The following is a 225817-nucleotide window of genomic DNA, read 5'->3' as shown; positions in this document are numbered from 1 at the left end:
GGGAGTGGGCGCCGAGCCGAGGGCTCCGTCGGTCGTCGCGGGCGCCACGGGGGCGAACGTGTCGGATCCGGGCACGACAGGCGTGGAGCCGACGGACCCGGATGCGGCAGGCGCGGAAGCCGCAGGCGCCGACGGGGGTGCCGCGTCCTGCGGGCGGACCGCCGGGGCGGACTGGCCGCGCTGGCCGAGCGCGCCTCCGATGCCCTTCAGCGCCTCGGTGAGCTCGCTCGGGATGACCCAGAGCTTGTTCGCGCTGCCCTCGGCGATCTTGGGGAGTGTCTGGAGGTACTGGTAGGCGAGGAGCTCGCTGTCGGGGCGGCCCTCGTGGATGGCGTGGAAGACGGTGGTGATCGCCTTGGCCTCACCCTCGGCCCGCAGGACCGCCGCCTTCGCCTGGCCCTCCGCAGCGAGGATCGCGGCCTGGCGCTGACCCTCGGCGTTCAGGATCTGGGACTGCTTGGTGCCCTCGGCGGTGAGGATCACGGCTCGACGGTCGCGCTCGGCGCGCATCTGCTTCTCCATGGAGTCCTGGATGGAGAGGGGCGGGTCGATGGCCTTGAGCTCCACGCGTCCGACGCGGATGCCCCACTTGCCGGTGGCCTCGTCGAGGACGATGCGCAGCTGCCCGTTGATGTTGTCGCGGGAGGTCAGCGCCTCCTCGAGGTTCAGGCCGCCGACGACGTTGCGGAGCGTGGTGGTGGTCAGCTGCTCGACCGCGCCGAGGTAGTTGGCGATCTCGTAGGTCGCCGCGCGGGCGTCCGTCACCTGGAAGTAGACGACCGTGTCGATGGAGACGACGAGGTTGTCCTCCGTGATCACGGGCTGGGGCGGGAACGAGACGACCTGCTCGCGCAGGTCGATCAGCGGGCGGACCCGGTCGATGAACGGCACGACGAGATTGAGGCCCGGCAGCAGGGTCTTGTGGTACTTGCCGAGGCGCTCCACGACCCCGGCGGTGGCCTGGGGGATGATGCGGACCGCTCGGAAGAGGACGACCAGGGCGAAGAGGACGACGGCGGCGACGACGACGATCGTCACGACGGAGGACGGTGTCACGGTGTGCTCCTTTCGGCGGGGACGACGACCGCGGTCGCGCCCTCGATGGCGGTGACGACGACTCTCTCGCCGACTCCGAGTGTGCGGTCCTCGACGAGCGGGGACAGGCGGACGGTCCAGGTCTCGCCGTTGGCGAGCTTGACCTGGCCGGCTCCGGGGCCGGCGAGGACGACGCTGCCGGAGAGCCCGAGGAGAGCGTCCGCTCCGCTGGGGGTGGGATCGCCGCCCCGCTTCAGCAGCCGCAGCAGCGGCGGACGGACGGTGAACAGCAGGAGGGCGGCGAGGACGGCCGCGACGGGGACCTGGACCCAGAAGGGAGCCCCGACCAGCCCGGTCAGCAGTCCGCCGATGCTGCCGACGGCGAGCATCAGGAACGTGAACTCGAGAGTGATCATCTCGACGATCACGAAGATGAGGATCAGCCCGAGCCACAACATCCACGCGTACTGGGTGACAGCGTCCATGCTGTGTGCTCCTTCCCCTCGACGAGCATTCCCAGGCTATCAACGCCCCCCGGACGAGGGCTGGGAGAGGGGGTGCGCCGACGGTCTCGAGGCCCTTGGTAGACTCCTCCGTCGGGCCGTGGCCCGTCATCGTGCCCGATCCGGTCTCCGAGCCGGCGTTCTGGAGGAATACCCGTGTCCAATCCCCTCGCCCCCGGCTCCTTCGACGGCAAGCGCGCTCTCGTCACCGGGTCGTCCCGCGGCATCGGCGCCGACACGGTCCGCTACCTGGCCGAGGCCGGAGCCCGCGTCGTCGTCAACTACCGCTCGAAGGCGCCGCGCGCCGACAAGCTCGTCGCGCAGATCGTCGAGGCCGGCGGCACCGCCATCGCCGTCGGCGCCGATCTCACCGACGCCGACTCGCGCGCCGAGCTCTTCTCCCGCATCGAGAAGGAGTACGGAGGACTGGACGTGCTCGTCCTGAACGCCTCCGGCGGCATGGAGAGCAACATGGGGGAGGACTACGCGATGGTCCTCAACCGCGACTCGCAGGTCGCCGTGCTCGACGCGGCGCTGCCGCTGCTCTCCGAGGGCTCCCGTGTCGTGTTCGTCACGAGCCACCAGGCGCACTTCATCCGGACCACGACCACGATGCCCGAGTACGAGCCCGTCGCGCTCTCCAAGCGCGCCGGCGAGGACGCCCTGCGCGAGCGGATCGGTGAGCTCGCCGAGCGCGGGATCGAGTTCGTCGTCATCTCGGGCGACATGATCGAGGGCACCATCACCGCGACCCTGCTGGAGCGCGCGAACCCGGGCGCGATCAGCTCGCGTCGCGAGTCGGCCGGCAAGCTCTACAACGTGCAGGAGTTCGCGGCCGAGGTCGCTCTGGCGGCCGTCGAGCCGATCCCCGCGGACAACACCCGCCTCGTCGGCGACATCTCCGACTTCGCCTGATCCTCACCAGGGGCTGACGCCGGCGCACGGTTCTGCGAGCCTCGACGGATGACTCCCATGGACGGCAGCGGACCGGCATCGGGGGAGTCCGGCGCCGTCGTGGGCGCAGTCCGTCCGCAGGCGGACGCCGGGCGGCGTGAGCATCCTTCTCGATGCCGTCGCGGTGATGGTGAACCGGCGGGAGCGCTCGCAGGAACACCGACGCGCGTTGCGGCGGGCGCCCGGGAGGATCGAGGCGACGGCCGCGTCCGCGGCACGATGACCGTCGATCCGCGGCTACGGCTGGTCACGCACTTCGACACTCCGACCGAGACGTGCGGGTACGAGGACGTCGAGCCGTGGGTGGAGCATTCGCCTATCCGCTGATGACGTGCCGGACCGTCGGGCGGCCTCGGTCCCGGTCCATCCAGCCCTTCCGCCGTTATCCGATAATGCACATTATGTCAGTTCGACCGAAGTCCCGTTCTGCAGGGATGGCGATCGGCTCCCCTCAACGCTCCTGCGACAGGACGTCATCGATCGCCGCCGCGCTCCGATGGCAGACCGGGCGCTTCGACGGTGAGGCCTCGGATCACCGCGGCGACGACCATGCGCTGCGTGAGTTCGGCGCTGGTGTCCACGGGCCACTGGCTCACCGACCCGACGTGCGCCGCGACGACCGCCTTCGCCAGGACGGCGGACTCGACGGCGGGGACGCGGCCGTGCACGGCGGCGAGGGCGGCGAAGCGCTCGCCCAGCTCGCGCGAGACGCGGTCGTCGTCGATCATCATCCGCTCGGCGAACTCCGGGTCCGCGGCAGCGCGTGCCAGGAGCACCGACCGCAGGGAGAACCACTCGCGGCTGGACGGGAGCGCGTCGAGGAGGGAGCGGACGGCGCCGTCGAGGGTCGCCTCGCGGTGCTCCTCCTGCAGCTGGACGTCGAGGGCCTCCTGCAGGCTCCCCCACACTCTCGCGGCCTGCTCCTCGTGGAGTGCGAGGAAGAGCTGGTCGACGCCGGCGAAGTTCGAGTAGAACGCGCCGCGGGTGAAGCCCGCCTGCGCGCAGATGTCCTCGACGCGCTGGCCGATGGTGCCCGTGCTCTCGAAGAGCTCGGCGGCCGCGGCGAGGAGACGTCGTCGCGTCTCGCTCCTCCGCCGGACCGGAGCCTGCTCGCCTGTGACCACGCCCCCAGCCTATTCGGACCCTTGCGCTGAATGGGCCTTTTCAGTACGTTTCGTTCCCAATGCATACCGTATCGAGAACTGGAACGCCCGAACCTCGACGGCGACGGTCCCGGTGGCTGCCGACCGCGACCGTCGTGCTCATCGGGGCGGTCCTCGCCTGGCTGAACCGGGTGGAGTGGTGGGGATGGCTCGTCGTCGCGGCGGCCGCGGTCCTGATCGTGGCCGTCTCGAGGAGATGGCGGCACCGGCACTGGATGCTGCGCACGGCGGCCTGGATCGCGTCCGCAGGGCTCGTCGGAGCCGTCGCCCTCGCCGCGGGTCCTCTCCCGGCGACGCGGACGCTCGCCGGTCCACACACCGCCCCGGTCACGACCCGGCAGGGCGACGTCGTCGGTGTGCACGACGCCGCGGCCGGGGTCGACGCCTTCGCGGGGATCCCTTACGCCGCTCCCCCGGTCGGCCCGCTGCGCTGGGAGGCGCCCCGCCCGGCCCCGCAGCGGTCGGCGACCCTCGTGGCCGACGACTTCGGCCCCTCCGCCGTTCAGCCGGAGCCGACGTTCCTCTCCCGAGCGGCGACCCGCGTGCTCGACCTGCCGCTGGAGGAGACGCTCCTCGGCGGGTACGCGACGGACGAGGACAGCCTCCGCCTGAACATCTGGACGCCGGCCGGCGGGGCGGGCGACTCCAGCCCGGTCCTCGTCTACCTCCACGGCGGCGCGTTCGTCTCGGGGTCCGGCGCCCTCCCCGCCTACGACGGCGCGGCGCTCGCCTCCCGGGGCGCGGTGGTCGTCACCGTCGCCTACCGTCTGGGCGTCCTCGGTTTCCTCGCCGGTGATGTGCTCGGCGGCGGCACCCCGGGGAATCAGGGACTGCTCGACCAGGTCGCCGCTCTGCAGTGGGTGCAGGACAACATCGCCGCTTTCGGCGGGGACCCAGGGCGGGTGACGGTCGCCGGCCAGTCCGCCGGCTCCGGCAGCGCCTGCATCCTCGGGGCCTCGCCGCTCGCCGCCGGCCTCCTCCACGGGATCATCGGGGAGAGCGGAGGATGCCTGGGGTCGGCGGGAGACCGCGAGGACGGCGACCTCTACGACGACGCCGCCACCGCTCGGGAGGTGGCTGCGCGCCTGAGCGAGGCCCTCGGCGGGGCGAGCCTCGCCGAGATGAGATCCCTGCCGGCCGAGCGCATCGTCGCGGCCGCCGCGGGCCTCTCGCAGCACTGGTGGCCCTCGATCGACGGCGTCGTCCTCCCCGACACGCCGCTCGCCGTCTACGAGGCCGGTCGGCAGAACGACGTCCCCCTCCTGCTCGGCAGCAACTCCGACGAGACCTCGCTCGATCTGCTGGGAGGCGCCGACCCGGATCCGGACGCCTACGAGCAGGAGGTGCGCCGGGAGCACGGAGACGACGCGGACCGATTCCTCGCGCTGTACCCGGGTGCCGTCGAGGACCAGGTCGTCGACTCCCGGCTGCGCGCCGGCAGCGACCGGACGATGACCGCCCCGATGCGGCTCTGGGCGCTGACGGCCGCCCGGACCGGGCGGGCGGGCGTCCACGCCTACATCTTCACGCGCACTCCCCCGGAGAGCGGACTCGAGCGGTTCGGCGCGTACCACGGCGCCGAGGTGATGTACGCGTACGGGAACCTCGGGGCGGACGGCGACGCCGACTACACGGACGTCGACCGCCGGCTCGAGCAGGAGATGACCGCGCGCTGGCTCGCGTTCGTCTCCCACGGCGATCCGGACGCCGCCGGCCGCGAGCGGTGGCCGGCCGTCCAGGAGGATCCGGACAGCGTGCTCGAGTTCGGCGACGTCGTCCGGGTCGCCGGGCGCCCGTCCCCCGACGCGGTCGACTTCTGGCTCACGGGGACGGGCTGACGCGGGGGCGCTCCTCGCGGCGGAACCCTCCGGTCAGCGGGGAGCCTCCGCTCAGAGCTGCCCGACGAGGTGCGCCTGCCGGCCGTCGCGCGCGAAGACCGGGATGACGGCCAGCGGCGCGTCGGCGACGATCCACTGCCCGCCCTCGTGCTCGGCGCCCGTCGAGAGCTCCGTCCAGCGCGCCCCGGCGGGCAGGTAGACCCTTCGGGAGACGGCTCCGGCGTGCGTGACCGGAGCCACCAGCAGGTCCGAGCCGAAGAGGTACTGGTCGGCCAGATCCCAGGCCTCCGGGTCCCCCGGGAACTCGTGGAACACCGCGCGCAGCACCGGCTGGCCCAGCTCGTGCGCCTCCCGCATCGCCTCGCGCGTGTACGGGCGCAGGGTCTCGCGCAGATGCAGCAGGCGGGTGAGGATCGGCGTGGCATCCTCGCCGAAGCTCCACACCTCGTTCGCGGCTCCGGTCTCGGCGCGGCGGCTCCCGTCGGCGGCCGTGACCGGGGCCGACGGCGCGCGGTCGCCGTGCAAGCGCATCACGGGGCTGAACGCGCCGAACTGGAACCAGCGCACGAGGAGCTCACGGAACTCCGGATCCGACGGGTCTCCCCCGGCGAATCCTCCGATGTCGGTCGTGAACCACGGGATCCCCGCGACGCCCATGTGGATGCCGGCCGTGATCTGGTGGCGCAGGTCCGCGAAGGTCGAGTGGATGTCGCCCGACCACACGAGCGCGCCGTAGCGCTGGCTGCCCGCCCACGCGGTGCGGACGAGGTTGACGATCGCGGTCTCCCCGCCCTCGCTCTGCCCCTCGAAGAATCCGCGGGAGAACGCCTGCGGGTAGAGGTTGCCGACCTGGACGGCGGGGCCGGCGGCGTAGCGGTAGTTGTCGAAGTCGTAGACGCCGTACTCGGGCTCGGCCTCGTCGAGCCAGAAGAGCCGGATCCCGTGCTCGCCGTAGTTGCGCCGGCACGCCTCCCAGACGAACCTCCGGGCGGCGGGGCTCGTCGCGTCGTAGAACGCGCTCGGACCCTCGAACTGCATGTGCAGGTCCAGGCCCCGCTCGGCCTTGACGAGGAGGTTCCCCTTCTTCATCGCGATGTAGTTCTCGGACTCGACCGACACCTGCGGCCAGACCGAGACCATCAGCTCGATCCCGAGCTCGCGCAGCTCGGCGACCATGGCGGACGGATCCGGCCAGAACTCCTCCTCGAAGCGGAAGTCGCCCATGTGCGGCCAGTGGAAGAAGTCGGCCACGATCACGTCCATCGGCAGGCCGCGGCGCCGGTGCTCGCGGGCGACCTCGAGCAGCTGCTCCTGGTTCCAGTAGCGCAGCTTGCACTGCCAGAAGCCGAGGCCGTGCTCGGGCATCATCGGGACGTGCCCGGTCGCGTCGGCGTAGGCCCGGGTGATGTCGGCCGGGGTCTCCCCCGCGGTCACCCAGTAGTCGAGCTGCTGGGAGGACTCGGCGGACCACTCCGTGCGGTTGGCCGCGAAAGTCGCGCGGCCGATCGCGGGGTTGTGCCAGAGGAACCCGTAGCCGCGGCTCGACAGCACGAACGGGACGCTCGACTGAGAGTTGCGGTGCGCGAGCTCGAGCGTGCAGCCCTTCAGGTCGAGGATGTCCTGCTGATACTGCCCCATCCCGTACAGCTTCTCGTCGGGGGACGTCTCGAACAGCGCGGTCAGCCGGAAGTCGCCGCCCAGGTGCGGACGCTGCTCGCGGGCGCGCAGCTTGAGCGCTCCCCCGCTCCCGAGCTCCCGGAAGAGCAGCTCCCCTCGACGGTCGTAGAAGGAGAGGGAGCAGGAGAGCTCGTGGTAGCCGGTCTGGTACCCGTAGCCCTCCTGCTGCTCGAGGACGACGGTGATGCCGCCGGCGCGCAGCGTCGCCCGCGGTCCCTCGATCGAGACCTCCGGCGCGTGGCGCTCGGCGGCGATCAGCGCCCAGTCGGTGTCGAGGACCTCCCCGGACCGGCGGGCGCGGACCCGGACGCTGTCCCTCCCCCACGGCTCGACGACGACGGTCTCGCCGTCGCCGCGCCAGACGAGGCGGTCCCCCTCGAGCGCGAACGCGTCGGTGTCCATGTGCAACTGCTTCCTCGAGTCGGGCACGGCGCTCAGTCCTTGACCGCGCCGGCGGTGACCCCGGCGGCGACGTAGCGCTGGGCCACGATCAGCAGCACGGCGGCCGGGATGGAGGCGATCACGGCGGTCGCCATGATCCCGTTCCAGTTGGTGGTGGTCGATCCGATGTAGCGGTAGAGGCCGAGGGTGAACGGCACGATGCTGTTGCCCGAGGTGAGCGAGTTCGCGTTGAGGAAGTCGGCCCAGGCGAACAGGAACGAGAACAGGCCCGCGGTCACGATCGAGTTCCGGCTCAGCGGGATGACGATCGAGACGAAGGAGCGCCAGTTGCTCGCACCGTCGATCCGCGCGGCCTCGATCAGCTCGTCGGGGATGCCGAGCATGAAGGCCCGGAGGATGATCACCGCGAACGGCACGGAGGCGGTCGCGTCGGCGAGGATCAGGCCCGGATAGGTGTTGAGCAGCCCCAGCGCGTTGTAGATCGCGAACAGCGCGGTGACCAGGACGATTCCGGGGATCATCTGGGCGAGGAGGAACACGAACATCACGACGCCGGTCCCCCGCACCCGGAACTTCGCCATCGCGAAAGCGGCGGGCAGAGCGATCGCCAGGGTCAGGATCACGCAGCCGATCGAGATCACGAGACTCGTGATGAGGTTCGGCAGCTGCGTCGAGAACGCCTGCACGTACCCGTCGAGGGTCGGGTCGCCGGGGAACAGGCTCGGCGGGGTCTGGATCAGGTTCTGCGGCTTGGTCAGCGAGACGTTGACCATCCAGTAGAGCGGGAAGAGGAGGAAGCCGCAGAGCACGATCGCGATGACCACGTCGATCCCGCGGCGCAGCCCTGTGGTGTGCCGGTTCATCCGAGGTCCTCCTTGCGCTGGGCGCGGATGTAGATCACGCCGAAGACGAGGGCGACGATCACGAGGATCTGGCCGGCCGCCGCACCGACTCCGAACTGCAGGTCGGTGAAGGACTGCTCGTAGGCCCACGTCGCGAGGGTGTGCGAGCTGTTGGCCGGGCCCCCCTTGGTGAGGATCCAGATGACGTCGAACACCTTGATCGTGTAGACGAGGCCGAGGAGGAGCGTGACGGAGGTCACCGGTCGCAGCAGCGGCCAGGTGATGCTCCAGAAGGACCGCCAGCGCGAGGCGCCGTCCAGTGCCGCGGCCTCGTAGAGGCTCTCGGGGATGCCCTGCAGGCCTCCGTGCAGCAGCACCATGTTGAACGGGATGCCCAGCCAGATGTTGGCGATGATGACCGCCCACAGCGAGACGGACGGATCGGTCAGCCAGCCGACCGGCGTGCCGATCGCGGCGTTCAGGATGCCGAACTGCTGGTCGAAGATCCAGCGCCAGGCCGTCGCCGAGACGATCAGCGGCAGGAGCCACGGCAGCAGGATGAGGGAGCGGAACGTCGCCGAGAGCGGGAACCGGCGGCTGAAGAACAGCGCCAGGGCCATGCCGATCGTGAACTGGCCCACCAGCGAGACCACGGTGAAGACCACGGTGTGCCAGGCGATGCTCGCGAAGATCGGATCGGTGACGACCGTGACGTAGTTGTCGAAGCCGACGAAGGGGGCGATCCCGGTCACGAAGGACGACGGTCCGAAGTCCTGGAGGCTGAGGACGACGCCGCGGATGATCGGGTAAACGAAGAAGACGGCGAGGAAGATCACCACGGGCGCCATGAAGGCGGCGGCGGCGAGGCGGAGGTGGGAGCGGGGTCGGCGGCGGGCGGGCGGCCTGGTGGCCGCCCCGCCCGCGACCGGCGCCGTGAGCACGGCGGGGTCGGTCATGCGGCCGCTACTTCAGGCTCGCCGCGGCGTCGTCGAGGGCCGCCTGCGGCGTCTTCGAGCCGGTCAGCGACTCCTGGATCGCGGTCCAGAGCGCCTTCGAGGTGTCGGGGTAGGCGACGCCGAGGTCGCTGGTGCGTCCCTGCGCGACCGAGATGGCCTCCACCCACGGCTGGAGCGCGGGGTCCTCGGTCGCCTGCTCGGCGGCCGCGTCGGCGTACGGCATGATGTACGACTGGCCGGCCGCCCAGGCCTTCAGGCTGTCGGGCTGGATGACGCACTGCGCGAACTCCGTGGCGAGCGTCTGCTTCGCGGCGTCGGAGGCGACCACCTCGACGAACTCGCCGCCGAGCGGGCTCGGTGCCGCTCCCCCGTCCTTCGCCGGGATCGGCACGACGCCGTAGTCGATGCCCGCCTCGTCGAGGGCGGAGAGCTGCCAGGTGCCGTTGACCATCATCCCGAGCTTGCCCGCGAGGAACTGGTCGCGGACGTCCTGCTGGTTGGCGTTGACGTTCGCCTGCGAGGCCGAGCCGCTCTTCACCAGGTCGGTCCAGAGTGCGAGCGCCGAGACGGCGTCGTCGGAGGAGATGTCCTCGAGGGTCGCACCGGAGCCCCAGAAGAAGGGCAGGAACTGGAAGGTGCCCTCCTCGGTGCCGACCGCGGAGAAGCCGAGCCCGGTGACGTCGCCCGCGGTGAGGGCCTTCGCGGCGGTGGTCAGCTCGTCCCAGGTCGTCGGCGGAGTGACGCCGGCGGCCTCGAAGAGCGCCTTGTTGTAGAAGAGCGCGAGGGTGTTCGAGCCGATCGACGAGCCGTAGGTCTTCCCGTCCAGCTGGCCGGCGGCGAGCACGTTCGGGAGGACGTCGCTGGTGTCGAGCCCGGAGGCGGCGTTGTCGACGAGCAGGCCGGTGTCGGCGAACTTCGCGACGTTGGGGTTGTCGAGGACGACCAGGTTCGGCGTGGTCTTCGACGCGGCCGACTGCAGGAGCTTGGTGGTGAGGTCGGGGTCGGAGGTGCGCTCGAGGGTGATCCCGGTCGAGGCCTCGCAGCCGGCCAGGAGCTGGCCGTAGGGGGAGGACGCGTCGTACTGGGTGAAGCTGTCCCAGAGGGTGAGCGACTTCGACGAGTCGTCGCCCGCTCCCTGTGCGCTGCACGCGCTGAGGGCGACTCCGGCGATGAGGACGAGGGAGGCGGCGCCTGCGGCTCGTCGGATGCTGTTCTTCACGGTATTCCTCTCTGAATACGGTCGGAACGAGCGGAGCGCTCGCGCCGGGAAGACCCTCCGGGGGCGCCCGCTGGGGCGGTCCGTCCGGAAGTCGTGGCGAGCCTAACCGAGTCGGAGAACCGGTTCAATAGATTTCGGAGAACCGGTTCACCGATCGCCCGGGGAACGCTCCGGACGACCCGGCGACGTCAGCCGCGCGCCCGCCGCCACGAGGGGACGACGCCCCGGCTGGTGCCAGGCGAGAAGGGCGCGGTGGTGCCGAGGTCCACGACCACCGCGGGCAGCAGCTCCGTCACTCCCGGAGTCGCGGTGCCGGCGAGCTCGTCGAGCACCAGGTCGACCGCCCGCGAGACCATCTCGTCGCCGGGCAGGTCCACCACGGTGACCGGCTGGTCGGCGTGCCGCATCACCGCCTCCGGGGCGATGGTCATGATCGAGCAGTCCTCCGGGACGCGCAGGCCCAGGCCGCTGAGGCGCTGCAGGAACGGCTCGAGCACGCCCGGCCCGTGCGTGACCACGGCGCTCAGGCCGGGGAGCTGCTCCTGCGCCTGCTCGAACCAGTCGTCGACGTCGTCGGTGCTGGGGATGACGGCGCCCCGCACGCCGCGCAGGCGGCACTGGTCGAGGAAGCCCTCGCGGAACCGCAGGGCGAAGGCGTAGCCGCTCTCGTAGGCGTCGGGGCCCATCCCGAGGACCGCGATCTCGACGTGCCCGAGGTCGGCGAGGTGGTCGACGGCGACCCGCGCCGCGCCGTCGAAGTCGAGGTCGATCGCGCTGAACGGGCTGCCCTCGCCCGGGTAGCCGACCAGCGCGGTCGGCAGGCCGATGCTCGCGAGGACCGGCAGCCGGGGGTCGTCCCGGCGGATGTCCATCACGACGAGCGCATCGGCGAGGACGTCGCGCGCGAGCTCCCCCTCGCCCGTGCCCATCATCAGCAGGTCGAAGCCGCGGGCGCGGGCCGCGTACATCGCCGCCCGCACGAAGCGCATGAAGACGTCGACATCGGTCTGCCGCGACTCCGGATCGACGGAGGCGAAGAAGCCGAGGATGTTCGTGCGCCGCAGCGCCAGGGCCCGCGCCATCGGGTCGGGCCGGTAGCCGAGCCGCTCCACGCTCGCGAGCACGCGCAGGCGGGTCGCCTCCGGGAGCTTCTTGTTGCCGGAGAGCACGTAGGACACCGTGCTGCGGGCCACCCCCGCATCGGCCGCGACGTCGCGAATGGTCACCATGGGCTCAGCGTAGTGAGGGCCCGGCGACGGGAGGGCCCGCCGGCGACCCCCTCGACCGGTGGGCAGCAGCGTGCATACCCGGGCGGTCCGGCCGTCCCGCCGTGGGTGGAGAGCCGTCCGCCGCGAGCCGCGCGACGGCGCCGACGGACGCAGGCCGCGGACGAGCAGTCGGTCACGGTTGCGCGTGTATCGACGGGCACGTACGGTCGTCGGGTACCTCGTCGCGAGCCGCGACGTCGGTGCGGCCGCCACACCGGCCGATCCAGCGGCTCGCGGTCACGGGGGCCCACCGCACGGAAGACGGACTCTTGCGCCCCAGCACCGGTACTGCGTCCACGACGCAGCAGCTGCTCTCGCACTGACGTCCCCCGTGCCCGCCCCTCAGGGGCGAGCCGCTGCTCCCTCGGAGCCCGGTGGTCGTCGTGCGCCGACACCGACCACTGGAGCACCGTGCCCTCCACTTCCCGCACCACCCCGCCCGCCGTCGTCCTCCACGACTGCACGTTCGCCTGGCCCGACGGCTCCGTCGTCCTCGACCGCGTCACCGCTGCGTTCGGACGCGGGCGCACCGGTCTCGTCGGCGCGAACGGCGCCGGCAAGTCGACCCTCGTCCGCCTCGTCACCGGCGGCCTCTCCCCCACCGCCGGGAGCGTCTCGACGACGGGACCCGTCGACCTGCTGCCCCAGCGCCTCCGGCGAGGGCCCGACGACACCGTCGCCGATCTCCTCGGGATCCGGCATCGCCTGGACGCTCTGCACGCGATCCTCCGCGGCGACGCGGATCCGCGGCACTTCGAGGTGCTCGCGGACGACTGGGACCTCGAGGCCCGAGCGCTCGCCGCACTCGGCGACGCCGGTCTCGACCTGGAGGAGGCGGACCTGCTGCGGCCGGTCGCGACCCTCTCCGGAGGGCAGGCCGTCCTCACGGCCGTGACCGGCGTCCGGCTGCGCGGTCGGCCGATCGCCGTGCTCGACGAGCCGACGAACGACCTCGACCGGCGCTCCCGAGGGCTTCTGCTCGACCTGGTCGACCGGTGGCGCGGGACGCTCGTGCTCGTCAGCCACGACCGGGAGCTGCTCGAGCACGTCGACGAGATCGCGGAGCTGCGCGACGGGGCGGTCCGCACCTCCGGCGGGACGTTCTCGGCGTTCGAGGAGCGGCTCGCCCTCGAGCAGGCGGCCGCGGAGCGCGATCTGCGCGATGCCGACCGGCTTCTCCGCGCCGAGCGGCGGCAGCGCATCGAGGCCGACACGACCATCGCCCGCCGCGCGCGGGCGGGGGCGCGATCGGCGGAGTCGATGCCCGCGATCCTCGCGAACGCGCGGAGAGGACGAGCCGAGGCGACCGCGGGACGGCTGCGCTCCGGGCACGGGGCCGCGGAGGCGCGGGCGCGCGAGCAGGTCGACGCAGCGTCGCGAGCAGTCCGGGACGACGACCGGGTCCGCCTCGACCTGCCGGACCCCGGGGTCGCGGCCGGGCGCCGGCTGGCAGAGGTGACGGTGCGCGGCCGGACGACGGTGCTCCAGGGGCCGGAGCGGATCGCCGTGGTCGGCGCGAACGGGACGGGGAAGACGACCCTGCTCGAGCACCTCGTCGGGGCGCCGGGTGCGCGGGAGCATCCGCTCGCCGGCACCACGGCCCGAGCGCTGACGGAGCGGGTCGGCTGGCTCCCCCAGCGCCGCGAGGGACTCCTCGACGAGGAGGCCACCGTGCGGGAGCACGTCTCCCGGGCCGCGCCGGATCGTCCTGCGGTCGAGCTGCGGAACGCCCTCGCGCGGCTCCTGGTGCGCGGCGACGTGGTCGATCGGAGGATCGCGTCGCTCTCGGGCGGCGAGCGGTTCCGCGTCGCGCTCGCCGGGCTCGTGCTGGCGCAGCCGGCTCCGCAGCTGCTCGTGCTCGACGAGCCGACGAACGACCTCGATCTCGCCACGACCGACCACCTCGTCGACGTTCTCGCCGCCTGGCGGGGCGGCCTGGTCGTCGTCAGCCACGACGAGGCGTTCCTCGACCGGCTCGGACTCCACTCCCGAGTGGTGCTCGACGCGGAGTGACGGCTGGTCCCCCGGCCCCCGGCGGTTCTGGCCTCGACCGGGCCCCTGCCGCCGGGGAGACTGTCCGGGCCCCTCCCGCCCTCAGCGAACGGACCGACGTGCTCACCGGACTCAGCGCCTTCCCCCTCACACCGCTCCGCGACGACAGCATCGACGAGCGGTCGTTCGCCGCTCTCGTCGAGCGGCTCGCGCGGGCGGGAGTCGACTCGATCGGCGCACTGGGCTCGACCGGCTCGGCTCCGTACCTGGACCGCGGCGAGCGCCGGCGCGCCGCCGAGATCGCCGTCCGCAGCGCCGGCCCGGTGCCGGTCGTGGTCGGGATCGGGGCGCTGCGCACCTCGCAGGTGCTGGCGCTCGCCGAGGACGCGCAGAGCGCCGGGGCGAGCGCGGTGCTCCTGGCGCCGCTCGGCTACCAGCCGCTGACGGACGAGGACGTGCTCGGGCTCTACGAGGACGTGACGGCTCAGCTCTCGGTGCCGCTCGTCGTGTACGACAACCCCGGGACGACGCGCTTCTCCTTCTCCGACGACCTCTACGGGGCCGTCGCCCGGCTGCCGCAGGTCGCCTCCCTCAAGATCCCCGGCGTGCCGGAGGGACCGGGCGCCGCGGCTGCGCGCGTCCGCGAGATCCGGGCGCGGGTGCCGGAGGGGGTCACTGTCGGGGTCTCGGGGGACGCCGCGGGTGCGCGCGGGCTGCTCGGCGGCTGCGACGCCTGGTACTCGGTGATCGGCGGCCTCTTCCCGCGGACGGCGCTGTCGATCGCCCGGGCGGCGCAGTCGGGCGACGAGGCGGCGGCGATCGCGGGATCGGCGCGCCTGCAGCCCGTCTGGGACCTCTTCGCGGAGCACGGCGGCAGCTACCGCGTGGTCGCGGCGATGGCGGAGCAGCTCGGTCTCGCCGAGGCGCGCTGCCTCCCGCGTCCGGTCCGCGGGCTGGATGCACGGGCGCGGGCCCGGGTCGCGGAGGTCCTGGCGGAGCTGGGGCCTGTGCTGGAGTGATCCGCGGGCGGGTCGGCGGGAGGACGGCTCGGACGGCGTGGTCGTTCCGGACAGCCGGAGGGGCGGGCCGGGGATGTCCCCGACCCGCCCCTCCGGCGGAGCACGCGACCTCAGCAGGCCTTGGACGCGCGGTAGGTGTTGCGTCCCGCCGCCACGAACAGCGCGTCGAGGACTCGGGCCTTGCCCGGCGCCACGGAGTAGCAGCTGCCGTCGAAGTCGGCGATGATGTCGGCCTTGCGCTCGACCGTGCTCGACCCGCAGTTGCGGAAGACGAGAGCGCGCTGGCGCAGGACGCCCTCGGGTCCGAGGGTGGCGCCGGTGGCCACCTCCTGGGCTCCGCACGCGTAGTTCCCGGCGTTCACGTACTGTCCGTTCGCGACCTCGGCCGCGGAGGCGGGCGTCGCGACAGCGACGACGCCGACGGAGGCGATGGCGCCCGTGAGGGCGAGGGTGGCAAGAGTTCGTCGAAGAGTCATGGTCGTTTCTCCTTCTGCTTCTCGGTCCCTTCACGCTGGCACCGGTCCGCCGACGAGCGCGAGGAACCTGGGAGCCTTCACACCGGGGGGCCAGACCGGTGCGGGGAAGTGCTCCCGAACGGGGCGAAAGGGTCGGAACCGGCGGGGCGGACGATCAGGAACGGGCCTCTCCTTCGCCTCCTGAGCGCCTCGATCCGCCGCCGATGCGGTCGATGAGCCGCCGACCGTTCCGTCCGTGCGGCGTCGTCCCTCCGCCGTCCCGCGACTGGCGCGCATCGACGGGTCGTCCGGCCGGTCCTCCGGCTAGCGTTGCAGGCACACCCCCCGCCGACCCGGACCGCTCCGCCGACCTCGTCGGTTCGCGGTCCCTGCACGAGGAGCCCCCGTGTCCCCCGACGATTCCGCAGGACCCCCCTCTCGAGCTCCCGGCCTCCGGCGGCGCACCGTCGTCGGCGGCGCCCTCACGGGTGCTCTCGCTCTGGGCGCGGCGACGCTCCCGGCCGCCTCCGCCGCCGCCTCCCCCGTGCCGGGCCTGCCCGGGGAGAGGACCCGCACGATCAACGTCCGGACGAAGAACCGCGGCGTGCTCTACGACGTCCTCACGGTCTCGATCGCGGGCGACCTCGCGCGGATCTTCGTGCCGCAGACGGTGAAGCCGCGGCAGGCCGCGGCGGTACCGGTGATCTGGTTCATCCACTCCGCGCAGGCCGACCACACCTCGCTGTCCAGCGTCTTCGCGTACCCGGCCGAGCTCGCCGTCGAGCGGGGCGCCATCGCGATCTGCCAGACGCTCGGCGGCACGATCTGGACCAACGACACTGCGCAGAAGCACCAGCGGAACGGCTACGCCTACCTCTCCGGCCAGTTCCCGATCGCCGCCAGCTACCTCTGGGCGATGTCGGCCGGCGGCGCGCTCGCCTGCGAAAACTACGGCGCACGGGTCTTCCCCGGCATCAACGGCGTCTACCTGGTCAACGGCGTCTACGACCTCCGCGACACCCACGACCGCACGACGCGGGGCCGCTTCTCGATCGGCGGTGCCTTCGGCGGCAGCACCGCTCAGATCGACTCCCACAACCCGAAGCGGCTGCCCGCCTCCGCCTTGCCGGCGCGAACATCCGCGCGGTGGTGTCCGACACGGCCCACCCGGACCCGAGCGTGCCGCCGGCACTGCACGGGCTCGCCCTCGTGAAGAAGGCGACGGCCACGGCCAGGGAGGCGACCGTCCGGACGCACGCGCTCGGCCACAACGCACCGTCGTGGGTGAACCAGGACGGCATCGACGCGATCTTCCGCTGGCACGCCGGGCTGGCCGCCGCGCCGGCGCCGTCGGCGACGCCGACCCCGACGAAGACCCCCGTCGTCCGCCCGTCCACCGCGGGCCGCTGGGACTTCGACCAGGCGGACGCCCCGTACGCGGGAGAGCCGGGGTCCCCGTTCCGACCCCGCTGAGCGGTCCGGACGCGACGGCGTCCCTCGGGATGCGCTGACCGTCACGGGCCCGCGGCGGGAGCGCTCGGCCGCAGTGAGACCGGGCCTACGTCCCCTCCCGGAGCTCCGCGGCGCCCTCTTCCGGACAGGGCCGCTAGAGGACATTGCCAGCGGCGGGACGGCCGTGCCACGGTTCGAGGACGGCCGATGAGGGCCGTCCCGATCGAAGGCAGCACATGCGCTCCAGCACCGTCCCTCGTCCGCCCGCCGTCCAGGACGGCACGTCGCAGCCGCGGGATCCAGGAGCGGCGCGGCGGCTCCGGCGGGGTCTGCTCGGGTTGACCGCGGCCGTCGCGCTCCTCGTCGGCACCGCCGTTCCTCTCGCGGCGGTCGCCGCTCCGTCCGCCCCTGTCCTCGGGGTGGCGGCCTGGGGAAGCGGCACCGACGGGAAGACCACGGTCCCGGCCGGGGTCGAGGGCGTCCTCTCCCTCGCCGCGGGCCGGACCCACAGCCTCGCCGCGAAAGGCGACGGCGGGGTCGTCGCCTGGGGCCGCGGGTCGTACGGGCAGACCAGCGTCCCCGACGGTCTCACGGGGGTCGTCGCGGTCTCCGCCGGCGACTACAGCAGCCATGCGCTGAAGAGCGACGGGACCGTCGTCTCCTGGGGCTACGACGGCGACGGGCAGGTGTCGAGGAGTGCCGCGCTGACCGGGATCGTCGCGATCTCGTCCTCCCGCGACAACAGCCTCGCGCTCGGCAACGACGGCACCGTCACGTCGTGGGGCAGCAACGGGCTGGGCGAGGGCCTGGTCCCGGCCGGCCTCGGAGGCGTCACGGCCATCGCCGCGGGCCGGCGCCACAGCCTCGCCGCGTCCGGCGGGAGGGTGGTCGCCTGGGGCTGGGACCTCTACGGGCAGACCGACGTCCCCGCGGGGCTCGAGGGCGTGGTGGCCGTCGCGGCGGGAGAGACCCACAGCCTCGCGCTGAAGGAGGACGGCACCGTCGTCGCCTGGGGCGCGAGCTCCGACTCGGTCGTCGTCGACTACGGCCAGACCACGGTGCCGGAAGGCCTGTCCGGGGTCGTGGCGATCGCCGCCGCGTCCGACTACAGCCTCGCGCTGAAGGGCGACGGCACGATCGTCGGCTGGGGCCGGAGCTCGGCCGGGCAGCTGCAGTCACCCGCCGGCCTCGCCGGCACGACGACTCTCGCCGCCGGACCCGATCACGTGCTCGCCCGGGGCCCGCGTCCCGTCCTGACGGCGGACGCTCCTCCCGCGTCCGGGTCGCTCGGAGCGGCGGCCTCGTACACCTTCGCGGCCGACCGCCCCGCCTCGTTCACGATCGCCTCCGGCTCACTCCCCGACGGCCTGACCCTCAGCGCGTCCGGGCTCCTCTCCGGCACGCCGACGACCGCGGGCACGTCCACCTTCGCCGTCTCCGCGCGGAACCCCTTCGGCGCCACCGTCGGGGCCCCGCACACGTTCGCCGTGACGGAGACGACGGTCGCGCCGACCCTGGCCGGCGACCCGCCCGCCGCGACGGTGGGCACCCCGTACGACTTCGACTACAGCGTGACGGGCACACCGGCGCCGACGGTCTCGCTCGTCTCCGGAACGCTCCCCGCCGGCCTGAGCCTCGATGATCGTGGCGGCCTGACCGGGACGCCGACCGCCGACGGACGCTCCACCTTCACCCTGCGGGCCTCGAACGCTGCGGGGAGCGCGGAGACCACCAGCACCGTCGTCGTCTCCCCCGCCGCCGCTGCACCGGCGATCTCCGGCACCCCCGGGCCGGGCGTCGTCGGCACCCCCTACGACTTCGGCTACACCGTCTCGGGCTTCCCCGCGCCGTCGGTGGCAGTCTCCTCCGGTGCGCTCCCGTCCGGCCTCACCCTGACTCCGGCCGGGCGCCTGACCGGGACTCCGTCCGCGCCGGGCACCTTCACGTTCACGCTGGCGGCCCGCGCCGGCACCGCCTCCGCGGAGACCACCAGCACCGTCACCGTCTCGTCGCCGACGGTCGCGCCGACCCTCTCCGGGACGGTCGCGGCCGGCGTCGTCGGCTCGGCCTACGACTTCCGCTACGCGGTGAGCGGCACGCCCGCTCCGTCGGTCTCCCTGGTCTCCGGCGCACTGCCCGCCGGACTCACCCTCGACGCGACCGGGCGCCTCTCCGGGACGCCGACCACGGCCGGGACCACCACCTTCAGCATCCAGGCCGCGAACTCGGCGGGCACGGCTCGGGCGACGAGCACGCTGACGGTCTCGCCGAAGCAGGTCGCGACGAAGGCCGATCTGCGGGTCGACCTCTCCGGGCCGGCCTCGGCGGTGAAGGGGAGGACGCTCACCTACACCCTCATCACGACGAACGCCGGTCCGGCTGCGTCGGCGTCGGTCGTCTCGCAGGTCGTCCTGCCCGCGGGTGTGCAGTTCGTCTCGGCGACAGGCTCGTACACCAGGGTCGGGAACGTCGTGGTGTTCCAGCGGGCCGGCCTGGCGGACGGGCGGACCGTGTCGGAGAAGATCACGGTGAGGGCGGCCGTCTCGGGCACGGCGACCGCGCTGGCGGCGGCGTTCTCGACGAAGACGCCCGACCCGTCCATCCGCAGCAACGCGGACACGGCGAGCACGACGATCCGCTGACCGCGGGAGCGTGACGGCGGGCGGTCCCTCGCGGGCCGCCCGCCGTTCTCGATGCGGGAGCGTCGAGGTCCGCCGCGCCCGCGCCTCGTCTTCGACCGCTAGCCGGCCCGAGGGCGGTAGAAGCGCACGACCGGGAGGGCACCCGTCGGAGCCTCGCGCACGACGATCTCGAGGCGCTGGATCAGGGCCGGGACGGTCGGCGTGGTCTCGAGCCGGCACTCGAGCTCTCCGTCGCGGCCCGGCAGGAGGAAGGCCGCCTGCGCCGCGGAGGCGCTCCAGAGCAGCCGCTCCACCAGCGGCCTCGCGGTCGGGTCCTCGGCGAGCCCGCCGATCTCCGCGATCGCAGTGGCGAGGCGGCCGGCGCGCACGTCGGCCGGCACATCGCTCAGCAGGTTGGGGCTGAACAGGGCGCCGCTGCCCGGCTCCCCCGCCCGGGTGAGGTCTCCCGCGACGATCGCGGCCTCGACGGCGGCGGCCGCGGCGAGCGTCGACGGGAGGAGGGTGATGATCCGCGCCGGAGGAGCGGTGTCCTCGAGGGCGGCGCGGAGCAGTCCCGTCGCGGCGGCGGCGAGCTTCGCCCCGTTCGCGGTCGCGAAGACCACGGCCCCCAGGCCCGACTCCAGATGCCACCGCATGTTCGACGACCAGCCCGGCAGGCCGCCGGAGTGGTGGGCGATCCCGCCGAAGCGGACGTCGTGCTCGACGACGAGGCCGAACCCGTACGCGGAGCCGTCGAGCGTGCTCTCGACGGCGCGAGGGCTCAGCGCGGGGACCGGCGTCCAGCCGCGCTGCATCTCGCGGCGGGAGGCACGGCTCAGCACCGGGTCGTCGTCCGCGCCGTCCTCGCCCTCGAACGCGGAGGAGAGCCAGCCGCTCCAGCGGGCGATGTCGCCGACCGTGCTGAGCATGCTCGCGGCGCAGGCGCCCGCTCCGGTGCCGGTGACGGGGCGGGGCACCCAGGTCGCTCCGTCGTCGAAGGTGCTGAAGCCGGCCGCGAGGTCGGTGCCGTCGGGGTAGTCGCCGCTGTCGTAGCGGGTGTCGTGGAGGCCGAGCGGCTCGAGGATCGTCCGCGTCGCGAAGGACGGGAAGTCCTCCCCGGTCACGTTCTCGACGAGCACGCCGAGCAGCCAGAAGCCGATGTTGGAGTACTGGTAGACCTCACCCGGCCGCTCCGTGAAGGTCAGCCCGCGGCGGACGACCTCGAGGAACTCCTCCCGCGTCAGAGCCATGACGTCGTCGGCCCAGCCGTTGTCCTCCGGGAGACCCGAGCAGTTGCTGAGGAGCATCCTGACCGTCACGGGCAGCGGCCGGCCCGCGGAGTCGAGCGGGTCGGTGAACTCCGGCACGTGGTCGGCGACGCGGTCGTCGAGGCGGAGCAGCCCGCGGTCGCGCAGGATCAGCACCGCCGCCGCCTCGAAGCTCTTCGACATGGAGGCGATGCGGTGCACGGTCCCGGGCCCGGGAGCGGCCCCGTCGAGGCGGTGCTCGCCGCGGCCGTGCTGGACGAGGAGCCCGCTGCGGTCGAACAGGGCCCAGCTCACCGAGGGGGCCGGCGGCGCCTCCTCGTCGAACCACCGGGCCAGCCGGTCCTGGAGCGGCGGGGAGAGGAGCGTCGGCGGAGGGAGCGTCATGCCCTCATCCTCCCGCACGCGGCACAGGCCGCCGCGGTCCCGCGGGTCACCGCGGGAGGACGCCGTCGGGGCTCAGCCAGTCCGGGCGGCTCCCCTCGACCGCGTCCAGGACGTCCTCCTGCGTGCGGTCGCCGATCTCCGCGGCGACGATGATCCGGTCGTCGACGGGAGCGGAAGGGCCCGCCGTGCATCCGGCGAGCATCCCGATCAGCAGCACTCCCCCGGCGATGCGCCCCCTCGAACCCGTCCGCCCACCGTCGAGCGTCGCGGCGACGGCCGCTCCCGCGGGCGGACGGGTCCCGTCGAGAGCCCGGAGCGACCGCCGGCACCTGCGAGCCGGACGAGGAACTTCTCAGGTCCTCTTGCGTGTCGCAGGCGCGGAACCTAGTTTTGTCGAACCGGTTCGAAGCACTGTTGCTCCGTCCCCGGACCGACGCCCGCCGTCGTCCGGCCGGCTGTCCCCACAGAAAGTGACCAGCGTGACAACGATGTCCTCCCCGAGGCGCGGCACCCGCTCCCTCGCCCTCGCGCTGAGTGCCGCGACACTCGCCGCCCTCGCCGTCGCTCTCCCGAGCGCCGAGTCCGCCTCCGCGGCCGACACCTCCGTCCCCGCCGACGCGCTCATCCTCCAGTACGACTTCGAGCAGGGGCAGGTGTCCGGATCCACGGTCGCCGACCTCTCGTCCAAGAAGCTCGACGGCACCGTCGTCAACAGCGCGAGAGCGACGTACGTCGCGGGTCGGAAGGCCGGTACGACCGCGATCGACCTTCCCGGGGGCGCGGCGGACTCGACCTCCGCGCCGTACCTGACCGTGCCGAACGGGCTCTTCCAGGGCGTGACGCAGACCACCGTCTCCGCCTGGACGAAGTGGTCCGGCACCGGAGGCTTCCAGTGGCTGTGGTGCCTGGGCATCAGCCCCGACGCCGCGTCGGCCTTCGCTCCGTCGTTCGACGGCGGCAGCGCCCGCGCGATCATCAAGCAGCTGAAGGACGGCGGCGAGACCGGAGTCTCCAGCTCCTCGCCGCTGCAGAAGGACCAGTGGGTCAACGTCACCGCGACGATGGACGGCACGACCGTGACCCTGTACCTCAACGGTCTGCAGGTCGCGACGGCTCCCGCCTCCGTCGACCTCGCGAAGCAGCTCTACTCCGCCTCCGCCTCCAAGAGCGGCAACATCGGCCGAGCGCTCTGGAACGTGCACCCCTACTTCGACGGAGCGATCGACGACTTCCGCGTCTACAACCGGGCTCTGACCGCCGCTCAGGTCCGGGGTCTGGCGGGCGACGCCGCGCCGGCCGTCACCGGCGTTCTCTCGACGAGCGTCGCGGTCACCACCGGCATCGGCGTCGCGCCGGCCCTGCCGGGGGTCCCCGCCACCTACTCCGACGGCGTGAACCGCGACGCCCCGGTCACCTGGGAGAGCGTCCCCGCCTCCGCGTACTCGAAGCGCGGCACCTTCACCGTGAAGGGCACCGTCACCGGCCTCGGCACCGCGGTCACGGCGACCGTCACGGTGCGCGCACTCGACGAGATGACCATCGACCTCGGCGCGAGCACCGGGGAGTTCATGGGCGGCGCGTCCGGCACCCTCTACGGGGTCTACGGCGAGGGCCTCCCCTCCGACAACCTCCTCGAGGGGATCGACCTGCGCACGGTCTCGACCAAGGCGCAGGACGGGCCGCAGCATCCGGGCGCGGACGCGCTGAGCGTCGCTAAGGCCGTCGCCGACACCTCGGACGGCGACACCTACATCTACATGACGGACATCTACCGCGGCTTCCCCTACGAGTGGCCGGGCAGCACTCCCCAGGAGAAGCTGGCCGACTACCAGGCGAAGATCGCCACGCAGGTCGACCAGGTGCTCGCGCTCCCCGAGGAGTACCAGGACAACATCGTGTTCGTGCCGTTCAACGAGCCCGAGGGCAACATGTTCGGCAACGGGAAGTGGAGCTACGACGGGAAGAGCTGGCTGGAGGACCCGACCGCGTTCTTCGCGGCCTGGGACAGCACCTACGCGCTGATCCGCGACAGGATGCCCGACGCCCGCATCGCCGGACCGAACACCAGCGTCCTCTACGACCAGGTCCGCGGGTTCATGACCCACACGCTCGAGCAGGACACCGTCCCCGACGTGATGACCTGGCACGAGCTGAGCGCCCCGGGTGAGATCCGCACCAACGTCGACCGCTTCCGGGCCTGGGAGGACGAGCTGTACGCGGGCACGTCCTACGCCGGGAAGCACCTGCCGGTGAACCTCAACGAGTACGCCTTCAACTACCACACCTCCGTGCCCGGCCAGATGGTCCAGTGGATCAGCGCGCTCGAGGACAAGAAGGTCGACGGCGACATCGCCTACTGGAACATCGACGGCAACCTCTCCGACTCCGCGGTGCAGGCCAACCGCGCCAACGGCCAGTGGTGGCTCCTCAACGCCTACGCCTCGATGACCGGCGACACCGTCGCGGTCACGCCGCCCAAGCCCGGCCAGAGCTACACCCTCCAGGGCGTCGCGACCCTCGACACCGCGGCCAAGCAGGCGAGAGCCCTCTTCGGAGGCGTCGGCGGCTCGCAGAAGGTCGCGTTCGAGCGCATCCCTGCCGCCACCTTCGGCTCGAAGGTCCACGTGGAGGTCAGCGAGATCCGCTGGACCGGCCAGGTCGGCGACTCGGGAGCCCCGCAGACGGTGAAGGAGTTCGACGCGTCCGTCGTGGACGGCGCCCTCTCGCTCGACTTCGGCGGATCCCTCCCCGCGCTCGACGTCGACTCCGCCTACGAGGTCGTCCTGACCCCGGGCGCCAACGCGTCGTCGCCGTCCGCCTCGCCCGTCGACTTCCGCCAGAAGTACGAGGCCGAGGACGCCCGCTACACCGGATCGCGGAACCTCAACGGACCCGAGGGCTCGCCGACCAACGTCGGCGGCTTCTACACCTCGGGCGGACGCAACGTCGGCGGGATCCGCACCGGCGGCGACCTGAAGCTCGACTTCGCGGTCACCGTTCCGAAGGACGGCGAGTACGACCTCAGCGTCTTCGCCAACTCCCTCAACACCTACGCCGCCAACGCCCAGCAGGGTCCGATCAACGCGTTCCTGAGCGTCGACGGCGCTGCGGAGCAGGAGATCCTCCTTCCGCTGGCCTACAAGTTCGTGGTCTGGGACCACGCGGACACGAAGGTGAAGCTGACCGCCGGCACCCACACGATCTCGCTCGCCGCGAAGAACCTCGCCGGCACGAAGTCGACCGTGGGCGACGCGATCGTCGACAAGATCGAGCTCTCCCTCCCCAGCGCGGCCGCCGCGACCTCGATCCACGAGGCCGAGACCGGCACGCTGGAGAACGGCGCGACGGCCAACTACTCCCGCGCCGGGGTCTCCGGATCGGGCACGGCGACGCTCACCAGCGGCGCCTCCACCACCGTCTGGGGCTACTCCGCGAAGGACGCGCCGTCCTCCGTGACGGTGGACACCCTGGGCGGCGGCACCGGCGACCTCTACGTCAACGATGTGAAGGTCGGGCCGGTGGGCGCGAGCTCGACCCGTCAGGTCTTCCTCTCGGGCGGCGTGAACAAGATCGAGGTCGTCGGCACGAGCGGCACGCTCCTCGTCGATCGGATCGTCATCGGAGCGAGCGCGAACCCGCCCGCGACGACGAGCTATGAGGCGGAGGCGGCCACGATCACCGGCCCCGCCGCGGTCCGCGACCTGTCCTTCGCGTCGGGCGGCAAGGCCGTCGGGAACATCGGGGGCGGACGCGACGGCGACTCGACCCTGACCTTCGGCGACGTGAAGGCCGAGCAGGACGGGACGTACGCGCTCACGCTGCGCTACTCCAACGAGGAGCAGTCCCCCGCGACGCACTACAACCCCGACCCGCTCGCCCGCCACGCGGACATCACGGTCAACGGAGTGACGCAGCGCGTGCTCTTCCCGCACACGTTCCACCAGAACCAGCTGTGGGACCTGAGCGTGCCGGTCGCGCTCAGGAAGGGCTCGAACACCATCGCGATCACCTCGAAGGAGCTCCCGGGCTTCGACGGGACGACCTACCTCTCCGACACCTTCCCCGGCGTCCTGCTCACCTCGCAGTACGCGCCCAACATCGACAGGATCTCGGTCACGCCCTTCGTCGGGCGGACCACGGGCCTGACGGTGAGCGGCACGGCGGCCTCGCGCTGCACCGCGGGGAAGGTCACGATCACGGGGACGGCGACCAACACCAGCGCGGTCGCCGCTGACGTCACGATCGGCTCGGCCTTGGGCACGAAGACCTTCACCGGGGTCGCTCCCGGCAAGACGGTCTCAGCCGCCTTCAGCACCCGCGCTGCGAGCGTCGGAGCCGGCGCTCTCGACGTGCGGATCGCGGGGACGGTCGACGGCGCTGCGGCGAGCGGATCCACGGCACCGGCCTACGGTGCGGCGCGCTGCGGCTGATCCGTCCAGAACGCCCTGACGCGGCCGGGCACCTCGTGCGCCCGGCCGCGTCGGCGTGTCGTCGGGACCGGACGTTCCCCGACGGGGACGAGCGCGCCGTGGACGAGCAGAGCGCCGGAGCCGCAGCGTCCGGTCCTCGCTCCGGGGACGCGGCGCCCGAGTTGCGTGCGCCGCGCCGCACTGCCACTCTCGACACGGTTCGAGCGGGGGTGGAGATGGCCACGATCGGAGACGTCGCGAAAGCGGCAGGGGTCTCGCGCAGCACGGTGTCGTACGTCCTCTCCGGCAAGCGCAGCATCTCCCCCGAGACGCGCAAGCGCATCGAGGACGCGATCGCCGAGCTCGACTTCACGGTCAACGCCGGAGCACGGGCGCTCGCGACGCGCCGCACCATGGCGCTCGGCCTGCTCGTCCACTTCGACCCGGACGAGTTCGCGCCCGCGATGGTCGAGTACGTGCTCCCCATCACGGCCCGCGCCCGCGAGCTCGGCTACGACGTGCTGCTGGCCACCGAGGCCGACGGGGCGGCTGCCGTCCGCCGGCTCACGCGCTCCGGCCAGGTCGACGGACTGATCCTCCTGAGCGTCGCGGACGACGACGACCGGCTGCCCGTCCTGCGCGCCTCGCGGCGGCCCGGTGCCGCCCTCGGCGTGCCCGCGGACGCCTCCGGGGTGGACGTCTTCGACCTCGACTTCGGCGACGCGGCCCGCCTGCTGATCGAGCACCTGGGCACCCTCGGGCATCGGAGCATCGGTCTCGTCACCCCTCCTGAGCGCGTCTTCGACCGCGGAGGGACCTACGGGCTCCGGTTCCGCGAGTCGGCTCTCGAGACCGCCGGTCGGCTCGGGATCGAGCTGGTGCTGCGCCCGGCCGCCACCGCCGCCGACGCCGTCGAGCCGATGGTCACGGCGTTCCTCGACGACAACCCCGGTCTCACGGCGCTGGTCGTCCACAGCGACCGGACCATCGCGATGCTTCCCGCGATCCTGGGCCGACGCGCTGTCGCCGTGCCCGGGCAGCTGTCCGTCGTGAGCCTGTACTCGGCCGAGTTCGCCCGCGACTTCTCGCTCCCCTACAGCTACGTCGAGACAGGAGCCGCCGAGCTCGGTGCGCACCTGGTCGACACGCTCGTCGAGCGGATCGAGCAGCCGTCCCGCGGCGAGGAGCCGTCGATCCGCCTCCTGCCCGCGCGTCTCGTCGACCGCGGGAGCGCCCGCGCGGTCTGAGGGCCGCTCCAGAGCCCCCGAGGCCCGGTCAGAAGCGCGAGGCGACCTCGTAGAGGACCTCGTCGTCGCCCGCGTAGACGCCGTCGCGCCGCGGCCAGTGCGCGATCATGTCCGTGAAGCCGAGCTCCTCCGCCCGGCCGGCCATGTCCTCGAACCGGGCGACGCTCTCGAGGGAGTAGTCGCTCCCGGAGTCGAGCGAGAGGTGGCGCTCGACGGTGCGCGGATCGCGCCCGGCCGCCTCGAGCGCCGCGTCGAGCCGCCGGGAGAGGGACGCGACCGCCCGCCACCACTCCTGGCTCGACACTCCCTCCGGGCCGGTGGTGACCCAGCCCTGCCCGCACTCGGCGACGAGCGCGAGGCCCTTCGGCCCGTTCGCAGCGAGGACGAACGGGACGCGGGGGCTCTGCACGGGCTCGCCCACCATGCGCGCCGAGCGGGCGGTGAACCACTCCCCCTCGAGGTCCACTCCGCCCGAGCCGGGCTCCTCGAAGCGCAGCAGCGCGTCGAGGGCCGTGACGAACTCGGTGAAGCGCTCGTGCCGCTGCCGGGGCGAGTAGTCGGGCTGCCCGAGCACGCGCGCGTCGAAGCCCGTGCCGCCCGAGCCGACCCCGAGGATGGTCCGACCGCCCGAGATCTCGTCCAGCGTCGCGATCTCCTTCGCGAACGGCACCGGGTGGCGGAAGTTCGGGGAGGCCACGAACGTGCCCAGGCGGAGCGTCTCGGTCACCATCGCGGCAGCGGTGAGGGTGGGGACGGTCGCGTGCCACGGCTGGTCGGCGAGGGAGCGCCAGGAGAGGTGGTCGTAGGTCCACGCGTGGTCGAAGCCCAGGCCCTCGGCCGACTGCCACTTCCGGCGGGCCTCGGCCCACGGGTCCTGCGGGAGGATGACGATGCCGTGTCGCATCGTCCGAGTGTACGAGCGCCGTCGGGTCAGAGCGCGGCGGGCGGCACCGGGGGCGGATCGGGCACCTCGTCCACGACCGAGCGCGGGACCATCAGGGTCGGCATCCGCACGCGCAGGCGCAGCGGTTCCCGCTCCGACGCGCCGAGCAGCTCGCGGGCGGCGCTCCGCACCTGCCGCGCCAGCGCCGGGTGCACGGCCCCCGGATCCTCGAACGCGGCGACCAGCTCGCGCAGCACCCGGGTGGTGCTCCGCGGGTCGCCGTCCCGCCTGGGCATCGGATCGGCCCCTCACTCTCGGCACGGCCGTCAGGGTCCCGGCGGTGCAGCGGATGTCTCGCGCCGACGGTAGGGCCGGGGACGGCGCCGTGGCACTGAGGTTGACAACGGGAGGACCCGGCGGATCGCGGTGCGCGGAGTGCGATCCGGGCGAGGGCGGTCCTGCTGGGGATCGACGGCCACCGCCGGGAGAACCCGCTTCCCACGATCGCGCCCGTCCGGTCGCGGCTGCTCTCGGGGCGTGATCACGACGACGGAGCGGGTGGACGACTGGATCGAGGGCTGGTGCCGTGCACGCGGCGTGCAGCGCGTCCGCGAGGACGGGGCATGGCTGGTCGATGTCGGAGCGGAGTCGCGCACGCGGGAGCGGATCCTGGTCGATCCGTCGCCCTCCGCGCTGCAGGCGGGCGCCGAGCAGACGGCCGGGCCCCGGGAGTGGATGACGGTCATCGGCCTGGGCGACGACGCCCGCCTCGCGCCCGCCGCCGGGCTGGAGCTCGTGTCGGGCGACGAGAGCCTGATGGCGGCGTCCCTCGGCCCGATCCGCACCTCCGAGGGAGCCCTGCTCGCGGGAGCCGTGCTCGAGGCCGCCGACGGAGTGGCGAGCGTCCGGCTGCTGGTCGACGGAGTCGTCGCCGCTCAGGGCACCGCCGCCGTGCACGGGACGGTCGCGGTCCTGGACCGGATCGAGACCGATGCGCGGTTCCGCCGACGCGGGCTGGGACGGCGGGTCGTCGACGCCCTCACCGCCTGGGCCCGGTCCGAGGGTGCACGGAGCGGTCTCCTCGTCGCCAGCACGGACGGCCGCGCCCTCTACCTCACCCTCGGCTGGGAGGTGGTCGCGCCGGTGCGCATCTGGCGCGGGGCCGCACTCCGAGATCCGGGACAGGGCTGCGCGGCCGCCGGGCGATGATCCCCCGCCGTACGGCCCTCCGGGAGCGCACGTCCGCCTGAGTACGGAATCCCGCGCAGCGGATACAGGCGGCGGAGAACGACGGAGCAGCCGTGAAGCGGCCGCCCGCCGATCTGTATTCAGCCGATAACACCACCCTCGAAAGAGGGACGCCCGCTATCGCTCACACGGCCTTGTCCGAGAAGCGGATCATCCGCTTCTCGGACTCGTGTCACCGCCCTCGGGTCGTCAGCCGAGTGCGCCCTTCTCGGCCGAGTAGAGCTGCTTCACCTGCTCCGCGGTCAGCGCCCGGTCCCACACCCGCAGTCGGGCGAGGGAGCCGGCGAAGCGGTTGATCATCGTGCCGTCCCGGCCGACCGCTCCGACCACGAAGTCGCCCGGAGCCGCGTTGAGGCCGTCGGGGTAGACGTAGGGGTTCTTGGCGTAGGTCGCGCCGAGCTTGTCGGTGTACACCGGGTACGCGGTGGCGGCGCCGTCGAGGTACGAGACCGCGACTGCGCCGTCATACGTCCCGACGTGCAGCTGCCACACGCCGCGCGTGATCCGGCGGGGCTCCACCGAGTAGTCGCGCGAGTACGGGTAGCCGGGCGTCGGCCCGCCGAGCTTCGAGACGTGCATGCACACGCGCTCCCAGCCGCCGTACTCGGGGAGGTTGTTGAACAGCGCATAGGAGCGCAGCGGCCCGACCGTCGACTCCTCCCAGACGCCCGCGATGCAGGCGCCGTCCGCGTCGGAGTTGAGCACCCACACCGCGATCGTCACCTGGCCGGTCGAGGCGCCCAGGTTGAGCGGGCCGACCTCGTCCTTGGGGACGACCAGGTGGTCCGTCGTCCCGTTGAGGGCGACTCCGGTGCCGAACGGCGTGGCGACGGCGCGGGCGGAGGAGCCCGCGCCCTGCCGGAGCGCCGGAGCGCCCGCGACGGCCGAGGCGAAGGGGGCGGCGCTCTCGGCGAAGGACCACTCCGCGATCGGCGTGGGCACGGTGACCGTGGGGACCGGAGCGGCGTCGCCGACCACGAACGCGTCGAGGATCAGGTTGGTGCCGCTCGAGGCCGGGTTGCGGCCGCTCCCGCGGCGGATGGTCACCGTGTGCGGCCCGGGCGCGAGCTGTCCGCTGCTCCAGACCGTCTGCTTCGACCGCGTCGCGGCGCTGTAGCGGTCGACGGACGCGACCGTGACTCCGTCGAGCTCGACCTCGTTGATGCCGGACGAGCCGGTGAGGCGGCTGATCCAGCTCACGCTGGTACCCGTGAAGGCGAGGGTGGCGGAGGCGCCCGCGGTGGTCGAGTAGGCGATGCTGCCGCCGCTGTCCGTGCTCGCCTTCAGCGTCGACCAGGTGCCGGTCGTGACGATCGGGGCGGCGCCGTTCTCGTAGGTGCCCGCTCCGGGCAGCGTCGTCGCCGGCGGAGGCGTCGCGTCGCCGACCACGAAGGAGTCGAGCAGCAGGTTGGTCCCGGTCGAGGCCGGATTGCGGCCGCTCCCCCGGCGGATCGTCAGCGTGTGCGGCCCGGCGGCGAGCTGTCCGCTGCTCCACACCGTCTGCTTCGAGCGGGTGGACGCGCTGTAGCGGTCGACGGAGGCGACCTTCACACCGTCGAGCTCGACGTCGTTGATCCCGGAGGACGACGTGAGTCGGCTGATCCAGGCGATGCTCGTGCCGGTGAAGGCGAGCGTCGCGGAGGCGCCGGAGCTGGTCGAGTAGGCGATGCTCCCGCCGCTGTCCGCGGTGGCCTTCAGCGTCGTCCAGGTGCCGGTGGTGACGATCTGCGCGGCGCCGTTCTCGTAGGTGCCCGCGCCGGGCAGCGTGGACACGAGCGGCGTCTCGGGCTCGGGCTCCGTCTGCGGCACGGGGCCCTCGGCGATCCAGCGCTGGAAGGTGTCGATCATCTCCTTGTTCGTGAAGCTCGGGACCTTGTGGCCGTCGGTGCCCTCCCCCGGGTGGGTGCGCAGCGTCGCCTCCTTCGCCAGGGGCAGAGCCGCGGCGTGCAGGGCGGCGCCGTGCAGGGCGAACGGCACGACCTTGTCGTCGGGCGATCCGGTGATCCTCAGCCGCGCACCGCGCCACACCGACGCGGGCAGCCGCGCCGGGTTGGTGGCGGCGATGGCCGCGGCGTCGGCGTACTCGGGGCCGATCCGGTCCGGTTCGCTCGCCGCCCGCTCCTCCATGTCGTAGGAGCTGTTGCAGAGGTACGCGCCCCGGATGTTCGGCACCATCCGCTTCCCGTAGGCCCAGGTCAGAAGCGGCCCGCCCCCGGAGTCGGAGCGCAGGAGGCTCGCGTCGATCCGCCACACCGACGAGGCCCAGGCGACGACAGCGGCCTGGATCTCGATCGCCCGCGGGCTCGACCAGATGCTGCCGCCGTAGGTCGGGCAGATGCTGACGATGCCGCGGTCCACGGCGAGGTCGGCCGAGTACGCGAAGGCGCTCGAGAGCGCCGTGTGGGTGCCGTTGCGGGCGTGGTAGTACCAGAGCATTGATGCGCCCCTGGTCTGCGACGGAGGCGTCGCGTGCGGCACGAACAGGCGCGCCCGGTCCCCCGCGACGACGACGTCGATGATCTCGTAGCGCTTCCCGCCCGTCTTCGACGTGGCGGTGGACAGGCGCGAGACCTCGCCGGGCAGTCGGGGCACCGCGGTGAGGTCGCCGGCCGCGAGGGCCGGCGTCGCGAAGGCGATCGCGCCCGCGCCGGCGACGGATCCGGCGAGGATCGTGCGGCGGGAGAGAGCGGAGAGGGCCTTGACGCCCGATCGGGAGCCGGTGCGGGAGGAGTCGGCGGAGTCGCCGACGGCAGTGTCCTGAGGAGTCACGGAAGAGAGAGCCTTTCCGATCGTCACCGTTCCGGGTACACCGATCGAAAGAGGAGGAGAAGGCGTTCAGTGAACGAGCGGCAGCGCTCGCGTTACTGATGCGGATCACCTTCTCCTCGAGAAGGAAAGGGAAGCCGGATCAGGCTAACAGAGGGGATGAGAAGGGGTTCAGTATTTCTACCCACCGTTTTATCAACCGGAGGAGAATGGGCGAGGAATCGCTTATCCGGCCGCTTATCGTCCCTTTTCCGGTGACACGACGCGTGCTGGACACCGCCGTCTGGCAGGATGCCCCCGTGTCGGAGACGGGTCGGCTGCAGCGGGGCGGCGCCCTCCCCGTGCTCCTCGTGTTCCTCCGCCTCGGGCTGACCTCGTTCGGCGGGCCGATCGCGCACCTCGGCTACTTCCGCGAGGAGTTCGTGGTGCGCCGCGGCTGGCTGACCGATCGCGCGTACGCCGACCTCGTCGCGCTGTGCCAGTTCCTCCCCGGACCCGCGTCCAGCCAGGTCGGGATGGCGGTCGGCCTGCAGCGCGCGGGGCTCGCCGGACTGGTCGCCGCGTGGTGCGGATTCACGCTCCCCTCGGCGATCGCCCTGGTCCTCGTCGCCGGGCTCGTCGCCGGTGCGGGCGACGTCGCCTCCGCCGGCTGGCTCCTGGGCCTCCAGGCGGCGGCGGCCGCGGTCGTCGCGCAGGCCGTGCTCGGGATGGCGCGCTCGCTCGCACCGGACCGCCGCCGCGCGACGATCGCCGGCGCAGCGGCTGTCGCCGTCCTCCTCGCCCCGGAGCCCGCGCTGCAAGTGGCGGTGATCGCGGCGGCGGGCCTGGCCGGCGTCCTGTGGCTCCGCCGTGAGGAGGCGGCTCCGGACGACGGCCCGGGCTTCGCGGTCCGGATCCCGACGGCGCTCGCGGTCTCGGCCCTCGCCCTCTGGGGGCTCCTCCTGGTCGGCCTCCCCCTGCTCGCCGCGCTCACCGGCGAGGGAGCGGCGGGTCTCGCCTCCGTCTTCTACCGGTCGGGCGCTCTGGTGTTCGGGGGCGGCCACGTCGTGCTGCCTCTGCTGGAGGCGCAGACGGTCGGCGCCGGCACGGTCGGGCAGAGCGAGTTCCTGGCCGGATACGGGGCGGCGCAGGCGGTGCCCGGCCCGCTCTTCACCTTCTCCGCGTTCCTCGGCGCGGTGGGCGCGGGGACGCCGGACGGTGTCGCGGGGGCGGCGATCGCGCTGGTCGCGATCTTCCTGCCGGGCGCTCTGCTCGTGGTCGGCGTGCTCCCGTTCTGGCAGCGGCTGCGGCACCTGCCGGTCGCGCAGAAGGCGCTGGCCGGCGTGAACGCCGGCGTGGTGGGACTGCTCGGCGGCGCCCTCTACGACCCGGTGCTGACCGAGGGCATCGGCTCGACCGGCGCTCTGGCGCTCGCGATCGGCGCCTTCGTGGCGCTGACGCGCTGGACCGTGCCCCCGTGGATCGTCGTCCTCGCCGCCGCGGGCCTCGGCGCCCTGCTCCTCTGACTCCCTCCGGGGACGACGATCCGGACCAGCCCTGGCAGTCTGGACGCATGAGGGCTCGGGGGACGACAGCGGCAGTGGCGACGACGGCAGCGGCGGGGCTCCTGCTGCTGGGCGGGTGCACCGCCGGCGGCGGGGCCGAGGCGGGCGCCACGGCGTCCGCGCCCGCCTCGCGGACGCCGAGACCCCCCATCACCGACCTGATCACTCCGAGCCCGACCCCCTCCGCTCCGGCGACCGCCGAGCCGGTCGGAACCGTCGTCGACGCCGGGCCGGTCGGCGAGGGAGTCCCCGCCACCGTCTCGGGCACCGGCCCGGCCGACGTGTCGTTCCAGCGGCAGGGCGAGTTCGCGGTCGTCCTGAGCCTGGACTGCTCGGCCTGCACGGGCACGGCGATCGTCACCGCCGCGGGCCGGATGACGCCCTTCGGCGAGGCCGCCGCCCCGATGACGGGGTCGTTCCTGACCGGGATCTTCCGCGACGACCCCGTCGAGCAGCAGGTGATCGTCCGAGCCGACGGGCCGTGGACGCTCGGCCTGCAGAGCTGGAACGACCTCGCAACGGTGAGCGGTGCGCAGTCCGGCACCGGCCCGGCCGTCCTGTTCTTCTCCGACGACGTCCCGCGCGTGACGGTCGACTACACGCCCGCGGGTCCGGACGACTCGTTCTCCGGCCGCGTGTTCACGACCTCCGATCAGCCGCAGCTGTTCGGCGACTCCGTCGCCTTCTCCGAGGTGTTCGAGGCCGACCTGCCCGGCGTCATGGCCGTCCAGACCGAGGGGACCTGGACCGTGACGCCGACGCCCTGACCCGGGGTCGCGACGCGCCGTCCGCGGAGTCGGGGAACGGGCGCCCCTCGGCCCAGACCCGCTGCACGCGGAGCGATGCGTCGAGCAGGACGACGTCGGCGCGGTACCCGGGGGCCAGCAGGCCGAGGTCGCCACGGCCGAGCACGCGGGCGGGAACGGCGGTGAGGGCGGCGACGGACGCCTGCAGCCCGAGCCGGCCGGGCCCGACGGCCCGCCGCAGGGCCTCCTCCTGCGTGAGCGTGGATCCGGCGAGCACAGCGGTGCCCGCGAGCCGGGCGACTCCGCCGAGCACCTCGACGTCGAGCGGGCCGAGGCGGTGCGCTCCGTCGCCCGCCCCGGCCGCCGCCATCGCGTCGGTGACGAGCGCGATCCGCCCGGGAGCCGCCGCGAACGCGAGCCGCACCACCTCGACGTCCACGTGCCGGCCGTCGAGGATCAGCTCGAGCGCGACCCGCTCGTCCCCCAGGGCCACCGGGATCGGGCCCGGGGAGCGGTGGCCGATCCCGGGCATGGCGTTGAACGCGTGCGTGACCAGCCGGGCTCCGCGGTCGAACGCTGCCCGCGCCTGGTCGGCGTCCGCCTCGGTGTGGCCCACCGCGACCACCGTGCCGGCGCCGGCGAGCCGCTCCACCGCGGCGAGGGCTCCCGGCAGCTCGGGCGCGAGCGTGATCTGCGCGAGGCGTCCGCGGGCGGCGTCCAGCAGCCGGCCGACCGCGCCGGAGGAGGGGTGCACGAGAGCCGCGGGGTCGTGCGCTCCCCTGCGCGAGGGCGCGAGGAACGGGCCCTCGAGGTGCGCGCCGAGCACGAGCGGGTCGGTGACCGCGAGGGCCGAGACCGCGTCCAGAGAGGACTCCAGCTGCTCCAGCGGCGCCGAGACCAGGCTGACCAGCGAGCGCGTGGTGCCGCGGGAGCGGTGCAGCGCGAGGCCCGCGCGGATCGCCTCCGCTCCTCCGTCGAAGCCGTGACCGCCCCCTCCGTGCACATGGAGGTCGAGGAAGCCCGGGACAGCGGTGAGGCCCCGCGCGTCGTGCAGCTGCGCCCCCTCCGCCTGCGCCTGCCAGCCGGTGCCGGTGCCGGTCGCCGTGATCGCGCCGTCCCGCGCGAGGAGCCAGTGGTCCTCCACCGTCCCGGCCGCGTCGACCTTCCGTGCGCTGTGGATGATCAGCGCGGCGTGCGCCATGCGGTCGTCTCCTGGGTGTCGGTTCCGGATCGGCGGGGACTCCGCCCCCTCCCGACGATGGCACAGCCCTCGCCGGTCGCGCCGGTCCGACACCGATCACTGCGCCACCCCGAACGCATTCCGCGCCTCCGCGTCACGAACAAGGACCTCACGCGTCTCCTGTGCATGCCCGCCCTGCTGCTGCGGCTGCGGTTCCGCCGCTGCTACGGGCTCGGCCTCGACGAGCACCTCGCCCTCCGCCGACTCGAGCTGGCCGCCGTCCTGATGGCGAGCACCCCCGTCGCTCTCGGCGGCCTCGACCGCATCGCCCGGGGCTCCGGCTACCGGGGCACCGCCGAGCTGGACCGCGACCACCGGAGGCACCGCCGGTCCTCCGCGCTGGCCGCCTGGTTCCGGGCCGCCCCGCGTCCCGAGCGCGAGCATCGGCCCGGCACCCGGCCCGAGGAGGAGCTGCTCGCCGCAGCGCCGGGCGCTGCGACTCCGGCCCGCCCCAGCAGCATCCGCTCGGCACCGGTCACCCCGCTGAGGCGCCGCGCCTGAGCCCGGCCGCGGAGCGGTACAGTGCCACGATGCGCACCTCCGGAACCCGCCGATGACGGCCGTCCGCTACGTCGCGATCGGCGATTCCTTCACCGAGGGCGTCGGCGACGAGCGGCCGGACGGCACCCCGCGCGGCTGGGCCGATCTGGCGGCCGCGGGATGGGCGGCGGCCACGGGTGAGCGGATCGAGTACGCGAACCTCGCGATCCGGGGCCGGCTCATCGCGCCGATCCTCGCCGAGCAGCTCGAGCCCGCGCTCGCCCTGGGTCCGACCCACCTCTCCTTCAACGGCGGCGGCAACGACATGCTGCGCCCGCGGGCCGACATCGAGCGGATCGCCGACGCCTACCTCCGCGTCCTCGAGCGCTGCGACGAGCAGGGCGTCGTGCTGATCGCCCTGGCCGGCGCCGATCCGTCGCCGCGGCTCCCGCTCGGCTCGCTCATCCGTCGCCGCGGGGACGCGCTGACCGACGCCGTCCTGCGCCGGACGAGCCACCGGACCGACGTGGTCGTCGCCGACAACTGGCACGACCCCGCTTTCGCCGATCCGGCGCTGTGGTCGGAGGACCGCCTGCACCTCGGCCCGCGGGGACACCGGCGGGTGGCCGACCGGGTCCTGCGGGCGCTCGGGCTCACGCCGCCCGCCGCGCTGCCCGACGCTCCCGAGGCCGCACTCCGGCGCGGCGGAACCGTGCACTACTACCGGCAGCACGTCGCGCCGTGGGTGCAGCGCAGGCTCACCGGCACGTCCTCCGGGGACGGCCGCGCCGCGAAGTACGCGGGCTTCGTGCCGATCGACCCGGTCTGACGCCTCCTCCGAGGAGCACGGCCCTCGTTCGACGGGCAGGGATCTCCCGTGAGGCGGTCAGCGGCGACCACTCGTGGCCGCTCGACGGCGTCGAGCGCTCAGTGCCAGCCGTACCGCGCCGAGAGCACCCGGGCGACGGCGTCGTACCGAGCGCGCTCCAGAGCTGCTCCTTCGCGGCGCATCCCGGCGGGGTGCACGCGGAACACGCGCTCCGGGTCGACCCAGCTGGGGCGCCCGTCCGGGTCCCAGCCGCCGGTGCCGACGGCCAGGTAGTCGGAGTGCTCCTTCGAGCTCAGCCGCACGGCGAGAACCGTCCCCGACTTCTCGACCGCGAGCACGAGCACCGGGCGGTCCTTGCCGCGGCCGTCGTCCTCCTCGTAGGGGACCCAGGTCCAGACGACCTCGCCCGGGTCCGGGTCGCCGTCGGGCGTGGGCGCGTAGCCCAGGCGGACCCCGCGGAGCCGCGACGGGTCGACCTCGACGGTGCGGCCCACTCCGCTCGCGCCCGGCGTCGGCGCCGTCGTGCTCAGGTACGGGCGCTGCGGGCGGGGCCCGGCGTCCGGCCGCGGGGCGACCGCGCGGCCGAGGAGTCGGAGGAGCAGGGACACGACCGAGCGCGAGGAGGGCACCCCGGAACCCTAGCCCGGATCCGCGGCCGCCCGCCCGCGGGGGCGCGCCCGGCGGTCGCCCGGCCCGGACGCGCCGACGGGGTGCCGGCTCCGGAGAGCCGGCACCCCGTCGGGTGCTGCGGAGGAGGGGGTCAGTCCGCCAGGACGTAGCCCGCCTCGCCGTGGATGGCCGTGTCGATGCCGGCGATCTCGTCCTCGTTCTTCACGCGGAAGCCCATCGTCTTCTGGATGATCCAGCCGATGAGGAGCGTCATGACGAAGGAGTAGGCGAGGACGGTGAAGGCCGCGAGGGCCTGCTTGCCGAGCTGGCTCGCGTCGCCGGTGAGGAACAGGCCCACGCCGGTGCCGAAGAAGCCGATGTAGAGCGTTCCGATGAGGCCGCCGACCAGGTGCACGCCGACCACGTCGAGCGAGTCGTCGTAGCCGAGGCGGTACTTGAGGTCGATCGCCAGGGCGCAGACGGCTCCGGTGATGACGCCCAGGACGATCGCCCAGAACGGCGACAGGCTGGCGCACGCCGGGGTGATCGCGACGAGGCCCGCGACCGCGCCCGAGGCGGCGCCGATCGAGGTGGGCTTGCCGTCCTTGATCTTCTCGACGACGAGCCAGCCGAGGATCGCGGCGGCCGGAGCGGCGATGGTGTTGAGGAAGGCGACGGCCGCGATGCCGTCGGCGGCGAGCTCGGAGCCGGCGTTGAAGCCGAACCAGCCGAACCACAGCAGTCCGGCGCCCAGGAGCACGAACGGCGGGTTGTGCGGCTGGTGCGCGCCCTTGGTGAAGTTGACGCGCTTGCCGAGCACCAGGGCGAGGGCGAGGGCCGCCGCTCCGGCGTTGATGTGGACGGCGGTGCCGCCCGCGAAGTCGATCGCGCCGACGCCGTAGGCGATCCAGCCGCCGTCGACGACGGTGGCGTCGTCGCCGAGGGTGAAGTTGAAGACCCACGAGGCGACCGGGAAGTAGACGACGGTGGCCCAGACGCCGGCGAAGACCATCCAGGCCCCGAACTTCGCGCGGTCCGCGATGGCGCCGGAGATGAGCGCGACGGTGATGATCGCGAACGTCGCCTGGAACGCGGCGAAGGCCAGCGTCGGGTAGGCCGACGTCTGCTCGCCGAGTGCGTCGTTGTAGATGCCCTGCAGGCCGATCTGGGCGGTGTCGATGCCGAGGACGCCGTCGATGCCGACGAAGGTGTCGGTCCCCGCGGGGCCGGACGGGCCGTTGCCGAACGCGATCGCGTAGCCGTACAGGACCCAGAGGACCCCGATGAGGCCCATGGCTCCGAAGCTGAGCATCATCATGCTGATGACGCTCTTCGCACGCACCAGGCCGCCGTAGAAGAAGGCGAGCCCGGGGGTCATGAGCAGGACCAGCGCGGCTGCGATGAGCAGGAACGCGGTATTGCCTTGATCCATTGTTGAACCTCTCGTGAGTGTGCAGAGAAAAGCCCGGAGCGAGGACGCTGCGTCGGAGCACGGCCTGGAGACACGCGGGTGTCGGGTCACCTCGGGTAGCCGACAGTCTGGTGGCGCGAGGTTTCGTCCCGTGAGGCACCGCGTTTCGCGGAGGTTACGGCCGAGGCCCCTGTGTAAAAAGCGCGTTACGGCGCGCTGGCGGACGGCACGACGACGACCCCGGGAACGCCGGGAGGAGAGCGGATCCGCCCCTAGGAGCGGGGCGCCATCGAGGTGAGCGCGATGAGCCGCGACATCGAGCGCAGGTACTTCTTGCGGTAGCCGCCGCTCAGCATGTCGCCGCCGAAGACCTCGTCGAGGGGCGTCCCGGAGGCGAGGACCGGGATCTGCGCGTCGTAGACCCGGTCGATGAAGGCCACGAGGCGCAGGGCGTCGGTCTGGTCGGTCAGAGCGGTGACGCCCCGGAGCACGATGGTGTCGACGCCGTCGATCACCTTGATGTAGCGGGAGGGGTGCACGGTGCCCAGGTGGTGCACGGCGTCCGCGAACGGGTCGTCGGTGACGACGGAGCCGGCGGGGGCGGCCGCGACGAGAGCGTCGATCTCCTCGTCGGTGCGCACCACGGCGTGGCCCTCGATGTCGCGGCGCCGGTAGTCGGTGCCGTCGATCCGCATCGTCTCGAAGTGGGCGGCCATCGACTGGATCTCGCGGAGGAAGTCCGCTGCGGCGAAGCGCCCCTCGCCCAGCGCGTTGGGCGGGGTGTTCGAGGTCGCGGCGATGCGGGTCCCGGAGGCGACCAGCTCGCCGAGGAGCCGCGTCATCAGCATCGTGTCGCCCGGGTCGTCCAGCTCGAACTCGTCGATGCACAGCAGCGCCGAGCCCTTGAGGAGCGAGACGGTCGCCGCGTAGCCGAGCGCGCCGACGAGCGCGGTGTACTCGATGAACGTCCCGAAGTAGGTGCGGCCCGGCACCGCGTGCCAGATCGCCGCGAGCAGGTGGGTCTTGCCGACGCCGAAGCCGCCGTCGAGGTACACGCCCGGCTTGACCGTGGGGGCCTTCTTCCGGCCGAAGCCCAGGAAGCCGCCTCCGCCTCCCTTGGATCCGCCGCCGGCGGCGAACGCGCGGAGAGCCTCCACCGCGTCGGCCTGCGAGGGGTACTCCGGGTCGGGACGGTAGCTCTCGAAGGTGGCGCCCTCGAACTGGCGCGGGGGCACCAGCGTCGACGCGATCTCGTGCCCGCTGATCTGGGGCGAGCGGGCGGTCAGGCTGCTCGTCGATCGGATGTCGTCGGGGCTCACTCGCGTCTCGCATCCTGCGCACGGCGGGGGTCCGTGCGCTCAGTGGCGGCGGCCGCACCGGGCACGGAGCCGCCGCGGTTCTGTGTCGAACTCTTACGGCGCCCTCCGTGCGGCGTCGTCCGCGGACGCGTACTGTCGCTGAAGGGCGGGCTCCAGCGTAGCCCGCCGTGGAATCACGCCCGCGCTCCGCGCACCATCCTGGAGGTCCTCCTTGTCCGTCGAAACCGATCCGTCGCCGAAGTTCGCCTCCTACGCGCACCCCGAACGGCTCGTCAGCGCCGACTGGCTCGAGCAGCGCCTCGGCACTCCCGGTCTCGTCGTCGTCGAGTCCGACGAGGACGTCCTGCTCTACGAGACCGGCCACATCCCCGGCTCCGTCAAGATCGACTGGCACACCGACCTCAACGACCCGGTGCAGCGCGACTACATCGACGGCGCCGCGTTCGCCGCGCTGGTCGGCGGCAAGGGCATCGCCCGCGACACCACCGTCGTCGTCTACGGCGACAAGAACAACTGGTGGGCCGCCTACGCGCTCTGGGTCTTCACCCTCTTCGGTCACGAGGACGTCCGTCTGCTCGACGGCGGCCGCGACAAGTGGCTCGCGGAGGGCCGCCCGACGACCACCGACGCCTCCTCCCCGGAGCCCGCCGAGTACCCCGTCGTCGAGCGCAGCGACGCCGAGATCCGCGCCTTCAAGGACGACGTCCTCGCGCACTTCGGCAACCCGCTGATCGACGTCCGCTCCCCGGAGGAGTTCACCGGGCAGCGCACCACGGCGCCGGCCTACCCGGAGGAGGGCGCCCTGCGCGCCGGTCACATCCCCAGCGCGCAGAACGTGCCCTGGGGCAGGGCCGCCGCCGAGGACGGCACCTTCCGCCCCCTCGACGAGCTGAACGGCATCTACCGCGAGGGCGCGGGGCTGAAGGACGGCGACTCCGTCATCGCCTACTGCCGGATCGGCGAGCGCTCCGCCCACACCTGGTTCGTGCTGACCCACCTCCTCGGCTTCGAGGGCGTCCGCAACTACGACGGCTCCTGGACCGAGTGGGGCAGCGCCGTCCGCGTCCCGATCGTGCAGGGCGCCGAGCCCGGCGAGGCCCCCGCGGCCCGCTGACGCGTCACGACGGAGGCCGGGAGCGCCGATCCGCCCGTCGACGGGCCGGATCCGGGCTCCCGGCCTCCGCTGCGACCGCCCGCCGCCCCTCCCCCGATGAGACACTGGACCGGATGACCGACACCACGCTCCCCGACGCTCTGCGCGACATCCGCGAGGAGTTCCTCGCCCTCGAGAAGCCGGAGCGCCTGCAGCTCCTACTCGAGTTCTCGAACGAGCTCCCCGACCTGCCCGAGCGCTACCGCGACCACCCGGACCTCTTCGAGCGCGTGGAGGAGTGCCAGGCGCCCGTCTTCATCGTCGTCGACGTCGAGGGCGGGATCGTGCACCTGCACGCCACGGCTCCCCGCGAGGCGCCCACGACGCGCGGCTTCGCGTCGATCCTGGCGCAGGGCCTGGCCGGGCTCACCCCCGAGCAGGTGCTCGCCGTTCCCGACGACTTCCCGCAGACCATCGGCCTCTCGGAGGCGGTTTCGCCGCTGCGCCTGCGCGGCATGACCGCGCTGCTCGGCCGCACCAAGCGGCAGGTCCGCGCGCACCTGGCCGCATGATCCTCCGGCCGCTCGTCCCAGCCGGTCCGCCGATCGTGATCGGCGAGGAGGGCGCGCGAGCGGCGGTCGCGGACGCCTGGCGTCCCGACGAGGCGGTGCGCGTGCGCCTTAACATGATCGCGAGCGTCACCGGCTCCAGCACCGGCTCCGACGGCACGAGCGAGACGCTCACCAACCGCGTCGACCGCACGATCCTCGGAGTCGTCCGCGAGCAGGCCGACGTCGTCCTCGTCGGAGCCGCGAGCGTCCGCGCCGAGGGCTACCGCGTTCCCCGGCGGGTCCCGCTCGCCGTCGTCTCCGCCTCGGGCGATCTCGCCGGGCACCGCCTGGAGCTGCAGGAGGGCTCCCGGGTCCTGCTGCTGGTGCCGGAGTCGCGCGGCGCGGTGGAGGGGCTCCCCGCCGGCGTCGAGGTGGTCCGGGTCCCGTCCTCCTCGGAGCGGATCGGCGTCGACGAGCTCCTGGAGGCTCTCGCCGGGCTCGGCCTGCACCGCGTCGTCTGCGAGGGCGGCGCCTCGCTCTCGGGCCAGTTCCTCGCCTCGGGCCGGGTCGACGAGCTGTGCCTCACCACCTCGCCGCGCGTCGTCCTGCCGGGCCTCCCGGTCGCGACGGGCACGGCCGTCGTCGACGACGCCTACGCCCTGACGCTCCTGGCCGCGGACGATTCCGGGGCCGTCTACGCCCGCTGGAGCCGCACGCGCTGAGAGCCGCCCACCCGGCGTGCCTCCGCGTCCCGGGCGCGTCGGAACCCTAGTCTGCGACCGTGCCCGAATTCCCAGCGTCGTCCCAGCTCCCCGAGGAGTTCCGGGTCGCGACGGAGTCGATCCGCGCCGCTGCCAGGCGCGCCGAGCTCACCGTGTCCGAGATCGCCTCGCCGTCGGGTCTCGCGCCCTGGGCCCTCGCCCTGTCGGGCGACGTCGCGCCGCACGCGCACGGACGCGACTCCGAGCTGGGCACGGGGCGCTTCATCCTGCTCTACGACCCCGAGGAGCCCGAGCAGTGGGGCGGCCCCTTCCGTGTCGTCTGCTTCGCCCAGGCCCCGCTCGAGGTCGAGATCGGCACCGATCCGTTCCTCGCCGAGGTCGCCTGGTCCTGGCTCATCGACGCCCTCGGGGCGCGGGGCGCCTCCTATTCCGCCGCGTCCGGCACGGCCACCAAGGTGCTCTCCACCGGCTTCGGCGAGCTGGCCGCTCAGGGCGACGGTGCGCAGATCGAGATCCGCGCCTCCTGGAGCCCGGATGATGCGCAGCTCGCCGCTCACGTGGAAGGGTGGGGGGAGCTGTTGTGCATGCTCGCGGGTCTCCCGCCCGTATCGAGCGACGGTGTGACCCCGCTCGCCTTCCGACGGAACAACCGTGACTGATTACCGTGTCCTCTCCACGCCCGACGAGTTCCTCGCCGCGGTCGACGCCCTCGCCGCCGGCGAGGGCCCCGTCGCCGTCGACGCCGAGCGCGCCTCCGGCTTCACCTACTCGCAGCGCGCGTACCTGATCCAGGTCTACCGGCGCGGTGCCGGCGCGTTCCTCTTCGATCCCCCCGCCATCGGCCGGATGGACGCCCTGCAGGCGGTCATCGGCCAGGAGGAGTGGGTCCTCCACGCCGCCAGCCAGGATCTCGCCTGCCTGCGCGAGGTGGGCCTGGACCCGGTGCGGATCTTCGACACCGAGCTCGCCGCCCGGCTCCTCGGACTGCCCAAGGTGGGCCTCGGCGCCGTCGTCGAGGACCTCCTCGGCATCCACCTGGCCAAGGAGCACTCGGCCGCCGACTGGTCGACCCGCCCCCTCCCCCAGAGCTGGCTCGTCTACGCCGCGAAGGACGTGGAGCTCCTCGTGGACCTCCGCGACCGCATGGAGGAGATGCTCATCGCCGCGCGGAAGACGCGCATCGCCCGCGAGGAGTTCGAGGCGACGCTCGCGCGCGCCCCGAAGGCGGTCCCGCCGGATCCGTGGCGCCGCCTCTCCGGCATGCACTCGCTCCGCGGCCCGCGCCCCCTCGCCGTGGCGCGCGAGCTCTGGCTGGCCCGGGACGCGTTCGCCCGCGAGCGCGACATCGCTCCCGGCCGCCTGATCCCCGACTCCTCGATCATCGCGGTCGCCCGCAACATCCCGACCAGCATCGGCCAGCTCTCGGGCCGCCGCGACTTCACCGGCCGCGCCAGCCGCGGCGAGGTCGAGCGCTGGTGGGCCGCGATCGAGCGCGGGACGACGACCGAGGACCTGCCGAGCCCGACCCGCCCGGCCGCCGACACGCTCCCCCCTCCCCGCGCGTGGGGCGATCGCAACCCGGCCGCCGACGCGCGCCTGAAGGCGGGACGCGCCGTGGTCACCGAGATCGCCGAGCTGCTCTCGCTCCCGGTCGAGAACCTGCTCACGCCGGAGCTGCTGCGCCGGGTGGCCTGGAACCCGCCCGAGCCGCTGACCGCGGAGTCGGTCGCCGCGGAGCTCACCCGCGCCGGCGCCCGCGCCTGGCAGGTCGAGGCCACGTCGGGCTCGATCGCCACCGCGTTTGTCGAAGCGGCCCAAGCGCCGGCCGAGGGCACCGAAACCCCTTCGTAGGAAGCGGCAAAGGATTCCGGCTGCGCGGTGCCGGTTCCTACGATCGACGGCGACCGTGAGTTCCTGGGAGGCATTGTGGCCGAGAGATCCGAAGTCGTGTTCGTCGACGGAGTCCGTACTCCGTTCGGGCGTGCCGGCGAGAAGGGCATGTACTGGCAGACCCGAGCCGACGACCTCGTCGTCAAGGCGATGATCGGTCTGCTGGAGCGCAACGGCGCGCTGCCGAAGGAGCGGGTGGACGAGGTGGCGATCGCCGCCACCACCCAGCAGGGCGACCAGGGCCTGACCCTCGGCCGCACGGCGGCGCTGCTCGCAGGGCTGCCGAAGTCGGTGCCCGGCTTCGCCATCGACCGCATGTGCGCCGGAGCGATGACCTCGGTCACCGCGACCGCGGGCGGCATCGCGTTCGGCGCCTACGACGTGGTCCTCGCCGGCGGCGTGGAGCACATGGGCCGGCACCCGATGGGCTTCGGCGCCGACCCCAACCCGCGCTTCCTCTCCGAGCGCCTCGTCGGCGAGGACGCGCTCAACATGGGCCGCACGGCGGAGCGGATCCACGACCGCTTCCCGCACCTGACGAAGGAGCGCGCCGACCACTACGCCCTGCGGAGCCAGCAGAAGCTCGCCGCCGCGTACGCCGCCGGCAGCATCCAGCCGGACCTCGTCCCCGTCGCCACGCGCAGCGCCGCGGGCTGGGGCCTCGCGACCGCCGATGAGGCACCGCGCCCCGAGACGACCCTCGAGGGCCTCGCGGGCCTGCGGACCCCGTTCCGCCCCCACGGCCGGGTGACCGCGGGCAACTCCTCCGGGCTCAACGACGGAGCGACGGTGTCGCTCCTGGCCAGCGCCGAGGCCGCACAGGAGCTGGGCCTGTCCGCGAAGATGCGGATGGTGAGCTTCGCGTACGCCGGCGTCGAGCCCGAGATCATGGGCATCGGCCCGGTCCCCTCGACCGAGAAGGCGCTCCGCAAGGCGGGCCTGGGCATCGAGGACATCGGGCTCTTCGAGCTCAACGAGGCGTTCGCCGTGCAGGTGCTCTCCTTCCTCGACCATTTCGGCCTCGACGACGACGACCCGCGCGTCAACGAGTACGGCGGAGCGATCGCGATCGGCCACCCGCTCGCCTCCTCCGGGGTCCGGCTGATGATCCAGCTGGCCCGGCAGTTCGAGTCGCACCCCGAGGTCCGCTACGGCGTGACGGCCCTCTGCGTCGGCCTCGGCCAGGGCGGCACGGTGATCTGGGAGAACCCGCACTACGACGGCAAGCGCGGACGACGGAAGGGACGCTGACCCATGCTCGACGGATTCGAGAACCTCGTGGACCTCGCCGAGGGCGAGGTCGTCACCCACTCCTACGTCCGCGACGTTCCGCTGCCCAGCGGCCGCACGCTCGCCCTGATCACGCTCGACAACGACCGCGACCACACCCGCCCCAACACCTTCGGGCCGGCGTCGCTCTTCGAGCTGGCGGACGTCCTCCTGGCGCAGAAGGAGCGCGCCTCGCGCGGCGAGATCCAGGCGGTCGGCATCACCGGCAAGCCGTTCATCCTCGCCGCGGGAGCCGACCTCAGCAAGGTCGGGGCCATCCCGAGCCGTGAGCTCGGCCGCCAGCTGGCGCGCCTGGGCCACCGCACGCTGGGGATGCTGGCCGAGCTGGGCGTGCCGTCCTTCGCCTTCATCAACGGCCTCGCCCTGGGCGGCGGCACCGAGATCGGCCTGAACGCCGACTACCGCACCGTCGACTCCTCCATCCCCGCGCTCGGGCTCCCCGAGGTCTTCCTCGGCATCATCCCCGGCTGGGGCGGCGCGTGGCTCCTGCCGAACCTGATCGGCATCGAGAACGCCCTCAAGGTCGTCGTCGAGAACCCGCTGAAGAACAACCGCACGCTCAAGGGCCAGGAGGTGTTCGACCTCGGCATCGCCGACGCGATCTTCCCGCCCGCCGCCTTCCTCGAGGACTCGCTCCGCTGGGCCGACGGCGTGATCGGCGGCTCTGTGAAGGTGGAGCGGCCGAACGCGCCCGGCAAGCTGGAGCGGCTGGTCAAGTGGGACGTCGCGATCTCGATCGCGCGCAAGCAGCTGGAGTCGCGGATCGGCACGGTCGCTGCGTCTCCGTACCGCGCGCTGGAGCTGCTCAAGGCCGCGAAGAACACCACGCGCGAGGAGGGCTTCGCCGCCGAGGACGAGGCGCTGGCCGACCTGATCTCGGGCGACCAGTTCCGCGCGAGCATCTACGCGTTCGATCTGGTGCAGAAGCGCGCCAAGCGTCCTGCGGGAGCGCCCGACAGGGCGCTGGCCAAGCCCGTCACCAAGGTCGGGGTGGTCGGCGCGGGCCTCATGGCCTCGCAGTTCGCGCTGCTCTTCGTCCGCCGCCTCCAGGTGCCGGTGGTCATCACCGACCTCGACCAGGAGCGGGTCGACAAGGGCGTCGCGGGCATCCGCGCCGAGATAGACGCGCTGCTGGCGAAGGGACGCGTCTCCCCCGACGACGCGAACCGCCTCCGCGCGCTGATCACCGGCACGACCGACCGCTCCGACTTCGCCGACGCCGACTGGGTGATCGAGGCGGTCTTCGAGGAGCTGTCGGTGAAGCAGGACGTGTTCGCCGACATCGAGCGCTACGTCTCGCCCACGGCGGTGCTCGCGACCAACACCTCGTCCCTCTCCGTCGAGCGCATCGGCGAGCGGCTGGAGCACCCCGAGCGCCTCGTCGGCTTCCACTTCTTCAACCCGGTCGCGGTCATGCCGCTGATCGAGGTGGTCCGGACGCCGCACACCGACGACGAGACCCTCTCGACGGCGATGGTCACCGCCGCGAAGCTCAAGAAGAACGCCGTCATCACGCGCGACACCCCGGGCTTCGTGGTGAACCGCGTGCTGGCGAAGGTCCTGGGCGAGGCGATGCACGCGGTCGACACGGGCACTCCCTTCGAGGTCGTCGAGCAGTCGCTGGCTCCGTTCGGCCTGCCGATGACCCCGTTCGAGCTGCTCGAGCTGGTGGGCCTCAAGGTCGGCGCGCACGTGCTCGACACCCATCACGCCGCGTTCCCCGACCGCTTCTTCGACAGCTCCAACCTGCACCGCCTCGCCGAGCTCGGCCACGTCTTCGAGCGCGACGCGAAGGGGCGTGTGAAGGGCGTCGACAAGCGCGCTGTCGCGATCGTCGCCGGCGGCACGGAGCCGATGACGGCCGAGCAGCTGCGGCTGCGCGTCGAGACGGGTCTCGCGGACGAGGTCAAGCGGATGCTGGACGACGACGTCGTGCACGCCGCCGAGGACATCGACCTCTGCCTGATCCTCGGCGCGGGCTACCCGTTCCAGATGGGCGGGCTCACGCCCTACCTCGACCGGGTCGGCGCGAGCGAGCGGGCGTTCGGGGACACGTTCCACCACCCCGCGATCCGCGGCGTCGACTGACGCGGAGTGCAGTGACGCGGAAGGGGCGCCGGATCGGATCCGGCGCCCCTTCCGCGCGTCGCCTGCGGGACGGGTCCCGACGGACGATCAGTCGCTGCGGGCGTCGTCCCGGGCCTCGACCTCGTCCGGGAGCGGACGGGCGACCGGGATCTTGCTGCCCAGCACCTGCGCGACGACGTCGCGGGCGATGTGCTGGGGAGTGAGCCCGACGTCCTCGAGGATCTCCTCGCGCTTCGCGTGGTCGAGGAACTGGTCGGGCAGCCCGAGCTCGGTCACCGCGGTGTCCACGCCGGCCTCGCGCAGGTCCTGGCGGATGCGCGTGCCGATCCCACCGACGCGCACCCCGTCCTCGATCGAGACGACGATGCGGTGCTCGCGGGCGAGCTCGATGATGCTGGTGGGCACGGGCACGACCCAGCGGGGGTCGACGACGGTGGCTCCGATGCCCTGGGCCGCGAGCCGCTGAGCGACCTCGAGACCCATCGCGGCCATCGGCCCGACCGTGACCAGCAGCACGTCCTTGCGCTCGGCGCGGGCGAGCACGTCGACCCCGTCGCCGAGACGCTCGACGGCGTCGATCTCGTCGCCGACGCTCCCCTTCGAGAAGCGCACCACGGTCGGCGCGTCGGTGACGCCGACGGCCTCGCGCAGCTCCTCGCGCAGGCGCACGGAGTCGCGCGGAGCGGCGAGGCGGATGTTCGGGACGACCTGCAGGATCGCCAGATCCCACATGCCGTGGTGGCTCGGACCGTCGGGTCCGGTGACTCCGGCGCGGTCCAGCACGAAGGTGACGCCCGCGCGGTGCAGTGCGACGTCCATCAGCACCTGGTCGAAGGCGCGGTTCACGAAGGTGGCGTACAGCGCGACGACCGGATGCAGCCCCCCGAAGGCGAGACCGGCGGCCGAGGTCACGGCGTGCTGCTCCGCGATGCCGACGTCGAAGACGCGCTCCGGGTACTTCTCCGCGAGGCGGTCGAGACCGACGGGCCGGAGCATGGCGGCCGTGATGCCGACGATCGTCGGGTCCTCGTCGGCCAGGGTGACGATCTCCTCGGCGAACACCGAGGTCCACGAGCGGGCGCCGGCCGCGCTCAGCGGCTCGCCCGTCTCGGGGTCGATCTGCCCGACGGCGTGGAACTGGTCGGCGAGGTCGTGCACGGCCGGACCGAAGCCCTTGCCCTTCTGGGTGATCGCGTGGACGATGACCGGCTGGCCGTAGTCCTTCGCCTGCTGGAGGGCCTCCTCCATCGCCGTCAGGTCGTGTCCGTCGATCGGCCCCAGGTACTTGATGTCGAGGTTGGAGTAGAGCGCCTCGTTGTTGATGAAGCGGCTGAGGAAGCCGTGGAGCCCGCCGCGCACGCCGCGGTAGACGGCGGCGGCGGGGCCGCCCAGCCGCTCCGAGACGGCCCGGGAGCCGCGGTGCATCGTGCGGTAGGTCGGCCGCGTGCGGACGCCGTTGAGGAAGCGGGCCATGCCGCCGATGGTCGGGGCGTAGGAGCGCCCGTTGTCGTTGACCACGATGACCAGCCCGCGGGAGTTGTCGTCGCTGATGTTGTTCAGCGCCTCCCAGGTCATGCCGCCGGTGAGGGCGCCGTCGCCCACGACCGCGACGACGTGGCGGTCGGTCTGGCCGGTCATCGTGAAGGCGCGGGAGATGCCGTCCGCCCAGGACAGCGAGCTGGAGGCGTGCGAGCTCTCGACGATGTCGTGCGGCGACTCCCTCCGCTGCGGGTAGCCGGCGAGGCCGCCGCGCTGCCGGAGCTTCGAGAAGTCCTGGCGTCCGGTGAGCAGCTTGTGGACGTAGGACTGGTGACCGGTGTCGAACACGATCGCGTCGTGCGGCGAGTCGAAGACCCGGTGGATCGCGATGGTCGTCTCGACGACGCCGAGGTTCGGCCCCAGGTGGCCGCCGGTCTTCGAGACCTCGCGCACGAGGAAGTCGCGGATCTCCTGCGCCAGCGTCTCGAGCTCGGCCGCGGTCAGGCGATCGAGATCGCGAGGACCGCCGATGGTCTCGAGAACAGCCATGCGCGCCGCCTTCCGGGGTCGTGAGCGAGGTGGGGACGTCTCCCGAGTCTACGCACGGGGCCCCCGGGAACGCGTGTGCGCCTCCCCCGCAGGGAAGGCGCACACGCTCTGCGGCTGATCTAGACGAGCGAGCGCAGCACGTACTGCAGGATGCCGCCGTTGCGGTAGTAGTCCGCCTCACCGGGGGTGTCGATGCGGACGACCGCGTCGAACTCGACGGTCCGCTTGCCCTCGGCCGAGTGCTCGGTCGGCTCGGCGACGACGTGGACCGTCTTGGGGGTGACGCCCTCGTTCAGCTCCTCGATGCCCGAGATGCTGATCGACTCGGTGCCGTCCAGGCCCAGCGACTCCCAGCTCTCGCCCGCGGGGAACTGCAGCGGGACGACGCCCATGCCGATGAGGTTCGAGCGGTGGATCCGCTCGAAGCTCTCGACGATGACCGCCTTGACGCCCAGCAGGCTCGTGCCCTTGGCCGCCCAGTCGCGCGACGAGCCGGAGCCGTACTCCTTGCCGCCCAGGATGACGAGCGGGGTTCCCTCGGCCTGGTAGTTCTGCGACGCGTCGTAGATGAACGACTGCGGGGCGTCCGGCTGAGTGAAGTCGCGGGTGTAGCCGCCCTCCACGCCGTCGAGCAGCTGGTTGCGCAGGCGGATGTTCGCGAACGTGCCGCGGATCATCACCTCGTGGTTGCCGCGGCGCGAGCCGTAGGAGTTGTAGTCCTTGCGGTCGATGCCGTGCTCGTCGAGGTAGCGGCCGGCGGGGCTGTCGGCCTTGATCGAGCCGGCGGGGCTGATGTGGTCGGTCGTGACGGAGTCGCCGAGCTTGGCGAGCACGCGGGCACCGGCGATGTCGGTGACCGGGGTCGTCTCCATCGTCATGCCGTCGAAGTACGGGGGCTTCCGCACGTAGGTCGACGACTCGTCCCACTCGAAGATCGAGCCCTCGGGGGTCTGCAGCGCGCGCCAGCGCTCGTCGCCGTCGAACACGCCCGCGTACTGCGTGTCGAACATCGACTTGTCGATCGACGAGTCGATCGTCGCCTGCACCTCGGCCGCGTCGGGCCAGATGTCCTTGAGGAACACGTCGTTGCCGTCGGAGTCGGTGCCGAGCGCGTCGACCTCGAAGTCGAAGTTCATCGAGCCGGCGAGCGCGTAGGCGATGACGAGCGGGGGGCTCGCCAGGTAGTTCATCTTCACGTCCGGGTTGATGCGGCCCTCGAAGTTGCGGTTGCCCGAGAGCACGGCGGTCACGGCGAGGTCGTTGTCCTGCACCGCGGCCGAGATCTCCTCGAGCAGCGGGCCGGAGTTGCCGATGCAGGTCGTGCAGCCGTAGCCGACCGTGTAGAAGCCGAGCGCTTCGAGCGACTCGGTCAGGCCGGCCTTCTCGTAGTAGTCGGTGACGACCTTCGATCCGGGCGCCAGCGTGGTCTTGACCCACGGCTTGGCCTTCAGGCCCTTCTGCGCCGCGTTGCGGGCCAGCAGGCCGGCCGCGAGCATGACGGACGGGTTCGACGTGTTGGTGCACGAGGTGATCGCCGCGATCGCGACGGCGCCGTGATCGATCGTGAAGGTCCCGCCCTCGCCGAGCTCGACCGTGGTCGGCTTGGAGGCGGTCGACGGCGCGTGCGAGCGGTGGGTGTGCTCGTGGCTGCTGTGCTCGTCCTGCGGCTGCAGCTCTCCGGGGTCGGAGGCGGGGAACGACTCCGCGATGGTCAGGTCGACGATGTCGTGCGAGACGTCCGCGTAGTTGGTGAGATCCGACTCGAACTGCGTCTTGGCGGACGAGAGCTCGATCCGGTCCTGCGGGCGCTTCGGGCCGGCGATCGAGGGGACGACGGTGCCGAGGTCGAGCTCGAGGTACTCGCTGAAGACCGGCTCGACCGCGGGGTCGTGCCAGAGCTTCTGCAGCTTGGAGTACTGCTCGACGAGGGCGATCTGCTCGTCGCTGCGGCCGGTGAGGCGCAGATAGTCGAGGGTCACGTCGTCGATGGGGAACATCGCGGCGGTGGAGCCGAACTCGGGGCTCATGTTGCCGATGGTGGCGCGGTTCGCGAGCGGCACCGCGGCGACGCCTGCCCCGTAGAACTCGACGAACTTGCCGACCACGCCGTGCTTGCGCAGCATCTGCGTGATGGTGAGCACGACGTCCGTCGCGGTCACGCCGGTCGGGATCGAGCCGGTGAGCTTGAAGCCGACGACCTTCGGGATGAGCATCGAGACGGGCTGGCCGAGCATCGCGGCCTCGGCCTCGATGCCGCCGACGCCCCAGCCGAGCACGCCGAGGCCGTTGACCATCGTCGTGTGCGAGTCGGTGCCGACGCAGGTGTCGGGGTAGGCGCGCAGCGCGCCGCCCACCTCGCGGGTCATGGTGACGCGGGCGAGGTACTCGATGTTGACCTGGTGCACGATGCCGGTTCCGGGCGGGACGACCTTGAAGTCGTCGAAGGCGGTCTGGCCCCAGCGGAGGAACTGGTACCGCTCGCCGTTGCGCTCGTACTCGAGCTCGACGTTGCGCTCGAGCGCGTCCTCGGTGCCGAAGAGGTCGGCGATGACGGAGTGGTCGATGACCATCTCGGCGGGCGCGAGCGGGTTGATCCGGTTCGCGTCGCCGCCCAGGGCAGCGACGGCCTCGCGCATGGTGGCGAGGTCGACGATGCAGGGCACGCCGGTGAAGTCCTGCATGACCACGCGGGCCGGCGTGAACTGGATCTCGGTGTCGGGCTCCGACTCCGGGACCCACTCGCCGAGGGCGCGGATGTGGTCGGCGGTGATGTTCGCGCCGTCCTCCGTGCGGAGGAGGTTCTCGAGCAGCACCTTGAGGCTGAACGGGAGCTTCTCGTGACCGGGGACCCGGTCGATGCGGAACACCTCGTAGTCGGTCGAGCCGACCTTCAGGGTGTCTTTCGATCCAAAGCTGTCTACCGCGGACACGTCGCCCTCTCCTTCGCTGACTGCAGCGTCCGCCGACGGGCGGCGCCGCTCTCCGTCCTCATCTTGACGACCGCGCACAGCGGCCTGCCACCAAGGAGGACCTAACTCCTCGACGCCGAGGCGCCCGGTCGACCTCGCCGCGACGGTGCGGGGAGGCGAGCGCTATTTATCTCGACGTCGAGACAATTCTATGCACGATCCGGAGCATCGCCCGCATCGGCGCGCTCGCCGGCTCCGCGGTACTCGGCCCGGACGGCGAGCACGGTGAGCACCAGCAGCGGCGCGTACAGGGGCAGGCCCAGCGCCAGCTTCCAGATGCCCAGCGCCGTGGTGTCCTCGGCGAGGAACAGCGGGTACTGCCCGGCCAGGCGCAGGAGGAAGAGCCCCGCCCACGCGAGGGTCAGGGCGCCGAAGAGGCGGCGCTTGCGCCGATCGGATCGCCAGGCGGTGCCGTCCCCCATCAGGAAGCCGGCGGCGACGCCGATCAGGGGCCAGCGCACGAGGACGGAGAGGAGGAAGACGAGCCCGTAGACGAGGTTGGTGAGCAGCCCCAGGGCGAAGTTGTCGACGCCCCGCCCGGTGAACAGCGCCAGTGCGGCCGAGACCACCACGGCGAGCAGTCCGCCGACGGCCTGGATCACCGGCGTCCGGCCGAGCACCCGCGCCACCGTGAACGCCACGGCGAGCCCGACGGATGCGACCAGCGAGAGCACGAGCTCCGAGGTGACCGTGTAGAGCAGGACGAAGGCTATGCCGGGCACGACGGCCTCGAGGATCCCCCGGACGCCGCCCATGGTGCGCAGCAGCGCCTTCCCGTCGAACGGCTCGCCGTCGGCGACCGCGCCGAGTCCCGAGCGGCGGGCGGCCTGCGCGATCGCGTCGCCCACCTCGGGCCGGACCGGCTCCTCCGATCGGGCCGGGTCCTCGGGCCGCACCGGCTCCATGCCGGTCAGCTCGCGCTCTGCTGGGTCTGGCTGCCGGTCGGCACCTTCAGCGGGATCAGGTCGCGCGGAGGCATCGGGCCGCTGCCGCGGACCACGACGATGCTGCGGAAGAGCTCCTCGACCGAGGCGGCCGCCTGCTCGTCGACGGCTCCGGCTCCGGCGATCACGCCGCGGAGGAACCAGCGCGGACCGTCGACGCCGATGAACCGGGCGACGCGGGTCTGGCCGCCGGCGATCGGGAGCTCGGCGACGAGCTCCGGACCGAAGACGCCGTCGCGCTCCGTCGTCGATCCGCCCTGACGGCCGATCTGCTCGGCGATCTGGCCGCGGATCTCGTGCCAGAGGCCCGAGGAGCGCGGCGCGGAGAAGGGCTGCACCTGCAGCGTCGACCCTGCGTAGTCGAGGCCGACGGCGATGACGCGCTTGGTCCCCTCCTCGACCTCGAGGCGGATGTGCATGCCCTCGCGGGGAAGCACCTTCACCCCGCCGAGGTCGATGTAGGGGCGGACCGGGTTGGCCTCGCGCTCGTCCAGGGGCCCGGCCTCCGCGCGGTCCTCCGGCGCCGACTTCTCGAAGTCCTGCTGGACGGGCTCGGCGGCCTCGCCGGTCGTGGACTGGATGTCGCTCATGCGCTCTCCTCGTGGATTCTGGTCTCCTGGGCGCCGGCGGCGTACCCGGTGGATCCGAAGCCGCCCGTGCCGCGGACCGACTCGGGAAGCTCGTCGACGGCCGTGAACCTCGCCTGGACGACGGGGACGATCACGAGCTGCGCGATCCGGTCCCCCGCCGAGACGCGGTACGTCTCGCGGCTGTCGGTGTTCAGCAGCGCCACCCGGATCTCGCCGCGGTAGCCCGCGTCGATCGTTCCGGGGGCGTTGACGACGGTGATGCCGTGCCTGAAGGCCAGCCCGCTGCGGGGGACGACGAAGCCGGCGTGGCCCTCCGGGAGGGCGACGGCCACCCCGGTGCCGACGGAGGCGCGCTCACCGGGGGCGAGCACCACGTCCTCCGTCGAGTGGAGATCGGCTCCCGCGTCGCCCGGACGGGCGTAGGAGGGGAGCCGGTCCGCGGTGATCGGGACGTCGACGGTTGCAGGCACGTGACGAGGGTAGACCAAACGTCTGATCCAATAGGGTCATGCCGTCCTACCGAGAGAGGCTGTGGCCAGCGCCCTGGCTCTTCGTCGCCACCGCCCTCGTGATCCCCGCCAGCATCCTGGTGTTCGCGCCTATCGACCTCGCGGTGGGGGTGATCGTCGCGGTCGTTCTGTACGCGGGCTGCGTGCTGTCGCTGCTGGCGCTCTCCCCCGTGATCGAGGTGGCGGAGGGGGAGCTGCGCGCCGGCCGCGCGCACATCCCGCTGGACCTCGTGGGCGAGCCGTCCTCCTACTCGGGGGACCAGGCGTTCGCCGAGCGCGGGACGCGCCTGGACGCGCGGGCGTACCTGGTCATCCGCGGCTGGGTGAAGGAGGTGGTGCGGGTCCCGATCGAGGATCCGGCCGACCCGACGCCGTACTGGCTGGTCTCCACTCGCCGCCCGGACGACATCGTCGCCGCGATCCGGGGATCACGGCGACGGAGCGGTCGTCCTTCGGAGCCGGGAGGCGCTTAAGCGGCGCACTCCAGGCAGATCGGTCCGAGCTTCTCCTCGTGGTCGATCTGCGAGCGGTGCTTCACGAGGAAGCAGCTCACGCACGTGAACTCGTCCGCCTGGGGCGGAAGGACCACGACGTCCAGATCGAGGTCGGACAGATCGGCACCGGGCAGTTCGAATCCGCCCGGGTTGTCGGCGTCATCGACGTCGACGACTCCGGACATCTTGTCGGGGACTCGCTCCTTCAGGGCCTCGATCGACTCGGAGTCGTCATCGGTCTTGCGGGGGGCGTCGTAGTCCGTAGCCATTCCCATCCACTTCTTATTTCTGCTGTTCAACAAATCGGCGGGGTCAGTGTGCATCACGACGCATCGATTCGCAAACCACCTCGAACGGCTCTTGACACCCGCTCGCCCCGCCTCCTTCCGCACCAACTTTCGACCCGCCCGGGGTATTCCCGGCCGATCGCCCGGGCGCGTGGCATCCTTGCCCGGTCCGCGTCCAGAAGGAGGGTCCCCACGATGATGGAACTGAAGGTGATCGGCGTCGAGGGCGGATCGCTCGTCCTCGTGTCCGAGGGCGGCGAGCGCTTCTCGGTCCGCATCGACGAGACGCTGCAGAGCCAGCTGCGGCCGCGGGTCCACACCCTCCCGCCGCGCGAGAAGCGCGTCTCCCCCCGCGAGATCCAGGCCCACATCCGCTCCGGGCTCTCCGCCGAGGAGGTCGCCGAGCTCACGGGCGCCGACCTGGGCTACGTCCAGCGCTTCGAGGGACCCGTCACGGCCGAGCGCGAGCACATCGTCGCGTCCGCTCTCGCCGTGCGCGTCTACACGACCACCGACCCCGATCCCCTCGAGGAGGGCACGCCCTTCGGCGATGTCATCCGCGACCGCCTCGCGTCGCTCGGCGCCGAGGGCGAGCAGTGGTCGAGCTGGAAGGAGGAGGAGGGCTGGGTCGTCAAGCTCCTCTTCCGCTCGGACGAGATCGACCACGACGCCCGCTGGCGCTTCGACCCGCGGAAGGCGCTGCTGTCGCCGCTGACCTCCGAGGCGATCACGCTCTCGCAGCAGGGTGAGATCCGGCCGACCCTCATCCCGCGCCTGCGCGCCGTCATCCCCGCCGCCGTCGACGAGCTCGCCACGCGCTTCGACACGGAGTCCGCGGAGGCGCCGAGCCGCTCCGCCCGGGCCGACCACCCCACCGCCGGCCGCCCCGCCGCGATGCCGCACGCCCGGCCGGCCGCCGTCCGCCCCTCCGACACGGAGCCGCAGCCGGCCCTCTCCGAGACCCCGCGCCCGATCTCGACGCTCCCCCGCCCCGTCACCAGCACGACGGAGCAGCGCGAGCGCAACCTCAACGACACCGCCGACCTGCTCGACGCCCTGCGGCGCCGCCGGGGCGAGCGCGATCACGCCTCGAGCCTCCGCGTCCGCGAGGAGCCGGAGCCCGAGGCCGAGGCCGCTCCTCCCGTCGAGAAGGCACCGGAGCCGCCGCGCACCGCTCCCCCGGTCCCCGAGCAGCCGTCGGGCGTGCGCGGGAGCCTCCGCAGGGGACGGGCGTCCATGCCGAGCTGGGACGAGATCGTCTTCGGAGCGCGCAGCGACGACTGACCCTCCGCCGGCGCGGCTCCGCCGGGGTGGACGGTGCCCCCGTCCCCTCGGCCCGGCTCAGGCCAGCGCGCCGAAGCGGAGGAGCGGCACCTGCGTCTCCTCCGGCGTGAGCGACCCGTGCTGCCCGATCATGGAGCGGCCGGAGGAGTAGTCCGCCGCGTAGTAGGCGATGGTCCTCCGCGCCGCGACGAACACGTCGCCCATCCGCTCGGCCGCCGCCGGAGAGACCTCGCCGAACCAGCCGCTCGCAGCGACCTCGTCGCGTGTCGCGATCCAGGCGCGCGCGCCCTCCGCCTCGATCCAGTGCCGCGCCACCTCCTCGGGGTCCACACCCGGCTCGAGGTGCAGCTGCAGGCAGCGGGGCTCTCCGCCGAGGTGCCGGACGCCCTCGAGCAGCGGTCCCCGCTCGACGAGCACGTGCGAGGACGCCGGGACGTCCACGATGCCGTGGTCGGCGGTGACCAGCACGCTCTCGCGGGTGGAGAGCCCGCGGACCGCTACGCCGACCTCGCCGTCGAGGAGCTCGAGCGCTGCCGTCCACTCCGGCGACTCCCAGCCGCGCGCGTGCGCCGCCTGGTCGAGCTCGGGGACGTAGAGGTACACGAGCTGCCGGCCGCCCTCGTCGAGCAGGGCGCGCGCCGCCGTGAAGCGCTCGGCGACGCCGCCGGCGGAGTGGTACTCGGCGCCGCGCAGGATCGCCCGCGTGAGACCGGAGCGGGCGTACCGCGCGGGGCCGATCACTCCGGCCCGGACACCGGCGGCCGAGGCCTGCTCGAAGACCGTGGGGTGGGGCTGCCACGTCTCGGGCACCATGCCCTCGTCCCAGCCGGAGAGCTGGTTGACCAGGCGGTCGGAGGCGCGGTCGAGCACGCGGTAGCCGACCATCCCGTGCCCGCCCGGGCGCAGGCCCGTCGTCAGGCTCGCCAGGGCCGCCGCGGTGGTCGTCGGGAAGCCCGAGACGAGCGTGGTGCCGCGGTTGAGGGCCGGAGCGAGCGTGCGCGAGTGGCCCCCGCGCTGGCGGAGGTTCGCGGCACCCAGGCCGTCGACGAGGACGACCACGATCCGCTCGACGCGGGGCGAGCCGAAGAGGCCGGGGCGGCCCAGGAGCGCGTCGAGGGCGCCCGGCAGGACGTCGGCGAGGCTCCGCCGCCCGTCGGGGGCTGGCGGTAGCATGTGGGTCATCGCGCCCAGTTTCGCACAGCGCCGCCGTCCCCGCCGGGCCGGTGCGGCGGAGCGTCCGCGTGAACGGGAGGGCCGGTCCCGTCCGCGAGGCGCCGTCTCCGCTCCGCCCGTCCCGTCGAGCGCCGCAGGGCGGTGCAGTCCCCCGCCGCCGCCCCGCGCCCGCCATCGAATCGAGTCATGAACGCTGCAGCCCCCTCCTCCGGATCCTCGCTCACCGAGCGCATCGAGGACGTCGACGTCTCGGCCGAGATGGAGGGGTCCTTCCTCGAGTACGCGTACTCGGTCATCTACTCGCGGGCCCTGCCCGACGCCCGCGACGGCCTCAAGCCGGTGCAGCGCCGGATCCTCTACATGATGAGCGAGATGGGGCTGCGGCCCGATCACGGCCACGTGAAGTCGGCCCGCGTGGTCGGCGAGGTGATGGGCAAGCTGCACCCGCACGGCGACGCCTCGATCTACGACTCGCTCGTCCGCCTCGCCCAGCCGTTCACGATGAGGGTCGCCCTCGTCGACGGGCACGGCAACTTCGGCTCCCTCGACGACGGCCCGGCCGCGGCCCGCTACACCGAGGCCCGCCTCGCCCCGGCCGCCACGGCCATGACCGAGCACCTCGGCGAGGACGTCGTCGACTTCGTCCCGAACTACGACAACTCGCACGACCAGCCCGAGGTCCTCCCCTCCGCGTTCCCGAACCTGCTGGTCAACGGGGCCAGCGGCATCGCCGTCGGCATGGCGACGAACATGGCGCCCCACAACCTCGTGGAGGTGATCGGGGCGGCCCGGCACCTGATCGCCCATCCCAACGCGTCCCTGGACGACCTGATGTCGTTCGTCCCGGGACCGGACTTCCCGAGCGGTGGCACGATCGTCGGCCTCGCCGGCGTGCGCGACGCCTACGCGACCGGCCGGGGCGGCTTCAAGACCCGCGCGCGCGTCTCGGTCGAGAGCATCACCGCGCGCAAGTCCGGCCTGGTCGTCACCGAGCTGCCCTACCTCGTCGGCGCCGAGAAGGTCATCGACAAGATCAAGGACGGCGTCCAGAACAAGAAGCTCAGCGGCATCTCGGACGTCACCGACCTGACGGACCGGGACAACGGCCTCCGGCTCGTCATCGGGATCAAGACCGGCTTCAGCCCGGAGGCCGTCCTCGAGCAGCTCTACCGCTACACGCCCCTCGAGGACGCGTTCTCCATCAACAACGTCGCGCTGGTCGACGGCGGCCCGCGCACCCTCGGCCTGAAGGAGCTGCTGCAGGTCTACATCGGCCACCGGGTGCAGGTCGTCACCCGGCGGACCCGCTACCGACTGCGCAAGCGCCAGGAGCGGCTGCACCTGGTCGAGGGCCTGCTCATCGCGATCCTCGACATCGACGAGGTCATCCAGCTGATCCGCGGGAGCGACGACACCGCGGCGGCGCGGGCCCGGCTGATCGAGGTCTTCGACCTCAGCACCCTGCAGGCCGACTACATCCTCGAGCTCCAGCTCCGCCGCCTCACGAAGTTCTCGCGCATCGAGCTCGAGACCGAGCGCGACACCCTCCTCGCCGAGATCGCCGCGCTCGAGGCCCTCCTCGCCAGCCGATCACGGATCGACGAGCTGGTCTCGGACGAGCTCGACGAGGTCGCCCAGCGCCTCGGGACCCCGCGGCGCACCCTGCTCACCGAGGCGCGCCCCTCCGTCGCCACCACCGGGCGGAAGGCCGCCGCGGTGCTCGAGATCGCGGACGTGCCCTGCCGGGTGCTGCTGAGCACCACCGGCCGCATGGTGCGGGTCGACCGCGACCCCGAGGCCGCTCCCCACCCCGAGCGCGCCACGCGCCGCTCGAAGCACGACGCCGTCCTCAGCGTGCTCGACACGACCAGCCGGACGGAGATCGGCGCGGTCACCAGCGCCGGTCGGCTCCTCCGCTTCTCGCCGGTCGACGTGCCCGCCGTCCCCTCCTCCTCGGTGCAGCTGGGCGCGGGCGTGCGCATGAGCGACTACCTCCCGCACCTGGCGAAGGACGAGCGGGTGCTCGCGCTCGTCGCCCTCGACGACGAGCGGCCGATCGCGCTCGGCACCCAGCAGGGCGTCGTCAAGCGCGTCGCGCCGGGCGAGCTGCCCAACCGCCCGGACATCGAGCTCATCGCCCTGAAGCCGAAGGACGCCGTCGTGGGCGCGGCCGCGTCGGGTGAGGAGGACGAGCTGGTCTTCGTCACAGGCGAGGCCCAGCTGCTGCGCTTCCCCGCGTCCGCCGTCCGCCCTCAGGGCCGGACCGCCGCGGGGATGGCCGGGGTCAAGCTGGCCGAGACCGACGACGTCGTGCACTTCGCCGTCGTCGCCGCCGAGGACCGGGACGAGGCCGTCGTCGCGACGGTCGCCGTCGACAGCTGGGCCCTCTCGGGGACCGACACCGGTAGTGCGAAGGTCTCGCCGTTCTCGGAGTTCCCCGCCAAGGGCAGGGCCACCGGCGGAGTCCGTGCGCAGCGCTTCCTCAAGGGTGAGACCGCCCTCGGAGTGGCGTGGGTCGGCCCCGGTCCCGCGCACGCGCTCGAGGCCGACGGCTCGGTCGCCGCGCTGCCCGACTCCGGGATGAAGCGCGACGGCTCCGGCGTGGCGCTCGCGGCGCCGATCGCGACGATCGGAGCGGCGCCCGAGGTGTTCTGAGCCCCGCGGCTCAGACGTCGATGCGGTCCCGCGACAGCGACTCGGACCCGCGGACGATGAACTCCTTGCGGGGTGCCACGTCGTTGCCCATCAGCAGCTCGAACACCCGGCCGGCGTTCTCCGCGTCGGCGACCCGCACCCGGCGGAGGGTGCGGCGGGAGCGGTCCATGGTCGTCGTGGCCAGCTGGTCCGCGTCCATCTCGCCGAGCCCCTTGTAGCGCTGGATCGGGTCCTGGTAACGGCGGCCCGCCTTGCCGAGGGCCGCGAGCACGCTCTGCAGCTCCTTCTCGGAGTAGGTGTAGATCGTCTCGTTCGGCTTCTTCCCCGCGTTCATCACCACGAGCCGATGCAGCGGAGGCACGGCGGCGAAGACGCGCCCCGCCTCGACGAGCGGCCGCATGTAGCGGAAGAAGAGCGTGAGCAGCAGGGTGCGGATGTGGGCGCCGTCGACGTCGGCGTCGCTCATCAGGATGATCTTCCCGTAGCGGGCGGCCGAGAGGTCGAAGGAGCGGCCGGAGCCGGCTCCGATCACCTGGATCATCGAGGCGCACTCGGCGTTCGAGAGCATGTCGGCGATGCTCGCCTTCTGCGTGTTGAGGATCTTCCCCCGGATCGGCAGCAGGGCCTGGTACTCGCTGTTGCGGGCGAGCTTGGCGGTGCCGAGGGCGGAGTCGCCCTCGACGATGAAGAGCTCGCTGTTCTCGACGTCGCTGCTGCGGCAGTCGACCAGCTTCGCCGGAAGGGAGGAGGACTCCAGCGCGTTCTTGCGGCGCTGCGTCTCCTTGTGCGCGCGGGCCGAGATCCGCGACTTCATCTCGGCGACGACCTTCTCGAGGAGCTGGGAGGTCTGCGCCTTGTCCTCGCGGCGCGTCGAGGAGAACACCGCGCCCAGCGTCGAGGCGATGGTGGAGGCGACGATCGCGCGAACCGCGGGCGTGCCCAGCACCTCCTTCGTCTGGCCTTCGAACTGCGGCTCAGGGAGCCGCACGGTCAGCACGGCGCTGAGCCCGGCGAGGACGTCGTCCTTCTCGAGCTTGTCCGAGCCGACCTTGAGGCGGCGGGCGTTCGCCTCCACCTGGGAGCGGAGCAGCTTCAGCAGGCCCTGCTCGAAGCCGGTCTGGTGCGTCCCGCCCTTGGGCGTCGAGATGATGTTCACGAAGCTGCGCATCACCGTCTCGTAGCCGGTGCCCCAGCGCAGGGCGATGTCGACCTCGCAGGTGCGCTCCACCTCGGTGGGCACCATGGCGCCGCCGGGGGTCAGCACTGGCACGGTCTCGGTGAAGGTGCCGGAGCCGGTGAGGCGCAGCACCTCGGTCACGGGGGCGTCGGGGGCGAGGAACTCGACGAACTCCGAGATGCCGCCGTCGTAGCGGAACATCTCGGCGCGGCGCTCGTCCGCTCGGTCGTCGACGATGTCGATCGTCAGGCCGGGGACGAGGAACGCGGTCTGCCGGGCGCGCGTCACCAGGTCGTCCGTCTGGAACGAGGCGCCCTTCGTGAAGATCTGGCGGTCGGCCCAGTAGCGCACGCGCGTACCGGTGACGCCCTTGGCGACCTTCCCGACGACCGTCAGCTCCGACCCGTTCTCGAACGGCGTGAACGGAGCGTCGGGGGTGGGCTCGCCCCCGTCGGCGAAGCGCCCGGGCTCCCCCCGGTGGAACGACATCCGGTAGGTGCGGCCGTTGCGGTCGACCTCGACGTCCAGGCGCTCCGAGAGCGCGTTGACCACGGAGGCGCCGACGCCGTGCAGACCGCCGGACGCCGCGTAGGACCCCGAGCCGAACTTGCCGCCCGCGTGCAGCTTCGTGAACACGACCTCGACTCCGGAGAGCCCCGTCTTCGGCTCGATGTCGACCGGGATCCCGCGCGCGCGGTCGCGCACCTCGACGCTGCCGTCGGCGTGCAGGAGCACGCTGATCTCGGTCCCGTGCCCGGCCAGCGCCTCGTCGACGGAGTTGTCGATGACCTCCCAGAGGCAGTGCATGAGGCCGCGCGAGTCGGTCGATCCGATGTACATGCCGGGCCGCTTCCGGACCGCCTCGAGACCCTCGAGGACGGAGAGGTGACGGGCGTTGTAGTCGGTGGAGGCCATCCGCCCAGTCTACTTTCGGGAACCGCTCCGGCCGCGGTGGCGCGGCACCCGGCGGCAGCACGATGGCCGCTCGGCGCGGGGTCCCTACGCGCAGAGCGAAATGCCGACCGATCGACTCCGTGCGGAAACAATCGCGTGCTTGGATGGGTTCCACTAAGCAGAGATCGAAGACCGAGTGCAGGAGGCCAAGTCATGTCGACCACAGCAACCCAGAACGGCGTGGACGAGCTCGCCGGTGCCCACCAGCTCTCCGCCGCCGACCGCTGCGACAGCTGCGGTGCGCAGGCGTACATCCGAGTGGTCGTGAACAACGGAGAACTGCTGTTCTGCGCGCACCACGGGAAGAAGTACCAGGAGAAGCTCTCCAGCATCGCCCAGAGCTGGCACGACGAGTCCGCCCGACTCTTCGAGGAGCAGCGCCCCTAGCGCGTCCCCGATCAGCCCGGACGGCGCGTCAGCGCCCTACAGACCGACACCGAGCCGCTTCGCGATCACTTCGCGAGCGGCTCGTGCCGTTTCATCGACCAGGCGGAGACGCTCGTCCGACGGGGAGTAGGCGTCGCCGAGGGCGCGCCGCAGGATCGCGTCCGCGAGCGACGGGTTCTTCGCGAGGACGGGGCCGTGCAGGTGCGTTCCCAGAAGGCCTCCCACCGCGTAGCCCTCGTGGCCGGCGCCGTCGCCGGTGCCGTGCAGCACTCGGCCGAGCGCGTGCTCGGGCGCGATCCCGGTCATCCGGCGCTCGTGGTTCTCGAAGCCGACGAGGACGCCGCCCGGCGTCTCGACGAGGAGGTCGTCGGTCGCCCGCTCGCCCGTGACCGAGTCTCCGGGGAACAGCCCGATCCCCCGGGCGCCGCCCGCGGCCGTGCTGATCGAACCGGCCAGCATCTCCCAGCCGGCTCCGACCGCGACCACCTGGGTGCCCTGGTCGACCCAGGCCCGCAGCGTCGGCGCGATCTCGTGGAGGAGTGCCAGGACGCCCGGGAGGTCCTCGTCCGCTCCCGTCCCGGCGACCAGGACGTCCGGACGGACCTCGGCGTCGGAGGCGGTCACCAGCGGCACCACCTCCGCCTCGACGCCCGACCAGCGCGCCCGAGCCGCGAGGACCCGGGCGTTCGCCGCGTCGCCGTTGCTGTCCAGGACGTCGGGAGCGAGCACGGCGATGCGGAGGGTGGTCACGCGGTCTCCTCGCGGTTGGTGACGAGCTGCAGGTGCGCACGGGTGCGGCGCATCGAATCCGCCGAGAAGACGATGGTCTTCCGGCCGGAGGCGGGGGTCGGCAGAGCGAGGAACGCGTCGAGCGCGCGACCCAGGTCCTCGTCGACGGAATCGACGCGCACGCCGTCGTAGCGCAGGTGCAGCGCCGCCTCGTGCGCCTTCGACCCCGAGACGACCCGGACGTGCCCGAGCACGGAGGTGTCCACGGGCCAGAAGTAGGAGGGGTCTCGGACGTCGGAGCCGATCGCGAGCATGATCTGCTCGGTCCCCCCGGGGATCTCTGCGATGTTCAGGCGGTAGCTCGCCGGGTTCTGGACCAGGACGAACTCGACCTCGTGGCCGCGCACGGTGACGATCTCGCCCCGCCCGAAGACGGGGTCGATGCTCGAGAGCGCGGAGGCGGCGAGGGCCGGGTCGAAGCGCTCAGCGAGCACGGCGCGGGCCGTGGAGACGGCCGCCGCGGCGTCCACCGCGTAGTGGACGCCCCGCGCGGGGAGCCGGACCTCGAGCGCGTCGCCGTCGCTGATGATGCGCGCGGCCGCTCCCGTCGTGCTCTCGACGACGGTGGTCGCACGGTCGGTCCCGGCCTCCGCCTCTGCGGCGTAGCCGAGACCGCCGGACGCGGAGTCGCGGACGGAGGAGGAGACGCCGTACCAGCGGATCCGCTCGTCGGGGAGTGAGGTCGCGACATCGGCGACGTGGCGGTCGTCGGCGTTCAGCACGACGGGACCGGTCGCGCGGGAGGCGATGGTGCCGAGCATCCGGGCGACCATGGCCGGATCGAAGAAGCGGTCGATCTGGTCGACCACCACGTTCGTCAGCAGGACGACGCGGGGGCGCATCCGGGGCGCGAGGCGCGCGCCGTGACCCTCGTCCATCTCGAGGACGGCGATGTCGGCGTCGATCCGTCCGCGCAGGTCCGCCCGCTCCAGGAGCGCGGAGGTCAGTCCCTGGGCGATGTTGGCCGTCGAGGGGTTCGTGAAGACCCGGAGCCCGTGCGCGCGGAGCACCGCGACCAGCATCTTGGTCGTTGTCGACTTGCCCGCCGATCCCGTGACGACCACGAGGCCGTCCCGGAACCCGTCGAGCACCGCGGGCAGGAATCCGGGCGCGACGCGGTTCACCACGAGTCCGGGCACGGCGGATCCCCCGCCGGGCTTCCGGACCCGCGCGGCGAACCGGGCGGCCCTCCCGAGGAGGACCGCCGGCGCGTAGCGGATCACCGGCCTACTCGAGGTAGTCGCGGAGCGACTGCGAGCGGGACGGGTGGCGGAGCTTGGCCATCGTCTTGGACTCGATCTGACGGATGCGCTCGCGCGTCACGCCGAAGGTGTCGCCGATCTGGTCGAGCGTCTTCGGCATGCCGTCGCCGAGGCCGAAGCGCATGCGGATCACGCCGGCCTCGCGCTCCGAGAGCGAGTCGAGCAGCGACTCCAGCTGCTTCTGCAGCATGGTGAAGCCCACGGCGTCGGCCGGGACGACCGCCTCGGTGTCCTCGATGAGGTCGCCGAACTCGCTGTCGCCGTCCTCGCCCAGGGGCGTGTGCAGCGAGATCGGCTCGCGCCCGTACTTCTGCACCTCGATGACCTTCTCGGGGGTCATGTCGAGCTCGCGCGAGAGCTCCTCGGGCGTGGGCTCGCGGCCCAGGTCCTGGAGCATCTGGCGCTGCACGCGGGCCAGCTTGTTGATGACCTCGACCATGTGCACCGGGATGCGGATGGTGCGCGCCTGGTCGGCCATCGCGCGGGTGATCGCCTGGCGGATCCACCACGTGGCGTAGGTCGAGAACTTGAAGCCCTTGGTGTAGTCGAACTTCTCGACCGCGCGGATGAGGCCCAGGTTGCCCTCCTGGATGAGGTCGAGGAACTGCATCCCGCGACCGGTGTAGCGCTTCGCGAGGCTGACGACGAGCCGGAGGTTCGCTCCGAGCAGGTGGCTCTTCGCGCGCTGGCCGTCCTTCGCGACCCAGCGCAGCTCGCGGACGAGCTCCGGGCTGAGGTCGGTCGAGTTGGCGAGCTTGTCCTCGGCGAACAGGCCGGCCTCGATGCGCATCGCGAGCTCGACCTCCTCGGCCGCGTTCAGGAGCGCGACCTTGCCGATCTGCTTCAGGTAGTCCTTGACCGGGTCGGCGGTGGCACCGGTGATCGCGGTCGAGTAGACCGGGACCTCGTCGTCCTCTCCGCCGAAGGACAGGACGAGCGCACCACTAGGGAGCGGCTCGGCCGGAGCGGCGACGGCAGCGGCGGCCGGGGCCTCCGGCGTCTCCGCGTCGTCCTTGGCGTCGGTCTCGGTGTCCTCGGCGACGACCTCGGTCTCCTCCTCCTCCGCTGCCTCGTCGGGCTCGACGGCGTCGGTCGGCTCCTCCTCGGTGTCGGCGGGAGCGGCGGCCTTGGTCGTGGCGCGTGAGCGGGTCGTCTTGGCCGCGGTGGTCTTGGCCGCCGTGGTCTTCGCCGCGGGCTTGCGCGTCGCGGGCTTCTTGGTGGTCGTCGTCACGTCGTCGTCGACGGCGTCGAGCGTTGCGGTCTTGGTAGCTCTGGTGGCCATGGCGGCACCTCTCCATCCGTTGCGTCCCGGGGGCGGGCGGCGCGGGAGGGCGTCGTCCGTCGGTGGGCATTACGAGGACCCATGTCAAGTCGAGGACGTCGCACGCCCGACGTGGGCCTGGTGCTCCTCGACCCGAACGGGTCCTATTGACAATTATTGCACGTCTGAGTAGTGCAGCCGTGCGGTGCGGTGCGAGTGGGGCTCGATCGGGCGGGATCCGGGCCGTTCCGCTGGGACATCGCGTCTGCAGAAGGGCGGATCGACGGGGACGACCGTCAGCACCCCGCGCGGCCGCGGCGCATCCGGTCACTCAGTGCAACCCAGAGAGGGGCCACGGTTATTCCCTCGTCCTCGGCCAGGCGGCGGCGGGTCCGGCGGCGCGCGACGACGAGTCCGACGACTCCGGCGCCGACCACCACGTACTGCACGCACCACGCCAGGCGGAAGTGCTCGAGCGAGTAGGTCTGCTCCGAGGAGGCGCCGGGACCGGCCAGTGCGTCGAGGATCAGGCCGATCGCGAACATCATCGTGAAGCTGGCCAGGAACCCGCCCACGTTCACGACTCCGTTGGCCGCGCCGAGGCTCCGCGAGGGGTTGAACGTGCGGGCGAAGTCGAACCCGATCATGGAGCCGGGGCCGCCCGCTCCGACGACGATCAGGAGCAGCACCACGAGCCAGTACGGCGGGACGCCGGGCCAGAGCAGCACGACGGTCCAGGCGACCGCCATCGCCGAGACGATCCCGAGCACGAGGTTGCTGCGGCGCATGGGGTGGCGAGCGGTCAGGACGCCGAGCACCGGCCCGACGACGATCCCCGCGATCACGACGATCGTGAGGGTCGGCGCGGCGACGGTGGGCGGCAGGCCGATCGCGTAGACGAGGAAGGGGTAGCCCCAGAGCAGCGTGAACACCGTGCCGGAGGACTGCGTGACGAAGTGCGACCAGAAGCCGAGCTGCGTCCCCGGCCGGCGCAGGCTCACTCCGAGCTGCGCGATCGTCGCCCGGAGCGTCGGCGGCACCAGGGTGATCGGCTCGGTGCGCGGCGGGACGTCGGCGACCAGGAGGAGCACGCCGAGGAATGACACGGCCCCGAGGCCGGCGGCGCTGAGGAACGCGGGCTCCCAGCCGAACGTGTGGAGGATCGCCGCGAACGGGAGTGCGGAGAGGATCTGGCCCACCTGGCCGATGTTGCCGATCCACTGCGAGAGCTGCGGCACGATCGGTCCGCTGAACCAGGTCACCGTGAGGCGGATCACGGAGGTGAAGATCGCGGCGTCCCCGGCTCCCAGCAGGATCCGCCCGACGATCGCGACGCCGATGCTCGGCGCGATCGCGACCACGACCTGGCCCGCCATCATCAGGGCCGTGCCCGAGAGGATCAGGGTCCGCGGGCCGAACCGGTCGATGAGGATCCCGACCGGGATCTGCATCCCGGCGTAGACGATCAGCTGGACGACGGCGAGCGACGAGAGGACGGCGGCCGCCACCCCGAACCGCTCCGCGGCGTCCACTCCTGCGACGCCCAGCGTCGTGCGGTCCAGGACCGCCACGAGGTAGGCGAACGCTCCGGCACCGAAGACGAACCAGGCTCGACGATCACGCACTCGTCCGATCCTACGGCCGCTCAGGAGGCGGTGGGCTCCTCGCCCGGGCGGCGGATCGCGAGGAACTTCTCGAGCTCGGCGGCGATCGCGTCGGCGCTTGGCACGAAGCCGTCCTCGTCGGTGAGCGGCGAGCGGAGGCTCGTCCCCTCCATGTAGGTGTCGTGCCGCGCCTCGAGGGCCGAGACCAGCTTCTGCAGCTCGTCGTTGCCGCCGACCTGCTCGTCGACCTTGCCGAGGAACTCCCGCCCGCTCTCGCGCAGGCGGTCCGTCGGGAAGATGAGGCCGGTCGACGCCGAGATGCTCTCGAGCGCCGCGACCGCCGCCTGCGGGTACTCGGTGTCCGACAGGTAGTGCGGGATGAGCAGCGCGAAGCCGACCACGGTCAGACCGCGCTCGTAGAGGCGCAGCTCGAGCAGGTGGAGGACGTTCGAGGGCACCTGCGTGTGCGGCTTCCAGACCGACATCGCCTCGATCAGGTCCTCGCGGTTGCCGCTCACGGTGACGCCGACGGGCCGGGTGTGCGGCACGGGCATCGGGATCGCCTGGACCCACGTGGTCGAGGCGACGTCGAGCCGCTCGAGGAGGGAGACCACCGCGCGGGTGAACCGCTCCCACTGGAAGTCGGGCTCGAAGCCGGTGAGCAGGAGGAACGGCTGGTGCAGCTCGTCGTGCGCGAGCGAGAGCCGGAGCATCGCAGGACGGTAGTCCGTCAGGTGGTCCTGGTCGAACGTGATGATGGGGCGGCGGGCCCGGTAGTCGAGCAGCTGATCCTCGTCGAAGACCGCGACCCCGCGGTGCTCGAGGGTCTCGAAGAGGTACTCCCCCAGCTGCCCCACCGCTCCCCCGGCGTCGGCCGAGCCGGTCAGGCCCGCGACGAGGTGCAGCCCGCGCGGGATCTCGGAGAGGTCGCCCTCGATCTCGAACAGGTCTTCCGGATCCAGCATGCGTCCAGTCTAAACGGGGGTCCCGGCGCCCCGGCCGGGTCCGCTGAGCCCTCAGCGAACAGCGCTTAGCATTGCCGCCATGCCCCTCTCCTCTCTCGAGTACTCGACCGTTCCCGCCTCCGACATCGACACCGACGCCCTCGTCCTCGGCGTCGCCCCGGGACCCGACGGTCCCCGGCTCGTCGGTGCGGAGGGCTTCGAGGAGCTGGCCCCCGCGCTGAGCGCGCTCGGCGCGACCGGCGCGGCCGAGACGCTCGTGCGCGTGCCGTCCTCGGTCCGTGCCGGAGTGATCGTGCTCGTCGGACTCGGCTCGGCGGAGCCCGACGACACCGCGCTGCGGAACGCCGCGGGCGCCGCCGTCCGCCTGCTCGCGGGGTCCGCCTCCGTGGCCCTCTCCCTCCCCGCCGGCTCCGACGGCACGCTCGCCGCGGTCGCCGAGGGCGCCGCGCTCGGCTCCTACTCCTTCACCGCCTTCCGCGGCAGCACCGCCGCCGCGTCTAAGGCGCCCGTCGAGCACGTCGTCCTGCTGGGCGGCGAGTCGGCCGACCCCGCCGTCCTGGACCGGGCGCTCGTGCTCGGCCGCGCGGTCGGCACGGTGAAGGACCTCGTCAACACTCCCCCGTCGCACCTCTACCCGCAGACGCTGGCCGAGGCCGTGCAGACCGGCGCAGAGGGACTGCCCCTCGAGGTCACCGTCTGGGACGAGGAGGCCCTCGCGGAGGACGGGTTCGGCGGCATCCTCGGAGTCGGCAGCGGCTCCTCCCGCCCGCCCCGCCTCGTGAAGGTCGCCTACGCGCCCGAGGGCGCGAGCACCCACCTCGCCCTGGTCGGCAAGGGCATCACCTTCGACAGCGGCGGACTCTCGCTCAAGCCGCCGGCCGCGATGATCGGGATGAAGACCGACATGGCGGGCGCGGCGACCGTGTACGCCGTCGTGCGCGCCATCGCGGAGCTCGGCCTCCCGCTCCGCGCGACCGCCTGGCTCTGCATCGCCGAGAACCTCCCCTCCGGGACCGCGATCCGCCCGGACGACGTGCTCACCGTGCGCGGCGGGACCACGGTGGAGGTGCTGAACACCGACGCCGAGGGCCGACTGGTGCTCGCCGACGGCCTCGTCGCCGCCAGCGAGGAGCAGCCCGATGCGATCATCGACGTCGCGACGCTGACCGGCGCCTCCGTGGTCGCCCTCGGCAACCGGACCGTCGGCGCTCTGGGCGACGACGAGCTGGTCTCCCGCGTCCTCGACGCCGCCCGCGCGGCGGGAGAGCCCTTCTGGCAGATGCCCCTCCCCGCGGAGCTGCGACCGCTGCTCAACTCCGACATCGCCGACATCGCGAACGTCAAGCCGGGCAACACCGCCGGCGGCATGCTCCTCGCCGGCCACTTCCTCCGCGAGTTCGTCGGGAAGCGCGGCGAGGGCGAGGACGCAACCACGATCCCGTGGGCGCACCTCGACATCGCCGGCCCCTCGAGCAACGGAGGCGGCGGCTACGGCTTCACCGGAGCCGGCGCCACGGGGGTCTCGGTGCGCGCGCTGATCGCCCTGGCTGAGCGCTTCGCGAGCGCGTAGTAGGGTCGACGGGGCGGGAGATCCCGCCTCGTCCCCCCTCCCGATCCGCTCGGCGCTCAGCGCCGGAGCCGGTCGGCCGGGAAGCGGGACCGCACGTCGCGAGGGAGTCACTGGGTGTCGGAAGAGCGCTACGACCTGGTCGTGCTCGGAGGTGGCAGCGGCGGGTACGCGGCGGCCCTCCGGGCGACGCAGCTCGGGATGAGCGTCGCGCTCGTGGAGCGCGACAAGCTCGGCGGCACCTGCCTGCACCGCGGGTGCGTGCCCACCAAGGCCCTGCTGCACGCCGCCGAGCTGGCGGACGGCGCCCGCGAGGGAGAGAAGTACGGCGTGCTCTCGAGCTTCACCGGGATCGACATGGCGGGCGTCACGCGCTACCGCGAGGGCGTCGTCGCCGGCAAGTACAAGGGGCTCCAGAGCCTCGTGTCCTCGCGCGGCATCACGGTCGTCACGGGCGAGGGCCGCCTCACCGCGCCGGGCACCGTGACGGTCGGTGAGCACGTGCTCCACGGCGCGTCGGTCGTCGTCGCCACCGGGTCCGCCTCCCGCACCCTCCCCGGGATCGAGATCGGTGGCCGCATCCTGACGAGCGACCAGGCTCTCGAGCTCGACCACGTTCCCGCGAGCGTCGTCGTCCTGGGCGGCGGAGTGATCGGCGTCGAGTTCGCGAGCGTCTGGCGCTCGTTCGGCGCCGAGGTCACGATCGTCGAGGCCCTCCCCCACCTCGTCCCCAACGAGGACGAGAGCGTCAGCAAGCAGCTGGAGCGCGCCTTCCGCAAGCGGGGCATCGCCTTCCAGCTGGGATCCCGCGTCGCGTCGGTCTCGCAGAGCGAGGGCGGCGTCTCCGTGTCGCTCGAGAGCGGCGCCACGGTGGAGGGCGAGATCCTGCTGGTCGCCGTCGGCCGCGGCCCGGTGACCGCGGGCATCGGCCTCGAGGAGGCCGGGGTCCGCCTCGACCGCGGCTACGTGCTGACCGACGAGCGCCTGCAGACCTCCGTCCCCGGCGTGTACGCCGTGGGCGACATCGTGCCGGGGCTCCAGCTCGCGCACCGGAGCTTCCAGCAGGGGATCTTCGTCGCGGAGGAGATCGCCGGTCTGGGCCCGCAGGTCGTCTCGGACGTCAACGTCCCGAAGGTGACCTACAGCGACCCCGAAGTGGCCTCCGTCGGCCTCGGCGAGGCCCGCGCGATCGCCGAGTACGGCGCCGAGCGCGTCGCCGTGTACGACTACGGCCTCGGCGGCAACGCCCGGAGCACGATCATCGGGACCACCGGCTCCGTGAAGGTCGTGCGCCTGGTCGACGGCCCGGTCGTCGGCGTGCACATGGTCGGAGCCCGCGTCGGCGAGCTGATCGGCGAGGCTCAGCTCATCGTGAACTGGGAGGCGCACCCCGAGGATGTCGCACCCCTCGTGCACGCGCACCCCACTCAGAACGAGGCGCTCGGCGAGGCGCACCTCGCTCTGGCCGGGAAGCCGCTGCACGCCCTGTAGAACCACTGCGGTGCGGCGACCCGCCGCTTCCGCATTAGTAAGCTGGACATCGAAACACAAGCGTCTTAAGGAGACAGGCTCATGAGCGAATCCGTCAGCCTCCCGGCACTCGGAGAGAGTGTCACGGAAGGAACGGTCACCCGCTGGCTGAAGAACGTCGGGGACCGCGTCGAGGTGGACGAGCCCCTGCTCGAGGTCTCGACCGACAAGGTCGACACCGAGATCCCGTCGCCCGTCGCGGGAGTGATCGAGGAGATCCTCGTCCAGGAGGACGAGACCGTCGAGGTCGGCGCCGAGCTGGTGCGCATCGGAGACGGCTCCGGAGCCGCGTCGGCGTCCGAGCCCGAGGCTCCCGCCGAGGAGGCCCCCGAGGTCCAGGCCGCCGAGACCGAGGCCACTGACGAGGCGACCCCGTCGGTGGACGCCGAGAGCGACGCCGAGGCTCCCGCCCCGGCCGAGCCCGAGCCCGCCCCGGCCGCCGCCGCGTCGGCCCCCGCTGCCGCCGCGCCCGCCGCCTCCCCGGAGCCCACCGACTCCAACCCCGGCTACGTCACCCCGCTCGTGCGCAAGCTCGCCGGCGAGAACGGCATCGACCTCTCCACCCTCACGGGAACCGGAGTCGGCGGCCGCATCCGCAAGCAGGACGTCCTCGACGCTGTCGAGGCCGCCAAGTCGGCTCCGGCCGCCCCGGTCTCGGCGCCCTCCGCCGCAGCCGCCAAGGCCGCGCGCACCCCGCTCGAGACCTCGCCCCTCCGTGGCACCACGCAGCCGATGTCGCGCCTGCGCAAGGTCCTCGCGCAGCGCGCCGTCGAGTCGATGCAGACGAGCGCCCAGCTCACCTCGGTCATCGAGGTCGACGTCACGGCGGTCGCTCGCTTCCGCGACTCGGTCAAGAAGAGCTTCCAGGAGAAGACCGGCGCCAAGCTGTCCTTCCTCCCGTTCTTCGCCCTCGCGGCGGCCGAGGCGCTCAAGGCCTACCCGGTGATCAACTCGACCCTCGACGGCGAGTCGATCGTCTACCCGGACCACGAGAACATCAGCATCGCCGTCGACACCGAGCGCGGCCTGCTGACCCCTGTCCTCAAGAACGCGTCCGAGCTGAACCTCGCGCAGATCGCCTCCACCATCGGAGACCTGGCCGAGCGCACCCGCAACAACAAGCTGAAGCCCGACGAGCTCGCCGGCGGCACCTTCACGCTGACCAACACCGGTTCGCGCGGGGCCCTGTTCGACACTCCCGTCGTGTTCCTGCCGCAGACCGCGATCCTCGGCACCGGCATCGTCACCAAGAAGCCGGCCGTCGTGCAGGTGGACGGTGCTGACGCCATCGCGATCCGCTCGACCGTCTTCCTCGCGCTCTCGTACGACCACCGCACGGTCGACGGAGCCGACGCGGCGCGCTTCCTGGTCGCGATCAAGGAGCGCCTCGAGGAGGGCTCGTTCGAGAACGACCTCGGCATCTGACACGCTCCCCCTGAGCGCGCCTCTCACGAGGCCGCTCCGGTGTAGACGTCGCGGATGAGCCAGCCGGCCTCCGTCCTGATGATCAGGACGGAGGCCGCTGTCGTCCCCGGGGCCGTCCGGAGGTGCACGACCGCCGATGCCCCGTTCACGTCGACGAGGACGGCCGACGCCTCCCCCGTCTCCGGGACAGCGGAGGCGGGGCCGTCCGCTGCGTCGCCGAGCGGCGAGTCCGCCGTGACCAGCCCGCGGGCGCACTCCCGGTCCCCGCACGCGCGCACCGCGTCGATCAGCACCTCCGCCGCCTGCTCGGCGTCGAGCGAGGCCGCCGCGACCGGAGCCGGCGGCGCCGCGGTCGCCACAGCAGGCGGAGCCGACCGAGCCGGAACGGGCGCGGCTGCGGTCGACGCCTCCGCATCCTGCACCTGCCGACCGGGCCCGCCCGCGAGCGAACCGGCGAGCACCGCTCCCAGCACGATCGCCGTCCCGACGGAGAGCGGTCCCCGACGCCGGACGACGAACGCCCGGAGGCGGTCCTGCCAGCCGTCGAGCGGATGGACCCGCCGGTGCCGGGCAGCCGGAGCAGGCACCGCCTCCCGACCCCGTGCATCCGCGCCGGACGTCGGCAGCGCCCGCACCGCCTCGCCTATCCCCTGCGGATCAGCGAGTCCGTAGAGGTTGCCCTCCAGCGCCAGCAGGTCGCGGTGCCGCGCGAGGGCGGCGACCGGCAGCTCCGGGCAGAGCATCCCGAGGCGCTCCAGGACCCGCTGCAGCGCGTCGCGCGCCGCACGCGGGGTGTCGACGGCGGGCGTCGTCAGCAGCAGCAGCGGCCGACCCTCCTCCGTCAGGCCGATGTCGTCCGTCGTCGGAGCCAGCCATGCTCCCTCGAGCGAGGCCGACCGGACCGCGCCTACCACGGGGGCGAGGAGGGTGACCGCGGCGCCGAGTCCGATCCCCCGCTCGACCCGCAGGAACCTCTCGAGCGTGGCGACGACGGGAGGGGCGGTCGAGACGATGCACCTCCTCGGAGAGGACTCCACCCGGACGATGCGCTCGCGGTGGCGGTGCTCGGCGAGCCGAGCCACCGGCGACGCCCGCAGCGACTCGGCCTCCCGCGGCCGCATCGTCCGCTCGGCCGGCGGTGCGGCGTCCGGCGCAGGCGTCCGCCGCCTCCCCGTCCGCGCTCCGCCGATCCTCCGGCCCTGGACCGTCCCGCTGCTCGTCATGAGGCGAGCCTGACCGCAGGCCGAGGCGGAGGACGCCCGCCGATCCCGATCGGTGGAGGGATCGGCGCACGTGCCCTCTGTGGAGGAGTCGGATCCGCGTCCGGGGTCCGCCGCCGCGCTCCCGCTCGGTATCCTTGACGTCATGGCACGCAGCACGGAACCGTCGACGAAGGCGGTCAAGGAACCCGGACGTCTCAAGCAGATGTGGCAGGTGTTCCAGATGACCCGCCGCTACGACAGCAGCGCCGTCTGGATCATCCTCCTCGCGCTCCTGCTCCCGATCCTGCTCGGCGTGCTCCTCGGCATCCTGCTCGGCAACGGCAACGGCTTCGTGATCGCGCTGTGGATCATCGTGGGCGTGATGGCCGGCCTGGTCGCCGGACTCGCCGTGCTCTCGCGCCGCGCCGAGCGCGCCGCCTACGGGCAGATCGCCGGGCAGCCCGGCGCGGTCGGCGCCGTCCTGCGCAGCGGACTGCGCGGCACCTGGACCGGCGGCGAGATGCCCGTCGCCGTCAATGGCAAGACCCAGGACGCCGTCTACCGCGCCGTCGGCCGCGGAGGCGTCGTGCTGATCGCGGAGGGCCCCGCCTCCCGGACCAAGCGCATGCTCGAGGACGAGCGGCGCAAGGTGTCGCGGATCCTGCCGAACGTCCCCGTCACCTTCGTGCACGTCGGCTCCGACGCCGATGCGACTCCGCTGCACAAGGTGCCGAGCCGCCTCTCGAAGACGAAGAAGGTCCTCACCAAGGCCGAAGTCCTCGCGGTGAAGAACCGGCTCTCCTCGCTCAACACGTCGCTGCCCATCCCGAAGGGCGTCGACCCCTTCAAGGTGCGCCCTCAGCGATCGCGCTGACGCACGACGCGACAGGCCGGTCGGGATCTCTCCCGGCCGGCCTGCTTCGTCTGCTGCGCGAGTCAGTAGCGGACGAGAACCGTCCCGGCCACCTTGTCGTGGAAGCCGCGCTGGTCCGAGTCCCAGACGAGCGCCGGCACCAGCACGGCCAGCAGCACAGAGCGCACGATCGGGCGCCACACGCCGACCCAGCCCCCGCCGAGACGGATGACGCGCATCCCGAGCAGGCGGTGCCCGATGCTGCCGCCGATGGTGGGGATGAAGACGACCTGCAGCAGGACGAACAGCAGCAGGCTCGCCCAGCGGTCGTAGTCGAAGAACGCGAGCGACAGCAGAGCGGCGACGGCGAAGTCGACGGCCAGGGCGGCGATGCGGCGACCGGACCGTCCGACCGAGAGGCGGCCCTCTCGTGGGAGGCCGAGACGCTCCCCCGGGTACGAGCTCGGGGCGGCGTCGGCGAAGGTCCTGCGGTCGGCGGCTGGCATCCTCCGATCCTATCCGCGGCGTCTCGGAGCGGACCGAGGAGCGAGTGGTCCGGCAGACGACGTGGAGCCCGACCCCGGACGGGCCCCGTAACATGTCGGAAACAACAGGGACACGGTGGGGAAACCCCCCGTCACTACCCTGGAACGGCTGCGCTCTGCAGCTCCCCGTTACGCCATTGGAGACCTTTGCATGTTTAAAGATTCTTCCGAGGTGCTCTCGTTCATCAAGGACACGGACGTCAAGTTCCTCGACATCCGGTTCACCGATCTCCCCGGTGTCCAGCAGCACTTCAACATCCCCGCCTCGACTGTCGATGAGGAGTTCTTCTCCGTCGGTCAGCTCTTCGACGGGTCCTCGATCCGCGGATTCGCGAACATCCACGAATCGGACATGCAGCTGATCCCTGACGTGACCACCGCCTACGTGGACCCGTTCCGCGTCGAGCGCACGCTGATTCTCGTCTTCGACATCTACAACCCGCGCAACGGCGAGATCTACTCCAAGGACCCGCGCCAGGTCGCGAAGAAGGCCGAGAAGTACCTCGCGTCGACCGGCATCGCCGACACCGCGTTCTTCGCCCCCGAGGCGGAGTTCTACATCTTCGACGACGTCCGCTACGAGATCACGCAGAACTCCGCGTTCCACTCCGTCGACTCGGTCGAGGGCGCCTGGAACTCGGGACGCGTCGAGGAGGGCGGCAACCTCGGCAACAAGACGCCCTACAAGGGCGGCTACTTCCCGGTGAGCCCCGTCGACAAGCAGGCCGACCTCCGCGACGACATCTGCCTCAAGCTGATCGACGCCGGCCTCATCCTCGAGCGCTCGCACCACGAGGTGGGCACCGGCGGCCAGGCCGAGATCAACTACCGCTTCGACACGATGGTCCACGCGGCGGACGACATCCTGAAGTTCAAGTACATCGTCAAGAACACGGCCGAGCAGTGGGGCAAGACCGCCACGTTCATGCCGAAGCCGCTCTTCGGCGACAACGGCTCGGGCATGCACACCCACCAGTCGCTGTGGAACGACGGCACGCCGCTCTTCTACGACGAGAACGGCTACGGCGGTCTCTCGGACCTCGCGCGCTGGTACATCGGCGGCCTGCTCAAGCACGCTCCCGCCGTCCTCGCGTTCACGAACCCGACGGTCAACTCGTACCACCGCCTGATCCCGGGCTTCGAGGCGCCGGTCAACCTGGTCTACTCGGCCGGCAACCGCTCCGCGTCCATCCGCATCCCGATCACCGGCACGAACCCGAAGGCCAAGCGCATCGAGTTCCGTGCGCCCGACGCCTCCGGCAACCCGTACCTCGCGTTCGCCGCCCAGCTGATGGCGGGCCTCGACGGCATCAAGAACCGCATCGAGCCGCACGAGCCGGTCGACAAGGACCTCTACGAGCTGCCCCCCGAGGAGGCGAAGCTCATCCCGCAGGTCCCCGCGACCCTGGGCGAGGCGCTCGACGCCCTCGAGGCCGACCACGACTTCCTCCTCCAGGGCGGCGTGTTCACTCAGGAGCTCATCGACACCTGGATCGAGTACAAGCGCGAGAAGGAGATCAAGCCCCTCGCGCAGCGTCCTCACCCGTTCGAGTTCGAGCTGTACTACGGGGTCTGATCCCGCAGCACTGCCGAAGGGCCGTTCCTCCTCGGAGGGGCGGCCCTTCGCCGTCCCCGGCGCGCGGGTGTCAGCGGTAGGAGGGAGCGTCTCCCGCGGCCGGCCCGTAGAACAGGCGCTCGAAGACCGCGCGTGAGCGGCGGGTCACGCCGAGGTAGTCGTCCTCGAGCGCCGTCGCGGACCCGGCCGGGTACTCCAGCAGGCGCGCGACGCCCTCGAGCTGCCGGCGGTCGGTCGGGAGGACGTCGCTGGTGCGGTTGCCCCAGAGCGTGGTGCCCGAGCGGACACGGGACGCGAGGATCCACGCGGCACGCAGCCGCTCCGCGTCCTGCGGGCCGACCATGCCCTCCTCCTCCGCGACCGCGAGGGCGGTGAGGGTCGAGGTGGTCCGCAGCGCCGGGGTCCGCCGCGCGTGCTGCAGCTGGAGGAGCTGCACCAGCCACTCGACGTCGCTCAGCGATCCACGGCCGAGCTTGAGGTGACGGCGGGGGTCGGCGCCCTGCGGCAGACGCTCGCTCTCGACCCGTGCCTTGATCCGCTTCACCTCGCGGATGTCGCGGTCGGAGACCGCTCCCGGGTAGCGGACCCCGTCAGCCAGCTCCTCGAAGTCCTCGATGAGCGCCTGGTCCCCCGCCACTCCCCGCGCCCGGAGCAGCGCCTGCGCCTCCCAGGTCAGCGACCAGCGGGCGTAGTAGGCGCGGTAGGAGTCGAGGGAGCGCACGAGGGGCCCGTTCTTGCCCTCGGGCCGCAGGTCGGCGTCGAGGTCGAGCGGCAGGCGGGAGTCCTCCGTGAGCCGGACCAGCTCGGCGACGACGAACTGCGAGTAGAGCTGGGCCTGGTGCGGCTCGGCGGTGCCGGGTCGCTGGACGTACATCACGTCGGCGTCGGAGCCGAAGCCCAGCTCCGCTCCCCCGTACCGGCCCATGCCGATGATCGCGAACTCCGCGTCGGCGCCGGGCCGGGTCGCACTGCCGCGCCGGATGGCGGCGAGCACGCCGCCCAGCAGTGCGCTGATGATGTCGGTGAGGCTGGTCGCGATCTCCTCGATCGAGCTGAGACCGAGCACGCCCCCCATGGCGGTCCGCAGCACCTCGCGCCGGCGCATCGAGCGGAGGACTGAGGCGACCGCGTCGGGCGTCTCGTGCCGGGCGAGCACGGCGCGCACCTCCTCGGCGAGCTGGGCGGCGCTACGGGGGCGGAGGGCGTCGTCGTCCTCGAGCCAGGCCGCCGACTCCGGGATGCGGTCGAGCAGCTCGCCGACGAAGCGCGATCCGGAGAGCACCGTGGTGAGCCGCTTGGCGGCTCCGGACGAGTCGCGCAGCATCCGGAGGAACCAGGGCGTCCCGCCCAGTGCGTCGCTGAGGCGCCGGAACGCGAGCAGGCCGTAGTCGGGGTCCGGTCCGTCGGCGAACCACTGCAGCATCACCGGCACGAGGTGGCGCTGGATGCTCGCGCGACGCGAGACGCCCGAGGTCATCGCGGCGATGTGGCCGAGCGCCCCGCGGGCATCCGCGAAGCCGATGGCGGCGAGGCGCGCCTCCGCCTGGCCGGTGGACAGCTCGGCGCCGCCGTCGGAGAGCGCGGCGACCGCGGAGAGCAGCGGACGGTAGAACAGGCGCTCGTGCAGGCCCCGGACGCGGTGCTTGATCCCGTTCCAGACGCTCAGCAGCTCCTCCGCCGTGCGGGCGAGCCCGCTGGAGCGGGCGAGGGTCCGCAGCTCGTGCTCGTCCCGCGGCATCAGGTGCGTGCGTCGCAGGCGCCGCAGCTGGAGGCGGTGCTCGAGCAGCCGGAGTGCTCGGTAGTCCTGCGCGAACTCCTCCGCGGCGGAGCGGCCGATGTACCCGCGGTCGGCGAGGGCGCCCAGGGCGAGGAGGGTCCCGGGCATGCGGATCTCGTCGTCGGTCTGCCCGTGGACGAGCTGGAGCAGCTGCACCGTGAACTCGATGTCGCGCAGGCCGCCGGGCCCGAGCTTGATCTGGTAGTGGACGTCGTTCTGCGGGATGTTCTCGGTGACCCGCTCCCGCATCCGCTGCACCGACTCGACGAAGTTCTTGCGGGAGGCGCTCGACCAGACCTTGGGCGCGACCGCGTCGACGTACGCCCGCCCCAGCTCCTGGTCGCCGGCGAGCGGGCGCGCCTTGAGCAGCGCCTGGAACTCCCAGCTCTTCGCCCACCGGTCGTAGTAGGTGATGTGCGACTCGAGGGTGCGCACGAGCGCGCCCTGCTTGCCCTCCGGGCGCAGGTTCGGGTCGACCTCCCAGAGCTCCGGCTCCATCGCCAGCGCAGAGGTCCCGCGCATGAGGAGCACGGCGAGCCGGGTGGCGACGTCGATCGCACGGGCGTTCGTCAGCTCCTTCTCCGGGTCGCCCTCGGCGACGAAGATCACGTCGACGTCGCTGACGTAGTTGAGCTCGGACGCTCCCGCCTTGCCCATGCCGATGACGGCGAAGCGGGTGGCGGCGACCTCGTCGCGGCCGAAGCGACCCGGGCCCGCGCCCTCGACCAGCTCGGTCCGCGCCACGGCGAGGGACGCCTCCAGCGCGGCTCCGGCGAGGTCGGCCAGCGCCCTCGTCACCCGGTCGATCGCCGCGACGGGGTCGGCCTGGCTCAGGTCGTGGACGACGATCCTGGTGAGGAGGCGGCGGTACCGCACGCGCAACGCCGTCCAGCCCGCCTCCTCCCGGAGCGACGAGAAGCCGTCGACGGCGCCGACCGACTCGAGCAACTCGGCCTTCATCTCGGCGCGCCCGGGGAGCGTGCGCACCGGCTCGAGCACGCTGGCCAGCTCGTCGGGCCGGCGCTGGAGGAAGTCGGCGAGGCCGGAGGAGGCCCCCACCACCAGAAGCAGCCGGGTCAGGGCCTCGTCGTCGGCGAGGACCGCGTCCATGCTGTCGCGGTGCCGTCGCAGCAGGTCGATCAGAGCGAGCAGCGCCTCGTCCGGGTCCGCCACCCGGGCGAAGGAGGGCAGCACCGACTCGAGCTGCCGCCCGGCCAGCTCCTCCGCCTCGGCCAGCCGTGCCCCGGTCTCGCCGAGCGCGGCGAAGCCGAGGCGTGCGACATCGCGGAGGGAGCGTTCGCGGGGCATGGCCGAGGCGTCAGAGCATCTCGAGATTGCTGCGCAGCTCGTACGGCGTGACCTGGGCGCGGTACTCGGCCCAGTCCTTCCGCTTGTTGAGCAGCACGAAGTTGAACACCTGCTCGCCCAGCGTCTCGGCCACGAGCTCGGACTCCTCCATCAGCGAGATGGCGCGGTCGAGGCTGGCGGGCAGAGCGCCGTAGCCGAGCGCCCGGCGCTCCGCGTCCGAGAGGGCCCACACGTTGTCCTCGGCCTCGGCCGGGAGCTCGTAGCCCTCCTCGATGCCCTTGAGCCCGGCCGCTAGGAGCAGCGAGTACGCCAGGTAGGGGTTCGCCGCGGAGTCCAGCGCCCGGTACTCGATGCGCGACGACTGCCCCTTGTTGGGCTTGTAGAGCGGAACGCGCACGAGGGCGGACCGGTTGTTGTGGCCCCACGAGACGTAGCTGGGCGCCTCGTCGCCACCCCAGAGCCGCTTGTAGGAGTTGACGAACTGGTTCGTCACGGCGGTGATCTCGGGGGCGTGCTTCAGCAGCCCGGCGATGAACTGGCGGCCGAGCTTCGAGAGCTGGTACTGGGCGCCCTGCTCGTAGAACACGTTCACGTCGCCCTCGAAGAGCGAGAGGTGCGTGTGCATGCCCGAGCCGGGGTGCCCGGAGAGCGGCTTCGGCATGAACGTCGCGTAGACGCCCTGCTCGATCGCCACCTCCTTGATCACGGTGCGGAAGGTCATGATGTTGTCGGCCGTGGTGAGCGCGTCCGCGTAGCGGAGGTCGATCTCGTTCTGGCCGGGGCCCGCCTCGTGGTGGCTGAACTCGACCGAGATGCCCAGATCCTCCAGCATGCGCACGGAGCGGCGGCGGAAGTCGTGCGCCGTGCCTCCGGGGACGTTGTCGAAGTACCCGGCGGAGTCGACCGGCTCCGGACCCTCGGCGCCGAAGGACGACGACTTGAGGAGGTAGAACTCGATCTCGGGGTGCGTGTAGAAGGTGAACCCGCGCTCGGCCGCCTTCGCCAGCGTGCGCTTGAGCACGTTGCGCGGGTCGGCGACGGCGGGCTGGCCGTCCGGCGTGGTGATGTCGCAGAACATTCGCGCCGTCGGGTCGATCTCTCCGCGCCACGGGAGGATCTGGAAGGTCGACGGATCCGGATGCGCGAGGACGTCGGCCTCGAAGGAGCGGGTGAGGCCCTCGATGGCGGAGCCGTCGAAGCCGAGCCCCTCCGCGAACGCGCCCTCCACCTCGGCCGGCGCGATCGCGACCGACTTCAGCGTGCCGACGACGTCGGTGAACCAGAGGCGAACGAATTTGATCCCTCGCTCTTCAATGGTGCGAAGAACGAAGTCCCGTTGCTTGTCCATCCAGACCCCTCCTGTTTCGACCCTCAGGCTACTGCCTCCGACCGGGGCCCGCGGGGCGCCCGAGGCGCGCCGTAGACTGGCGCCCATGTCAGCGCAGCCCGTGAAACGCGTTCGAACCCGCCACTTCCAGAACGCGAAGGACTCCGGTGTCCGCATCACCGGGCTGACCAGCTACGACCAGCTGACGGCGAAGATCTTCGACGACGCCGGGATCGACTTCCTCCTCGTGGGCGACTCCGCCGGCAACACGGTGCTCGGCTACGACACCACTCTGCCCGTCACCGTCGACGAGCTCATCCCGCTGGCGCGTGCCGTCGCCGGAGCCGTCGAGCGCGCCTTCGTCGTCGCCGACATGCCCTTCGGCTCCTACGAGTCGGGTGCCGACGACGCGCTGCACACGGCGTTCCGCTTCATGAAGGAGACGCACGCGCACGCGGTGAAGCTCGAGGGCGGGGTCCGCTCCGCTGAGCAGATCCGGCGCATCGTCGAGGCGGGCATCCCCGTGATGGCGCACATCGGCTTCACGCCGCAGAGCGAGCACGGGCTCGGCGGCCACATGGTCCAGGGGCGCGGCGAGGGCATCGAGCAGCTGCTCGCCGACGCGCGAGCCGTCCAGGAGGCCGGGGCGTTCGCCGTCGTCCTCGAGATGGTGCCCGCGGACGCGGCACGTCAGGTGACGGAGGAGCTGCGCATCCCGACGATCGGAGTCGGAGCGGGACCGCACGTCGACGGACAGCTGCTCGTGTGGACGGACTTCGCCGGATTCACCACCGGCCGCATCCCCCGCTTCGTGAAGCAGTACGCGGATCTGCGCGGCGTGCTCACCGGAGCGGTCACCGCGTACCGGGACGACGTGGAGTCCGGCGCCTACCCCGGCGCCGAGCACAGCTACGAGTAGCCGCGGTCAGCGGTCCTCTGCGGCGTCCTCCTCGGCCCATTTGCGGCTGTTCTCGTGCAGCCGCTCGAGGGCGTGCTCCGCCTCCTCGCGAGAGGAGAAGGGCCCCACCCGGTCGACGGAGGGGGACACGAATCCCTGCTCCACCGTGCCGGCCTTGAGGTTGTACCACCAGGAGTTCGCGTCGCCGTCAGCCATGCCGCGATCCTACGCCGCAGCCCGCGTCGGTCCGCACCCCCGCCCTTCGCTAGCATGGCCGCTATGACTGCTGCGGCGACCGCCATCGGGATCGACATCGGGGGAACGGGCATCAAGGGGGCCTCGGTGGACCTGGCCGCGGGCACCCTGCTCAGCGACCGGATGAAGCTCGCCACTCCCCCGGGCGGCACGCCGAAGGACATCGTCGCCACCGTCCAGCAGATCCTCGAGAAGATCCCGGACCTGCCCTCGGACACCCCGGTCGGCATCTGCTTCCCCGCCGTCGTCGTCCACGGACGGACGATGTCGGCGGCGAACGTGTCGGACGAGTGGATCGGCCTCGAGGCCGAGAAGCTCTTCGAGGACGCGGTCGGCCGGAACATCTTCTTCGTCAACGACGCCGACGCGGCGGGCTACGCCGAGTCGCGCTTCGGAGCGGCGAAGGACAAGGAGGGCCTGGTCATCATGACCACCCTCGGCACCGGCATCGGGACGGCGCAGATCCACGACGGGATCCTCATCCCCAACGCCGAGCTCGGCCACCTCGAGATCCACGGCGGCGACTACGAGAAGAAGGCCTCGTTCGCCGCCAAGGAGCGCGACGACCTCGACTACAAGCACTGGGCGAAGCGCCTGCAGCGCTACTACTCCCACCTCGAGGCGCTGCTCTGGCCCGATCTCTTCATCGTCGGCGGCGGCATCTCCAAGCACCACGACGAGTTCCTCCCGCTGCTCGACCTGCGCACCCCGATCATCCCGGCGGCGCTCCGCAACAACGCCGGCATCCTCGGCGCGGCCGCGCTCGCAGGGCGGGGCTGAGTCTTTTTCCTCGGCGGTCCCCGCCCGCCGAGGCGCGGTCGGCCTCGGGAGGTGACGCGTTCCGGGGAGCGGGGTGCGGACGGCTACGGCGAAACGCCGGCACGCGCTTCGCCGGTTCGCCTGGTGCGTGGCGCCATGGCGGACGGACGCGATCAGACTTTCAGGGTTCAGCGGTCGCGGTGAGCCAGGACGGGGGCGGGGGCACCTGGTCCTCGGCGGTCGATCCGCAGCGGCGCCTCAGGACCGTCCTCCGGGATCGGCGCCTGCCGGACGTCGTGCTGCACCGCTTCGTCCGCAGGAGGCAGCGCGAGAGATGAACCGCGCCAGTCCTGTCGAGTGGCGGCGCAAGGATGTATCGAGACCCCGGAACCGCCACGGCAGGCCGTCGCGCTGCCTGCGGGCGGGAGCGCGAGCTCGGCGACCGGCGGAGACGCGAGATGCCCCGCCGGGGCGGGGCATCTCGTGGCGAAGGGGTCGGCTGATACGCCGGGTTCTGTTCACGCCGCGCCTCTCGGCGGGCGCTGGACGGCCATCTCTCTCGGAGCCACGTCGCCGTGACCCTCCAGCGGTCTACCCGAGGACCCGACGAGCAGCCGCATCGTCCTCTGTCTGACCTTGCTCCGGGCGAGGTTTACCGAGCGGACCGGATCACTCCGGCCCCTGGTGGTCTCTTACACCACCGTTTCACCCTTACCGCCGGCCGGAGCCGACGGCGGTCTGTTCTCTGTGGCACTGTCTCGCGGGTCGCCCCGGGTGGGTGTTGCCCACCGCCCTGCTCTGCGGAGCCCGGACGTTCCTCGGCACCACGGCTCTCGCCGCGGTGACGCGACCGTCTTGCCGGCCCGTTCGCCCGTCCAGTGTACGGCTCAGGCGAGGGTGGACTCCTCGCCGCGCACCAGGATGCAGCCGCTGTCGGGGCAGAGGACGACCTCGTCGGGAGCGGAGGCGCGGATCCAGGAGAGGTCCGACTCGGTGAGGGCCACGCCGCTCCCCTCCGACACCTTCCCACGGAGGAGGGCCGCGCCGACCCCGTAGCGGGCGCGCTGCTTCTCGTACAGCTCGACCAGGTCCTCCGGAAGCGTCGTCACCAGGTCGGCGCGGTCCCGGGCGAGCGCCTCCTGCTTGTCGCGGAGCTTCTCGGCCTGCGCGTCGCGCTCCTCGGCGAGGGTCCCGAGCGAGGCGACGACCTCGTCGCGCTCGGCCTGAGCCGCGGCGACCTCGGACTCGATGCCCTCGATCCGCTCCATCAGGGTCAGCTCGATGTCCTCGAGGTCTCCCCGTCGCTTCACGAGGGAGGTGATCTCGCTCTCGAGCGCGGCGATGTCCTTGGCCGCGGATGCGGTCTGCAGGCGGTCGCGATCGCGGGTGAGCCGCTTCTCGACCACGCTGACGTCGGACTCGATGCGCCCGAGCTCGGTGCGCACGTCCTCGAGGCGCCCTGTGCGCTCGGCGAGGGAGCGGCGGGTCTCGTTGTCGCGGGCCTGCATCGCCTGGATCCGCGCGATCTGCGGGAGCGTCGCGAGGGCGTGGCGCAGCTGCGCGCCCCTCGTGTCCAGACTCGCCAGAGTCAGGAGTTCGCGCTGGTGTGCGGGGCTGGCTTTCACGTGGCGGTCCTCGTTCCCGGCGCGCAGTACGGGCGCGCCGCGTCCATTCTCCCGTGCCCGCGGCGGGTCAGTGCACGATCGCGAAATCCCACGGGTCGGTGCGGGTCTCGCTCACCTCGACGGTGACCGTGGGCAGGGCCTCCCGCAGCGCGGTCGCGGCGACGTCGAGCCACAGCCACTCGCTCGCCCAGTGCGAGACGTCGATGAGGGCGGGCCCGGTGCCGTGCAGGGCCTTCTCGCGCGCCTCGGAGGCCGGGTGGTGCCGGAGGTCGGCGGTGATGAAGACGTCGCTCGTGCGGACGGCGGGGGCGTCCAGGAGGGAGTCCCCCGCTCCCCCGCAGAGCGACACGCGGCGCACGGGTGTCTTGTAGGCGCCCGCGGCCCGCACTCCCCCTGCGGTGGCCGGCAGGAGCTCGGCCACGGCTCCGGCCAGGCGTCCGAGCGTCACCTCCTCGGGCAGGTCGCCCACTCGGCCGAGCCCGACCGACGGGTCGGCGCCCGGGACGAGCGGAGTCGCGCCGGTCAGGCCGAGGCGGGTGGCGATCACGTCCGAGACCCCGTCCGCGACGATGTCGGCGTTCGTGTGGGCCGAGATCAGTGCGCAGCCGCCCCGGATGAGGTCCGCGAGCAGGCGGCCCTTGTAGCCGTCCTCGGCGATCGAGGTGACGCCGCGCAGCAGCAGCGGGTGGTGCGCGACCAGGAGCTGGTATCCGCCGTCGACGGCCTCCGCGACGGTGTCGGAGACCACGTCGACCGTGAGCAGGATCCGCTCGACCGCAGCGTCGGGGTCGCCGGTGACCAGGCCGGGCGCGTCCCAGCTCTCGGCGGCCGCCTCGGGCCAGAGACGGTCGATGACGGCGTGGACGTCGCGCAGTGAGGGCATGCGTCCAGGGTAGGGCCGCTCAGGGCGGGTGGTCGGTGTCCACGGCGCGGATCCCGGCGTCGGCCGCCGCGTCCAGGTCGGCTCGCAGGTGGTCGTCCGACTCCGGCACGCGGACGGTGATGCCGCCGTACTGCTCGATCTCGAGCAGGCCCGCGACTCCGGAGGCGGCGAGCACGTGGCCGCCGATCCCGCCGGTGGTGTCGACGACGTGCGTGCGCAGGCCGGCGACGCTGATCCCCTGGAACGGCTGCGGGCCGACGAAGCCCAGCAGCGTACCCTCGACGCCGGTCAGCCGGACCTCGTGCTGGTCGCGCATCGCGTCCGCCAGGCGGCGGTAGGGCTCCGCCTGCGCGATCGGCCGGCGCAGGGTCGGCGTCTCCACCGCGCGCGCAGGCGGACGCCGACGAAGACGTCCGGACAGGGCACGAGCGAGCGCACCGCGGCCGGTCCGCCGAACGGCGCGATCAGGAGCCGTGGCGGCGCACGGTCGGTGGTCCGTGCTTGCCTGGGGACCATGAACGAGTACCTGCCCTGGGCCGTCGCGGCCGCCCTGCTCCTGGCCCTCCTCATCACGGTCGTCACCGGCCGCCGACGGCGCACTGCGGCGAGAGCGGCGGCGGAGCAGGCCGCGGAGGAGGCCGCGGAGGAGCACCAGCGCACGATCGCCGAGCGCGACCGGAGCCACGAGGCGGCGCTCAAGGCACTGACGCGCGCGCGCGACGCCGAGCGCGACCTCAGTCGGACCGAGCTCGAGACGGCGCAGGAGGAGGTCGAGCAGACCCGTGACGCGCTCGCCAGGACCTGGAGCAGCGAGGCCGTCTCGCACACCCTGATCCGGGAGGCGTGCGCCTCGGCGGGGCTGTCCGGCGTCCTCGCCACGAACGTCGTCTTCGTACCGGTCGACGCGCGCACGACGCGCCGCTTCCTCGCGCAGATCGACCATCTGCTGCTCACCCGGCACGGCGCGCTCATCATCGAGGCCAAGTACTGGCAGGGGGTCGTCTTCGACGGCGTGCGACCCGGTACTGTCCACCCCTCCTACGGCGTCCTCCTCGACGAGGACGCCCTGCCCGAGGCCTTCGCGGTTCAGATCGCACCGGGGACGGTGTCGCGGTGGACGGTGCGCACGCATGTCGAGCAGCACGTCCCCGCCCGGCAGGTCCGGATCCAGGCCGCGAGGCTCAAGGAGCACCTGGCCCTGAACGGTCTGCCCACGCCGTGGTTCGAGACGGCCGTGCTCTACAGCCACCCCGACGTCAGGACGTACGCGCCCGGATGGCAGGGCACGGGAGCGGCACGGACGAGGATCGTGACGGGAGTCGACGAGCTGACGGACGCTCTGGCCGATCTCGCACGGCGCCCGAACACCACGATCGGGGAGGACGCCTGGGGCGAGCTCTCCGGATTCCTCGCCGGATGCGGCGGCCATGTGGAGCCGGTCGGGCCGACGCGTGCGTGACCAGCAGGGGGACCCGGCGGCCGGGCGGGTACGGTCATGACCGGCCTGAGCCGGACAGGACGGCGCCAGACCCTGTAGCGCCGTGAACGACGAAGGTCCGCACTCCCGGAGAAGTGCGGACCTGTTCGGTGGATCCGAGGGGATTCGAACCCCTGACCCCCTGCATGCCATGCAGGTGCGCTACCAGCTGCGCCACGGACCCGTGTTTTGTTCTCTCTTGCTTCGTACTGTCTTTCGCTGTCTCCGCCCGGCGGAAGCAACTCGAATAAACTACAACACGATTCGCGTGAAGTGAAATCGAGCGCTGTCGCCGGGCGTGTTCGTCAGTTCGAGGACGTCGACGAGTCGACGGCGACGGGCTGCTCGAGGGTGAACGGCACCGTCGGGCAGTCCTTCCAGAGGCGCTCGAGCGAGTAGTACATGCGGTCCTCCTCGTGGAAGACGTGCACGACGAGGTCGCCGAAGTCGAGGAGGATCCAGCGGCCCTCCGCACGGCCCTCGCGGCGCAGCAGCTTGGCGCCGGAGTCGTTCAGGCGGTCCTCCACCTCGTTCGCGATCGCGACCACGTTGCGCTCGGAGCGGCCGGTGGCGAGGAGGAAGATGTCGACCAGCGGCAGCGGCCCCGAGACGTCGAGGGCGACGAGGTCCTCACCGCCCTTGGAGTCGGCGGCGGTGGCCGCGAGCTGGAGCAGGGCGCGGGCGGAATCGGTCGCAGTCATGAAGCCTTCAGTGTCGGTGGTGGAGATCAGAAGATGTTGAGCACGAAGCCGCCGATGAACAGCGCGATCGCGCCGACCAGCAGGACGGCCGCGGTGATCGCGAGGACCACCGGGACGCTCACGCCGGCGCGCTTCTGCGGCGCGATCATCGAGGTGCCGGCGGCGTGGGTGGAGACGGCGCTGGACGCCCGGACCGGCTCGGACTCGCCGACGGGCTGCTCGCGGTCGATGCGGTCGACGTAGCGGTCCACATCGGGCGAGTCGTAGAGGTTCGGGTGCTGGCCCGTGGAGCCGAGGCTGCGCGGGAGGTCGAACGAGCCGGTGACGAGGATCTCCCCCGTGTCCGTGCCGACTGTCGCGCCGGGGCCCGTGGTCGGCAGGATCAGCGCGTTGGTGGTGGTGACGGCACCGGTGGCGGCGACTCCGCTCGCGATGAGGGAGTCGAACGAGGCGTCCACCTCCTCCTTCGACTTGCTGTCGAGCTCCTCGGTGATGGCGAGGTGCTCGATCGGCGGCTCGAAGCTCCCGGTGATCTCGGTGGCCTTCTCGTCGGCGATGTCGAGGGATCCGCCCACCGACGCGAAGAGCGCGGTGTTCAGGTGCGGCTGCTCGGGCTGCTCGCCGGCCGTCGGCTGCTCGTCGTCCGCGTCCCGCTCGTCGGAGGCGTCCGCGGACGGCGTCTCGTCGGCGGAGGAGGAGCTCTCGATCTCGGCCTCGTGCACCTCGGCCGCGTCGGCCTCGTCGGCGTCCGCGGTCGCATCGGAGGCGGACTCGTCCGCCTCCTCCTCGGACGCCTCGGGGGCGTCCTCGGTGACGACGTCCTCGTCGCCCTCCGGCTCCTGCTCCGCTGCACCCTCGGGCACCGGCTCCGCATCACGGGACTCGTCGGCCGCCTCGATCACGGGGACCGCCCCGGTCGGCGGGAGCGCCGAGGCGCGGTCGAGGGCGCCCTCGACGTCGTCGGAGCGCTCGTCGTCGGACCGCTCCTCCTCGGCGGGCGGCTCCGCCTCCGGTGCGGCGGCGACCTTCTCCGCCTGCTGCTGCGCCAGCAGTGCGCGCAGCTCCCGACGGGTCAGCTGGCGGCCCGTGGCGTTCTCGGTGGCGACGATCTCCATCGAGGAGGTGCGCAGGTCGGGCTCGCTCGCGGGGCTCGGCTCGACGGGGGTGATCCGCAGGGCCTGGGTGGGGGTCAGCACCGGCATGTCGCCGGCGGTGGTGGCGGTCGCGGTGGCAGCTCGGCGGGACGTCGTCGGAACGGCGGCGGTCGTGGCCGCACCGGCCTCGCGCCTCTCGCGCTCGCGGATCTCGCGCCGGGTGAGCGGCTTCTCCTCGGGCTGAACTGTCATGACGTGCTCCGATACAGGTGGTGCTTCGAGATGTACTGGACGACACCGTCGGGAACCAGGTACCAGACCGGATGACCCCGGTTGACGCGGCTCCGACAGTCGGTCGAGGAGATCGCCAGTGCCGGAATCTCCAACAAGGATACGTCCTGGGCCGGCAATCCCGAAACGTTGAGGACGTGCCCCGGCCGGCTGACGGCGACGAAGTGGGCCAGCTCCCACAGCTCGTCGTAGTCCTTCCAGCTCAGGATCTGAGCGACCGCGTCCGCGCCGGTGATGAAGAACAGCTCGGCGTCGGGGTGCGCGGCGTGGATGTCGCGCAGGGTGTCGATCGTGTAGGTCGTGCCGATCCGGTCCACGTCGACGCGGCTGACGGTGAAGCGCGGGTTCGACGCCGTCGCGATCACCGTCATCAGGTACCGGTGCTCGGCGGAGGTCACCGTCTTCTTGTGCCACGGCTGGCCGGTGGGCACGAAGACGACCTCGTCCAGGTCGAACGACTGGGCCACCTCGGAGGCGGCGACCAGGTGACCGTGGTGGATCGGGTCGAAGGTGCCGCCCATCACGCCGATGCGCGGACGCCGCGGGCCTCCGCTCGCGGCGGACGTCACGATCGCTGGGCTCCCCGCCTAGTGTCCGTGACCGTGCTGGTCGTGGGAGCCGGCGCCGGTCTTGTGCGAGTGGCGGTTCGCCACGTCCCGGTAGCTCCAGGTGACGAAGCCGAGGGCCGTGAAGGCGACGGCGGCGATCAGGCCGAAGACGATCGGGGGGAACGGCAGCTCCGTGTGGGCCGCTGCTTCGGCGAGGACGGTCGTCGCGAGGGACATGCAGTGCTCCTTGGAGGTCGTGGTCGCCCCGGCGGGGCTCCGACGAGTCTACCCGGACGCCGCTCGACGGCGGATCGCCGGTCCGTGCGCTAGGCGCGGACCTGTCCCGCGCCGCGCAGCAGCCACTTCGTGCTGGTCAGCTCGGGAAGGCCCATGGGGCCCCGAGCGTGCAGCTTCTGCGTCGAGATGCCGACCTCGGCGCCGAACCCGAACTCCCCGCCGTCGGTGAAGCGGGTGGAGGCGTTGACCATCACGACCGCGGAGTCGACCTCGGCGAGGAAGCGCTCGGCGCTTCGGAGGTCGTTCGTCACGATCGACTCGGTGTGGTGGGTGGAGTACCGGTCGATGTGGGCCATCGCGGCGTCGAGGTCGTCGACGATCGCGACGGCGACGTCGAGCGAGTAGTACTCCGCGGACCAGTCCTCATCGGTGGCGGGCACCGCGTCGGGCCAGAGCGCCGCGACGCGCTCGTCGCCGTGCACGGTCACTCCCGCTTCCGCGAGCCGGCCGAGGACGGGCGGGAGGAGGCGCTCGGCGGCGTCGCGGTGGACGAGGAGGGTCTCGAGGGCGTTGCAGGTGCTCGGACGCTGCACCTTGGCGTTGTGGACGATGTCCACGGCCCACCGCTCGTCGGCACTGGCGTCGAGGAAGACGTGGACGACTCCGGCGCCCGTCTCGATCACGGGGACCGTCGACTCCGTCACGACCGACTCGATGAGGCCCGCGCTCCCCCGCGGCACCAGGACGTCGACGTAGCCGCGCGCTCGCATGAGGGCCTTCGCGCCCTCGCGGCCGTGGTCGTCGACCGTCTGCACCAGCTCGGCGGGCAGGCCCACGGAGGCGACGGCCTCCTGCAGCAGCTCCACCAGGACGCGGTTCGTGTTCTCCGCGGCCGTGCCTCCGCGCAGGATCACGGCGTTCCCGCTCTTGAGGGCGAGCGCCGCGATGTCGATGGTGACGTTCGGGCGCGCCTCGTAGATCGCTCCGACCACGCCGAACGGGACCCGCACCTGGGTGAGGGAGGCGCCGTTGGGCAGGTTCGATCCCCGCACCGTCTGCCCGACCGGATCGGTGAGCCCGACGACCGCGACGACGGCGTCGGCGAGGGACCCCAGGCGCGCCGCATCGAGGCGGAGGCGGTCCTGCAGGCCCGCGCTCATGCCGCTCTCGCGACCCCGCTGGAGGTCGAGCTCGTTCGCCGGGACGACGCGCTCGGCGCTCGAGCGCACCGCGTCGGCGATGGCGAGCAGAGCCCGGTTCTTGAGGTCGGTGGTCGCACTGCGGAGGGAGCGCGACGCGACGCGGGAAGCGGCGAACCGCTCGGTCAGCGCACTGCTGTCGGGGGTCGTCTGCGGCATCCGGCCAGTGTAGAGGCAGACGACCCCGGCGGCGGGAGTCAGCTCTCCTCGCCGGCCTCCGTGCCGTCGCCCTCGTCGGCGACGCGCCAGACGCCGCCCTGGCGCTCGCGCTCGAGCTCCGCGCGGGCCTCGGCCTTGGCGTCCATCCGCTCGAAGTAGTCCTCGCGACGCTCGTTGCGCGTCTTGCGCCGGTTGTCCTCGAGGCGGAGGTCCGTTCCGCGGGGCGCGGTGATGAGCTCGGCCGTCGAGGTGAGGGTCGGCTCCCAATCGAAGACGACGCCGTCGCCGGGGCCGATGACGACGGTGGAGCCGGCGACCGCTCCGGCCGAGAAGAGGCCGTTCTCGACTCCGAGCTTGGCCAGGCGGTCGGCGAGGAAGCCGACGGCCTCGTCGTTCGTGAAGTCGGTCTGCGCCACCCAGCGCACGGGCTTGGTGCCCAGGACCCGGTAGACGTTGCCGTACGAGCCGCCCTCGACGCGGATCTCGAAGTCCTTCTCGTCCACGGCGCGGGGGCGGATGGTGATGCGCTCCACCCGCGGCACAGCGGCGAGCTCGAGGCGGTGCTTCTCGACGATCTCGGCGAGGGCGAACGTCAGCTGGCGGAGTCCCGAGTGGCTGACCGTCGAGATCTCGAAGACGCGGTAGCCGCGGCCCTCGAGGTCGGCCCGGACGAAGTCGGCCAGTTCCTGGGCCTCGGGCACGTCGACCTTGTTGAGCGCGATCAGCTGCGGGCGCTCGATCAGCGGCACCTGTCCGTCGCCGACGGGGTACGCCGCCAGCTCGCCGAGGATGATGTCGAGGTCGGTCAGCGGGTCGCGGCCGGGCTCGAGCGTGGCGCAGTCGAGCACGTGGACGAGCGCGGTGCAGCGCTCGACATGGCGGAGGAACTCCAGGCCCAGGCCCTTGCCCTCGCTCGCGCCCTCGATGAGACCGGGCACGTCGGCGACGGTGAACCGCGACTCCCCCGCCTGCACGACGCCGAGGTTGGGCGCGAGGGTCGTGAACGGGTAGTCCGCGATCTTCGGCTTGGCCGCCGAGATCGCCGCGACGAGGCTCGACTTGCCCGCCGAGGGGAATCCGACGAGCGCGACGTCCGCGACGGTCTTCAGCTCGAGGACGACGTCGCCCTCCCAGCCCGGCGTGCCGAGCAGCGCGAAGCCGGGCGCCTTGCGCTTCGTGGTGGCGAGAGAGGCGTTGCCGAGCCCGCCCTGCCCGCCCGGAGCGATGACGAACCGGAGGCCGGGCTCGTCCATGTCGATCAGCTGGTCGCCGTCCGGCGACTTGACGACCGTGCCGACCGGGACGGGGAGCTCCATGAGCTCGCCGTTCCCGCCCGCGCGGTGGTCGCCCATGCCGGGACCGCCGTTCTCGGAGCTGCGGTGCGGGTGGCGGTGGTAGGCGAGCAGCGTCGTCGTCTGCGGGTCGGCGACGAGGACGATGTCGCCCCCGTGCCCGCCGTTGCCGCCGTCGGGGCCGGCGAGCGGCTTGAACTTCTCGCGACGGACGGAGACGCAGCCGTTGCCGCCGTGGCCGGCACGCAGATGCAGCGTGACGTTGTCGACGAAGGTGACCATGGTGTGAATCCGTCCGTGAGTGCGTGCGGCGCCGGGATGCCGGCGCCGGGGGGCTGTGCCCCGGTAAACGCGCAAGGGGCGAGCCGAAGCCCGCCCCTTGCGTCCTGTGCCTGTGCGGCCGAGGAGGTCGACCCTACTGGGCGGCCGCCACGATGTTGACGACCTTGCGGCCGCCCTTGCTGCCGAACTCGACAGCGCCCGCCGAGAGGGCGAACAGGGTGTCGTCGCCACCGCGTCCGACGTTCGCGCCGGGGTGGAAGTGCGTGCCGCGCTGGCGGACGATGATCTCGCCCGCGTTCACGACCTGGCCGCCGAAGCGCTTGACGCCGAGACGCTGCGCGTTCGAGTCGCGACCGTTGCGAGTGGAGCTCGCGCCCTTCTTGTGTGCCATTTCTCATCTCCTCGAGACCGGGGGGCCGCAGCCCCGTGCTGTTGCCCTGCAGGGCGATGGCTCGCTCCGCAGGTCAGCTCAATTCCTTTGCAGGACTACTTGATGCCAGTGACCTTGACGCGCGTGAGGTCCTGACGGTGCCCCTGGCGCTTCTTGTAACCGGTCTTGTTCTTGAACTTCTGGATGATGATCTTCGGACCACGGAGGTCCTCGAGCACCTCGGCGGTGACCGTGACGCCCGCGAGGGTCGCCGCGTCCGAGGTGATCGACTCACCGTCGACGAGCAGCACGGCAGGAAGCTGCACGGTGCCGTTCTCGTCGGCCTTGACGCGGTCCATCGTCACGATGGTGCCGACCTCGACCTTCTCCTGCCGACCGCCGGCGCGCACAACTGCGTAAACCACTTCTCGTACCTGTTTCTCGTCTGGACGGAGCGGAGGCCTCGTCCGGGGCTTGTAGGGACGGGGCTGAGCCCCGGTCTTCCGGTTCGTACCCGTCTCCTCACGACACGAGGGAACCGGCACCGCGGCCCGCGCCCCGTGAGGGGCGGAGCGACAACGGAAATCTGCGTGAGCACATGGATCGCGCCACACCAACGGTCAAGAGTACGGGATCCGCGCTCCACGGTCAAACGCACACGACTGCGAAGCCGTGTCCACCCGACCGGCGACCCCGTCACGATAGTCGAGGAGGAGGCGCGTGGACGGACGGCGCGCCGCCTACGATCGGGGAATGGCCATCCTCGTCGACGCCGCGCGCTGGCCGGCGCACGGCCGGCTGTGGGCGCACCTCGTGAGCGACGTCTCGCTCGAGGAGCTCCACGACTTCGCGCGCCGTCTCGGCGTGCCCGAGCGCGGCTTCGACCTGGACCACTACGACGTGCCCGAGGAGCGGATCGACGAGCTCGTCGCCGCGGGCGCGGTCCCCGTCGGCGCGCGGGAGCTGGTCGAGCGGCTGAGGCGGAGCGGGCTCCGCGTCCGCGGGCGCGACCGGGACGCCGAGAGGGCCCGGCGCCGGCTCTCGCCGGGCACCGGGCCCTCCTGACACCGGGTCGCGCTACTGGTCGGCGCGGCGCGGGGTCTGCTCGGGGATGACCGCGACTCCGGTGAGCGCGGCCGTCGTGACGCGCCGGCTCTTCGCACGGCCCTGGCCGGGCTGCTTCGGGGCCGGCAGAGCGTCGAGCACGGAGTCGAGCAGGTGCTCGGCGACCTCGCTGCGGACGCGGCGCGGAGGCGTGACCGGCGCGATCGGGATGTCGAGGATCGGCGCGGCAGCGGCCGGCTCGATCTCCTTCTCGACCGGGGTCTCGACGGGAGCCGACTCGACGGCCGCCGTCTCGGCGGCCTCCTGGCGCGGCTCGCGGTCGCGGCTGCGACGACGGCGCTCGCCCCGGGCGGGACGCTCGCCGCGACGACTCGGCTCGGACGGCTGCTCCTCGGGTGCCGTGGCGGACTCCTCCGGCGCCATGGCCTCGACGGTCTCGGCGGCGTCCTCGACCAGCGCGGCCGCCTCCTCCGCTGCCTGGCGCACGGCCTGGGGGTGGATGGTGCTGGCGGCGATCTGCGCGAGCGCGTTCTTCGCGTCGTCCGTGATGGCGTGGGTGCTGATCGGCTTGGTCGCCGGCGCGCCCTGCCCGTTCTGCCCGCCGTTCGAGCGCCCGGAGGCGGCGGGCTGCTGCTCGCCGCCCTTGCCCCGGCGGCGCTGCTCCTGCTGCGGAGCGGCGGTCGACCGGTGCTTGAGCACGGGGTCGTGGTGGACGATGACGCCGCGTCCGGCGCAGATCTCGCAGTTCTCGCTGAAGGTCTCGAGCAGGCCCAGGCCCAGCTTCTTGCGGGTCATCTGCACGAGGCCGAGCGAGGTGACCTCGGCGACCTGGTGCTTCGTCCGGTCGCGGCTCAGGCACTCGACCAGGCGGCGGAGCACGAGGTCGCGGTTGGACTCGAGCACCATGTCGATGAAGTCGACGACGATGATGCCGCCGATGTCGCGCAGGCGCAGCTGGCGGACGATCTCCTCGGCCGCCTCCAGGTTGTTCTTCGTGACCGTCTCCTCGAGGTTCCCGCCCGAGCCGACGAACTTGCCGGTGTTGACGTCGACCACCGTCATCGCCTCGGTGCGGTCGATCACGAGCGAGCCGCCGCTGGGCAGCCACACCTTGCGCTCCAGCGCCTTCTCGATCTGCTCCGTGATGCGGAACTCGTCGAACGCGTCCTTCTCACCCGTGTAGACCTCGACGCGCTCGAGCAGATCGGGTGCGACCTGGCTGAGGTAGAGCTCGATGGTCTCGCGGGCGTCGTCGCCGGCGATGACCATCTTCTCGAAGTCCTCGTTGAAGACGTCGCGGACGATCTTGATCAGCAGGTCCGGCTCGCTGTGCAGGAGAGCGGGAGCCTGCCCGGTCGCGGCCTTCGCGCTGAGAGCCGTCCACTGCGCGGTCAGGCGCTCGACGTCGACGGTCAGCTGCTCCTCCGTGGCGCCCTCGGCCGCGGTCCGGACGATGACGCCCACGTTCTCGGGCAGCACCTCCTTGAGGATCTTCTTCAGGCGGGCGCGCTCGGTGTCCGGGAGCTTCCGCGAGATGCCGTTCATCGAGCCGTTGGGCACGTAGACGAGGTAGCGGCCGGGGAGCGAGATCTGGCTCGTGAGACGGGCGCCCTTGTGGCCGACGGGGTCCTTCGTGACCTGGACGAGGACCCGGTCGCCGGGCTTGAGCGCGAGCTCGATCCGGCGGGGGCCGCCGGCGTTGTTCGCGGCGTCCCAGTCGACCTCGCCGGAGTAGAGCACGGCGTTGCGCCCGCGTCCGATGTCGACGAAGGCGGCCTCCATGCTCGGGAGGACGTTCTGCACGCGGCCGAGGTAGACGTTGCCGATGAGCGACGCCTCCTGCGAGCGGGCGACGTAGTGCTCGGCGAGGACGCCGTCCTCGAGCACGCCGATGCGGATGCTGTCCTCCTTCGAGCGGACGACCATGACGCGGTCGACGGCCTCCCGGCGGGCGAGGAACTCGGACTCGGTGACGACCGTGCGGCGCCGGCCGGCGTCGCGGCCGTCGCGGCGGCGCTGCTTCTTGGCCTCGAGGCGGGTCGAGCCCTTGATGCGCTGCGGCTCGGTGATGAGCTCGGGCTCGCGGGCCTCGCGCTGCTCGCGCGGCTGGCGGACCCGGACGACGGTGTTCTCGGGGTCGTCGGAGCCGGACCTCTCGCTCTCGCCGCTGCGGCGGCGCGAGCGGCGGCGGACGGAGCCCTGCTCCTCGGCCGGGCTCTCGCGCTCCTCCTGGACGCCCAGCGGCGCACCGCGGGGAGGCAGCGGAGCCAGCTCGACGTAGTCAGGCAGGACCGGCGCCTGGAACAGCAGCGACGGGCTCGGCAGTGCGGGCCGTCGCGGCTCCTCCTGCTCGGCGCCCGGAGTCTGCGGGAGGGCGTTGAAGAACACCGCGCCCGTCGACGTCGACGGCTCGGCCGCCTCCGCGGCGCTCCCGGTCTCGGGCAGCTCGGTGCCCTCGGCTCCGGTCTGGTCGGTCTCGTTGCTGTCGATGATCGTCTCCCCTGTCGCTGGCGCGCTCGACTCGGTCCGCCGGGTAGCCCGGAGGCCACCGAAGAGGCGGCTGATCTTCCTGGCCCCGTTGCGGGGCTCGTCGCGGTCCCGATCGGATCCGCTCGTACTGTTGTCTTCCACCATTCCTGGTGCACTCCTCGGCCGGGTCGTCCGCCGCGTCGTCTTCCCGGATGCTTCTCTCGTGCGAGGGGCCTCGGCCCGCCGCGAATCCTTCCGCTCCCCCGGTCCCGTCGCGCTCGTGGCGCGGGACTCCGGTTGCAGCTGCACTCTCGGAACTGACTATCCGACACTCGCTCCTCCGCGGTGCGACCTGCGGTCGACTCCCGGCGGAGCGGAGATCCGGCGCGTCCATTCGCGGAACGCTGTCGATCTCCTGTGGCCCGGTACTCGCCCGGTAAACCTTCTTCGCGTCGATGCGGGGTCCCCCGGACCGACGGCTCCGATTATCGCACGCATTCCCAGAGGCGCCGATCCGGCGCGTGCCATAATCCCCCGGTGTCCAGCGATCCCGGGGTGCGCGACGCCCCCACCCAGCAGCGCCCCGTCGTCTTCGCCGTCCTGCTGATCGTCCTCGGCGTGATCGGCTGGACCGCCGCCTTCGCCCTCACGAACGACAAGTTCGCCGCTCTCGAGAACCCGGATGCGGGCCTCGGCTGCGACTTCAGCCTGCTCGTGCAGTGCAGTGCGAACCTGAACTCGGTGCAGGGCGCGGTCTTCGGCTTCCCGAACCCTCTCATCGGCCTGGCGGCCTGGATCGCGCCGATCGTGGTGGGGCTGGGCCTGCTCGCGGGCGCCCGGTTCGACCGGTGGTTCTGGGCGGCCTTCAACGTCGGCTTCCTGCTGGCCCTGGTGTTCGTGGGCTGGCTCATCGCGACGAGCGTCTTCGCGCTCGGAACGCTCTGCCCCTGGTGCATGCTCACCTGGGCCGTCGTCATCCCGGGATTCTGGCTGGTGACGCTCCGCAACCTCCGTGAGGGCGTGCTCCCCGTCCCCGCCGGGGTGCGCCGCTTCGCCGGTGCCGCCTACGGCTGGGTCCCGTTCATCACGCTGCTCTGCTACCTGCTGATCGCGGTGATCGCGCAGGTGAGGCTGAACGTGCTCGCCTACCTCTGACGGACGTCGTCAGAGGCAGGCGGCCGAGCGGCTCAGGCGAACCAGAGGCCGAGCTCGCGCGCGGCCGACTCCTCGGAGTCGGACCCGTGCACGAGGTTCTGCTGGACCTTGAGGCCCCAGTCGCGGCCGAGGTCGCCGCGGATGGTGCCGGGAGCGGCCGTGGTCGGGTCGGTGGTGCCGGCGAGGGCGCGGAAGCCCTCGATCACACGGTCGCCCGCGATGCGCAGGGCGACGATCGGGCCGCTCTCCATGAACTCGACGAGCGGCTCGTAGAAGGGCTTTCCCTCGTGCTCGGCGTAGTGGGCGGCGAGCAGCTCGCGGTCGGCCTCGACGAGCTTCACGTCGACGAGGGAGTAGCCCTTCGCCTCGATGCGGCGGAGGATCTCGCCGGTGAGGTTGCGGGCGACGCCGTCGGGCTTGACGAGGACGAGGGTCTCCTGAGTGGCCATGGTTCAGCGGTCTCCTTCGGTGGGGTCGGTGGGCTCCGCCGCCCGGCGCGTCTGAGCGTCGAGGCGGGTGCCGGTCACCATGCAGTACGTCCACAGCGCCACGAAGGCGGCGCCGATCACGTACATGATCGGGACCAGCAGGCCCGAGGCCACGATAACGAACTGCAGCACCCAGCCGATGCGGAAGCCGACCGGCCGGTTCAGCAGGCCCAGAGTGGCGACGAGCGCGAGGCAGACCACCGCTCCCCCGACCAGCACGATCACGGGGTCGGCCGCCTTCAGCCCGAAGGCCACCAGGGTGGCGAGGAAGACGATGACCGCCTCGAAGCCGAGCACGATCGAGCCGAGGCTCTCCCGGACGGTCCGCGAGCGCCGCGGGCGTCCGGCCCTCACGCGCCCATCCAGTTCTCGTCGCGAGCCGCTTTGATCGTGCGGCCTACGAGGGTGATCGAGCCCGTGACCAGCAGAGCGCCCTTATCGGTGCGCGCCGCGAGGACGCGGCCGGCCGTCAGAGCACCCAGCGGGTCATCGGCGACGCGGACCGCCCCCTCCGGGAACACGGTGCGGGCGAGCGCGGCGAGCTCCTCGGCGGGCATCGCCCGATCGCTCGGCGCCGTGGTCACGATCAGCTCGTCCACCACGGGGCGGAGCTCCCGGAGGATCCCGTCGGCGTCCTTCTCGGCCAGCACGCCGAGGACGGCCGTCACGCGGTCGAAGTCGAAGTAGCGCCCGAGAGCGGCGGCGAGGGACGCGGCCCCGTGCGGGTTGTGCGCCGCGTCGACGACGGTGCGCGGAGCCAGTCCGACGAGCTGCAGGCGGCCCGGGGAGGTCGCGGCGGCGAAGCCCTCGTCGAGGACGTCGCCGGTGAGCTCCTGCGTCCCGCCTCCCAAGAAGGTCTCGACCGCGGCGACGGCCACGGCGGCGTTCTCGGCCTGGTGGTCGCCGAAGAACGGCAGCAGCAGCTGCTCGTACGTGGTGACGAGTCCCCGGACGGTGACGACCTGGCCGCCGACGGCGACGGTCGTCGATTCGACGTCGAACTCCGCCCCCTCGACGACGATCGTCGACTCGGTGGCCTCGGCCGCGTGCCGCAGCACCGCCTCCGCCTCCGGGACCTGCCTCGCGGAGACCACCGAGGCGAGCGGCTTGACGATGCCCGACTTGGTGCGCGCGATCTCCTCGATCGTCGAGCCGAGGCGGTCGGTGTGGTCGAGGGCGATCGGCGTGAAGACGGCGACCTGCGCGTCGGCGACGTTCGTCGAGTCCCACTCGCCGCCCATCCCCACCTCGACGACGGCCACATCGACCGGCGCGTCGGCGAAGGTCGCGTAGGCCAGGACGGTGATCGCCTCGAAGAAGGACAGCGGCGCCTCGCCCTGCTCGGCCAGCTCGGCGTCGGTCATCCGCAGGTACGGCTCGACGTCCTGCCAGTTGTCGGCGAGGCTCCGGTCCGAGATCGGCTCTCCGTCGATGACGATGCGCTCGTTGAAGCGCTCGAGGTGCGGACTGGTGAACAGGCCCACCCGCAGCCCGTGGGCGCGCAGCAGGCTCTCGATCATCCGGCTGGTCGAGGTCTTGCCGTTGGTTCCGGCGATCTGGATCACCGGGTAGGCGCGCTGCGGGTCGCCGAGGATCTCGACGGCGCGCCGGGTCGGAGCGAGGCGCGGGCGGACGCTCGCCTCGCCCAGGCGCTCCAGCAGCGCGGCGTAGACGGCGTCGGCGGCCGCGCGGTCGGCGTCGTCCGGCTCGAACGGATCAGACATCGGCGGCCTCGACCTTCTCGACGCGGATGATGGCGGTGCCCGCGGGGCCGAAGGCGATCGCGCCCTCGCCGCCCTCGAGAGCCGTGGTGAGCGGAGTGAACGCGCATCCGGTCGCGAGGGTCTCCTCCGCGATCCAGAGCGCGTGCGGCTCGAGCGCCTGCAGGCTCGGCTCGTCGAGCACGACCTCCAGGACGATCCGGTCGCTGACCTCGAACCCGGCCGCCTTGCGGGCGTCCTGCACCGCGCGGATGAGGTCGCGGGCGAGCCCCTCCGCTTCGAGCTCGGGGGTGGTCGCCGTGTCGAGGAGCACGAAGCCCCCGCGCGGGAGCAGGGCGATGGCGCGGTCGTCGCCGGCCGAGCCGCCGACCTCGAGCGTGAGCTCGTACTCGCCCTCGACCAGCTCGACGCCGCCGGCGGTGACGACACCGTCCGTCTCGCTCCAGTCGCCGGCCTTGGCGGCCCTGATCACGGTCTGCACGCCCTTGCCGAGTCGGGGCCCGGCGGCGCGCGCGTTGACCGCGAGACGGGAGGTGACGCCGTAGTCGGCGGCGCTGGAGTCGACCAGCGGCACCAGCGACACCTCCTTCACGTTCAGCTCGTCGCGGAGGATCGCCTCGAACGGCGCGAGCTCGGCGGCGTCGGCGACCACCACGGTCAGGCGCGCGAGCGGCAGGCGGACGCGGAGCCCGGCCTGCTTGCGGAGGGAGAGCGCGGTGGACGAGATGCCGCGGACCGCGTCCATCGCGTGCACGAGCGCCGGGTCGGCGGGGAACTCGTCCGCCTCCGGCCAGTCGGTGAGGTGGACGCTGCGGCTGCCGGTCAGGCCCTGCCAGATCTGCTCCGTGACCAGAGGCAGGAGCGGGGCGGCGACGCGGCACACGGTCTCGAGGACCGTGTAGAGCGTGTCGAACGCCTCCGATCCGCGGCCGTCCTCGTCGACGCCCTGCCAGAAGCGGTCGCGGGAGCGGCGCACGTACCAGTTCGTGAGCACGTCGCTGAAGTCGCGGAGCGCGGCGGCCGCGAGCGTGGAGTCCAGCGCCTCGAGCCGGCCGGTCACCGTCTCGACCAGATCGCGGGTCTTGGCCAGCAGGTAGCGGTCGAGGACGTCCTCGGAGCCGGTGCGCCTGGTCGCCTCGTAGCCGCCGCCCGCCGAGGCGTTGGCGTAGAGGGAGAAGAAGTACCAGGTGCTCCACAGCGGCAGCAGCACCTGGCGGACGCCCTCGCGGATGCCCTCCTCCGTCACGACGAGGTTGCCGCCCCGGAGGACCGGGCTCGACATCAGGAACCAGCGCATGGCGTCGGATCCGTCGCGGTCGAAGACCTCGGCCACGTCCGGGTAGTTGCGCAGCGACTTGGACATCTTCTGCCCGTCGTTGCCCAGCACGATGCCGTGGCTGACCACGTTGCGGAACGCCGGGCGGTCGAAGAGCGCGGTGGAGAGCACGTGCAGCGTGTAGAACCAGCCGCGTGTCTGCCCGATGTACTCGACGATGAAGTCCGCCGGGTTGTGGGTGTCGAACCAGTCCGCGTTCTCGAACGGGTAGTGCACCTGGGCGAAGGGCATCGATCCGGAGTCGAACCAGACGTCGAGGACGTCGCTGATCCGGCGCATCGTCGAGCGCCCGGTCGGGTCGTCGGGGTTCGGGCGGGTCAGCTCGTCGATGAACGGCCGGTGCAGGTCGTCCGGGCGCACGCCGAAGTCGCACTCCAGCTCGTCCAGCGAGCCGTAGACGTCGATCCGCGGGTACTCCGGGTCGTCGCTCTTCCACACCGGGATCGGCGAGCCGAAGTAGCGGTTGCGGCTGATGGACCAGTCGCGCGCGCCCGAGAGCCACTTGCCGAATTGGCCGTCCTTGACGTTCTCGGGGACCCAGGTGATCTCCTGGTTGAGCTCCTCCATGCGGTCGCGGATCGCGGTGACGCGGACGAACCAGCTCGAGACCGCCTTGTAGATCAGCGGGTTGCGGCAGCGCCAGCAGTGCGGGTACGAGTGCTCGTAGCTCGCCTGGCGGAGCAGCCGGTGGCCCGCGCGCAGGAGCTGCGTGAGGGGCTTGTTCGCGTCGAAGACCTGGAGGCCGGCGACCTCGCTGATCTGCGGCAGGAAGCGGCCGCCGTCGTCGACCGAGATGATGACGGGGATGCCCGCCGCCTCGCAGACCTTCTGGTCGTCCTCGCCGTAGGCGGGCGCCTGGTGCACGATGCCGGTGCCCTCGCTGGTGGTCACGTAGTCGGCGACGAGGATGCGCCACGCGTTCTGCGTGCCCCAGGCCTCGGTGTCCGCGTAGTGGTCCCAGAGGCGGTCGTAGCTGATCCCCTCGAGCTCGGAGCCGCGGTGGGTGCGCGAGACGGCGGCCAGGGCCGACTCCGCGTCCGGATAGCCGAGGTCCTTCGCGTAGGCGCCGACCTGGTCGATGGCGAGCAGGTACTCGGCCGAGAGCTCGCGCTCCTCGGGCTCGCCCCTGCCGTCGGCCGCGCCGTTCGGGCCGGCTGGGACGACCGCGTACTCGATGTCGGGCCCGACGGCGAGCGCGAGGTTCGTCGGCAGCGTCCACGGCGTCGTCGTCCACGCGAGAGCGCGGACCGCCGTCAGCTGGAGCGCCTCCGCCGTCTCGCCGACCAGCGGGAAGGTGACGGTGACCGTCTGGTCCTGGCGCATCTTGTAGACGTCGTCGTCCATCCGCAGCTCGTGGTTCGAGAGCGGCGTCTGGTCGCGCCAGCAGTACGGCAGCACGCGGTGGCCCTCGTAGGCGAGGCCCTTGTCGTAGAGCTGCTTGAACGCCCAGATCACCGACTCCATGAAGGTGGGGTCGAGCGTCTTGTAGTCGTCGTCGAAGTCGACCCAGCGCGCCTGGCGGGTGACGTAGTCCTGCCACTCCCCGGTGTAGCGCAGCACCGACTCCTTCGCGGCGGCGTTGAAGGCCGCGACGCCCATCTCCTCGATCTGGGACTTGTCGGTGATGCCGAGCTGCCGCTCCGCCTCGAGCTCGGCGGGCAGGCCGTGGGTGTCCCAGCCGAAGCGGCGGTGCACCTGGCGTCCGCGCATCGTCTCGAAGCGGGGGAAGACGTCCTTGGCGTAGCCGGTGAGGAGGTGCCCGTAGTGCGGCAGGCCGTTGGCGAAGGGCGGGCCGTCGTAGAAGACCCACTCCGGCGCTCCCTCGCGCTGCCGGATCGACTCCTGGAAGGTGTCGTCCGCCTTCCAGTACGCGAGCACGCGCTCCTCGATCTCGGGGAAGCGCGGCGACGGGGACACGCCCCGGCCGAACGCGGAGCCCTCGGTTGGCTCGGCTCCGTGCGGGGTGGGCGGGGTCAGGGGGTAGGTCACGTGCGGTCTCCTGGCAGTGCTGCTGGTCTGCACGAGGACGGCCCGCCCGGATCTCAGACCCCGGGCCGGGTCGCGGTACCACCTCGCTTGGACCGGTCGGCCGGTCGCTCCCGGAGGAGTGCCCGCTGACGCGTTCCCACTCGATCGGCTGTCACGGGCCGCACCCGTCCGGGTCTACTGGGCGCAGGCCGGAGCCGGCGCCGTTCTTCCGGAGACTCACCGGTGATGGCCGGGTCGAAGTCGTCCGGCGCTATCCTAGCGCGTCGGGGGAAGCGGAGCAGGAGCGGGTCATGGTGCGAGGAGTGCAGCGCGGACGGCCCCGCGCGTCGTCGCGCTCCATGCTGGAGGACGCCGCTCTGGACCTCTTCGTCGAGCAGAGCTACGCGGGCACGACGATCGAGCAGATCGCCCAGCGCGCGGGCGTCTCGCGCAACACCTTCTTCAACTACTTCGAGTCCAAGAGCGACGTCTTCTGGGTGCTGGTCGACGATCGGCTGGCCGAGCTCCCGGAGGCGCTGGCCGAGACGGCGGCCGGGGCGCCGGTGATGGACGCGCTCGGCGACGCGCTGCTCGCGATCGGCTCCGGCTTCGGACCCGCGACGGTGCCGTGGGTGCTCACCCAGTCCGAGATGATCGGCAGCGTCCACGAGCTGCAGGCGTCGGCCCTCGGCCGCCTCGCCCGGCAGGCGGCCGTCATCGCCCGCTTCGTGGAGGAGCGGAGCGCGCGCCCGCTGCCCTCGCACCTCTCGCGTGCCATCGCCTACGCGAGCGTCGGAGCCGCGGTGGCGGCCGTGCAGGCGTGGGCCGCGGGGGGCCCCACCCGCGGCGAGCTCGTGCCCTATCTCGACGAGGCGCTCGCGCCCGTCCGCGCCGGCTTCGCCCCCGTCGTCGACTGACCCGGCTCCCGCCGCTCCGGTAGAATCGTCGCGGCCGGCGGGCGACTCGCCCGGGAGCCCCCATCCAGGCACCATCACCACCGACACGGTGCCGCCCATAGCGAACCGGAGCATCATGACCCTCGCCGACCGCCTCCCCGCGAAGCCCGCCCTCGAGGGCCTGGAGGGCACGTGGGGCCTCCGCTGGCAGACCGACGGGACCTACCGGTTCGACCGCACCGGCCTCACCCGGGCCGACGTCTACTCGATCGACACCCCGCCGCCCACCGCGTCCGGGTCGCTGCACATCGGGCACGTCTTCTCCTACACGCACACCGACGTCGTCGCGCGGTTCCAGCGGATGCGCGGCAAGAGCGTCTTCTATCCGATGGGCTGGGACGACAACGGCCTGCCCACCGAGCGCCGCGTGCAGAACTACTACGGTGTGCGCTGCGACCCGACGCTCCCCTACGAGCCCGGCTTCACGCCTCCGTTCGAGGGCGGCGACAACAAGAGCAGCAAGGCCGCCGACCAGAAGCCGATCTCGCGCCGCAACTTCGTCGAGCTGTGCGAGCGCCTCACCGTCGAGGACGAGAAGCAGTTCGAGGACGTCTGGCGGGCCCTCGGCCTGTCCGTCGACTGGTCGCAGAGCTACCGGACCATCGGCGACGAGTCGCAGGCCGCCTCGCAGCGCGCCTTCCTCCGCAACCTCGCCCGAGGCGAGGCCTACCAGGCGCAGGCCCCGACGCTCTGGGACATCACCTTCCGGACCGCCGTCGCCCAGGCGGAGCTCGAGGACAAGGACCAGCCCGGCGCCTACCACCGCCTCGGCTTCCACCGCGAGGGCGGCGAGGACGTCTTCATCGAGACGACCCGTCCCGAGCTGCTGCCGGCCTGCGTCGCCCTCGTCGCGCACCCCGACGACGAGCGCTACCAGGCGCTGTTCGGCACCACCGTCCGCACGCCGCTCTTCGACGTCGAGGTCCCGGTGCTCGCGCACCACCTCGCGCAGAAGGACAAGGGCTCGGGCATCGCGATGATCTGCACCTTCGGCGACATCACGGACGTGGTCTGGTGGCGCGAGCTCGACCTGCCCAACCGCGCGATCATCGGCTTCGACGGCCGCCTGATCTCGGAGGCGCCCGCCGCGATCACGAGCGACGGGGGCCGCGCCGCGTACGAGCAGCTCGCCGGCAAGACCGTCTTCTCCGCGAAGCAGGCCGTCGTGGCACTGCTGAAGGAGTCCGGCGAGATGGTCGGCGACCCGCGCCCCATCACCCACCAGGTCAAGTTCTTCGAGAAGGGCGACAAGCCGCTCGAGATCGTGTCGACCCGCCAGTGGTACATCGGCAACGGCGCTCGCGACGCGGTGCTCAAGGAGCGCCTGCTGGAGCTCGGCCGCGACGTGCGCTTCGTGCCGGAGTTCATGCGCGTCCGCTACGAGAACTGGGTGAACGGCCTCTCCGGCGACTGGCTGATCTCGCGCCAGCGCTTCTTCGGCGTGCCGATCCCGGTGTGGTACCCGCTCGACGGCGACGGCAACCCCGTCTTCGACTCCCCGATCGTGCCGGACGAGGCGGCGCTGCCGGTGGATCCCTCCAGCGACCCGGCCCCCGGCTACTCGGAGGACCAGCGCGGAGCGGCGGGCGGCTTCCAGGGCGAGCTCGACGTGATGGACACCTGGGCGACCTCCTCGCTGACCCCGCAGCTCGCGGGCGGCTGGGAGCGCGACGACGAGCTCTGGCAGCTGGTCGCTCCCTACGACCTGCGCCCGCAGGGCCAGGACATCATCCGCACCTGGCTCTTCTCGACCCTCCTGCGCTCGCAGCTCGAGGACGGCCGCGCCCCGTGGAGCACGGCGACCGTGTCCGGCTTCATCGTCGACCCCGACCGCAAGAAGATGTCGAAGTCGAAGGGCAACGTGGTCACTCCCGCCGCGATGCTCGAGCAGCACGGCTCGGACGCGGTCCGCTACTGGGCCGCCTCCTCGCGCCTGGGCACCGACGCGGCCTTCGACCCGCAGAACCCGACGCAGATCAAGATCGGCCGCCGACTGGCGATCAAGATCCTCAACGCGGCGAAGTTCATCCACGGCTTCCCTCTCGCCGAGGGCGCCGAGGTCACCGACTCGCTCGACCTCAGCATGCTGGCCACCCTCGACACCGTGGTCGCCGACGCGACGACGGCGCTCGAGAACTACGACCACGCCCGCGCCCTCGAGACGACGGAGGCGTTCTTCTGGACGTTCTGCGACGACTACCTGGAGCTGGTGAAGGAGCGCGCGTACAGCGAGGACGGCGCGTCCGCCGCGGCCGCCCTGCACCGGGCGCTCGACGTCCTCCAGCGCCTGTTCGCGCCGTTCCTGCCGTTCGCGACGGAGGAGACCTGGTCGTGGTCGCACGACGACTCGGTGCACCTGCGCCCCTGGCCGGCCGTCGAGGGACTGGGCGGCGACCCCGCCGTCCTGGCCGCGGCGAGCTCGGTCCTCACGGCCATCCGGCGCGCGAAGACCGATGCGAAGGCCTCGCAGAAGACGCCGGCCCGCTCCGCCCTGGTGACGGCGCCCGCCGAGCTCGTCGCGTCTCTCCGACTCGCCGCGGGAGACCTCGCGGCCGTCGGCAGGATCGCGACGCTCGACTTCGCCGAGGGCGACGCCCTCGCGGTCGGCATCGAGCTCGAGACCGAGGCGTAGCGCCGCTCCCGGGAGGCGGGAACCGTCCCGCCTCCCTCCCCACCGTCGAGAGGACCCCTCCCATGCAGCTCGGAACCCGCTGGTCGGTCGGCCAGGTGCCGCCGCAGACCCTCCCCGAGATCGTCGTCACCGCCATCGGCGACGTCGAGGGCGAGCTCACCGCGGCCGGCACGGCGACCGCCGACTGGCGCTGGACGCTCACCTGGCTCGAGGGCAGGCCCGTCCTCGAACTCGACGACGGCACGACGATCACCTACCGTCCCGAGGAGGACGCGGCCTACATCACGCAGCCGCAGGGCCGCGTGGAGGGCGAGGACGACGACGACTGGGGCTGACGCCCCTTCGCGGCGCGGTCGCCGAGCCCGGTGAGCGCGCGTCCTGCGATCCTGAGCCGGAGCCCTCTCCCCCGCTCGAGCTCTAGGCTCGCAGGATGAGCGCTCCCGATCCCGTCGCCGTCCTGCTCGAGCCGAGCGGACTCCCCCACGGGCTCCCCGACTTCGCCGCCGTCGACCCCGAGGCCTACCGCCCGGCGTTCCTCGAGGCCCTCCGCCGGCACCGCGCCGAGATCGACGCGATCGCCGGCGCCTCCGAGCCGCCGACCGTCGAGAACACCCTCGTCGCCCTCGAGCGGGCGGGGCGCGAGCTGCGCCGGGTGAGCGCCGTCTTCTTCACCGTCGCCGCCTCCGACCGCACTCCGCTCACCGACGCTCTGGAGGCCGAGCTCGCTCCGCTGCTCTCGGCCCACAGCGATGCGATCAGCCTCGACCCGCGCCTGTTCGCCCGGCTCCGCACCCTCGCCGAGCAGTCGTCGGAGCTCGACCTCGACGCGGAGACGGCCTACCTCCTCGAGCGGAGGATCACCGGGTTCGAGCGCTCCGGTGCGCTCCTCGACGACGTGGGGAAGGCACGGCTCGGCGAGCTGAACGAGCAGCTCTCGACCCTGACCACGCGCTTCGAGAAGGACCTGCTCGCCGAGTCGAACGACCGGGCTGTCCTTCTCGAGGACGTCGCCGGCCTCGACGGGCTCGACGAGTCCGACGTCTCGGCCGCCGCGCGCGCCGCCGCCGACCGCGGTGTCGACGGCTGGCTGATCACCCTGCCCCTCTACTCCGGCCACCCCTGGCTCGCGCGTCTGCGCGACCGCGGCGTCCGCGAGCGCGTCCTGCGCGCCTCTGTCGGCCGCGGTGCGGAAGGCGGGCCGCACGACACCACCGCGACCCTGCAGCGCATCGTCGCGCTGCGGGCCGAGCGCGCAGCTCTGCTGGGCGCGGCCTCGCACGCCGAGTTCGTGATCTCGGGCCAGACCGCGGGCTCGCCGGAGCGCGTCCTGTCGCTGCTGCGCGAGCTCGCCGCTCCCGCCGCCCGGAACGCGAGGATCGAGCTCGAGCGGATGCAGGCCTCCGCCGACGCCGAGCACGACGCCGCCGGAGCGCCGCGCTTCACGATCGAGGCGTGGGACCGCGCCTACTACGAGGAGCGCGTGCGGTCGGAGAGCTACTCCGTCGACTCCAGCGCACTGCGTCCCTTCTTCGAGCTGGAGCGGGTGCTCCGGCACGGCGTGTTCGCCGCCGCCACCGGTCTCTACGGCGTCCGCTTCTCGGAGCGGAGCGACCTGGCCGGCTACAGCGAGCACGTCCGCGTGTTCGAGGTGCACGAGGAGGACGGGACGCCGCTGGGCCTGTTCCTGCTCGATCCCTTCACCCGCGACTCGAAGCGCGGCGGGGCGTGGATGAACTCCCTGTCCAGCCGCACCTCGCTGCTCGGCGACTCCGCCGTCGTCGTGAACAACCTGAACCTGTCGGCTCCGGGCCCGGGTGAGCCCGCCCTTCTCAGCCTCGACGAGGTGGAGACGCTCTTCCACGAGTTCGGGCACGCCCTGCACGGCCTGTTCGCGAGCACGCGGTACCCGCGCTTCGCCGGTACCGCGGTGTTCCGGGACTTCGTCGAGTTCCCGAGCCAGGTGAACGAGACGTGGGTGCGCCGCCCCGGGCTCCTCGCCGAGTACGCCCGCCACGTCGAGACCGGCGAGGCCCTGCCCGCGGGGACCGTCGAGCGCCTCGAGGCGTCCGCGCTGTGGGGCGAGGGCTTCGCGACGAGCGAGTACCTGGCGTCCGCCCTGCTCGACCTCGCCTGGCACTCCCTGCCGGCCCCGGTCGAGCCGCGCGACGCGGCCGCCTTCGAGCGCGAGGTGCTCGACGGCGCGGGCCTCCTCCTCCCCGCCGTGCCGCCCCGCTACCGCAGCACGTACTTCGCGCACGTCTTCTCCGGCGGCTACTCCGCGGGCTACTACTCCTACGTCTGGAGCGAGATCCTCGACGCGGACACGGTCGAGTGGTTCGAGGAGAACGGCGGCCTCGACCGCTCGGCGGGCGAGCGCTTCCGCCGCGGGGTGCTCGAGCTCGGCGGCTCCCGCGATCCGCTCGACGCGTACCGCGCGTTCCGCGGGCGGGATGCGCGGACCGAGCCGCTGCTCGCGCGCCGCGGCCTCCTCTAGCGGCGCCGGGGGACGAGCCAGGCGAGGAGGACGAGTCCCACGACCAGGCCCCAGAACGCCGATCCGATCCCCGCGATGGTCGTGCCGGAGGCGGTGACCAGGAGCGTCGCCGCCGCCGGCAGCCGCAGCCGCGCGTCCTCCACAGCGGCCTGCACCGCCGACACGAACACCCCCAGCAGCGCCAGACCGGCGACCGCCTCGATCAGCAGCGGGCTCGCGGAGGACACCAGCGCGGCGGCCGCTCCGGCGAACACGCCCAGCACGAGGTAGGAGGCGCCCGCCGAGACCGAGGCGACCCAGCGCTGCTCCGGCCGCGGCGAGGCCTCGGGACCCGCGGTCAGCGCGGCGCTGAGCGCGGCGTAGTTGATCGGCACTCCGCCGAAGACCGCCGAGACCCCGGAGAGAGCACCGGTCGAGACGATTCCGGGACGCGAGTGGGCCGCGAAGCCGAAGCTCGTCAGCACCGCGATGCCCGGGATGTTCTGCCCCGCCATGGTGACCACGTAGAGCGGCAGGCCGATCCCGACCATCGCTCCGATCTCGAACACCGGCGCGACGAACTGCGGCACGGGGAGCAGCGGTGCACCGGCGAGTGCCGCGCCGTCCGTCACGACCAGCAGCACGATCGCCAGGGCGATGGCGGCCGGCACCGCCCAGCGGGGCAGGAGCCGCAGGAGCAGCAGCCAGAGCAGGATCACCGGCAGCGCGAGTAAGGGGATCTCGACCGCCGCGCGCACCGGCGCCAGGACGAGCGGGAACAGGATGCCCGCGAGCATGGCGTTCGCGAGCGGCCGCGGGATGCGCGCGACGAGCCTCCCGAGCACCGGCCACAGCCCGGTGACCACCAGCAGAGCGGAGGCGACCAGGAACGCTCCGACCGCGCGGTCGAAGCCGCCGGGGAGCGTCGCGGTCGCGGCCAGCAGGGCGGCGCCCGGCGTGCTCCAGGCGAAGGTCATCGGCACGCGGTAGCGGATGCTCAGCGCGATGCACAGGACTCCCTGCAGCACGCAGACGGCGAGGAGGCCCGAGGCCGCCTGTTCGTCCGTCGCGCCCACCGCGACCACCCCGGCGAGCACGATCGCGAACGAGCTCGAGAAGCCGGTCAGGGCGGCGACGATCCCGGCGAGCAGCGGCTGGACGATGGCGGAGCCTCCCGGAGGATCGACCGGCACCGAGGCGACCGGACGCGCCGTCGGCGCGCTCCGCCAGGTTAGGGAAGCGGGAGCGCCTCGCCCGACGATCCGCCGGGCCAATCGCGGTGAACTGGCAGAGCGGGGCGGGGAGCGACTAGGCGCTCTTCTCCTGGCGACGGGGAGCGTGGGGCACGATCGTCGGGGCCGCGTTGTCGAGCACCGCGGCGCGGGTGACGACGACGCGCGCCACCTCGTCCGAGGAGGGCACCTCGAACATGATCGGGCCGAGCACCTCCTCGAGGATCGCGCGCAGTCCGCGGGCGCCGGTCTGACGGAGCACCGCCAGGTCCGCGATGGCCTCGAGAGCGCCCCGGTCGAACTCGAGCTCGACGCCGTCGATCTCGAACATCCGCTGGTACTGCTTCACGAGCGCGTTGCGCGGCTCGGTGAGGATCTGCATGAGCGCGACCTGGTCCAGCTGCGTGACCGTCGTGACGACGGGGAGGCGCCCGATGAACTCGGGGATCAGCCCGAACTTGTGCAGGTCCTCCGGGAGGACCTCGCTGAAGATGTTGATCTCGTCTTCCTTGTTGTGCAGCGGGGCGCCGAAGCCGATGCCGCGCTTGCCTGCCCGCGACGAGATGATGTCCTCCAGCCCGGCGAAGGCGCCGGCGACGATGAAGAGGACGTTCGTCGTGTCGATCTGGATGAACTCCTGGTGCGGGTGCTTCCGCCCGCCCTGCGGGGGCACGGAGGCGACGGTGCCCTCGAGGATCTTGAGCAGCGCCTGCTGCACTCCCTCGCCCGAGACGTCGCGCGTGATCGAGGGGTTCTCGGCCTTCCGCGCGATCTTGTCGACCTCGTCGATGTAGATGATGCCGGTCTCGGCACGCTTGACGTCGTAGTCGGCGGCCTGGATGAGCTTGAGGAGGATGTTCTCGACGTCCTCGCCGACGTAGCCCGCCTCGGTGAGGGCCGTGGCGTCCGCGACGGCGAAGGGCACGTTGAGGCGCTTCGCGAGGGTCTGGGCGAGGTAGGTCTTCCCGCAGCCCGTGGGGCCGATGAGCAGGATGTTGCTCTTGGCGATCTCGACCTCGTCGTGGATCGCGTCGGCGGCGGTGATGGTGTTGCGGGCGCGTACGCGCTTGTAGTGGTTGTACACGGCGACGGCGAGGGCCTTCTTGGCCTGCTCCTGCCCGATCACGTACTCCTCGAGGAAGCCGAAGATCTCCTTCGGCTTCGGGAGGTCGAACTCGTGGCTCGTCTCCTCGCTCGACTCGGAGAGGCGCTCCTCGATGATCTCGTTGCAGAGCTCGACGCACTCGTCGCAGATGTAGACGCCCGGTCCCGCGATGAGCTGCTGGACCTGCTTCTGGCTCTTGCCGCAGAAGGAGCACTTCAGCAGGTCGGCGCTTTCGCCAATACGTGCCACGGGGATGCCCCACTTCCTTGTCGTGCGTCTGTCGTGCGTCGGTCGGTCGTGCAACGGAGCCCGGAGCTCCGGCCGGTGCGAGCGGGACGAGCCCCCTGACACTGCTCCGAGCCTAGCCGCTGAGCCGCGAGGGCTCGGCAGGCGGGCCGGATTCGCCGTGCCTTGCGCCTCGTGTGGCGCTTTGCTACGGCCACGGAGGACGCAGAGAGGGGCCGGGCGGCGGATCGCTCCGCCACCCGGCCCCTCCTGGACGCCCTACGCCGTGAGAGCCGGGAGGCTCTTGCGGCTGGTGAGCACCTGGTCGATCAGCCCGTACTCGAGCGCGTCGCTCGCGCCGAGGATCTTGTCGCGGTCGATGTCCTTCTTGACCTGCTCGATCGAGCGGTTCGAGTGGTGCGACAGCGTCTCCTCGAGCCACTCGCGCATGCGCATGATCTCGGCGGCCTGGATCTCGATGTCCGAGGCCTGGCCCCCGCCCTGCTGCACGGCGGGCTGGTGGATGAGGATGCGCGCGTTCGGCAGCGCGAGGCGCTTGCCGGGCGTTCCCGCGGCGGTGAGCACGGCGGCGGCCGAGGCGGCCTGGCCGAGCACGACCGTCTGGATGTGCGGGCGGATGTACTGCATCGTGTCGTAGATCGCCGTCATCGCGGTGAAGGATCCACCGGGCGAGTTGATGTACATGACGATGTCGCGATCCGGGTCCTGGCTCTCGAGCACGAGGAGCTGGGCCATGATGTCGTCCGCGGAGGCGTCGTCGACCTGGACTCCGAGGAAGATGATGCGGTCCTCGAAGAGCTTGGCGTACGGGTCCTGGCGCTTGTAGCCGTAGGCCGTGCGCTCCTCGAACGTGGGGAGGATGTAGCGCGAGGACGGTGCGGCTCCGGAGCCGAACGCCGTTCCGCCGAAGGTGGGTGTGGTCATTGTCTGTTCCTGATCTCTCGGCGCGTTCGCTGGACTACTCGTCGATGGCGGTTCCGCCACCGCCGGCCACGTCGGTCGCCGACGAGCGGATGTGGTCGACGAAGCCGTAGGCGAGGGCCTCCTCGGCGCTGAACCAGCGGTCGCGGTCGCCGTCCTCGTTGACCTGCTCGACGGTCTTGCCGGTCGCCTTGGCGGTGATCTCGGCGAGGCGCTTCTTCATGTCGAGGATGAGCTGCGCCTGGGTCTGGATGTCGGAGGCCGTGCCGCCGAAGCCGCCGTGCGGCTGGTGGAGGAGCACCCGCGCGTTCGGGGTGATGTAGCGCTTGCCCTGGGTTCCGGCGGTGAGGAGCAGCTGGCCCATGGAGGCCGCCATCCCGATGCCCACGGTCACGATGTCGTTCGGGACGAACTGCATCGTGTCGTAGATCGCCATGCCCGCGGTGATGGAGCCGCCGGGCGAGTTGATGTAGAGGTAGATGTCCCGCTCGGAGTCCTCGGCTGCCAGGAGCAGGAGCTTCGCGGCGATCTCGTTCGCGTTCTCGTCGCGCACCTCGGAACCGAGCCAGATGATCCGGTCCTTGAGCAGGCGGTCGAAAACACTGTTGGGCATAACCATGTCGGCCATGTATTGCTCCGTTTCAGTTGTCGCTTCGGAGGCGAATCTATCGGACGCCGCCAGGCCGATCCGGCCGTGTTCGCCCGGGGCGGAGCGGGAGTCGCCCGTGTTCGCCCGGGGCGGACCGGAGCCCCGCAACGAGAGGAGCCGCCCTCCGACGGATCGGGGGGCGGCTCCTGACGTGCTCGCGGCGACTACTCCGCGGCCGGGGTCTCCTCGGCGGGAGCGGCGGCCTTCTTCTTGGCCGGCGCGCGCTTCTTCTTGGGGGCCGGGGCGGGCTCCTCCTCGGCAGCGGGCTCCTCGGCGACGGGCTCCGCGGGGACCTCGGCGTCGGCGGCGGCCTGAGCCTCCTCCACGACCTCGGTCTCGTCCGAGGCGACGGCCTCGTCGGAGGCCTCGACGGCCTCGTCGTCACCGGGGACCGCGGTGAACGCGGTCAGGTCGACGGCGTTGCCCTCGGTGTCGGTGACCTTCGCCTTGCCGAGGACGATCGCGAGCGCCTTGTTGCGGGCGACCTCGCCGACCATCTGGCCGATCTGGTTGTTCTCGGACAGGATCTTGATGAACTCGTTCGGCTCCATGCCGTACTGCGCCGCACCCTGGATGAGGTACTGCGTGAGCTCGTCCTGGCTGACCTGGACCTTCTCCTGCTCGACGACGTGGTCGAGGAGGATCTGCGTCTTGAAGGTCTTCTCGCTGGCCTCCTTGACCTCGGCGCGGTGCTCGTCGTCCTCGAGGCGGTTCTCGCCCTCGAGGTGGCGGTGCACCTCGTCCTCGACGAGACCGGCGGGCACGGGGACCTCGACGAGGGCGAGCAGCGCCTCGACGAGCTTCTCGCGGGCCTCGCCGCCCTGGCCGAAGGTCTTCTGCTGAGCGGCCTGCTCCTTGAGCGACTCGCGCAGCTCGGCGATCGTGTCGAACTCGCTGGCGATCTGCGCGAAGTCGTCGTCGGCCTCGGGGAGCTCGCGCTCCTTGACGGCGGTGAGCGCGACGGCGATCTCGGCCTGCTCGCCGGCGTGGTCGCCGCCGAGCAGCGGAGCGGTGAACGTGGTGCTCTCGCCCGCGGTGAGCGAGTCGAGCGCCTCGTCGATGCCCTCGATCAGCTCGCCCGAGCCGAGCTCGTACGAGATGGCGTTGGCGGTGTCGACCTCGACGCCGTCGATGGAGGCGACCAGGTCGATCTGCGCGAAGTCTCCGGTCTTCGCCGGGCGGTCCACGGTGACCAGGGTGCCGAAGCGGCTGCGGAGCTTGTCCAGCTCGGCGTCGACGTCGGCGTCGGTGACCTCGGCCGCCTCGACGGTGAGCTCGATGCCGTCGTAGTCCGGGACGGTGATCTCGGGGCGCACGTCGACCTCGATGGCGAGCTCGAGGTCGCCGGTGAAGTCCTTGTCGCTCGGCCAGGCGACGATGTCGGCCTGGGGGCGGCCCAGGGGGCGGACCTCGGTCTCGCGGACGGCCTCGCGGTAGAAGCCGTCGAGGCCCTCGTTGACCGCGTGCTCGAGCACCGCGGCCTTGCCGACGCGCTGGTCGACGATGGCGGGCGGGACCTTGCCCTTGCGGAAGCCGGGGACGTTGATCTGCTCGGCGATGTGGCCGTAGGCGTGCGTGATGCTGGGGCCGAGCTCGTCCGGGGTGACCGAAATCGCGAGCTTCACGCGGGTCGGGCTCAGCTGTTCTACCGTGGTCTTCACGTGAGTGGATCTCCTGTGCTGGTTGGTGTCGGCGCCGGATGACGGTCGTCACGGGTCGATGTCGTCACGATGAGTACTCGTGGTCGGGGCGACAGGATTCGAACCTGCGACCTCCCGCTCCCAAAGCGGGCGCTCTAGCCAAGCTGAGCTACGCCCCGGATGCGCGGGCCTGGGCACCGTGCGTGAGACTCTCGTCGAGCCGTCCCCGCACGTGCGCTTGCGCGACACGCCGAAATGGCCTTCGCAAGTGTACTGCACCGCGGCAGCGGCGACCGGAACCGCGCGGCGGAGGACGACCGGGGTGTCCACGGTGCTCGCGCGATGTACTACGCTGTCCTGGTGCCCGGTCGAGAGACCCGGTCGCACCGGTTCGCGGTCGTCAGACCAGCGATTCGGGGCTGTAGCTTAGTGGTAAAGCCTCTGTCTTCCAAACAGATGATGCGAGTTCGATTCTCGTCAGCCCCTCTCCTCTCGAAGAGCCCCGGATGTCCGGGGCTCTTCGTCGTTCCGAGGCGTTCTGGGCGTGCTCAGCCGACCGCGCCGCGATGCTCCTCCGTCAGGGCGAGGTACGAGGCGGCGTTCCGGCGGATGCCCTCGCGCTCCTCCTCCGTCAGCTCCCGCCGGACCCTCCCGGGGACGCCCGCCACCAGCGAGCCCGGCGGGACGACCGTCCCCTCGAGGACGACGGCGCCCGCGGCGATCAGCGAGCCGGTGCCGACGACGGCCCCGTTCAGGACGGTCGCGCTCATGCCGACCAGCACGTCGTCCTCGAGGGTGCAGCCGTGCAGCACGGCGTTGTGCCCGACCGAGACTCCGGCGCCGATGACCGCGTCGTAGTCGGCGTCGACGTGGACGACGACGCCGTCCTGGAGGTTGCTGCCGGCGCCGAGCTCGATCCGCGCGTGCTCGGCGCGCAGGACGGCGCCGTACCAGACGCTCGCCCGCTCCCCCAGGCGCACGGAGCCGATCACGGTGGCGCCCGGAGCGACCCACGCGGTGTCGGCGATCTCCGGGGCGCGTCCCCCGGTCAGGGCGAGGACGCGGGCGCCCTCCGCAGGACTCGACGGCATCGGGTTCTCCTCTTCTCCGGTGGTCAGCGCCCGGCGTGCAGGAAGGCGAGGACCGCCAGCACCCGCCGGTGGTCGGAGCCCGAGTCCTCGAGCCCGAGCTTCTGGAAGATCGCGGTCACGTTCTTCTCCACGGCGCCCACGCCGACGAAGAGAGCGGAGGCGATGCCCGCGTTCGTGCGCCCCTGGGCCATCTGCTCCAGCACCTCCCGCTCCCGCGGGGTCAGCGAGGCGAGCGGGTCGCGGTTGCGCTGCAGGAGCGAGGCGACGACCTGCGGGTCGAGGACGGTTCCGCCCGCCGCGACGCGCTCGACGGCGTCGCGCAGCTCCTCCACGGAGGCGACCCGGTCCTTCAGGAGGTAGCCGAGTCCGCCGTCGCCGGAGCCGAGCAGCTCCTGCGCGTAGGTGACCTCGACGTACTGGCTGAGCAGCAGGACCGACACCTGCGGGTAGCGCCGGCGGATCTCCAGCGCCCCGCGGACGCCCTCGTCGCGGAAGGTCGGCGGCATCCGGACGTCGAGCACGGCGACGTCGACGCCGGCCGGGTCCCGCGCCAGATCGGCGAGCAGGGCGTCCGCGTCCCCGAAGGCGCCGACGGAGGCGAACCCCGCGTCCTCGAAGAGGCGGACCAGGCCCTCGCGCAGGAGGACCGAGTCCTCGGCGATGGCGACGCGGATCACGGGCACGCCCTCAGGATAGGACGGCCGGGCGGTAGGGGACGTGCACCCCGACCGTGGTCGGCCCGCCGACCGGCGACTCCACGCTCAGGATCCCGCGCAGGCCCCGGACGCGCCCGCCGACCCCCTCGAGACCGTGACCGGCGACCGGTGACGCCCCGCCGACTCCGTCGTCGACCACCCAGGCGTCGAGCCAGCGCTCCCCCGGAGTGCCGGAGTCGCGGGTGTCGAGATGCACCCGCACCGATCGGGCACCGGAGTGCTTGGAGACGTTGGCGAGCAGCTCGGCGACGACGAAGTAGACGCTGCGCTCGACCTCGGGCGGCACGTCCGCCACGGGGTGCTCGGTGAGGACCTCGACCGGCACCGGGCTGAGCTCGGCGAGCGAGTGCACCGCCGCCTCGAAGCCCCGGTCCTGCAGGATCGGCGGCGCCACGCCGCGGGAGAGGGCGCGCAGCTCGTCGAGCGCGGCGCGCACGTGCTCGCGAGCCTCGTCGACCAGGCGGGCGGCGGACTCCGGGTCGGCGGCGAGTCGATTGCGTGCCGAGGCCAGGTCCATCTGGACCCGGATCAGGCGCTGCTGCGGGCCGTCGTGGATGTCGCGCTCGAGCCGGCGCAGCGCGCGGTCCTCGGCGGCGACGGCTGCGCCGCGGGAGGCGCTCAGCTCGGCGACCTCGCGCTGGAGCGCCTCCGACTCCCACGGGCCGAGCAGGAGACGGTCGACCAGCCAGTGCAGGAGGGAGAGGCCGCGGGTGGCGAACGGCAGGGTCGAGACGAAGAGGACGGTCGTGGCGACCGTCGCCGCGGCGACCAGTCCCGCCGGAGGCTGCGGGGCGCCCAGCAGAGCTGCTCCGCTCTCGGCCAGCAGGCGGGCCGGACCGGGGGCCCCCGTGAGCGCGGCGGCCACCGTGCCCGGGCCCGCCCAGGTCCACAGCGCGAGGAGCAGTCCGGACAGCAGCGCGAGCACCGGAGCCACGACGAGCGTGTGCAGGAGAGCGAGCCAGTAGTGCCCGTCGATCACCGGACCGTAGAGGGCGAAGGTCGAGGGAGTGACGGCGGAGGGCGGTCGCCGCCACTGCGGCCGGGGGACGGCGGGCCGTCCGGCCAGCACGTCGAGGCCGACGGCGGCCCGCGAGAAGAAGCGCGCCGTGTAGAGGGCGGCGGGCAGGAACACCAGGCCGATCAGGACTCCGACGAGCCCGAGCGCGACGGCCAGCGCGACGCCGGCGCAGAAGGCGCCGAGGAGCGCGACCGGGATCGCGGCCACCAGCGCGAGCACCTCCCGGGGCAGTCCGCGCCAGAGCCGGAGGTAGGCGCGCGAGGCCTCGCCGAGGGCCGTCGATGCTCCGCTCATCCGCGCCTCCTGTCCGCTCCCGCCGCCGCCGCGACCCGGTCGAGCGTACCGGCGGCACGGCTCCGGGCACCCGGGGGGAAGCCCCCGTGACGCCCCTCCGCGACAGAGGTGAGCCTGTCCTTCACCGGACTGAGCCGAGCCTGCGCTTCCTTGCGGCGCCGGGGGATCTGCGTACTGTTGACGATCAGTCACCCCCTCTCGAAAGGACCAGACGATGTCCACCACGTCCGTCACGTCGCTCACCTCGTCGAACCCGGATGTCGCATCCGGAGTCGCCCAGTTCCTCAGCCCCGTCGTCGTCGAGATGACCGCGCTCGCCGTCAACGGCAAGCAGGCGCACTGGCACGTCCGCGGCGCCAACTTCATCGGCGTCCACGAGCTGCTCGACGCGATCGTCGGCCGCGCCATCGAGTGGGCCGACCTCGCCGCGGAGCGCGTCGTCGCCCTCGGCCTCCCGGTCGACGCCCGCATCCAGACCGTCGCCTCGGCGACGCGGTCCGAACCCCTCACCCCCGGCTTCCAGCGCTCCGAGAACGCGATCGTCGAGATCATCCGCCAGATGGACGTCGCCATCGCGACCGTCAACACGGCGATCGCCGAGCTCGCCGAGATCGACGCGAGCAGCCAGGACGTCGCGATCGAGATCGGCCGCGGCCTCGAGAAGGACCGCTGGTTCCTCTTCGCCCACGTCAGCGAGAGCTGAGCACCACGCCTCGACCGGCCCGCGGATCCTCGGATCCCGCGGGCCGTCGTCGTTCCCGGCCCGTCCGCGCGATCCGGAGCAGCCGGAGTCGCGTCGGGCGCGGGTCAGCCGCCGTGCGTGAAGCGGCCCGCCAGGAGGGTCGCGGCGACCGGCATGGATCGGAGGGCTCCCGCGTCGGCGGCGAGCGGATCGCGGTCGACCACCACGAGATCGGCGGGATCGCCGGCCGCGGGCGTGAGCCGGCGCACCCGGGTCGAGGCGACGATCGCCTCCTCGACGCTCACCCGCTGCTCCGGATGCCAGGGCTCGTCGCCGGGCAGCGCCCGCGCGACCGCGGCCGAGATCGCGACCCACGGGTCGAGCGGAGCGACCGGAGCGTCCGAGCCGAGCACCACGCGGGCCCCGGAGTCGAGCAGCGAGCGCAGCGGGAACGCCCGGCCGGTCCGTCCCGGCCAGTACCGCTCCGCCACCTCGCGGTCGTCGAGCGCGTGCGCGGGCTGCACCCCGGCCTCCACGCCGAACGCGGCGAACCGCGGAAGGTCGGTCTCCGCGAGCAGCTGAGCGTGCTCGATCCGGCCCCCGCCGACCCGGCCGAGTGCGTCCAGAGCCAGCGTCGCCGCGGCGTCTCCGATCGCGTGCACGGTGGAGCGGATGCCCCCGGCGGCCGCGCGGGCGAGCAGCTCGTCCAGCTCAGCGGGCTCCACGGTGAGGACGCCGTAGCCGTCGTGGTCGGCGTACGGGTGGGCGCAGTAGGCGGTCCTCGTGTTGAGGGAGCCGTCGATCAGGACCTTGAGCGGGCCCATCCGCAGCAGGCCGTCACCGCCGTCGAGCTCGTCGCCCGTGCGCAGTCCCTCCGCGAGGGCGCGGTTGAGGTGGTCGCGGTAGACGCCGGTGTCGACGCGGAGGGAGCGTGCTCCGCCAGCGACGCGACGGGGCCAGTCCCCCACATTCCAGCGCATCTCGAGGTCGACGACGCCGACCACCCCGCGAGCCGCAGCCCGCCGCGCCGCCGCGTCGGCGAGTGCGTCGAGCTCGTCGTCGCCGAGGGCGCCGAGTGCGGTGACGAGCTCGAAGCAGGCGTCCTCGCGCAGCAGCTCGGGCTCGGGAGCGACGGCGTAGCGCCGGTACGCGGCGGAGTTCAGCCAGGCGCAGTGCAGGTCGCCGCTGATCAGCACGACGGGCCGTTCCGGAGAGACCTCGTCCAGGAGCGCGGTCGTGGGCGGCTCCGGCCAGAGGCCGTCGCGGAAGCCGAAGCCGATCAGCGTGCCGGTACCGGGCTCCTCCGCCAGGCGACGTCGGACCGCGTCCGCCGTTCCGCGGGCCGAGTCGGCTGACGAGACGTCCAGGCGCGGTGCCGTCATCGCCCACTGGGAGAAGTGGACGTGCTCGTCCCAGAGGCCGGGGAGCACCCAGCGCCCGTCGAGGTCGCGCACCTCGTCGCCCGGGGCGGCGGCGGCGTCCGGTCCGACCGCTTCCACGCGGCCGTCGCGCAGGAGCACGGCACCGGGTCGGGACGAGCCGAGGAGGCGGGCGCCCCTGAGGAGGAGACCGCCGGTCATCTGGCGGCCTCGCGGAGCGCGGGGCGGACGGCGCGGGACCGGGCCGGCGTCTCTCCACCGGCGCTCACGACTGGCACACCGGGCACCAGTAGAGCTTGCGCGCGCCGATCTCCTCGAGTAGCACGTTCGTGCCGCAGACGCGGCAGGGCAGGCCCTCCCGCTTGTAGACGTAGTTGCGCTCGGCGCGGCTGCGGACGGCTTTCGAGCGCTCGGTCTTCGTGAGGCCGCGGCGCGTGATCATCATCCCGGTCCGGATGCCGTCCTCGAGCAGGTCCGCCCAGTCCCGCCACAGCTCCTGAGCGAGCTCCAGCGGCACCTGCTTGCCGGGAGTGTGCGGGTCGAGGCCGGCGCGGTAGAGCAGCTCCGCCCGGTAGATGTTGCCGATGCCGCTGACAACGGACTGGTCCATCAGCACCAGCCCGACCGGCGTCGCCGTCCTGCGGAGCCGGTTCACGAAGCGGTCGCGAGCCTCGTCGGAGTCGTCGTCGGCCGGATCCGGACCGAGGCGGGCGAGGAGGGCCTCCACCTGGGCGGGGTCCATCACCTCGCAGGCGGTGGGGCCGCGCAGGTCGGCGACGGTCTCCTCCGTCATGATGCGCACGCGCACCGCGCCCACGGGCGGCGGCGGGAACTCGTCGAGATCGGAGTCGGTCTCGTGCTCCGTCTCGGAGAGGCGCACGGCGCGGCGGCGCCGGGGAGCGCCGATGCTGCTGCCGGCCTTCCCGTCCGGGAACAGCGGCGAGACGTGCCCGAGGAAGTCCCACGCGCCGTAGAGGCCGAGGTGGACGTGCAGCGTCAGGTCGTCCTCGAAGCGCAGCAGCAGGTGCTTGCCGACGGCCGTGGACTCGAGGACCTCGCGCCCGTCGAGGAGCGCGGCTCCCTCGGTGAAGCGGCCCTGGGGGCTGCTGGTCGCGACGCGGTGCCCGACGACGTCGCGCTCGAACTGCAGGGCGATCCGGTGGACGGAGTGCCCCTCGGGCACTCAGCGCTCCTTCGCGGCGGAGTCGACGACCCGGCCGGCGATGTCGCCGGTGGCCTCGTACTCGGCGAGCTGCGCGATGCGGCGCACGTGCCGCTCCTCGAAGGTGAAGGGCTCGGCGACGAACGCGTCGATGAAGCCGGTGGCCTCCTCGACGGAGTGCTGGCGGGCCCCGATCGAGATGACGTTCGCGTCGTTGTGCTGGCGGGCCAGCACGGCGGTGCTCAGGTTCCACACGAGTGCCGCGCGCACGCCCGCGACCTTGTTCGCCGCGATCTGCTCGCCGTTGCCCGAGCCGCCGAAGACGACGCCGAGGGCCTCGACCCCCGCCTCCTGATCGCGGACGACCGCGGCGGCGGCGTTGATGCAGAAGGACGGGTAGTCGTCCAGCGGGTCGTAGGACGTGGGGCCGTGGTCGATCACGTCGTGACCGGCGGCGCCGAGGTGCTCGATCAGGTGACGGCTGAAGTCCAGCCCTGCGTGGTCCGTGGCGATGTGGATGCGCACGAGAGAACTCCTCCGGAAGAGCCGTCTGGGACCCGCGGTGCCCGGGCCGGGAGCCAGAGTACCGCGGGTCGGCTCAGTCGAACTGCGGGTCGCGGGTCCGCGAGCGCTTGAGCTCGAAGAAGCCGTCGAAGGAGGCGGCGGCGACGATGCCGTCCCAGAGGGTCAGCGCCTGCTCGCCCCTCGGGATCGGAGAGATGACGGGGCCGAAGAAGGCGACGTCCCCGATCGCGATGACCGGGGTGCCGACGTCCTGGCCGACCCGCTCGATCCCGTCGAAGTGGGAGGCGCGCATCGGCTCGTCGTGCTCGTCCGAGTCGGCGTGGGCGGCGAGCTCCGCAGGCAGGCCGAGCTCGGCGAGCGACTCGGCGATCACCGCGTCGACGTCGGTGCGCCCCCCCGGGTGGATCCGGGTGCCGAGCGCGTCGTAGAGCGGCTTGACGTGCTCGCGGCCCTCGCGCTCGGCGACGGCGGCGACCAGGCGGGTGTATCGCAGCGCGCGCGGGAGGAAGGCGCGGTACGAGTCGTCCACGTCCTTGTCCTCGTTGAGGACGGCGAGGCTCATGATGTGCCACTGCACGTCGAGGTCGCGCGCGGGGGTCACCTCGTCCACGAATCGCGAGGTCATCCAGGCCCACGGGCAGGAGGGGTCGAACCAGAAGTCCACAGAGGTCATGGGGACACGCTACGCCGCTCGCCGGGGCCGCGTCCGCGCTCCCCGGCGGCTCCGCAGGATCGGCGCCACGGGGCTCCACGGCGGGTCCCGGCAGCTCTAGGGTGGATCGGCGGCGCCCGCACCCCGGCGCCCGCGGCAGCGCCCGAGACGAACGGATGGAGCACCCCCGTGCCAGGAGACAACCTCACCCGGAGCGAGGCGCAGGAGCGCGCCTCGCTGATCCAGGTCCACGACTACGACATCGCCCTCGACCTGACCCGGGGAGCCGAGACCTTCCTCAGCACGACCACGGTGCGCTTCTCCGCCACCGAGGGCGCCTCGAGCTTCATCGACGCCGTCACGGGCACGGTCCACTCCGTCACCCTCAACGGCGCGGAGCTCGACCCCGCCGACGTCGCCGACGGCGTCCGCATCCGCCTCGACGCCCTGGCCGCGGACAACGAGCTCACCGTCGTCGCCGACATGCTCTACACCAACACGGGCGAAGGCCTGCACCGCTTCGTGGACCCCGTCGACGGCGAGGTGTACCTGTACTCGCAGTTCGAGGTGCCCGACTCCCGCCGCGTCTTCGCGGTGTTCGAGCAGCCGGACCTCAAGGCCGAGTTCCGCTTCACCGTCACCGCGCCCGCGCAGTGGCAGGTCGTGTCGAACCAGCCCACTCCCGAGCCGGTCCCGGCGGGCGAGGGGATCGCGACGTGGAGCTTCGAGCCCACCCCGCGCATCTCCTCCTACATCACGGCCCTCGTCGCCGGACCCTACGTGGTCGAGACCGACTCGCTCGTCTCCTCCGACGGCCGCACCATCCCGCTGGGGGTCTTCGCCCGGGCCTCGCTCGCGCCCTTCCTCGACGCCGACTACGTGTTCGAGAAGACGAAGCAGGGCTTCGCCTTCTACGAGGAGAAGTTCGGCGTCCCGTACCCGTTCGCGAAGTACGACCAGCTGTTCGTCCCCGAGTTCAACGCCGGCGCGATGGAGAACGCGGGAGCGGTGACCTTCACCGAGACCTACGTGTTCCGCTCCAAGGTGACGGACGCGATCAAGGAGCGCCGGGTCGTCACGATCCTCCACGAGCTCGCCCACATGTGGTTCGGCGACCTGGTCACGATGAAGTGGTGGAACGACCTCTGGCTCAACGAGTCGTTCGCCGAGTACGCCTCCACCCTCGCCACCGCGGAGGCGACGGAGTGGACCGAGGCGTGGACCACCTTCGCCGCGATGGAGAAGAGCTGGGCCTACCGCCAGGACCAGCTGCCCTCGACCCACCCGATCGTCGCGACCATCAACGACCTCGAGGACGTCCAGGTCAACTTCGACGGCATCACCTACGCCAAGGGCGCCTCGGTGCTCAAGCAGCTCGTCGCGTGGGTCGGCGAGAAGGAGTTCCTCGCCGGCGTCCACGAGTACTTCGTCAAGCACGCCTTCTCGAACACGGAGCTGCGCGACCTGCTGGTCGAGCTGGAGGCCACCAGCGGGCGCGACCTCACCGAGTGGTCGGCGCAGTGGCTCGAGACGGCCGGCGTGAACACGCTCCGCCCCGAGATCGCGGTCGACGAGAGCGGAGCGATCGCGTCCTTCGCGATCCTGCAGACCGCGGTCGAGGAGTACCCGACGGTCCGCCCGCACCGCCTGGCGATCGGCCTGTACGACTTCGAGGGCGAGCGCCTCGTCCGCGTCGACCGCCTCGAGCTGGACGTCGACGGGGAGCGCACCGAGGTGCCCGAGCTGATCGGCCGCACCCGTCCGGCGCTCGTGCTGCTCAACGACGACGACCTCGCCTACGCGAAGGTCCGCCTCGACGACGCCTCGCTCGCCGTGGCCGTCGAGCACCTCGCGAGCATCGAGAGCCCCCTGGCCCGCTCGCTGGTCTGGGGCTCGGTCTGGGACTCGACCCGCGACGCCGAGTCGGCGCCGCGCGACTTCGTCCGCCTCGTCCTGGGCAACGTCGCGACCGAGACCGAGTCCACGACCCTGCGGACGGTGCTCAACCAGCTCGTCGCCACCGCCACCCAGTACGTCGCTCCGGAGTACCGGGCCGAGGTCGTCGAGGAGGCGGGCGATCAGCTGTGGACGCTCGCGCAGGGCGCCGAGCCGGGCAGCGACGCGCAGTTCCAGTTCGTGAAGTTCTTCGCCGCGATCGCGTCCACCCCGGCGCACCTCGAGGCCGTGCAGGCGCTGCTCGACGGCTCCACCGCTCTCGACGGCCTCGACATCGACACCGACCTCGGCTGGGAGCTGCTGATCGCTCTCGTCGCCGGCGGGCGTGCGGGCGCTGACGACATCGACGCGGCGCTCGCCTCGGACAACACGGCGACCGGCCAGCAGTCGGCCGCGCACGCCCGTGCCGCACTGCCGACCGCGGAGGCGAAGCGCGCGGCCTGGGACTCCGTCACGGCCGACGACTCGGCCCCGAACACGATCGTCCGCTCGACGGGCCTGGGCTTCCAGCGCGCCGCCGACCCGCGCCTGCTCGACGCGATGGTCCCGGTCTACTTCGACGCCCTCCGCTCCCTCTGGGAGTCGAAGAGCTACAAGATCGCCGAGTACCTGGTCGTCGGCTTCTACCCGGCCGCCGCGCCCTCGCAGGAGATCGTCGACGCCACCCGCGCCTGGCTCGACGCGAACCCGGAGGTCCCGGCGCTGCGCCGACTCGTGATCGAGAACCTGGCCGGCGTGGAGCGTGCGCTCCGCGCCCAGGAGCGCGACACCCGGGGCTGACAGTGAGCCGCCCGGTCCCCGGCGCTCGGCGCTGCCGGACCGGGCGGCTCTCCCCGCTCCCGGCGCCTAGCGCTGCGGGACCGAGCGGCGCTCCGGCCCGTCATAGGCGGACAGCGGCCGGATGAGCGCGTTCGAGCCCCGCTGCTCGATCACGTGGGCCGTCCAGCCCACCACCCGCGCGGCGACGAACAGCGGAGTGAAGATCCCGGTGTCGAAGCCCATCAGCCGGTAGGCGGGGCCGGACGGGTAGTCGAGGTTCGGCAGGATGCCCGTCCGCTCGGCCATCGCCGCGGCCAGGGCGTCGTACAGCTCCATCATCTCGCCGGCCCCCTCGTGCTCGGCGAGCCGCCGGAGAGCGGCGTCCATGGTCGGCACCCGCGAGTCGCCCGACTTGTAGACCCGGTGGCCGAACCCCATGACCTTCCGGCGCTGTCCGAGAGCCTCGGCGAGCCACTCGCGGGACCGCCGGTCCGCCTCCGGTCCGGTGCCGACCTCGTCGAGCACGTGCAGCACGGCCTCGTTCGCCCCGCCGTGGAGCGGTCCCTTGAGCGCTCCCACGGCGGCGGTCACGGCGGAGTGGACGTCCGACAGCGTCGACGTCACGACGCGGGCCGTGAAGGTCGAGGCGTTGAAGGAGTGCTCGGCGTAGAGCACCAGCGAGACGCGGAACGCGTCGACGACGACCGGCTCCGGCACCTCGCCGAAGGTCGTCCAGAGGAAGTTCTCGGAGTAGTCGAGGTCGTCGCGCGGATCGATCGGCTCGAGGCCGCGCAGGCGGCGCTGAGCGTAGGCGACGATCGCCGGCAGTGCCGCCCAGAGCCGCACGGAGCGCTCCAGCACGGCCTCGGGAGCGTCGGCGTCCGGATCCTCCTCGAGCGCGCCCAGGACGCTCACCGCCGTCCGCACCACGTCCATCGGGTGCGCCGACAGCGGCAGCAGGTCGATCACGGTGCGCACCTCGGGGGCCAGGGCGCGGTGGGCCCGCTCCACGGCGGCCAGCCCGGCCGCCTCCTCCGCAGTGGGGAGCTCGCCGTGCCAGAGCAGCCAGGCCACGTCCTCGAACGAGGTCCCCGCCGCGAGCTCCTGCACGGGGTAGCCGCGGTAGAGCAGCGAGTTCGACGCCGGGTCGACCTTCGAGACGGCCGTCGTGTCGACGACGACCCCCACGAGTCCCTTGCGGATGTCCTGATCGGTCGTGCTCATCCTTCGCTCCTTCGCGAGAGGCGGGCGGCGGCACCGGGGAGCGCCGCCGGTTCGTGCGGGTCGGCGCGCTCAGGCGCCGTAGTGGTCGGCGAGCGAGAAGTCGAAGACGCCCTCGTCGAAGCGGCTGTACGAGGCGTAGTCGAGGAGCTCGTAGAGCTCGGCGCGCGTCTGCATGCCCGCGACCTCCGAGCGGAGCGAGCCCTCCGCCTTGAGGGCGTCGAGTGCCCGCATCGCGGCGCCCATCGCGATCCGGAGCAGCGAGACCGGGTGGATCACGACGTTCACGCCGACGTCGGCGAGCTGCTGCGCGGTGAACAGCTCGCTCTTGCCGAACTCGGTCATGTTGGCGAGGATCGGCACGTCGATCGCGGCGCGCACGGCCTCGAACTCGGACAGGTCGCGCATCGCCTCGGGGAACACCGCGTCGGCTCCGGCGTCGACGAGGCGCTTGGCGCGGTCGATCGCGGCCGGAAGGCCGTCGAGGGCGCGGATGTCGGTGCGGGCCATGATCACCAGGTCGGAGTCGCGGCGCGCGTCGACGGCCGCCGCGATCCTCCGCACCGAGGTCGCCTCGTCGACGACCGCCTTGCCGTCGAGGTGCCCGCAGCGCTTGGGGTTCACCTGGTCCTCGATGTGCAGCCCCGCGACTCCGGCGTCCTCGAGCATCTGCACCGTGCGAGCGACGTTCAGCGGCTCGCCGAAGCCGGTGTCCGCGTCGACGAGGACGGGCAGGTCGGTCAGGCGCGCGATCTGCTGCGAGCGGCCGGCCACCTCGCTGAGCGTGGTGAGCCCGATGTCCGGCAGCCCCAGCTCGGCCGAGAGCACGGCGCCCGAGACGTAGATCCCGTCGAAGCCCTTCGCCTCGATGAGGCGCGCGGAGAGCGGGGTGAACGCGCCGGGCAGCTGCAGCAGCTCGCCCGAGGCGAGGCGCTCGCGGAAGAGGCGGCGCTTCTCGGCGGGAGTCCGGGTGGAGTGGAGCATCGGGCGTCCTTCCCAGGGCGGTGTCCGGGCCCGAGCGGACCCGACTCGAATCTATACGCGCGCGGAGCTCGTGCACCCGTCTCGGAGGGAGGCGTCCCGTAGCCTGGAGCGGTCATGCTGCTTCTTCAGACCTCCACCCCGGACCCTGTCGCCGCCACCGTCTCCTTCTTCGAGTCCGAGCCCTTCTGGAAGGTGGTCGCGATCCTCGGGATCGTGCTGGGCGCGCTGCTGGTGCGCGTCATCGCCCACTTCGTGATCGGCCGCGTCGTCGACCAGATCGTGTCGGGAGTGAAGCGCCGCCAGCGCGTCGAGGACACCCAGTCGATCGCCGCGTCGCCGCTCGCGGCCGTGCGGGTGGTGCAGCGCACGCGCACGCTCGGGTCGATCCTCAACAACCTGAGCTCGATCCTGATCGTCGTCATCGCCCTGGTCATGATCGTGACGACGATCGACAAGGACCTCATCGGCTCCTTCGCCCTGCTGACGGCCGCCCTCGGCGCGGGCCTCGGCTTCGGCGCGCAGAACATCGTCAAGGACGTCCTCAACGGGCTGTTCATGGTCGCGGAGGACCAGCTCGGGGTCGGCGACGTCGTCGACACCGGGCAGGCGACGGGCGTGGTCGAGTCGGTCGGCGTCCGGGTGACGCAGATCCGCGACGTCAACGGCACCCTCTGGTTCGTCCGCAACGGCGAGATCGTCCGGGTCGGGAACATGTCGCAGGGCTGGTCGCGCGTCATCGTCGACCTGGCCGTGCCCTACGAGACGGACCTCGAGCAGGTGCAGTCCACGGTCCTCGCGACCGCGAACGAACTGGCGGCGAGCAGTCGCTGGCGGGCCCGGATCATCGACAAGCCCGAGCTCTGGGGCCTGGAGTCCATCGCCGACGACGCCCTGGTCATCCGGGTCGTGGTCAAGACCCGCACCACCGCCAAGGACGACGTCGCCCGCGAGCTGCGCCTGCGCCTGAAGAAGTCGCTCGACGCGCTCGACGTGAAGCTCCCCTCGCTGACCACCGTCGTCCTCGAGGGCTTCGAGGGGGCGACGAGCGTCGGAGGCGCCAAACCGCCGCGGACCACGCCCTCCCCCACGATCAGCACCGAGCACGGCAAGCCCGTGCGACTCCCCCGCGCGCTGCGGCGCGGGAGCGGGACGCCGCCCCAGGACGGCGGCGGCACCTCCGGCCCGACGGGAGCGCGCTCGTGAGCGGCCTGCAGATCGGCGGCACGCCTCCGCTGCGCAGCTTCTGGGAGCACATCGGCGGCCGGCCGACGTTCGAGCGCCTGGTCCGCCGCTTCTACGAGGGCGTCCGCGAGGACGAGGTCCTCTGGCCGATGTACCCCGAGCACGACCTCGAGGGCGCGATCCAGCGGCTGACCGGCTTCCTCGAGCAGTACTGGGGCGGCCCGGGCACCTACAGCGAGGAGCGCGGCCACCCGCGCCTGCGGATGCGGCACCAGCCGTTCCGGATCAACCCCGAGGCCCGCGACCACTGGCTCCAGCACATGCGGACGGCCGTCGACGATCTCGAGCTCGCTCCGGCCGACGACGCCCTGCTCTGGGACTACCTGGAGCGCGCCGCCCACGCGATGGTGAACACCTTCGAGGAGTAGCCGCTCAGCCCGGGGTGCGGACCAGCACGTGTCCGCGCCGTGAGGTGAGGCGGCGCCAGGCGCCGCTCTCGAGCAGGGCGACCGGGTCGTCGGCGCCGAGGAACCCGAGCGCGAAGAGGGCGAACGCCGCTCCCGCCGGGACGTCCTCGAGGCCGTCGAGCGGGCGGCCCCAGACGCTCGACCGCACGCGGCCGACGATCTGCTCGCCCGTCTCGGAGCCGACGGCCGCCGCGATCTCGTCGATCCCCTCGCGCGCGACGCGCTCCAGGAAGCCCGGGTCCACGGGCTCGCGCCGGGTCCAGCCGCCGCGGGGCGGGGAGACGCCCGCCCAGGGTCCCGCCGTCGCGTCGTCGCCGTCGGGCAGCATGACCGGCTTGCCGTCCGCTCCGCCCGGCTCCCACTGCAGGCGGGCGAGGCGGTCCGACAGCGCACGGATCGGCACGACCCGGTCGAAACCGGCGGGCTCGTCGAGCGCGAAGACGCGCAGGCCCAGCACGGTCGCGGAGCGGTCGAGCAGACCGCGGGGCTGGAGGATCGCGGTGTAGGCGGCCAGCACGTGGTCGTCGGCGAGGAGCCGGACCGCACCGTCCTCGACCCGGGCCGAACGGCCGAGGAAGACGCGCAGATCCGACAGGCTGGGCGGATCCGCCAGGGAGAAGGACGAACTCATCGCGTCGATAAACTTACCCGAGGCCGCTCGCCCCACCGCCCGACACCCCGGAGGTACCGTGCCCGATCCCCTGTCCTCGTTCCTCACCGCGCTCGACCTGACGGACACCGGCGCCCGCACCAGCGAGGACATCTCGACGGGTCCCTCGCAGTGGATGCCCGAGGGGCGGGTCTTCGGCGGCCAGGTCCTCGCGCAGTCGCTCATCGCGGCCGGTCGCACCGTCGAGGGGCGCTCCGTGCACTCGATGCACGGGTACTTCCTCCGCCCCGGGGACGTCTCCCTGCCGATCACGTTCTCGGTCGACCGGATCCACGACGGCCGCTCCTTCTGCACCCGTCGGACGCAGGCCTACCAGAACGGACGCCCCATCCTCTCGATGATCGCCTCGTTCCAGACCGAGGACGAGGGCCTCGACCACCAGGCGCCGATGCCGGAGGGGATCCCCGACCCGGAGTCGCTGCCGAGCACCGCTGAGATCCTCGCGGGGGTCGACCACCCGGTCGGCAGCTTCTGGGCCACGCAGCGCCCCTTCGACGTGCGGCACGTCGAGCAGCCGGTGTACCTCCGGGCCGACCCCGAGCGGGTCGCGCACCAGAGCGTGTGGATGCGCTCGCTCGGACCGCTGCCGGACGATCCGATGCTGCACCGCGCCGCCCTCGCCTACGCGAGCGACTACACGATCCTCGAATCCACGCTCCGCCGGCACGGTGCGGCCTGGACGACGCCCGGCCTGCGGATCGCGAGCCTCGACCACGCGATGTGGTGGCACCGCCCCGCGCGCGTGGACCAGTGGCTCCTCTACGTGCAGGAGGCGCCGAGCGCGTCCGGCGGACGCGGCCTCTCGCTCGGGCGCATCTACACGCAGGAGGGCGCGCTCGTGGCGAGCGTCGCCCAGGAGGGCATGGTCCGCGTCCCCCTGGGCTGAGCTCAGCCCCGCTTCGAGAAGGTGATGGGCTCCTCGACGTAGGGGCCCCACGCCTCGCGGAGCTCCTCCGGGATGCGCTGGGGCCTGCCCGTCGCGGCCGTGACCAGCACCAGAGTGGTGGCCGCCTTCGTGAAGAGCACCCGCGGGACGACGCCGGCGGGCGAGTAGAGCTCGTAGCAGACCTCGAGGCTCGCCCCGCCGATCCGCCCGATCCACAGCTCCACGTCGATCGGCGCGCGCATGTACGGGATCGGCGCGAGGTACTCGATCTCCTGCCGGGCGATGAGGCTGATCGACTCGGCGCCCGGCCGTGCGTCGAGCACCGCCGTCGCCATCCCGCCGGGCTGCGGCGAGTCCGGCTTCCAGAACGCCTGGATGCGCGCCTCCTCGAGCAGGCGCAGCATCTCGGCGTTGTTCACGTGCGCGTAGGCGTCGAAGTCCGACCAGCGCAGCGGGATGGCGACGTGCAGGCGCATCAGTCGCGGGTGAGCTTGCGGTACGCGGAGCGGTGCGGCTTCGCCGCGTCCGGGCCGAGGCGCTCGATCTTGTTCTCCTCGTACGCCTCGAAGTTGCCCTCGAACCAGTACCAGTTGGCCGGATCCTCCTCGGTGCCCTCGTAGGCGAGGATGTGGGTCGCGATCCGGTCGAGGAACCACCGGTCGTGCGTGATCACCACGGCGCAGCCCGGGAACTCGAGGAGCGCGTTCTCGAGGCTGCCCAGGGTCTCGACGTCCAGGTCGTTGGTGGGCTCGTCGAGCAGGAGCAGGTTGCCGCCCTGCTTGAGCGTCAGCGCGAGATTGAGGCGGTTCCGCTCGCCACCGGAGAGGACGCCGGCCTTCTTCTGCTGGTCCGGGCCCTTGAAGCCGAACTGCGAGACGTAGGCGCGGGAGGGGATCTCGGTCTTCCCGACGGTGATGTAGTCGTGCCCGTCGGAGACGACCTCCCACAGGTTCTTCTGCGGGTCGATGCCGCCGCGGCTCTGGTCGACGTAGGAGATGTCGACCGTCTCGCCGATCTTCAGGTCGCCCGAGTCGAGCGGCTCGAAGCCCACGATCGTCTTGAAGAGCGTTGTCTTGCCGACGCCGTTCGGGCCGATGACGCCGACGATGCCGTTGCGGGGCAGCGTGAAGCTGAGGTCGTCGATGAGGACGCGCTCGCCGAACTGCTTGTGCAGCTTCTTCGCGTCGATGACCTGGGAGCCCAGACGGGGGCCCACCGGGATGACGATCTCCTCGAAGTCGAGCACGCGCGTCTTCTCGGCCTCGGCCGCCATCTCCTCGTAGCGCGCCAGGCGCGCCTTCGACTTGGCCTGACGGCCCTTGGCGTTGCTGCGCACCCAGTCGAGCTCGGTGGTGAGCCGCTTGGCGAGCTTGGCGTCCTTCTTGCCCTGGACCTCCAGGCGGGCGCTCTTCTTCTCGAGGTACGTCGAGTAGTTGCCCTCGTAGGGGTAGAGGTGGCCGCGGTCGACCTCGGCGATCCACTCCGCGACGTTGTCGAGGAAGTACCGGTCGTGGGTGACGGCGAGCACGGCGCCGGGGTACTTCGAGAGGAACTGCTCGAGCCAGAGCACGCTCTCGGCGTCGAGGTGGTTGGTGGGCTCGTCGAGCAGCAGCAGGTCGGGCTTCTGCAGGAGGAGCTTGGTGAGCGCCACGCGGCGCTTCTCGCCACCCGAGAGGTTGGTGACGAGGGAGTCCCCCGGCGGGGTGCGCAGCGCGTCCATCGCCTGCTCCAGCTGCGAGTCCAGGTCCCAGGCGTCGGCGGCGTCGATCGCCTCCTGCAGGGTCCCCATCTCGGCGAGGAGACTGTCGAAGTCGGCGTCCGGGTCGGCCATCGCGAGGGAGATCTCGTTGAAGCGGTCGATCTTGCCCTTGATCTCGCCCACGCCCTCCTGGACGTTCTCGAGTACCGTCTTGGTCTCGTCGAGCTCGGGCTCCTGCATCAGGATGCCGACGGTGTAGCCCGGGCTGAGCCGCGCCTCGCCGTTGCTCGGCGTGTCCAGCCCCGCCATGATCTTCAGGATCGTCGACTTGCCGGCGCCGTTGGGCCCGACCACGCCGATCTTCGCTCCCGGCAGGAACGACATGGTGACGTCGTCCAGGATCAGCTTGTCGCCGACCGCCTTCCGCGCGCGCACCATCGAGTAGATGTATTCAGCCATGCCCAGTCCTCAAGTCCGTCGGTCTGCGCGGAGTCGGGTCGCCCGCCGGTCCCCTGCTCCGCGCGGAGGCGCTGACGGAGGCTCGGACCGGGGCGGGACGCCGGGCCCCGGCCGACGCGGAGCGCAGGCCGCGGGACCGTCCGCACCAGTCGAGGATAACGGGAACTCGCCGGTCCGCGTCGGAGGGAGCGCCTGAACGCGGACCGCCCTCCGCTCCGGCCGGGCCGGTGGGGAGGGCGGATCGCGTCAGCGGACGACGGTGCGGATCAGCTGCAGGGCGTCAGGCGCTCCACCGCCTCGGACAGCGTGTCCGTGCTGCCGAGCAGGATCACCTGCGTCGCCTTGGACGCGGTGATGTCGGCGAGGACCGCCCGGGGCACGCAGGTGGGCTGGACCGCGAAGAGCGGGCTCCCGGTGTAGCCCGCCGCCGTGGCTCCGGCCAGGGCGTCGGGGAACTTCTCACCGGTCGCGAGGTAGACGGTCTTCGCCGAGGTGAAGGCCGCCTTGTTCAGCTTCTCCGAGGTGTCGTACCGGTCGGTCCCGCCGATGCGGGTGATCATCGGGCCCGTGATCGAGCGCTCGATGCCGGCGCTGACCGAGAGCGAGGAGCCCGCGATCGTCAAGCTACTGACCTTGAGGCCGCTGATGATCTGCTGGGTGAGGGGGTCCACCGTGGAGCCGGTTCCGTTGGTCAGCACCACCGGAGCGCGATTCGCGCCGGCTGCGGCGCTGGCGCTCAGGGCGTCGGGGAACTTCTCGCCCGTGGCCAGCCAGGCCATCGAGGAGTCGCCCCTGAAGGCGTCCTGGAGGATCAGCTTCGAGGTGTCGTAGCGGTCGACTCCGCCGATGCGTGTGGTCTTCCCCTTCGGCGCATACGCGGCCAGGTCGCTGTAGACCTGGCTGCCGACGCTGAGCTCGGAGCCCACGACGACGATCTTCGCGGGCTTGAGACGCGTCAGCTCGGTGCGGACGACCTGGCTCATCGAGTCGCGGTCGACCAGGAGCAGCGGCCCGCCCGCCTTGGCCGCGGCGGGTCCGGCGCTGAGCGCGTCCGGGAAGTTCTGCCCGGTGGCGACGTAGACGACGGGGACGTTCGCCGGGAAGGTGCGCTTGGACACCTCGACCGCGGTGCCCTGACGGTCGGTGCCCGAGATGCGCGAGACGACCGGCGAGCCGGCGGGCGGGGCCGTCGGAGTGGTGGTCGGCGCGGGCGTGACCGGCGGGGTGGTCGCGGTGGCCGTCGGGATCGGCGTGACCGGCGGGGTGGTGGCTCCGCTTCCTGTCACGCGGACCGCGGCGTCCGACGTGATGGTCGCTCCGCGGGGCTGCTCCACCCTGCCGTTGCTGATGCCGGTGACCTGGAGCAGGCTGCTCACGCGGTCCTTGTAGGCGTCGTAGGCGCTGGACGGGATCGTCACGGTGACCTTGGACTGATCGTTGTCCGCGACCACCTGGGCGGGGATCCGCTCGGTCCTGCTGGGACCGACGTAGGCGGCGAGCCCCTGGAGGTCGTAGAAGCCGTCCCGGTTGGACTCGAGGACGACGGTGTCGCCGCCCTTGACCTCCACGACGTCGACGTCCTTCTTGTACGCGAAGTACGCGGCGCTCCGCTGCAGCGTCTGCGCGGTCCCGCTGAGGTCGACCCCGCCGACGCCGCCGCTGCCGGAGGCTTCGGCGACGGAGAGGGTGGCCGACGTGGTCAGCTCGTAGCCGCTGTCGACCGGCTGGCCGATCGGCTCCTCGGGGTTCTTGATCGGCTGCTTCTGCGCAGTGATCTGCAGAGCGACGGTTCCACTGCCGAACGAGGCGAGGGGCTGCTTCAGGTCGATGCGGAAGCTGCGACTCCCGGACGCGAGGGTCGCCGACCCGGCGAGGTCGTAGTCACCGATGGCCCAGTTGTAGGTCGTGAACGCCGGGTACGGTCCCGTCGGCCGAGCGGAGTCGGAGAGCGTGACGTCGAGCCCGGTGACGTCGCCCGCGACGGCAGCGGTCTGGGCGGCCGAGAAGGTCTCCGTCGTCGACCAGTTATAGGGACTGACCTGCGCGGACAGACGCTCCTGCTCGGCGGCAGCCGCTCCGGCTCCTGTCGTCACTCCGAGAACGACGGCTGCCGTGCTCGCGACCGCGATGGCGGCGCGCCTCCACCTCGCTCGCGTCGTCGTCTGCGGTCGGGATGTGGTCATGGCGAGTTCCCCCTCGTCGTGGTCCTCGTGCCGAGCACTCCTGTCGGCACGTCCGTCGCGGTGCCCGCGCTGGGGCACACGTGTCGGTCTGGGCAGCCTAACCGTGCTGAGCGGCGTCCCGGGGAGGGGAGGGCGCCGCCGACCACCGGGATCTTCGACCGGTCCGCCCGCACGAGGCTGTGCTCACGCTCGGATCCGCACCGGTCGGAGTGGTCCTGCAGGAGCGACGAGCGAACACCGGGCTCTCTCGGACTCGACGGGCGAGGGGCCTTGTCGAGGATCCTTTCGTCCTTTACGACCTCGACCGGGGCGCATGGCGGAGCGGTTCCCGGTCGAGGCCGGCGCGTCAGCCCTGGATCGGGACGGTTCGGCCGACCAGGCAGGCGCCGGTCGCGATCGGTGCCGCGATCACCGCCCGCACCCCGCCGCTCTTCGGGCCGTACTGGCCGATGAGGCACGACTCCCCGAGCTTGACGGAGACCTGCACCGAGTCCGCGTCGAGTCCGACCGAGGTCTCGTCCGCTGTCAGCTGCATCGACTCGCGGGAGAACCCCGCCGCGACGAGCGCGTCGACCACACTGGAGCCGCTCACGTCCGGATCGGGCTCGGCCGCCGCGCGAAGGGTCTGCTCGAACACGGGGAGGTTCTGCTCCGTCGTCCCGCCCGGCACGAAGGCGACGGGTGCGGTGGACTCCGCCGGTGCCGGCGCCTCGGCCGCGGAGGAGGACACCACGGGGTCCGGCGCCGACGGCGACGTGCAGCCGGAGAGGCAGACGGCGAGACCGCCGAGCACGAGCGCGATGCGGGCCGCTCGGTTCCGTGTCACGCCCGACTCCTCCCGACCGGGACGGCTCTCGCTCCGGTCCCCCGGATCAGAACGGGGTCTCCCCGGATCCTACCGAGAGACCGGGAGCGCCTCCGCCGACGCCCGCCGCCACCGGCGGCTCGGGCGCGGCATCACCGCGGTCATGGCCCGACGCGCCCCAGTCCCCCGCCGCGGCGCCCTCGCGCGGCGCCTCCTCGCTCCACGCGGGCTCGGCGGCAGGGGCGGGAGCAGAGGCGCGCCCGACGGTCTTCGTGAAGCTGCTGGTCCCCCAGGCGAGGTCGTGCCCGATGCCCTCGGCCGTGAGGACCACATCGGTACCGGCCTTGCCTCCCGCCTCCCAGGCCCTCACCCCGAGCCGCCCGGTGACGAGGATCCGGTCGCCGCGCGACAGGGAGGACAGCGCGTTGCCGGCCAGGCCGTTGAACGCGGTGACGGTGTACCAGTTGGTCGAGACGTCGACCCAGCGCTGCTCCGAGCGGTCGTAGCGCCGCTGCGTCGAGGCGAGCCGGAAGCTGGTCATCGCGGTGCCGCTGGAGGTGTCGATGCTCCGGGGCTCGGTGCCGATGGTCCCGATGACGGTCAGCGTGTCGGTCATGGTCGTGTCCTCTCTACTCCTGTCCCGCCGCGGCTGCGACGGGCACGGCGCCCGGGCGGAGGGGGCTGGTACCGCTCGGGCGCCGCAGGGCCAGTGTCGCGACGAAGGGCCCGCCTCCGAGGTGGAAGCGGGCCCTTCTGGGGAGAGGACGAGCGGATCGTCCCCTGTGGAGGAGCGTCACGACGCGGTGATGTACCTCGAGTAGGACTTGCGGATCTTGTTCACCTTGGGCAGTGCGACGGCCATGCAGTAGCCCTGGCCCGGGTTCTTCGCGAAGAAGTCCTGGTGGTAGTCCTCGGCGGGGTAGTAGACGCCCAGCGGCGAGATCTCGGTGACGATCGGGCCGTCCCACCACTCGGACGCACGGTCGCGCGCGGTCTCGAACAGCTCCTTCTCCTCGTCGGAGGAGTAGAACATCGCCGAGCGGTACTGCGTGCCGACGTCGTTGCCCTGGCGGTTCAGCTGTCGCGGGTCGTGCAGGGTGAAGAAGACGTCGAGGACGACCTGCTCGGGGATGACCTCGGGGTCGAAGGTGACGGCGACGGCCTCGGCGTGGCCGGTGCGCCCGGAGCAGACGTCCTCGTAGTCGGGCTCGGTCGTGCGGCCGCCGGTGTAGCCGGAGACGACGTCGGTCACGCCGTCGAGGACGCGGTAGACGGCGTCCAGACACCAGAAGCATCCTCCGGCGAGTACGAATGTGCGCATTGCGTGTGACTCACTTCCTGTCGCGTCGACGCGTCCGGGGTGCCGGCGGCGTCGGTCGGTCCAACACGCTCACCGCCCCCTGCATTCCGCGGATCCGCCCCCTGCAATAGAGTCGCGGCGTGAGCTACGACGCCGCCCCCGCCCGCTACGACCGCATGGACTACCGACGCACCGGACGGAGCGGCCTGCTGCTGCCCGCCCTGTCGCTGGGCCTCTGGCACAACTTCGGATCCGACCGCTCCCTCGACACGCAGCGCGCGATCCTCCGCCGCGCGTTCGACCTGGGCGTCACCCACTTCGACCTCGCGAACAACTACGGACCGCCCTACGGCGCCGCCGAGACGGCCTTCGGCCGCATCCTCGCGGAGGACCTCCGCCCGTACCGCGACGAGATCGTCATCTCGTCCAAGGCCGGATACGACATGTGGCCCGGCCCGTACGGAGACGGCGGCTCGCGCAAGTACCTGCTCTCCTCGCTCGACCAGAGCCTGCAGCGGATCGGCGTCGACTACGTGGACGTCTTCTACTCGCACCGGCCGGACCCGGAGACTCCGATCGAGGAGACCATGGGCGCTCTCGTCTCGGCGGTGGAGTCGGGCAAGGCGCTCTACGCCGGCATCTCGAACTACTCGCCCGAGCAGACCTGGGCCGCGCAGGCGGCACTGGCGGGCAGCGGAGTGCCGCTCCTCCTGCACCAGCCCCGCTACTCGCTCTTCGACCGCGGACCCGAGGACGGCCTCTTCCCCGTGCTCGACGAGCTCGGCACCGGCTGCATCGTCTTCTCGCCGCTGGCGCAGGGGCTCCTGACGGACCGCTACCTCGACGGCACCGTGCCGGAGGGGTCCCGTGCGGCGACGTCGCGCTTCCTCTCCTCCGACCGGATCGACGAGGCGTACCTGACGCGCGCCCGCGGCCTGAACGCGATCGCGCAGCAGCGCGGCCAGTCGCTGGCCCAGCTCGCCCTGAGCTGGGTGCTCCGGGTGCCCACCGTCACGAGCGCCATCATCGGCGCGTCGAGCGTCGCGCAGCTCGAGCAGAACGTCGCCGCGCTGGACGCCGGCCCCCTCTCGCAGGAGGAGATCGACGCGATCGAGGAGTTCGCGGTGCACGGCACGACCCTGCGCTGACGCCCCGGCGGGGATGTCGGTGGTCGGCCGTAGTCTGCGACAGCACTCGGCCGGTGGGTGCTCCGAGACTCGAGCAGGAGGAACCGATGTCCCTGTCCACGCTGCACGCCACCCGCACCCCGCCGACGCTCACCCGGGTCAACGCCCGGCTGTGGCGCGTGAGCACCGGCTCGGGCGCCGTGGTCGGTCACATCGAGCTGGTCGAGGATCCGCTCGGCGAGCGGTACCGCGCCCGGCTGCTGCGGGCGGGCATGCCCGCCGGCGCCGAGCTCGGCGAGTTCTGGAGCGTCGACGACGCGATCGAGGTCTTCCGCGTCGCCTGACGCGCCGATCCGCCCGGTCGGCGGCGTGCCGACCGGGCCGCGGCGACCGCCCCGGATAGCGTTCGCCCCATGCAGTGGTGGAACGAGTTCATGTCCTGGATCCGCACGAGCGACGGACACCAGGCGGTCTTCACGGCCGGTGTGGTCCTGCTGGCCGTGGTGGTCGGAGCGATCGTGATCGCCTCCGTCTTCCGAGCGTCCATCGCGCGCCTCATCCGTCAGCAGGATCACGAGCGGAAGAACGCGGTCATCGCGACGCTCGTCGACGCCGCGGTCGACGCCTCGGCCTGGAACGTCCTCAGCAGCCCGGAGCGCGTCCTCAGCGACCGCGCTTCCGCGCAGGCCGAGACGCACCTGCGCCTCCTGCCCGTCAAGGGCTCCGGAGTCGCGGCCAACTGGGCCGCTCACGAGCTCGCCGAGCTGAAGCACACGTCGAGCACCGGCGGCTACCAGACGCAGGCGAGCGTGGGCGAGTTCCGCGACCGCCTCGTGCAGTGGCGGGACAAGCCCGGGCGCGCCCGGAAGGCCTTCCTCGCCGACCTCGAGCGCTGGCGCTTCTCGGAGACGGGTCGAGACCGCTCCGCCGAGTCCGCTCCGTCGTCCGATCGGGCCGCGAGCACCGCCGAGGCCGCTCCCCAGCGCACCGCTCCCCCGGCCGCCGCACCGACCGCCGTCGCACCGGTCGTCGTCGGCGCGGGCTCCGCCTTCGGCTCTGCAGCCCCGCAGACGCCCACGATCGTCCTCCCCGCGTCGGCCGGTGACGCCTCGCAGGAGGAGACCCGCCGCCTGCTCGCCGACGTCGACCGCCTGGAGGTGCCGTCGCGCGAGCGTCCCGTGGAGGAGCTGCCGCCCGTCGACCCGCAGCGCTCGGCTCCTGCCGCCGAGCCGCAGCCGGACGCGGAGCACGACGCGACGCCGTCGGCTCCGGCCGACGGAGACCGCGACGGCGTGCCGGCCGACGACGAGGCGGTCGTCCGGGCGGACGAGGCCCGGTTCGAGCGGTCCGCCTCGGACGACGACCGAGGCCAGGAGCGCAGCTCGGTCTGAGTGCTCCCGACCACGAGAAGAAGGCCCCGATCGCGAGTGCGATCGGGGCCTTCTCCGTGGTGCGGGCGGTGCGTGTACTGACTAGCTGTGTGCATCACGTGCACGCGCGACTCGGCCGACCAGTACGGCGAGGGGCGCCGCGACGATCGTCCACGCGACGGCGATTCCACCGAGGATGGCGAGGAGCAGCATGGTCGTACCTCCGTTCGTTACGTCGTTGTAATTCCGGACACCCCAAGACTAGGTGCCTGAATGACACTCAAACGACTTCGGGTGGGAAACACGCCGGTGTTGCCTCCGATTTGCCGGTGTGTTACTGGTGGAGCGACCGCGAGTCCTCGTCCGAGGGTCACCGGAGCGGAGGAAAACCCCGTGGGTGCCGGGCGTCACTCCTCGGAGGAGCGCAGCGCCGCCCGAAGAGAGGCCGCGACGCGGTCGAAGGACGGGCGCGAGGCGTCGACGCTGATCCGCACGCCACCGGGACAAGACTAGGGACGGCGACCGGCGCGCTCCCGATCCGATGGTGCCCCCGGCAGGAATCGAACCTGCGACCAAGAGATTAGAAGGCTCCTGCTCTATCCGCTGAGCTACGGGGGCGGACTGCGACCACGATACCGAAGCGCAGAGGCCGCGCCCGCCGGGGCCTAGGCGCCCCGGACGAGTCCCAGCACTCCCACGACCAGGGAGACCACGGCGAGGGCGAGCGACACGCCGATGAGCACCGTGTGCACGCGGAGGAAGGTCGTCGCGCGGCCGTCCGCGTCGCGCGCCCGCGGGTCCTTGCGGACGCGACGGAGGAAGGGCGGCCAGACGATCGCGTTCCACACGGCGTTGACGATCAGGAGGCAGCAGGCGAGCGTGATCACGAGGGTCCAGTGTAGGAGGAGCGGGACGGCCGGACCGGGTGTCGGCGGCCGCCGATAGACTGCCCCGCATGAGTAGCGCCCCCGACCGTCTTGTCTGGATCGACTGCGAGATGACGGGGCTCGACCTCTCCGTCGACGAGCTCGTCGAGATCGCCGTCGTCGTCACCGACTTCGAGCTGAACCCGCTCGACGAGGGGCTCTCCCTCGTCATCCGGCCCGACGCGGCCGCGCTCGAGAACATGGGCGACTTCGTCCGGTCGATGCACGAGACCTCCGGGCTGCTGGTCGAGATCCCCTCCGGCGTCAGCGTCGCGGAGGCCGAGTACGAGGTGCTGGAGTACGTGCTGAAGCACGTCCCGGCGGAGCAGCAGGCCCCCCTCGCCGGCAACTCGATCGGCACCGACCGCGCCTTCCTCGCGAAGTTCATGCCGCGTCTCGACGGCCACCTGCACTACCGCAACGTCGACGTCAGCACGATCAAGGAGCTGGCACGGCGCTGGTTCCCGCGCATCTACTTCAACGCGCCCAAGAAGCACGGCGGACACCGCGCCCTCGCCGACATCCTCGAGAGCATCCGCGAGCTGCAGTACTACCGCCGTGCCGTGTTCGTGGAGCAGCCGGGGCCGAGCACCGCCGAGGTGCAGGCCGTGTCGGCCGCCGTCGTGGACGAGTTCGCCTCGCGGATGTAGTACTCTCGTACAGTTGCTTCGGCGGGTCACCCCGCCGGAACACGCTCCTGGTGGGTATAGCTCAGTTGGCAGAGCGCCTGGTTGTGGTCTAGGAGGTCGCGGGTTCGAGCCCCGTTACTCACCCCAGTGGCTGTGCATGCAGCGGAAGAGGCCCGGAGTTCCGACTCCGGGCCTCTTCGCACATCCGGCGACCGGCAGCGATCGCCGACGCAGAGAGGTCCCGGATGCTCGAGCTGGACGAGGACGCCTTCGAAGCCCTGGTGATCTCCGAGCTCGACGCGCTCCCGGACGACATGGTCGACGGGCTCGACAACGTCGTGTTCGTCGTGGAGGACCGGCCCGAGGACGGGACCCTGGATCTGCTCGGCTACTACGACGGCGTCGCCCTCACCGAGCGTGAGCGCTACGGCTTCGGCGAGATGCCCGACCGCATCGTGCTGTTCCGCGAGCCGCACCTCGCCGCGTGCGACGATCTGGACGCGCTGCGCGACGAGATCCACGTCACGCTCGTCCACGAGATCGCGCACTTCCACGGCATCGACGACGACCGGCTGCACGAGCTCGGCTGGGCCTGACCGCCGCCGAGGGAGAGCCTCCCACCGGCATCCGCTCGTCGCCGCGCTCGGGGGGGACCCCTCAGCCGCGCACCGCTCCCCCGCCGCCCGTGTCCAGCACGAGGTCGGCGTTCTCCCGGGGCCGCTCCCGAGCGCGGTAGGAGCGGAAGTCGCGGTCCCAGGCGTCCCAGTGCGGAGCGAAGAGCTCGCCGTCGCGCTCGAGCGCACGCACGCGCCGCACCTCGTCGTCGGCCTCCAGCCAGACCACCAGATCGGCGTAGCGACGCGCGGCGGCGCCGGCCGACCCGCAGCCCTCCAGCACCAGAAGCGTCTCGCGGACGACGCGGCGCCCGGCCGTCGTCCCCGCGGCCCAGTTCCAGGGCCGCCAGTGCGCCGCGAGGCCGAGGCCGTGGGGGCGGACGAGAGTCCCGGCCGTCTCCCGTGACGCCCGGTCCAGGCCCGTCCAGCCGGGGTAGAGGTCGTCCATCCGCACGAGCGCGACCGACGATGCCGCCGGCGCGAGACGGAGCTGCTCGACCAGCGCGCGCGCGAACGTCGACTTGCCGGAGCCGCTCGGTCCGTCCAGCAGCACCGTCCGACGACGCCGCGCGATCACGGAGCGGGCGAGGTCGCCCGCCGTCCGATCCGTCAGCGGCAGGATCCGCTCAGCCATGCAGGACGAAGCTCCAGGAGCCGGTGACGACGGCGGCGGTCACGGCGACGGCAGCGATCAGCACTCCGCCCGCGAGCAGCAGGAGGTCGCCGGCTCCGAGGCGCGACTGCCGCGCCCAGGTGCGCGGGACGCCGGAGCCGAAGCCCTTCGCCTCCATCGCCGTCGCGAGCCTGCTCCCCCGCCGGATGGCCAGCACGAGCAGCGAGAACGTGCGGGCCGCGAGGCTGCGGAGCGCCTCGACGGGCCCGCGGCCGTCGGCGACCCCACGGGCCCGGCGGGCCATCGACAGGGTGCGCCAGTCGTCGACGAGCAGACCGACGAGCCGCATGCCGGCGAGAGCGCCGAGCACGAAGCGCGAGGGCAGGCGCAGGATCTGCGCGAGGCCGTCCGCCAGGTCCGTCGGGTCGGTGGTGGCGATGAGGACCACGCTCGGCAGTCCGATCGCCAGGACGCGCAGCGCGATGGCCAGCCCGAGGGCGACGGATCCCTCCGTGACCGAGACGATGAGGAACTCCGCGAAGACGGCGCCGCTGTCGCGACCGTAGAGAACAGTCGAGAGGCCGGCGAGCGGAGCCGCGATCCAGACGGGAGCCGTCCGCCGCACGAGCTCGCCCGCCCGGAGCCCCGCGAAGGGCAGAACCAGCAGCTCGAGCGCCAGCGCCGTCGCCGCGGAGACCGCATCGACCGTGAGGAGGAGCGCGAACGCGATGACCAGGCTGGCGAGGAGCTTGGCCACCGGGTTGGCCCGGGCGATCCGGCTGCGCGCGGGAACGGAGTCGAGGAGCGTCATCCCGACACCACCTCGCGGGCGCCGAGGGTGACGACCGAGTCGGCGAGGGCGGCGACCAGCGCCTCGTCGTGGGTGACGGCGAGCACCGCCGTGCCCGCGTCGCGCTGCTCGGCGAGGAGGTCGACGAGCACCTCCCAGGTCAGGCGGTCCTGCCCGAACGTCGGCTCGTCGAGGACGAGCACGGACGGCGACCGGGTGAGGGCGGACGCGACGGCCAGGCGCCGCTTCTCGCCTCCGGAGAGGGTGAACGGATTGGCATCGGCGAGGTGCGCGAGGCCGAGGCGCTCCAGGAGCTCCTCCGCCCGATGCCGCTCCGTCTCGTCGCGGGCGCCCAGCGCGAGCTCGGCGCGCACGCGAGCGGTGAGGAACTGGTGCTCCGGCTCCTGGAACACCATCGCGATCCGTCCGGCGAGCTGAGCCGAGGTCCAGCGGATCGGCTCCGGGCCCGCACCGGCGCGGAGCGACTCGGAGGCGGTCACCCGCCCCGCGACCGGCGGCAGGAGACCGGCCAGCGTGAGCGCGAGGGTCGACTTCCCCGCGCCGTTGGGTCCCAGCACGGCCGTGGCCCGCGCGGAGTCGACGGCGAGCTCGAGCCCCGAGGCCACGATGGTCGAGCGGCGGCGCCCGAGGACGGGCCGGCCGATGGCGAGGTCGTGCGCGCTCAGGGCGGCGGGCGAGGGCAGCACGCTCGCCCCGCGCCGGGCGGGGGTGTCACCGGGCAGCCAGACGCCGGAGGCGCGGAGCACGTCGTGCGTTCGATCGAGGACCTCGACTGGAGCGCCGTCGGCGACGACCGCGCCGTCCCGCCCGAGCACCACGACCCGGTCGACGAGGCCGACCCACACGTCGACCCGGTGCTCGACGACGATCAGCGTCGCCCCCGTGCGGGCGGCCGTGCGCTCCACCGCCGCCCGCACCTCGCGTACACCGTCCGGATCGAGGTTGGCGGTGGGCTCGTCGAGGAGCAGGAGCCGCGGACGCATGGCGAGCACACCCGCCAGGGCGAGCCTCTGCTTCTGCCCGCCCGAGAGCGCCGAGGTGGAGTGGTCCAACGGCACGTCGAGCCCGACGTCGCCGAGTGCCTCCCGCACCCGCGCGGGGATCTCCTCGCGCGGCACGCCGAGGTTCTCGCAGGCGAACGCGACGTCGTCGCCGACCCGCGCCAGGACCGCCTGAGTGTCCGGATCCTGCAGCACGAGCCCAGCGACACCGCGCCGGGTGAGCGGCGCGGCTCCGTCGATCTCGAGCTCGCCCGCCGCGGAGCCGTCCTCCTCCCCGCCGAGGACGCCGGCCAGGGCGTGCAGCAGCGTGCTCTTTCCCGCGCCGGAGGGGCCGAGGAGCAGCACGCGCTCCCCCGGCTCCAGCGCGAGATCGAGGCCGGAGAGGGCGTCGCGGGAGCGTCCCGCGTGCCGCCAGCTCCAGCCCCGCGCCCGGACGTAAGCGCCGCTCATCGAGCGCCCGCGCCGGCTCCCTCGACCGTCCGGCCCTCGCGCCCGGAGGCGAAGCGGTCCAGCGCTCCCGAGGCCGCGAGCCCCCGCACCGCGAACCAGGACAGCAGCCCGGCCAGGAGCGCGCCCGAGACGATCGAGGAGGCGAAGTAGACGGTCTTGAAGAGCGCATCGTTGACGGCGTAGTACGACAGCAGGTCGTTGATCGCGAGGGCGAGCCCCGCACCGGCACCGGCCAGCATCGCGACGAGCGGACGGCCGCTGCGGTAGAGGAAGAGCGCCAGGACGATCTCCGCGCCGAGTCCCTGCACGAGTCCGGAGATCAGCACGGTGAAGCCCCACTGGGTGCCGATCAGAGCCGACACGGCCGCGGCGACCAGCTCGGTGTAGAGCGCGGCTCCGGGCTTGCGGATGATCAGGCCGCCGAGGACGCCGGCGAAGAGCCAGCCGCCGCCGAGGAGCCCGCCGAGCCCGGGCAGGAACTCGAAGGCGAGGCCGAGGACGTTCGTCGCCAGGCCCCAGGCCCAGAAGACGATCCCGCTCGCGACGGCGACGACGCTCGCCACCACGATGTCGACGACCCGCCAGCGCAGATCGCGCCGGGCCGGGGCGGAGGAGGTGAGGTTCTGCGCGTTCGTGTTCTGCGCGTTCGTGTTCTGCGCGTTCGTGTTCTGCACTGACGTGCCCTTTCGTGGAAGCGAATGGAGGGCACGGGTTGGTAAGAGGAGATCGAAACGTTCCTTCGCTGGCATGACCCAGATCAGGTTCGACGGTCGAAGGCTGCTGCCTTCCTCTCAGCCCGGTGCACCGGACTCCCGTGTTCGTCGGCAATCATAGACGTCATGTCGTGGTCGGTGGTCGTCGTCCTGGCCGTGCTGCTGATCGTCCTGCTGCAGGCCCTGCTCTGGCAGCGCCGTGCGCGGATCCGCCGCGAGCTGCTCAGCTACGGCACGCGGGTGCCGGCGCGCGTCGTCGGGCCGGATCCGGCACGCGGCGATCGCGATTCGGCACGGGATCTGGGCAGGCTCCTGGTCGTCTACCGGACCGCCGAGGGTGTGGAGAAGCGCGCGCAGAAGTACCCGCTGAAGCGGGGGGACGCGTGGATGGCCGGTGAGCCCGCCGCGGTGATCTACGACCCCCGCCGGCCGGACGACGCCGAGCGTCTGATCGTCGGCTTCGGCCGGACGAAGAAGAAGTGGTACCCCGCGCGCCAGCAGCGCGCCAGCTGACGCGGGGCCGTTCCGGCTACTTCTTGAGGGCGCGGATGATGCGCGCGAGGGCCTTGCCGGTCACCCACACGAAGGGGATGCCGACGGCGAGGACCGAGATAACGTTCGGCTGGAACCGCAGGCCGAGGTCGTCCTTGATGTACGCGCCGATCGGGATGACCGTGGCGCCGCCGCCTCCGCCGCCGCCCTCCTGGCCGTCCTCGGAGCCGCTTCCTCCGCCGAAGCCGAACCAGCGGAGGGCGACGGGGACGAGCGAGACGCCGTCGACGGTGACGGGCTCGCCGTAGATCGTCGCGGTACCCGCGGTGGTGACGGTGTCGGCCAGGGAGACTGCGATGTTGGGCATGGTGCGACGGTACTCCGCGGCTCTCCGCGGCGACAAGCGGCCCGCCGGGGCGCACAGGACTCGTCCATGGACCTCCGGGCACCTGCTGTCATGATCGACGGATGTCCGCCCGCACCCGCCGCCGCCCCGTGCGCTCGGCCGCGGTGGCGGTCGCGAGCCTCGTGCTCGCCGCCTTCCTCGCCTTCCACCGCGCACTGCCCGATCCGATCGGCTGGCTGTCGGTCCTCGAGGTCGGGATCCCCTGGACGGGGCTGCTCGTGCTGCTCCTCATCGCGGCCGCGGCGGCCCTCCGGTCGCGCCGGACGGCGGCCGCGGTCACCGTGCTGGCGATGGTCTACGGCGTGCTGGTGCTGCCGGTCGCGCTTCCGGCGCCGGCCGTGCGCTCCGGCTCGTTCACCGTCGTCAGCCAGAACATCGAGACGAGCGGCGACGCCGGTGGGCTCGCCGCCTCGCTCGCCGCCCGCGGCCCCGACGTGATCGCGCTGCAGGAGCTCGACGGAGACGCCGTGGACGCGGTCGACGCCGAGCTGGCCGACGAGTACCCGTACTCGTCCGTCTCGAGCACCGTCGGCGTCTGGAGCCGGACCGAGCTGACCGACGAGCAGCCGCTCGACCTCGGTCTCGGCTGGGAGCGCGCGCTCGCCGTCGACGTCGACACACCGGTCGGCAGCGCTCGCCTGTTCGTGGTGCACCTGGCCTCGTTCCGGCCGGGCGACCACGATGAGCGGGACACCATGCTCTCGAACCTCGCCACCGCTCTTCGAGACGACGCGTCGGAGCGGACACTGGTCATCGGCGATTTCAACACGCCGACGGACGACCACCTGCTCGCTCCCGTGCTGGCGGAGGCGGGCCTCGTCCGCACGGGCGGAGTCGGCTTCCCGGCGACCTGGCCGTCCCTGCTGCCGCTCGTCTCGCTCGACCACGCGCTCGCCGACGGCGTCACCGCCGCGACCGTCGCGGTCCTGCCGCCGAACGGCTCCGACCACCGCCCGATCAGTCTGACGATCGGTTCCGCGTAGCGAGCGTGTCGCTGAGGTCGATCCCCTTGGCCGACTCGGGAGCCGACCGGGACAGGAGCGAGGCGGGACGCACGGCCCCGGAGCCGAAGCGGGCGGCCACGCCGTCGACCGCGAGCTCCGCGTCGCGCCAGTCGTCGGAGTCGCTCCACAGGGAGAACGCGACGTCGTCGCCCTCGACCAGCTGCTCGCCGCGCACGCCGATCAGCCGCACGGGCCGCCGCATCGGGTTGGCCGCCTCGAGGAGCGCGGAGGAGGCCTCGTAGAGGACCCGGGCCACGTCCGTCGCCTCGACGAGCGTGCGGGAGCGGGTGAGGGTGCTGAAGTCGCCGAAGCGCACCTTCACCGCGACGGTGCGGCAGCGCACTCCCGAGCGGCGCATCCGCACGGCGACCTTGTCGCAGAGCCGCAGCAGCTCACGACGGACGAGCTCGGGGTCGGCCACGTCGTCGGCGAACGTGATCTCGTGTCCGGCGCTCTTCTCGATCTGGCGGGTGTCGACCGGCCGCGGATCCACCCCGTTCGCCAGGGCGTGCAGGCGCCTCCCGGTCGCCTCGCCGAGGGCGGACACCAGCGACGGCAGCGGGGTGGTCGCGACGTCGGCGACGGTGCGCAGACCGCGGCGGACGAGCGCCTCCTCCGTGCTCGCGCCGACTCCCCACAGCGCGCTCACGGGCAGCGGATCGAGGAACTCGCGGACGCCGTCGGCGGGGACGACCAGCAGACCGTCGGGCTTGGAGCGGCCGGAGGCGAGCTTGGCGACGAACTTGGTGCTGGCGATCCCGACCGAGCAGGTCAGCCCGAGCTCGGCGTGCACCCGGCGGCGGATCTCGGTGCCGATCGCGAACGGCGAGCCCGAGATGCGGCGGGCACCCGCGACGTCGAGGAACGCCTCGTCGATGCTCAGGCGCTCGACCAGCGGCGTGAAGGAGTCGAAGATCGCCATGACGCGGCGAGAGGCCTCGCGGTAGCGCTCCATGTGCGGCTCGAGGACCACGGCCTGCGGGCAGCGGCGGAGGGCGACCGCCATGGGCATCGCCGAGTTGACGCCGTAGCGGCGCGCCTCGTACGTCGCCGCTGTGACGACGGAGCGCGCTCCGTGGTGGCCCACGATGACCGGCCTCCCGCGCAGATCCGGCCGGTCGAGCAGCTCGACGGAGGCGAAGAACGCGTCCATGTCGATGTGCATGATGCTCGCGCGCGGGTCGTCGAAGGGCTCGGTCGTGACCTGCCGCCCCGTGCCGTCCTGCTTGCTCATGCGGTGCCGTCCTGCTCGCTCACGCCGCGCCGTCCTGCCTGCTCACGCCGCTCCGTCCTGCTCGCCCACGCCTCGGGACATGCTCGCACGCACCACCGACATCGGCCGCTCGACCGCTGCGCGCGGGCCGGCCGGGAATGAGCGCCGACCACTCGCGGTTGACCCGAGCACCACGACGCTCCGGAGAGACCATGACGCACGAGCAGCCCGACTCCCCCACCGCCACCGAGACCGGCCCCGGCGCCGAGATGAGCCGCTGGCTCGATCTGCAGGACCGCGCCCACCGCGCCTTCGAGCTCCGGCTGAGCGCCGTCGAGGACTGGTCGGCCCCCACGCCCGACACCGAGTGGGACACGCGCGCGCTCGTGCTGCACGTCGTCCGCGAGCAGCAGCGCGCGCACACGCTCCTCTCGGGCGGCGACGAGTCGGCGCTGCGACTCGAGTCCGTCGCCACCGATCTGAGGAGCGAGTGGCGCCGCGTGACCGACCGCCTGCGCGTCGCTGTCCGCACCGTCGACCCGGCGGCGACCGTGCAGCTGGGGCGCGACACCGTCAGCGCCGTCGAGCTGCTGCAGGAGCAGACGGCCGATGTGACCGTCCACGCGTGGGACCTCGCCCGCGCGACCGGCAGCGACGAGCGGCTGGACGAGGAGCTCGTCGCAGCGGTCTGGGAGCTCTTCGCACCCCAGGAGGAGACCCTGCGCGCGAGCGGCCTCTACGCCGCGCCCGTGCCGGTCGACGACGCCGCCTCCCTCCAGAGCCGCCTGCTCGCCATCACCGGACGCGACGACAGCCTCGCCGCCTGACGGCCCGGCGCCCGGACGCCGTCAAGGCCTGGGGGCGTCCAGGGACGCCGCGGCAGGATGGAGGGGACCACGAACACGGGGCGACCCGCCCCGACGAGGAAAGGAACGTCCATGACACGCATCGCCGTCATCGGAGCCCACGGCAAGGTGGGGCAGCAGATCCTGCACCTGCTCTACGACGCCGGCCACGAGTCGGTCGGAGTGATCCGCAACCCCGATCACGCCGAGGACATCGTCCGGCTGGGCGGCGAGCCGCTCGTGCACGACCTCGAGGACACGACGCCCGAGGCCTTCGCCGAGGCGCTGGGCCACGTCGACGGCATGGTCTTCACCGCCGGAGCCGGACCCGACTCGGGCCCGGAGCGCAAGCGCACCGTCGACCTGGGGGCGTCCGTCCTCAGCCAGAAGGCCGCCGCGATCGTCGGGGTCCAGCACTTCGTGCAGGTCAGCGCGATCGGTGTGGACGAGCCGCTCCCCGAGGACACGGAGGAGGGCTGGAAGGCCTACGTCGAGGCCAAGCGCGACGCCGACGCGGCACTGCGCGACTCCGGCCTCGACTACACGATCCTCCGTCCGGGCGGGCTGACGGACGACGAGGGCACCGGCACGATCACGCTCGGCACCTCCGTCGAGAAGGGGAGCATCCCCCGAGCGGACGTCGCCGCCACGGTGATCGCCGCCCTGGCGCAGCCGACCTCCATCGCGAAGACGTGGGAGATCGTCTCCGGTCCCACCCCGATCGAGGACGCGGTGGCTCAGGGAGCCTGAGCCCCGGCACCTCCTCCTAGAGTGGGGCGGGTGAGCACCCACCCGCCCCGCCCCTGGATCCGCAGCTACGCGCCCGGCGTGCCGACGGAGCTCGAGCTCCCGACCGGCTCGCTCGTCGACATCGTCACCGAGTCGGCCGAGCGCTATCCCCACCAGGTCGCGCTCGAGTTCTTCGGCCGTTCGACCAGCTACTCCCAGCTCGCCGACGAGGTGGAGCGGGCCGCCGAGGGCCTCCGCCGCCTGGGCGTCCGCGCGGGCGATCCTGTCGCCCTCGTCCTCCCGAACTGCCCGCAGCACGTCGTCGCCTTCTACGCCGTCCTCCGGCTCGGCGCCGTGGTGGTCGAGCACAACCCGCTCTACACCCCGCGCGAGCTGCGCCACCAGTTCGAGGACCACGGTGCTCGTGTCGCGATCGCCTGGAACCGCGTCGTGCCGACGGTGCAGGACCTCCCGGCCGACCTCGGCGTCGAGACAGTCGTCGCCGTCGACCTCACCCGCGCGATGCCCGCCTCGATGCGCGCAGCCCTCCGCCTGCCGCTGAAGAAGGCCCGGGAGTCGCGCGCCGCGCTGACCGGGCCGGTCCGCGGCGCGATCGAGTGGGAGACGCTGCTGCGCCGGCGGATCGACCCGGCGCACCCGCGCCCGGTCGCGGAGGACCTCGCGGTCATCCAGTACACGAGCGGCACGACCGGCACGCCCAAGGGCGCCGAGCTGACCCACGCGAACCTGACGGCGAACGCCGCCCAGTCGCGCGCCTGGGTGCCGACGATCCGCCGCGGCGACTGCGTGGTCTACGCGGTGCTCCCCATGTTCCACGCCTACGGGCTGACGCTCTGCCTCACCTTCGCGATGAGCATGGGCGCGCGCCTGGTGCTGTTCCCGAAGTTCGACCCGGAGCTGGTGCTGAAGGTCGTCAAGAAGCACCCCGCCACCTTCCTCCCGGCCGTTCCGCCGATCGCGGAGCGCCTGGCGCGCAGCGCGCAGCAGCGGGGCGTCTCCCTCCGCGGCATCGAGATCGCCATCTCGGGTGCGATGCCGCTCGACCCGGCGCTGGTCGAGTCGTTCGAGGCGCTGACCGGAGGCACGCTCGTCGAGGGCTACGGCCTCTCGGAGACCTCTCCGGTCCTGATGGCCAATCCGGTCGGTCCGACGCGACGCGCCGGGACGGTCGGGCTCCCGCTGCCCGGCACGGACGTGCGGATCGTCGACCCCGAGGATCCCGACACGGAGGTGGCGACCGGCGAGCAGGGCGAGCTGGTCGTGCGAGGTCCGCAGGTGTTCCGGGGCTACCACCGCAAGCCCGACGAGACGGCGGCGACCTTCACCGGCGACGGCTGGTTCCGCACCGGCGACATCGCGACGATCGACGAGGACGGCTTCGTGCGCATCGTCGACCGGATCAAGGAGCTCGTGATCACGGGCGGCTTCAACGTCTCGCCGTCCGAGGTGGAGGAGGTGCTGCTCCGCCTGCCCGAGATCAAGGAGGTGGCGGTGGTCGGCCTGCCCGATCCGCGCAGCGGCGAGTCCGTGGCGGCGGCGGTCGTCCTGGAGCCGGGCGCGCAGCTCGACGTCGCAGCCGCCCGCAAGGCCGTCCGGGAGGCGCTGACGCCCTACAAGGTGCCCAAGCGGATCACCGTCGTCGACGAGCTGCCGCGGAGCATGATCGGCAAGGTCCTCCGCCGCCAGGTGAAGGCGATGCTGATCGACGAGGACTAGCCCGGAACGAGCGAGGGCCCCCGACCACTGTCCGTGATCGGGGGCCCTCTGCAACGAGGCTAGAAGCCGAAGTCGCCGCCTCCGAAGTCGCCGCCCCCGCCGAAGTCGCCTCCGCCACCGAAGTCGCCGCCGCCGGAGTCGCCCCAGCCGCCGCCGTCTCCGGCGTCCGCACCGGAGGCGTCCGCACCTCCCGCATCCGCTCCGCCGTCGGCCGAGGCGTCTCCCCCGCCGTCACCGCCGGCGTAGTCGCCTCCCGCATCGGGGAGGAACGCGCCCGCGATGGCCGAGCCGATCGCGAACCCGGCGATCGTGCCGAGCATCGAGGAGGCGAGGACGCCGCCGAAGCCCATGCCTCCGCCGCCGGAGAAGCGCCGCTCCATGAATCCGGGCTGGCGCAGCTCGCTCCGCGTGGCGGACTGGGCGAGCGTGCGGGGGTCGTCGTCCTTCGGCGCGTCGCCGACGGGGGCCCCCTCGCTGAGCTCTCGGAAGACCTGCTGGCGCTGCTCCGGGGTCAGCTGCTCGAAGGCCTCGCGGTGCACCTGCTCGATCGCCTCGGGCGGCGCGGTGCGGAGGAGGTAGCGGTAGCGCTCGATGGCACGCTCATCGTCGGTGCGCGGAGACGTCGCCGGAGGGGAGCCGTACTCGGGCCTGCGGTCCGCGGCCTGCGGCGGCGCGTACGTCGAGCGGCGTGCGCTCTCGGGCTGCTCGTCGCGGCCCAGCAGTCGGTCCAGGAATCCCATGATCTCCTCCTCGGCGCCCGACGGACGCACACCGCCACCGTAGGCCTCCCACCGCTCCGGGTGCTGAGCGTTCTCTCAGAGGCTGCTCGGAGCGGGGGCCTCGGTCACTTCTGCTTCGGGATGACCACCCACATCACGAGGTAGGCGATGATCTGCGGCCCCGGGAGGAGGCACGAGAGCACGAACAGGAGACGCACCACGAAGGGGCTCCAGCCGAATCGGCGGGCGAGACCGGCACAGACGCCGGCGATGATCCTGCCCCGACGGGGGCGCACGAGAGTAGCCATGACTCCACTCTGGCGCAGGGCGCCTGAGCGGGGCATCCGGGAAACCCCCTAGGTCTGCGCGGGAGTCCCGTCGAGCTCCTCGGGCCGGAACGCTCCGACCGAGCGGGCGAAGGCGGCGGCGCGCTCGGCGTCGGCCTCCGGCCAGACCACGTGGAAGCGCTCGAAGACCACGTCGCCGGGTCCGCCCGGTGAGACGCGGGCGAAGTAGCGCCGGTGGCCGTCGAGCCAGGAGGCGCGCGTGCGGTCCCCCTCGCCCTCGGCCCAGGCGAACGCGTCGTCGACGGAGTCGAGCGGACCGGTCCGAACCTCGTCCGTCACGAGGACGACACGCGCCGCTCCCGCGCCGTCGCAGACGATCCAGTGGTCGCCCGCGACGGGTGCCCCCTCCTCGGCGAGGGACGCCGTGGCCGTCTTCACTCCGCGCCGCACGAGGCCCAGCAGCTCGTCCGCCATCGCCGTGCTGTCGCCGAACGCCTCGACCGGCGGGAGCGCCTCGTCGACTCCCGGATGTGCGGAGCGGTACTCCGCCCAGAGGAGCGCCGCCGAGGCGGCGTCGGTGTCGGGGAGGGCGGTGCGCTCCGGCGCGGCGGGCACGAGCGCCACGATGTTCGCCCCGGCCAGGGAGGCGGGATCGTCGGGGTGGTTGTCGGGCGTGGTGACCGTGGCGAAGGGCCAGTGCTGCTGGAGCCAGCGGCGCGCGTAGGCGTCGAGCTCCTCCTCGAGCCGCGAGCCCCGGACGGCGGGGACGACCCACCAGGAGGCCTCGGCGGAGTCGCCGCCGCCGGGCCGGACGCTCAGAGCGCCCAGCGCCTCGGTGCGGTCCGGGCCGACGAGCAGGAACGCGTGCGCTCTGCCCGCACGCGACTCCTCCTCGAGGCGCAGGAGACCGCGTACGTCGTCGCCGAGGGACGCCGACGGCAGGGCGGCCGGATCGTCCCCGCGGAGGAGAGCCGCGAGCCACGGTCGCTGCTCGCCGATCACCGCGTGCAGGAGGTCCGCGTCGCTCGAGACGAGAGGACGCAGGAGGGCGCCCGCCGGCAGCTCGAGCCGCGCGGGAAGGGGCGTGTCGCCGGTTCCACCGCTCATGACCGCACCTCCCCGCGCAGCGGCTCAGCCGGCCGCGCGCTCCAGGACGAGCTCGCGGACGCGGGCGGCGTCGGCCTGCCCCTTCATGGCCTTCATCACGGCACCGATCACGGCACCGGCGGCCTGCACCTTGCCGTCGCGGATCTTCGCGAGCACGTCGGGCTGCGAGGCCAGTGCCGCGTCGATCGCCTCGATGAGCGCTCCGTCGTCCGAGACGACCGCGAGTCCACGGGCGTCGACGACCTCCTGCGGGGTGCCCTCCCCGGCGATGACGCCCTGGAGGACCTCGCGGGCGAGGCGGTCGGTCAGCGTGCCGCTCTCGATCAGACCGGCGAGCTCGGCGACCTGGGCCGGGGTGACCAGGGACGCCGGGTCCTCGCCCGCCGCGTTCGCGACGCGCGCGATCTCCCCGGTCCACCACTTGCGGGCCGCCTGCGGAGCGGCTCCCGCGGAGACGGTCTCGGTGATCTCGACCAGCAGGCCGCTGTTGGCGACGTCCTGGAACTCGAGGTCGGTGAAGCCCCACTCCTGCTTGAGGCGGCGACGGCGGTCGGCGGGCTTCTCGGGGAGCGCGGCGCGCAGCTCCTCGATCAGCTCGGGGCTCGGCACGACCGGGAGCAGGTCGGGCTCCGGGAAGTAGCGGTAGTCGTCGGCGTCGCTCTTGGGCCGGCCCGCGGAGGTGCGGCCGGTGTCCTCGTGCCAGTGGCGCGTCTCCTGCGTGATCGTGCCGCCCGCGGCGAGGATCGCCGCCTGGCGCTGGATCTCGTAGCGGACGGCGCGCTCGACCGAGCGGAGCGAGTTGACGTTCTTGGTCTCGGTGCGGGTGCCGAGCTTCTCCTGGCCGATCGGGCGGAGCGAGACGTTCGCGTCGCAGCGCAGGTTGCCGCGCTCCATCTTGGCGTCCGAGATGCCGAGCGCCAGCACGATGTCGCGGATCGTCGCGACGTAGGCCTTCGCGTACTCGGGCGCGCTCTTCCCCGCGCCGTAGATCGGCTTCGTGACGATCTCGACGAGCGGGACCCCCGCGCGGTTGTAGTCCACGAGCGAGTACTCGGCGCCCTGGATGCGGCCGGTGGCGCCACCGACGTGCGTGAGCTTGCCGGCGTCCTCCTCCATGTGCGCGCGCTCGATCGGGATCTGCACGAGCGAGCCGTCGGCCAGCTCGATCTCGACCGAGCCCTCGAAGGCGATCGGCTCGTCGAACTGCGAGATCTGGTAGTTCTTCGCCAGGTCCGGGTAGAAGTAGTTCTTGCGCGCGAAGCGGCTGGACGGGGCGATCGAGCAGCCCAGGGCGAGGCCGAGGCTGATCGAGTAGCGGACGGCCTGCTCGTTCACGACCGGCAGCGAGCCCGGGAGGCCGAGGTCGACCGGGGTCACGTTCGTGTTGGGCTCGGACCCGAACTCGTTCGGCGCGTCCGAGAACATCTTGGTCTTCGTGTTGAGCTCGACGTGCACCTCGAAGCCGAGCACCGGCTCGAAGGTCTCGAAGACCTCGTCGTAGTCCATCAGCTCGGGAGCGGACGTGTGCGCGGAGGCCATCAGACGGCACCTTCCTCGGTCGCGGAGAGCACGGAGTGGGTCAGATCGGGGGCCTGCGCGAGGAGCGGGCGGCCCCACTTCTCCTCGAGCAGCGCCTCGAGCGCGGCGCCCACGGTGTAGAGGCGCACGTCCTCCCGGGCGGGAGCGAGGAACTGGATGCCGACGGGCAGCCCGTCCTCGTCGGCGAGGCCGGCGGGGACGGAGATGCCGGGGATGCCGGCCAGGTTCGCCGGGATGGTCGCGACGTCGCCGCGGTACATCGCCAGCGGGTCGTCGAGCTTCTCGCCGAGGCGGTAGGCGGTCGTCGGTGCCGTCGGCGAGGCGATCACGTCGACGTCCGCGAAGGCCGCGTCGAAGTCCCGCTGCACCAGGGTCCGGACCTTCTGCGCGCTGCCGTAGTAGGCGTCGTAGTAGCCGGCCGAGAGGGCGTAGGTGCCGAGGATGATCCGGCGCTTGACCTCGGGGCCGAAGCCCTGCTCGCGGGTCGCGGACATGACCTGCTCGACCGTGCCGCCGCCCTCCGGCGTGACCCGGAGGCCGAACCGGACCGAGTCGAACTTGGCGAGGTTGCTGGAGGCCTCCGCGGGGAGGATCAGGTAGTAGGCGGCGACCGCGTGCTCGACGCTCGGGAGGCTCACCTCGACGACCTCGGCTCCGGCGCCCTGAAGGATCTCGAGCGCCTCGTGGAAGCGCGCCAGCACGCCGGACTGGAAGCCCTCGCCGCCGTCGAGCTCCTTGACCACGCCGATCCGGAGGCCCGTCACGTCGGCGCGGCGCACCGCGTCGGCGAAGGAGGGCCAGGAGTCGCGCAGCGACGTCGAGTCGCGCGGGTCGTGGCCCGCGATGACGTCGTGCAGCAGCGCGGAGTCGAGGACCGTCCGGGAGACGGGCCCGATCTGGTCGAGGCTCGAGGCGAGCGCGATCGCTCCGTAGCGGGACACGCCGCCGTAGGTCGGCTTCACGCCGACGGTGCCGGTCACGTGCGCGGGCTGACGGATCGATCCCCCGGTGTCGGAGCCGAGGGCCAGGGGCGCCTCGTAGCTCGCGACGGCCGCGGCGGACCCGCCGCCGGAGCCGCCGGGGATGCGGTCGAGGTCCCACGGGTTGTGGGTGGGGCCGTAGGCGCTGCGCTCGGTGGTCGAGCCCATCGCGAACTCGTCCATGTTGGTCTTGCCGATCGGGACCAGCCCGGCCTCGCGCACCTTGCGCATGACGGTCGCGTCGTAGGGCGGGCGCCAGCCCTCGAGGATGCGGGAGCCGCTCGTGGTCGGCATGTCGTTCGTGACGATGACGTCCTTGACCGCGAGAGGCACCCCGGCGAGGGGGTGCAGCGACTCGCCGTCAGCCCGCCGGCGGTCGATCGCCTCGGCGGACGCGACCGCGCCCTCGCGCGCGACGTGGAGGAAGGCGTGGACCGCTCCGTCGACCGCGTCGATGCGCTCGAGGTGGGCGCGGGTGGCCTCGACCGAGGAGACCGAGCCGTCGGCCAGCTTCTCGGAGAGGGCGGACGCGCTGAGGCGGACGAGCTCGTCGCCGTGCGCGCTCACTGCTCCTCCCCCAGGATCGCGGAGACCTGGAAGCGGCTGCCGTCGTGCTCGGGCGCGCCGGAGAGCGCCTGCTCGAGCGTGAGGGTCTCGCCGACCACGTCGGGCCGGAAGACGTTCTCGAGCGGGATCGGGTGGCTGGTCGCCGGCACGTCGGGCGTGGCGACGGCCTGGACCGCGCGCACGGAGTCGACGATCTGGCCGAGCTCCCTGGTGAGGCTCCCGATCTCGTCGGAAGTGAGGTCGATCCTGGCCAGCTGGGCCAGATGGGCGACCGTGTCGGCCGTGATCTCGGACATGCGTCTCCGTCTGGTGGTTCGGGGGGATTTCCGGCCGCCAGTCTACTCGGCGCGCCCGCACCGCCTCCGCCCGTGCCGCCCGCCCGTCAGGAGCCGCCGAAGAGGCTGGCGCCGTGCTTCAGGAGTGCGTTGTACGCCCCCTCGTAGGTGGTCGGCAGGTCCTCGCCGGGCTCGCCGTACCGGGCCAGCAGCAGGCCCATCAGGCCGACGGCGGGCGGGCTCAGCGGCTTGTCGCGGTTCACGTGCGCCGGATGCGCGGGCGCCGCCTCGGGGTTCGGGGGCAGGTACTGCGGCACCGTGGTCGGCCAGTCGCCGATCTGCCGCGGCTCGTCGAGGGTCAGCACCCCGAAGAGGTCGGGGGCGGAGGCGTCGCGAGCGGTCAGCGGCTCGAGGCCGTGCAGGGCGCTGAGGGTCCGGATCACGGCGCCGTGGTGCAGCTCGTCGTGCACGATCGTGCCGGCCCTCGTGTACGCCGAGACGGCGATCGTCGGCACGCGGCAGCCGAGCCGGTCGAAGGCGAAGCCCATCTCGCCCTCGCGGCCGTCGCCCGGCGGAGTCGCCGACGGCGGGGGGACGTGGTCGTAGAGGCCGCCGTGCTCGTCGAAGGTCGCCAGCAGGAGCGTGTTCACCGCGTTCGAGCCGGTCGTGCTCGCGCTCTCCCGGATCGCCGAGTACACCTGGTGCAGCAGCAGCTCGCCGGCGCGGACGTCGGACAGCGCGCTGTCGTAGACGGGCGTGCCGTCGACCTCGTCCTCGTGCAGGACGCCGGTCGGCGGGTGCATGTCGTTGTGGTCGAAGACGAGCCGCGGCTCGAGGAAGGCGTAGTCGGGCAGCTCGCCGTTCTCCACGTCGGCGTAGAAGCGGTCCATCGTCGAGAAGTGGGTCTTCCAGTACTTCTCGAGCACCGGCGCGTGCAGGAACCCGGTGTAGGAGACCACCTGCAGCGCGTCGAAGTAGACGCGCCAGGTCCTCCCCGCCTCCTCGAGGCGGTTGAACACCGTCGGCGCGTCGGCCAGGTCGTCCGCGAGCCACTTCTCGTAGCCGCCGCCCTGCTTGTTGGTGACGAAGCCGTGCGAGGTCGACGCGTGCAGGAAGGACCGGTTGCAGAAGGTCTGGGAGGGGACGGCGCAGAACCACTGGTCGAAGACGGCGAACTCGCGGGCGAGGGTGGAGAAGACGGGCAGCATCTCCGGTGAGAAGCCGCCCATGATCGTCCGCGCCTCCTCCGCAGTGGGCTCCTGCCCCTTCTTCATCACCCTCAGGTGCTGGACGTAGTCCTCGAGGAAGCCGCTCATCGTCGGGGCGGAGGCGTCGGCAGGCGCGTTGAAGGGCGCGGTCATGGCGCCGACGGTGCGGCCGGCGTTCTCGGGCGGATCCACCGTGCCGAAGAGCTGGGTGTTGACGTGCGGGTACTCCTCGCCCGGGTCCGGGTCGGGCTGGCGCATCACGGAGTCGGTGGCGCCCTCGTAGACGTGCGTGCCGACGGTCAGTCCCCCGGCGCTGGTGTTCGTCCGCTCGTCGGGGAGGAGGCCCTCGAAGCTCTCGCCCGCGGGCAGATCGTCCGGTCCGTAGAGGCGGCCGAGGACGTTGTCGAAGGAGCGGTTCTCGAACATGATCACGACGACGTGGTCGAATCCCGGCTCCGTGCGGGCGGGCAGTCGCGGCTCCTCCTCGCGGCGGGGGCCGGAGGCGACGGCCGCGCCGATCGCGCCGCCGGCGAGGGCTCCGGCTCCGACTCCGGCGGCGGCGGTGCCGGCCAGGAAGCGGCGGCGCGAGCGGGAGCGGGGAGCTCCGTCGTCGTGCTCCGAGGCAGTCCGCTCGCTGATCATCTCCGCCGCCTCTCCTGCGCCGCCTGCGCCTGCTCGGAGTGTAGCGACGCGCCCGGGACGGCGGCTCGAACGCGGGCGAGCAGTCCGGCCTCCGGCTCGGGGTCGACGTGCGCGCGGCGGGCCGCGTCGCGGAGGCGCCGCCCGACCGGCGCGGGCGGCGCGAAAGCCGGCGCCGTGCGGGGCCAGCGCGCGAGGGGGCGGTCGGGACCGCTGAGGAGTGCGGCCAGCTCTCGGACCTGCGGATCGACGAGCGCTCGGCGCACGCCCGCCCGGGCGCGGACGAGCTGCGCGGGAGTCTCCGGACCGAGCGGCACGCCGATCCGTGCACCCGAGGGGACGGCCGAGGCGAGCACGAGCGCCGGCACCGTGCCGGGCCGCCCTGCGCTCCCCCGCGCGGTGGCGAGGAGCAGCATCCGCCGCCCCGCCCGCTCCCCGTCGCGGACGGCGTCGAACACGACGTGCAGCAGCTGCTCCGCGAGGCGCGCATCAGCGGATCGATCGGTGCCGGCGGCTGCGGCGTCGGCGAAGTCGGCCGGATCGACGAGGGACCGCGGCTCGACCAGGACGAGCGGAGGCAGGGTGCCGGCTGCGGCCTCGGCGGCCAGCGCGTCGATGGGAAGGAGGCGCCCGCCGCGGGAGCCGGCGGCGCCCGGGTCGCGGTGGGGCCACTCCGGATCGGCGAGGAGCGTGGTCGAGACGCCCTGCCGCTCGTCGACCGCGAGAGCCCAGCCGGTGCCGGTCTCCCGGGCCGCGCGCAGGGCCGCCGGCAGCGGATCGCGGCCGTCGGCGCGCCAGTGGTCGGCCCGGGCGAAGGCCGTGGCGAGGAGCGCGTGCACCGGCAGCATCTCGGGGGCGAAGCGCGCGCCCGGAGGATCGTCCGGGCCGGGCGCGGTCATCACGGCGTCCGTGCCGCCGGTGAACACCGGGCCGTCCGTGTCGTCGAGCGCGCCGAGGACCTGGTCGCGGCTGCGGCCGGCGAAGGAGAGCACGACCACGTGGTCGATCCGCCCGAGCACCTCGGCGGTCCGACGCTCGGCGGTGGTGGGCCGAGCCGCGGCGTCGAGCGCGAGCGACGCTGCGTCGGCGAGGGAGCGGCGCAGGAACGCACGCCGCTCCCCGCCGCCCGCGTCAGGCATCGGGCCCGGTCGGCTCCTCCGTGCTCGGGGCGGCCGCGTCCGGGACGGCGTCGGTCTCCGGCACGGCGTCGTCCTCCGGCGAGGCGTCGGAGCGCGATGCGCCGGCGACGTCCCCGTCCGGGCCGGCGGCGGCCTCCTCCGGAGCGTCGGCGGACGCCTCCTCCGGCAGCGCGATCGCGTCCGGTCCCTCCGTCACCAGGAGGTGGAACTCGGCCGCGGTGATGATCCGGAGCCCCAGGGCCTCGGCCTTGCCGAGCTTGCTGCCGGCGCCGGGACCGGCGGCGACGTAGTCGGTCTTCTTGGAGACGCTCGAGCCGGCCTTGCCGCCGGCCGCGAGGATGGCCTCCTGCGCCCCCTCGCGGGAGTACCCCTCCAGGCTGCCGGTCGCCACGACCGTGAGACCCGCGAGCACCCCGCCGGCGGCGTCCGCGGCACCGGGACCGGGGTGGCCGGGCGTGGCGAAGCGCACTCCGGCCGCGGCCCAGCGGTCGACGATCTCGACGTGCCAGTCGACCTCGAACCAGGCGATCAGGGCGTCGGCGATGATCCCGCCCACCCCGTCGACCGCGGCGAGCTCGTCGCGGCTCGCCCCGCGGATCGCGTCGAGCGAGCCGAAGTAGCCCGCCAGCGCGCGCGCGGCGACCGGGCCGACGTGCCGGATGCTGAGCGAGACCAGCAGGCGCCACAGCTCCTTGGTCTTCGCCCGCTCGATGTTCTCGATCAGCCGGAGGGCGTTGGTGGAGGGCACGGAGGCGGCGTCCCCCGCGAAGGCTCCCGCCTCCGGGTCGAAGGCGCCGTCCTTGGCGAGCTGCCGCTTGCGCTTGAAGGGCGTGACGACCTTCGGATCGCCCTTCGCGTCGAGCTTCTGCAGACCCGTCTCGGAGTCGCGGACGACGACCTCGATCGGGAAGAGATCGGCCACCGTGAGCTCGAACAGGCCGGCCTCGGTCCGCAGCGGCGGCTCGGCGGGCACCAGGGGCTGGGTCAGGGCGGCGGCGCTGACCTCGCCGAGCGCCTCGATGTCGAGCGCGCCGCGGCTGCCGATGTGCTCGACGCGCCCGCGGACCTGCGCGGGGCAGGACTCCGCGTTGGGGCAGCGCAGGTCGACGTCGCCCTCCTTGGCCGGAGCGAGCGTGGTGCCGCACTCGGGGCACTGCGTCGGCATCACGAACTCGCGCTCGGAGCCGTCGCGGAGCTCCACCACCGGGCCGAGCACCTCGGGGATGACGTCCCCGGCCTTCCGCAGCACGACCGTGTCGCCGATGAGCACGCCCTTGGCCTTGACCACGTCGGCATTGTGCAGCGTGGCCTGGCGCACCTCGGACCCCGCGACCTTCACCTTGGTCATCTGGGCGAACGGCGTCGCGCGGCCGGTCCGCCCGACGCTCACCACGATGTCGAGGAGCTTCGTGTGCACCTCCTCGGGCGGGTACTTGTAGGCGATCGCCCAGCGCGGCGCCCGGCTGGTGGCGCCGAGCTCGTCGTGCAGCTCGAGCTCGTCCACCTTGACGACCACGCCGTCGATCTCGTGCTCGACCGAGTGCCGCTCGCGGCCGTAGCGCTCGACGAAGGCGAGCACCTCCTCCACCGAGGCCGAGACGCGGTTGTGGCCGCTCACCGGCAGTCCCCAGGAGGAGAGGAGCCCGTAGACCTCGGACTGGGTCGCGACCGGCGGGTCCGGCCAGGCGCCGATGCCGTGCACGTAGAGCGCGAGGGAGCCGACGCGCGCCTCGCCGGCGCGCAGGTCGAGACCCGACTTCTTGTCGAGCTGCTGGCGGAGGCCGCCGCTCGCCGCGTTCCGCGGGTTGGCGAAGGTCGGGAAGCGCCGCAACGCGCTCGTGCGCGCCTTCTCCTCCTCGAAGACGCCGCGGGTGGCGGCCGGGCGGGTCGACCAGCGGGTCCGCGCCTCCTCGACCGCCTCGTCGCGCAGCGTCTCCTGGAGGGCGTTCAGCTCGGCGAAGGCGGCCACGGGGATGAAGACCTCGCCGCGGACCTCGACGAGTGCCGGGTGGCCCTCACCGGAGAGGTGCTCGGGGATGCCCGCGACGCGGAGGGCGTTGACGGTGACGTCCTCGCCGGTGCGGCCGTCGCCGCGGGTCGCCGCCGTGACGAGGAGGCCGTTCTCGTAGTGGAGGGAGATCGCGAGCCCGTCGATCTTGAGCTCCGTGAGCCAGGCGACGGGGCGGTCGGCCGAGGCCACCGTCTTCTCGCACCACTCGCGCAGCTCCTCGGCCGAGAACACGTTGTCGAGGGAGAGCATCCGCTCGGCGTGGTCGATCGGGGCGAGGCCCGCTCCGACGACCCCGCCGACGGTCCGCGTCGGCGAGTCCTCGGCGGCGAGCTCGGGGTGCTCGGCCTCGAGCGCGGCGAGCTCGCGCACCAGGGCGTCGTACTCGGCGTCGGACAGCGGCGAGGAGTCGGCCGCGTAGTAGTCGTCGCTCGCCGACCGGATCCGCGCCCGCAGCTCCTCGACGCGGGCGGCGGGCTCGACGGCGCTCATCGGAGCACCGCGGCGTCGGCCGCGACCGTGCGGTCGATCGTGCACTGGCCCAGCACGCGGGTGCCGAGGTAGACGACGGCCGTCTGGCCGGGGGCGACGCCGTCGAGCGGCGAGTCCGGAGTGATCACGAGCTCCACCCTGCCATCGACGTGCGACACCATCGCGGAGGCGGGGACCGGGTCGGCGTGCGCGCGGATCTGGACGTCGCAGCGGAAGGGCGCGTCCGCGTCCTCGGGAGCGGCGCCCGCCCAGGTGAACCGCTCGCCGGCGATCTCGCCGATGCGCAGCGCTTCGCGCGGACCGACGACGACCTCGTTGCTCACCGGCCGCACCTCCAGGACGAAGCGGGGCCGTCCGTCGGGCGCGGGGACACCGAGGTGCAGGCCCCGGCGCTGGCCCACCGTGTACCCGTGAGCGCCCTCGTGGGAGCCGACCACCGCGCCGTCACGATCGACGACCGCTCCGGTCTCGGGGGCGACGCGCTCGGCGAGCCAGCCGCGGGTGTCGCCGTCGGGGATGAAGCAGATGTCGTAGCTGTCGGGCTTGCTCGCGACGCTGAGTCCCCGCTCGGCCGCCTCCGCGCGCACGATCGCCTTGGACGGCGTGGAGCCGAGCGGGAACATCGAGTGCCGCAGCTGCTGCTCAGTCAGCACGCCGAGGACGTAGGACTGGTCCTTCGCCTCGTCGCTCGCGCGGTGGAGCTCCGGGGAGCCGTCGGCGGCGGTGCGGAGGGAGGCGTAGTGGCCGGTGCAGACGGCGTCGAAGCCGAGGTCGAGAGCCTTCTCGAGCAGGGCGGCGAACTTGATCCGCTCGTTGCAGCGCATGCAGGGGTTCGGGGTGCGGCCCGCCGAGTACTCGGCGACGAAGTCGTCGACGACGTCCAGCTTGAACCGCTCGGAGAAGTCCCACACGTAGTACGGGATGCCGAGGACGTTCGCGGCGCGCTGCGCGTCCATCGAGTCCTCGATCGTGCAGCACCCCCGGCTGCCGGTGCGCAGCGTGCCGGGCATCCTGCTCAGGGCGAGGTGCACGCCCACCACGTCGTGCCCCGCCTCCACCGCGCGGGCCGCGGCCACCGCCGAGTCCACTCCACCGCTCATCGCCGCCAGAACCTTCACCGTGCGAGTCTACGTTTCCCGCGGGCGCGTCCGGCAGGGGTTCAGGCGGGCAGCACCGCGCGGTTCGAGAGTCCGGCTCGGGCGGCGCGGGCGTAGGCGCCGGGCAGCGCGGCCAGGAGGGCGTCGACGTCCGCGTCGGTCGAGGTGTGGCCGAGCGTCATCCGGAGCACCCCGCGGGCCTCGTCCTCGCTCCGGCCGAGCGCGAGGACCACGTGCGAGGGCTCCGGGATCCCCGCCGTGCAGGCGGACCCGGTCGAGACGGAGACGCCCGCGGTGTCGAGGAGGAAGAGGAGGGAGTCGCCCTGCGCACCGGGGAAGGCGAGGTGCGCGTTGTTGGCGACCCGGCGTCCGGAGTCGAGGGCGGGCCCGGTCAGGGTCGCCCCCGGCACGGCGGCGAGGACGCCCGCGACGAGCCGGTCCCGCAGGGCTGTCAGGCGCCGCGCCTCCGCCGACAACTCGGCGTCCGCCTCGACCGCGGCGGCGGCGAAGGCCGCGGCGCCCGGCACGTCCTGAGTGCCGGAGCGGACGCCCCGCTGCTGTCCGCCTCCGTGGAGCACCGGGACCACGCGGGCGTCGCGGGCTAGCACGAGCGCACCGGTCGCGATCGGCCCGCCGACCTTGTGACCCGAGACGCTGACGGCGGCCAGTCCCGCGCCGCGCCCGGAGCCGGAGGCGCGGCGGATCTCGGCGATCCGCAGCGGCACGTGCCCGAGGGCGGCGACCGCGTCGACGTGGAGGGGGACGCCGGCGCGGGCGCACACCGCCGCCAGCTCGGCGATCGGGTTGATCGTCCCGATCTCGTTGTTGACCCAGAGCACCGTGACCAGGGCGACCGAGCCGGGGTCCTCCTCCAGCGCCGCGGCGAGCGCCTCCGGCCGCAGGGTGCCCTCGTCGTCGAGAGGCAGCCACTCGAGGACGGCGCCCTCGTGCTCGGCGAGCCAGGCGGCCGAGTCGAGCGTCGCGTGGTGCTCCCCCTCGGCGACCAGGACCCGGACGCGAGCCGGGTCCTCGCTCCGGCGCTGCCAGTAGAGGCCCTTGATCCCGAGGTTGACCGCCTCGGTGCCGCCGGCGGTGAGGATCACCTCGATCGGCTCGCAGCCGAGCACCCCGGCGAGCGCCGACCGGGCGTCCTCCAGCCGGCGGCGCGCCTCCTGGCCGGAGCCGTGGACGGAGGAGGGATTGCCGGCGTGGGCGGACGCCTCCGCGAACGCGGCGAGCGCCGAGGCGCGCAGCGGGGTGGTCGCAGCGTGGTCGAGGTAGATCACAGCAGCCCTTCGTCCCGCGTCGGGGGCACGGAGGGAGCCGGTGCCCGTCACTACTGTAAGTCGCATGACCTCTCACGATCCCCTGGCCCGGCTCGGCGTGACCGTGGACGATCAGGGCGGTGAGCTGCGGGTCTGGTCCCAGAGCGCGAGCGCCGTCGATCTGCTGCTGTACGACGAGAAGGATCCGACCTGGGTGACCCGCACGGTCCCGCTGGCGCGCGACGACGCCGCGGTCTGGTCCGCGCGCTCCGATCTGCTGGCCCCCGGCCGCCGCTACGCCCTGCGCGTCGACGGGCCGACGGGCCCCCGGCACCGCTTCGACCCCCGCCGGGCCCTGCTGGAGCCGTACTCCCGGGGCCTGCACCGGGTGGCGGAGAACGAGTGGCGCTCGGTCGTCGTGGACGACGCGTTCGACTGGAGCTCCTCCTCCCGGCCCGGCACCCCGATGGACCGCACCGTGATCTACGAGGCGCATGTGAAGGGGCTGACCCGGCTGAACCCGGCGCTGCCCGTGGAGCTGCGCGGCACCTACGCCGGCCTGGCGCACGAGTCGACGGTCTCGGCGCTGCTCGATCTGGGCGTGACGGCGGTCGAGCTGCTGCCCGTGCACGCGTTCGTGTCGGAGCAGCGCCTGCTGCGGCAGGGGCTGACCAACTACTGGGGCTACAACACGCTGAACTTCTTCGCCCCGCACGCCGCGTACGCCTCCTCCACCGCGCAGCGCGGCGGACCGACCGCGGTGCTCCGCGAGTTCAAGGGGATGGTGAAGCTCCTGCACGAGGCCGGCCTCGAGGTGATCCTGGACGTGGTCTACAACCACACCGCCGAGGAGGGGCCGGGCGGGCCGATGTCGAGCCTGCGCGGGATCGACGACGCCGGCTGGTACCGCCAGACGCCCGAGGGCCACTACGTGGACGTCACCGGCTGCGGGAACACGATCGACTTCGGCCGGCCCGCGGCGCAGCGCCTCGCGCTGGACTCGATGCGCTACTGGTCGGGCGAGGTCGGGATCGACGGCTTCCGGCTCGACCTGGCCGCGACCCTCGGCCGGGACGAGATCGCGCACTTCCGGAGCGACCACCCGCTGCTGCGGGCCGCGGTCGAGGATCCGGCGCTGGCCGGCGTGAAGATGATCGCCGAGCCCTGGGACGTGGGAATGGGCGGCTGGCAGACGGGAAACTTCCCGGCCGGGTGGTCGGAGTGGAACGACCGCTACCGCGACCGCGCCCGCAACTTCTGGCTCTCGGACATCGACTACGCCCGCCGCGCAGGCACGGCCCCCGTCGGCATCGGCGGCTTCGCAACCCGGCTCTCGGGCTCCTCCAACACCTTCTCGGCGGAGCGGGGCCCCCTCGCGTCGGTCAACTTCGTCACCGCGCACGACGGCTTCACGCTGGCGGACCTCGTCTCGTACAACGTCAAGCACAACATCGGCAACGGCGAGTCGAACCGCGACGGAGCCGACACCAACCGCTCCTTCAACCACGGCTTCGAGGGCCCCACCACCGACGAGCGGATCACGCTGGCGCGGCGCAAGGCGATGCGGAACCTCCTCGGCACCCTGCTGCTGTCGGCCGGCGTGCCGATGATCACGGCGGGCGACGAGACCGGGCGCAGCCAGCGCGGCAACAACAACGCCTACTGCCAGGACTCGGACCTGACCTGGGTGCGCTGGGAGGGCCTGGCCGACTGGCAGCTCGCGCTCCGCGCGCACACGCGCACCCTGCTGCGCCTGCGGCGCGAGCACCCGGCGCTGCGTCCCTCCCGCTACGGCAGCGGCGACGCGAGCGAGCCGGGCGCCACGACCATGACGTGGTTCGACGCCCACGGGCGCGGGATGAGCGAGCACGACTGGACCTCCGCCGCCAACCGGACGCTGCAGTACCTCGCGGCCTCGACGTCGGTCGAGGGCGAGCCGGACCGTGTCCTGCTGGTGGTGCACGGCGTCGAGCAGGACACCACGGTCGTGCTCGCCGACGGCGAGGGGGTCACCGGCTACACGCGCCTGTGGAACAGCGAGGAGCCGGAGCCGCTGGAGCACGGCGAGTCGTTCGAGCCGGGGCAGGTCATCCGCGTGGCCGGCACCTCGATGCAGCTCTTCGCCGCGCACGGGCCGGCGGCCGAGCAGGACGCCTGATGGCGCGGAGCGGGCCGGGGACCCCGGCGACCGTCGCGCTGACGGCGGCGGGTGTCCCCTTCACTCCCCGCCAGTACCGGCACGACCCGGCCACGACGCGCTACGGGCTCGAGGCGGCCGAGGCGCTCGGCGTCGAGCCGGAGCGCATGTTCAAGACCCTGATGGTCGATGTGGACGGCGAGCTCGTGGTGGGCGTCGTGCCCGTCACCGGCTCGCTCGGGCTGAAGGAGCTCGCGGCCGCGGTCGGAGGCAGGCGGGCGGCGATGGCCGACCCCGTGCTGGCCCAGCGCCGGACCGGCTACGTGCTCGGCGGCATCTCGCCGCTCGGGCAGAGGACGCGGCACCGCACCGTGATCGACGAGACCGTCGAGCTCCACGACACGGTGCTCGTGTCGGGCGGGCGCCGGGGCTTCGACATCGAGCTCGCCCCCGCCGACCTCGTCGCCGCGACGGCCGCCCTCCTCGCCGACATCGCGCGCTGACCCCTGCTCCCCCGCCGTCCTCCTCCGGGCGCCGTTTCGCTCGATGCGCCGTCCTCCTCCCGCGAGATCCCACTCCGGTCCGCGAGACGCCGAGGAAGGCGCACCGGAGCGGCATCTCGCGGAGAGGGACCGGGCGGGGTCAGCCGGCGGCGGCGGCCAGTCCCAGCTCGGCGGAGCGGGCCAGGAGGGGATGCCGCGGCACGACGCGGACGGTGTAGCCGAAGGAGCCGCTGCGGTCGAGCGTGACCACTCCGGCGTAGGGCACGCGCCCGACCGCGTCGGCCGGCACTACGGCACCCGACTCCTCGACCACCTCGAGCTCGTGGTGGCGGACCTCGGTGAGCGAGCCGTCAGCGGCCGTCGTCCCGTACACGACCTCGACCGAGACGTCCGCCGGCGAGAGCTCGCCCAGGCGCACGCCCGCCCGCACGGCGAGCCGGTCCCCGCGCTGGGGCACCGCGTCGATCCCGCCGGACTCGACGGACGCGACCGCGACCCCGGGCCAGCCGGCGCGGACCCGCCGCTTCCAGGTCGCCAGCTCCTTGGCCGGCTCGAAGTGGTCGGCGGCGACGGCGCGCCCGGCCTCGGCGGCCGGCGAGTAGAGCGCCTCGACGTACTGGCGCACCATCCGCTCGGCGGAGAGCTCGGGCGAGAGGGTCGCGAGGGTGTGCCGGATCGAGCGCACCCACCGCCGGGGTACGCCGTCGTGATCGCGCTCGTAGTAGCGCGGCACGACCTCGGTCTCGAGCAGCTCGTAGAGCGCCTCGGCCTCGAGCGTGTCGCGGGCCTCCGGGTCGAGCGCGCGGTCGGAGGAGGGGATCGCCCAGCCGTTCTCGCCGTCGAAGTACTCGTTCCACCAGCCGTCGAGGATCGAGAGGTTGAGCGAGCCGTTGAGCGCCGCCTTCATCCCGGAGGTGCCGCACGCCTCGAGCGGGCGCAGCGGGTTGTTGAGCCAGACGTCGGTGCCCGGGTAGAGCAGCTGCGCCATCGCGATGTCGTAGTCCGGCAGGAAGACGATCCTGCGGCGCACGTCCGGCTCCTGCGCGAAGCGGACGAGCCGCTGGATCAGGCGCTTCCCCTCCTCGTCGGCCGGGTGCGACTTGCCCGCGATGACGATCTGGATCGGGTGCTGCGGGTGGGTGAGCAGCGCCCGCAGACGCTCGGGGTCGTGGAGCATCAGGGTCAGCCGCTTGTAGGTCGGCACCCGCCGTGCGAAGCCGATGGTGAGCACGTCCCGGTCCAGCAGCTCGTCGAGCCAGGCCGGCGGGAGGCCGCCCGGGTTCTGCTCGCGCCAGGAGCGGGCGGCCCGGCGGCGGGCATCCCGCACCAGCTGCTCCCGCATCGCGCGGCGCGCGGCCCACAGCTCGGTGTCGCCGAGCGCACCCGAGGCCCAGTCGGCCCGCGTCGTGTCGTCGGTGCCGAGCCGCTCCTCCGCGAGCCGCCGGAGGATCGGATCGGTCCAGGTGGCCGCGTGGACGCCGTTCGTCACCGAGCCGATCGGCACCTCCGCCGTCTCGAAGCCGGGCCAGAGGCTCGAGAACATCGAGCGGCTGACCTCGCCGTGCAGCGTCGAGACGCCGTTGGAGCGCTGCGCGAGCCTCAGGCCCATGTACGCCATGTTGAACGCCGTCCCGGAGTCCCCCGGCTCGGCGCCCAGCGCGAGCACGTCCTCGACCTGCACGCCCGGGAGCAGCTCCGTGGAGAAGTACTCCTCGATCATCCCGCGGTCGAAGCGGTCGATGCCCGCCGGCACCGGAGTGTGCGTCGTGAAGACCGTGCTCGCCCGCACCACCTGGAGAGCCTGGTCGAAGTCCAGGCCCGCGCCGATCAGGCCGGAGATGCGCTCGAGCCCCTGGAAGCCGGCGTGCCCCTCGTTGGTGTGGAACACCTCCGGGAGGACGCCGCCCGAGACCTCGGCCCAGAGCTCGAGCGCGCGGACCCCGCCGATGCCCAGCAGCAGCTCCTGCAGCAGGCGGTGCTCGCCCCCGCCGCCGTAGAGGCGGTCGGTGACGGAACGGAGCGAGTCCTCGTTCTCGGGGATGTCGGTGTCGAGCAGGAGGAGGGTCACCCGGCCGACCTCCGCGCGCCAGACCCGGGCGTAGAGCGCGCGTCCCTCGGGGAGCGCCAGCACGATGCGGGCGGGCGAGCCGTCGGCGAGACGGACGACGCGCAGCGGCAGCCCGTCGGGATCGAGCGAGGGGTAGGACTCGAGCTGCCAGCCGTCGGCGGAGAGCTTCTGCGAGAAGTAGCCCGACCGGTAGAAGAGGCCCACGCCGGTGAGCGGCACGCCCAGGTCCGAGGAGGCCTTCAGGTGGTCGCCGGCGAGGATGCCGAGTCCGCCGGAGTACTGGGGCAGCGCCGCCGCGATCCCGAACTCCGGCGAGAAGTAGGCGATCGAGCGCGGGGCGGACTCCGGCAGCGACTGGTACCACCGCGGCTCGGTGCGGTAGCGCTCCAGCTCGTCGCGGAGGCGCCACGCCTCGTCGACGAAGCCCTGGTCCCCCGCCAGCTCGGCGAGGCGCTCGGGGCTCACCGCTCCGAGCAGAGCGGTGGGGTCCGCTCCCCCGCTCCGCCACAGCTCCGGATCGACCCGCTCGAACAAGCGCCGGGCGGGCTCGTGCCAGGCCCAGCGGAGATTGCCCGCCAGATCGCCCAGAGCCGAGAGCTCGGGCGGGAGGACGGAGCGGACGATGAAGCGGCGGATCGCCTTCACGGCACCCCTCGACTCTCTGCGGACCCCGGAGCGCCCGGTCGCGGAGCACCGGGGCGGTCGCGCTCGGTCACCCTAGCGGACCCCTCGGCCGCCGCGGATCGGCCGGACGCGGACCCGCCCCGACGCTCCGGCACGCGCTCCCCGGATCCGTTTGCACAGGCCCGAGCGCGGGCGCAACCGTCGTGTGCGAGCCGCCGCCGGTCGCTACTGTCGTGACGTGGCTCAGATACCTTTCGGCAAGGCTCAGAACGGCAAGGACGCACGGCGAGCGGGTCGCGGACGCGCACCCCAGGAGGCGTCGGCGCCTCCCGAGACGGCCGCTCCGGCGCCCGCCGCCGCCCCCGAGGCGACTCCTGCTCCCCCCGCGGCCGACAGTGCTCCGGCCGCCCCGGTGACTGCGGACGCACCCGATGCGTCGCCGGCGCCCGCGACGACCGGGAGCGGCTACCGCGTCCGCGCCGAGCGCCTGCCGATCGTCGACCCGCAGCCCCGGCTCGAGGACGACCGCTGGCCCGCGAAGGCGTTCGTCGGCGAGGTCGTCCCCTTCGCCGCCACGGCCTTCCGCGAGGGGCACGACCTCATCGGCGTCGACCTCCTGCTGAGCTCGCCGTCCGGGGCCGAGTCGGAGCACCGCATGTCGCTCCTCGCGACCGGCACCGACCGCTACGGCCGTCTCGTGGCCCTCGACGAGGAGGGCGACTGGAGCTACCGCATCCGCGCCTACGCCGACGACTGGGCGACCTGGCTCCACACGGCCGAGGTCAAGATCCCGGCCGGCCTGGACATCGACGTCACCTTCGCCATCGGCGAGGGCCTGCTGCGCCGCGGCGCCGACGACTCCTCGCGGCCCGAGGGCGAGCGCAGCCTGCTCTTCGACACCGCCGCCCGAGTCGGCGACACCACGCTGAGCGCCGAGGAGCGCCTCGCCGCGGCGACCGATCCCGCCGTCCACGGCGCGCTCGACGCCCGCCCGGTGATGAGCCTCACCAGCGTCTCGGAGCCGCGCACCGTCCACGTCGAGCGCACCCGCGCCGGCGTCGGCGCCTGGTACGAGTTCTTCCCCCGCTCCGAGGGCGCCGTGCGCCACGAGGACGGGACCGTGACCAGCGGATCCTTCCGCACCGCGATCGACCGCCTTCCCGCGGTGGCCGCGATGGGCTTCGACGTGCTCTACCTGCCGCCGATCCACCCCATCGGCCGCTCCTTCCGCAAGGGCCCGAACAACACGCTCGACGCCGGCGAGAACGACCCCGGCTCGCCGTGGGCGATCGGCTCGGCCGAGGGCGGCCACGACGCGATCCACCCGGACCTCGGCACCGAGGACGACTTCCGCGCCTTCCACGCCGCGGTCGAGGCCGCGGGCCTCGAGCTCGCCCTCGACTTCGCCCTGCAGGCCTCGCCCGATCATCCCTGGGTCACCAGCCACCCCGAGTGGTTCACGACGCTCCCCGACGGCTCGATCGCCTACGCCGAGAACCCGCCGAAGAAGTACCAGGACATCTACCCGATCAACTTCGACAACGACCCCGAGGGCATCCGTCAGGAGTCGCTGCGGGTCCTGCGGCACTGGATCGATCTGGGCGTACGGATCTTCCGCGTCGACAACCCCCACACGAAGCCGCTCGACTTCTGGGAGTGGATCATCCACGAGGTCAACGCCGAGCACCCCGAGGTCGTCTTCCTCGCGGAGGCGTTCACCCGTCCCGCGATCATGCGCGCACTCGGCAAGGTCGGCTTCCAGCAGTCGTACTCGTACTTCACCTGGCGCAACACCAAGGAGGAGCTCGGCGAGTTCTTCACGAGCATCTCCCACGAGACGGCCGACTACATGCGGCCGAACCTCTTCGTGAACACTCCGGACATCCTCACCGAGTACCTCCAGTACGGCGGCCGCTCGGCGTACAAGGTGCGGGCGGCCCTGGCCGCGACCGCGTCGCCGCTGTGGGGGGTCTACGCCGGCTACGAACTGGTCGAGAACGTCGCTCGCCCGGGCGCCGAGGAGAACATCGACAACGAGAAGTACGAGTACAAGACGCGCGACTGGGCCGGCGCCGAGGAGTCGGGCCGCTCGCTGGCGCCGTACATCACGCGCCTCAACGAGATCCGGCGCTCGCACCCCGCGCTCGGGCAGCTGCGGAACCTGCACGTGCACGGCAGCGACGACGACGCGATCCTCGTCTACTCCAAGCACCTGCAGGCCGCGTTCACGGGCACCGGGACCGACGACACGATCATCGTCGTCGTCAACACCGACCCGCACTCGGCCCGCGAGACCACGGTCCACCTCGACCTGCCCGCGATCGGGCTCGACTGGAGCGCGACCTTCGAGGTCGAGGACCTGATCACCGGCGCCGTCTGGACCTGGGGCAGCGACGACTACGTGCGGCTCGACTCGTTCGTCGAGCCCGTGCACATCCTGAGCGTGAAGGCGGACGAGCGATGAGCGGAACCACCCCCGAGGGCACGAGCCCGGCCGAGGAGGCGGGCTTCGGCGCGCACGCCGAGACGGTCCCCACGACGGGCACCAGCTCGGCGACCACCTCCGGCCACGGCGCGCACGTCGCCGACGCGGCACCCGACGCACGACAGCACCCCGGAGCGGAGGGCGAGAACGCGCGCAGCTACGCCGTCGAGACGGTCCCGGAGGCGCCTCAGCCGGTCGCGGCCGACGACGCCGTGACCGTCGAGCCCGACGCCGACGACGCGGAGTCCGCTCCGGTCGGCAGCGGGGCCGAGGGCGACCTGCCCGACGACACGGACGCCGCCGATTCGGTCGCAGCCGACAGCGCCGCGCCCTTCGAGACGACCGCCGGCCCCGCCGAGACGACCGCGGACCCCGCATCCGCTTCGGGCCCCGTCGACGGCACCGCTGCGATCGCGCTGCCCGACATCCCGGAGTGGGTGCTGCAGCAGCTCGCCACCGGCAGCAACGCGCTCCCCCACGACGTCCTGGGCCAGCACCTCGTCGCGGCCCCCGGCGTCTCCGACCCGGTGACGGTCGTCCGCGTGCGCCGCCCGCTCGCCGAGAAGGTCGCCGTGGTGCTCGCCACCGGCGCCCGCGTCGAGCTCAGCCACCTCAGCGACGGGATCTGGCAGGGCTTCCACGTCCTCGGTCCGCAGGCGTACACCGTCGAGGCCCGCTACGGCGGCGGTGGCGAATGGACCGCGGAGGACCCCTACCGCTTCTCGAAGACGGTCGGCGACTTCGACCTCTACCTCATCGGCGAGGGCCGCCACGAGCGCCTCTGGGAGGCGCTCGGTGCCCGCCACCGCGAGCACGAGGGGGTCTGGGGCACGAGCTTCGCCGTCTGGGCCCCGCACGCCCAGGCCGCTCGGGTCGTCGGCGACTTCAACGACTGGAACGGCGAGGGCCACTCCCTCCGCAACCTCGGGACGACCGGGGTCTGGGAGATCTTCGTCCCGGGCGTCGAGCCCGGAGCCTCCTACAAGTTCGACCTGCTCTCGCGCGACGGCCACTGGGTCCGCAAGGCCGACCCGATGGCCCGCGCCACGGAGGTGCCGCCTGCGACCGCCTCGAAGGTCCCCGTCTCGCACCACCAGTGGGGCGACTCCGGCTGGATGGAGAAGCGAGCCTCGGTCGATCCGCACACGCAGCCGCTCAGCGTCTACGAGATGCACCTCGGCTCCTGGCGTCCGGGACTGGGCTACCGCGACCTCGCGGACCCGCTGATCGAGTACGTCACCGAGCTCGGCTTCACGCACGTGGAGTTCATGCCGCTCGCCGAGCACCCGTTCGGCGGCTCCTGGGGCTACCAGGTCACCGGCTACTACGCCGCCTCGAGCCGCTTCGGCACGGCCGACGACCTCAAGTACCTGATCGACCGTCTGCACCAGGCCGGCATCGGCGTCATCGTCGACTGGGTGCCCGGGCACTTCCCCAAGGACGACTTCGCCCTCGCCCGCTTCGACGGCGAGCCGCTCTACGAGCACCCGGACTGGCGCCGCGGCGAGCAGATGGACTGGGGCACCTACGTCTTCGACTTCGGGCACACCCAGGTGCGCAACTTCCTCGTCGCGAACGCCCTGTTCTGGCTCGAGGAGTTCCACGTCGACGCCCTGCGGGTGGACGCCGTCGCCTCGATGCTCTACCTCGACTACTCCCGCAAGGAGGGCGAGTGGCTGCCGAACCAGTACGGCGGACGCGAGCACCTCGAGGCGATCAGCTTCCTCCAGGAGGTCAACGCCACGGCCTACAAGCTGCACCCCGGCATCATGATGATCGCCGAGGAGTCGACGAGCTGGCCCGGCGTCACCCAGCCCACCAGCTCCGGCGGCCTCGGCTTCGGGCTCAAGTGGAACATGGGCTGGATGCACGACTCGCTCGACTACATGGCGAACGACCCGCTCTGGCGCCAGTACCACCTGGGCGAGATCACCTTCTCGTTCGTCTACGCCTTCAGCGAGAAGTTCGTCCTGCCGATCAGCCACGACGAGGTCGTGCACGGCAAGGGCTCGCTGATCCAGAAGATGCCGGGCGACCACTGGCAGCAGCTCGCGAACGTGCGCGCCTACCTCGCCTTCATGTGGGCCCACCCCGGCAAGCAGCTGCTCTTCATGGGCCAGGAGTTCGGCCAGTACTCCGAGTGGAGCGAGGAGCGGGGTCTGGACTGGTGGATCCTCGATCAGCCGAGCCACCGCGGTCTCTGGAGCCTCGTCGGTCAGCTGAACCGCGTGTACCGCGACTCGCCGTCGCTCTGGGAGCTCGACCACGAGCAGTCGGGCTTCGAGTGGATCGACGGCGGCGCGGCGGCGGCCAACGTCGTCTCGTTCCTGCGCAAGGACAGCGAGGGTCGCCCGATCGCCGTCATCGCCAACTTCTCGGGCTCGCCCGTGCACGGCTACCGCGTGAGCCTGCCCACGGCCGGCCGCTGGGAGGAGCTCGTCAACACGGACGCCGAGATCTACGGCGGCAGCGGAGTCGGGAACTTCGGAGCGGTCGAGGCTCGCGAGGAGCCGTGGGCCGGCCGCCCGGCTTCCGCCGAGCTGGTCCTGCCCCCGCTGGCCGTGCTCTACCTGCGACCCGCCGACTGATCGGTCCCCGCACGGAAGAGGCCGCCCGCCGCGACGATCGTCGCGAGCGGGCGGCCTCTCGGCGTTCCGGCCGGCGTCAGTAGAGCAGGCCGGTGAGCCGGGCCCGAGCCTTGTTGACGCGCGGGTCGGTCTGACCGACGATCTCGAAGAGCTCCAGGAGACGAGCCCGGACGGCGGCCTTCCCCTCGGCGTCGAGGCGCGGGAACATCGAGAGCAGCCGGTCGAAGGCGTCCTCGACGTGGCCGCCCGAGACGTCCAGGTCGGCGACGGCGAGCTGCGCGTCGAGGTTCGACGGCTCGGCTGCGGCGGTCGAGCGGATGTCGTCGAGCGTGCGGCCCTGGAGGCGGGCCAGCAGCCGCACCTGCGCGAGACCGGCGACCGCGAGGTCGTCGCGCGGGTTCTGCGCGATGGCGGTCTCGTACTCGGTGATCGCCGCGGCGTAGTCGCCCCGGTCGATCGCGTCGTAGGCCTCCTGGTGGTGCGGCGGCAGCGGCTCCGGCTCGGGCTCCGCGCCCTCGGCGGGAGCGGCTCCCTCCACCGGCACCGTGCCCGTCACACCGTTCTGAGCGGCGAGCTGGAGGACCTGCTCGAGCAGGTCGCGCAGCTGCTCCTCGGCGACGAGGCCGCTGAACAGGGGCACCGGGCGGCCGCCGATGATCGCGGCGACCGTCGGCACGGACTGCACCTGGAACGCCTGCGCCAGCTGCGGGCTCGACTCCACGTCGACCCCGACGAGCACGAACGCGCCGGCGTACGAGACGACGACCTTCTCGAGCAGCGCGGTCATGCTCTGGCTCTGGTCCGACCAGGAGCCGCGCAGGTCGACGATCACCGGCACGCGCGACGAGAGCTGGACCACCTGGTCGAACTCGGCGTCGCCGGCGGTCAGCAGCAGAGGATTCGCGCCGGGCGCGCCTCCGGGAGCGGCGGGCGCGGCCGGGGCGCCGGCGGAGGCGGCGGGCGGGGTGCGGCGGTTCACCAGCGACGAGAGGTCGACGGCGCCGCGGAGGTTTCCAGGCAGGGGCGGGACGGTGCTCACGGCAGCTGCACCACCGAGACGAGTCCCTGGCTCCATCCGAGCATCACGATCTTCTCCTCCGATCCGACGGGCGGTACGTAGAACAGCAGTTGGTATCCGTAGGTGGTCTCGATGCCGGTCGTCGACTTGTCCGTGCCCAGCAGGGTCTGCGAGGCGCCGGAGGTCGAGACGGTCGAGCCCTCGGCAGTGGGGCGGACGGTCGACGTCTCGGCGATGCTCGCCGCGACGAGGGCCCCCGAGTCGTTCGTCGCGAGCGCGATCGTCGGCGACGTGCCGGCGGCGTTCGAGAACTCGATCGAGGCGGTGTCCGGCAGCGCCTCGCGGTCGGCGTTCTTCTTGTCGACGCCGACCTGCCCCCGGAGGGTGTCGCCGTCGGCCGCGAAGAGCTCGGCGTACTGGCTCGAGTCGCCGTTGGCGAGCACGTCCGCGTACGCGGAGCCGACCGACTGCGGGGCGAGCTTCATCAGGCGCGAGTCGGGCGCCACGATCGACGTGCCGACGGTGACGGGCGCGACGTCGGGGATGCGCGCGTTGGCCTCGAGCGAGATGGCGTAGTCGACCTTGTAGTCGACGCGCGGGCTCGCCTGGCTCATCATCAGCGCGATCGGGGCCTGGGTGGTGTCCGTCGAGTTCTGCACGACGGCGGTGACCAGGCGCGGCCACGACTCCGTGTCCTGCGGGAGCACCAGGCTCACCGGGGAGGCCGGGATCGTCTGCGGCGGGTCGATCGTCCCGCCCTTGGCGACGACGTCGTAGTTGGTGGTGCGCTCGGTGAGCGCCTCGCCCTGGAAGCGCTCGGCCAGGATCCCGGCGTCCCGGGCGGCGTCGGCGCGCGACGCGACGTCGGCGACCTCGGCGACGACGGCCTCCGCCTGCTGCGTGGTGACCACGGGCGTCGGCTCGTCCGAGACCGGCTCTGCCCCCGCGGTCTCCGTGGCGGACGCGGTCGGCGCCTCGCTCGCGCCCGCGGCGAGATCAGGCCAGTAGTCGGAGCTGCAGCCGGAGAGGAGGACGGTCGTCCCGAGGACGACGGGCAGCACCAGGGCGGCCCGGCGGCGCGAGGGCGCCGGCGACGCCGTGGAGGCCTGGATCCCGGCACGCGGCCGGGGACGGCGGGCACCGCGGGGGATCCGGCCCTGCGGTCCCTTCCGGCGCGGGCCGTGCTGGCGGCGCAGGTGGACGAAGGCCCAGATGTAGAGGACGAGGCCGAGGAGGAGGAACACGGCTCCTCCGAGCAGCAGCGGGCCGGCGAGGGGCGTCGCGGTGTCCACGGGCCAGCTGACGCGCACGGAGTCGGCTGCCGGCGCGGTGCCGTCGCTCGCGATGAGGATGGAGACGTCCTCCGGCACGTCGAGCGCCAGGGTCACGCTGCCGCTCCCCTCGAACTCCTCGAGCCAGAGGTCGGAGCCGCGCGGATCGACGACCGCCGCGTCGGCGGTCTCGACGTCGGAGGAGAGCTGGACGCGCTCGCCCGTCTCCTCCGCGGAGGTGAGGGTGTCGTCGGCGCGCTCGTAGCCGATGGCGTCGTAGCTCGAGCCGCCCACCCAGCCCAGCACGTCGGTGGTCGGTGCGTAGGCGACGACGAGGTCGCCGCTGCCCTCGACCGTGATCGTCTGGCGTCCCGGGTTGGCGCCCAGGGTGCTGCCGTCGATCACCGCGTAGGGAGCGGAGGAGTCGAGCGCGGTCTCGGCGGTGAGGGACTCCGGAGGAGCCCAGACCGTCCGCTGACCGATGCCGAGCACGATCATCGCGGCAGCGATGACGGTGGCGATGATGGCGAAGACGAACCGCACGAAAGTACTCCTCCTGCGTTGCCGGATCGGGGTGACGGCCGGGGCCGGCTCGGGGTACGCAGCCGGACCGGGGCGCGACGGCAACAGACAAAGACAGTCCACGATAGCCGATGCCCTCGCTCCGATGCCCGGGAGAAGCCGAGAGTGCGGCCCGGGCGGCGCGCGGTGCGGGTGTCGCCCCGGCCGCGGCCTCCGCGCTGAATACACTTTCCGAGTGCCGCGAGCCCCACCGCGGTCCTGCTCTGAAGGAGACGACGTGGCGAACGACGAGGCCGAATTCACCCAGGTGTTCCGTGGCTACGACCGGGACGAGGTCGACAAGGCCGTCCAGGGCCTGCGCCGCGAGCTCATCCACTCGAACACCCAGGCGGCCGAGAGCGGCCGCGAGGTGAAGCGCCTGTCCTCCCGGATCGAGGGCCTCGAGAAGGAGCTGCAGCAGGTCGGCACTCCCACCTACGCCGGCCTGGGCGCCAAGCTCGAGCACACCCTGCGCGTGGCCGAGGAGCAGTCCGAGCGGATCATCGCCCAGGCCGAGAACGACGCCTCCGCCCTCCGCCGCTCCACCCGCGACGACGGCGACCGCATCCTCCAGGAAGCGCGCGACGAGGCCGAGCGCCTGGTGACCGAGGCGCGCCGCCGTGCGGACCGGACCCGCGACGAGTCCGAGGCGCAGGCCGCGGCGACGCTCGGCAAGGCCGCCGACGACCGCGACGTGATGACCCAGGATGCCGTCCGCGAGGCCGCCGCGATCCGCGGCACCGTGGCGACCGAGGCCGCCGAGACCCGCGCCACCGCGAAGCGCGAGGCCGCCGCGATCCGCTCCGAGGCCGAGCGCGAGGCCGCGGAGATGCGCGCCGTCGCCGCCCGCGAAATCGAGGTCGCCCGCGCCGAGGCCGCCCGCCTCGCCCAGGCCAACGAGCTCCTGCGGGCCGAGGTCGCCTCCGAGGTGGACCGGCTCCGGGCGGCCGTCGAGGCCGAGGTCGCCCAGGCGCGCGCGGCGGTCGAGGCCGAGGTGCTCTCGACCCGCGCCGCGCTCGACGCCGAGGTCGCCGCAGTCCGCGCCGAGGGCGCGCGCGAGATCGCCGACCAGCGCACCCGGCTCACCCAGGAGCGCGCCGAGGCCGTCGCCGTGCTCGACGCCGAGCTGGCGGGCCTGCGCGCCGCGTCCGCCGACGAGGCCGCTGCGCTCTCGCGCGAGGTCGAGCAGGCCCGGATCGACCTGGTGGTCGAGCTCGCCGCGCGCCGCGAGGAGGCCGACCGCGACGACCTGCTCCGCCACCAGGAGGCCGTCGCGCAGACCCAGCGCTACCTCGACGAGTCGAACCTGCAGCTCGCCGACGCCATCCGACGCGCGAACGACAAGCGCCTCGAGGCGGACGCCCTCCGCAGCGACGCCCTCGACGACACGACGCGACTGCGCCGGAAGGCCCAGGACGACTCCGACGCCCTCCTCGACGACGCGCGCGACCAGGCGCAGAAGCTCGTCGCGGACGCGGAGCGCCGCAGCCGCGAGCTGATGGACACCGCCGAGCGGCGCCTCGACGAGATCCGCACCGAGCGCGACGCGATCGCCGGCTACGTGTCGGGACTGCGCGGGCTCATCGGCCACATCGACGGACTCGCGGACGACAGCGACGGCGACGGCTCCGACGGCAGCGGCCCCGACGGCGGCTCGTCCGGCCGCTAGGCGGCCGCCGCGCGGGCGGGCTCAGCCGAGCTCGCCCGCCCACTCCGTCGGCAGCGGGGACGAGGCGGGCGCGACCACCCGCACGATCTCGTCGAGGACGCGCCGGGTCTGCGCCTCGCCGACCCAGAGGTGCTTCCCGCCCTCCACAGCGACGAGGTCCAGCTGCGGCACGCTCGCGAAGCGCTCGGCGGCCGCCTCCGGCCGCAGGTAGTCGTCGAACTCCGGGACGAGCGCCACGAGCGGGCGGCCGTCCTCGCCCCAGGCGGCGACCTCCTCCGCGCTCGTGCGGTGCAGCGGCGGCGAGAGCAGGATCGCTCCCTCGACGGGGTGCTCCCTCCCCCACTTCAGCGCGAGCTCGGTGCCGAAGGACCAGCCGACCAGCCAGGGGTGCGGCAGTCCGCGCTCCGCGACGAGCGCCAGGGCTGCGGCGACGTCGGCGCGCTCCTCGGTGCCGTGTCCGAACGCGCCCTCGCTCGTGCCGCGCGGCGACGCGGTGCCGCGGGTGTTGAAGCGGAGGACCGCCAGGTCGGCGAGCGCGGGCAGGCGGGCGGCGGCCTTCCGCAGGATGTGCGAATCCATGAAGCCGCCGTGGGTGGGCAGCGGATGCAGGGTGACCAGGGTCGCGACCGGCTCGCGCTCCAGGGGCAGCGCGAGCTCCCCGACAAGGGTCAGCCCGTCGGCCGTGTGCAGCTCGATGTCCTCGCGACGGGCGGGGAGGACGACGCCTCCGCGGATCTCGTGTGTCATCGTGCTCCTCGGATTCTCCAGCAGTGCGTGTGCCAGTGGCGGCGGCCGGCCAGATCGGCCACGTCGCCGAGCGCGCCGTCGGCCCGCCAGGTGACCAGGTGCGGCTGGCCGATGTCGATGGTGAGCCCGCAGCCCGGGCAGAGGTAGTTCTTCACGGCCCGCGCTGCGGAGACGGGCTGGACGTTCCACTCCCGACCGGCGTGGGACTCGGTGCGCCGGAAGCCGGCGAGCATCTGCGAGAGGTCGCGCTGCTCGTCGTCGTCGTCACGGCGGCTGCCCCGGGGTCTGTTGCTGCGCGGCATCCCCCCAGTCTAGGAGGCCGCCGCTGGGCCCCTCCCGTCAGTGGGAGCTGTCGTCCATCTCGAGCCGGGTCTCCTCGGCGTCGAGCATCAGCTGCGCCCGCCGCAGCGTCCGCGAGGAGTAGACCCCGCGCCCCCGGGCGTCCAGCAGTGCCTCCCGCTCGGCGAGCAGGACCGCTCGGCGCAGCCGCAGGTACTGCGCGTGCGGGCCGAGCGGCGCGTCCTCCGCGCGGCCGACACGTTCCCACGCCACCTGCGAGCGGGTCAGAGTGTCGCGGCGCACGCGCTCGAGGACGCGCTCGCCCGCCTCGCCGTCGGGCAGCTCCGCCACCGCCTCGGGGAGGGCCTGGATGCCCGTGGCCGCGACCTCGTCGAGCAGCGTCGCGAGCTCGCGGCGGTCGGCCTCTCCGTCGGTGCCCTGGATGCCGGTGAGCCGGATCAGCGCGGGGAGCGTCGCACCCTGCAGGAGCAGCGTCACGACGGCGACGGTGAAGGCGATCAGGATCAGCTGGGAGCGGTAGGGAGTCTCGTCCGGCAGCGACTGGGCCGCGGCGAGCGTGACCACGCCGCGCATCCCGGACCAGGACAGGACGACTCCTCCGCGCCAGCCGAACGCCTCGCTCGTGGTCGCGGCCAGATCGGTCTCGCGCCGGAGGTAGAGCCGCTCCGCTCTCACCTGCCGCCGCCGGAAGCGCTCGTCGCTGGTGGCGCTGTTGCGCAGTCGCATGAGGCCCACCGCCAGCCGCCGGTTGATCCGCTCCGCCCGCCGACCGGAGCTGCGCAGCCACAGGAGCAGCGGCCACACGAAGAGGGCCCGCAGCACGATCAGGATGACCACGGTGGCCAGACCCAGCAGCACCGCGGTGCCCACTCCGAACTCGCCCGGGTCCACGACCCCGGAGACGATCGCCTTGATCTCGGCGCCCATGAGCAGGAAGACGCCGTTCTCGAGCAGGAACTGCGCCGTCCGCCAGTTCACCCGCTCGCTGATCCGCGACTGCGGCGAGAGGAAGCGCGCGCTGTTGTGCCCCGTGTAGATCCCGGTGACCACGACGGCGAGCACCCCGGACGCGCCCAGCTCCTCGGCCGGGATGTAGGCCAGGAACGGCACGGCGAAGGACACGGCGGTGTCGAGCACCGGGTCCCGCAGCTTCGAGCGCACGAAGACGGTGAGCACGCCCATCACCAGTCCGAGGACGATCGCCATCAGGACGGAGTAGACGAAGAGGACCCCCACCTCGCCCACGTCGATCGCGTCGGTCGTGACGGAGGCGCCGACCACGGCCGCCGCAGCCGTCGCGGCGCGCAGCAGCACCAGCGCCGACGCGTCGTTCACGAGGCTCTCGCCCTCGAGCACCGTCACCAGGCGGGGCGGGAGTCCGAGCTTCTTGCCGATCGAGGTCGCTGCCACCGCGTCGGTGGGGCTCACGACGGCGCCCAGAGCGATCGCCGCGGGCAGGCTCAGATCGGGGAACACGAGGTAGAGGAAGCCGCCGACCACGAGGGCGGTCACGACGACCAGGAGGACCGAGAGCCCGAAGATCGAGTGCAGGTTCCGCCGGAAGTCGGTGAGGGGCACCTGGATCGCGGCCGAGTACAGCAGCGGCGGCAGCACGCCCGCGAGGATCAGCTCAGGCTCTACCTCGATGTCCGGGACCCCGGGGAGGTAGGACGCGCCGATCCCGATGACGACCAGGAGCAGCGGTGCGGCGATCCCGAGGCGGCTCGAGAACCGCGCGACGGTGACGACCGTGATGATCCCGACGACCCCGAGCAGCGCGTAATCCACGGCACCAGGGTAGCGAGAGCCTCAGCCCGCCGGACGCGGTGCCGAGCGGAGGGGAACGATCAGTACCAGCCGACCGATTCGGAGTGGGCCCAGGCACCGCAGGGCGAGCCGTAGCGGCCGGAGATGTAGCCGAGGCCCCAGGTGATCTGGGTGCTCGCGTTGGTCGCCCAGTCGGAGCCGGCCGTCGCCATCTTGCTGCCGGGGAGTGCCTGCGGGATGCCGTAGGCACCGCTGGACTTGTTCTCGGCGTAGACGTTCCAGCCGGACTCGCGGTTCCAGAGGAGGACGAGGCAGTCGTACTCGCTGTCGGCCCAGCCGCGCTGCACGATCATGTCGTAGGCGATCGCCTTCGCGGATCCGGGATCCGGAGCGGCGGCGCGCTGGACGGGAGCGGCGGTCTCCGCCTCGGCGGAGCCCGACTCCTCCTCGTCGGCGGTCGCGGAAGCGGTCTGAGTCTCGGTCGGAGTGGGCGTCGGGGTCGGAGTGGGCGTCGGCTTCGCCTCGGCGCCGAACGAGTCGCGCTGGACGGTCCGCTCGACGGCGTCCGCGACGACGAGCCGCTGCGCGGAGTCGCCGTTGAAGCGCGCCGGGGCCTGGTAGTAGGGGGAGGCGACCGCGCCGCTGGACGGATCGACGACGTTCACCATGGCGAACGCGATCGACGCCGTGAAGGCCAGCACCGTCACCGGGATCCGAGCCCAGGAGCGCCGCACCGGGGTCTGGTGCGGGATCGCCGGGCGACCGCTGGTGCGGTTCGCGGGCGTGTGGGCGACGGAGGTCTGAGGATGCTGAGCCACGATTACGAAAGCATAACGGACGATGACCTGATCGGCCAGCAGATCCGGCTCCGGTCAGCGGACCGCCAGCATCACGTCGACGACCGTGTCGAGCAGCAGGTCGACCTGCGCCTCGGCGTACCCGCCGCGCTGCGGGGCGAAGGAGACGGTCCGCACGTCGTCCACGGTCAGCACCGATCCGTCGCGGAAGTACCCGGAGATCCGGTCGGCGAAGGCGTCGACCTGGCGGATATTGTAGCCCGTCGTGAGAGCGCCGGCCCGGGTGAACCGCTCGCGGGGAGCGCGGGCCAGCCGGTTCACGATCTCCTGGGCCGTCGACCGCGCGTCCGCGAGCCACGCCTCCTCGCCCCGGGCCGCGATCGCGTACTGGCGCTCCCGCAGGGCGAAGGCGTCCTCGAGGCGCTCGAGCGCCGCATCGACGTGGGGCGCGGAGTAGCCGCCCTTGCGCAGGGTGAACGCGGTGTGGCGCAGGTCGGCGGCGCGGAGGTCCGCCGGTCCCCCGGAGAGCTGCGAGTAGGCCTCGCGCGCCGACGCGAGGAAGGAGTCGACCTCGGCCGTGTCGTAGCCGGGACGGGACTCGCGGGCTCGGGGGAAGGGAGCGGTCATCCCGACATCATGCCAAGCCGCGCGCCGGGAGCGGAATCGGCACGCCCCGGCGAGGCGTGCGCTCAGTGGGCGAAGAGGAAGTACAGCACGTAGGCCGCTGCGGCCGACGGCAGGATCGAGTCCAGCCGGTCGAGGACTCCCCCGTGGCCGGGCAGCCAGGAGCTCATGTCCTTGATGCCGATGTCGCGCTTGATCAGCGACTCGGCGAGGTCGCCGAGCGTCGCGGTGAGCAGCACCACGGCCCCGAACACCGCACCGACCCACCAGGGCTGGCCGAGCATCAGCAGGGCGAGCAGGACGCCGACGACGATCCCCGCTACGGCCGCACCGGCGAACCCCTCCCAGGTCTTCTTCGGGCTGATACGCGGTGCCATCGGGTGCTTGCCCCAGGTGAGTCCGCTCACGTAGGCGCCGGTGTCGACGACGATCACGAGCACCAGGAACGCGAACGCCCAGAGCTGGCCGCCGGGCTCGGCGACGAGACGGATCGCGAAGGCGCCGAGGAAGGTCGTGTAGCCCTGGACGAACGCGCCGAGGCCGATGTCGAGGGCGAGGTCCCTCCGGCTGGAGGCGGTGCGCCGGAAGAGCTGCTCCCCCAGCCGCCAGAGGCCGACGAGGACGGATCCGCCGAGGACCGTGGCCCACGCGGCGCCGAGGCCGCCGTAGTAGGCGGCCGGCACGGCGACGACCGCCACGATCCCGGTCGGGATGCGCGGGATGTCGCGCCCGGCGTGGCGCAGGGCGTTCGAGAGCTCCAGCGCCGCGAGCAGCACCACCACCCCCGCGAGCACCATGAAGAGCTCCTTGACCAGGAGGAGGCTGACGACCATCGCACCGCCGCCGAGGAGTCCGATCGCGGTCGCCGACACGAGGTTCCGGCCCGAGCGCGCGGTCAGGCGGTCGTTCGTCGCCTCGAGCTGGGCGCGGGTCGCCTCGAGCTGGCGCTCGACGTCGGCCCGGCCCTGCTGGGCGCGCGCACGCAGCGCGTCGCGGGTGACCATCCGGGATCCCCGGGCACCCGGGACGTGCGGAGACGGTCTCTTCTCGCCGCCCTCGGGTCCTTCGGGGATCTCGGGCACCGCTACACCTCGAGCAGTTCGGATTCCTTGCGCTTGAGCGCCTCGTCGATCGCGTCGACGTGCTGCTTCGTGAGCGCCTCGAGCTCCTTCTCGCCGCGGGCGAGCTCGTCGTCGCCGATGTCGCCCTTCAGCGCGTCGAGGTCGTCCTTGCCCTTGCGGCGGATGTTGCGCACCGCGATCTTGGCGTCCTCGGCCTTGGTGCGGACGATCTTGACGAACTCCTTGCGGCGCTCGGCGGTGAGCTCCGGCAGGGTCACCCGGATGATCGTGCCGTCGTTGGTCGGGTTCGCGCCGAGGTTCGGCATGTCCCGGATGGCCTGCTCGATGTCGCGGAGCGAGCCCTTGTCGTAGGGCGTCAGGACGAGCGTGCGGGCCTCCTGGTTCTGCATCGAGGCGAGCTGCGACAGCGGCGTCGGGGTGCCGTAGTAGCTCACCAGCACCTTCTGGAACATGCCGGGGTTCGCGCGTCCGGTGCGGACCGTGGAGAAGTCCTCCTTGGCGACCTCGACGGCCTTGCCCATCTTGGTCTTCGCGTCGGCCAGTACATCCGAGATCACAGGGAGCTCCTTAAGAGAGGGAAGTGGTCAGTCTAGTTCGAGACGAGCGTGCCGAGCTCGGCGCCGCGGATGGCCTTCGCGACGTTGCCCGAGGGCTCCATGCCGAAGACCTGCATCGGCATGCCGTTGTCCATGCAGAGGCTGAACGCGGTGGAGTCGACCACCTTGAGGCCCCGCTGGAGCGCCTCCTGGTAGGTCAGCGCGTCGAGCTTCTTCGCGTCGGGGTTCGTCCGCGGGTCGGCGTCGTACACGCCGTCCACGCCGTTCTTGGCGACGAGGACCACGTCGGCGTGCGTCTCGAGCGCGCGTTGCGCGGCGACCGTGTCGGTCGAGAAGTACGGGAGTCCGGCGCCGGCGCCGAAGATGACGACGCGGCCCTTCTCCATGTGCCGGATCGCCCGGCGGGGGATGTAGGGCTCCGCGACCTGCGTCATCGCGATCGCTGACTGCACGCGCGTCTCGGCGCCCGCCTGCTCGAGGAAGTCCTGGAGGGCGAGGGCGTTCATCACCGTGCCCAGCATGCCCATGTAGTCGGCCCGGCCGCGGTCCATGCCGCGCTGCGAGAGCTCGGCTCCGCGGAAGAAGTTGCCGCCGCCGACGACCACCGAGATCTCCACCTCGGTCGCGGCATCGGCGATCTCGCGCGCCAGGGCGCTGATCACGTCCGGGTTCACGCCGAGCGTGCCGGCTCCGAACGCCTCCCCCGACAGCTTCAGAAGCACCCTGCGGCGCTTGCCCGTCGTCATCGCATCCGTCTCCGTCATGGACGTTTCCTCCCGTAGACCCGTACAAACCTATCCCGCGCGGAGCGGGCCCCGCGACCACGCCCGGGACCGCCCCGGGCAGAGCGAAGGGAGCCCGGGTCGACTGAACGACCCGGACTCCCTCCTGCAGTGCTGTTAGGCGCCGACCTTGAAGCGGGCGAAGCCCGACACGGTCAGGCCCGCGTCGCTCAGGACCTTGCTGACGGACAGCTTGTTGTCCTTCGCGTAGTCCTGGTCGAGCAGGGCGACCTGCTTGAAGTACGCGTTCACGCGTCCCTCGATGATCTTCGGCAGGGCGGCCTCGGGCTTGCCCTCGCCGCGCGAGATCTCCTCGACGATGCGGCGCTCGTTGTCGACCTCGGACTGCGGCACGTCCTCGCGCGAGAGGTAGGACGGGTTCGCGAACGAGATGTGCTGGGCGACGGAGCGCGCGGTCTCGGCGTCCTCGCCCGCGTAGCCGACGACCACGCCGACCTGCGGGGGCAGGTCCTTGTTCGTCTTGTGGAGGTAGATCGCGAAGTGCTCGCCCGAGACGGAGGCCACGCGGCGCAGCTCCACCTTCTCGCCGAGGATCGCGGCCTCGTCGTTGATGAGGTCGGCGACGGTCTTGCCGTCGGCGGGGGCCGCGAGGGCCTCCTCGACCGTGGTGGAGCCGGCGGCGACGACCGCGGCGAGCACGGCGTCGGCGAGGGCGATGAACTTCGTGCCCTTGGCGACGAAGTCGGTCTCGCACGCGAGCTCGATCATCGTGGCGACGCCGTCCTTCTCGGCGGCGGCGACGAGGCCCTCGCTCGTGGAGCGGTCGGCGCGCTTCGCGTTGCCCTTGGCGCCCTTGAGGCGGAGGATCTCGACCGCCTTGTCCAGGTCGCCGTCGGCCTCGACGAGCGCGTTCTTCGTGTCGACCATGCCGGTACCGAGCTGCTCGCGCAGCGTCTTGACGTCAGCGAGGCTGAAATTTGCCATGTTCTCGGAACTCCTCTTGGTTCGGAAACCCTGTGGCGCCGTCACTCGCGGCGGCGGGCTCACGGGAGGAGCCCAGCACGCCGAGGTGACGGCGGTTCTTACTCGTGGTGAACGTGCACCGACCGAGCGGGGGCCGGACGACCGCGGGTGCGGCGTCCGACCCCCGTCACGGAACGGGGTGTCAGGCGGTGGCGGTCTCGTCGGTCGAGGTCTCGTCGGTCGAGGTCGCGGCGGCGTCGGCCTCGGGGGCCTCCTCCGCGGCGGGGGTCTCGGCCTCGACGACGGCCTCGTCGGCGGTCTCGGCCTCGGCGTCGGCGACCTTCTCGGTCTCCGCGCCGGCCTGCTCGTTCGGCTCCTGCACGTCGGCGGCCGGCGCGCCGGTGGAGAGCAGCTCCTGCTCCCACTCGGCCAGCGGCTCGACGGCGGAGACGTTGCCCTCGGCCTCGGGCTTCTGGTGGCGCTGGATGAGGCCCTCGGCCGCGGCGTCGGCGACGATGCGGGTGAGCAGGCTCACCGAGCGGATCGCGTCGTCGTTGCCCGGGATCGGGTACTGGACCTCGTCCGGGTCGCAGTTCGTGTCGAGGATGCCGATGACCGGGATGCCCAGCTTCTTGGCCTCGTCGATCGCGAGGTGCTCCTTCTTGGTGTCGACGACCCAGAGGGCCGACGGCGTCTTCGAGAGGTTGCGGATGCCGCCGAGCGACTTGTGCAGCTTGTCGAGCTCGCGCTTCTTGATGAGGAGCTCCTTCTTGGTGAAGCCGCTCTTCGACGTGTCGTCGAAGTCGAGCTCCTCCAGCTCCTTCATGCGGGCGAGGCGCTTCGAGACCGTCTGGAAGTTGGTCAGGAGGCCGCCGAGCCAGCGCTGGTTCACGTAGGGCTGGCCGACGCGGGTCGCCTGCTCCGAGATCGCGTTCTGCGCCTGCTTCTTGGTGCCGACGAAGAGGATGGTGCCGCCGTGGGCGACCGTCTCCTTGACGAAGTCGTAGGTCTTGTCGATGTAGGCCAGCGACTGCTGGAGGTCGATGATGTAGCTGCCCGAGCGCTCGGTCAGGATGAAGCGCTTCATCTTCGGGTTCCAGCGACGGGTCTGGTGCCCGAAGTGGACGCCGCTGTCGAGCAGCTGGCGCATGGTGACGACTGCCATGAGTCGTTCTCCTTGTCTCGGGGCCCGGGCGCACGACGGCGCCGAACTCCCGTTCGGTTGTCTGCGACGGCCGGTCGGCACGTCGCCCTGGCGCCCGGCGCACTCCCGCCCCGGCCGCGTGAGCGGAGAGGGACCGTGGGGAGCGGAGGCCGAATGGGCGCGCGTAGTCACCCCGACGAGCGAGGTGCTCCGTGGAGTCTAGCACCAGGACGGCCGCCTCCCCCGCTGCTGCGGGAGGGCGGCCGTCGGGGCGCGGGAGGCCGGTGCTACTTGCGCGCCGACTTCATCACGGTGCGGATGTGCAGGGTGTCCATCTCCTCCAGCGAGCGGCCCTTTGTCTCGGGCACGAACATGAAGACGAACACGAACGAGATCGCCGCGAAGGCGGCGTAGAGGCCGTAGGCCAGGGTGAGCGACACGTCCTGCGAGAGGATCGGGAAGGTCACCGTGATGGCGAAGTTCGCGATCCACTGGGCCGAGGCCGCCAGGCCGAGCGCGGCCGCCCGGATCCGGTTCGGGAAGATCTCGCCGAGGAGGACCCACACCAGCGGGCCCCAGGTCGCGCCGAAGAAGACGACGAACGCGTTCGCCGAGACGAGGGCGATCGGTCCCCACGCGCCGGGCAGCGAGACGTCCTCTCCGCTGATCGTCGACTGGCTGAAGGCGATGGCCATCAGCGCGAGCGAGACAGCCATGCCGGCCGAGCCGACCAGCAGCAGCGGCTTCCGGCCGACCTTGTCGACCAGGAAGATCGCCACGAAGGTGACGACGACGTTCACGACCGAGGTGAAGACCGAGATCGCGAAGGAGTTGGACTCGTCGAATCCGACCGCGCTCCAGAGCGAGGTGGAGTAGTAGAAGATCACGTTGATGCCCACGAACTGCTGGAAGACCGACAGCAGGATGCCCACCCAGACCACGGGGAGCAGGCCGAGCGCGGGTCCGCGGAGGCTGGAGCGCTTCGCGTTCTCGGAGTCCTCGTCGATCTTCTTCTGGATGTCCGCGAGCGCCTCGTCGACCTCGTCGCGCGGCGTGACCGTCGCGAGCACCGCGCGGGCGTCCTCGGAGCGGCCGCGGGTCGCGAGGTAGCGGGGCGACTCCGGCAGGGTCAGGGCCAGGAGGCCGTAGATCACGGCAGGCACGGCACAGGCGATGAACATCCAGCGCCACGCGGCGACGCCGAACCAGAAGGGCTCGGAGGCGCCGTCCGCGCCGTTCGCGATGAGGGTGTCCGAGAGCAGGGCGGCGAAGATGCCGAGCGTGATCGCCAGCTGCTGCAGCGACGCGAGGGCTCCGCGGATGGCCTTGGGCGCGATCTCCGAGATGTAGGTCGGAGCGATCACGGAGGCGATGCCGATGCCGAGGCCGCCGACCACGCGCCAGAGCACGAGGTCCCAGACCGCGAACGCTGCGCCGGCGCCGATGGAGGAGATGAAGAAGAGCCCGGCGCCGAGCAGCATGACCTTGATGCGGCCCCAGCGGTCGGCGAGGCGGCCCGCGAGGTACGCGCCGAGTGCGCAGCCGAGCAGCGCGGAGGCGACGGCGAAGCCGATCAGCGCGGCCGAGAGCTGGAACTCGCCCTGCACCGCCTCCACGGCACCGTTCACCACCGACGAGTCGAAGCCGAAGAGGAAGCCGCCGACCGCCGCCGCGATCGCGAGGCCGATCACCTTCCTCTTCAGCTTCGCCGCCGAGGGGTTCGGGATGTCCGCTCTCCCGCTGGTCGTGTCAGATCGTCCGCTGGTCATGGTCGTCTCCGATTCTCGCCGCCGGTGGGGGCGGGGTGCCGCTCCCGAGCCGGATCACCGGCACGTTACTCCTCGCCGCGGCACCGCCGGGACGGGTTGCGCTCTCCCCCGGCCGATGTCCTCCCTCCACAGCCGGGCCCGTCGCGCTCTCCTCCCCTGATCCGCTCGGCCTACCACCGGTCCCGGACCGGCTCCAGGAGGGTGGCCGCATGCTCCGATCCCGACTCCTGCGCCCGGGCGTGTTCGCCCTCGCCGCTCTGCTCGTCGGGGCGCCTCTCGGCGCCTCGCCCGCCGGCACCTCGTCCCCCGGCCGGTCCGACCCGCGGTGGATCTCCCCCGTCGCGGGCTTCTCCGTCGTGGAGCCGTGGGGCGCGCCGGCCCACCGCTACGCCCCCGGGCACCGCGGGATCGACCTCGCGGCAGCGGCCGGGCAGCCCGTGGTCGCCGTCGCGGCGGGCACCGTGTCGTTCTCGGGCAGGGTGGTCGACCGGTCCGTGGTGAGCATCGTGCACGCGGACGGTCTGGTCTCGACGGTCGAGCCGGTCGACGGATCGGTGACGGCCGGGCAGGTCCTCACCGCGGGCCAGCCCGTCGGAGCAGTGGGTGCGGGCGGCCACTGCGACGGGAGGTGCGTGCACCTCGGCGTCCGCGAGGGTGGCGACTACGTCTCGCCGATGCGGTTCTTCGGCGGGATCCCCCGGGCGGTGCTCCTGCCGATGGACGACGTGGCGCAGGGTGGTGAGCGAGTGGCGCGGAAGGGTGCGTCCAGCGACTCGCGCGTCCGGTCAGGCGCGGGGGTGGGCGAGGCGGTAGGCGTCGCGGATCCGCTCGGTCGAGACGTGGGTGTAGATCTGCGTGGTGCCCAGGCTCGCGTGGCCGAGCAGCTCCTGAACGGCGCGGAGGTCGGCTCCGCCGTCGAGCAGATGGGTCGCCGCGGTGTGGCGGAGCGTGTGCGGACCGGACGGTCCGGAGCCCTGCCCGCCGTCGAGGAGCCTCGCCACGACGCCGTAGACCGTGCGCGGGGTGAGCCGCGCGCCCCGCCGTCCCAGCAACAGGGCCCCGCTCCCGTCGCCGGTGGCGAGAGAGGGTCGGGCGCGCTCCAGGTAGTCGACGAGCGCCTCCTTCGCGGGGACGCCGAACGGGACGACCCGCTGCTTGGCGCCCTTGCCGGTGACGAGCACGGTGAGCCTGCCGAGATCGACGTCGCCCAGGTCGACGGCGACCAGCTCGGAGACGCGGATGCCGGAGGCGTAGAGCAGCTCGACGATCGCGAGGTCCCGCAGCGCCACCGGGTCCTCGGTCGCGCCTCGCGCCGCGACCGTGTCGAGCACCTGTTCCGCCTGCGGGAGCGTGAGGACCCGCGGCAGTGTCCGTCCCGACTTGGGCGTCTTGAGGCGTGCGGCGACGTCGACGGGGAGCCGCTCGGTCCGATGCGCCCAGGAGGAGAAGGAGCGGACGGCCGCGGTGCGCCGGGCGAGGGTCGCGCGGGCGATCCCCGACTCCGACTCTCGCCAGAGCCAGTCGCGCAGCAGCTCGAGGTCGAGCTCGGCGGTGAGGAGCCGCCCCTTCTCCTCCGTGTGGGCGATCAGGCGCGCCAGGTCGGAGCGGTAGCCCTTCGCGGTGGCGGGCGAGAGGGACCGCTCATCGAGGACGTACCGGAGGAAGTGCTCGACCGAGTCGGCGAGCGTCTCGCCGGTCATGATCCGTCCGGCATCCGCGACCAGTGGTCGATGCGCCCCTGCTCGTCGAGCCCCTCGAGCCGTTCGATCAGGTCGGTGCCGAACCGCGTCGCGATCGGGGCCGGTGCCGTCGGCACGAACGAGGCGGTCACCGTCTCCGGGTGGACGTGGACGAGCGAGAGGCTCTGCGCTCCGTCGACGCCGGCGAGCTCCCGCTCGGGCGCTCCGAGGTCCATCGTGTAGCTGGTGGCGCCGGCGACGAGCACGGGCACGCCCGCGAAGGTCGCAGCCGTGGGGTAGTGCAGGTGGCCGCCGAGGATCGCGCGGACGTCGGTTCCGCGCACCACCTCCTCGAGGCGGTCGATCCCCCGCAGCTCGAGCACGGTCATCGCGCCGAGCGGCGTGGGCAGCGGAGGGTGGTGCAGGGCGAGGATCGTCCCCAGCGGGGCCGGTGCGGCGAGCTCGTCCTTCAGCCAGGCCAGCTGGGCGTCGGTGAGGTCGCCGTGGTGGAAGCCGGGCACCGCGCTGTCGAGCGCGATGAGCCGGAGCCCGCCGAGGTCGACGACCTGGTCCACGGGTCCCGCGCCCGCCGGGTCCTGCTCGAGGAGCACCCGCCGGAACGCTCCGCGCTCGTCGTGGTTGCCCATCACCCAGACGATCGGGCAGCCGAACCGCTCGCCCACGGGGTCGAGCTGCTCGCGCACGCGCCGGTAGGCGTCCTCCTCGCCGCGGTCCGCGACGTCCCCGGTCACCACGATCGCGTCCAGGCGTCCGCCGCGCTCGGCCAGCCGGCCGACCGCCTGCGCGAGGCGGGCGACCGTGTCGACCTTCCCGTAGAGCGGAGCGCCGTCGGCCAGCAGGTGCGTGTCGCTCAGATGCGCGATGACCCTGTCGGCGGCGCGGAAGTGCCCGAGCTGCGGGCGCTCTCCGCCGTGTCCTGCTGCCGTGGCGTCCATGCCGCTCCCCTCGCCGATGCCCCTTCAGCGTAGGGCGGACCGCCGACAGCGCCGCGGCGGCGGGGCCGCTCACCCGGGTGCCCGCTCCCAGTCCCCGTCCTCGGAACGGTGGACGCGTCCGTCTGCGAGGAGCGCACCCAGCGCCGACAGTGCCGAATCGAGCGATTCCCCGGAGAGACGGGCGACGGTTGCGGCGTCACAGCATCCTTCGGATTCGACGACGGCCAGGACTCGCGCCTCAGTCGCGGTCAGCGCTCGGCACGATCCGTCGGCGTCGCCGACGGCGAGCAGTTCGAGCACGTCCGCCGGCGAGGTGACGCAGGTCGCCGCGTACTCGCGGAGGAGCCGGTGGCAGCCGGCGGAGGAGGCACTGGTGACCGGGCCCGGGACCGCGCCGAGGGGGCGGCCCAGGGCAGCCGCGTGGCCGGCGGTGTTGAGGGAGCCGGAGCGGGCGCCGGCCTCGACGACGACGGTGCCCGCGGTGGAGGCGGCGATGAGGCGGTTGCGCTGCAGGAATCGCCAGCGGGTGGGCGTGGTGCCCGGCGGGACCTCCGTCGCGACGGCGCAGCCGGGGGTGGCGATGATGCGGTGGAGGAGTTCGGTGTGAGCCGTCGGATAGAGGCGGTCCGCTCCCCCGGCGAGGAAGGCGACCGTCCGACCTCCGGAGCCGAGGGCGGCACGGTGGGCGACCGCGTCGATCCCGAAGGCACCGCCCGAGACGACGGAGACGCCTCGCGCCGCGACGCCCGCGGCGAGCTCGCCGGCGACGTGCTCGCCGTAGCCGGTGGCAGCGCGGGCGCCGACGAGGGCGAGGCGGTGCGTCGGATCGAAGGCGGCGGGATCACCGCGCAGCCAGAGCAGGAGTGGCGCGTGCGGTCCGAGGTCGTCGAGCGATTCGGGCCACACGGGAGCCCCGGGCAGGAGCAGCCGGGCGCCGAGTCGCTCGGCGATCTCGAGCCGGCGGAACAGCAGCCTGCGGTCCAGGCGCGGTCGCCAGCGCGCCAGCCCCGACTGCAGGGCGGCGACCTCGGAGTCGAGGGGCGCGGGTGCCGCGCCTCCTTCGTCGGAGGGAGCGCGATGCGGGGGCGCGAGGATCTCCTCCGCGGACGACGAGGACACGACGTGGGCGAAGGCCTCGGCCGCGCCGACCCTCTCGATGAGGAGGGCGGCGACGGAGTCGCCGGGCTCGGTCAGCGAATTCCAGCCGCATCGGGCTGCAGCGTCGACGAGCGCGCTCCGAGCACAGCCGGACTCGCCCGAAGGCTCGCCGTCGGCAGCCGAGTCCTGATCGGCTGAACCGCTCGGCAGCAGTCGACGAACGGCGTCGAGCTCCGCGGCGTCGAAGAGCGCGTCGGGCCGGATCACGCGGCACCCCCGCGGAGGACGAGCGCGCGCGCGAGGTGGGCGGCACTCGGCCGGTCGGCCGCGTCGAGGTCCGCGAGCGTCCAGGCCAGGCGCAGGACCCGGTCGTAGCCGCGCATGGTCACCAGACCTCGCTCCAGAGCCCGGTCGAGCGTGCGGGACTCGGCACTGGTCGGGCGCACCGCGTCCGAGCGCAGCCAGGCGCCGGAGACCTCCGAGTTGAGCGTCCACGGAGTGGAGGCGAGGCGAGCCGCTGCGAGGGACCGCGCCGCGGCGACACGGGCGCGGGCCTCAGCCGTCGACATTCCGGACGTGTCTCGACGTGCGGCCAGCTGAGCCGCGCTGATCCGGCGGACCGTCAGGCGGATGTCGACGCGGTCGAGCAGCGGTCCGCTGAGCCGCGCGAGGTAGCGGCGGCGGACCGAGGGAGCACAGGTGCAGGTCTCTCCGGGGATGCCGAAGCGGCCGCACGGGCACGGGTTCGCCGCGAGGACGAGCTGCACCCGCGCGGGGAACTCGGCGACGGCGTTCGCGCGGTGGATGCGGATCACGCCGGATTCGAGCGGCTGGCGCAACGCATCGAGGGCGACGGACGAGAACTCGGGGGCCTCGTCGAGGAACAGCACTCCCCGGGTGGCGCGGGCGACCGCGCCGGGCCGGATGCGGCCGCTGCCCCCGCCGACGATCGCTGCGGACGAGGCGGAGTGGTGCGGACTCTCGAACGGCGGTCTGCGCACCAGCGCGCCACCGGTCGGCGCTCCGACGAGCGAGCGCATGCAGGTGGCCTCCAGCGCTGCATCGTCGTCGAGGTCGGGGAGGATGCCCGGCAAGCGCGAGGCGAGCATCGTCTTCCCGGCGCCGGGAGGCCCGAGCAGGAACACGTGGTGCCCGCCCGCCGCCGCGACGACCATCGCCTCGGCCGCCTCCTCGTTCCCCACCACGTCGGAGAGGTCGAGGCGGGCCTCCGGCTCGGACACCGTCGCAGACGGCGGCGCGGCCTCGGGGAGCACCGGCACTTCCCACTCGGCTCCGTGCCAGACGGCGGCCGCCGCCAGCGAGGAGACCGCGATCACCTCGACGCCGTCGACCAGCTCCGCCTCGAGGCGGTCCTCGACGGGGACCATCACGCGGCGCCTGCCCTCGCGGGCGGCCGCGAGCACCGCGGGCAGCACGCCTGGGACGGAGCGCAGCCGGCCGTCCAGCCCGAGCTCCCCGATGTGGACGACCGCGGCGACCGACTCCGCATCGACCTCGCGGAGCGACGCGAGCGCGGCCAGCCCGATGGCGAGATCGAAGGCGGAGCCGTGCTTGGGCATCGCGGCCGGCGAGAGGTTCACGGTGATCTTGTACTCGGCGAGGGTGCTGCCGGAGTTGATCGCCGCTGAGCGCACCCGCTCCTTCGCCTGCGCGAGCGCGGCGTCGGGCAGGCCGATGATCACCATGCCCGGGGTGCCGTCGGCCGAGTGGGCCTCCACCCCGACCACGGCTCCCGCGAAGCCGACGAGACCGACCGCGGAGGTCCTCCCCAGGCCCATCAGGCCACCGCCCGCAGGTGCCGGATCTGCGACGGGACTCCCCCGGGAGCGACGATGCCGACCGCGTCGATCCGCAGATGCCGGGAGCGCTCGTGGTGCTCGTCGGCCCAGGCGTAGGCGAGTCGGCGCAGGCGCTGCGCCTTGGCCCGCGTGATGGCCTCGACCGGCAGTCCGAAGCGCGTCGACGAGCGCGTCTTCACCTCCACCACAACCAGCGCCGACCCGTCGCGGGCCACGATGTCGAGCTCGCCCTCGCGGACCCGCCAGTTGCGGTCGAGGATCTCGAATCCGTTGTCTCTCAGGTGCGCCGCCGCGATCTCCTCGCCGCGCCGCCCCAGTTCGTCCTTGTCCATGCGTCCTCCTGCCGGAAGCGTGCCGGAGCAGGGAGGAGCGTCGGACGGCCGGGAGGGGATCCGGGGAGAAGAGGGCCGAGGAGGCGGGTGGGGAGGGACGTCGGGCCGGGGTCTTCGGACGCCGCCGGGGGCGGCTATGCGACCAGCAGGAGGAACCCGCGTTGCCTGAAGACGAGACCCGCGGAGCCGCGGATCCGAGAGAGCTCCGGAGCGGGGTGGGGCTCCTGGCACCGGGTCTCGATGCGCCGTCGGAGGCGGCTACGCGACCAGCAAGGGGTCCGGAGCCTGCCGCGACAGCGTCCTACTCGTCGAGCGCGAGCTCCTTGGGGAGCTCGAACTCCTTGCGGGAGAGCTCCTCAACGTTGACGTCCTTGAAGGTCAGCACGCGCACCGACTTCACGAAGCGGTCGGAGCGGTAGACGTCCCAGACCCACACGTCGCGCATGGTCAGCTCGAAGTAGAAGTCGTGCTCAGTGTCGCGGCGGACCAGGTCGACCTCGTTCGCCAGGTAGAACCGGCGCTCGGTCTCGACGACGTACGAGAACTGCGAGACGACGTCGCGGTACTCCCGGTACAGTGCCAGCTCGACCTCGCGGTCGTAGTCCTCGAATTCGTCCTCATCCATCGTTGGACAATCCTACGCCGAGCCGACGGGCCCGAGCGCCGGGAGCGGCTCCTCGACGCTCTCCCGCGACTTCGACAGCCAGGTCACCCGGTGCAGCGGGGACGGGCCGACCCGCTCGATGCCCGCCCAGTGCGCGGCGCTGCCGTAGCCCTTGTTGCTGTCCCAGGCGTAGTCGGCGAAGTCGTCGTGGTGGCGCACCATCTGACCGTCCCGGCCCACCTTCGCGAGCACGGAGGCGGCGGAGACGGCGGCGCAGTCGCGGTCGGCCTTCACGCGGGTGACGATCGTCAACTCGGCCGCCCACTCGCCCAGCGCGGGCGTCAGCCAGTCGTGGGCGCCGTCGAGGAGGACGACGGCGGTGGCGAGGTCGACACCCTGGTCGGCGAGGCGCTCGATGCCCCTCGACGCAGCGCGGCCGAGGCCCGCGATGATCCCGGTCTCGTCGATCTCGTCCGCCGAGGACTCGCCGATCGCCCAGGCCGAGACCCACTTCGCGACTCCCGGCAGGAGCGCCTCGCGGCGGGCGGGAGCGAGCATCTTGGAGTCGCGGAGCCCCTCGGGGAAGCGCCCGCAACGGCTGCCGATCGACACGACGCCGACCGACACCGGGCCGGCGATCGCGCCGCGGCCGACCTCGTCGCAGCCGATGACCGTCTCGTAGCCCTGCCGGAAGAGGCGCCGCTCCTGCGTCAGCGTCGGCTCGGCGACGACCACCTAGCCCTGCCCGCTCTGCGCGTCGTCCGAGCCCTCCTCGGAGGCCTCGGTGTCGACTCCGCGGAACACCGACGGGTAGTCGTCGAGCCACGCCCACTGCTGCACGGGCCAGGTCACGAGGATCGCGCGGCCCACGACGTTGTCGATCGGCACGAAGCCGCCGCCCGGCTTGTCGGTGTTGTAGCGGGAGTCGGCGGAGTTGTAGCGGTTGTCGCCCATCACCCAGAGCGAGCCCTCGGGCACGACGACGTCGAAGGGGGTGGCCGAGACGGCCTGCACCCCGTCGGGCAGCTTCACGTAGGGCTCGTCGATCGGGTTGCCGTTGATCTCGACCTGGCCGAGCGGCGTGCAGCAGGTCACGTGATCGCCGGGCAGGCCGATGACGCGCTTGATGAGGTGGTCGTTGCTGTCGGGAGCGGTCAGGCCGACGAGCGCGAGGGCGGAGTCGACCGCGGCCTGGAACGGCGGCACGTTGGGCTCGGAGCTCGGCGAGAGCCATCCGCCGGGATCGCGGAAGACGACGACGTCGCCGCGCGAGATCTTCACCACTCCGGGTACGAGCTCGTTCACGAGGATCCGGTCGTTCTCGACGAGCGTCTGCTCCATGGAGGAGGAGGGGATGTAGAACGAGCGGATCAGGAAGGTCTTCACGAGGAAGGAGACGAGCACCGCGACCACGAAGATGATCAGCACGTCGCGGAGGAAGAGCAGGACACCCCGGCGCTTTCGCGGGCGCTTCTCGGACGGATCCGCCGAGTGGCGGGCGTGGTCCTCGCCTCCGGGGAGGCGGACCGGGGCCGTGCTGTCTGTCATCGCTCGCCGTCGCCCCTACTGTGCATCACCGGGTGGACTCCCCGGACGGATCGCCCCCGAGAAAGGGAGGAACCCCGGTCCATCATAGGTGGACCGGGGTTCCCGAGAAGTCGTGCGGAAGCCGCTCAGGCGTCGCGCTTCTCCTTGATCTTGGCCTTCTTGCCGCGGAGGTTGCGCAGGTAGTAGAGCTTCGCGCGACGGACGTCACCGCGGGTGACGACCTCGATGTGGTCGATGACCGGCGAGTGCACGGGGAACGTGCGCTCGACGCCGACCTGGAAGCTCACCTTGCGGACGGTGAAGGTCTCGCGGACGCCCTCGTTGGAGCGGCCGATGACGACGCCCTGGAAGACCTGGATGCGCGAGCGGGAGCCCTCGACGATGTTGACGTGGACCTTGACGGTGTCGCCGGCGCGGAAATCCGGGACATCGCTGCGGAGGGACGCCGCATCGACGGAATCGAGGATGTGCATGCTGTATCGCTCTCCGTGCCCGCCACAGGTCGAACACCGTTTCGTTGATGGAAGTCGGTCGTGCCCACGTCGTCGCGGCTCCCCTGTGGCAGAGCCTGCGCGAGGCACAAGCGCTCATTCTGCCATGCCGCGTCGATCCGAGTCAAAGCAGGCTCGTCTGGAGGGCAGGGTCACCCGGAGGGCAGAGCCGCGCAGAGGGCGGGTCCGTCGAGAGGGCCGAGCTGTGGAGCAGGGCGGGGCCTCGCAGGAGACAGCGCCTCTCGGGACGCCCGACCCCTCAGAGGACGATGGTCTGCCCGTCCTGCGGGCGCTCCGGGTCTAAGCCCTCTCCGGAGACGGGGCGGTGAGCGCCCTCGGCCTGCACGGACGCCGCCTCCGAGAAGGCGAGGAGAGTGGCCCTCGCGTCGGCGAGGAACCGCCACCCCGAGTGCCAGAAGGCCGCCACTCCGAGGACCACCGAGAGCAGGCCCAGCGCCCAGGCGCCGGGCGGGAAGAAGCCGAAGGCGATCAGGGAGAGGTGCCAGGCGCCGACCACGGCCACGTCGCCCCACCCGGGAGTGCGCGTGTGCCGGACGGTCACCCGGAATGCGACGATCGCGGCCACAGCCGCCAGCGCGACCGCCAGAATGGGGAGGGCGATCACCAGGCCGAGCACGGTCCAGCCGCTCGATCCTCCGAAGACCCCGTAGCCGAGGAGGATCCACAAGGGCAGCACGATCGCCGCCGGGAACTGCCAGGAACCGAATGCCCGTCGCGTGCGCATGCACCGACCGTACCCACCACCGCTGAGCGACGGCTCAGCGGACCCCGAGAGGATCAGGATGATCGAGCTACGCACCCCCGCCGAGATCGAGGAGATGCGTCCCGCCGGCCGCTTCGTCGGCGAGGTACTGAAGGCCACCTCCGCCGCCGCCGCGGTCGGCGTGAACCTGCTGGAGCTCGACCGGCTCGCCCACGACATGATCCGCACGGCCGGCGCCGAGTCCTGCTACATCGACTACCACCCCTCCTTCGGCGCCAGCCCCTTCGGCAAGGTCATCTGCACCTCCGTCAACGACGCGGTGCTGCACGGCCTGCCCTTCGACTACCGGCTGAAGGACGGCGACCTGCTCACCCTCGACTTCGCCGCCTCCGTGAACGGCTGGGTCGCCGACTCGGCCATCAGCGTCGTGGTCGGGACGCCGCGCGAGGAGGACCTCGCCCTCATCGACACCACCACCCGCGCGCTCGAGGCCGGCATCGCCGCCGCGCAGCCCGGGAAGAAGATCGGCGACATCTCCGCGGCCATCGCGGCCGTCGCACACGCCGAGGGCCTGTCCATCAACACCGACTTCGGCGGCCACGGCGTCGGCCGCACGATGCACGGCGATCCGCACATCCCCAACGACGGACGCGCCGGCCGCGGCTACCCGCTCCGCCCGGGCCTCGTCGTCGCGATCGAGCCGTGGTTCCTGCAGACGACCGACGAGATCTACACGGACAAGGACGGCTGGACCCTCCGCAGCCGCGACGGCTCTCGCGGCGCCCACATGGAGCATACGATCGCCATCACCGAGACGGGGAACATCGTCCTGTCCGCACGGGACTGACCAAGCGGTGGACAGTACTGTTATCCGATAGCGATACTGTCCACGTGCGAATCTCGGAGCTCAGCCGCAGCAGCGGCGTCAGCCTGCCCACGATCAAGTACTACATCCGGGAGGGGCTGCTGCCGCCGGGCGACGCCGCCGGCCCCCAGCGGGCGGAGTACGGGGACGCCCATGTCGCCCGCCTGACGCTGCTCCGGGCGCTCATCGAGAGCGGCGGCGTCGGCATCGCCGGCGCGAAGCGGATCACGGCCGCGCTCGACGCGGGCGTCGGTCCGACAGCAGCGTTCGAGGTGGCGCAGGACGTGGTCTCCGTGAGCGCCGACTCGACCGCGTCCGCCACGGAGGCGTCGACGCGGCGGATCGCCGAGGCCGCGGGCTCCGACCACTGCGGCCACCCTGCCGTCGCGACGGCGGCACGGGCGCTCGACGCGCTCGAGCTCTCCACCGGACCGATGAGCGCCGGCTGGCTCGAGACCTACGCCCGCGCCGCCGCCCTCGTCGCCTCCGCCGACCTCGACGAGCTGCAGGCCCGCGAGAGCGTGAGCGAGCAGGCTGCCGTCGCCGCCGTCGGCACCGCGCTCGGAGACGTGGTGCTGCAGTCGCTCCGGCGCGTCGCCCAGGCGCGCGAGACGCAGAGCCGCTTCGGCTCGACGGAGGTGCCCCGATGAGCGCCGCGACCGAGACGCCCGCGCGCACGGCCTCCGCTGCTCCGCACCGGCCGCTCCTGGTGCTCGCTGCCGCGATGGCGGTCGGTGCCCTCCTCTGCGCGATCGCGCTGGTCGTCGATCCCCGCGAGCTCGGCGGGCAGCCGCTCTGGGGCAAGCCGCTGAAGTTCTGCCTCTCGATCGCGCTGTACGCCGTGACGCTCGCCTGGCTGATCGGGCTCGTGCCCCGCCGGCGCCGCCTAGCCCGAGCGCTGGGCACGGTCGCGGCGGTCGGTCTGGCGGTCGAGATGGTCGTGATCGGAGGCGCCGCCCTGGTCGGCGAGCGCAGCCACTTCGACGTCTCCACTCCCCTGCACGCCGCGCTCTGGGCCTCGATGGCCGTCTCGATCGTGGTGGTCTGGCTGGCGACTCTGGTCCTCGCCGCCCTCCTGGCGCGGGTGCCGCTCGGCGACCCGGCGCTGACGCTCGCCGTGCGCGCCGGACTCGTGATCGGGCTCGTCGGGATGGCCCTCGCGTTCCTGATGACGGGGCCCTCGCCCGGCCAGATCAGCGACTACCAGGGCGTCGTCGGTGCGCACGCCGTCGGAGTCGCGGACGGCGGACCCGGCCTCCCCCTCCTGGGCTGGAGCACCACGGGGGGCGATCTGCGCATCCCGCACTTCGTCGGGATGCACGCTCTGCAGGGGCTCCCGCTGCTCGCGCTGCTGCTCGGACGGCTGGCACCCCGGATCCCCGTGCTGCGCCCCGGATGCACCCGGCTGCGGCTCGTCGCACTGGCCTCGGCGGGCTGGGCGGCCGCGGTCGCCCTCACCTGCTGGCAGGCGCTGTGCGGACAGGCGCTGACCGCACCGGACGCGCTGACCCTCGCCGTCGCTACTGTGGCCGTGGTCGCCCTCGCCGGAGGGACGATCCTCACCCTCGCACGAACGGAGGCCCGCGCATGAGCCGGCTGCGCCGCGGCTGGACGCCGCTCGGGATCGTCTACCTCGTCCTCGCCCTCGCCGGGCTGATCGGGACCTGGACCTGGAACGTGAGGGCGATGCAGGAGGGCGCGGACCTGCTCGCCGGCCTCGCCGCAGGCGGGCCGTGGGTGTCGTCGTTCTCGACCGACCTGCTGGTCGTCGCGATCGCAGCCGTCGCCTTCATGGTGGTGGAGGGCCGCCGGATCGGGATGCGCCGCGTGTGGATCCTGGTGCTGCTCGCGCCGCTGGTCGCCCTCGCGTTCGCGTTCCCCCTCTTCCTCGCCCTCCGCGACCGGCACCTGGCCCTCGCGGCCCGGTGACCTGCGGCTCGGGGCTAGGGAAGCAGTTCGGGGCGGACGCGGCGGGTGCGCTCGACGCTCTGCTCGTGGCGCCAGGCGGCGATCGCCCCGTGGTTGCCGCTGAGGAGCACCGGAGGGACGTCGAGGCCCCGCCAGGAGGCCGGCTTGGTGTAGCTCGGGTACTCGAGCAGCCCGTCGGAGTGGCTCTCCTCGACCAGGCTCGCCGGGTTGCCGACGACGCCCGGGACCAGGCGTCCGACGGCCTCGATCATCGCCATCACGGCGACCTCTCCTCCGTTGAGGACGTAGTCGCCGAGGCTGATCAGCCGGACCCGCGCGCGCTCGGCGGTGTGGTCCACGACGCGCTGGTCGATGCCCTCGTAGCGGCCGCAGCCGAAGACGAGGGTGGACTCCTCCGCGAGCTCGCGGGCGGTCGCCTGGCTGAACAGCTCGCCCGCGGGCGATGGGAAGATCACGACGGGGTCGTCCGAACCGTCGAGGATCGTGTCGAGCGCCTCGCCCCACGGCTCCGGTCGCATCACCATGCCCGCGCCGCCGCCGTAGGGCGTGTCGTCGACCGTGCGGTGGCGGTCGTGGGTGAAGTCGCGCAGGTCGTGCACGCCGAGCTCGATCAGCCCGCTCTGCCGCGCACGGCCGAGCAGGCTGATGTCGAGCACGCCGAAGAACTCCGGGAAGATCGTGACGATGTCGATCCTCACGACCGGGGCTCCTCCTCGGAGGCGGCGTCGGAGGCGGCCGAGGTCTCGTCGTCGGCGGGCTCCTCGAGAGCGGCGTCCGCGTCAGCGGACGCGTCCGGCTCGTCGGCGTCCGCAGGCGCGCTCAGCGCCGGGTCCGCCAGGTCGACGCCGCTGAGGTCGACCGCGGCGGGCTCCTCCTCGGGAGCCTCCTCGAACAGGCCGATCGGAGGCGTGACCGTGACGATCCCGGCCGCGGCGTCGACGGAGGGGACGATCGCGTTCACGAACGGCACCATCACCTCGCCGGAGGGGGTACCGACGATGAGCAGGTCCTGCGCGGGGAAGTGGTCGACGCGGCGGACGGTGCCGACCTCGACGCCGTCGCGGACGACCTTCATGCCGACCAGCTGGTAGTCGTACCAGGAGTCGTCCTCGCCCGGCTGGGTCTGCACCTCCTCGTCGATCCAGAGGATCGCCTTCAGGAGGGTCTCAGCGGCGTTGCGGTCGTCGACGCCTCGGAAGAACGCGACGGGGTGGCTGTTGTACCAGCGCAGCTCGACGAGCTCGAGCTTCTTGCCGTGCCACTCGGAGGTGCGCGGCACCTGCAGCGTGAACGTGGATCCGGGGGTGAAGCGCTTGTCGGGCTCGTCCGTGTAGAGCTCGAGCTTGATGGCGCCCTTGAGCCCGTGGGCCTTGGTGAGTCGGGCGACGCGGAGCTGCGTCGTGCCCGGTCCGGTGACCGACACCTCTACTTGTCGGTGTCGACGACGTCGACGCGCACGCGGCGCCCGTCGGCGAGCGCGGCGACGAGAGTGCGGACGGCCTTGGCGGTGCGACCGGAGCGTCCGATCACGCGGCCGAGGTCCTCGGGGTGCACGCGCACCTCGAGGACCTCTCCGCGCGGGGAGCTCGTGGCCACGACACTGACCTCATCGGGGTTCTCGACGATCCCCTTGACGAGGTGTTCGACGGCGGGAGCGAGCACTGACTACGCCTCGGTGGAGGTCTCGTCGGCGGTGTCCTCGACCGGGGCGGCCTTGGCCGGAGCCTCGGACTTCGGCTTGAGGACGGGCTTCTTCTTCGCGTCGACGACGAACGGAGCCTTGGGCTCCTTCACCTGGACGGTGCTGACGGCGTCGGCGTCGCCCTTGAAGCGGCCCCAGTCGCCGGTCAGCTTGAGGATCGCGGCGACCTGCTCGGTCGGCTGCGCGCCGACTCCGAGCCAGTACTGCGCGCGCTCCGAGTCGACCTGGATGAACGAGGGCTGCTCGGTCGGGTGGTACTTGCCGATCTCCTCGATCACGCGGCCGTCGCGCTTGGTGCGCGAGTCGGCGACGACGATGCGGTAGTAGGGCGCCCGGATCTTGCCGAGGCGCTTCAGACGAATCTTGACAGCCACAATTCTCCTGTGTGGTCGTTGACCGGTGTCCGGTCGATGATGGATGAACTGAGCCGTGAGCGTGGGGGCACACCCGGCGGAAGCTCGAGGGGGTTTCGTCGGCGGTGAGTAGAGGGTCGACCGCCTCGGACCCGACGGATCATTCTGCCAGAAAAACCGCCCCGGTGCGGGCCCGGCACGCCGCCGCCCAGCGGCACCCTCGCGGGAGCGGGCCGCGCGGGACCGGGAAGGCCTCCGCCGGGGCTCGGCGTCCGCCCCGGCCGCAGGTGGCAGGATGGCGAGGCGCGTCCCGATCGGCGGACGCCCGGATCCGATGAGGACCACGCCATGGAGATCAGCTTCGCCGCATCAGACCGCTCCACGCTCGGGATCGAGTGGGAGGTCGCGATCGTCGACCGGCAGACGGGCGATCTCGCCAACGTCGCCGATGTGGTGCTGGAGGCGCTCCGCAGCGACGACGGCGCCCCGCACCCGCACATCACCGGCGAGCTCCTGCGCAACACGGTCGAGCTGGTCTCCGGCGTGCACACCTCCGTCCGCGACGCGGTCGCCGACCTGCAGGATCAGCTGCGGCAGGTGCGCGAGATCACCGACCCCATGGGACTCGACCTCGTGTGCTCGGGCACGCACCCGTTCGCGCAGTGGTTCGACCAGGCCATCACGGACAAGGAGCGGTACCACCGCCTCATCGACCGGACCCAGTGGTGGGGCCGGAACATGATGATCTGGGGCATTCACGTGCACGTCGGCATCGAGCACCGCGACAAGGTGCTGCCGATCCTCAACTCCCTGCTCGACTACTACCCGCACCTGCAGGCGCTCTCGGCGTCGAGCCCGTTCTGGGGCGGGGTCGACACGGGCTACGCCTCGAACCGCGCGCTGATGTTCCAGCAGCTGCCGACGGCGGGCCTGCCTCCGCAGTTCGGTGCCTGGGCGAACTACGAGGAGTACGTCGACGACATGATGCGCACCGGCGTCATCGACGACCACACGGAGGTCCGCTGGGACATCCGCCCCTCGCCGCAGTGGGGCACTCTCGAGATGCGCGCGTGCGACGGCCTCTCCTCCGCGGAGGAGATCGGAGCAGTCGCCGCGCTGATCCAGTGCCTCGTCGAGCACCTCTCGTCGCGGCTGGACGCGGGCGAGGACCTTCCGACGATGCAGCCCTGGTACGTGCGCGAGAACAAGTGGCGCGCGGCCCGCTACGGACTCGACGCCGAGATCATCCTCGACGCCGCTGGAGCGGAGCGGCTGGTCACCGACGACATCCGCGACCTGCTCGTCACCCTCGCACCGGTCGCCGAGCGTCTCGACTGCGTGAAGGAGCTCGGCGACGTCGAGCTGATCCTGGTCGCGGGAGCGAGCTACCAGCGCCAGCTGCGGACGGCGGCGGCGAACGACGGCGACCTCAAGGCGGTGGTCCGGGCGCTCGCGGGCGAGTTGCGCGACGGGCTCCAGGATCCCCGCTCATGACGCGTCCCGTCCTCCTCGCCGCAGCCGCGATCGGCGCGCTGGCCCTCGGCCTCGCCGGCTGCTCGTCCTCGACGACGACCGGCCCGGCGACCGCGTCCCCCGCCGGCACCGCCACTTCCTTCCCGACCGTCACCGCCGATCCGCTGCCGCTCTCGATCGGCGGCTCTCTTCCCGCCGGCTCCCGGGTGACGATCGTCGGCGACAGCATCGTGCGCGGTCTGACGGTCGACCCGGAGCAGGCCTGGCCCGCTCTCGTCGGCGACGACCTCGGCTGGGAGGTCACGAACCTGGGCTGCGACGGCGGCGGCTTCATCGAGCCGGGCGACTGCGGCGTCGCGATCGGCGACCGCGCGCAGGAGATCGCCGACACCCGGCCCGATGCGATCGTGCTGATCGCCAGCAGCAACGACCTGGGCTGGGATCCGGAGGACGTGGACGCCGCGATCGGGCCGGCGGTGGACGCGATCGTGTCCGCCTCGCCCTCGGCCCGGCTCATCGCGCTCGACTCGGTGTGGGGCCCCGACCCGCGCCCCTCCGATCTCGACGAGTACGACGCGGCGCTGGTCGAGGCCGTGACGGCCGCCGGCGGCGGTGCGCTCGAGTACCCGGACCCCCTCCGCGAGGACGGGCTGCTCGGCGAGGACGGCGTGCATCCCACCGTCGAGGGCCAGCGCGCCCTGGCCGACGCGTTCGAGGTGGCGGCCGAGAAGTCCGGCCTCGCCCGGGCGGTGCCGACCGGCCAGAAGGCGACGGACGCGCCGCCGGCCTGACTCCGACGCGGGGCGCCGCCCTGACGGCGCCCCGCCGGGTCAGCGCGCGGTGCTGTTCCGGCCGTCGCGCCAGCCGAGCAGGTCGCGCACGGGAGCGAGGTCGATGTCCGGACCGGTGATGCCGAGCGTGAACAGGCGGGCGCCCAGGTCGTACTGCTGGTCGAGCACGTCGAAGGAGGCGTCGCCGACACCGCCGCGCACGCTCGCGCCGGTCGAGATCTCGATCGCCGCCGGGTCGCGGTCGACGCGGCTGCACCACTCCGAGAGCACGCCGAGCTTGCGCTCGAGCGTCGGGACGTCCGAGAAGCTGTGCCAGATGTCGGCGTGCTCGGCGACGATCCGCAGCGTCTTCTTCTCGCCGCCGCCGCCGATCATCACCGGGATGTCGCGGGTGGGCGCCGGGTTGAGCATCGACCACCGGCTGCGGATGCGCGGCATCGCCTCGGAGAGCTCGTCGAGGCGGGAGCCGGGAGTGCCGAACTCGTAGCCGTACTCCTCGTAGTCGCGCTCGAACCAGCCCGAGCCGATGCCGAAGATCAGACGGCCCTCGGCGCCCTTGGCGCTGATGTGGTCGACCGTGCGCGCCATGTCGGCGAGGAGGTCGGGGTTCCGGTAGCTGTTGCAGGTGACCAGCGGGCCGAACTCGATGCGGCTGGTCTGCTCGGCCCAGGCCGCGAGCATGCTCCAGCCCTCGAAGTGCAGGCCGTTCGGCTCTCCCGAGAGCGGGAAGAAGTGGTCCCAGTTGAAGGCGATGTCGACGCCGAGGTCCTCGAGCTCGGCGAGCGTGTCGCGGATGACCTCGTAGGGGACGTGCTGCGGTGCGATCTGGACGCCGATGCGGACGGGGCGCGCGTGTGCGGTTGTCATGCCCTCACGCTAGCGAGCGGTGCGCCTCACGGGGATCCCCGCTGCGGCCCCCGGAGGGACGGCGCGCTACTCCCCCGCCGGGTCCGGCGACGCCGAGGGCGCCTCGTCGCTCGTGGAGCGGGCGAGCTTGACGACGGTGGCCCCCTCGTCGTCGAACAGGCGGAGCCGTCCGCCGTCGATCGAGGCCATCGCCGCCTCCGAGAAGATCATCGGCAGTGCGACGCCGTCGCAGGCGATCAGCGTGCTCGGCCCGGCCGAGACAGTGAGGGCGCCCTCCTGGTCGATCGACCACTCGCCCTGCGCGCCGTTGCAGCCGTCGGAGCCCGTCCAGGTCCCGTCCTCCGCGATCAGGAGGAACGGCACGTCGGGCGCGTCGTAGGAGACGCCCGTCACCCAGCGGCCGACCAGGTCCTCCGGGGAGGGCGCCGTCATCACGTCGACCCCGGAGCCCTCGGCGCAGCCGGTGAGCCCGAGCACGGCCGCGAGGACGAGGATCCCGCCCGCGCGTCCGGCCGCGACCCGCCTCATCGCCCGAGGAGCTTCTGCAGCTGCTCGAGCTCCTCCGGCGTGGGCTGGGCGCCCTTGCCGGCGCCGCCGCCCAGGCCGAAGCCGGAGCCGCCCGCGTCGCCCGGGCGGGGCCCGGAGGTGATCGCCGCGTTCTCGGCCGCGCGCTTGGCGGGGTTGCCGGACTTGCTGCTCTTCTTCTTCTGCGGCTTCGGGCGGCCCTGGTAGCCGGCGCCGGGCACGGGGCCCATCCCGGGGACCGAGGGCATGCCGCCCTTGGCGACCGTCTTCATCATCTTGGCGGCCTGCTCGAAGCGCTGGACGAGCTGGTTGACGTCCGTGACCGTCATGCCGGAGCCGCGGGCGATGCGCAGGCGCCGTGAGCCGTTGAGCAGCTTCGGGTTGACCCGCTCCGCCTTCGTCATCGACTGGATGATCGCCTCGGTGCGCACGATCTCGCGCTCGTCGAACTGGTCGAGCTGCTCGCGCATGCCCTTCGCGCCGGGCAGCATGCCGATCATCTTCTTGATCGAGCCCATGTTGCGCAGCTGCTGCATCTGGCCGAGGAAGTCGTCGAGGGTGAACGTGTCCCCCATGATCTTCTCGGCGATCTTGCGCGCCTCGTCCTCGTCGAACGCGGACTGGGCCTGCTCGATGAGGGTCAGCACGTCGCCGAGGTCGAGGATGCGGCTCGCCATGCGGTCGGGGTGGAACTGCTCGAAGTCGTCGAGCGACTCGCCCGTGGAGGCGAAGAGGATCGGGCGGCCGGTGAGCGAGGCGACCGAGAGCGCCGCGCCTCCGCGGGCGTCGCCGTCGAGCTTGGAGAGGACGACGCCGGTGAAGTCGACGCCCTCCTGGAAGGCCTTGGCGGTCGCGACCGCGTCCTGGCCGATCATCGCGTCGATGACGAACAGGACCTCGTCGGGGTTCGTGACGCGGCGGATGTCCGCGGCCTGCTTCATCATGTCGGCGTCGACGCCGAGGCGTCCGGCCGTGTCGATGATGACCGTGTCGTACTGCTTGTCGGTCGCGAAGCGGATCGCGTTCTGGGCGACCTTGACCGGGTTGCCGACGCCGTTGCCCGGCTCCGGCGCGTAGACCGCTACTCCGGCCTGCTCGCCGACGACCTGCAGCTGCTGCACGGCGTTGGGGCGCTGGAGGTCGGCCGCGACGAGCAGCGGGGTGTGGCCGTCCTTGCCGAGGTACTTGCCGAGCTTGCCCGCGAGGGTCGTCTTACCCGCGCCCTGGAGGCCGGCGAGCATGATGACGGTCGGCGGGCGCTTGGCGAACTCGAGCCGGCGCGACTGTCCGCCGAGGATCGCGACGAGCTCCTCGTTGACGATCTGGACGACCTGCTGGGCTGGGTTGAGCGCCTTGTTGACCTCGTCGCCGAGGGCGCGCTCGCGCACCTTGCCGGTGAACTCCTTCACGACCTCCAGCGCCACGTCGGCGTCGAGGAGGGCCCGCCGGATCTCGCGGACGGTGCCGTCGACGTCCGACGCGGAGAGCTTGCCCTTCGTGCGGAGGTTCTTGAAGGTCTCGACGAGTCGATCGGAGAGGGTGCCGAAAGTAGCCATGATGCCCGGAATTCTACCGGAGGCCCGGAGGGTCGGCGGGCGGGGCCGCCGATCGGCTCGCGATCGGCGCGATCACCGCGGAGCGGATTAACTGGTCCGGGTCCAAGAACAGGGCTAGGGTGGCCCGGTGATCGAGACACTGGTGGCGGGCGACTCCGCGGAACCCCTGGACTACGCCGACGGCTGGGAGCTGCAGCGCCGCCTGCACGCCGAGGTGGTGGCGGGCTCGAGGCCGGACACCCTCGTGCTCTGCGAGCACTCCTCCGTCTACACCGCAGGCAAGCGCACCGAGGCGCACGAGCGCCCGGTCGACGGCTCGCCCGTGGTCGACGTCGACCGCGGAGGGCGGATCACCTGGCACGGCCCGGGGCAGCTCGTCGGCTACCCGATCGTGCGGCTCGGCGAGCCCGTCGACGTGGTCGCCTACGTCCGCTCGCTGGAGGGCGCGCTGATCGCCGCTCTCGACGACCTGGGCGTGCAGGGGCGGCGCGTCGACGGGCGCTCGGGAGTGTGGATCCCGAGGGACGGCGGCGCCGACAAGATCGCCGCGATCGGCATCCGCGTCGCCTCGGGCGTGACGATGCACGGATTCGCCCTCAACGTCTCGAACAGCCTCGAGCCCTACGCCCGCATCGTCGCCTGCGGCATCGCCGACGCCGGAGTGACCACGCTCGAGCGCGAGCGCGGCGAAGCTCCGCCCATGGAGGCGGTGCGGGCGCGGGTGGCGGCGCGCTTCTCGGAGGCGGCCCCCGCCTTCTCCGCCCGCATCGAGGAGGTCGCCGCGTGAGCGCCGAGGCCGGCGGCCGCAAGCTGCTGCGGCTGGAGATCCGCAACGCCGAGACGCCGATCGAGCGCAAGCCCGAGTGGATCCGAACGAAGGCCTCGATGGGCCCGGAGTACCGGCAGCTGCAGTCGCTGGTGAAGAGCGAGGAGCTGCACACCGTCTGCCAGGAGGCGGGCTGCCCCAACATCTTCGAGTGCTGGGAGGACCGAGAGGCGACCTTCCTCATCGGGGGCGCCCAGTGCACCCGCCGCTGCGACTTCTGCCAGATCGACACCGGGAAGCCCGCGGACTACGACGCGGACGAGCCCCGGCGCGTCGGCGAGTCCGTGGCGCGGATGAACCTCCGCTACGCGACCGTCACCGGAGTCGCCCGCGACGACCTGCCCGACGAGGGCTCCTGGCTCTACGCCGAGACCATCCGCCAGATCCACGCCCAGGCTCCGGGCACGGGGGTCGAGATCCTGGTCCCGGACTTCACCGGCCGCGCCGAGCACCTGCAGCGGGTGTTCGACGCGGAGCCGGAGGTGTTCGCCCACAACGTCGAGACGGTGCCGCGGATCTTCAAGCGCATCCGGCCGGCCTTCCGCTACGAGCGCTCGCTCGACGTGCTCACCCAGGGCCGGGAGGCGGGGCTGATCACGAAGTCGAACCTCATTCTCGGCATGGGCGAGGAGCGGGAGGAGATCTCGCAGGCGCTGCAGGACCTCTACGACGCCGGCACCGACATCGTGACCATCACGCAGTACCTCCGCCCGACGCCGCGGCATCTGCCGGTGGACCGCTGGGTGCACCCGGAGGAGTTCGTGGCGATCAAGGAGGAGGCCGAGGACATCGGCTTCCTCGGCGTCCTCGCCGGGCCCCTGGTCCGCTCCTCCTACCGGGCCGGCCGGCTCTGGGCGCGCTCGATGGAGTCGAAGGGGCTGCCGGTCCCGGAGCACCTGCGCCACCTCGCCGACGCGGCGCTGGGCTTCTCGCAGGCCGTGTAGCCCGCCACCGGGACGGCGCCGGCGCGTCGTCCCGGGCGGGGCCGCTCAGCTGACGAGCTGCTGGGCGAAGACGTGGGGGGTGAAGCCGGTGAGGTCGCCGATGCCCTCGCCCTGGCCGACGAGCTTGATCGGGATGCCGGTGCGCTCCTGGACCGCGAGGACGAAGCCGCCCTTCGCGGAGCCGTCGAGCTTGGTGATGACCAGGCCGGTGACGCCCGCGTGCTCGATGAACGCCTCGGCCTGGCTCAGCCCGTTCTGACCGGTCGTCGCGTCGAGCACGAGCAGGATCTCGGAGATCGGGGCCTGCTTCTCGATGACGCGCTTGATCTTCGTGAGCTCGTCCATCAGCCCGCCCTTGGTGTGCAGGCGGCCGGCCGTGTCGATGATGACCATCTCGACGCCGGTGTCCTTCGCGAACTGCACGGTCTGGAAGGCGACGGACGCCGGATCCTGGCGCTCCTGCTGAGGGCGGACGATCTGGGCGTCGGCGCGCTGCGCCCAGGTGGCGAGCTGGTCGACCGCCGCCGCGCGGAAGGTGTCGGCCGCGCCGACCACGACGCTCCGGCCGTAGTTGCGGAGGAACTTGGCGAACTTGCCGATGGTCGTGGTCTTGCCGACGCCGTTCACGCCGACCACGAGGATCACGGCGGGGCGCTCGCTGAGCTTGAGGGTGGTGTCGTACTTCGACAGGCGCTCCTCGAGGGACTCGCGGAGCATCCGCTGCAGGTCGCGCGGGTCGGTGGTGGAGTAGCGGGCGACCTTGGCGCGGAGGTCGTCGACGATCTCCTCGGTGATGTCGGGGCCGAAGTCGGCGGTGATCAGCGCCGTCTCGAGGTCGTCCCAGGTCTGGTCGTCGATCGTGCGCTTCTCGAACAGGCCGCGCAGTGCGCGGCCGAGCGACCAGGAGGTGCGTTCTGCCATGGGTCCAGGCTACCGGCGGGCGCGCCTCCGAGCGGTCGGGGAGGCGGGTTCAGGCCGGGGGCGCGGCGACGCGCTGGCCGACGACGGCCGAGACGCCGTCCTGCCGCATCGAGACGCCGTAGAGGGCGTCCGCGATCTCCATGGTCCGCTTCTGGTGGGTGATGACGATCAGCTGGCTCGAGGTGCGCAGGTCCTCGAAGATGCTGAGCAGTCGGCCGAGATTCGCGTCGTCGAGGGCGGCCTCCACCTCGTCCATGATGTAGAAGGGGCTCGGCCGCGACTTGAAGATGGCGACCATGAACGCCACGGCCGCGAGCGAGCGCTCCCCTCCGGAGAGGAGCGACAGCCGCTCGATCTTCTTGCCGGCCGGCCGCACCGCGACCTCGATGCCGGTGGTGAGCAGGTTCTCCGGGTCGGTCAGCCGGATGCTGCCGGTGCCGCCGGGGAAGAGGACGGGGAACACGTCCGCGAACGCCGCCTGCGTGTCGTCGAACGCGGAGGCGAACACGGTCTGCATCGTCTCGTCGAGCTCCTCGATGATGGTGAGCAGGTCGCGCCGGGTCCCGGTGAGGTCGGCCAGCTGCTCGGTCAGGAACGCGTGCCGCTGCTCCAGCGCGGCGAACTCCTCCAGCGCGAGCGGATTGACGCGGCCCAGCTGCCCGAGCTGCTTCTCGGCCTTCTCGAGGCGGCGGCGCTGCTCCTCGCGGCCGTAGGGCCGCGGCTCCTGCTCCACGTCCGTCTCGTCGGGGACGCCGACTCCGGGACCGTACTCCTCCACCAGCACGTCCTCGGTGAGCCCGAGCTCGGACGCGGCGCGCTCGAGCAGACCGGTGAGCTGCAGCCTCTTCTCGTAGATCTGCAGCTCGAGGCCGTGCACGCTCTCGGTGACGGACTGGAGCCGGTCGCGCACGCTCCCCTCCTCGCGGCGGAGCCCCTGCAGCTCGGCGTTCTGCTGCGAGCGCGCCGACTCGGCCGCGACGAGCTCGGCCCGGGCCTGCTGGACGGAGCGGTCGACGGAGGCGAGGACGGCGGGGAGCGCGGCGGTCACCTCGGCCGCCGCGTCGCGCTGGCGACGGCGGATCACGGCGCGGCGCGCGGCCTCGTCAGCGGCGGCGCGGTCGGCGGCCAGCTGGCGGGCGAGCGCCTCCCCGCGGGACTGCTCCGCCCGCACCCGCTCCTTGGCGGTCTCGACGCCGAGCCGCGCCTCGATCTCGCGCTCGCGTGCGGTGTCGACGTCGCGCTGCAGACCGTCGCGGGCGCTCGCGTCGAGCACCGGCCGAGGCCGGGCGCGCGCGGCGTCGAGCGCCGACCTCGCCTCCTGGGCCGCGCGCTCGGCGTCGCCGACCCGGTCCGAGGCGACGGCCAGCGCCCTCGAGCCCCGGCCGTGCTCGGCGGTGGCCGCCTCGAGCTGGGCGCGCACGCCGCCGAGCCGCTCGGTGTGGGCGGCACGGGCGGCGTCGTGCTCGCGGAGGGCCGAGAGCGCGCTCGCGGCCTGCTCCTTCGCGCCGCGGAGCGCACCGGTCTGCTCGGCGAGCTCGAAGCGGAGCCGGTCGATCCCGCCCTCGACCTCCTCCAGCCGGGCGGCGGCCGAGTCGCGCTCGGAGACGAGCTCGATCCGGCTGCGCTGCCCGCCGGAGCCGGCGCTCTGCACGGCGTCGGAGACGGTCGCGCCGTCGCGGGTGACCAGGACGGTGCCCGGATCGATGCGCTCCCTCAGGCGCCGCGCCGCGGCGAGGTCCTCGACCACGAGCACGCGCTCGAGGAGCGAGAGGACCCCGGCCGGCGCCGTGACGAGGTCGCCCGCGCGTTCCGCCCCCTCGGGAACGGTGAGAGCGACGTGCGGCCGGGCGGCGTCGGCGACCAGCAGCTCGACGCGTCCGAGGTCGCGCTCCAGCGCGGCGTCCAGTGCCGCGTCGGCCCGGGCGGTCGACTCGACCAGCACGGCGTCGGCGACCGCGCCGAGGGCGGCGGCGATCGCGGCCTCGCAGCCCGGCCGCACCTGGATCCGCTCGGCGACCCGGCCGCGCACCCCCTCGATCCGGGCGGCGATCAGCTCGGCCGAGCCGTCCGAGACGTCGAGGGCCAGCGACAGGGCACCCGTGCGGGCGGCCAGCGCCTCGCGCTCGCGCTCTAGGGCGTGCAGCTCCTCGCGCAGCCGCTCGATCCCGCCCTCGGCGGCCGAGACCGCGGACTGGGCGAGCTCGTAGCCCTCGTCGAGGCCGCCGTCGGGGCCGCGGCCCGCGTCGTCCAGCTCGGCCTCCAGAGCGTCGAGCGCCCGCCGCGCCGCCTCCTTCCGCCGGTCGGCCGCGTCGAGGGTGTTCTGCGCGCGCAGGACCTCGCCCCGGACGGACGCGAGACGGGAGGCGGCGGTGTCGGCCTGCCCCGAGAGGGTGGAGAGCTCGAGGTCGTAGCGCGAGACGAGGGCCGCCTGCGCGGCGATCTCCGCGTCGACCGCGTCGAGGGCGGAGCGGGCGGCGACGGTCGTGCGCTGCGCCTGGACCCACGCCGACTCCGCGTCGAGGACGGCCTGCCGCAGGCGCTCGAGCTCGACCCGCGCCTCCTCCACCTGCCCCGGCGTCACGCGCGGCTGGATCTGCGGCTGCTCGGACTCGAGCTCGAGCATCGCGAGCCGCTGCCCGGCGAGGGCCGAGAGGTTGCGCAGCCGCTCCTGCACCGACTCCAGCTCGAACGAGGTGCGCCGGGCGTCGTCGACCGCGTCGCCGACCACCTCCGCCTCGATCCGCGCTCGCCGGAGCGTCGCCTGCTCGAGCCGCTGCTGCAGGACCACCCGCTCGCTGTGCCGCTCGCTCTCGGTGCGGGCGAAGCCGTCCAAAGCGGTCCGGAGCGCGACCACGTCGTCGGCGAGCAGGCGCGCCCGGGCGTCGCGCACCACGGCGGCGATCGTCTGCGCCTGCCGTGCGACCTCGGCCTGGCGCCCGAGGGGCTTGAGCTGGCGCCGGATCTCGCCCGCGAGGTCGGAGAGGCGGGTCAGGTTCGCCTGCATCGCCTCGAGCTTGCGGAGCGTCTTCTCCTTGCGGCGGCGGTGCTTGAGGATCCCGGCGGCCTCCTCGATGAACCCGCGCCGCTCCTCGGGGGTCGCGTGCAGCACGGCGTCGAGCTGTCCCTGCCCCACGATGACGTGCATCTCGCGCCCGAGACCGGAGTCGCTCAGCAGCTCCTGCACGTCGAGCAGCCGGCAGCCGCGTCCGTTGATCGCGTACTCGCTGCCGCCGTTGCGGAAGAGGGTCCGGGTGATCGTCACCTCGGTGTACTCGATCGGCAGGGCGCCGTCCGAGTTGTCGATGGTGAGCGCGACCTCGGCGCGGCCGAGGGGTCCGCGGGTGGAGGTGCCCGCGAAGATGACGTCCTCCATCTTGCCGCCGCGGAGCGTCTTCGCCCCCTGCTCCCCCATCACCCAGGCGAGCGCGTCGACGACGTTGCTCTTGCCCGAGCCGTTGGGGCCGACGACGCAGGTGACCCCCGGCTCGAAGGCGAACGTGGTCGGCTGAGCGAAGGACTTGAACCCCTTGAGGGTCAGGCTCTTCAGGTACACCCGGCCGCCTCGCTCCCGTCCACAACGCCTCCACGGTAGCCGACGGCCGCGGCCGGGCCGGGAGGCGGAGCCCCGACCGGCCGACGGACCGCCGCGATCCCGCACCGGAACAGGCGCAGGAGGCCGCCGCGGGCGCCGGGACGTGCACACTGGGGTGGTGAACCGCACCTCCGACCCGGCGCTCCGGATCCGCGAGCTCGCGATCCCCGAGGCCGTGGGCGCCCACGGCTGGAGCGACTTCCTCGCCCTGACCGCGATCGGCGATGCGGTGGGGACCGCCCCGGACTGCCGGGCCGTCTACACCTGGAACGCCGAGGAGAACCGACCGATGCTCGCTGTGAACGAGGCCGTCGGCTTCACCCCCGTCGCCCACGAGGGCCAGTGGAGGAAGGAGCTCCCATGACCCCGCTCGTCGAGCCCGGACCGCCGCTGACCGCCGCCGAGCGCGAGCGGTTCGCCCGGCAGATCCGCCTGGCGCCCCTCGGGGAGCTCGGACAGCGGCGCCTCCGGAACGCGCGCGTGCTGATCCTCGGCGCGGGCGGCATCGGCTCGCCGGTGATCACGGCGCTCGCCGCGGCCGGGATCGGGCGGCTCGGCATTGTGGACGGCGATGTCGTCGAGCTCTCGAACCTGGCGCGGCAGACGGCGCACGACGACTCCTCGGTGGGCCGGTCGAAGGCGGAGTCGGCGGCGGCGACCGCGCGGCGGCTCTCCCCCGGCATCGACGCCCGGGCCTTCCCGGTGTCGCTGACCTCGGCCAACGTCGACGCCCTGGTGGCGGGCTGGGACGTCGTGGTCGACGGCTTCGACACCTTCGGCGCGCGCTACCTCGCCTCGGACGCGACGACGCGCGCCGGGATCCCGCACGTGTGGGGATCGGCACTCGGCTTCGACGGGCAGCTCTCGACCTTCTGGGCCGGCGCCCCGGGCGGAGGGGTGACCCTGCGCGCGCTGCACCCCGAGGCCGAGGACGCGGGCGACAGCTGCTCGACGGTGGGCGTGCTGGGCGCGCTCTGCGCGCTGATCGGCTCGGCCATGGCGGCCGAGGTCGTCAAGCTCGTGACCGGGGCGGGCGAGCCGCTGTTCGGTCGCGTGCTCGTGCACGACGCTCTCGACTCCTCCTGGGCCGAGCTCCCTCTCGAGCGGCGGGTGCCGCCGGTCCCGGAGCGGCGGGCCGCGGCGGGCTCGATCACGGCGGCCGAGCTGCGGGAGCGGCTGGCCGGGCCGACGCCCCCGACCGTCGTCGACCTCCGCGAGGACGACGAGGACCGGTCCGTCGCGGTGCCCGGTGCCGTGCGGATGCCGATGTCGCGCTTCGACCCCGCCGCTCTGCCGGCCGGTCCGCTCGTGCTGCACTGCGCCTCCGGGGTCCGGTCGCGTCTCGCGGCGGAGCGCGCGGCGGCGGCGGGCGTGGCGTCCGACTCGCTCGACGGCGGGATGGCGTCGTGGCGGGAGCGGTGACCCGCCCCGCGGCCGCGTGCGCCGTGGAACGGGAGGGGTGAGGCGCACCCAGCGCCCTGCCGATCGGCGACCCGGGATGTTCGGTGCTCGCAGCGGAGAGGATCCGTCCTTCTCCGCGGATCAGGGCGGAGCAGTGTCCGAAGCTGATCGGCGGTGGCGTGCTCGCGGCCACCGTTCCGAGGAGAGCACCCATGCCGACGCCTTCACCGCACTCCGCGCGGCAGGCGGCGCTGCTCGATCCTCCCGACCCGCTCGGCCCCGGCGCGGAGGCGTGATGCCCGAGGTCTGGAGTCCCGCCGAGAGGCGGCTGCGTCGGCTCGGCTGGATTCCGCGGCGCCCCCTGCCGCGAGGTGCCGTCTGCGACGCGATCGTCTCGCCGCGCCTCAGCCTCAGCCGCGCCTGGCTGCAGACCGGGGAGTTCGAGGTCCTCCCCCATCCCGGGAGGCTCCGCGTGCTCTTCAGCCTCGACGGGACCGGCCGCCTCTCCGCCCGGGGCCGCGACCACCGGCTCCCGGCCGGCAGCGCTCTCGTGACCCGCGCCTCGACGGTGCAGTACGCGGCGGCGGTCAGTCCGTGGGCGCGCTTCGAGTGGCAGCTGCGCCCCTCGGTGCTCCGCGCGAGCGAGTTCGCCTCGCTCACGGACCGGGTCCTCGCCCTCCCCGAGGCCTACTGGCGCGCACTCACCGGTGCGGCGAACACCGTCCTCACTTTCGGGGTCGAGCCCTCGGACGCGGCCTTCGAGCACTTCGAGATCGCGAGCGAGCACCTCCTGGCCTCGGCCTTCTCGGCGCTGCTGCCCTCCCCCGACCGGGAGGACCGGTCCCCCGCCGCCGTGTACGCGAACGGCACGCGCCTGATCGAGCGGCACTACCGCGACCGCTCCTTCACTGTGGAGACGCTGGCGGAGCGCCTCGGCGTGTCGGTCAGCCACCTGCACCGGGCGTTCTCGGCCGCCGGCACCACCCCTCGTCAGCGGATCGAGCGCGCACGGGCCTTGGAGGCGCAGCGCCTCCTCGACGAGCTCGGCCCACGGGCGGCGACGGACCTGGACAGCGTGGCGCGGTCGGCCGGCTTCAGCTCGCGGATCCACATGCAGCGGACCCTCCGCCGGATCGACGACGCGAGCTGACGTGGGCCGCCGCGTCCCCCGCGCCGGACGGGCTCCCGGCGAGGAGGCGGCCTGAGCGGCTCCCCCGGTCCGGCGGCGCGACGGAACGTCCACGGTCGGGCATGGAACCTCGTCGCGGCCCGTTCCGCGTCGACCGGAGGCCGGACGTTCGGCAGGATCGGCGCGTCCACCACCCCTCGCACGAAAGAAAGAAAAGGAACACCATGACGGACACCAACGCCCTGGACCCGATGGCAGCGCACTCGCGCTCCCTCCCACCGCGGATCGACTCGACCCGCGGGGGGCCCGCCCGGCGGACGATCATGTCGGGTGCGGCCTGGTCCGTCCCCGTCGTCGCCGCGGCGGTCGCGACCCCCGCGGCCGCCGCGTCCACCGGCCTCACCCTCGCCTTCGACGCCCCGGCGTACTCCTTCCCCGCCTGCACCACGAGAACGGTCTCCGTCCTCGCCACGACCAACGGCGCTCCCGCTGCCGGCGACACGGTCACCATCACTCTCCCCGCCGGCCTGACCAGCGGCGGCGCGCAGACCGTCAGGGCGACGACCGGCGCGGACGGACGCGTGAGCATCCCGGTCACGGCCGGGAACGTGGCGCAGAACGGCATCACCCTCTCCGCCGTCTCCGGCGCCGCGGGCGCGACGGCGACCGCGAGCACCACCGCGACCACGGGGACCGCCGTCCGGTACGTCACCGACGGCGGACGGACGACGACGGAGTCGAACGGCAACGTGCCCTCGGGAGCCAAGACCGTCGGACCCCGGTACTACCTGACGGAGTCGGGCGAGCTCTACCACGGCGGGGGGCGGATCGCGCGCGGCGTCACCAGCGTCCAGGGCTTCCGCGACGAGCAGAACCGCGACGTCGCCGACTTCGTGGTCGACGGCGTCTTCTACCGCTTCGTCACCGGAGACGCCGCGCCGAAGGCCCTCGGGAGCGGCGTGCCGGCCGGATCGACGGTCCATGCGCCCGCCTTCTACGTCACACCGAACGGCGAGCTGCGGCGCGCCGGCGGAGCCCTCGTGACCACCGGAGTGACGAGCGCGGACTCCTTCCGCGACCAGAGCAACAACGACGTCATCGACGTGATCGTCGGCTCGGAGCTCGTCCGCTACATCTCCTCCACGAAGAACCAGGTCTACGCCAGGAACGTTCCGGCAGGATCGACGGCCTTGGCGCCCTCGTACCACCTGACGCCGGACGGGCGCCTCTTCAACAGCAGCATCCTGGTCGCCACCGGGGTGACCAGTGCCGACGCCTACCGCGATCGACAGAACCGTGACGTCGTGGACGTGATCCAGAACGGCGCTCTCGTCCGGTACGGCGCGTTCGCGGACAGGACGCAGCCGCAGATCCGCGTCGCCTCCGGTGTGCCCTCCGACGCCACCATCTTCGCGCCGGACGCCTACGTGACCCGGGACGGCCGGGCCTTCGTCAGCGGCGTGCTGGTCGCCACCGGAGTCTCCTCGGCGTTCGGATTCCTCGACGTGCAGAACCGCAACGTGCTCGACACGATGACCAACGTCCTGTGCCCGTGACGCACGGGATCGGCCGCTGATCCGGTCCTGCCCCGCCGCACGCGGGTCCGAGGGAGGCGTCCCGCGGGTCCCTGTGCGGCGGGACAGGACCAGTCCGTCCTCGGGATGCAGCGTCCTCCAGAAGCGCGGACGCACCTGCTGCGGACCGCGCGGAGCGGACGCACCGGTCCGGTCGAGGACGGCTCGTCACGGAGGGCTCTTCGGGGTCAGCCGCCGGCGAACGGCGGCAGGACGTCGACCGCGGCATCGGGACGCAGCGGCGTGGCCCTGTCCGCGGTCGACACGCCGTCGACCAGGTAGGTGCACCGTGCGAGCACGTCGGCGGCCGAGGGCGCGGAGGCGACGAGTCTCTCCTCGAGAGCGCCCAGGTCGGGCACCTCGTCGAGCTCGTCGGAACCACGGCCGAGGGCGGCCTTGGCCGCCGCGAAGTAGCGGACCCGCATGCTCATCCGCCGATCGCGCTCATCGTGCGCTCGGGCTGCACGAAGCCCGCCCTGTTCATCTCGTGTCCCGCGGGCTTGGCCCACATCGCCCCGCGCCAGAGCTGGGCGACCTCGTGGTCGTCCGCGCCCGCGCGCATCGGGCCGAGCAGGTCCGTCTCCTCGTTCGAGAAGAGGCAGCTGCGGACACCTCCCTCGGCGGTGAGCCGGGTGCGGCGGCAGTCGTCGCAGAAGTTCTCGGTGACGGACGCGATGATCCCCACCTGGCCGAGCACCTCGGACCCCCCGGCCTCGCGGACGTCGAAGAGCTCGGCGGGGGCGCCGTCGCGGGGGGCCGCGTGCGGGCTGAGCGAGAAGCGCTCCGAGAGCAGCGCCCGGATGTCCGCGGCGGTGATCATGGTCGCGCGGTCCCAGCCGTGGTCGGCGTCGAGCGCCATCTGCTCGATGAAGCGGAGCTGGTGGCCTCCCGCGAGGGCCCAGGCGAGCAGCTCCGGGGCCTCGTGGTCGTTGATCCCGGGCAGGAGCACCGCGTTGATCTTGGTCTGGTCCAGGCCGGCGGGACCGAGCGCGTCGATGCCCGCGAGCACGCGGTCGAGGAACGGGCGACGGGTGACCTTCGCGAAGGTCTCGGCGCAGATCGAGTCGAGCGAGACGTTGACGCGGTTCAGGCCGGCGTCGGCGAGCGCCGCCGCCCGACCCGACAGGCCGATCGCGTTCGTGGTGAGCGAGATCTCGGGGCGCGGGTCGAGGGAGGCGACGTCGCGGATGATGTCGACGAGGTCCTTGCGCAGGAGCGGCTCGCCGCCGGTGAAGCGGATCTGGCGGACGCCGAACTGCTCCACGGCGATGCGCGCGAGGCGGAGGATCTCCTCACGGCTGAGCAGGGACGCGGGCGGCTGGAACGGCAGGCCCTCCGCCGGCATGCAATAGGTGCAGCGCAGATTGCACTTGTCCGTCAGCGAGATCCGCAGATCGTCCGCGACGCGCCCGTAGGTGTCCAGGAGGAGCGGGGTGGCGGGGCGGTCGGCCGGGAGGACCGCGCTGCGCTGTCGGGGCCGGAAGCCCGGGATCCCCAGTGCTGTGCTCATCCGCTCACACTACGCCGCGGAACCGGGCGCGACCCGGCAAGATGGACTCGGTCCCGCCGCCGGTCGGGCTCCGCCGCTCGCGAGAGGACACGATGACCTCGATCGACCTGCACGCCGCCCGGGTGCGGGCGCTGCTCGCGCCGCTGGCCACGCGGGGCGCCCGCGAGACGCTGAGCCTGGAGCCGGCCGCCGTCGCCGCCGATCCGGGCGCGTACGACCGGCGGGTCCTCGCCCGCTCCGTCGACTCCCCGCTCGACCTGCCGCGCTTCGACAACTCGCAGATGGACGGCTTCGCGGTGCGGGCGGCCGACCTCGACGCGGCGGCGCCGAAGCATCCCGTCGCCCTGCCCGTCTCGGCGCCGATCCCCGCGGGCGACCGGGCGCCGCGGCACGAGCCCGGCACGGCGACACCGATCATGACCGGCTCGCCGCTGCCGGAGGGGGCCGACGCCGTCGTCCCGGTCGAGCGCGTCGATCCTCCGCGCTTCCCCGCGGAGGGCAGCGTCGCCTTCGCGCACCCGGTGGTGCCGGCGACCTTCGTCCGAGCCCGGGGCAGCGACGCCCGCCGCGGCGAGCTCGCCCTCCCGGCCGGCACTGTCCTCCGCGCGGCCCACTACGGACTCCTCGCCTCCCTCGGGCTGACCGAGGCGGAGGTGCTGCCGCGACTCCGGGTGCTCGTCGTCCCCACCGGCAACGAGATCCGTCCCGCAGGCGCCGTCCTCGAGGAGGCGCAGATCCACGACGCGAACGGCGCCCTGCTGGCCGAGGCCGTCCGCGAGGCGGGCGCGCTGCCCGTCGTCGCCGCCTGCACGAGCGATCGGGCCGAGGACCTCCTGGCGCTGCTCGAGGAGCACGCGGGCGCGGCCGACCTGGTGATCACGGTCGGCGGTGTCAGTGCGGGCGCCTACGAGGTCGTCCGCGACGCGCTCGGCGCGGCGGGCTCGGAGTTCGGCCACGTCGAGATGCAGCCGGGCGGCCCGCAGGGCCTCGGTCTCGTGCGCGTGGCCGAGGGGCTGCACCTGCCGGTCGTCTCGCTTCCCGGGAACCCGGTGAGCGCCCTGGTCTCGTTCGAGGTGTTCCTCCGGCCCGTGCTGCGCTCGCTCGCGGGACGGACGCCCGCCGAGCGGCCGCGGCTCCGTGCGCGCCTCGGCACGGCGCTCGACTCGCCCGCGCACCTGCACCAGATCCGCCGCGGAGTCCTCGACGACGAGGGCTTCGTGCACCCGGTGGGCGGGCCCGGCTCGCACCTGCTGGCGTCCTACGCCCGCTCCACCGTGCTCATCCACGTCCCCGTCGGGACGGACCACGCAGCGACCGGCGACACGGTCGAGATCTGGAGGATCGATGACTGAGAGCGATCGGCTCACCCATGTGCGCGGCGACGGAGCCGTGCACATGGTCGATGTGAGCGCGAAGGAGGTCACGGCGCGCACCGCCGTCGCCGAGGGCTACGTCGAGACCTCACCCGAGGTGGTGCGGCTCCTCGAGCAGGGCGAGCTGCCCAAGGGCGAAGCGCTCGGCGTGGCGCGGATCGCCGGGATCCTCGGCGCGAAGGCGACCTCGACCCTCATCCCGCTCTGCCACCCGCTGGCGCTGGACGGCGTCGACGTGGACCTCGAGCCGCAGGACGGCCGCGTCCGGATCGAGGCGCGCGTGCGCACGACCGGGCGCACCGGCGTCGAGATGGAGGCGCTGACCGCGGTCAGCGTGGCCGCCCTCACGGTCTACGACATGATCAAGGCCGTCGATCGCGGTGCCGCGATCACCGGTATCCGTGTGCTCGCGAAGGCGGGCGGGAGGAGCGGCTCGTGGACGAGCGGAGGAACCCCGTGACGCGGCGGGCGGTGGCGGTCGTCGCCTCCACCCGTGCCGCCTCCGGCGTGTACGAGGACCGGACGGGACCGGCGCTGGAGGCCTGGTTCACCACCCGCGGCTGGGAGTCCCGGGTGGTCGTCGTGGCCGACGGCGACGCGGTGGGCGAGGCGATCGCCGACGCGATCGGCAGCGGAGTCGACGTGGTCGTGACCACCGGCGGGACGGGCGTCGCCCCGAGCGACGTCACCCCGGAGCAGACCGCCCCCCTCCTGGAGAGGCCCCTGCCCGGCCTCGCCGAGGCGGTGCGCGCCAAGGGGGCCGCCCACGTCCCGACCGCCGTGCTCAGCCGCGGGCTCGCCGGCGTCAGCGGCCGCACCGTCGTAGTGAACCTCCCCGGCTCCCCCGGCGGCGTCCGCGACGGGATCGACGTGCTCGACCCGGTGATCGGGCACCTCCTCGATCAGCTCGGAGGCGGCGACCATGCCCGCTGAGCCGGTCGCCCTCGCCCGGCTCGCGGCCGAGGCCATCACCGTCGACGAGTGCGAGCAGGCGGTCGACTCCCCGACGCACGGCGCCGTGGTGACCTTCGCGGGCGTCGTCCGCGACCACGACGAGGGCCGCGGCGTGCTCCGGCTGTCCTACGAGGCGCACCCGGACGCCCCCGCCGCACTCCTCGCCTCCGCCCGCCGCATCGCCGAGCGCTGGCCCGACGTCCGCATCGCCGCCGTGCACCGGATCGGCGACCTCGTGGTCGGCGACCTCGCCCTCGCCTGCGCCGTGGCCTCGGCCCACCGCGCGGCGGCCTTCGAAGCCTGCGCGGCACTGGTCGACGACATCAAGGCGTCGGTGCCGATCTGGAAGGAGCAGTCCTTCGTCGACGGCAGCTCGGAGTGGGTCGCGAGCCTCGGCTGATCTTCCTTCGAGCCCGTCCCCGCCGGGCTCGGCGCGGTCGGCCGGAGAGGGTGGTCACGTTTCGCAGAGCGGGGAGCGATCGCCTAGATCGATCCGCTGGCACGCGGATCGATCGTTCGGCTCGGGGGTGTTTCACACCGAGCCCGTCCCCGCCGGGCTCGGCGCGGTCGCGGTGCTCGTCCCCGAGCCCGTCCCCGCCGGGCTCGGCGCGGTCGCGGTGCTCGTCCCCGAGCCCGTCCCCGCCGGGCTCGGCGCAGTCGGCTTTCCGGCGTGGATGCGATTCGCAGAGCGGGGAGCGATCGCCTAGACCGATCCGCTGGCACGCGGATCGATCGTTCGGCTCGGGGGGAGAGCGAGGGGGTGGCGGGTCGACATCGGGAGGTCGCCCAC

202 protein-coding genes, 5 tRNA genes, 1 other RNA gene, 1 pseudogene and 1 riboswitch (1 of these 210 cut by a window edge) are annotated in these 225817 nt (G+C 72.6%); of the genes and pseudogenes, 79 read left to right on the top strand and 130 right to left on the bottom strand.

All coding sequences use genetic code 11. The annotated features are described in order from the left end of the window. Window positions 1–1038, bottom strand: the 5' portion of a protein-coding gene (locus C5C55_RS01040; protein WP_374954227.1) for an SPFH domain-containing protein. 18 nt of this gene lie to the left of the window's left edge; 1038 of the gene's 1056 nt are visible here — the first part of the coding sequence; its start codon is at window positions 1036–1038; its stop codon lies off the left edge, out of view. A 14-nt stretch (window positions 1039–1052) separates the two neighbouring features. Further along, window positions 1053–1520 (bottom strand): NfeD family protein, encoded by a 468-nt coding sequence (locus C5C55_RS01035; protein ID WP_104232598.1) that lies wholly within the window; start codon window positions 1518–1520, stop codon window positions 1053–1055. Between the two features lie 174 nt (window positions 1521–1694). Between C5C55_RS01035 and C5C55_RS01030 the strand changes: the two genes are divergently transcribed. Next, window positions 1695–2453, top strand: coding sequence for an SDR family oxidoreductase (locus C5C55_RS01030; RefSeq protein WP_104232597.1), 759 nt, complete (start codon window positions 1695–1697; stop codon window positions 2451–2453). Between the two features lie 512 nt (window positions 2454–2965). Here the strand turns inward: C5C55_RS01030 and C5C55_RS01025 are convergent. Continuing rightward, window positions 2966–3616 (bottom strand): TetR/AcrR family transcriptional regulator, encoded by a 651-nt coding sequence (locus C5C55_RS01025; RefSeq protein WP_104232596.1) that lies wholly within the window; start codon window positions 3614–3616, stop codon window positions 2966–2968. A gap of 134 nt (window positions 3617–3750) precedes the next feature. Here C5C55_RS01025 and C5C55_RS01020 point away from each other — a divergent pair, with 134 nt between their 5' ends. Continuing rightward, entirely contained in the window at window positions 3751–5493 is a 1743-nt protein-coding gene (locus C5C55_RS01020; protein WP_219812978.1) for a carboxylesterase/lipase family protein, read from the top strand. Window positions 5494–5544: 51 nt separating this feature from the next. On the opposite strand, the gene C5C55_RS01015 is transcribed toward C5C55_RS01020, so the two are convergent. From C5C55_RS01015 to C5C55_RS00995, 5 genes are all read right to left on the bottom strand, one after another. Continuing rightward, complete coding sequence (locus C5C55_RS01015) at window positions 5545–7572, bottom strand: TIM-barrel domain-containing protein (protein ID WP_104232594.1); 2028 nt, start codon at window positions 7570–7572, stop codon at window positions 5545–5547. Between the two features lie 32 nt (window positions 7573–7604). Then, window positions 7605–8435 carry a carbohydrate ABC transporter permease gene (locus C5C55_RS01010; RefSeq protein WP_104222044.1) on the bottom strand — a complete coding sequence of 277 codons (831 nt, stop codon included), beginning with the start codon at window positions 8433–8435 and terminating at the stop codon, window positions 7605–7607. Next, the gene (locus tag C5C55_RS01005) at window positions 8432–9370 is read right to left on the bottom strand and encodes a carbohydrate ABC transporter permease (RefSeq protein ID WP_104225253.1); all 939 of its coding nucleotides are present in this window, start codon (window positions 9368–9370) and stop codon (window positions 8432–8434) included. The genes C5C55_RS01010 and C5C55_RS01005 overlap by 4 nt, the downstream gene beginning before the upstream one ends. Window positions 9371–9377: 7 nt before the next feature. Next, window positions 9378–10589 carry an extracellular solute-binding protein gene (locus C5C55_RS01000; protein WP_104232593.1) on the bottom strand — a complete coding sequence of 404 codons (1212 nt, stop codon included), beginning with the start codon at window positions 10587–10589 and terminating at the stop codon, window positions 9378–9380. Between the two features lie 188 nt (window positions 10590–10777). Continuing rightward, window positions 10778–11818 (bottom strand): LacI family DNA-binding transcriptional regulator, encoded by a 1041-nt coding sequence (locus C5C55_RS00995; protein WP_104222050.1) that lies wholly within the window; start codon window positions 11816–11818, stop codon window positions 10778–10780. A 450-nt stretch (window positions 11819–12268) separates the two neighbouring features. Here C5C55_RS00995 and C5C55_RS00990 point away from each other — a divergent pair, with 450 nt between their 5' ends. Together C5C55_RS00990 and C5C55_RS00985 are read left to right on the top strand one after the other, a co-directional pair. Continuing rightward, on the top strand, window positions 12269–13870 hold the full coding sequence (locus C5C55_RS00990; protein ID WP_104232592.1) for an ABC-F family ATP-binding cassette domain-containing protein: 1602 nt from the start codon (window positions 12269–12271) through the stop codon (window positions 13868–13870). Window positions 13871–13968: 98 nt separating this feature from the next. Then, a complete protein-coding gene (locus tag C5C55_RS00985) occupies window positions 13969–14868 on the top strand; it encodes a dihydrodipicolinate synthase family protein (protein ID WP_104232591.1) in 900 nt (299 codons plus the stop codon). Window positions 14869–14978: 110 nt separating this feature from the next. Here C5C55_RS00985 and C5C55_RS00980 read toward each other — a convergent pair whose 3' ends face one another. Continuing rightward, window positions 14979–15344, bottom strand: a complete 366-nt coding sequence (locus C5C55_RS00980) for a hypothetical protein (RefSeq protein ID WP_104232590.1) — start codon at window positions 15342–15344, stop codon at window positions 14979–14981. A gap of 385 nt (window positions 15345–15729) precedes the next feature. Here C5C55_RS00980 and C5C55_RS00975 point away from each other — a divergent pair, with 385 nt between their 5' ends. The 3 genes from C5C55_RS00975 to C5C55_RS00965 all read left to right on the top strand — a co-directional run bounded on the left by C5C55_RS00975 (window position 15730) and on the right by C5C55_RS00965 (window position 19417). Continuing rightward, window positions 15730–16536, top strand: a complete 807-nt coding sequence (locus tag C5C55_RS00975) for a hypothetical protein (RefSeq protein ID WP_104232589.1) — start codon at window positions 15730–15732, stop codon at window positions 16534–16536. Continuing rightward, window positions 16503–16796, top strand: a complete 294-nt coding sequence (locus tag C5C55_RS00970; RefSeq protein ID WP_104232588.1) for a hypothetical protein — start codon at window positions 16503–16505, stop codon at window positions 16794–16796. The genes C5C55_RS00975 and C5C55_RS00970 overlap by 34 nt, the downstream gene beginning before the upstream one ends. A 215-nt stretch (window positions 16797–17011) precedes the next feature. After that, the gene (locus C5C55_RS00965; RefSeq protein ID WP_104232587.1) at window positions 17012–19417 is read left to right on the top strand and encodes a putative Ig domain-containing protein; all 2406 of its coding nucleotides are present in this window, start codon (window positions 17012–17014) and stop codon (window positions 19415–19417) included. A gap of 98 nt (window positions 19418–19515) precedes the next feature. Here the strand turns inward: C5C55_RS00965 and C5C55_RS00960 are convergent, their stop codons facing one another. Both C5C55_RS00960 and C5C55_RS16435 read right to left on the bottom strand, forming a co-directional pair. Continuing rightward, a complete protein-coding gene (locus C5C55_RS00960) occupies window positions 19516–21048 on the bottom strand; it encodes a serine hydrolase (protein WP_104232586.1) in 1533 nt (510 codons plus the stop codon). A gap of 46 nt (window positions 21049–21094) precedes the next feature. Further along, window positions 21095–21265: a hypothetical protein gene (locus C5C55_RS16435; RefSeq protein WP_181067714.1), complete on the bottom strand. Its 171-nt coding sequence runs from the start codon at window positions 21263–21265 to the stop codon at window positions 21095–21097. A 271-nt stretch (window positions 21266–21536) separates the two neighbouring features. On the opposite strand from C5C55_RS16435, the gene C5C55_RS00955 reads away from it, so the two are divergent. Together C5C55_RS00955 and C5C55_RS00950 are read left to right on the top strand one after the other, a co-directional pair. Then, window positions 21537–25478, top strand: a complete 3942-nt coding sequence (locus C5C55_RS00955; RefSeq protein ID WP_104232585.1) for a LamG-like jellyroll fold domain-containing protein — start codon at window positions 21537–21539, stop codon at window positions 25476–25478. A gap of 215 nt (window positions 25479–25693) precedes the next feature. After that, entirely contained in the window at window positions 25694–26704 is a 1011-nt protein-coding gene (locus C5C55_RS00950) for a LacI family DNA-binding transcriptional regulator (protein WP_104232682.1), read from the top strand. A gap of 28 nt (window positions 26705–26732) precedes the next feature. Here C5C55_RS00950 and C5C55_RS00945 read toward each other — a convergent pair whose 3' ends face one another. Further along, window positions 26733–27608 (bottom strand): LLM class flavin-dependent oxidoreductase, encoded by an 876-nt coding sequence (locus C5C55_RS00945; RefSeq protein ID WP_104232584.1) that lies wholly within the window; start codon window positions 27606–27608, stop codon window positions 26733–26735. Window positions 27609–27634: 26 nt separating this feature from the next. Then, entirely contained in the window at window positions 27635–27883 is a 249-nt protein-coding gene (locus tag C5C55_RS00940) for a hypothetical protein (protein WP_146080869.1), read from the bottom strand. Between the two features lie 241 nt (window positions 27884–28124). Between C5C55_RS00940 and C5C55_RS00935 the strand changes: the two genes are divergently transcribed. Further along, window positions 28125–28796 (top strand): GNAT family N-acetyltransferase, encoded by a 672-nt coding sequence (locus tag C5C55_RS00935; protein WP_219812977.1) that lies wholly within the window; start codon window positions 28125–28127, stop codon window positions 28794–28796. Between the two features lie 228 nt (window positions 28797–29024). On the opposite strand, the gene C5C55_RS00930 is transcribed toward C5C55_RS00935, so the two are convergent. Continuing rightward, window positions 29025–31604: a LamG-like jellyroll fold domain-containing protein gene (locus tag C5C55_RS00930; RefSeq protein ID WP_104232583.1), complete on the bottom strand. Its 2580-nt coding sequence runs from the start codon at window positions 31602–31604 to the stop codon at window positions 29025–29027. Between the two features lie 296 nt (window positions 31605–31900). On the opposite strand from C5C55_RS00930, the gene chrA reads away from it, so the two are divergent. Together chrA and C5C55_RS00920 are read left to right on the top strand one after the other, a co-directional pair. After that, window positions 31901–33106, top strand: coding sequence for a chromate efflux transporter (chrA, locus tag C5C55_RS00925; protein ID WP_258072478.1), 1206 nt, complete (start codon window positions 31901–31903; stop codon window positions 33104–33106). A gap of 74 nt (window positions 33107–33180) precedes the next feature. After that, a complete protein-coding gene (locus C5C55_RS00920) occupies window positions 33181–33912 on the top strand; it encodes a hypothetical protein (protein WP_104232581.1) in 732 nt (243 codons plus the stop codon). Here the strand turns inward: C5C55_RS00920 and C5C55_RS00915 are convergent. Continuing rightward, complete coding sequence (locus C5C55_RS00915; RefSeq protein ID WP_104232580.1) at window positions 33863–35092, bottom strand: N-acetylglucosamine-6-phosphate deacetylase; 1230 nt, start codon at window positions 35090–35092, stop codon at window positions 33863–33865. The genes C5C55_RS00920 and C5C55_RS00915 overlap by 50 nt on opposite strands. A 165-nt stretch (window positions 35093–35257) precedes the next feature. Between C5C55_RS00915 and C5C55_RS00910 the strand changes: the two genes are divergently transcribed. Together C5C55_RS00910 and C5C55_RS00905 are read left to right on the top strand one after the other, a co-directional pair. Further along, window positions 35258–35632 carry a hypothetical protein gene (locus C5C55_RS00910; RefSeq protein WP_104232579.1) on the top strand — a complete coding sequence of 125 codons (375 nt, stop codon included), beginning with the start codon at window positions 35258–35260 and terminating at the stop codon, window positions 35630–35632. A gap of 52 nt (window positions 35633–35684) precedes the next feature. Beyond that, window positions 35685–36440 (top strand): SGNH/GDSL hydrolase family protein, encoded by a 756-nt coding sequence (locus C5C55_RS00905; protein ID WP_104232578.1) that lies wholly within the window; start codon window positions 35685–35687, stop codon window positions 36438–36440. A 98-nt stretch (window positions 36441–36538) separates the two neighbouring features. Here the strand turns inward: C5C55_RS00905 and C5C55_RS00900 are convergent, their stop codons facing one another. The 3 genes from C5C55_RS00900 to zapE form a co-directional block, all read right to left on the bottom strand. After that, window positions 36539–37069 carry a type II toxin-antitoxin system PemK/MazF family toxin gene (locus C5C55_RS00900; protein ID WP_167299028.1) on the bottom strand — a complete coding sequence of 177 codons (531 nt, stop codon included), beginning with the start codon at window positions 37067–37069 and terminating at the stop codon, window positions 36539–36541. Window positions 37070–37200: 131 nt separating this feature from the next. Next, window positions 37201–38481: an ammonium transporter gene (locus C5C55_RS00895; RefSeq protein ID WP_104222080.1), complete on the bottom strand. Its 1281-nt coding sequence runs from the start codon at window positions 38479–38481 to the stop codon at window positions 37201–37203. 251 nt (window positions 38482–38732) lie between these two features. Then, window positions 38733–39779: a cell division protein ZapE gene (zapE, locus tag C5C55_RS00890; protein WP_104232577.1), complete on the bottom strand. Its 1047-nt coding sequence runs from the start codon at window positions 39777–39779 to the stop codon at window positions 38733–38735. 211 nt (window positions 39780–39990) lie between these two features. Between zapE and C5C55_RS00885 the strand changes: the two genes are divergently transcribed. From C5C55_RS00885 to C5C55_RS00855, 7 genes are all read left to right on the top strand, one after another. Then, a complete protein-coding gene (locus tag C5C55_RS00885) occupies window positions 39991–40893 on the top strand; it encodes a sulfurtransferase (protein ID WP_104232576.1) in 903 nt (300 codons plus the stop codon). A 113-nt stretch (window positions 40894–41006) separates the two neighbouring features. After that, the gene (locus C5C55_RS00880; protein ID WP_104222086.1) at window positions 41007–41444 is read left to right on the top strand and encodes a SufE family protein; all 438 of its coding nucleotides are present in this window, start codon (window positions 41007–41009) and stop codon (window positions 41442–41444) included. Then, window positions 41441–42145: a dihydrofolate reductase family protein gene (locus C5C55_RS00875; RefSeq protein ID WP_104232575.1), complete on the top strand. Its 705-nt coding sequence runs from the start codon at window positions 41441–41443 to the stop codon at window positions 42143–42145. The genes C5C55_RS00880 and C5C55_RS00875 overlap by 4 nt, the downstream gene beginning before the upstream one ends. A gap of 59 nt (window positions 42146–42204) precedes the next feature. Further along, window positions 42205–42804, top strand: coding sequence for a DUF3000 domain-containing protein (locus C5C55_RS00870; protein ID WP_104232574.1), 600 nt, complete (start codon window positions 42205–42207; stop codon window positions 42802–42804). Then, a complete protein-coding gene (locus C5C55_RS00865) occupies window positions 42797–43996 on the top strand; it encodes a ribonuclease D (RefSeq protein ID WP_104222092.1) in 1200 nt (399 codons plus the stop codon). The genes C5C55_RS00870 and C5C55_RS00865 overlap by 8 nt, the downstream gene beginning before the upstream one ends. A gap of 75 nt (window positions 43997–44071) precedes the next feature. Beyond that, complete coding sequence (locus C5C55_RS00860) at window positions 44072–45286, top strand: thiolase family protein (RefSeq protein ID WP_104232573.1); 1215 nt, start codon at window positions 44072–44074, stop codon at window positions 45284–45286. A 3-nt stretch (window positions 45287–45289) separates the two neighbouring features. Then, the gene (locus C5C55_RS00855; protein ID WP_104232572.1) at window positions 45290–47413 is read left to right on the top strand and encodes a 3-hydroxyacyl-CoA dehydrogenase NAD-binding domain-containing protein; all 2124 of its coding nucleotides are present in this window, start codon (window positions 45290–45292) and stop codon (window positions 47411–47413) included. Between the two features lie 87 nt (window positions 47414–47500). On the opposite strand, the gene dxs is transcribed toward C5C55_RS00855, so the two are convergent. From dxs to dut, 5 genes are all read right to left on the bottom strand, one after another. Then, the gene (gene dxs, locus C5C55_RS00850) at window positions 47501–49441 is read right to left on the bottom strand and encodes a 1-deoxy-D-xylulose-5-phosphate synthase (RefSeq protein WP_104222098.1); all 1941 of its coding nucleotides are present in this window, start codon (window positions 49439–49441) and stop codon (window positions 47501–47503) included. Window positions 49442–49560: 119 nt separating this feature from the next. Beyond that, the gene (gene acnA / locus C5C55_RS00845; protein ID WP_104232571.1) at window positions 49561–52371 is read right to left on the bottom strand and encodes an aconitate hydratase AcnA; all 2811 of its coding nucleotides are present in this window, start codon (window positions 52369–52371) and stop codon (window positions 49561–49563) included. 188 nt (window positions 52372–52559) lie between these two features. Continuing rightward, window positions 52560–53315: a DUF3159 domain-containing protein gene (locus C5C55_RS00840; RefSeq protein ID WP_104232570.1), complete on the bottom strand. Its 756-nt coding sequence runs from the start codon at window positions 53313–53315 to the stop codon at window positions 52560–52562. Between the two features lie 5 nt (window positions 53316–53320). Continuing rightward, on the bottom strand, window positions 53321–53944 hold the full coding sequence (locus C5C55_RS00835) for a DUF3710 domain-containing protein (RefSeq protein WP_104232569.1): 624 nt from the start codon (window positions 53942–53944) through the stop codon (window positions 53321–53323). After that, entirely contained in the window at window positions 53941–54414 is a 474-nt protein-coding gene (dut, locus tag C5C55_RS00830; RefSeq protein WP_104222105.1) for a dUTP diphosphatase, read from the bottom strand. Before dut ends, C5C55_RS00835 begins: the two co-directional genes overlap by 4 nt. Window positions 54415–54452: 38 nt before the next feature. Here dut and C5C55_RS00825 point away from each other — a divergent pair, with 38 nt between their 5' ends. Further along, window positions 54453–54926, top strand: coding sequence for a DUF3093 domain-containing protein (locus C5C55_RS00825; protein WP_104232568.1), 474 nt, complete (start codon window positions 54453–54455; stop codon window positions 54924–54926). Here C5C55_RS00825 and C5C55_RS00820 read toward each other — a convergent pair. Continuing rightward, complete coding sequence (locus C5C55_RS00820; protein WP_055792269.1) at window positions 54923–55216, bottom strand: DUF4193 domain-containing protein; 294 nt, start codon at window positions 55214–55216, stop codon at window positions 54923–54925. The two genes, C5C55_RS00825 and C5C55_RS00820, sit on opposite strands and share 4 nt — an antisense overlap. Before the next feature lie 213 nt (window positions 55217–55429). Between C5C55_RS00820 and sepH the strand changes: the two genes are divergently transcribed. Continuing rightward, a complete protein-coding gene (gene sepH / locus C5C55_RS00815; protein WP_104232567.1) occupies window positions 55430–56518 on the top strand; it encodes a septation protein SepH in 1089 nt (362 codons plus the stop codon). Between the two features lie 57 nt (window positions 56519–56575). Here sepH and C5C55_RS00810 read toward each other — a convergent pair whose 3' ends face one another. Further along, complete coding sequence (locus C5C55_RS00810; protein ID WP_258067491.1) at window positions 56576–57700, bottom strand: alkaline phosphatase family protein; 1125 nt, start codon at window positions 57698–57700, stop codon at window positions 56576–56578. A 177-nt stretch (window positions 57701–57877) separates the two neighbouring features. Between C5C55_RS00810 and C5C55_RS00805 the strand changes: the two genes are divergently transcribed. Beyond that, window positions 57878–60346, top strand: coding sequence for a DNA topoisomerase (ATP-hydrolyzing) subunit A (locus C5C55_RS00805; RefSeq protein ID WP_104232565.1), 2469 nt, complete (start codon window positions 57878–57880; stop codon window positions 60344–60346). A gap of 10 nt (window positions 60347–60356) precedes the next feature. Here C5C55_RS00805 and C5C55_RS00800 read toward each other — a convergent pair whose 3' ends face one another. After that, the gene (locus C5C55_RS00800) at window positions 60357–62438 is read right to left on the bottom strand and encodes a type IIA DNA topoisomerase subunit B (protein WP_104232564.1); all 2082 of its coding nucleotides are present in this window, start codon (window positions 62436–62438) and stop codon (window positions 60357–60359) included. A gap of 192 nt (window positions 62439–62630) precedes the next feature. Between C5C55_RS00800 and C5C55_RS00795 the strand changes: the two genes are divergently transcribed. Continuing rightward, window positions 62631–62864, top strand: a complete 234-nt coding sequence (locus C5C55_RS00795; RefSeq protein ID WP_068212876.1) for a hypothetical protein — start codon at window positions 62631–62633, stop codon at window positions 62862–62864. Window positions 62865–62900: 36 nt separating this feature from the next. Here C5C55_RS00795 and C5C55_RS00790 read toward each other — a convergent pair whose 3' ends face one another. From C5C55_RS00790 to C5C55_RS00770, 5 genes are all read right to left on the bottom strand, one after another. Continuing rightward, entirely contained in the window at window positions 62901–63614 is a 714-nt protein-coding gene (locus C5C55_RS00790) for a type 1 glutamine amidotransferase (protein ID WP_146083601.1), read from the bottom strand. Further along, the gene (locus C5C55_RS00785; protein ID WP_104232562.1) at window positions 63611–64876 is read right to left on the bottom strand and encodes a Mur ligase family protein; all 1266 of its coding nucleotides are present in this window, start codon (window positions 64874–64876) and stop codon (window positions 63611–63613) included. The genes C5C55_RS00790 and C5C55_RS00785 overlap by 4 nt, the downstream gene beginning before the upstream one ends. 4 nt (window positions 64877–64880) lie before the next feature. Further along, on the bottom strand, window positions 64881–66197 hold the full coding sequence (locus C5C55_RS00780) for an RNA polymerase sigma factor (RefSeq protein WP_104232561.1): 1317 nt from the start codon (window positions 66195–66197) through the stop codon (window positions 64881–64883). Window positions 66198–66472: 275 nt separating this feature from the next. Further along, window positions 66473–67801, bottom strand: coding sequence for a nitrate/nitrite transporter (locus C5C55_RS00775; protein ID WP_104232560.1), 1329 nt, complete (start codon window positions 67799–67801; stop codon window positions 66473–66475). Between the two features lie 20 nt (window positions 67802–67821). Next, entirely contained in the window at window positions 67822–68745 is a 924-nt protein-coding gene (locus tag C5C55_RS00770; RefSeq protein ID WP_104232559.1) for a proteasome assembly chaperone family protein, read from the bottom strand. A gap of 79 nt (window positions 68746–68824) precedes the next feature. Here C5C55_RS00770 and C5C55_RS00765 point away from each other — a divergent pair, with 79 nt between their 5' ends. From C5C55_RS00765 to sucB, 3 genes are all read left to right on the top strand, one after another. Continuing rightward, window positions 68825–70315: a leucyl aminopeptidase gene (locus C5C55_RS00765; protein WP_104232558.1), complete on the top strand. Its 1491-nt coding sequence runs from the start codon at window positions 68825–68827 to the stop codon at window positions 70313–70315. 114 nt (window positions 70316–70429) lie between these two features. After that, window positions 70430–71803, top strand: coding sequence for a dihydrolipoyl dehydrogenase (gene lpdA, locus C5C55_RS00760; RefSeq protein WP_104232557.1), 1374 nt, complete (start codon window positions 70430–70432; stop codon window positions 71801–71803). 81 nt (window positions 71804–71884) lie between these two features. After that, window positions 71885–73267, top strand: coding sequence for a 2-oxoglutarate dehydrogenase, E2 component, dihydrolipoamide succinyltransferase (sucB, locus tag C5C55_RS00755; RefSeq protein ID WP_104232556.1), 1383 nt, complete (start codon window positions 71885–71887; stop codon window positions 73265–73267). A gap of 23 nt (window positions 73268–73290) precedes the next feature. Here sucB and C5C55_RS00750 read toward each other — a convergent pair whose 3' ends face one another. After that, on the bottom strand, window positions 73291–74490 hold the full coding sequence (locus C5C55_RS00750) for a hypothetical protein (RefSeq protein WP_146080868.1): 1200 nt from the start codon (window positions 74488–74490) through the stop codon (window positions 73291–73293). A 142-nt stretch (window positions 74491–74632) separates the two neighbouring features. On the opposite strand from C5C55_RS00750, the gene C5C55_RS00740 reads away from it, so the two are divergent. Further along, the gene (locus C5C55_RS00740; protein ID WP_104223728.1) at window positions 74633–75343 is read left to right on the top strand and encodes a DUF4191 domain-containing protein; all 711 of its coding nucleotides are present in this window, start codon (window positions 74633–74635) and stop codon (window positions 75341–75343) included. Window positions 75344–75405: 62 nt separating this feature from the next. On the opposite strand, the gene C5C55_RS00735 is transcribed toward C5C55_RS00740, so the two are convergent. Continuing rightward, window positions 75406–75828, bottom strand: a complete 423-nt coding sequence (locus tag C5C55_RS00735) for an RDD family protein (protein ID WP_104223667.1) — start codon at window positions 75826–75828, stop codon at window positions 75406–75408. A 190-nt stretch (window positions 75829–76018) separates the two neighbouring features. On the opposite strand from C5C55_RS00735, the gene glnA reads away from it, so the two are divergent. Continuing rightward, a complete protein-coding gene (gene glnA, locus C5C55_RS00730) occupies window positions 76019–77443 on the top strand; it encodes a type I glutamate--ammonia ligase (RefSeq protein ID WP_104223668.1) in 1425 nt (474 codons plus the stop codon). Between the two features lie 70 nt (window positions 77444–77513). Here the strand turns inward: glnA and C5C55_RS00725 are convergent, their stop codons facing one another. Both C5C55_RS00725 and C5C55_RS00720 read right to left on the bottom strand, forming a co-directional pair. Next, entirely contained in the window at window positions 77514–80528 is a 3015-nt protein-coding gene (locus C5C55_RS00725; RefSeq protein ID WP_104232553.1) for a bifunctional [glutamine synthetase] adenylyltransferase/[glutamine synthetase]-adenylyl-L-tyrosine phosphorylase, read from the bottom strand. Window positions 80529–80538: 10 nt separating this feature from the next. Continuing rightward, a complete protein-coding gene (locus C5C55_RS00720; RefSeq protein WP_068253236.1) occupies window positions 80539–81876 on the bottom strand; it encodes a glutamine synthetase family protein in 1338 nt (445 codons plus the stop codon). Window positions 81877–81961: 85 nt separating this feature from the next. Between C5C55_RS00720 and panB the strand changes: the two genes are divergently transcribed. After that, window positions 81962–82774, top strand: coding sequence for a 3-methyl-2-oxobutanoate hydroxymethyltransferase (panB, locus tag C5C55_RS00715; protein WP_104226711.1), 813 nt, complete (start codon window positions 81962–81964; stop codon window positions 82772–82774). Between the two features lie 6 nt (window positions 82775–82780). Here panB and C5C55_RS00710 read toward each other — a convergent pair whose 3' ends face one another. Further along, the gene (locus tag C5C55_RS00710) at window positions 82781–82969 is read right to left on the bottom strand and encodes an SPOR domain-containing protein (RefSeq protein ID WP_104223671.1); all 189 of its coding nucleotides are present in this window, start codon (window positions 82967–82969) and stop codon (window positions 82781–82783) included. Between the two features lie 63 nt (window positions 82970–83032). On the opposite strand from C5C55_RS00710, the gene ppgK reads away from it, so the two are divergent. Then, window positions 83033–83788 carry a polyphosphate--glucose phosphotransferase gene (ppgK, locus tag C5C55_RS00705; protein WP_104232552.1) on the top strand — a complete coding sequence of 252 codons (756 nt, stop codon included), beginning with the start codon at window positions 83033–83035 and terminating at the stop codon, window positions 83786–83788. A gap of 466 nt (window positions 83789–84254) precedes the next feature. Here the strand turns inward: ppgK and rnpB are convergent. The 4 genes from rnpB to C5C55_RS16430 all read right to left on the bottom strand — a co-directional run bounded on the left by rnpB (window position 84255) and on the right by C5C55_RS16430 (window position 86657). Then, window positions 84255–84633, bottom strand: an RNA gene (rnpB, locus tag C5C55_RS00700) — RNase P RNA component class A. A 21-nt stretch (window positions 84634–84654) separates the two neighbouring features. After that, window positions 84655–85392, bottom strand: coding sequence for a zinc ribbon domain-containing protein (locus tag C5C55_RS00695; RefSeq protein WP_104226713.1), 738 nt, complete (start codon window positions 85390–85392; stop codon window positions 84655–84657). Between the two features lie 67 nt (window positions 85393–85459). After that, window positions 85460–86275, bottom strand: a complete 816-nt coding sequence (locus C5C55_RS00690; protein WP_104232551.1) for a Nif3-like dinuclear metal center hexameric protein — start codon at window positions 86273–86275, stop codon at window positions 85460–85462. 19 nt (window positions 86276–86294) lie between these two features. Further along, on the bottom strand, window positions 86295–86657 hold the full coding sequence (locus C5C55_RS16430; RefSeq protein ID WP_181067712.1) for an acetolactate decarboxylase: 363 nt from the start codon (window positions 86655–86657) through the stop codon (window positions 86295–86297). 132 nt (window positions 86658–86789) lie between these two features. Between C5C55_RS16430 and C5C55_RS00685 the strand changes: the two genes are divergently transcribed. Next, window positions 86790–87734, top strand: a complete 945-nt coding sequence (locus C5C55_RS00685) for a nuclease-related domain-containing protein (RefSeq protein ID WP_146080867.1) — start codon at window positions 86790–86792, stop codon at window positions 87732–87734. 129 nt (window positions 87735–87863) lie between these two features. Here the strand turns inward: C5C55_RS00685 and C5C55_RS00680 are convergent. From C5C55_RS00680 to rplU, 9 genes are all read right to left on the bottom strand, one after another. Beyond that, window positions 87864–87936, bottom strand: a tRNA-Ala gene (locus C5C55_RS00680). Window positions 87937–88057: 121 nt separating this feature from the next. Beyond that, window positions 88058–88453, bottom strand: a complete 396-nt coding sequence (gene rsfS / locus C5C55_RS00675; protein ID WP_104223676.1) for a ribosome silencing factor — start codon at window positions 88451–88453, stop codon at window positions 88058–88060. A 26-nt stretch (window positions 88454–88479) separates the two neighbouring features. Beyond that, entirely contained in the window at window positions 88480–89799 is a 1320-nt protein-coding gene (locus tag C5C55_RS00670) for a hypothetical protein (protein WP_104232549.1), read from the bottom strand. Further along, a complete protein-coding gene (gene nadD, locus C5C55_RS00665; RefSeq protein WP_104223678.1) occupies window positions 89796–90407 on the bottom strand; it encodes a nicotinate-nucleotide adenylyltransferase in 612 nt (203 codons plus the stop codon). The genes C5C55_RS00670 and nadD overlap by 4 nt, the downstream gene beginning before the upstream one ends. Before the next feature lie 18 nt (window positions 90408–90425). Next, complete coding sequence (locus C5C55_RS00660) at window positions 90426–90623, bottom strand: hypothetical protein (protein ID WP_104223679.1); 198 nt, start codon at window positions 90621–90623, stop codon at window positions 90426–90428. Window positions 90624–90712: 89 nt separating this feature from the next. After that, window positions 90713–91981 (bottom strand): glutamate-5-semialdehyde dehydrogenase, encoded by a 1269-nt coding sequence (locus C5C55_RS00655; RefSeq protein WP_104232548.1) that lies wholly within the window; start codon window positions 91979–91981, stop codon window positions 90713–90715. A 38-nt stretch (window positions 91982–92019) separates the two neighbouring features. Next, window positions 92020–93555, bottom strand: a complete 1536-nt coding sequence (gene obgE / locus C5C55_RS00650) for a GTPase ObgE (RefSeq protein ID WP_104223681.1) — start codon at window positions 93553–93555, stop codon at window positions 92020–92022. 133 nt (window positions 93556–93688) lie between these two features. Continuing rightward, window positions 93689–93946: a 50S ribosomal protein L27 gene (rpmA, locus tag C5C55_RS00645; RefSeq protein WP_068209107.1), complete on the bottom strand. Its 258-nt coding sequence runs from the start codon at window positions 93944–93946 to the stop codon at window positions 93689–93691. Between the two features lie 95 nt (window positions 93947–94041). Continuing rightward, entirely contained in the window at window positions 94042–94350 is a 309-nt protein-coding gene (gene rplU / locus C5C55_RS00640) for a 50S ribosomal protein L21 (protein WP_104223682.1), read from the bottom strand. A 328-nt stretch (window positions 94351–94678) separates the two neighbouring features. Between rplU and C5C55_RS00635 the strand changes: the two genes are divergently transcribed. Next, a complete protein-coding gene (locus C5C55_RS00635) occupies window positions 94679–94990 on the top strand; it encodes a DUF4031 domain-containing protein (RefSeq protein WP_104226718.1) in 312 nt (103 codons plus the stop codon). 12 nt (window positions 94991–95002) lie between these two features. Here the strand turns inward: C5C55_RS00635 and C5C55_RS00630 are convergent, their stop codons facing one another. Next, window positions 95003–97624 (bottom strand): Rne/Rng family ribonuclease, encoded by a 2622-nt coding sequence (locus tag C5C55_RS00630; RefSeq protein WP_104232547.1) that lies wholly within the window; start codon window positions 97622–97624, stop codon window positions 95003–95005. Between the two features lie 372 nt (window positions 97625–97996). Between C5C55_RS00630 and C5C55_RS00625 the strand changes: the two genes are divergently transcribed. Then, complete coding sequence (locus C5C55_RS00625; protein WP_258072475.1) at window positions 97997–98614, top strand: vitamin K epoxide reductase family protein; 618 nt, start codon at window positions 97997–97999, stop codon at window positions 98612–98614. Between the two features lie 32 nt (window positions 98615–98646). Here C5C55_RS00625 and ndk read toward each other — a convergent pair whose 3' ends face one another. The 4 genes from ndk to ileS are packed head-to-tail and all read right to left on the bottom strand — an operon-like array spanning window position 98647 to window position 104148. Then, on the bottom strand, window positions 98647–99063 hold the full coding sequence (gene ndk / locus C5C55_RS00620; RefSeq protein ID WP_104223686.1) for a nucleoside-diphosphate kinase: 417 nt from the start codon (window positions 99061–99063) through the stop codon (window positions 98647–98649). A 3-nt stretch (window positions 99064–99066) separates the two neighbouring features. Beyond that, window positions 99067–99456, bottom strand: coding sequence for a DUF4233 domain-containing protein (locus tag C5C55_RS00615; protein WP_258060376.1), 390 nt, complete (start codon window positions 99454–99456; stop codon window positions 99067–99069). Further along, window positions 99453–100826, bottom strand: a complete 1374-nt coding sequence (locus tag C5C55_RS00610) for a folylpolyglutamate synthase/dihydrofolate synthase family protein (RefSeq protein ID WP_104232544.1) — start codon at window positions 100824–100826, stop codon at window positions 99453–99455. The genes C5C55_RS00615 and C5C55_RS00610 overlap by 4 nt, the downstream gene beginning before the upstream one ends. Beyond that, window positions 100819–104148, bottom strand: a complete 3330-nt coding sequence (ileS, locus tag C5C55_RS00605) for an isoleucine--tRNA ligase (protein ID WP_374954225.1) — start codon at window positions 104146–104148, stop codon at window positions 100819–100821. The genes C5C55_RS00610 and ileS overlap by 8 nt, the downstream gene beginning before the upstream one ends. A gap of 290 nt (window positions 104149–104438) precedes the next feature. On the opposite strand from ileS, the gene C5C55_RS00600 reads away from it, so the two are divergent. From C5C55_RS00600 to C5C55_RS00585, 4 genes are all read left to right on the top strand, one after another. Further along, window positions 104439–105044: a TetR/AcrR family transcriptional regulator gene (locus tag C5C55_RS00600; RefSeq protein WP_104232543.1), complete on the top strand. Its 606-nt coding sequence runs from the start codon at window positions 104439–104441 to the stop codon at window positions 105042–105044. A 115-nt stretch (window positions 105045–105159) separates the two neighbouring features. Next, window positions 105160–107715: a valine--tRNA ligase gene (valS, locus tag C5C55_RS00595; RefSeq protein ID WP_104232542.1), complete on the top strand. Its 2556-nt coding sequence runs from the start codon at window positions 105160–105162 to the stop codon at window positions 107713–107715. A gap of 62 nt (window positions 107716–107777) precedes the next feature. Then, the gene (locus tag C5C55_RS00590; RefSeq protein WP_104226724.1) at window positions 107778–108050 is read left to right on the top strand and encodes a hypothetical protein; all 273 of its coding nucleotides are present in this window, start codon (window positions 107778–107780) and stop codon (window positions 108048–108050) included. A gap of 95 nt (window positions 108051–108145) precedes the next feature. After that, the gene (locus C5C55_RS00585; RefSeq protein ID WP_104232541.1) at window positions 108146–110209 is read left to right on the top strand and encodes a M3 family metallopeptidase; all 2064 of its coding nucleotides are present in this window, start codon (window positions 108146–108148) and stop codon (window positions 110207–110209) included. Here the strand turns inward: C5C55_RS00585 and C5C55_RS00580 are convergent. The 6 genes from C5C55_RS00580 to C5C55_RS00555 form a co-directional block, all read right to left on the bottom strand. After that, on the bottom strand, window positions 110206–111381 hold the full coding sequence (locus C5C55_RS00580) for a benzoate/H(+) symporter BenE family transporter (protein WP_104232540.1): 1176 nt from the start codon (window positions 111379–111381) through the stop codon (window positions 110206–110208). The genes C5C55_RS00585 and C5C55_RS00580 overlap by 4 nt on opposite strands. A gap of 115 nt (window positions 111382–111496) precedes the next feature. Continuing rightward, window positions 111497–112774 carry an ATP-dependent Clp protease ATP-binding subunit ClpX gene (clpX, locus tag C5C55_RS00575; RefSeq protein WP_104223693.1) on the bottom strand — a complete coding sequence of 426 codons (1278 nt, stop codon included), beginning with the start codon at window positions 112772–112774 and terminating at the stop codon, window positions 111497–111499. A gap of 255 nt (window positions 112775–113029) precedes the next feature. After that, window positions 113030–113695: an ATP-dependent Clp protease proteolytic subunit gene (locus C5C55_RS00570; protein WP_068253282.1), complete on the bottom strand. Its 666-nt coding sequence runs from the start codon at window positions 113693–113695 to the stop codon at window positions 113030–113032. Window positions 113696–113729: 34 nt separating this feature from the next. Next, window positions 113730–114320 (bottom strand): ATP-dependent Clp protease proteolytic subunit, encoded by a 591-nt coding sequence (locus C5C55_RS00565; RefSeq protein WP_097165884.1) that lies wholly within the window; start codon window positions 114318–114320, stop codon window positions 113730–113732. A 185-nt stretch (window positions 114321–114505) separates the two neighbouring features. Next, window positions 114506–116002 carry a trigger factor gene (gene tig, locus C5C55_RS00560; protein ID WP_104232539.1) on the bottom strand — a complete coding sequence of 499 codons (1497 nt, stop codon included), beginning with the start codon at window positions 116000–116002 and terminating at the stop codon, window positions 114506–114508. Between the two features lie 80 nt (window positions 116003–116082). Beyond that, window positions 116083–116160: transfer RNA gene (locus C5C55_RS00555), tRNA-Pro, on the bottom strand. A 236-nt stretch (window positions 116161–116396) separates the two neighbouring features. Between C5C55_RS00555 and C5C55_RS00550 the strand changes: the two genes are divergently transcribed. Then, a tRNA-Gly gene (locus tag C5C55_RS00550) sits at window positions 116397–116467 on the top strand. Window positions 116468–116529: 62 nt separating this feature from the next. On the opposite strand, the gene C5C55_RS00545 is transcribed toward C5C55_RS00550, so the two are convergent. The 3 genes from C5C55_RS00545 to C5C55_RS00535 are packed head-to-tail and all read right to left on the bottom strand — an operon-like array spanning window position 116530 to window position 119100. Then, entirely contained in the window at window positions 116530–117072 is a 543-nt protein-coding gene (locus C5C55_RS00545; protein ID WP_104223695.1) for a gamma carbonic anhydrase family protein, read from the bottom strand. Window positions 117073–117095: 23 nt separating this feature from the next. Beyond that, window positions 117096–117755, bottom strand: a complete 660-nt coding sequence (locus tag C5C55_RS00540) for a response regulator transcription factor (protein ID WP_104232538.1) — start codon at window positions 117753–117755, stop codon at window positions 117096–117098. A 4-nt stretch (window positions 117756–117759) separates the two neighbouring features. Further along, window positions 117760–119100, bottom strand: coding sequence for a histidine kinase (locus C5C55_RS00535; protein ID WP_104232537.1), 1341 nt, complete (start codon window positions 119098–119100; stop codon window positions 117760–117762). Between the two features lie 214 nt (window positions 119101–119314). Between C5C55_RS00535 and C5C55_RS00530 the strand changes: the two genes are divergently transcribed. Beyond that, entirely contained in the window at window positions 119315–119803 is a 489-nt protein-coding gene (locus C5C55_RS00530) for a Dps family protein (protein WP_104232536.1), read from the top strand. Between the two features lie 104 nt (window positions 119804–119907). Here the strand turns inward: C5C55_RS00530 and C5C55_RS00525 are convergent, their stop codons facing one another. From C5C55_RS00525 to C5C55_RS00510, 4 genes are all read right to left on the bottom strand, one after another. Continuing rightward, window positions 119908–121362, bottom strand: coding sequence for an amidohydrolase (locus tag C5C55_RS00525; RefSeq protein ID WP_104232535.1), 1455 nt, complete (start codon window positions 121360–121362; stop codon window positions 119908–119910). A 64-nt stretch (window positions 121363–121426) separates the two neighbouring features. Further along, complete coding sequence (locus tag C5C55_RS00520; RefSeq protein WP_104232534.1) at window positions 121427–122344, bottom strand: Fpg/Nei family DNA glycosylase; 918 nt, start codon at window positions 122342–122344, stop codon at window positions 121427–121429. Beyond that, a complete protein-coding gene (locus C5C55_RS00515; RefSeq protein WP_104223700.1) occupies window positions 122345–122848 on the bottom strand; it encodes a ribose-5-phosphate isomerase in 504 nt (167 codons plus the stop codon). 73 nt (window positions 122849–122921) lie between these two features. Further along, on the bottom strand, window positions 122922–123521 hold the full coding sequence (locus C5C55_RS00510) for a DsbA family protein (RefSeq protein WP_104232533.1): 600 nt from the start codon (window positions 123519–123521) through the stop codon (window positions 122922–122924). Window positions 123522–123689: 168 nt separating this feature from the next. Here C5C55_RS00510 and pepN point away from each other — a divergent pair, with 168 nt between their 5' ends. Next, entirely contained in the window at window positions 123690–126236 is a 2547-nt protein-coding gene (pepN, locus tag C5C55_RS00505; protein ID WP_104232532.1) for an aminopeptidase N, read from the top strand. Window positions 126237–126302: 66 nt separating this feature from the next. Here the strand turns inward: pepN and C5C55_RS00500 are convergent, their stop codons facing one another. Continuing rightward, window positions 126303–127439, bottom strand: coding sequence for a bifunctional 2-methylcitrate synthase/citrate synthase (locus C5C55_RS00500; RefSeq protein ID WP_104232531.1), 1137 nt, complete (start codon window positions 127437–127439; stop codon window positions 126303–126305). A gap of 69 nt (window positions 127440–127508) precedes the next feature. Next, the gene (prpB, locus tag C5C55_RS00495; RefSeq protein WP_104226736.1) at window positions 127509–128420 is read right to left on the bottom strand and encodes a methylisocitrate lyase; all 912 of its coding nucleotides are present in this window, start codon (window positions 128418–128420) and stop codon (window positions 127509–127511) included. Window positions 128421–128534: 114 nt separating this feature from the next. Here prpB and C5C55_RS00490 point away from each other — a divergent pair, with 114 nt between their 5' ends. Further along, complete coding sequence (locus C5C55_RS00490) at window positions 128535–129623, top strand: mechanosensitive ion channel family protein (protein WP_104232530.1); 1089 nt, start codon at window positions 128535–128537, stop codon at window positions 129621–129623. Further along, a complete protein-coding gene (locus C5C55_RS00485) occupies window positions 129620–130030 on the top strand; it encodes a globin (protein WP_279630823.1) in 411 nt (136 codons plus the stop codon). The genes C5C55_RS00490 and C5C55_RS00485 overlap by 4 nt, the downstream gene beginning before the upstream one ends. A 4-nt stretch (window positions 130031–130034) precedes the next feature. On the opposite strand, the gene C5C55_RS00480 is transcribed toward C5C55_RS00485, so the two are convergent. After that, window positions 130035–130700 carry a hypothetical protein gene (locus C5C55_RS00480; protein ID WP_104232529.1) on the bottom strand — a complete coding sequence of 222 codons (666 nt, stop codon included), beginning with the start codon at window positions 130698–130700 and terminating at the stop codon, window positions 130035–130037. 58 nt (window positions 130701–130758) lie between these two features. Here C5C55_RS00480 and C5C55_RS00475 point away from each other — a divergent pair, with 58 nt between their 5' ends. Next, on the top strand, window positions 130759–131625 hold the full coding sequence (locus tag C5C55_RS00475; protein ID WP_258072474.1) for an acyl-CoA thioesterase II: 867 nt from the start codon (window positions 130759–130761) through the stop codon (window positions 131623–131625). A gap of 2 nt (window positions 131626–131627) precedes the next feature. Here the strand turns inward: C5C55_RS00475 and C5C55_RS00470 are convergent, their stop codons facing one another. The 6 genes from C5C55_RS00470 to msrA form a co-directional block, all read right to left on the bottom strand. Further along, entirely contained in the window at window positions 131628–132101 is a 474-nt protein-coding gene (locus C5C55_RS00470; RefSeq protein ID WP_104223707.1) for a thioesterase family protein, read from the bottom strand. Next, a complete protein-coding gene (gene ettA, locus C5C55_RS00465; RefSeq protein WP_104223708.1) occupies window positions 132101–133783 on the bottom strand; it encodes an energy-dependent translational throttle protein EttA in 1683 nt (560 codons plus the stop codon). The genes C5C55_RS00470 and ettA overlap by 1 nt, the downstream gene beginning before the upstream one ends. A gap of 266 nt (window positions 133784–134049) precedes the next feature. Then, a complete protein-coding gene (locus tag C5C55_RS00460) occupies window positions 134050–135966 on the bottom strand; it encodes a cell wall-binding repeat-containing protein (RefSeq protein ID WP_104232528.1) in 1917 nt (638 codons plus the stop codon). A gap of 346 nt (window positions 135967–136312) precedes the next feature. Beyond that, the gene (locus C5C55_RS00455; protein ID WP_104232527.1) at window positions 136313–136792 is read right to left on the bottom strand and encodes a DUF6993 domain-containing protein; all 480 of its coding nucleotides are present in this window, start codon (window positions 136790–136792) and stop codon (window positions 136313–136315) included. Window positions 136793–136838: 46 nt separating this feature from the next. After that, window positions 136839–137387, bottom strand: a complete 549-nt coding sequence (locus C5C55_RS00450; RefSeq protein ID WP_104232526.1) for a single-stranded DNA-binding protein — start codon at window positions 137385–137387, stop codon at window positions 136839–136841. A gap of 177 nt (window positions 137388–137564) precedes the next feature. Beyond that, window positions 137565–138092 carry a peptide-methionine (S)-S-oxide reductase MsrA gene (gene msrA, locus C5C55_RS00445; protein WP_104223713.1) on the bottom strand — a complete coding sequence of 176 codons (528 nt, stop codon included), beginning with the start codon at window positions 138090–138092 and terminating at the stop codon, window positions 137565–137567. Between the two features lie 119 nt (window positions 138093–138211). Here msrA and C5C55_RS00440 point away from each other — a divergent pair, with 119 nt between their 5' ends. The 3 genes from C5C55_RS00440 to C5C55_RS00430 all read left to right on the top strand — a co-directional run bounded on the left by C5C55_RS00440 (window position 138212) and on the right by C5C55_RS00430 (window position 140589). Continuing rightward, window positions 138212–139219 carry an aldo/keto reductase gene (locus tag C5C55_RS00440; protein WP_104232525.1) on the top strand — a complete coding sequence of 336 codons (1008 nt, stop codon included), beginning with the start codon at window positions 138212–138214 and terminating at the stop codon, window positions 139217–139219. A gap of 86 nt (window positions 139220–139305) precedes the next feature. Next, window positions 139306–139542: a hypothetical protein gene (locus C5C55_RS00435; protein WP_104223715.1), complete on the top strand. Its 237-nt coding sequence runs from the start codon at window positions 139306–139308 to the stop codon at window positions 139540–139542. Between the two features lie 69 nt (window positions 139543–139611). Beyond that, window positions 139612–140589, top strand: a complete 978-nt coding sequence (locus C5C55_RS00430) for a hypothetical protein (RefSeq protein ID WP_104232524.1) — start codon at window positions 139612–139614, stop codon at window positions 140587–140589. A 521-nt stretch (window positions 140590–141110) separates the two neighbouring features. Here C5C55_RS00430 and C5C55_RS00425 read toward each other — a convergent pair. Then, window positions 141111–141186: transfer RNA gene (locus C5C55_RS00425), tRNA-Arg, on the bottom strand. Window positions 141187–141233: 47 nt separating this feature from the next. After that, complete coding sequence (locus C5C55_RS00420; RefSeq protein WP_104223717.1) at window positions 141234–141455, bottom strand: SCO4848 family membrane protein; 222 nt, start codon at window positions 141453–141455, stop codon at window positions 141234–141236. 68 nt (window positions 141456–141523) lie between these two features. Here C5C55_RS00420 and orn point away from each other — a divergent pair, with 68 nt between their 5' ends. From orn to C5C55_RS00405, 3 genes are all read left to right on the top strand, one after another. Further along, window positions 141524–142144 carry an oligoribonuclease gene (gene orn / locus C5C55_RS00415; protein ID WP_104232523.1) on the top strand — a complete coding sequence of 207 codons (621 nt, stop codon included), beginning with the start codon at window positions 141524–141526 and terminating at the stop codon, window positions 142142–142144. Window positions 142145–142194: 50 nt separating this feature from the next. Continuing rightward, window positions 142195–142270 (top strand) — tRNA-His (locus C5C55_RS00410). A gap of 98 nt (window positions 142271–142368) precedes the next feature. Continuing rightward, a complete protein-coding gene (locus tag C5C55_RS00405) occupies window positions 142369–142719 on the top strand; it encodes a metallopeptidase family protein (protein ID WP_104232522.1) in 351 nt (116 codons plus the stop codon). A gap of 61 nt (window positions 142720–142780) precedes the next feature. Here C5C55_RS00405 and C5C55_RS00400 read toward each other — a convergent pair whose 3' ends face one another. The 4 genes from C5C55_RS00400 to C5C55_RS00385 are packed head-to-tail and all read right to left on the bottom strand — an operon-like array spanning window position 142781 to window position 146286. After that, on the bottom strand, window positions 142781–143371 hold the full coding sequence (locus tag C5C55_RS00400; RefSeq protein ID WP_219812976.1) for an AAA family ATPase: 591 nt from the start codon (window positions 143369–143371) through the stop codon (window positions 142781–142783). Then, a complete protein-coding gene (locus C5C55_RS00395) occupies window positions 143364–144161 on the bottom strand; it encodes an energy-coupling factor transporter transmembrane protein EcfT (RefSeq protein ID WP_104232521.1) in 798 nt (265 codons plus the stop codon). Before C5C55_RS00395 ends, C5C55_RS00400 begins: the two co-directional genes overlap by 8 nt. After that, window positions 144158–145612: an ABC transporter ATP-binding protein gene (locus tag C5C55_RS00390; RefSeq protein ID WP_104232520.1), complete on the bottom strand. Its 1455-nt coding sequence runs from the start codon at window positions 145610–145612 to the stop codon at window positions 144158–144160. Before C5C55_RS00390 ends, C5C55_RS00395 begins: the two co-directional genes overlap by 4 nt. Beyond that, on the bottom strand, window positions 145609–146286 hold the full coding sequence (locus C5C55_RS00385; RefSeq protein WP_104232519.1) for an ECF transporter S component: 678 nt from the start codon (window positions 146284–146286) through the stop codon (window positions 145609–145611). The genes C5C55_RS00390 and C5C55_RS00385 overlap by 4 nt, the downstream gene beginning before the upstream one ends. A gap of 43 nt (window positions 146287–146329) precedes the next feature. After that, window positions 146330–146437, bottom strand: a riboswitch (TPP riboswitch). A 14-nt stretch (window positions 146438–146451) separates the two neighbouring features. Between C5C55_RS00385 and C5C55_RS00380 the strand changes: the two genes are divergently transcribed. Next, window positions 146452–146838, top strand: a complete 387-nt coding sequence (locus C5C55_RS00380) for a DUF3592 domain-containing protein (RefSeq protein ID WP_104223723.1) — start codon at window positions 146452–146454, stop codon at window positions 146836–146838. Between the two features lie 16 nt (window positions 146839–146854). Here the strand turns inward: C5C55_RS00380 and C5C55_RS00375 are convergent, their stop codons facing one another. Beyond that, the gene (locus C5C55_RS00375) at window positions 146855–147184 is read right to left on the bottom strand and encodes a hypothetical protein (protein WP_104223724.1); all 330 of its coding nucleotides are present in this window, start codon (window positions 147182–147184) and stop codon (window positions 146855–146857) included. A gap of 101 nt (window positions 147185–147285) precedes the next feature. Between C5C55_RS00375 and C5C55_RS00370 the strand changes: the two genes are divergently transcribed. After that, complete coding sequence (locus C5C55_RS00370; RefSeq protein WP_104232518.1) at window positions 147286–148206, top strand: endonuclease/exonuclease/phosphatase family protein; 921 nt, start codon at window positions 147286–147288, stop codon at window positions 148204–148206. Here C5C55_RS00370 and dinB read toward each other — a convergent pair. Further along, on the bottom strand, window positions 148181–149461 hold the full coding sequence (dinB, locus tag C5C55_RS00365) for a DNA polymerase IV (protein ID WP_104223726.1): 1281 nt from the start codon (window positions 149459–149461) through the stop codon (window positions 148181–148183). The two genes, C5C55_RS00370 and dinB, sit on opposite strands and share 26 nt — an antisense overlap. A gap of 191 nt (window positions 149462–149652) precedes the next feature. Here dinB and C5C55_RS00360 point away from each other — a divergent pair, with 191 nt between their 5' ends. From C5C55_RS00360 to C5C55_RS00350, 3 genes are all read left to right on the top strand, one after another. After that, a complete protein-coding gene (locus C5C55_RS00360; RefSeq protein WP_258065262.1) occupies window positions 149653–150267 on the top strand; it encodes a TIGR03086 family metal-binding protein in 615 nt (204 codons plus the stop codon). Between the two features lie 111 nt (window positions 150268–150378). After that, entirely contained in the window at window positions 150379–151035 is a 657-nt protein-coding gene (locus tag C5C55_RS00355; protein WP_104223727.1) for an SDR family oxidoreductase, read from the top strand. Between the two features lie 30 nt (window positions 151036–151065). Continuing rightward, window positions 151066–152751: a long-chain-fatty-acid--CoA ligase gene (locus C5C55_RS00350; RefSeq protein WP_104232517.1), complete on the top strand. Its 1686-nt coding sequence runs from the start codon at window positions 151066–151068 to the stop codon at window positions 152749–152751. 59 nt (window positions 152752–152810) lie between these two features. On the opposite strand, the gene C5C55_RS00345 is transcribed toward C5C55_RS00350, so the two are convergent. The 11 genes from C5C55_RS00345 to C5C55_RS00295 form a co-directional block, all read right to left on the bottom strand. Beyond that, window positions 152811–153491: a hypothetical protein gene (locus C5C55_RS00345; RefSeq protein WP_104232676.1), complete on the bottom strand. Its 681-nt coding sequence runs from the start codon at window positions 153489–153491 to the stop codon at window positions 152811–152813. Between the two features lie 104 nt (window positions 153492–153595). Further along, window positions 153596–153778, bottom strand: a complete 183-nt coding sequence (locus C5C55_RS00340; protein WP_104223873.1) for a PspC domain-containing protein — start codon at window positions 153776–153778, stop codon at window positions 153596–153598. 48 nt (window positions 153779–153826) lie between these two features. Further along, window positions 153827–154864: an ASCH domain-containing protein gene (locus C5C55_RS16425; protein WP_104232516.1), complete on the bottom strand. Its 1038-nt coding sequence runs from the start codon at window positions 154862–154864 to the stop codon at window positions 153827–153829. A 24-nt stretch (window positions 154865–154888) separates the two neighbouring features. Next, window positions 154889–156403 carry an Asp-tRNA(Asn)/Glu-tRNA(Gln) amidotransferase subunit GatB gene (gatB, locus tag C5C55_RS00330; RefSeq protein WP_104232515.1) on the bottom strand — a complete coding sequence of 505 codons (1515 nt, stop codon included), beginning with the start codon at window positions 156401–156403 and terminating at the stop codon, window positions 154889–154891. Continuing rightward, complete coding sequence (gene gatA, locus C5C55_RS00325; protein ID WP_104232514.1) at window positions 156403–157950, bottom strand: Asp-tRNA(Asn)/Glu-tRNA(Gln) amidotransferase subunit GatA; 1548 nt, start codon at window positions 157948–157950, stop codon at window positions 156403–156405. Before gatA ends, gatB begins: the two co-directional genes overlap by 1 nt. Next, window positions 157947–158246 (bottom strand): Asp-tRNA(Asn)/Glu-tRNA(Gln) amidotransferase subunit GatC, encoded by a 300-nt coding sequence (gatC, locus tag C5C55_RS00320; protein ID WP_104223877.1) that lies wholly within the window; start codon window positions 158244–158246, stop codon window positions 157947–157949. Before gatC ends, gatA begins: the two co-directional genes overlap by 4 nt. 86 nt (window positions 158247–158332) lie before the next feature. Beyond that, window positions 158333–160075, bottom strand: a complete 1743-nt coding sequence (locus tag C5C55_RS00315) for an alkaline phosphatase family protein (RefSeq protein ID WP_104232513.1) — start codon at window positions 160073–160075, stop codon at window positions 158333–158335. Further along, entirely contained in the window at window positions 160072–161211 is a 1140-nt protein-coding gene (locus C5C55_RS00310; RefSeq protein WP_104232512.1) for a hypothetical protein, read from the bottom strand. The genes C5C55_RS00315 and C5C55_RS00310 overlap by 4 nt, the downstream gene beginning before the upstream one ends. Next, window positions 161204–163711 carry an NAD-dependent DNA ligase LigA gene (gene ligA, locus C5C55_RS00305; RefSeq protein WP_146080866.1) on the bottom strand — a complete coding sequence of 836 codons (2508 nt, stop codon included), beginning with the start codon at window positions 163709–163711 and terminating at the stop codon, window positions 161204–161206. The genes C5C55_RS00310 and ligA overlap by 8 nt, the downstream gene beginning before the upstream one ends. Continuing rightward, window positions 163708–164829: a tRNA 2-thiouridine(34) synthase MnmA gene (gene mnmA, locus C5C55_RS00300; protein ID WP_181065512.1), complete on the bottom strand. Its 1122-nt coding sequence runs from the start codon at window positions 164827–164829 to the stop codon at window positions 163708–163710. The genes ligA and mnmA overlap by 4 nt, the downstream gene beginning before the upstream one ends. A 41-nt stretch (window positions 164830–164870) precedes the next feature. Further along, window positions 164871–166160: a cysteine desulfurase family protein gene (locus C5C55_RS00295; protein WP_104232510.1), complete on the bottom strand. Its 1290-nt coding sequence runs from the start codon at window positions 166158–166160 to the stop codon at window positions 164871–164873. Here C5C55_RS00295 and glgX point away from each other — a divergent pair. Both glgX and ybaK read left to right on the top strand, forming a co-directional pair. After that, entirely contained in the window at window positions 166159–168231 is a 2073-nt protein-coding gene (gene glgX, locus C5C55_RS00290; protein ID WP_104232509.1) for a glycogen debranching protein GlgX, read from the top strand. The two genes, C5C55_RS00295 and glgX, sit on opposite strands and share 2 nt — an antisense overlap. Further along, complete coding sequence (gene ybaK, locus C5C55_RS00285) at window positions 168231–168713, top strand: Cys-tRNA(Pro) deacylase (RefSeq protein WP_104232508.1); 483 nt, start codon at window positions 168231–168233, stop codon at window positions 168711–168713. Before glgX ends, ybaK begins: the two co-directional genes overlap by 1 nt. Window positions 168714–168852: 139 nt before the next feature. Here ybaK and glgP read toward each other — a convergent pair whose 3' ends face one another. Further along, window positions 168853–171426 carry an alpha-glucan family phosphorylase gene (gene glgP / locus C5C55_RS00280; protein ID WP_104232507.1) on the bottom strand — a complete coding sequence of 858 codons (2574 nt, stop codon included), beginning with the start codon at window positions 171424–171426 and terminating at the stop codon, window positions 168853–168855. 472 nt (window positions 171427–171898) lie between these two features. On the opposite strand from glgP, the gene C5C55_RS00275 reads away from it, so the two are divergent. Together C5C55_RS00275 and glgB are read left to right on the top strand one after the other, a co-directional pair. Next, entirely contained in the window at window positions 171899–173869 is a 1971-nt protein-coding gene (locus tag C5C55_RS00275) for an alpha-1,4-glucan--maltose-1-phosphate maltosyltransferase (protein WP_308471107.1), read from the top strand. Then, entirely contained in the window at window positions 173866–176478 is a 2613-nt protein-coding gene (gene glgB, locus C5C55_RS00270) for a 1,4-alpha-glucan branching protein GlgB (protein ID WP_104232505.1), read from the top strand. The genes C5C55_RS00275 and glgB overlap by 4 nt, the downstream gene beginning before the upstream one ends. Before the next feature lie 76 nt (window positions 176479–176554). Here the strand turns inward: glgB and C5C55_RS00265 are convergent, their stop codons facing one another. Further along, entirely contained in the window at window positions 176555–177517 is a 963-nt protein-coding gene (locus C5C55_RS00265; protein WP_104232504.1) for a tetratricopeptide repeat protein, read from the bottom strand. Then, window positions 177514–179310: a hypothetical protein gene (locus tag C5C55_RS00260; protein ID WP_104232503.1), complete on the bottom strand. Its 1797-nt coding sequence runs from the start codon at window positions 179308–179310 to the stop codon at window positions 177514–177516. The genes C5C55_RS00265 and C5C55_RS00260 overlap by 4 nt, the downstream gene beginning before the upstream one ends. 256 nt (window positions 179311–179566) lie before the next feature. Between C5C55_RS00260 and C5C55_RS00255 the strand changes: the two genes are divergently transcribed. Further along, the gene (locus C5C55_RS00255) at window positions 179567–180997 is read left to right on the top strand and encodes a DivIVA domain-containing protein (RefSeq protein ID WP_104232502.1); all 1431 of its coding nucleotides are present in this window, start codon (window positions 179567–179569) and stop codon (window positions 180995–180997) included. 21 nt (window positions 180998–181018) lie between these two features. On the opposite strand, the gene C5C55_RS00250 is transcribed toward C5C55_RS00255, so the two are convergent. The 11 genes from C5C55_RS00250 to C5C55_RS00200 form a co-directional block, all read right to left on the bottom strand. Beyond that, window positions 181019–181744 carry an alpha/beta hydrolase gene (locus tag C5C55_RS00250; protein WP_104226862.1) on the bottom strand — a complete coding sequence of 242 codons (726 nt, stop codon included), beginning with the start codon at window positions 181742–181744 and terminating at the stop codon, window positions 181019–181021. After that, window positions 181741–182046, bottom strand: coding sequence for a hypothetical protein (locus tag C5C55_RS00245; protein ID WP_181067708.1), 306 nt, complete (start codon window positions 182044–182046; stop codon window positions 181741–181743). The genes C5C55_RS00250 and C5C55_RS00245 overlap by 4 nt, the downstream gene beginning before the upstream one ends. A 37-nt stretch (window positions 182047–182083) precedes the next feature. Then, window positions 182084–183832, bottom strand: a complete 1749-nt coding sequence (locus C5C55_RS00240; RefSeq protein WP_104232501.1) for a sodium:proton antiporter — start codon at window positions 183830–183832, stop codon at window positions 182084–182086. 59 nt (window positions 183833–183891) lie between these two features. Next, the gene (locus C5C55_RS00235) at window positions 183892–184629 is read right to left on the bottom strand and encodes a lytic transglycosylase domain-containing protein (RefSeq protein ID WP_258072473.1); all 738 of its coding nucleotides are present in this window, start codon (window positions 184627–184629) and stop codon (window positions 183892–183894) included. 54 nt (window positions 184630–184683) lie between these two features. Further along, window positions 184684–185235 (bottom strand): DivIVA domain-containing protein, encoded by a 552-nt coding sequence (locus tag C5C55_RS00230; protein WP_104226865.1) that lies wholly within the window; start codon window positions 185233–185235, stop codon window positions 184684–184686. Window positions 185236–185297: 62 nt separating this feature from the next. Further along, complete coding sequence (locus C5C55_RS00225) at window positions 185298–186236, bottom strand: phosphatidate cytidylyltransferase (RefSeq protein ID WP_104232500.1); 939 nt, start codon at window positions 186234–186236, stop codon at window positions 185298–185300. Between the two features lie 80 nt (window positions 186237–186316). After that, window positions 186317–186871, bottom strand: coding sequence for a ribosome recycling factor (gene frr, locus C5C55_RS00220; protein WP_104232499.1), 555 nt, complete (start codon window positions 186869–186871; stop codon window positions 186317–186319). Between the two features lie 32 nt (window positions 186872–186903). Further along, on the bottom strand, window positions 186904–187617 hold the full coding sequence (gene pyrH, locus C5C55_RS00215) for a UMP kinase (RefSeq protein WP_374952923.1): 714 nt from the start codon (window positions 187615–187617) through the stop codon (window positions 186904–186906). A gap of 153 nt (window positions 187618–187770) precedes the next feature. Beyond that, entirely contained in the window at window positions 187771–188598 is an 828-nt protein-coding gene (gene tsf / locus C5C55_RS00210) for a translation elongation factor Ts (protein WP_104223895.1), read from the bottom strand. A gap of 181 nt (window positions 188599–188779) precedes the next feature. Continuing rightward, the gene (gene rpsB, locus C5C55_RS00205) at window positions 188780–189742 is read right to left on the bottom strand and encodes a 30S ribosomal protein S2 (protein WP_104232498.1); all 963 of its coding nucleotides are present in this window, start codon (window positions 189740–189742) and stop codon (window positions 188780–188782) included. A gap of 266 nt (window positions 189743–190008) precedes the next feature. Beyond that, the gene (locus C5C55_RS00200) at window positions 190009–191490 is read right to left on the bottom strand and encodes a sugar porter family MFS transporter (protein WP_104223897.1); all 1482 of its coding nucleotides are present in this window, start codon (window positions 191488–191490) and stop codon (window positions 190009–190011) included. A 209-nt stretch (window positions 191491–191699) separates the two neighbouring features. On the opposite strand from C5C55_RS00200, the pseudogene C5C55_RS16995 reads away from it, so the two are divergent. Further along, window positions 191700–192152, top strand: a pseudogene (locus C5C55_RS16995) (murein hydrolase activator EnvC family protein); the annotation flags it as partial. Window positions 192153–192275: 123 nt separating this feature from the next. Here C5C55_RS16995 and C5C55_RS00190 read toward each other — a convergent pair. The 10 genes from C5C55_RS00190 to C5C55_RS00145 all read right to left on the bottom strand — a co-directional run bounded on the left by C5C55_RS00190 (window position 192276) and on the right by C5C55_RS00145 (window position 200763). Beyond that, a complete protein-coding gene (locus C5C55_RS00190) occupies window positions 192276–193190 on the bottom strand; it encodes a tyrosine recombinase XerC (RefSeq protein WP_104232497.1) in 915 nt (304 codons plus the stop codon). Continuing rightward, on the bottom strand, window positions 193187–194125 hold the full coding sequence (locus tag C5C55_RS00185; protein ID WP_104232496.1) for a phosphodiesterase: 939 nt from the start codon (window positions 194123–194125) through the stop codon (window positions 193187–193189). Before C5C55_RS00185 ends, C5C55_RS00190 begins: the two co-directional genes overlap by 4 nt. Window positions 194126–194194: 69 nt before the next feature. Continuing rightward, the gene (gene dprA, locus C5C55_RS00180; RefSeq protein WP_258072472.1) at window positions 194195–195490 is read right to left on the bottom strand and encodes a DNA-processing protein DprA; all 1296 of its coding nucleotides are present in this window, start codon (window positions 195488–195490) and stop codon (window positions 194195–194197) included. After that, complete coding sequence (locus C5C55_RS00175) at window positions 195487–197022, bottom strand: YifB family Mg chelatase-like AAA ATPase (protein ID WP_104232495.1); 1536 nt, start codon at window positions 197020–197022, stop codon at window positions 195487–195489. The genes dprA and C5C55_RS00175 overlap by 4 nt, the downstream gene beginning before the upstream one ends. Continuing rightward, window positions 197022–197375, bottom strand: a complete 354-nt coding sequence (locus C5C55_RS00170; protein WP_104223901.1) for a YraN family protein — start codon at window positions 197373–197375, stop codon at window positions 197022–197024. The genes C5C55_RS00175 and C5C55_RS00170 overlap by 1 nt, the downstream gene beginning before the upstream one ends. 301 nt (window positions 197376–197676) lie before the next feature. Beyond that, on the bottom strand, window positions 197677–198000 hold the full coding sequence (locus C5C55_RS00165) for a DUF2469 domain-containing protein (RefSeq protein WP_055792576.1): 324 nt from the start codon (window positions 197998–198000) through the stop codon (window positions 197677–197679). A 12-nt stretch (window positions 198001–198012) separates the two neighbouring features. Then, window positions 198013–198714 (bottom strand): ribonuclease HII, encoded by a 702-nt coding sequence (locus tag C5C55_RS00160; protein WP_104226870.1) that lies wholly within the window; start codon window positions 198712–198714, stop codon window positions 198013–198015. After that, entirely contained in the window at window positions 198715–199527 is an 813-nt protein-coding gene (gene lepB / locus C5C55_RS00155; RefSeq protein ID WP_104223903.1) for a signal peptidase I, read from the bottom strand. It abuts the gene before it with no gap. Between the two features lie 125 nt (window positions 199528–199652). Beyond that, window positions 199653–200000 carry a 50S ribosomal protein L19 gene (gene rplS, locus C5C55_RS00150; RefSeq protein ID WP_104223904.1) on the bottom strand — a complete coding sequence of 116 codons (348 nt, stop codon included), beginning with the start codon at window positions 199998–200000 and terminating at the stop codon, window positions 199653–199655. A 277-nt stretch (window positions 200001–200277) separates the two neighbouring features. Beyond that, a complete protein-coding gene (locus tag C5C55_RS00145; RefSeq protein ID WP_104232494.1) occupies window positions 200278–200763 on the bottom strand; it encodes a hypothetical protein in 486 nt (161 codons plus the stop codon). Between the two features lie 58 nt (window positions 200764–200821). Between C5C55_RS00145 and map the strand changes: the two genes are divergently transcribed. The 4 genes from map to C5C55_RS00125 are packed head-to-tail and all read left to right on the top strand — an operon-like array spanning window position 200822 to window position 203536. After that, the gene (map, locus tag C5C55_RS00140) at window positions 200822–201589 is read left to right on the top strand and encodes a type I methionyl aminopeptidase (protein ID WP_104223906.1); all 768 of its coding nucleotides are present in this window, start codon (window positions 200822–200824) and stop codon (window positions 201587–201589) included. A gap of 44 nt (window positions 201590–201633) precedes the next feature. Further along, the gene (locus C5C55_RS00135) at window positions 201634–202257 is read left to right on the top strand and encodes a MerR family transcriptional regulator (protein WP_104226873.1); all 624 of its coding nucleotides are present in this window, start codon (window positions 201634–201636) and stop codon (window positions 202255–202257) included. Further along, the gene (locus C5C55_RS00130; RefSeq protein WP_104232492.1) at window positions 202254–203198 is read left to right on the top strand and encodes a hypothetical protein; all 945 of its coding nucleotides are present in this window, start codon (window positions 202254–202256) and stop codon (window positions 203196–203198) included. Before C5C55_RS00135 ends, C5C55_RS00130 begins: the two co-directional genes overlap by 4 nt. Then, complete coding sequence (locus C5C55_RS00125) at window positions 203195–203536, top strand: DUF2834 domain-containing protein (protein ID WP_104232491.1); 342 nt, start codon at window positions 203195–203197, stop codon at window positions 203534–203536. Before C5C55_RS00130 ends, C5C55_RS00125 begins: the two co-directional genes overlap by 4 nt. A 14-nt stretch (window positions 203537–203550) precedes the next feature. On the opposite strand, the gene trmD is transcribed toward C5C55_RS00125, so the two are convergent. The 4 genes from trmD to rpsP are packed head-to-tail and all read right to left on the bottom strand — an operon-like array spanning window position 203551 to window position 205612. Then, complete coding sequence (gene trmD, locus C5C55_RS00120) at window positions 203551–204234, bottom strand: tRNA (guanosine(37)-N1)-methyltransferase TrmD (protein ID WP_104223910.1); 684 nt, start codon at window positions 204232–204234, stop codon at window positions 203551–203553. After that, on the bottom strand, window positions 204231–204959 hold the full coding sequence (rimM, locus tag C5C55_RS00115; protein ID WP_104223911.1) for a ribosome maturation factor RimM: 729 nt from the start codon (window positions 204957–204959) through the stop codon (window positions 204231–204233). Before rimM ends, trmD begins: the two co-directional genes overlap by 4 nt. Window positions 204960–204961: 2 nt before the next feature. Continuing rightward, on the bottom strand, window positions 204962–205198 hold the full coding sequence (locus tag C5C55_RS00110; RefSeq protein ID WP_068210678.1) for an RNA-binding protein: 237 nt from the start codon (window positions 205196–205198) through the stop codon (window positions 204962–204964). Window positions 205199–205201: 3 nt separating this feature from the next. Further along, entirely contained in the window at window positions 205202–205612 is a 411-nt protein-coding gene (gene rpsP / locus C5C55_RS00105; RefSeq protein WP_104223912.1) for a 30S ribosomal protein S16, read from the bottom strand. A 327-nt stretch (window positions 205613–205939) separates the two neighbouring features. Between rpsP and C5C55_RS00100 the strand changes: the two genes are divergently transcribed. Then, on the top strand, window positions 205940–207085 hold the full coding sequence (locus C5C55_RS00100; RefSeq protein WP_104223913.1) for a glutamate--cysteine ligase: 1146 nt from the start codon (window positions 205940–205942) through the stop codon (window positions 207083–207085). Next, entirely contained in the window at window positions 207082–207855 is a 774-nt protein-coding gene (locus C5C55_RS00095; protein ID WP_104232490.1) for an SGNH/GDSL hydrolase family protein, read from the top strand. Before C5C55_RS00100 ends, C5C55_RS00095 begins: the two co-directional genes overlap by 4 nt. 39 nt (window positions 207856–207894) lie before the next feature. On the opposite strand, the gene C5C55_RS00090 is transcribed toward C5C55_RS00095, so the two are convergent. The 3 genes from C5C55_RS00090 to ffh all read right to left on the bottom strand — a co-directional run bounded on the left by C5C55_RS00090 (window position 207895) and on the right by ffh (window position 210803). Then, on the bottom strand, window positions 207895–208722 hold the full coding sequence (locus C5C55_RS00090) for an LLM class F420-dependent oxidoreductase (RefSeq protein ID WP_104232489.1): 828 nt from the start codon (window positions 208720–208722) through the stop codon (window positions 207895–207897). A 66-nt stretch (window positions 208723–208788) separates the two neighbouring features. Further along, window positions 208789–209250, bottom strand: a complete 462-nt coding sequence (locus C5C55_RS00085; protein ID WP_104232488.1) for an META domain-containing protein — start codon at window positions 209248–209250, stop codon at window positions 208789–208791. Then, a complete protein-coding gene (gene ffh, locus C5C55_RS00080; protein WP_104226882.1) occupies window positions 209247–210803 on the bottom strand; it encodes a signal recognition particle protein in 1557 nt (518 codons plus the stop codon). The genes C5C55_RS00085 and ffh overlap by 4 nt, the downstream gene beginning before the upstream one ends. Before the next feature lie 127 nt (window positions 210804–210930). Here ffh and lipB point away from each other — a divergent pair, with 127 nt between their 5' ends. Continuing rightward, window positions 210931–211590, top strand: coding sequence for a lipoyl(octanoyl) transferase LipB (lipB, locus tag C5C55_RS00075; protein WP_104232487.1), 660 nt, complete (start codon window positions 210931–210933; stop codon window positions 211588–211590). After that, the gene (gene lipA, locus C5C55_RS00070) at window positions 211587–212573 is read left to right on the top strand and encodes a lipoyl synthase (protein ID WP_104226884.1); all 987 of its coding nucleotides are present in this window, start codon (window positions 211587–211589) and stop codon (window positions 212571–212573) included. Before lipB ends, lipA begins: the two co-directional genes overlap by 4 nt. Window positions 212574–212618: 45 nt before the next feature. Here the strand turns inward: lipA and ftsY are convergent, their stop codons facing one another. Both ftsY and smc read right to left on the bottom strand, forming a co-directional pair. Further along, window positions 212619–213494 (bottom strand): signal recognition particle-docking protein FtsY, encoded by an 876-nt coding sequence (gene ftsY, locus C5C55_RS00065; RefSeq protein ID WP_104223920.1) that lies wholly within the window; start codon window positions 213492–213494, stop codon window positions 212619–212621. Window positions 213495–213543: 49 nt separating this feature from the next. Beyond that, on the bottom strand, window positions 213544–217047 hold the full coding sequence (gene smc, locus C5C55_RS00060; protein ID WP_104232486.1) for a chromosome segregation protein SMC: 3504 nt from the start codon (window positions 217045–217047) through the stop codon (window positions 213544–213546). Window positions 217048–217204: 157 nt separating this feature from the next. On the opposite strand from smc, the gene C5C55_RS16930 reads away from it, so the two are divergent. From C5C55_RS16930 to C5C55_RS00040, 4 genes are all read left to right on the top strand, one after another. After that, complete coding sequence (locus tag C5C55_RS16930; RefSeq protein WP_146080865.1) at window positions 217205–217450, top strand: hypothetical protein; 246 nt, start codon at window positions 217205–217207, stop codon at window positions 217448–217450. Continuing rightward, window positions 217447–218508 (top strand): ThiF family adenylyltransferase, encoded by a 1062-nt coding sequence (locus tag C5C55_RS00050; RefSeq protein WP_104232484.1) that lies wholly within the window; start codon window positions 217447–217449, stop codon window positions 218506–218508. The genes C5C55_RS16930 and C5C55_RS00050 overlap by 4 nt, the downstream gene beginning before the upstream one ends. Window positions 218509–218782: 274 nt before the next feature. Then, a complete protein-coding gene (locus C5C55_RS00045; RefSeq protein ID WP_258072471.1) occupies window positions 218783–219637 on the top strand; it encodes an AraC family transcriptional regulator in 855 nt (284 codons plus the stop codon). A gap of 203 nt (window positions 219638–219840) precedes the next feature. Then, entirely contained in the window at window positions 219841–221172 is a 1332-nt protein-coding gene (locus tag C5C55_RS00040) for a hypothetical protein (protein WP_104232483.1), read from the top strand. Between the two features lie 206 nt (window positions 221173–221378). Here the strand turns inward: C5C55_RS00040 and C5C55_RS00035 are convergent, their stop codons facing one another. Both C5C55_RS00035 and moaA read right to left on the bottom strand, forming a co-directional pair. Then, the gene (locus C5C55_RS00035; protein WP_104223924.1) at window positions 221379–221621 is read right to left on the bottom strand and encodes a MoaD/ThiS family protein; all 243 of its coding nucleotides are present in this window, start codon (window positions 221619–221621) and stop codon (window positions 221379–221381) included. Further along, window positions 221618–222700, bottom strand: a complete 1083-nt coding sequence (moaA, locus tag C5C55_RS00030) for a GTP 3',8-cyclase MoaA (protein WP_104226889.1) — start codon at window positions 222698–222700, stop codon at window positions 221618–221620. The genes C5C55_RS00035 and moaA overlap by 4 nt, the downstream gene beginning before the upstream one ends. A 92-nt stretch (window positions 222701–222792) precedes the next feature. On the opposite strand from moaA, the gene glp reads away from it, so the two are divergent. From glp to C5C55_RS00005, 5 genes are all read left to right on the top strand, one after another. Then, window positions 222793–224052, top strand: a complete 1260-nt coding sequence (glp, locus tag C5C55_RS00025) for a gephyrin-like molybdotransferase Glp (RefSeq protein WP_104232670.1) — start codon at window positions 222793–222795, stop codon at window positions 224050–224052. After that, entirely contained in the window at window positions 224045–224533 is a 489-nt protein-coding gene (moaC, locus tag C5C55_RS00020) for a cyclic pyranopterin monophosphate synthase MoaC (RefSeq protein WP_104232482.1), read from the top strand. The genes glp and moaC overlap by 8 nt, the downstream gene beginning before the upstream one ends. Beyond that, a complete protein-coding gene (locus tag C5C55_RS00015) occupies window positions 224509–225006 on the top strand; it encodes a molybdenum cofactor biosynthesis protein B (RefSeq protein ID WP_244229433.1) in 498 nt (165 codons plus the stop codon). Before moaC ends, C5C55_RS00015 begins: the two co-directional genes overlap by 25 nt. Then, a complete protein-coding gene (locus C5C55_RS00010; RefSeq protein WP_104232481.1) occupies window positions 224996–225427 on the top strand; it encodes a molybdenum cofactor biosynthesis protein MoaE in 432 nt (143 codons plus the stop codon). The genes C5C55_RS00015 and C5C55_RS00010 overlap by 11 nt, the downstream gene beginning before the upstream one ends. Before the next feature lie 127 nt (window positions 225428–225554). Next, on the top strand, window positions 225555–225734 hold the full coding sequence (locus C5C55_RS00005) for a hypothetical protein (RefSeq protein ID WP_104232480.1): 180 nt from the start codon (window positions 225555–225557) through the stop codon (window positions 225732–225734). Window positions 225735–225817: the final 83 nt, after the last annotated feature.

The sequence above is a fragment of the Rathayibacter sp. AY1C2 genome (genome assembly GCF_002931195.1).
Lineage (GTDB): Bacteria > Actinomycetota > Actinomycetes > Actinomycetales > Microbacteriaceae > Rathayibacter.
The sequence above is the reverse complement of the archived record's forward strand: the minus strand, read 5'-3'. Positions and strand labels throughout refer to the sequence as shown.

Excerpts from the sequence above, each read along its gene's own strand:
- C5C55_RS00480 (WP_104232529.1), bottom strand. The coding sequence starts at position 130,700 with ATGAGTTCGTCCTTCTCCCTGGCGGATCCGCCCAGCCTGTCGGATCTG.
- C5C55_RS00535 (WP_104232537.1), bottom strand. The coding sequence starts at position 119,100 with ATGAGCGGAGCATCGACGGCCCTCGGCGAGGCCTCGCGCGCCTACCTC.
- C5C55_RS00100 (WP_104223913.1), top strand. The coding sequence starts at position 205,940 with ATGGAGATCAGCTTCGCCGCATCAGACCGCTCCACGCTCGGGATCGAG.
- C5C55_RS16425 (WP_104232516.1), bottom strand. The coding sequence starts at position 154,864 with ATGAGCGGTGGAACCGGCGACACGCCCCTTCCCGCGCGGCTCGAGCTG.
- C5C55_RS00725 (WP_104232553.1), bottom strand. The coding sequence starts at position 80,528 with ATGCCCCGCGAACGCTCCCTCCGCGATGTCGCACGCCTCGGCTTCGCC.
- C5C55_RS00780 (WP_104232561.1), bottom strand. The coding sequence starts at position 66,197 with ATGGCCACCAGAGCTACCAAGACCGCAACGCTCGACGCCGTCGACGAC.
- C5C55_RS00660 (WP_104223679.1), bottom strand. The coding sequence starts at position 90,623 with ATGTCCCTCGCGACGACCGTCCTCGCCGAAGCAGCGGCCCACACGGAG.
- msrA (WP_104223713.1), bottom strand. The coding sequence starts at position 138,092 with ATGCGCACATTCGTACTCGCCGGAGGATGCTTCTGGTGTCTGGACGCC.
- C5C55_RS00720 (WP_068253236.1), bottom strand. The coding sequence starts at position 81,876 with ATGGACAAGCAACGGGACTTCGTTCTTCGCACCATTGAAGAGCGAGGG.
- glnA (WP_104223668.1), top strand. The coding sequence starts at position 76,019 with ATGTTTAAAGATTCTTCCGAGGTGCTCTCGTTCATCAAGGACACGGAC.
- C5C55_RS00460 (WP_104232528.1), bottom strand. The coding sequence starts at position 135,966 with ATGACCACATCCCGACCGCAGACGACGACGCGAGCGAGGTGGAGGCGC.
- dinB (WP_104223726.1), bottom strand. The coding sequence starts at position 149,461 with ATGAGCAAGCAGGACGGCACGGGGCGGCAGGTCACGACCGAGCCCTTC.
- C5C55_RS00145 (WP_104232494.1), bottom strand. The coding sequence starts at position 200,763 with ATGCGCACGCGACGGGCATTCGGTTCCTGGCAGTTCCCGGCGGCGATC.
- C5C55_RS00855 (WP_104232572.1), top strand. The coding sequence starts at position 45,290 with ATGCTCGACGGATTCGAGAACCTCGTGGACCTCGCCGAGGGCGAGGTC.
- C5C55_RS00470 (WP_104223707.1), bottom strand. The coding sequence starts at position 132,101 with ATGCGCCTGCACGTCGCCATCCCGCTGCGCTGGTCGGACTTCGACGCC.
- C5C55_RS00585 (WP_104232541.1), top strand. The coding sequence starts at position 108,146 with ATGAGCGCTCCCGATCCCGTCGCCGTCCTGCTCGAGCCGAGCGGACTC.
- C5C55_RS00245 (WP_181067708.1), bottom strand. The coding sequence starts at position 182,046 with ATGCCGCGCAGCAACAGACCCCGGGGCAGCCGCCGTGACGACGACGAC.
- rplS (WP_104223904.1), bottom strand. The coding sequence starts at position 200,000 with ATGCACATCCTCGATTCCGTCGATGCGGCGTCCCTCCGCAGCGATGTC.
- moaA (WP_104226889.1), bottom strand. The coding sequence starts at position 222,700 with ATGAGCACAGCACTGGGGATCCCGGGCTTCCGGCCCCGACAGCGCAGC.
- C5C55_RS00225 (WP_104232500.1), bottom strand. The coding sequence starts at position 186,236 with ATGGTCACCCGCGACGCGCTGCGTGCGCGCGCCCAGCAGGGCCGGGCC.
- C5C55_RS00430 (WP_104232524.1), top strand. The coding sequence starts at position 139,612 with ATGCAGTGGTGGAACGAGTTCATGTCCTGGATCCGCACGAGCGACGGA.
- C5C55_RS00190 (WP_104232497.1), bottom strand. The coding sequence starts at position 193,190 with ATGACCGGCGAGACGCTCGCCGACTCGGTCGAGCACTTCCTCCGGTAC.
- ligA (WP_146080866.1), bottom strand. The coding sequence starts at position 163,711 with ATGAGCGCCGTCGAGCCCGCCGCCCGCGTCGAGGAGCTGCGGGCGCGG.
- C5C55_RS00690 (WP_104232551.1), bottom strand. The coding sequence starts at position 86,275 with ATGCCCTCACTGCGCGACGTCCACGCCGTCATCGACCGTCTCTGGCCC.
- glgX (WP_104232509.1), top strand. The coding sequence starts at position 166,159 with ATGACCTCTCACGATCCCCTGGCCCGGCTCGGCGTGACCGTGGACGAT.
- C5C55_RS00230 (WP_104226865.1), bottom strand. The coding sequence starts at position 185,235 with ATGACCGCTCCCTTCCCCCGAGCCCGCGAGTCCCGTCCCGGCTACGAC.
- C5C55_RS00955 (WP_104232585.1), top strand. The coding sequence starts at position 21,537 with ATGTCCTCCCCGAGGCGCGGCACCCGCTCCCTCGCCCTCGCGCTGAGT.
- C5C55_RS00035 (WP_104223924.1), bottom strand. The coding sequence starts at position 221,621 with ATGAGCATGCGGGTCCGCTACTTCGCGGCGGCCAAGGCCGCCCTCGGC.
- gatB (WP_104232515.1), bottom strand. The coding sequence starts at position 156,403 with ATGGCCTCCGCGCACACGTCCGCTCCCGAGCTGATGGACTACGACGAG.
- C5C55_RS01015 (WP_104232594.1), bottom strand. The coding sequence starts at position 7,572 with ATGGACACCGACGCGTTCGCGCTCGAGGGGGACCGCCTCGTCTGGCGC.
- C5C55_RS00810 (WP_258067491.1), bottom strand. The coding sequence starts at position 57,700 with ATGACCCACATGCTACCGCCAGCCCCCGACGGGCGGCGGAGCCTCGCC.
- C5C55_RS00740 (WP_104223728.1), top strand. The coding sequence starts at position 74,633 with ATGGCACGCAGCACGGAACCGTCGACGAAGGCGGTCAAGGAACCCGGA.
- C5C55_RS00565 (WP_097165884.1), bottom strand. The coding sequence starts at position 114,320 with ATGGCCGACATGGTTATGCCCAACAGTGTTTTCGACCGCCTGCTCAAG.
- C5C55_RS00340 (WP_104223873.1), bottom strand. The coding sequence starts at position 153,778 with ATGGCTACTCTCGTGCGCCCCCGTCGGGGCAGGATCATCGCCGGCGTC.
- C5C55_RS00045 (WP_258072471.1), top strand. The coding sequence starts at position 218,783 with ATGCCCGAGGTCTGGAGTCCCGCCGAGAGGCGGCTGCGTCGGCTCGGC.
- C5C55_RS00805 (WP_104232565.1), top strand. The coding sequence starts at position 57,878 with ATGAACGCTGCAGCCCCCTCCTCCGGATCCTCGCTCACCGAGCGCATC.
- C5C55_RS00570 (WP_068253282.1), bottom strand. The coding sequence starts at position 113,695 with ATGACCACACCCACCTTCGGCGGAACGGCGTTCGGCTCCGGAGCCGCA.
- C5C55_RS00435 (WP_104223715.1), top strand. The coding sequence starts at position 139,306 with ATGTCCCTGTCCACGCTGCACGCCACCCGCACCCCGCCGACGCTCACC.
- C5C55_RS00995 (WP_104222050.1), bottom strand. The coding sequence starts at position 11,818 with ATGGTGACCATTCGCGACGTCGCGGCCGATGCGGGGGTGGCCCGCAGC.
- C5C55_RS00375 (WP_104223724.1), bottom strand. The coding sequence starts at position 147,184 with ATGCCCAACATCGCAGTCTCCCTGGCCGACACCGTCACCACCGCGGGT.
- C5C55_RS00795 (WP_068212876.1), top strand. The coding sequence starts at position 62,631 with ATGTCGACCACAGCAACCCAGAACGGCGTGGACGAGCTCGCCGGTGCC.
- glp (WP_104232670.1), top strand. The coding sequence starts at position 222,793 with ATGACCTCGATCGACCTGCACGCCGCCCGGGTGCGGGCGCTGCTCGCG.
- ffh (WP_104226882.1), bottom strand. The coding sequence starts at position 210,803 with ATGGCTACTTTCGGCACCCTCTCCGATCGACTCGTCGAGACCTTCAAG.
- C5C55_RS00835 (WP_104232569.1), bottom strand. The coding sequence starts at position 53,944 with ATGAGCGACATCCAGTCCACGACCGGCGAGGCCGCCGAGCCCGTCCAG.
- C5C55_RS00250 (WP_104226862.1), bottom strand. The coding sequence starts at position 181,744 with ATGACACACGAGATCCGCGGAGGCGTCGTCCTCCCCGCCCGTCGCGAG.
- C5C55_RS00670 (WP_104232549.1), bottom strand. The coding sequence starts at position 89,799 with ATGACAGTTCAGCCCGAGGAGAAGCCGCTCACCCGGCGCGAGATCCGC.
- C5C55_RS00175 (WP_104232495.1), bottom strand. The coding sequence starts at position 197,022 with ATGGGCCTGGGGAGGACCTCCGCGGTCGGTCTCGTCGGCTTCGCGGGA.
- C5C55_RS00170 (WP_104223901.1), bottom strand. The coding sequence starts at position 197,375 with ATGGACAAGGACGAACTGGGGCGGCGCGGCGAGGAGATCGCGGCGGCG.
- sepH (WP_104232567.1), top strand. The coding sequence starts at position 55,430 with ATGATGGAACTGAAGGTGATCGGCGTCGAGGGCGGATCGCTCGTCCTC.
- C5C55_RS00090 (WP_104232489.1), bottom strand. The coding sequence starts at position 208,722 with ATGACAACCGCACACGCGCGCCCCGTCCGCATCGGCGTCCAGATCGCA.
- C5C55_RS00315 (WP_104232513.1), bottom strand. The coding sequence starts at position 160,075 with ATGATCAGCGAGCGGACTGCCTCGGAGCACGACGACGGAGCTCCCCGC.
- ettA (WP_104223708.1), bottom strand. The coding sequence starts at position 133,783 with ATGGCTGAATACATCTACTCGATGGTGCGCGCGCGGAAGGCGGTCGGC.
- ftsY (WP_104223920.1), bottom strand. The coding sequence starts at position 213,494 with ATGGCAGAACGCACCTCCTGGTCGCTCGGCCGCGCACTGCGCGGCCTG.
- C5C55_RS00940 (WP_146080869.1), bottom strand. The coding sequence starts at position 27,883 with ATGCCCAGGCGGGACGGCGACCCGCGGAGCACCACCCGGGTGCTGCGC.
- C5C55_RS00500 (WP_104232531.1), bottom strand. The coding sequence starts at position 127,439 with ATGAGCACGACCGATCAGGACATCCGCAAGGGACTCGTGGGGGTCGTC.
- C5C55_RS00980 (WP_104232590.1), bottom strand. The coding sequence starts at position 15,344 with ATGACTCTTCGACGAACTCTTGCCACCCTCGCCCTCACGGGCGCCATC.
- C5C55_RS00085 (WP_104232488.1), bottom strand. The coding sequence starts at position 209,250 with ATGAGGCGGGTCGCGGCCGGACGCGCGGGCGGGATCCTCGTCCTCGCG.
- C5C55_RS00770 (WP_104232559.1), bottom strand. The coding sequence starts at position 68,745 with ATGCTGGATCCGGAAGACCTGTTCGAGATCGAGGGCGACCTCTCCGAG.
- C5C55_RS00345 (WP_104232676.1), bottom strand. The coding sequence starts at position 153,491 with ATGGGATTCCTGGACCGACTGCTGGGCCGCGACGAGCAGCCCGAGAGC.
- moaC (WP_104232482.1), top strand. The coding sequence starts at position 224,045 with ATGACTGAGAGCGATCGGCTCACCCATGTGCGCGGCGACGGAGCCGTG.
- dxs (WP_104222098.1), bottom strand. The coding sequence starts at position 49,441 with ATGGCTGTTCTCGAGACCATCGGCGGTCCTCGCGATCTCGATCGCCTG.
- C5C55_RS00825 (WP_104232568.1), top strand. The coding sequence starts at position 54,453 with ATGCCGTCCTACCGAGAGAGGCTGTGGCCAGCGCCCTGGCTCTTCGTC.
- C5C55_RS00750 (WP_146080868.1), bottom strand. The coding sequence starts at position 74,490 with ATGACGAGCAGCGGGACGGTCCAGGGCCGGAGGATCGGCGGAGCGCGG.
- ybaK (WP_104232508.1), top strand. The coding sequence starts at position 168,231 with ATGGCGCGGAGCGGGCCGGGGACCCCGGCGACCGTCGCGCTGACGGCG.
- C5C55_RS00910 (WP_104232579.1), top strand. The coding sequence starts at position 35,258 with ATGCCCGCCCTGCTGCTGCGGCTGCGGTTCCGCCGCTGCTACGGGCTC.
- C5C55_RS00405 (WP_104232522.1), top strand. The coding sequence starts at position 142,369 with ATGCTCGAGCTGGACGAGGACGCCTTCGAAGCCCTGGTGATCTCCGAG.
- C5C55_RS00965 (WP_104232587.1), top strand. The coding sequence starts at position 17,012 with ATGCGCTCCAGCACCGTCCCTCGTCCGCCCGCCGTCCAGGACGGCACG.
- C5C55_RS00950 (WP_104232682.1), top strand. The coding sequence starts at position 25,694 with ATGGCCACGATCGGAGACGTCGCGAAAGCGGCAGGGGTCTCGCGCAGC.
- map (WP_104223906.1), top strand. The coding sequence starts at position 200,822 with ATGATCGAGCTACGCACCCCCGCCGAGATCGAGGAGATGCGTCCCGCC.
- C5C55_RS00530 (WP_104232536.1), top strand. The coding sequence starts at position 119,315 with ATGTCCACCACGTCCGTCACGTCGCTCACCTCGTCGAACCCGGATGTC.
- C5C55_RS00360 (WP_258065262.1), top strand. The coding sequence starts at position 149,653 with ATGACGCACGAGCAGCCCGACTCCCCCACCGCCACCGAGACCGGCCCC.
- C5C55_RS00370 (WP_104232518.1), top strand. The coding sequence starts at position 147,286 with ATGTCCGCCCGCACCCGCCGCCGCCCCGTGCGCTCGGCCGCGGTGGCG.
- C5C55_RS00355 (WP_104223727.1), top strand. The coding sequence starts at position 150,379 with ATGACACGCATCGCCGTCATCGGAGCCCACGGCAAGGTGGGGCAGCAG.
- C5C55_RS00510 (WP_104232533.1), bottom strand. The coding sequence starts at position 123,521 with ATGACCTCTGTGGACTTCTGGTTCGACCCCTCCTGCCCGTGGGCCTGG.
- C5C55_RS00390 (WP_104232520.1), bottom strand. The coding sequence starts at position 145,612 with ATGAGCGGCGCTTACGTCCGGGCGCGGGGCTGGAGCTGGCGGCACGCG.
- C5C55_RS00400 (WP_219812976.1), bottom strand. The coding sequence starts at position 143,371 with ATGGCTGAGCGGATCCTGCCGCTGACGGATCGGACGGCGGGCGACCTC.
- C5C55_RS00630 (WP_104232547.1), bottom strand. The coding sequence starts at position 97,624 with ATGGTGGAAGACAACAGTACGAGCGGATCCGATCGGGACCGCGACGAG.
- rsfS (WP_104223676.1), bottom strand. The coding sequence starts at position 88,453 with ATGACTGCGACCGATTCCGCCCGCGCCCTGCTCCAGCTCGCGGCCACC.
- C5C55_RS00200 (WP_104223897.1), bottom strand. The coding sequence starts at position 191,490 with ATGACCAGCGGACGATCTGACACGACCAGCGGGAGAGCGGACATCCCG.
- C5C55_RS00040 (WP_104232483.1), top strand. The coding sequence starts at position 219,841 with ATGACGGACACCAACGCCCTGGACCCGATGGCAGCGCACTCGCGCTCC.
- C5C55_RS00875 (WP_104232575.1), top strand. The coding sequence starts at position 41,441 with ATGATCCTCCGGCCGCTCGTCCCAGCCGGTCCGCCGATCGTGATCGGC.
- C5C55_RS00525 (WP_104232535.1), bottom strand. The coding sequence starts at position 121,362 with ATGACCGGCGGTCTCCTCCTCAGGGGCGCCCGCCTCCTCGGCTCGTCC.
- valS (WP_104232542.1), top strand. The coding sequence starts at position 105,160 with ATGACCCTCGCCGACCGCCTCCCCGCGAAGCCCGCCCTCGAGGGCCTG.
- C5C55_RS00125 (WP_104232491.1), top strand. The coding sequence starts at position 203,195 with ATGAGCCGGCTGCGCCGCGGCTGGACGCCGCTCGGGATCGTCTACCTC.
- C5C55_RS00295 (WP_104232510.1), bottom strand. The coding sequence starts at position 166,160 with ATGCGACTTACAGTAGTGACGGGCACCGGCTCCCTCCGTGCCCCCGAC.
- C5C55_RS00710 (WP_104223671.1), bottom strand. The coding sequence starts at position 82,969 with ATGGCTGACGGCGACGCGAACTCCTGGTGGTACAACCTCAAGGCCGGC.
- C5C55_RS00050 (WP_104232484.1), top strand. The coding sequence starts at position 217,447 with ATGACCCCGCTCGTCGAGCCCGGACCGCCGCTGACCGCCGCCGAGCGC.
- C5C55_RS00310 (WP_104232512.1), bottom strand. The coding sequence starts at position 161,211 with ATGCCTGACGCGGGCGGCGGGGAGCGGCGTGCGTTCCTGCGCCGCTCC.
- C5C55_RS00395 (WP_104232521.1), bottom strand. The coding sequence starts at position 144,161 with ATGACGCTCCTCGACTCCGTTCCCGCGCGCAGCCGGATCGCCCGGGCC.
- C5C55_RS00880 (WP_104222086.1), top strand. The coding sequence starts at position 41,007 with ATGACCGACACCACGCTCCCCGACGCTCTGCGCGACATCCGCGAGGAG.
- C5C55_RS00545 (WP_104223695.1), bottom strand. The coding sequence starts at position 117,072 with ATGCCGTCGAGTCCTGCGGAGGGCGCCCGCGTCCTCGCCCTGACCGGG.
- C5C55_RS00490 (WP_104232530.1), top strand. The coding sequence starts at position 128,535 with ATGCTGCTTCTTCAGACCTCCACCCCGGACCCTGTCGCCGCCACCGTC.
- C5C55_RS00165 (WP_055792576.1), bottom strand. The coding sequence starts at position 198,000 with ATGGATGAGGACGAATTCGAGGACTACGACCGCGAGGTCGAGCTGGCA.
- ppgK (WP_104232552.1), top strand. The coding sequence starts at position 83,033 with ATGACTGCTGCGGCGACCGCCATCGGGATCGACATCGGGGGAACGGGC.
- C5C55_RS00765 (WP_104232558.1), top strand. The coding sequence starts at position 68,825 with ATGCCCCTCTCCTCTCTCGAGTACTCGACCGTTCCCGCCTCCGACATC.
- C5C55_RS00945 (WP_104232584.1), bottom strand. The coding sequence starts at position 27,608 with ATGCGACACGGCATCGTCATCCTCCCGCAGGACCCGTGGGCCGAGGCC.
- C5C55_RS00095 (WP_104232490.1), top strand. The coding sequence starts at position 207,082 with ATGACGCGTCCCGTCCTCCTCGCCGCAGCCGCGATCGGCGCGCTGGCC.
- C5C55_RS01010 (WP_104222044.1), bottom strand. The coding sequence starts at position 8,435 with ATGAACCGGCACACCACAGGGCTGCGCCGCGGGATCGACGTGGTCATC.
- C5C55_RS00610 (WP_104232544.1), bottom strand. The coding sequence starts at position 100,826 with ATGTCTGATCCGTTCGAGCCGGACGACGCCGACCGCGCGGCCGCCGAC.
- C5C55_RS00600 (WP_104232543.1), top strand. The coding sequence starts at position 104,439 with ATGGTGCGAGGAGTGCAGCGCGGACGGCCCCGCGCGTCGTCGCGCTCC.
- C5C55_RS00450 (WP_104232526.1), bottom strand. The coding sequence starts at position 137,387 with ATGACCGACACGCTGACCGTCATCGGGACCATCGGCACCGAGCCCCGG.
- C5C55_RS00960 (WP_104232586.1), bottom strand. The coding sequence starts at position 21,048 with ATGACGCTCCCTCCGCCGACGCTCCTCTCCCCGCCGCTCCAGGACCGG.
- rpsB (WP_104232498.1), bottom strand. The coding sequence starts at position 189,742 with ATGGCAGTCGTCACCATGCGCCAGCTGCTCGACAGCGGCGTCCACTTC.
- rpmA (WP_068209107.1), bottom strand. The coding sequence starts at position 93,946 with ATGGCACACAAGAAGGGCGCGAGCTCCACTCGCAACGGTCGCGACTCG.
- C5C55_RS00010 (WP_104232481.1), top strand. The coding sequence starts at position 224,996 with ATGCCCGCTGAGCCGGTCGCCCTCGCCCGGCTCGCGGCCGAGGCCATC.
- C5C55_RS00735 (WP_104223667.1), bottom strand. The coding sequence starts at position 75,828 with ATGCCAGCCGCCGACCGCAGGACCTTCGCCGACGCCGCCCCGAGCTCG.
- C5C55_RS00915 (WP_104232580.1), bottom strand. The coding sequence starts at position 35,092 with ATGGCGCACGCCGCGCTGATCATCCACAGCGCACGGAAGGTCGACGCG.
- C5C55_RS00635 (WP_104226718.1), top strand. The coding sequence starts at position 94,679 with ATGGCCATCCTCGTCGACGCCGCGCGCTGGCCGGCGCACGGCCGGCTG.
- C5C55_RS00130 (WP_104232492.1), top strand. The coding sequence starts at position 202,254 with ATGAGCGCCGCGACCGAGACGCCCGCGCGCACGGCCTCCGCTGCTCCG.
- C5C55_RS00895 (WP_104222080.1), bottom strand. The coding sequence starts at position 38,481 with ATGGATCAAGGCAATACCGCGTTCCTGCTCATCGCAGCCGCGCTGGTC.
- tsf (WP_104223895.1), bottom strand. The coding sequence starts at position 188,598 with ATGGCAAATTTCAGCCTCGCTGACGTCAAGACGCTGCGCGAGCAGCTC.
- prpB (WP_104226736.1), bottom strand. The coding sequence starts at position 128,420 with ATGCTCCACTCCACCCGGACTCCCGCCGAGAAGCGCCGCCTCTTCCGC.
- obgE (WP_104223681.1), bottom strand. The coding sequence starts at position 93,555 with ATGGTCACCTTCGTCGACAACGTCACGCTGCATCTGCGTGCCGGCCAC.
- sucB (WP_104232556.1), top strand. The coding sequence starts at position 71,885 with ATGAGCGAATCCGTCAGCCTCCCGGCACTCGGAGAGAGTGTCACGGAA.
- C5C55_RS00185 (WP_104232496.1), bottom strand. The coding sequence starts at position 194,125 with ATGGACGCCACGGCAGCAGGACACGGCGGAGAGCGCCCGCAGCTCGGG.
- pyrH (WP_374952923.1), bottom strand. The coding sequence starts at position 187,617 with ATGACGACGGGCAAGCGCCGCAGGGTGCTTCTGAAGCTGTCGGGGGAG.
- C5C55_RS00380 (WP_104223723.1), top strand. The coding sequence starts at position 146,452 with ATGTCGTGGTCGGTGGTCGTCGTCCTGGCCGTGCTGCTGATCGTCCTG.
- panB (WP_104226711.1), top strand. The coding sequence starts at position 81,962 with ATGTCAGCGCAGCCCGTGAAACGCGTTCGAACCCGCCACTTCCAGAAC.
- orn (WP_104232523.1), top strand. The coding sequence starts at position 141,524 with ATGAGTAGCGCCCCCGACCGTCTTGTCTGGATCGACTGCGAGATGACG.
- ndk (WP_104223686.1), bottom strand. The coding sequence starts at position 99,063 with ATGGCCACTCAGGAGACCCTCGTCCTCGTCAAGCCCGACGGCGTCGCC.
- C5C55_RS01005 (WP_104225253.1), bottom strand. The coding sequence starts at position 9,370 with ATGACCGACCCCGCCGTGCTCACGGCGCCGGTCGCGGGCGGGGCGGCC.
- glgB (WP_104232505.1), top strand. The coding sequence starts at position 173,866 with ATGAGCGGAACCACCCCCGAGGGCACGAGCCCGGCCGAGGAGGCGGGC.
- C5C55_RS00800 (WP_104232564.1), bottom strand. The coding sequence starts at position 62,438 with ATGGCCTCCACCGACTACAACGCCCGTCACCTCTCCGTCCTCGAGGGT.
- C5C55_RS00905 (WP_104232578.1), top strand. The coding sequence starts at position 35,685 with ATGACGGCCGTCCGCTACGTCGCGATCGGCGATTCCTTCACCGAGGGC.
- lepB (WP_104223903.1), bottom strand. The coding sequence starts at position 199,527 with ATGACAGACAGCACGGCCCCGGTCCGCCTCCCCGGAGGCGAGGACCAC.
- C5C55_RS00685 (WP_146080867.1), top strand. The coding sequence starts at position 86,790 with ATGAACGAGTACCTGCCCTGGGCCGTCGCGGCCGCCCTGCTCCTGGCC.
- C5C55_RS00590 (WP_104226724.1), top strand. The coding sequence starts at position 107,778 with ATGCAGCTCGGAACCCGCTGGTCGGTCGGCCAGGTGCCGCCGCAGACC.
- C5C55_RS00820 (WP_055792269.1), bottom strand. The coding sequence starts at position 55,216 with ATGGCTACGGACTACGACGCCCCCCGCAAGACCGATGACGACTCCGAG.
- C5C55_RS01035 (WP_104232598.1), bottom strand. The coding sequence starts at position 1,520 with ATGGACGCTGTCACCCAGTACGCGTGGATGTTGTGGCTCGGGCTGATC.
- C5C55_RS00840 (WP_104232570.1), bottom strand. The coding sequence starts at position 53,315 with ATGGAGCCGGTGCGGCCCGAGGACCCGGCCCGATCGGAGGAGCCGGTC.
- C5C55_RS00655 (WP_104232548.1), bottom strand. The coding sequence starts at position 91,981 with ATGCCGCAGACGACCCCCGACAGCAGTGCGCTGACCGAGCGGTTCGCC.
- gatC (WP_104223877.1), bottom strand. The coding sequence starts at position 158,246 with ATGTCCGAGATCACGGCCGACACGGTCGCCCATCTGGCCCAGCTGGCC.